Here is a 225783-nt window from a genome sequence, read left to right as displayed (position 1 = left end):
GGGGGGGGGGGTGAATACATCTCCGGCGCTGCGATAGCCCGGCCACGGAAGAGGTCGTCCGAGGAGCTGCTCGAGACTCTCGATCTCGTCGCGAAAGAGGTCCCGCAGTCTGGCCTGGACTGCTTCATCGGGCGACGGCTTGTTGTCGTGGGAGAGCATGAGACGGTAGACCCACCTGCGCAGGTCCCTGCGGCGCTGTGGCGGCAACAGGAGCTTCAGCCTGATCAGCCCGGACGCGCGAATGGCGCTCCAGGTCCTCTGCACCCAGGTGATCTTCTTGTAGCGATTGACCGCCGCGAAGTTGACGTCGACATCCGGATCGACGCCGAGGAACCGGCAGATCTCACGAAACGTATCGGTCGTGTCGCGCCTCATCTCCTCCTGGAACAGGACGAGCACCCTGTCCCGGTCGAAGATCCGGAAATAGCGCTTCAGCTGTTCGGAGAACATGCAGACATCGACGTACTGTTCGTTCTCCGGACGGGGTGAGCCATCCTCAGCCTGCCGATCCGCTGCGATCAGTTCTTCGAGTGACCCATAGGCATGACGATAGCCCATGTACCGCCGCTGGTTCTGCATTGACGTCAGCAGGTCGACGGGGTCCCGAAGGAGCGCGATGACCCGGGCCTCGGGATTGGCGTCATGGATCTCCCGGGCAGCAGACTTCGACTTCAGGTTCAGGGCCGTTGTCTCGCCGAGGATCTGGCCGGCGCGTGCGCCCGCGAAATACGCGAGATAGGCCTCTTTGCTCTGCTTTTCTGTGGGTTTGGCAAGCATATCACTGCCGAAATAACCCAACTCTGTGAAGTCCTTGACAGAGACATCAAGGGAGCTGTTGTCGAGCATCGCGACCGCCTTGACATCCAGGCTGTCATCCTTCCGTCCCATGTAAATCTGCGGATGCTGCATGAGATAGAAGGTGAGGGCCGTTGTCCCGCACTTGGGAGCGCCGACAATATAAAAGTCGGGGAAGCGGGCTTCAGCCATGGTTCCTTGTTCTCGAACGGGTTTTATATTTGTGTTTCGAGAGCGGATGCACCGCAATCGAGTCGGGCTTCCGGGAAGGTGGAGGGTTGTGCTGTCAATGTTGACTTTCGCACGGCCAGGATACGGGGGGTCAAGTGTGGCGAACGATCGAAGATCAATGTCCCACCGCGCAGGTCACCGCCACATCCTCCATGGAGGCCGTGCGGAAGCCGTGATACGCAGCAGTTTCGATCGTGAAGATGACCTCTAAAAGAATGACATTGCAACAGTCAATAAAGGTCCTGGGCTTTCGGGCTTGCGACAGCCGGTTGAGCCGGAGCATGGCGGACATGGGCCGGACGAATCGCAGGGAAAGCCGGGATCTCGGTCCGCAGAGGCAGAGTGTGAGTCAAAGTGTTACAGGATGCCGGATCGTTGTGGCTGCCGCCGCTTGTCCGGGATGACGGCAGTTGGGGGGATGATCCCATGAACGAGATTCTCTGGACTCCCGATCCCGCACGCGTGGCCGCGTCGGCCATGACACGTTTTCGCCATCTCGCGGCGAGCAAGAGCGGGCGCGACCTGCCGGACTACGACGCTCTGTGGCACTGGTCGGTCGAGGACCGCGAGGGCTTCTGGTCCCTGCTCTGGGAGTTCTGCGAGGTCGTCGGCTCCGGGCAGGGCGCGGCGATTTTGGAGAACGGCGATGCCATGCCCGGCGCCCGCTGGTTCCCGGAGGCGCGCCTGAACCATGCCGAGAACCTGCTGCGCCGCCGCGACGGTTGTGAGGCTGTCGTCTGCTGGCGCGAGAACGGCACGCGCAGCGTCATAACCTTCGCCGAACTCTACGACACGGTCGCCGCCCTGCGCGCATGGCTCGCTGCGAATGGCGTGGGCGAGGGCGACAGGGTCGCGGGTTTCCTGCCCAACCTGCCCGAGACCATCGCCGCCATGCTGGCGACCGCGAGTCTGGGTGCTGTCTGGTCGTCCTGCTCGCCTGACTTCGGGACGCAAGGCGTGCTCGACCGCTTCGGCCAGATTGAACCCAGGGCGCTGGTCTGCGCCGATGGCTACGTTTACGGCGGCAAGACCTTCGACAGTCGTCCGCGCGTCGCCGGGATCCTGGCCGCGATGCCCGGCATCGAGGCGATCGTCGTCGTGCCCCATGTCGAGGTCGACCCCGATCTCTCAACGCTGCCCAACGCCGTCTCCTGGGACCAGGCGACCGCCCGGGTGCCGGCCGGCGACATCCCCTTCAACCGGGTGCCGTTCGATCACCCGCTCTTCATCATGTATTCGTCGGGCACGACCGGTGCGCCGAAGTGCATCGTGCACGGTCACGGCGGCACCCTGCTGCAGCACCTGAAGGAGCATCGCCTGCACTGCGACCTGCAGCCCGGCGACCGCATGCTCTATGTCTCGACCTGCGGCTGGATGATGTGGAACTGGCAGGTCTCGGGCCTCGCCATCGGTGCCACGCTGCTGCTCTACGAAGGCAACCCGGTGCATCCCTCGCCACAGGTCCTGTGGGACTTCTGCGAGCAGGAGCGCATATCGGTCTTCGGCACCTCGGCGAAATACATTTCGGCGATCGGGAAGGCGGGTGTGAGGCCGCGCGAAAGCCACGATCTCTCGCGTCTCAGGCTCGTCATGTCGACCGGCTCGCCGCTGGTGCCCGAGGGTTTCGACTATGTCTATCGCGACGTGAAAGAGGACGTGCAGCTCTCGTCGATCTCCGGCGGCACCGACATCATCTCGTGCTTCGCGCTCGGCAATCCGGTGCTGCCGGTGCGCAGGGGCGAGATCCAGTCGCGCGGTCTCGGCATGGCCGTCGACGTCTTCGGGGACGACGGCACGGCGCTGCCCACGGGCGAAAAGGGCGAACTGGTCTGCACCCGGCCGTTCCCGTCGATGCCCGTCGGGTTCTGGAACGACCCCGATGGCGCGCGGTATCACGCGGCCTATTTCGACGTGTTCGACAACGTCTGGCGTCATGGCGACTGGTCGGTCGTGACCGAGAGCGGCGGCATGGTCATCTGCGGCCGCTCGGACGCGGTGCTGAACCCCGGTGGCGTGCGCATCGGCACAGCGGAAATCTACCGCCAGGTCGAGCAGTTCGACGAGGTGCTCGAAAGCCTCTGCATCGGCCAGGACTGGGACGACGACGTGCGTGTCGTGCTCTTTGTCGTGATGCGTCCGGGCCATGACCTGACCGACGACCTGATCGACGCGATCCGTCAGAAAATCCGCACCAATGCCTCGCCGCGCCACATGCCCGCCAGGGTCATCGCCGTGACCGACATTCCGCGTACCCGCTCGAACAAGATCAGCGAGCTCGCCGTGCGCGACATCGTCCACGGCCGCCCGGTGAAGAACACCGGGGCGATGGCCAATCCCGAGGCGCTGAAGCTGTTTGAGGGGATCGAGGCGTTGAAGGGTTAGAGCATGTCCCGATCAGCCCGGATCGATCTGCGAGCCGCTCCTGAGTGCTATCCGCTCCGGGCGCTCAGCGTCCCGGCGGCTCTCAGTTCGCCGGTCCGTGTCCCCGCCCAGTTGTGCTGCTGCGGCTGTCGCCAGGCGGCGAGAGACTGCCACGTCGCGTCGTCGATCGCGCCAATGTGGCGCAGGACATGGATCACGGCCACCTCGGCGGCGCGGCCCGCGCCGTCGGCGATCTTGAGTGCGATGCCCCAGCCCTTCCCGGGCCACGCTGCCGCGTAGACGCCTTCGGCACCGCCCTTCACGACAAACCGGCCCTTGCCGGCCCGGTTGAGGACCGAACACGTCCGTCCGGCACCGGCGATCATCAGCGGGTGCGCGGCCATGGCGGCGACGATGGCGCGGCAGGCCTGTGCGCGGCCATGGCTGAGACCGGAGGGATCGGCAAGCCGTGCCATGCCGGTCGCGAGACCGACCAGCGGCATGGCGATGGAGGGGACACCACAGCCGTCGGTGCCGAGATCGGCGGTGGCGTGATCGGTGTCGCACATCTCGGCCATGGTGCGGCACACGGCCGCCTGGGCCGGGTGGTCGGCATCGGGATAGCCAGCAGGGTCGACGCCCATGTGCCTGCAGATGGTGAGAAAGCCGGTGTGCTTGCCCGAACAGTTGTTGTGCTCGCGCCCGGCCTCGCAGCCTGCACGCAACAGGTCGCGCAGAACGTCCCTGGTGCGCGGATCCTGCGGGCCGCATTCGAGGTTCGACGGTTCGAGCCCGATGCGGCTGAGCCAGGTGCGCACCGGATCGGTGTGGATGGGGTCGCCCGCATGGCTCGCACAGGCAAGCGCGAGCTCTTGCGGGCTGACGTCGAAGGCCTGCATCGCGCCACTTTCGGCCATGACCAGCGCCGACTGGATCGGCTTGATCGCCGAACGCGGGAACATGACGAGGCCGGGGTCGCCCAGGCTCCACATCACGGTGCCCCTGGCATCGCAGACCACCGCCACACCGGCATGGCGGCTCTCGGTGGTGTTGCCGCGAATGACCTCGATCAGGACAGGCAGCGCGTCGTCGTGCATGGCTGGGGCTCCCTGGAGCATATCCCCCGTTCAGATCGTTCAGATTGATTCGATCTGAACGGGTGAAGATGCCCCGGGTCTTCAGATGCAGAGCGGATCGCATGCGATCCGCTCTGGTGAGGGCATCCGGGTAGGGCAGGGCCACCCGGCGGTCAAGCCGCTCTTGTCCCGGTCGGCCGGTGTCGGCATCCTGAGGGATGCGGGGTTACTTCGGCATTCGGTGTTGAGGGCATCGGGCAGCACGTCCACGGCGGGCGCTTTGTCAGGATAAGGACGGTGACCGGCGTCACAGAGGAGAGGCGTCACAGGGGAGATCGGTCCATCCGTGCGTGTCAGGCGCAACAGGTTTCGCCCGCTCCCTGATTTCGCATTGCCCTGTTTTCGCCGCCTTCATTGGGTTAATGTCCGCATGGCGCACAGCGATCAGATCTCACACGACGACAGTCTCGACGACGATACCGGGGCTCAGGACATGACCACTCTTTCACGTTCGATGTTTTTCTTCATTCCCTGTCTGGTCCTGATCGTGACGGGCTGGCCCGCGAATGCGCAGGAGCCACGGACGCTTGGCACCTATCGCGACTGGTCGGCCTTCGCCTATCAGGACGGCAGCATGCGCGTCTGTTACATCGCCACCGAGCCGACCGACTCGCAGGGCAACTACACGCAGCGCGGCGATGTCTGGGTGCAGGTCACGCACCGGACGCCGGGTGGCAACCGCGACGTGATCTCGATCATCGCAGGCTACAACTACGAGGAGGAGTCGCCGGTCACCGTGACCGTCGGCGACAGGAGCTTCGAGCTGTTCAGCCGGGGCGACACAGCCTGGACCTACACCGAAGGCGACGATCGCAATCTCATTGCGGCGATGAAGGCCGGCGTCGACATGACCGTGAAGGGCCGCTCCTGGCGCGGCACCGACACGACCGACACGGTCTCCCTGCTCGGCTTCACCGCGGCCTACGAGACGATCAGCCGGGCCTGCGTGAACTGATCCCCAAGCCCGCACCATCTCGCGCCATCTCAAGGCTCGCACGCGCTCGCACCAGACCGCACCTCGACAACGTCGGGTCGGGAACGCGCCCGTACCGTCTGGTTTTCCGGTGCGCCGGCACCATATCGGCGCCATGACGGATACGGCGGCAACCATCGACACCACGACCATCGACACTCGCAAGAACCTGATCGGCCTTTCGCGCGACGCGCTCGCGGCGGAGGTTGACGCTCTGGGCGAAAAGCCGTTCCGCGTGAAGCAGCTCTGGCACTGGATCTACCATCGCGGCGTCACCGACTTCGCCGCGATGACGACGCTGGCCAGGCCGCTGCGTGAGCGTCTGGCGGCGACCTGTGTCCTCAAGCGGCCCGAGGTGGTGCGCCACCAGGTCAGCGAGGATCGGACCCGGAAGTGGCTCCTGAAGGCCGGGGGCGGGCACCTGATCGAGAGCGTTCACATTCCGGAAGAGGACCGCGGGGCGCTTTGCATCTCGTCCCAGGTCGGCTGCACGCTGACCTGCACCTTCTGCCATACCGGCACCCAGCGCCTGGTGCGCAACCTGGAGCCTGGCGAGATCGTCGGCCAGTTCATGCTGGCGCGCGACCACCTTGGGGAATGGCCTACGCCGACCGACGGCGGTCGCCTGCTTTCGAACATCGTCATGATGGGCATGGGCGAGCCGCTCTATAACTTCGAGAACGTCAGGACCGCGCTCAGGATCGTCATGGACGAGGAGGGCATCGCACTCTCGCGCCGCCGCATCACGCTCTCGACCTCGGGTGTCGTGCCGATGATGAAACGCTGCGGCGCGGAGCTGAATGTCGACCTCGCGGTCTCGCTCCACGCCGTCACCGATGAGATCCGCAACACGCTGGTGCCGCTCAACAGGAAATACCCGATCGCCGAGCTGCTCGACGCCTGCCGCGCCTATCCCGGCGCGTCGAACGCCCGCCGCATCACCTTCGAATACGTCATGCTCAAGGGCGTGAACGACAGCGATGCCGATGCCCGAGCCCTGGTGCAGTTGCTCAAGGGCATCCCGGCGAAGGTGAACCTGATCCCGTTCAATGCCTGGCCGGGCGCGCCGTTCGAATGTTCATCGAACAACCGCATTTCCGCGTTCGCGAGGATCGTGAACACCGGCGGCCTCTCCGCCCCTGTGCGCCGCCCGCGCGGCCGCGACATCCTGGCCGCCTGCGGTCAGCTCAAGTCCGACACCGTCAGGAAGCGCAGGAGCGAACTGTTGCGCGAGCAGGCCGAAGCGGCCGCCTGACCGTTCAGTCCCGCAGGCGTTTCGGAAAATCCCGGGCGGCGCAATTGAGGTGCCGCTTCCCGGAAACATCCGACAAGATTGATGCGGTCAAACATCGCCTGCCGCGCTGCCCGGACGACGGATCGTGGTGACGGTGATATCCGGGACATGTTGGCACCGATTGTCGGGCGCGAGGAACCGGAGGCACTTGGGCAGTGTGACGGGGGCAACGTGACGGGGGCAGCGTGACGAAGAACACCCGGACCGGCAGCGCGTCAACGCAAGACTCCGCAAACCTTGCCGGTTGTCAGCCGCCCGTCGCCATCGTACCGTACAATCGCGAAACGGGTGCAATCACCACAATGGAAGGGTAAGCAAATGCGACACGGTCAGTTGCTCCGGTCAACGGGTCTGGCGGCCTTCATGACCTTGATGACGCTCGGTGCGGCTTCAGCGGAAACGGTAAAAATCGGTGTCCTGGCACCGCTCACCGGAGCAACAGCCTCGGATGGGGAAGAATTCATCCGAGGTGTGGAATGGGCCGTGGAAGAAGCGAACGCCAGGGGCGGCGTTGCGGGCTACATGTTCGAAATCGAAGTGGCCGACGTGAAAGATCACTCGGCCGCCAATGTGTCCAGCGCGGTTGAACGGCTGTTGGGCACGGATGGCGTCGAGGTGATCCTGACCGGCTATGCGTCGCTGTCCATGTTCGAAGTCGATCTGATGGCTGAAGAGAACATGCCCTATATCGCAGCAGGCCCCAGCCCGGGGTTTGCAGCCATCGTGAGCCAGGACCCGGACGCGTATAACTGCTGCTGGTCCTACACGGCGTCGTTCAAAGGCTATGAGACCGATGTTTTGCCGATGGTGCAGGAGCTGGCGGATGCCGGCAACGTCAGCATCGACAACAAGACCGTGGCAATCATCAGTTCGGACAATCCCTATTCCAGGACGATTTCAGAAGGGATGAAGGTCAGTTTTTCCGAAGGCGGCTGGGACGTGGTCGTTGATGAGTTGGTTCCGTTTGGCGAAGTGAGCGATTGGAAGGTCATCCTGGCCAAAGTGAACCAGGCGAACCCCGATCTTGTGATCAACACGGATTATATCCCCGGCAATTCAGCGCTGTTCCTGAAACAGTTCCTGGAAAATCCGACCGACAGCCTGGTGTTCTTGCAATATGCACCATCTGTGCCCGAATTCGTCGAACTGACCGGCGCACAATCGAACGGTGTTCTTTACAATCTGATCAACGGTCCCCTGGATACCCCCAAATGGCCGCGTGGGCAGGAACTGATGCAGCAGTACCGTGACAGGTTTGGTCTCGAATCCGGGGCCTATGGCGTCGGCTTGTATGAGATGGCCAACATGTACTTTGCCGCCCTGGAAAAGGTGGGCGATCCAACAGATCACGATGCCATCGGCAGCGCCATCGGCGAAACCAGGGTGGCAACAGTTGCGGGCAATGTGGAGTTTGACCCGGAAACCCACGTGGCGCTGCAAAGCAACGATCATGTGCCGGTGTCGTTCTGGCAGCTTTGGGATGGCGAGCGCACCATGATCGGCCCGGCTGTCTATGCCAATGGCACGTTCCGGCTTCCGCCCTGGATGTCCGGTAACTGAGACAGCCTTGCACCCGTCGCCGTCGATACGGTGGCGGGTGCACAAGGGCTCTGCTAGGGGCATGATGACTTGTGGGGCATGACTTGGGGGGCATGACCGATCCTGTTCTCTCCGTGCGTGGCATGTCCAAGCGCTTTGGCGGCCTGCAAGCCGTTCAGGACGTCACGTTTGATGTGTCGCCCGGGCAGATCTTCGGGATCGCAGGCCCCAATGGCAGCGGCAAAAGCACGCTGTTCAACATCATCACGCGCATCCCCTTCGGTGCCACAGCTGGCTCGGTGCTGCTGGCAGGTCGGAACATGCAGAAGCTGAGCGCCCATGCCATCGCACTGGCCGGGATCGGGCGCACCTTTCAGCGCGAAAACATCTTTGCCGCACTCAGCGCCATAGACAATGTGCTGGTCGCAGTTGAAAGTTCAGCGCGCGCGCTGAACTTTACCCGGAAGGTCACACGCGCCGGGAAAATGCTCGACCTGGTTGGGTTCCCACCCACCATGCACAACATGAAGGCGGGCAATTTGCCAGTCTACTACCGCAAGCTGCTGATGATCGCGTCTTCCTTGGCCCTTGAGCCGCGTGTTCTCTTGATGGACGAACCTGCCTCAAGCCTGACCGGCCCCGAAATCGACAACATGAAGGACGTGATCCTCGCGATCCGGGGCGAAGGGATCGCAATTGTACTGATCGAACACGTTCTGTCGCTTCTGATGGAGGTGTCAGACACATTGCTGGTGCTCGATCAGGGCAAGGTCATCGACCAGGGCTTGCCAGGCGACGTCATCAGGAACCCGAATGTGGTCGAAGCCTATCTGGGAGGGGCCCACGTCTGAACCAGTGCTCCAGATCGAAACCCTCTCGGGCGGATATGATCCGGTACAGATCTTTCAGGACATTGATCTCGTTTTGCACGAGGGCGAAAGCATCGGGATTTTTGGCCCCAATGGCCATGGCAAGACGACGTTTCTGAAAACGCTGAGCGGCCTGATCGATCCATGGTCAGGTTCGATCCGTTTCCACGGTACACGCATGAACCGCGTTGGCGAGAGAGGCAGCCGCAAATGGCGCAACTTCAATTACGACGCGGTCACGCGCAGGCGTATGGACCCCAGGAAAGTTGCGCGCGCCGGCCTGATCCATGTTCAACAAGGCAATCTTCTGTTTCCCGAACTCACTGTCGATGAAACCCTGTCGATTTCGTCTGAGGCTGCCGGGGCCCGGCGCGGTTGGACACGAGCGCAGGTCGGCGACCTGTTTCCTCGCATTGCCGAACGTGGCGGGCACAAGATCCGGTTTCTTTCGGGGGGCGAGCGTCAGATGGTCTCCGTCGCGGCGGGCCTCCTGTCAGCGCCACGCCTGCTGATCCTCGATGAACCCACGCTGGGACTGTCTCCAAAAATCCGTCAGGAACTCTGCGATGCCATTCTGACCGTCCGCAAAACCGGGATGCCGATCATTCTGATCGATCAGGATGTCGGCTTTCTCGAACAGATCATCGACACGCTGTATCTGTTTGACCACGGACGCATTTCCGGGCGGATGACACGCGACGAGATGCCCGACCCTGACGGTCTGATGGCGCTCCTGTTTGGAGAACAGCCGTGATGGACGCGCCAACCCTGTTTTCGATCATGCAGGGCGGCATCGTTCTGGGCGCGCTTTATGCGTTGATGGCGACGGGGTTATCGCTGGTTTGGACGACTCTGGGCATCTTCAACTTCGCGCATGGAACGTTCATTGCGCTTGGGGCATACATCGCCTGGCAGTTTTCAGGTGCGGAGGCCTGGGGGCTGCCACTGTTTCCGGCCATCGTGTTGACCTCTACCGTGATGTTTGCGGTGGGGGTCTTGATGCACTTCCTGCTGGTCAAACCCTTCGAGCGACGCGCGGATGTGGTTCTGATCTCGGTCATCACCACGCTGGCGGCCTCCGCCATTCTGGAAAACGGCTTGCTCCTGATCTGGGGGCCAAGGTCAAAACAAATCCCGCCCCTGGGCGAGGGCGAGATCGCCCTGGGTCAAATCAGCCTTGCCACCAGCGAGGGCATTCTTCTGGTGCTGGTTCTGGCGATCCTGTTGGGCATCGGGCTCTTCCTGCGCTATGCGCGCCCGGGGCGGATCATGCGCGCCGTGGCGCAAAACCGCGAAGCAGCCGAACTCCTAGGGCTGAACGTGCCGCTCTATTTCGCCATTGCATTTGGTCTGTCGGCGGTGACTGCGGGCCTGGCGGGTGTGTTTGTCGGTACAATCCGCTTCATGAACCCCGCGATGGGGTCCGAGCCGCTGATGAAAGCCCTGATCGTCGTCATCTTCGGTGGGGTCGCGCGGTTTTCCAGTCCGATCTATGCCGCCTTCATCATTGGCCTTCTGGAAGCGTTCTCGATCTATGTCGTGGGTCTTTACTGGGCACCTGCAGTCCTGTTTTTCACAATGATCGTTGTGCTGCTTCTCAAACCCGAAGGGCTCTTTGGCAATCACCAGAGGACCCTCTGACATGCGGTACGACCCCCCGCTTCACAAGACGCAGGGCCTTGTTCCCCTCCTGATCGCGATGGCCGCTCTGATCGCATACCCCTTCGTGTTCGAGGCGACCTATTTCCGCCACGTGATCATTCTGGCCTTTGTCTTCGCCATCGTTGCGACAAGCTGGGATCTCAGCCTCGGCTACGGCGGGCTTTTCAACTTTGCCCATGTGGGGCTGTTCGCCGTGGGTATCTACACCTACGCCATTCTGGCCAAGACGCTGGGAGTTTCCCCCTGGCTGTCGATCCTTGCCGGCGGCGGCACTGCGGCGCTGGTGGCACTGCTGATCGCGCTGCCGGTCCTCCGGCTCGACGGGATATACGTCATCCTTGTGACCATAGCGCTGAGCCAGTTGATCTATCTGATCGTGATTTCGTGGTCTGATATCACAGGCGGTACCTCGGGCATGGTGACACTGCCAACCCTGAAAATCGGTGACTACCCTCTGTCAAGGGATGGACGGATTGGATACTATTTTGTCGGTCTCGGACTTCTGGTCGCCAATCTGACGTTCCTTTACAGGCTCACCCGCTCGCGGCTTGGCCGGGCAATCGTGGCGCTGCGGGACAACAAGTACTATGCGATTGCGCGGGGTGTATCGGAAGCGCGAACGCGTGCACTCACGCTCATGGCGAGCGCAGTTTTCACCGGAATCGCCGGGGCCTTTTATGCCGCCTATCTGCGGGTGGCATCGCCCGATGCATTCGGCATCGGGTTTCTGACCGTGCTGCTGTCAATCCTGCTGGTTGGCGGAACCGGTACCATCTGGGGACCGGTTATCGCTGCCTTTGCCATCTCGGTTCTCTCGGAGTGGCTTTCGGGTTTTGGCGCGTGGCAAAACATCGTCATTGCCGTGGCCATTATTCTGGTGGTGGTCTTCTATCCCGGCGGGCTCTGGGCCGCAGTGCAGGAAGTGCGCGAAGCTGTTGACGTGCTGCGCACCTCTCTTGCCGCCCGCTGGCGGCGGCGCAACGCTCAGGCGCGCGAGGATCGCATGGGTGCGAAAGAACGCCATATCGACACACGGCACGGCTTGATTGCCATCGCGGATACGGGAGCGGCGGAAAAACCCGCCCTTCTGTTCCTGCACGGGAATTCCGCCTGCAAGGAAGCCTTTTTCAAACAATTCCAAGCGTTTCGCAACATGTACCGGGTGATCTCCTTCGACTATCCGGGGCATGGCGTGTCGTCGAATGGTGATCCCGAGACGACCTACAACATCGCCGCCTATGCAGAGATTGCCGAGGCTGTCCTGGCAGACTGTGATGTCGACAATGTGCGCGTCTTCGGTTGGTCTCTTGGCGGGTATGTCGGGCTGGAACTGGCCGCGCGCGGCAATGTTGACGTTCGCGCCCTGGCCATCGCAGGCACACCGCCGCTCAACCAGGTGCCGGTTGATTTCGGGCGCGGCTACAACCCGGACTCTCATCTGGTGCTTGCTGGCAAACGGTATTTCTCGCGGCAGGAGGCGAGGGATTTCGGCAACAGCGCAACCGCGCCGGTTTCGGAGGACGCCGTCTTCCTGCACCGCAACCTGCGCCGCACGGATGGGCGGGCGCGACTCTACATGATCGGCAAGCTCGGGATCATCGACTGGCCAAGACAAATGCGTCTGCTCAGCGAAGGGAAACTTCCCTTCGCGCTTCTCAGTGGCAGCGATGATCCTTTCCTCAATCACGACTACATTGCACGATTGCGTTATGGCAATCTGTGGCGCGGCGCACCGCAGGATATTCCGGGCGGCAAACATGCACCGTTCTTCAACAAGCCCGACGAATTCAATCGGCACCTGCTCGCCTTTCTGAAAGACACGGATACCGACCGCTCCGGCGAATTGACGCGGGCGAACTGACGCCGGCCAACTGACGTGATTGCGGTTGCTGCCGCTCTCCGCCAACGCGACAGGCCGGTCGCATGTCCCAGTGATCAAAATCCCGGTGAGGAGCGGATGGCATTTCCCATTCGGGACCGGTATAGCTGGCGGCGGGTTCCGGGGTTCCGGATTGGTGAGTCAACGCCGGATCACAAGACGATCTGGCGGTTTCGGGAGAGGCTGACCCCGGGCGGGTGCCGTCAAGGCGCTGTTTGCCGCTTTTGACAGGTACGTTTCGAGCTGGGCTATTACGGCCTCTCAATCCCGACATCAAGGTGATCGCGCCATGGCGCGAGTGAGATATTGTCTCGCGCGCCAAGCTCATCGCCTACGCCGAAAGCTACCAGATTCCGAAGTCACCTTTTGCTTGACCCCGCTGCTAGATGCCGAACTTGACTACGCATCAGGAATATCTTATTAACGCAAAATGGGATGGATCAGTAGCCCTCACATCATCTATGAGCGAAGGAGTTAGGCAGAAGATGTTGGAAAAGAGTCGAGCGCCTAGAAACAGAACCATCACGTTAAATAAGGATGATCGCAAGCATTTAAGGAAACGCCTCAAATCCAGTGCGAAGGCTCAGGAAAATTATGTTGATGTCACCATTCTCGGGGATTGTCTTGAGGTTGCGCCTTATATTGCCAAGAACTCTGTAGATATGCTGTTTCTCGATCCGCCATACAATCTCAACAAACGGTTTGGTGATCGCTCTTTCACTAAAGGACCTGTTAAGCAATACACGGAGTGGTTAGGCGGCATTCTTGACGCACTGCTACCAGCTGTGAAACCAAATGGTACTGTCTACATTTGCAGCGACTGGTATACATCTACCTCCGTCTTTGTGGCTGCCTCTGAACGCCTTAATGTGATCAACCGGATTACTTGGGAACGCGAAAAAGGGCGCGGGGCAAAAAATAACTGGAAAAATTCTTGTGAGGATATTTGGTTCTGCGTCACCGGTAAAGATTATACGTTCAATATTGATCAAGTAAAAGTGCGTCGCAAGGTCATTGCGCCGTACCGAAATGGAAATGGTACACCCAAAGATTGGCAGGAAAATGATGATGGTAACTACCGAGACACTCACCCTTCTAATCTTTGGGCGGATATAACCATACCATTTTGGTCTATGCCTGAAAACACCGACCATCCCACTCAGAAAAGTGAAAAGTTGATAGCAAAGCTGATGCTTGCAAGCACCAATCCAGAAGACTTGGTACTAGACCCTTTTCTTGGGAGTGGCACTACGTCTGTAGTAGCCAAGAAACTTGGTAGACATTTCATTGGGGTCGAATTAGAAGAAGAATATGCTCTTCTAGCTGAAAAACGACTGGAGATAGCCACCGCAGATACTGGCATTCAAGGTTATTCAGACGGAATATTCTGGGAGAGAAATTCCTTGGCCGCTATGAATGGGCGCTCTAAGAAAATCAACAAATCAAATGACGATCTATGCTTGCTGATCTAGAGCTCAATCAGGCTTTTCAGAAAACCTCTGGCACTATCAATATCAATTGAAGGTTGATAGTCAGCAAATAGTGCTTGACCAAAATCACCATAAAGCTGGGTGACACCTCGTGAACCTCGACCAGCCCAATGGTGCTGGACAACTGTTAAATTTCTTAGAGCATCATCAAGTACAGTCAGCAAGCGCCCAAAGACCTTATGATGCATTACATCTAACCCAACAATGAAGAAAGCAAAAACAGAATCAGGCTTTGAAAGAAGGCGCAGAAACTTATCTACGTTATAAGCTTTAGGTGCTGAAGATCGGTCTAGAAGTTTGGTCTTCACATCTATCATCAGTTTTCTGTCACCTAACCACATAACCAAATCGCTAAGTTCGTGGGTATTTCCTTCGCCTGTGATGATTTTCTCTATTGTGTTACCCCGGATGTTCACGTTGTCGCTTCGGGCTGCGGCGATGATATCTTCCTGGGCGTTTCTAATTCGAGCGTTCAGGTCACGCTCTATCGCCGTATATTCTTTTGACACAATAAAATTTGCAAAGCGTACCGGAGCATCAAGTATCAGATCAATCTCGGCGTTTGTTGGTTGGAAGCGGATGTTTCGTGGGACAATTCCATTGGTGGACTCTACTAGGCGTCCAAGATTCTCTTCCCACGTAAAGGCACTATGTAAGGCGAACAGATCATCAAAATGTTCTGGTGTGTTGGGTATTCCCGCAATTGTCGTCATTATATCGGTGCCGTTGAAGCTACCCTTGATGTTGTCTATGCGAAGTTGCTGCGAGCTATGGCTGATCTTTTTTAAGAAGGTCGCGTTAGCTAACAGAAAGTCCACCGAGATGGGGCGGACAACGACCACGACGAACGGGTACATGTCGTGCTGAGCGAGTGCTGAAAGGGACAGGACCGTATTCGAAAATGATCCTGTTTTCGCTTCCGAGAAGCGCAGAGCAAAGCCATCCGCAACAAAAACGCTGCGCACTCTTTCCGGTGATGCCCACTCAATCCAAGCCTGCTTTACAAAACATTTGGCGGTTGACGGATTTGCAGCCTTAAACTTTTCGATAAACTCAAGTGATTTGACTAAAGCAACTGTGTCATATTTATGCATTATACTCGATGTCCCGACCAATCACAACTATTTTAATGCCGCAACTCGTCCTTCGATGAATCTCAACTGATACCGTGCAGGACTCTCTCGGTGCCCTCAATGAAGTCGTAGGAGCCTATTCCAGTTCAACCATATTCGTCATTATCGTGCATATAAGACTGACATATTGCAAGAGAAAAATATGCAAAAATGTCTTACATAGGTCTCTCGACCGAGGCAGCCGCAGGCGCGCTCATGCTCGCCGCCAATTCCCATCGGGCGAAAACTGCTCTAGACAGCGGCCTCAACGGTTGTCGACGGAGAGACGGATGAGCGACGTCAAGAAGGTGGTCCTGGCCTATTCCGGCGGGCTCGACACATCGGTCATCCTGCGCTGGCTGCAGGATACCTGCCGCTGCGAGGTGGTGACCTTTACCGCCGATCTCGGCCAGGGCGAGGAGCTGGAGCCCGCCCGCAAGAAGGCCGAGATGATGGGCGTGAAGGAGATTTACATCGAGGACCTCCGCGAGGAGTTCGTGCGCGACTACGTCTTTCCGATGTTTCGCGCCAACGCCCTCTACGAGGGCGTGTATCTTCTCGGGACCTCCATCGCCCGACCGCTGATCGCCAAGCGCCAGATCGAGATCGCCGCCGAGACCGGGGCCGATGCCGTGGCCCACGGCGCGACCGGCAAGGGCAACGACCAGGTGCGTTTCGAGCTGGGCTATTACGGCCTCAATCCCGACATCAAGGTGATCGCGCCATGGCGCGAGTGGGATCTTGCCTCGCGCACCAGGCTCATCGCCTACGCCGAAAGCCACCAGATTCCGATCCCGCGCGACAAGCGCGGCGAGGCACCGTTTTCGGTCGATGCGAACCTTCTGCACATCTCTGCCGAGGGCAAGGTACTGGAGGACCCTTGGGAAGAAGCACCCGAGTACGTCTACTCCCGCACGGTCAATCCGCTTGAGGCGCCCGATGAAGCGACAGAGATCGCCATCGGCTTCGAAAAGGGCGATGCCGTCTCGATCAATGGTGAGACACTGTCGCCGGCGGCGCTGCTGACCCGGCTGAACGAACTCGGCGGTGCCAACGGTATCGGCCGGCTCGACATGGTCGAGAACCGCTTCGTCGGCATGAAGAGCCGGGGTGTCTATGAAACACCCGGGGGCACGGTCCTGATCGCCGCCCATCGCGCGATGGAATCGATCACGCTCGACCGCGGTGCCGCGCATCTCAAGGACGAGATCATGCCGCGCTACGCGGAGCTGATTTACAACGGCTTCTGGTTCTCGCCCGAGCGCACGATGCTGCAGGCCCTGATCGACAGGAGCCAGGAGCATGTCTCCGGAACCGTCCGGCTGAAGCTCTACAAGGGCAATGTCATCGTCACCGGGCGCCAGTCGCCCCATTCGCTCTATAGCCTCGCACACGTCACCTTTGAGGAGGATGCGGTCTACGACCAGCGCGACGCCGAGGGTTTCATCCGTCTCAACGCCTTGCGCCTGCGCCTTGGCCAGCGCCGGGATCAGGGAGGCCCGTGAACCATGCCCGAACCGTCCGGGATGGACATCTGCATCTGCTGACCGCTTCACTGCGCCACGCCGCCGCTGCGCGACATGCCGCCTACCCCGCACGACAGGACCCTCAGCTCCATCGTCCGGGACGATGTTGCCGGAACCTTCTCCGGCGACCGCCCCCGCGCGGTGTTGATGATTTCAACACATCCCTGAAAAACCCGGATAGACCCTGATCATCCCACCACTTTGCACAAAGAGTTTCGCATCAAAACACCACCCATGACGTCGCCCGCGTGAGCGGAGTCAATAGGGAATCGGCGCGACACCGATAATCCAGGGATGGAGCAGGACAAACACCGCATAGACGGCTGCCGAGAGCGCAACACGCCAGAAGCCGATGCCGCCCCCGTCAAGCCTGGTCCGACCCTGAAGGATCGCAGCGAAGGGCACGGACGACGTCGCCTGCGCGAAACGATCCCATTGCCCGCCAGTCTTCCGGCGCTTCTTGCGCTCCTGGCTCGGCACGCCGACCAGCACCAGCACCAGCATGCTGCCGAAGAGGATCAGGCTTGCGACATCGCCGTTCGCCAGCAGATGTGCGAAAGCCCACAGCGCAATGCCCCACATCAGGGGATGGCGCGTGATGGTGAAGATCCCCTTGGCGATGTCGTCGCGTTCCAGGAGTTTCTCGGAGCCGACCGCTGACGGATTCGGCGTCACGTTGCCGCACACGACGAAGAGCACGGCCGGGACCATGATCAGCCAGGCGATGCCCTTCAGCGCGGGCCCCGCGAGCCAGATCTCGACATGGTCCGCGTTGCCGTAGGCGATCGACGCCCAGACGATGGTCACGAGCGCAATCGCGGAGAACAGCCCGAGAAACGCGGGTTCGCCGAGCCGGCCTGCCACCTTGTCCCGCAGAGATGTACCCGACAGGACGACATGCAACCCGACGAAGGCAACACAGGCAAGGATCAGATGAGTCATGGTCCGGTCATGCCTCCGGTTCGGCAACGCCGTGCTGGCGGCAGGCGGCCGTCACCGTGTTGACGAGAAGACAGGCGATGGTCATGGGGCCGACGCCCCCTGGCACCGGCGTGATCGCGCCCGCCACCTTGACCGCTTCGTCGAAGCAGACGTCGCCCACGAGCCTAGTCTTGCCGTCGGCCTTCCCGATGCGGTTGATGCCGACGTCGATCAGGGTCGCGCCGGGCTTGATCCAGTCGCCGCGCACCATCTCCGGTCGACCCACGGCGGCAACCACGATATCGGCGCGGCGCACGACACCGGGCAGATCCCTGGTGCGCGAGTGCGCCACGGTCACCGTGCAGTGGTCCTGCAGCAGGAGCTGGGCCATCGGTTTGCCGACGATGTTGGAGCGGCCGACGATCACGGCCTCCGCACCCTTCATCCCGTCCGCACCCAGAAAGTCGCGCAGCATGAGCTGGCAGCCGAGCGGCGTGCAGGGGACCATGGCGTCCTGGCCGGTCGAGAGGCGGCCGGTGTTGATGACGTGAAAGCCGTCGACATCCTTGGCGGGTTCGATGGCGTTGATGATCGCCTGCTCGTCGACCTGATCGGGCAGGGGAAGCTGGACCAGGATACCGTTGACGCGGGGATCGGCGTTGAGCTCCTGAACCCTGGCCAGAACCTCGTCGTGGGTCGAGGTATCGGGCATGCGGAATTCGAAGCTCTCCATGCCCGCATCGACCGTCGACTTACCCTTGTTGCGGACATAGACTTGGCTCGCGGGATCGTCGCCCACCAGCACGACGGCGAGGCCGGGGGTGAGGCCGTGCGCGGTTCTCAGCTTGGCGACCTTGCTCGTCACGCCTTCGCGGACCTTCGCCGCAAACGCCTTGCCGTCGATAATGGTTGCTTCACTCATGTCAGGGCTCCCAGCCGCTCTCGAATTGTCTGTGCCACCGCGGACCCGCCACCGATCTCCAGGACCTTGGGCCGGTCCCGCTGTCCGCGAGCGACCCCGATGGAGGGCGCCGGCAGACGCCAGAACCTGGCAAGCAGCTTTATGACCGCGCGGTTGGCCCTGCCGCCTTCGGACAGCCGGGTGACGCGCACCATTAAGAAGGCGTTGCCGGCGTCGTCAAGCGCGATCCCGGCAATCTCGTCATGGGTCGCGCCGTGCTGGACGCGAACGCTGAGCCGGAGACGATCTGCTGTGACGCTCACCGCGCCCGTCATCAGGATTAGGCGATCGGGATCAGAATGCTGCCGATGATGAAGCGGCGCAGGAATTCGAGAGTGACGATCGCGATGATCGGCGAGATGTCGATCCCGCCGAGATTGCCGAGGAAGCGCTGGAGAAGCCGGCGGATCGGACCCAGGACGGGTTCGGTTGCCTGCCAGAGGAAGCGCCCGATCGCGTCGACGATGGGATGACGCGTGTCGACGATCCTGAACGACACCAGCCAGCTCATGATCACCTGCGCGATCAGGATCCAGAAGTAGATCCTGAAGACGGTGTCGACGAGCCAGATGATTGCATCCATGGGCCATGCCCTTTCGATAGCGCCGGGTTAATCTAGAGCATATCCCGTTCAGATTGAATCAATCTGAACGGGATATGCTCCGAGTCTTCAGATGCAGAGCGGATTCACGCACCAGACGAAGCGGGACGGCAGCGGAATCGCGCCGGTTGAGAGGGTGCCAGAACCGTGTCCGCCCCCGGGACGACGGCGCCGAGGACGAGGCCGGCCGGCGGGCGCGCAGACACGGCGTATGTGGACGCCGGTCGCCGCGGACATCGCTTGACACCCGACGGGGCGGCTCTTACATCACCGCTTCCCGAAGCGGGATCCTGCGGGGCTGTAGCTCAGTCGGGAGAGCGTCGCGTTCGCAATGCGAAGGTCAGGGGTTCGAATCCCCTCAGCTCCACCACCCTCCGCCCCCTGTGAGGGCTTGGCGTGGCGCGCCGCCCACGGCCTCAGCGGTGTGCGGTGATCGTGCCGATCGTGACCATTCGGGTCCCGATCTCGCGCTGCATAGCGGAGGCCATGCCCCTGGTCTTCTCGAGAAACGGCAACAGGGCGATCTTCGACCCCCATACCGATCAGAAACAGCGGCAACAGGGTTGTGGGCAGCTGCGCATCAATGTTGGCAAAGCCCATGGTGCCCCCAAGGGCCCGACGTTACGGTGCACACTGACAAGCTGCGTCGTCGCATGTCCACCGACGCCCATCACGCAAGAATCACGTGGCGGTGGCCGCAGAACCGGACTCCGGGATCGCGATGCTGCCCGGCTTGCTGGCGTATGAGGGGTGCTATCCGGTCGTCCCGGTACCGACGGTCCGACCGGGAGCAGGCTTGTTGCGACGCCGCATCCTAGCGGTCGCCTCCCTTGTGCCGTCATGGAACGTGCCGAGCCAGCGATCCAGCGGGAACTCCTCACTGCCGTAGTTGCAGTCGAAGTAGCGATGGTGGAGCTGGTGGAAGAAGCCGCCGACACCCAGACGCGCCTTGTTCTTCGCCCACACCGCCTCGTAGCCGGAGTGCCCCGACGGCGCTCCCAGAAGCTGCCAGAACAGCAGGAACAGCATATGCGCGGGATGGCCGGGTACGACGAAGAAGATCAGCAAGGTGCTGAAGTAAAGGACGTGCTCCACCGGGTGCATCGAGATCCCCGACCAGGGACCGGGATTGATGTTGCGGTGGTGCAGCACGTGGATGTGCTTGTAGAGCGGTGCCCAGTGCAGCGCGCGGTGAATGACGTAGAAGTGCAGGCTCTGCCACATCGTCACCAGCGGGAACATCAGGACGAACCACACCGGGCTCGTGGCGGGTTCGATCGCCACGAAGACGCCGCGGGCGTACATGACCCGCGCCAGGATCTCGTAAGCCGTCGCGATCGGCAGGCCGAAGACCAGGGAATGGAACATGTTGTCCCAGGTCTGGTAACCGAAGGTATACTTCCTGTCCTTCTCGCGCGGCATCGGGCGCGGGTCGTACTTCAGCGTGTCGCCCTGCGCGTTGGCACCGTAGAACCACAGGTGCAGACCGCCTGCGACCGCAAGCAGGGCGATCGTGTTGCGCAGCAAGACCCAGCTGACCCAGTCGAACGAGAGGGTGGCCTGCTCCGGTGTGACCGGCTGCAACCAGAAGGCCAGGACCAGGGCAAAGACGAGATAAAACGCCCGGTCGGTGAACTTGATGAAGTTCGCAAGGAGCCACTTCAGCGCCGCGATCGGACGCAGCGGCCACGACCAGTAGGGCACGCCCTCGACCGGCAGGTCGGGATGCCAGTTCCAGGTGGCGTTGCTCGAAGGGGCGTTGGGCGAGGGTGCAGGGGTCTTTTCGGTCATGGTGCGGGAACTCCTGGCGAAGGTGCCACGATCATGCGATTCGCCCAGCATTATCGCAGGCACCGGCTGCCATGGGGAACTGCAAATCCTGCACGGAAGGATAAGTTGAACCTGGGGCGATCATTAAAGGGGGGATTATAAACTCGAGTCACATCAGTACCTTGAAAAATCCGAGCCAGGTCAGGATTCGTTGGTCACGAACAGCTGTATGAAAGTCTTGCGCGCCTGATCCCGCGACCATCCCGGCATATCAATTTCCTCTTCCAATTCCGCTTTCGTCGTCTGATATCGACTTGACTTCATACCTGCCGCCATCAGGGCTGGCAATTTCGTCTTAGGTTTTGGCTTGGTCATGGTTGGGTCGACGAAGGTCATGACGGGCGTGTTGGCCTTGGCCAACAGGTCCGGTGCCGGCTGAAGACCGGTGACCGCGCCGTTCGACGGCGCGAGAACCGAGGTGCGGATCAGGTCGAGCTTCGCCCGGTCGAGATCGACCAGTGCGGATTGCAGCAAGGGGCTGTTGTCGCCCTGCGGGTGGACGTGGAGCGGCCCGAACCGGCGGCCCAGCGCCTGGAGCGATGCGGGGTCGAGAGTCTGGTCGTGGAAGAACAGGACCAAGTGCTCCATCCATGCCGCGGGCAGCGCCTGGAAGGTGTCGTTCATCAAGCGGCTTGCCCAGGTCGACGCCGGGCACGTCGGCGCCGATGGTCGGCGTCAGGGGAACGATCTCAAGCGCCTGCGTCATCTCGGTTCCTTCCGGCAATCGCGCCTCATCAATCTTGAAGCACGTTTTTCCCGAAGGCAATTTCCGGCATGCTGCGGGGTAATCGCGGAGAGCGCCGCGACGCCGAACGGGAGACTGGCGACCGGGTTGTTGACCACCGTCATGGTGGCGCCGGCCGGCAAACGGCTCGTTCGGATGTCGAGGATGCGAGCGGCCGGAGCATCGAGCGCCTTGCCGAGACCGCTCTTGCGGCGAAGACCCCCGAAGACGTGCTCTGGTCTCCTGTTCGATCCGGCTCTCGGTATGGCCGTTGTGCTTCAGATTGTGCCGGGTGACATCCGCCACGGGCGTGGAGCACTCCCTGTGGCCGGACGCCGGTTTGCAAGGTGCCGCATGATAGCCGAGTGTTCCGATGGCTGTTATGAATTGCCAGCGGGGCGGTCTGCAGTCATGGTCCCGGCTGCAAACAGTGTGGTGGTGTTCATGAATGTTGAAACGTGGATTGCTCCGGTGGATGCCAAGTTCTCCGATCCCGACTGGACGGCCAAGGGCGAGCCGCGCGCGGTGATCGGTCTGGCAAGGCTTGAGACGCTCTGGATCAACACCGGCACACTCTGCAATCTGACGTGCGCGGGCTGCTACATCGAATCGAGTCCGCTGAACGACCGGCTGGTCTACATCACCGCCGACGAGGTCCGGGCCTATCTCGACGAGATCGCGCGCGACGGCCTGGGCACCCGGCAGATCGGGTTCACAGGCGGCGAGCCGTTCATGAACCCCGACGTCATGGTCATGGTTGAGGATGCCCTGAGGCGCGGCTATCAGGTCATGATCCTGACCAATGCCATGCGCCCGATGATGAAATGCGCCGACGGTCTGCTCGACCTGCAGGCGCGATACGGCGAGCGCATGACGCTGCGCGTTTCCGTCGATCACTACACCAGGGTCCGCCACCAGCTCGAACGCGGCAAACGATCGTGGGACCCCATGGTCCAGGGGCTGCGCTGGCTCGCTGAGCACGACTTCAAGGTTCACCTCGCGGGCCGGACCCGCTGGGAGGAGGACGAGGCCAGCCTGCGTAAGGGCTTCCGCACCTTCATCGCCGGGATGGGCCTGAAGGTGAATGCCGACGATCCCATGGAGCTCGTTCTCTTCCCGGAGATGGACGAGAAGGCTGAGGTGCCTGAGATCACCACCGCCTGCTGGGGCATTCTGGGTGTCGATCCCAAGGGCATCATGTGCGCGAGCGCGCGCATGGTCGTGAAGCGCAAGGGCGCCGAGACACCGGCCGTCGTCGCCTGCACCCTGCTGCCCTACGACCCCCGGTTCGAGATGGGCACCACCCTGGCCGAGGCCTCGGGCGCGGTGAAGCTCAACCATCCCCATTGCGCCAAGTTCTGCGTCCTGGGTGGAGGCTCCTGCAGCAGGGGGTGATGCCCCAGGACGCGATGAGCTGAAGCAGGACGCCGAAGGCGAAGAGCACGGCGGGAACCGAGATCGTGCCCATCCGTTCTGTGTGCAACAACGGCTGCCTTTTCCGGTCCGGCGGATGACGCCGTGCTGCCATGGTGCGAGCAGCGGATTGAGGCCCATCCCGATCAGGATGGCGCCGGCTGCGGGACCATCAGGAACAGGACCGGGGACATCGTGCCTGTCCCTCAGTCCGAGAGGATTTTCCCGGGGTTCATGATGCCCTGGGGGTCGAAGGCCCGTTTGAGCTGGCGCATCAGGCTCACGGCCTCGCCGTGTTCGGCCTGCAGGACGTGCATCTTGCCCAGGCCCACGCCGTGTTCGCCCGTGCAGGTGCCGCCCATGGCGAGCGCGCGATGGACCAGGCGGTCGTTGAGGCGCTTGGCCTCGGCCAGCTCGTCCGGGTTGTTGCGGTCGAGCAGGAAGACGAGATGGAAATTGCCGTCGCCGACATGGCCGGCGAGCGGGGCGGGGATGTCGGTGGTCTCGAGATCCTTCTTGGTCTCGACGATGCATTCGGCCAGACGCGAGATCGGCACGCAGACGTCGGTCGGCCAGATCGATGACCCCGGGCGCATCGCCTTTGCCGCCCAGGCGGCGGCGTGGCGCGCCTGCCACAGCCGGTTGCGGTCCTCCTGCTGCGCGGTCCAGCGGAAGTCCTTGCCGCCGAATTCCCCACAGATCTCGCCCATGCGTTCGGCCTGTTCGGCGACACCCGCTTCGGTGCCGTGGAACTCAAGGAAGAGTGTTGGTGCGACCGGGTTGTCGAGGCCGGAGTAGGCGTTGATCGCCTCGATCTGGACCTCGTCCAGCAGCTCGATGCGTGCCATGGGGATGCCCGACTGGATGGTGACGATGACAGCGTTGACCGCGGCCTCGATGTCGTCGAAGGCGACCGTCGCCGCACTGATCGCCTCGGGGATGCCGAACAGGCGCACCGTGACCTCCGTGATCACGCCGAGCGTGCCTTCCGAACCGACGAAGAGACGGGTGAGATCGTAACCCGCCGACGACTTCCGGGCCCGGCGGGCGGTCTTCACGATGCGACCGTCGGCGGTCACCACGGTCAGCGCCAGAACAGCTTCGCGCATGGTGCCGTAACGCACGGCGTTGGTGCCCGAGGCGCGGGTCGCCGCCATGCCGCCGAGCGAGGCATCAGCACCGGGATCGACCGGAAAGAAGAGACCGGTGGCGCGCAGGTACTCGTTGAGCTGCTTGCGGGTGACGCCCGCCTCGACCGTGCAGTCAAGATCCTCGGCGTTGACCTCGAGCACCCGGTTCATACGCATCATATCGATCGAGACGCCACCCTCGACCGCCACCACCTGGCCCTCAAGCGACGTGCCGGTGCCGAAGGGGATCACCGGCGTGCCGTGGCGGGCGCAGATTCCGACAACAGCGGCTACCTCTTCGGTGCTCTCGGGGAAGACGACGGCGTGCGGCGCTTCGGGATGATGCCAGCTCTCGTCGTGGGCATGTTGCTCGCGCACCGCATCGCCGGTCGAGAACCGGTCACACAGTCGCTCGGCCAGTTCGGTCAGCGCCTCGTTGTGGTCGGGCAGGGCATTGACGCGCATCGTCCCCTCCGTTCATCCGCCGATGATCATAGGTCAGATGCAGTCCGGGTGCAGCCGCTGTGGAGAGCGTGCTAGCGTCTCGCTCGAACGGGGAGGTCGCCATGAACGAAACGCCGCGCCTGATGCGCCATTTTCCGCCTGCGGAGGGCGAACTGGTCACGACCGGAAACATGCAGGAGGCGCCCTACAACCGTTGGGCATTCCGCAACCTGCGTCGTTTGATCGGCACCGGGAATGTCTGGCGCGGCGACGGTCTCGTCTCGGGATTTCCTGTCGAGCCGCTCCATCTCGACGGTATCACGTTTACCGACATGAACGAACACCCGATGACCGTCAAACAGATGCTCGACAGCAACGACACCGACGGTTTTGTCGTGCTCTGTCAGGGCGCGATCGTGGCGGAACGTTACGGCGATGGCGTCGAACCCCACGAACCGCATCTGCTGATGTCGGTCACCAAGTCGTTCTGCGCCTCCCTTGCCGGGATCCAGGTGGAGAAGGGGCTGTTTTCGCCGGACGATCTCGTCACCGACATCATTCCCGAGGTGAAGGGTTCGGCCTATGACGGCGCGCTGGTACGTCACGTGCTCGATATGACCGTGGGCATGGATTACAGCGAGGACTACGAGGACCCCGACAGCGATGTCGCCCTGCTCGATGTTGCGGCGGGCTGGCGGCCCGCACGGAAGGGCGCCCCCGACAATCTCAGGTCCTACATCGCGACGATGCGCCCCGCGGGCGAACACGGCAAGGCGTTCCACTATGTCTCGACCAACACCGACCTGCTGGGCTGGATCATCGAGCGCACAGCGGGCGTCGACTTCGCCACGCTGCTGAGCCGCGACATCTGGCAACCCATGGGCGCGGAGTTCGACGGCTACATCACGCTCGACCGCACCGGCACGCCGCTGACCGACGGCGGGCTCTGCGTGACGACCCGCGATCTCGCACGCTTCGGTCAGCTCCATCTGCAGAACGGCGTGATGAACGGCCGCCGCATCATTCCCGAAAGCTGGATTCGGGACTTCCGCGAGAACGGCGATCCCGAGGTCTGGGATCGGGGCAATTTCGCCATCGACATGCCAGGCCACAGCTATCGGTCGAAGTGGTACACCGACCTCAACGATCCGCATCGGCCCTACTACGGTATCGGCATCCATGGGCAGTCGGTGTTCGTCGACCCCGTCGCCGGCGTGGTCTGCGCCAAACACTCGACCCATCCGGCGCCGGTCGATCCCAAGCTGTTCGACGATATGTTCCGGGGCTTCAGGGCGATCGCGCACGAGCTCGGCGGTTAGGCGCATGGACGTCACGCCGACCGACTTCCAGGACTGGCCGCAGAACCGCGGGGGCTTCCATCACGTGCGTGGGATGCACCGCACCGCAAGCGTGCGGCGGGGCGCGGGACCGGTATGGGCCCTGCCCGAGCGATCCTCCGACCTGGGGTCTGTCACGTTTGCCGCGTATGACGGCACCGCCATGATGCTCGACGATCTCGTGGCGTCGCCCCATCGCGGTTGCCAGCACCATGGCGGCGGAGATGCCCGGATACCCGTACCGCGCCTAATGGTACGTCAACCGGCAGCACGATCACCAGGCTGGGTTCGATCCCGCGGGAGGACGAGCACGTCTTCGGCGGGATGTTCAATGCCTTCCACACCGTCGCCAAAGCCCTTCACGGAGGATGAGATGCCCGACCACGACCTGATGCGGACCTTCCCGGCCGCGCCCGACAAGATGGTCACGCTGGAGAACTGGCGGACCCCGCCCTTCAACCGCTGGGCCTACAGCCATGTCAGCGAGATCGTGCCCTCGGCCCAGATCTGGCGTGGCCGGGGCCCGGCTATGGATCTGCCCCGGGCACCTGAGCATCTGGCCGATGTCGCCTACACCGATCACGCCGGCACCGAGCGCAGCTTCGGCTGGTTCCTCGACAACCATCAGACCGACGGCATCTGCGTCCTCCACAACGGCGGGATCGTCATGGAGCACTATCGCAACGAGCTCCAAGAGCACCGGCCCCACATCCTGATGTCGGTCTCGAAGTCGATCACAGCACTCGTCATCGGCATCCTGGTGGACCGCGGCGTGCTTGATCCGACCCAGGGCATCGGTCATCTGATTCCCGAGATTGCGGGATCGGCCTTCGACGACTGCACGCTGCAGCATCTGCTCGACATGACCGTCGGCGTCGACTTCACCGAGGACTATTTCGCCAACACCGGTCCGATCACCGAGTACCGCGAGGCCTCGAACTGGAGGCCGCCGACGGACCCGGCCAATCCCGGCGATCTGCGTTCGTGGATGGTGACGCTGCAGAAGCAGGGCGAGCACGGCGCGGCGTTCCACTATGTCTCCCCCTGCACCGACATGCTGGGCTGGGTGATCGAACGCGCCACCGGCCGGCCCTATGCCGAGGCCGTCTCCGAGCTTCTCTGGCAGCCGCTGGGTGCGGAGTTCGACGGTCATGTCACCGTGGATCGCTTCGGTGCACCCCGTGCGGCGGGCGGCGTCTGCCTCTGCCTGCGCGATCTCGCGCGGGTCGGCCAGATGATGCTGGAGGAAGGCCAGGCCAACGGCCGCCAGGTCGTGCCGCGCGCCTGGGTCGCCGACAGCCGGTTCAACGGCGACAAGGCGGCCTGGGCGGCGGGCGAGAGGTCGGCCGCGAATCCTGCCGGAAGCTACCGCAACAAGTGGTGGATGATGGGCGACGCCCACGGCAGCTACACCGGCATCGGCGTCTTCGGCCAGTACCTCTGGATCGATCCCGTGGCGAGCCTGGTGATCGCCAAGTTCGCCTCGCAGCCCATGCCGACCGATGACAACGTCAAGAAGGACACCGCGCTCTGCTTCCTCGCGGTCGGCCGCGCGCTGGCACCATGAACGCCGTTCTGCGTGACATGACGACGGCGGATGCCAGTTGGTTCCTGCCGCTCAACAATGCCGAGGCGCCGCACGTCAACGCGCTCGACGCGGCGGACCTCGCCGCCCTGCTTGACGAGGCGGTCCTGGCCCGCGTGGCCGAGGTCGATGGTGCACCGGCCGGGGGATTGATCTGCTTCGCACCCGGCGCGTCCTACCAGAGCGCCAACTATGTCTGGTACAGCGAGCGCTATGACGCTTTCGTCTACATCGACCGCGTCGTGGTCGACGTCCGTTTCCGCGGCCAAGGCATCGCGCGGCGCTTCTACGACGAGGCCTGGGCGCTTGCGTCCGAGCGCGCGGTGATCCTGTGCTGCGAGGTCAACGAGGAACCGCCCAACCCCGGGTCGATGCGCTTTCACGAACGATTCGGTTTCGAACCCATCGGTGGACAGCAGACCGAAGGCGGCAAGAAGACGGTGGTGCTGCTGGCAAAGTCCGCGTAGCGGCGTCAGTCATGGCGCGGCGGTGCATGCGGGATGTGCTGCGCCTCCCGGTCCGCGCTCGACATCGGCGTTGCGGGATCGTCAGCCTTCATGTGCTGACAGGGTGCGAGCGGTGCGACCAGCGCCAGGTGGACGGCACAGTTCGGCCACGGCTGTGGCCCGGATGTCGATTTCGGAGAGCTCGGGATAGTCGTCGTCCCGGCCATGGACCGCCACACGACCTGACCGTTCGGTATCGTGCCGCCCGTCCGCATCGGTGGATTCGAGGTGAGCCATCAGGGTTTCCGCCCCCATGCCGTCATCCAGCCGCCACGTGCCCTCGGCCTTGAGGCGACGGTTGATGAAGGTCTGGCTGACGATCAGATCGCCCGAACGGCAGACCGCCGGGCAGACCGAACCGCCGTTGCGCGAGACCGTTGTGATGCCTTAGCCGATCTCTCCCGTGCGCGAACAGAGCCCCATGATGGTGCAGTCATGCACCGTCTCCCTTGGCCTCCGCATCAGGTCCGCATCAGGATAGCCCGACAGACAATGCTGGAAATCCGCCCGGCGAAGGGCCATCTCCAGCGCTTTGAATCATACGAAGGTTGAAAGCATGGGAATCGAAGTCGGCCTGATCGGTCTTCTCCTCTTGGCGCTCTACATCTGGGCGATCGTCAGTGTCGTGCAGAGCAACGCCTCGACGTTCGCCAAGGTGATCTGGATCCTTGTGATCCTGCTCCTGAACTTGCTCGGCTTTGTCATCTGGCTGATCTTCGGTCCGAAGACCGCGAAATAGAGCGACGAGATTGCGCCTCCCGCTGGCGCAGGCTGTCGAGCAGCAGGATCGTCAGCGTGAAGAGGACCAGCGCGCCGATCTGGTGCAGGGCGCCAAGCCAGACGGGCACGTAGGCCAGCAACGCCATGACGCCGATCAGCGCCTGGAGCACGGCCATGGCCGCAAGGGCGCGGGCTGCAAGCCGCGTTCGTGTCGTCAGCGAGGACCGGGCGAGGCCGAACCATGTGGCGAAGATCGCAACCACGGTCGCGATGGCCAACAGGCGATGGTTGAACTGCACGGCTGCGACATTCTGGAACGGATTGAGCCACCAGGGCTCGTCGGCCAGGTAGTCGGCCGGCACGACACGCCCGTCCATCAGCGGGAAGGTGTTGTAGTAGAGTCCGGCATCGAGCCCAGCGACGAAGGCACCCGAGACGATTGTTACAGAGACCAGCGCAAGCAGCCAGCCGACTCCGCGGCGAGGTCGCGCGATGCCCGGCTCCGCGGACCCGTAGTCGGGCGTATGCAGGAGTCCCGCGATGGTCCAGACGAGCATGCCGTAGATCAGGAAGGCGAGGCCCAGATGCATTGCCAGCCGGTACTGGCTGACGCTCGGCCGGTCGACCAGACCGCTCTTCACCATGAACCAGCCGACCAGGCCCTGCAGGCCGCCCAGCACAAACAGCAGCCAGAGCCGGCGCGTCATCGGTGGATCGAGCCGCTTGCGGAACAGGAACACCATGAAGGGCACGAGGAAGGCGAGCCCGATGATGCGGCCCAACACACGGTGCCAGAATTCGTACCAGAAGATCGTCTTGAAATCGGCGAGCGCCATGCCGCGGTTGATCTGCCGATACTCGGGCGAGGCGCGGTACTTCTCGAATTCCTCCTGCCACTCGGGCTCGCTGAGCGGCGGAATCCATCCTGTGACAGGGTTCCAGTCGGTCATGGAGAGACCGGATTCGGTCAGCCGCGTGACGCCACCCAGCACGACCATGCCGAAGACAAGCGCGGCAACGACCATGAGCCAGATGGCGACCGCACGGCGGTCGCCCGGTGCCATCGCTGCACCGGATCTCATACGATGCCGACCTCATGCACCGCAGCACCGGTGACGAGCCGTTCGGCCGAAAGGCGGCTGAGATCGAGCGTGGTGAAGCCGCCGTCCAGGATCAGCTCTGATGTTGCACGACCCGCCGCCGGCGCCTGCTGCAGGCCGTGGCCGGAGAAACCACAGAGGATGTGAAGGTTCGCCGGCCCTTCCGGATGGGGGCCGCAGACCATGTTCTCGTCGAGCTTGTTGATGTCGTAGAGCCCCGACCAGGCGTTGGTCTGGCGCAGAGCCTCGAAGGCCGGAACGCGCTCGGCGAGCGCCGGCCAGATCGACTCCTCGAACAAGCTGTCATCGACCTCGAAGTTGATCCCTTCGGGTTCCTCGATCGAATGGCCCGTCAGATAGCCGCGACCTTCGGGACGGAAATAGAGGCCGTCGGGCGCGATGGTCAGCGGCAGAGGCTCGATCTCCTGCTGGATCTCGAAGAAGAACACCATGCGACGCACCGGCACCACGGGAACCTCGACGCCGGCCGTTGCCAGCAACGTGTTCGACCATGCGCCGGCCGCGCAGACAACCTGTCCGGCTGCGACGGTCGAACCGTCTTCGAGAACGACTCCGGTGGCTCGGCCGTCGGCCGTCGCGATGGATGCCACCCCACCCTGGCGGTACGCGATCCCCATCTCGCGCACCTTTTTCCGGAAGCCCATGACGATGGCGTAGGGGTCGGTCCAGCCGTCTTCCGGCCCGTAGGTGCCAAAGGCGATGTCGTCGAGATTGAGCGACGGGAAGAGCACCGCGATCCCGGCGGGATCGAGCATTTCGGTGGTCGCACCGAGGCTGCGCTGGAGGTCGTTGAGCTCCTGCGCCTGGGCCCGCGCCTCTTCGGGCAACAGGAAGAGGTAGCCCTCTACGCGATAGCCGATATCGGGCTTCTCGCCGTCGACCGCCATGGTCTCGGCGAACACGGTGTAGAACTGGCGGCCATACTGCGACATCCGGATGTTCTCGGCCACACTGAACTGCTGGCGCACGCCGCCGAGCGAGCGCGGCGTGGAGGCGAATTCGTAGGTTGGGTCGCGCTCGATCACGCAGACCCTCAGCCCGGGTTCACGGTCCAGCAGATGCCAAGCGGTGGAGAGCCCCATCACCCCGCCTCCGACGATCACGATGTCGAAGCTCATTGCTGGTCGCCCTCCTGCCAGTGGCCCTGCTCCTTGAGCGCCTCGGCGACTTCGGGCGGCATGTAGGTCTCGTCGTGTTTGGCAAGCACCTTGTCGGCAATGAACGGCCCTGCGGGGGAGGGCATGGTGCCGTTGGCGACGATGCCCTGGCCCTCGCGAAAGAGATCGGGCAGCACGCCGGTGTAGCTCACCGGCACTACCGCACCGCCGTCGGTCAGTTCGAACACCGTCGTGACGCCGTCTTCGAGCCTGGTCACGCTACCATCCACAACAAGACCGCCCAGACGGATACGCACCTCGGGCCCCACCGGTTCGGCGACAAGGTCGGACGGGGAATAGAAGAACGTCACCTTGTCTTCGAGCGCGACCAGGACCAGCAGCGTGGCGAGCGCGAAGCACACGAACCCCGCGCCGAGGAAGGCCATGCGTCGTTGCTTGCGGGTCATCGACGGCGAGGCCTTTCGATCCGGGATTCCAGGCGTTCCAGCTCGGCCTTGCGCCGGCTCGCCTGGCGCAAGCTGACGACCAGAAGACCGACGAGAATAACGGCGGCGGCGGCGTAGGACGGCCAGACCGTTGCGGCGTAACCGCCCATACCCAGGAACTCAGCCATGCTTCACCCCGGGTACGGCCTCGGCGGCCTGTCGTCGCTGCAGAACCTCGATGCGCCGGGCGGCGACCTCGCTGTTGATGCGGACGAGCAGCACGGCGACGTAGAACGCCGTGAACCCGACCGCCATGACCAGCAGCGGCGGGAGCAGGGAGCTGTGGATGGCCAGACCGTCCATGCGGATCACGCTGGCAGGCTGGTGCAGTGTGTTCCACCAGTCGACCGAGAACTTGATGATCGGAATGTTGATCGCGCCGACCACGGCGAGGATCGCGGCCGCGCGCCCGCCGCGCTCGCGGTCGTCGAAGGCGCCTGAAAGCGCCATGTGACCGAGGTAGAGGAAGAACAGCACCAGGACGGAGGTCAGCCGGGCATCCCACTCCCAGTAGGTTCCCCAGATCGGCTTGCCCCAGAGACTGCCGGTGATCAGCGCCACCGCCGTGAAGCAGGCACCAATCGGCGCCGACGCGCGAGCGACGAGATCGGCAAGCTGGTGTTTCCAGATCAGGAAGGAGACCGAGAGCACGGCCATCACCGAGTAGCAGAACATCGCCATCCAGGCCGCGGGCACGTGGATGTACATGACCTTCACGGTCTCGCCCTGCTGGTAGTCGGGCGGCGTGAAGCCGAGCGCCCAGACAAGGCCGATGCCGATGAGCCCCGCCGCGAGCATGCTGGCCCACGGCAGGATGCGCCGGCTCAGCCGCTGGAAGCGGGCCGGGCTTGCGAGGCTATGCAGGAACGACGGCACGGCGGTTTGGGTCTCTCGCGGGGCGGGGGGTGACTACACGGCGCATCGCTGCACGTCCAACCACGATCACGCTAGCGCCAGCCGCAGCGCAGCGGCGCCGGCAAGGGCCGCGAGCGGCAGGCTCACGACCAGAATGGCTCCCTCGATCAGCATATGGGGCAGCACGGGCAGGCCTGCCAGCGCCGCCTCGACACCGGAGATGCCGAAGATCAGTACGGGGATGAAGAGCGGCAGGACCAACAGCCCGATCAACGCGCCGCCGCGCCGGGCGCCCAGCACCAGGGTTGCGCCGATCGCGCCGGTCAGGCTCAGCGCCGGCGTGCCGATCAGGAGCGAGAGAATCAGCGGGCCATGGGCTGCGCCGTCGAGCTGCAGCATCATGGCCATCAGCGGCGAGAGCAGCGTGACCGGCAGGCCCGTCACCAGCCAGTGCGCCAGGCACTTGGCGACGACGATGAGTTCCAGAGGCAGCGGCGAGAGCGCCAGGAGGTCGAGCGAGCCGTCTTCCAGATCGGACAGGAAAAGGCGGTCGAGCGAGATCGTCGCGGCGAGCAGTGCGGTCACCCAGACGATGCCCGCAGCGATGCGTCCGAGGAGTTCGGGGTCCGGGCCGACACCGAAGGGAAAGAGGGCAACGGTGACGACGAAAAACCCCAAGGTCAGTGCCGCCTCGCCGCCGCACCGCACAGCAAGCGCCACATCGCGCCGGACCAGGGCCCAGAAGGAGTTCATGGCGCACGGCCCAGGGTCAGGGTCCGGACGTCCTCGAATTCGATGCCCTCGTGGGTGGCCAGCACGGCGATGCCGCCGTTTTGGCGATGACGGGCAACAAGGATGTGCAGTCGTTCGACCGAGGCGGTATCGAGGGTCACAGTCGGCTCGTCCATCAGCCAGCAGCCGCCGGGACGCAGTGCGAGCCGCGCCAGACCGAGCCTGCGTTGCTGCCCGGCCGAGAGCATGACCGACGGCAGGTCGGCCAGCCAGCCGAGATCAAGCGCATCGAGCGCCTCATCGACCGCCACCGTGCCGTTCTCGAAACCCGACCAGAAGGTCAGGTTCTCGCGGACCGAGAGGTTGGGTTTGACCGGGTTGCCGTGCCCGGTGAAGACCATCGCGCGGCGCCAGGCAGTGGGATTCTCCGTGGTCTCCGCGCCGTGCCAGCGAAGCGTTCCTTCGGCCGCCGGCATCAAGCCCGCCATCAGGCGCAGCAGACTCGACTTGCCGCTGCCGTTGGGGCCGCGCAGCACCATGATCTCGCCCGGCTCAAGCGCGAACGACAGGGCCACGAACAGACGTCGGCCGCCCCGTTCGCAGGTCAGGGATTCGGCCTCAAGGACCGGGCTCGTTCCAACCGCCGCCATGCGGCGTGCACTCTACAGGGGTGGTGGGAAGTGGGTAAACTGGGCCGAGGCGCCTCTTGAAAAGAAAGTTATTTGTTTTTAAATTGATTGGAGAGTGCGCGGGAGGAAGCGATGAGCGAGGGTTGGGTCAAGACCGTCAGCGGCGAGGAGCTTCAGAAGAAGTGCCGCACTGTGTTTCGGCTGGACGGCCGTCAGATCGCGCTCTTCGACACGAAGAAAGGCATCTACGCCTGCAACAACCGGTGTCCACACGAAGGGTACCCGCTGCGCGAAGGCACGCTCGACGAGAACTGCCTGCTCACCTGCAACTGGCACAACTGGAAGTTCGACCTGGAGACCGGCGAGAATCAGCGCGACGGCGACAAGCTGCGCACCTACCCGGTCGACGTCCGGGACGGCGAGATCTGGATCAAGATCGTTGATCCGCCGGTCGATGAACAGCTCGCCAAGTCACTCGAGGACCTGGAGCAGGGTTTCGTCGATCACGAGTACGAACGGCTGGCGCGCGAGATCGCGCGCGTCATGCGCCTGGGTGTCGATCCCATGGTCGCGGTGCGGGCAGCGATCCGCTGGTCCCACGACAAGATGGAATTCGGCTGGACCCACGCCTATGCCGGCACCGCCGACTGGCTGACGCTCTACGACGGGCATCAGGACGAGCCCGAAAACCAGCTGATCTGCCTGCTTGAGACCATCGGCCACATGTCGGACGACACCCTGCGCGAGGCGAGCTATCCCTTCGCCGGGGGTTCCGAGGACTGGGATGAGGAAGCCTTCGTGGCGGCCTGCGACTCGGAAGATGAGGCCAGGGCCATTCGCCTGACCCGAGGCGCGCTCGCCAGGGGTGATGCGTTCGGAACCATGGAGCGGGGCCTCGCGCGCGCGGCGCTCGACCACTACGCCGATTTCGGGCACTCGGCGATCTATGTCACCAAGGCCGGCCAGCTTATCCGTCGCCTCGGCGAGGAGGTCGCCGAGGCGGTCCTGCTCTCGCTGGTGCGCAGCATCGTCAACGCCTTCCGCGAGGAGCTGATCCCCGAGTTCCGCGCCTATGGCGAGGCGCTCGAAGGGTTCGGCACGAAGCCCAACGGGGCAGCGCCGCCGGCCACGGATTTCCTCAAGCTCAATGCGAACAAGGCGATCGCCTTCACCGCCGAGCATGGTACCGCCCCATCGCTCGATCTCTTCCGCAGCCTGCTTGCCGCCAACGCCATCAACATGGCGACCTTCGACCTCAAGCACCTCGACAATCTCGACCAGCCCTACGGCAGCGACGTCGGCTGGCTCGATCTGACCCATGGGCTCACATTCGCGGAAAGCGTGCTGGAGCTCTGCCGCAAATATCCGGAACTCTGGCCCAAGGGTCTGTTGCAGATGGCCTGTTTCTCGGGCCGCAACATCGGTCACGACAATCCCAACGTCGATATCGAGGACTGGACCGTTGAGAACCCCGATGCCTTCTTCAAGGAGGTCGAACAGACGCTCTTCGACCATGGCCAGGACGAATACATCGTGTCGGTGCATCTGGTGAAGACGGCCATGGCGGTGCGCAATCTCGTCGCCAGCCAGGAGACCGGCAGCGCTGGCGAACTCTGTCTCGCCGCGCTCAACCGCCTGCTCGCCTCGCCGTTCCGCCGCAAGATGGTCCGCCGCACGGCCCGCCAGGCCATGCGGTTTGTTGAGGTCGATATCTAGTCCGGGCAAAAGGCCGGCAGGCCTTCGAGCCATTCGGCAACGGCTCGAATGCTCTTGAGGGCGCGCCGATCGGCATGACCGAGCAACCAGACTTCGCGTTGCGGCGGGTCGGGCCATCCGTTTGAATCGAGCGCACCGAGGCGGGCATCCGCTTCGGCAGCCGCCTTCGGCAGGAGAGTGAGACCGAGGCCTTGTGCGGCTGCTTCAAGCGCGGTGTCGGCGTCGGTCACGCGCAGGCTGCATGCGGCATCACCGTCGGCGATCCGCTTGGCCAGCCATCGCGACGGCGGCAGCGATGCCATCGCGGCGTCGTAGGTGATCCAGGGCAGCGATGCCTCGGCCGTTCGGTCATGCCGTCCATAGACGCCGTAATGTAGGGTACCGATGCGTCGCGCCGTGACGCGTGTGCCGCCGTCTCGGGGACGGGCCAGCCGGACGGCGAGGTCGCATTCACGCAGCGTGAGGCTGAGATCACTCGGCTCGGGGACCAGCTCGATGGTGAGACCGGGATAACGCGTGGTCAGATTACCGAGGGCGGGGACCAGAATGCGGTTTGCGACGACCGGCACAGCAGTCAGGCGAACGATGCCCCGGGCTGCCTCGGCCGCGGCGCCGATTGTTTCGGCAATGACATCGCCCGATCGCTCCATCGACTCGGCCTCGGCGGTGATGGCCCGTCCCGTGGGGCTGAGCCGGGGCCGGCCGTCTGCCTCGCGCAGCAGAAGCTCTGTCCCCAGGTCATGCTCCAGCGCCCGCAGACGGCGTGCCACCGTGGTCTCATCCACGGCAAGCTGCCGTGCCGCGCCCGCATAGCTGCCCATGCGTGCGAAGGCGAGTAGAACGCGCAGATCGTTCCAATCAAAGCCCTGCATTTTTGCAGGAGAGAACGACGACACTTCGTATGTCAACTGCGCTAATGCAAGTGCAGGGTTGCTCTGTCACAGCCAGAGAGGTCCCGTGACTCACATCGTCCTGTTCGAAGACAACCCGCGGGCCGATCCTGCGATCCGTCAGCGCCACATGGCGGATCATCTGGCCTTTCTTGAAGCCCATGCCGACGTCATCCGGTCGGCGGGCCCGCTTCAGGAGGTCGATGGATCGCCTGCCGGCGGACTCTGGATCGTTGAGCGTGCGACTCGTGAGGAGGTCGAGGGCCTCGTCCACGCCGATCCGTTCTGGCCGACCGGGCTGCGCAAGAGCGTTCGGATCCTTGCCTGGAGCCGCGTCTTCGAGAATGGCCGACCGGCGGTGAAGGCCGCGACGCCCAAGTTCTGATCGACTGACCATTGCGGTTTTCTCAAGGGTCACAGCAGCCTTCTCGGTCGTGGCCAGGCGGGGGATGCGCTAGGACTCCCCTGACCCTTGGAGAGGACCGCCGCATGACCCGCCATCTCGTCGTCCAGCGCGATCTCGTCTGCACCTTGCCGGGGCCCGGTTGGAACTACGGTCACACCCGGTCGCCGTTCTATCCGCACGCGGTCGCCGAGGGCGCGACCTTCGTCGTCTACAACCGGCGCATGATGCCGGTCTCCATGACCAACGCCGATCGCTTCCAGGCGTACTGGGCTCTGAGGAAGGGCGTCGTGCGGCTCGACACCGGTGAGCTGCCCACGGAGTTCCGGGGGCCCGACGCCGAACGGCTGCTCAACCGGCTCTTCACCCGCGACGTCTCCAGGATGAAGCCTGGCCGCAGCGCCTATGGCGTGGCTTGCTGGCCCGATGGCGGCATCCTGGTCGATGGCATTCTGGTCCGTCTTGAGGAGGATCGGTTCTGGTATGTCCAGGCCGACGGCGATTTCGTCGGCTGGGCTAGGGCCCATGCGCTCGGCCTGGATGTCGAGATCACCGATCCCCGGTCCTGGGTTCATCAGATTCAGGGGCCCAAGGCCTTCGACGTGCTGGCCGAGGCCTGCGACGACGGCATGCCCGAACCGTTCAGATACTTCGATGCCCGTGAGGTCACGATGGGCGGTCAGACGGTCCTGATCACCCGCACCGGCTGGACCGCCGAGCTCGGCTTCGAGGTCTACACCCGGCCCGGCATGGACGACGACGCCCTGTGGGCGCACATCAGCGCCGCCGGGGCGAAGCACGGCATGCTCGATATCGGTCTCGACGGTATGGACATCCGCCGCATCGAGGGCGCGATCTTCAACAATATCTCCGACATCGACCACACAACCTCGGCCTGGGCCGCCGGCTTCGGTCCCTTCCTGAAATTCGGGAAAGGCGACTTTTTCGGCAGCGATGCGCTGCAGGCCATGACCGATCGTCGGACCTGCATGTACGGCATCACCTGCAAGGCCGCCGAACCGCTGGCCGGCGGGCCCGTCGCGCGCGACGGCAGGAAAATCGGCCACATCACGGCCTCAGGCTGGTCGCCTTACCTGGAGCAGGGCGTCGCCTTTGTCCGGCTCAGCAGCGCGGACGACCTCGCCCCCCGAAGCTGCGAAGTCATGGGATTCGACGGTGCCATGCATCCCGCAAGGATCGTCGATCTGCCGTTCTACGACGCCGAAAAGAAGATCCCCCGCGGCCTCGAAGTTGCGAGCTGGGACTGACGACACGACCAACATGTCCCCGTGATGCCGCGGTCAAGCCGGACGATGACGGGGACATGTTGTGACGTCCAATCGGACAGCGGGATGAACACGTTTTCGTCGCCGGGGACGTTGCCGAAGCGGCCCGCTCGCCAGTCGTCCCTTGCCTGTTCGATCTTGTCCTTCGAGGTCGCAACAAAGCTCCAACGGAGGTGACGGCGGCCGTCCGACGATGCGCCGCCGACCAGCAGGCTGCCGCTGACGACATGGACCGAACGTTCACCGAGATCGGCCGGAAGCGCCAGGCTGCCGTTCGGATCGATGGTCGCCGCATCCTGTTCGGCCAGGACGGAGGTTCAATGCAACGGTCATTTGCCTTCCGGGGCCTGCCGTATATGTTCCGGCCCAACGGGGCCCGAAGAGCCCCCCAGCGACGCACACCATCCTGTGGAGAGACACCGTGAGCAGCCTCGACAGCTTCGGCGCACGCCAGACGCTTGATGTCGGCAACCAGTCCTACACCTATTACAGCCTGGAGAGGGCCGCCGAGCATCTGGGCGACATCTCGCGCCTGCCGGTTTCGCTCAAGGTGCTGCTGGAGAACCTGCTACGCCACGAGGACGGCGACACGGTCACTGCCGACGACATCCGGGCGATCGCTGGCTGGCTCGAGAACCGCTCAAGCAGCGAGGAGATCGCTTTCCGCCCGGTCCGCGTGCTGATGCAGGACTTCACCGGCGTCCCGGCTGTCGTCGATCTCGCGGCCATGCGTCATGCCATGCGCGAGCTGGGCGGTGATCCCGACAAGATCAACCCGCTGTCACGCGTCGATCTCGTGATTGACCACTCGGTCACGGTCGACCGGTTCGGCACGCCCCATGCCTTCGGCGCCAACGTCGAGCTCGAGATGGAGCGCAACAAGGAGCGCTACCAGTTCCTGCGCTGGGCCCAGACCGCGTTCGACAACCTTCGGGTCGTGCCGCCGGGCACCGGCATCTGCCATCAGGTGAATGTCGAGTATCTCGCCCGCGTTGTGTGGAACCAGAACGGCGTCGTCAGCCCCGACACGCTGGTCGGCACCGACAGCCACACCACGATGGTGAACGGTCTCTCCGTGCTCGGCTGGGGCGTCGGCGGCATCGAGGCCGAGGCGGCCATGCTGGGGCAACCGATCTCCATGCTGATCCCCGAGGTCGTCGGCTTCCGCCTGACCGGTCAGCCCAGGGAGGGCGCCACCGCGACCGACCTGGTTCTGACCGTGACCCAAATGCTGCGCGCCAGGGGTGTCGTCGGCAAATTCGTCGAGTTCTTCGGGCCGGGCCTCGAACACCTCACGCTGGCCGACCGCGCGACCGTCGCCAACATGGCACCCGAGTATGGCGCGACCTGCGGCCTCTTCCCGATCGACGAGCAGACCACCAGCTATCTCTCGTTCACGGGCCGTGAGCCCGATCTCGTGGCGCTGGTCGAGGTCTATGCCAAGGCCCAGGGCCTGTGGCGCAACGCCGATGCGCCGGAACCGCTCTACACGGACACGCTGGAACTTGATCTCGGCGAAGTCGAGCCGAGTCTTGCCGGACCCAAGCGTCCACAGGACCGCATCGTCCTGAGCCAGGCCAAGACGGCGTTCGACAAGGTGCTGGCCGAGAACGGCCGCGACGCCGGTGACCTGCAGTCGGCCGAGATGGACGGCGGTGGCACGCTGACCGATGGCGCGGTGGTGATCGCCGCGATCACCAGCTGCACCAACACCTCCAACCCGGCGGTCATGCTAGCGGCAGGTCTGGTCGCCAGGAAGGCGCTCGACCGGGGGCTCAAGGTGAAGCCCTGGGTCAAGACATCGCTGGCGCCGGGCAGCCAGGTGGTGACCGACTATCTGGAAAAGGCCGGCCTGCAGGACGCGCTCGACGCCCAGGGGTTCAACCTCGTCGGCTACGGTTGCACGACCTGCATTGGCAACTCAGGCCCGCTGCCCGAGCCGATCCACAACGCCATCGAACAGAACAAGCTGGTCGTCGGCTCCGTACTTTCGGGCAACCGCAATTTCGAGGGCCGCGTGCACGCGCTGACCCGGGCGAACTATCTCGCGTCGCCGCCGCTGGTGGTTGCCTATGCACTGGCAGGCTCGATGACCATCGACATCACGACCGAACCGCTCGGCACCGGCGACGACGGCGAGCCGGTCTATCTGAAGGACATCTGGCCCTCGAACGCCGAGGTCGAGGAAGCGATCCGTTCGTCGCTCGCGCCCGACATGTTCGAGCGCCGTTATGCCGATGTCTTCACGGGCGACGATGACTGGAAGGCCATCGAGGTGCCGCAGGAGCGCATCTATACCTGGGACGCGACCTCAACCTACATCCAGCGCCCGCCGTTCTTCGACGGCATGCCAAGGCAGGCGCCGACCGACGCGACCGATATCACCGGCGCCCGCGAACTCGCACTTCTCGGTGACAGCATCACCACCGACCATATCTCGCCCGCGGGCGGCATCGCCGCCAACACGCCGGCGGCGAAGTACCTGACCGAACGCCAGGTGCAGCGACGCGACTTCAACAGCTACGGCTCACGCCGCGGCAACCACGAGGTCATGATGCGCGGTACCTTCGCGAACATCCGTCTGCGCAACGAACTGGCACCCGGGACCGAGGGCGGCGTCACGCGCCATCAGCCCTCGGGCGACGAGATGGCAATCTATGACGCCGCCATGCGCTATCAGGACGAAGAGGTGCCGCTGGTCGTTGTCGCGGGCAAGGAGTACGGCACCGGATCGTCGCGCGACTGGGCTGCCAAGGGCACCGTGCTGCTGGGCGTGAAGGCGGTCATTGCCGAGAGCTTCGAGCGCATCCATCGCTCGAACCTGATCGGCATGGGGGTCCTGCCGCTCCAGTTCAGGGACGGCGAGAGCCGCCAGACCCTTGGGCTCGACGGCACCGAGATCTGGGACATCACCGGTCTTGCCGACGGCATCACGCCGCGCATGGATGTCACCGCAACAGTCCACCGCGCCGACGCCTCGTCGATCGACGTGACGCTGACCTGTCGCATCGATACCGGCAACGAGGTTGCCTACTACCTCAATGGCGGCATCCTGCACTACGTCCTGCGTCAGGCCGCCGGCACGGCGTAACCGATCAGGGAATCTCGCGGTCGAGCCCGCGGGGGATGCGTTTCTCGGGGTTGTGGAACGGCAGGGCCACGGCCGTGCAGAACGTCGTTCCTTCGTCTGTGGCAAGCGAGAGTGTGCGTCCGATCCAGTCGCCCCTGTCGTTGAAGCGCCCCGTGTTGTCGGTGACATTGGCTGCTCTGGAGCCTTACGTTCCAGAGGGGATGAATCACTCATCAGAGGTGGCCCACCGTTTTCCGCCATTGTTCCGGATAGATCGGCTCACGAGTGCCCTTATGTCCCGAAGAAACTCGTCGGAAGGTTCGGTCGGGACAGGCGCGGCGGCTTCGTAGATGTCACGGATTTCACGGGCTCTGACAGAAGTGGAGCCACGATCACGACGTTCGTATGCTTCGCGCCAATCGGGGAGGTGCTTCGCGATCATCCGTTCGGGGACGAGGTCGTGGAGGTCAGTAAACACGGCCTGCCGTATCGTTGCGATTGCTGTTTGCGCCGCGCTCTCGTCTTCCGGCTCCCGTGTCCACCTGACAGGGGAATCGAGGAACCGGGAAATCGACTCATTCAGCCGGGCCACAAGGTCCGCGATCGGACGGAGCTCTTTGTACTCGTCGTCCATCTCACCTGCGATGCGTCGGTTGAGAGCCTTGACTGTTGCCCAGTGCGCGCGATGCACGCCTTCGTGAATGCCCAGACCGAGACGGGCATTCCAGGGACGTTGAAAGTCGTTCGCCGCGGCCTGCACGGCAAACAGAAGTCCTGTGATGTCGTAGACGGGACAGGCATCCGGTGGTGGTGGCGGCAGAATTGCGCGTTCGAAGAATCCGAGAAGCCTCTTCATTTCCTTGGTAACACCATCAGGAAGCTTGTTCGCTCTGTGCAGTCCGCCCAGCATGAAGCACCGGTCGTCGAGATCGCGCTCCAGAGCCCTGATGACCGGCGGGCCGAGAACATTTTTCAGGCTGCTGAGGGCATTGGTGACCGAGGCGAGGACATGATTTCGCTTGTCCTCGAAACGGGGAAGATTGTCGCCCTTCACCTGGTCGAAATGCGTGAATGCGATCGCAAGTTTGTTGTTGTGACCGCTTGACGCGACTGACCGCAAAACGGCCAGTGGCGCTGCCTGCATGGGGTTCTGGGCGTTATCGACAAGAAGGATCGCGTCAACCTCGCGGTATCGACGGGTGATGCGGGTAGTTACGCTTGAAGAGGATTCCGGCGTGTGACCGAGACCCTGGCCGTCAAGAAGAACCAGTCGGGGCTGGATATCATGGAAGCTGGGAAAGAGCGGTCCTTTGGCCCGGACACCATCGACAAGAGGCGTCAAGAGACGACCGAAGTGCGATGCATGGTTGCTGGAAAACCATCGGACCTGCTGGATGAAATCGCCCCGGTCCTCGGTGGTATAGGTCCAGATTTCAGGCCACCCGGAACGTCGCCGCTGCAAGGTGCCCTCTTCGATCAGGTCGAAGCGTGATCGAACATCGTCAAGTATATCATGGACGATCTCCACAAAATCGGGTTCATCCTGAACACGTTCCTCGAAAAGATCCCCTGCAGCGTCTCGTTCAGAGCCCCTCAAGTCCTGTATGTCCTCGCCCAGCTCGCCCGAAATGGCCGTGGAGACCTTGTTTGCAAGGCTCTTTATCCGCTCAAGATAGCGCTCCAGCGTCATTTGATTTTCACGGCGCTCGTCTTCAGGGACTTCGTCATCCGAACCTTCTGCCGAGTCGGGAGCGTCGGCGGCATCGTCGTCGAACGACCAGTCGTCCCGGGAAACAGGAGGCTTCGCCTTTCGCCATGAACCGAGAACGTAGCCAAGCCGAAACGTCTGATCGTCGTGATTCAAGAGCTCGTCGATGATTTTCTCGTCGGAATCCCACTCCCAAACCGCGAGGCAGGCATCCGCCAGACAGTCTTCGATATTGGCCTGAACGTGATGTTCGGAGAAGAAGGTGACTGCTGCGGCGAAGCGCCCTTCGGAGGGTATGACCTCAATGTCGGAGATCGTTGTTTTCGCGGTCGAAGTAGAAGGGAACCGTTCTCTCTCGGGGTCTGAGCCGATGAAGTGCCTCAACAGCGAGGTCTTCCCCGCCCCCGTCGTGCCGACAAACATGACCCGGGAATAACCGTCATCGGCGGACGGAAGCGGAATATGCTTTTCACGGAGCTTCCACGTATCTGCCCGTCCGGCCTGGATGTCATCATAGAACGCATCAACAACAACCTTCGAGAATCGGTGCCCGGCGTGCTGACGCTTCGAGGCATTCCACCAGCTTTCGTCGGAAAGCATCTCATTCATTTCAGCGACAAGCCTGTCCGCCTCGTCTGCGTCGTCGGTGCCAAGGCCCCGGCGCACCTTCAGGCCCGGTTTGCCTCTTGCGTCGGTGCGCAGCGGGTGGCGAAAGCTCATGCTCCAGCCCGGCCTGTTCTGGGTTCGGGATTTTGATGCTGTATATCGACCCGTCATGTTGTCCTCCGTTGTACCAAGATAGCCTTGATACGAGAGTCCGGTGACCATGTCAAGCGTTGTACCGTGTTGTGGCAACGAAAAGAGGCGAGGCGCGAAAGCGGGGCAGCGAAGCAGTCCCATGCACATGGGACCGATATCGGATTGCTCGCTGCGCGGAAGATGGCGCTCGCGGCCCTCCCGTTCAGGTGAGAACCGCTCCCGCCGTCCGCCGCCGGTTTCAGTTGCGCAAAGAGTTTCGCATCAAAACACACCCCGTTTTCCGCATCACGCCGTCGATCCAGATCGGGGCGTCGCCCGAGAAGGCGACGGACTCGCGCGGGCGCATAACCCTCGATTGCCGAGAGGACATCGCTGGCATTGCGCAGGGCGATCATCGCATAACTGCCGTCGGGCCGGTCAGCGGGACAGGACGCCGCGCCCGGGCCTGCGACAGGAAACATCGACAACGCTGCCGCCGCGCGGCGGTACAGGACATGGCGTCGGGTCATGGCAGATCTCCGTGCAAGAGCGCCCGGAGCTGTCACGCCACCGTTGCGGTCTGTCTGACGGCGACTGGCATCACCCGACGCGCAATCAACCGGTCAGCCTGGCGACGATGGCTTTCTCCCATCCGCCGTGGGCCGTGGCTGGAAGGTTGTCGGACGATGACCACTGCGACAGGGTGTCTCCCATCGGCGTTCCCGTCGCCTTCACCTGGGTCATGGAAGGCGAGATGCCAGCCGCGGCGGCCGCGGAACGACTCGACATGATCGAACGCGGGTTCCCCGGCATCGAGACCGTCCATCTCGTCGAGCACGGCCTTCGCCGTATCGTCGGGGTGGGTGCAGGGCGCGACGTCGCGGCCGGGCAGCCACCACTTCTCGCTATCGGGATCGTAGGCGGACGAAGAGCACCTCGCCGGCATCGTTGGTCACCACCAGATTGGCGATGACCTGGGTCATGACGGGTCTCCCCATTGTTTGTCGTGATTTTCGATTTCGGTCGCGATCCAGTTGAGCTCCGCATCGAGCAGGACCCGTTCGCGACGGGCCAGAATCCGAGAGGGTGCGGCGGACGTGCGCTCGCGGATCAGATCGTGTCGTTCGGCCAGCGCCGTTTGGCGCGCGACAAGATGGGCGCGCAGTTCGTCCGGTTCGTACTCATCCATCGCTGCCAGCGCGACATGAACAGGCTTGGGCCTTGGCGTGACGAGACAAAGTGCATTGGGCAGCTCGTCGGCAAGCGCACGGAGGCCGGCGCGTGTGATGCGATAGCGGATCCGGGACGGACGATTGCCGACCTGCTCCTCGCCCATCACCTCGGCCAGGCCCTGCTTCACCAGGCTCCGGAGCATGGCGTAGATCGAGGCGTCCTCCAGCGCGAACCAGAGTGCGAAGCCGCGGTCGGTCAGGATCGTCTTCCGTGTAGCCGGTGTCGACCATCCGGTAGCTGCCGTCCTCGATCAGACAGATCGCGTCCTGGCCGATCGGCATGCCGACAGCAGTTCGGGATCGCTGTCGCAGGCTGCTGCGATGAGCATCTTGATGAGGATGAGATGGGCGATGACGACGATGTCGCCTGAGAGATCGCTTTCGCGAAGCTACGGCGTGATCCGCTCATAGACCTCGCGATAGCACCGGCCGCCTGGTAGCACGTTGCGGAAGGGATTGCTTCGTTGCCGGTCAAAGGCCGCCTTGTCCTGCAACACCTTCTCGGTCGCGGTCAGGCCTTACCAGGCACCGTTGCTGACCTCCATCAGCCGCTCGCCGTAGCGCACAGCCTTCGTGTCGCGACCGAGCGCAGCACAGACGATCGCGCAGCTCTGACGTTTGTGCTCCAGCGGGCTGCACCAGATCGGCACCGTCGAGCGTGAGGGCTGCAGGCCCGGCAGCAGCGTTTCCATAGTCTCGACCTGGGCCGCCCGATCCGGTTCCACTCGGTTTCGTCGCGGCGCAGAAGGTAGATCATGCTCATGATGTCGCCTCGTTCGTCGCCGACCATAACCCGAACGTGACTTGCTGGTGACCCGAGCCCTGACCACACTCCAACCCGTCATGCAAATGCGCAATTTCCTTATCGCCGCTACCGCTGCCCTGGCAATCGGCGCCGGTCCTGCCAGCGCCGAGTCACCGGTGGTGGTCGAGCTCTACACGTCCGAGGGGTGCAACTCGTGCCCGCCAGCCGAGGAGTATCTCTTTGATCTCCGCGAACGCGACAACGTCATCGCGCTCGCCTTTCACGTCGACTACTGGGATTACCTCGGCTGGAAGGACCGCTTCGCCAGTGAGGCCTTCACGAATCGCCAGCGCGGCTACGCTCGCGCCATGGGTGAGCCGATGATCTATACGCCGCAGCTGGTGGTCGGCGGGGCCCAGCACGTCGTGGGCTCGGATCGCCGCCGTGTTGACGCCGTGATCGATCACGCCGCGCAGCAGCCGGCCGCCATCGCCATCGGCATGGCTTGGTCGGAGAGCCGTGCGCTGACGATCTCGATCCCGGAGGCAGACTACGATGGCAACGCGACCATCTGGTTCGCGCGCTATATCCTGGATGCTGAATCCGATGTCACGTCGGGTGAAAACGCCGGCAAACATCTCGTCCACGCGAACATCGTCGACGAGCTGACAGCGATCGGCATGTGGAACGGCGCGGCGATGGACATCATGCTGCCCTGGGAGTCAATCGTGAACGCCAACGGCGACCACGGTTTCGGCGGCGCCATCATCGTGCAGCCCGAAGGTCTCGGCCCGATCCTCGGTGCCCGTGAGATCACCTACGACCAGATGGCCGATGCCTACCAGAGCATATCCCGTTCAGATTGAATCAGTCTGAATGGGTGAATTCTCTCCAGGCTTCAGGCCGCGTACAGGGTGACGATTTCGAAGCCCGGGTCACCCGATCCGTGATAGCTGACGACCATTTCGGGAATACCGATCCACGGCACCGTCTCGAGAACGTCCCTGGCATTCTCGAATGTCGCGCCACCGCCGAGCAGGCGATCGGCGATGGCATCAGTCTCTGTGGCGAACTCGGGCAGGCGCTCCCGGGCGTTGGCGAGGGTGTCGATGCCCGACCAGTAGTCCCACGGTAGAAGTTCGATGCAGGCGAGTGACGCCGCATCGCGCACCACGCTGGTGGCGGCGAACCAGTGTCCGGTCAGGCCGATCTGACAGACCCCGATGTGATCGGCGTCGACCGTGCCACGGCGGCAGGCAAGCCAGGACTCCGGCGAACAGACGAAGGCGTCGCGCACCACGTCCCACGGCTCGACCGACCGGGAACACATCTTGAGGCCCTGAGGTCCGAGCTGCATGTCGACCAGCCGCCAGGCGCCGGCGTGCCAGACCTCGGCGACCCAGTGGTCATCCCAGAAGCCGGCGGTGAAGTAACGCGAGAAGCCGCCGCGCATGCGCGCGGGGATGCCGTGGTGTCGCAACACGGCGACACCGAGCATGGCATGATCGCGGCAGATGCCGCCAAGCCTCTTCTCCAAAGCACGGCCTTGGGCCACCGGCCCGTCGTCGCGGGCCATGAGATGTTCCAGCAGGCGCGCGACCGTGCGGTGTCGCCGGTCCAGGTCCTGTTCGGCCGTGATCGGCAGCCCCAGGACGGCCGCGACACCGGGGTGTATCATCAGGGCGGAGACCTGTGCGGGCAGGGTCCGGATGTCGGGATCGAACTGGTCGAGAACAGCGCCGAAGCGGCCAGGATCACTGACGGCGGTCTGTTCGAGATAGGGGCTCAAATCGGCTTCGGTCACGGTCGGAACTCTTCGGTCCGGAAGGGCGTGACCAAGACTATGAGCTCAAATCTTGCAAATTTGTCAAGTGCTTAACCCGAGAGATTGCCGAATACCGAGAGCGGCTTGCTCTCCTCGACGGTCAAGCCTTCCAGCCGGGTCGTCTAGGTCGGACTGATGAAGAGCACACGGCGGCCGGTCGGCGGATCCATACGACGGTGACGACACACTTCTGGACGGTGATGGTGCCGACCGGTTTCTGATCAATGGTGCCGACGCTGGCCATGATGTTGATCGAAGACTTCCATTCGGAGAAGGACCGCCTTCATCTCGTCAACGTCGAGTGGGGATTCTCTCGACGATCCTGCCCTGACTGTGGTGGATGACCATACACTGCTCATCCAGATCGATACTGACAGCTTTCTCACCCTGGTGACGACATCATCCGACAAAGCGATTGCGTTTCTTGAGACCAATTACTTGCTGGGTGCTGGCTTGCTGGGTGCTGGAACGTTTGCCGACGAAACCATGGCCCGGACCAGCTCGAACGATGTGATCGACGGCGGGGACGGGCAACGACACCATGTTCGGATGCGAAGGCACTGGCGTCTTCTAACTACACGGCTGGTTCTGACGGGCAGGCAGGTGGGCACGATGAGACCATTGGGCTTTGGTCGTCTCAAGATGTCGTGGGGCTCCATGATGTCGGGGTCGATCATTTCGCCGATCTCGACATCATGGGGCTTGGAGACGGCCTGCGATTGATCATGTTCGGGGAGCGGGCCTCACTTACGATCTCCTTCGGGAGCTGGGGCACGCACGAACTGAGCGAGTCCAACTTCCTCTTTGCTTGAGGCCTAACCTCCCACGGCGCGCGCCATCGCGTCGCTCATGCGCCTGGCAAACTGGGTGGGGTCCCTGGGCAGCTCGCCTTCCAGAATCAGGGCCTGATCGAGCAGCAGGTGGGCCATGGCGTCGATGTCGCCTGGGGTGCCGCCACTCTTCGCGCGATCGCCGAGCGAGCGGATCAGCGGGTGTTTGGCGTTGATCTCGAGGATACGTTCGCTCTCCATGCCGAGCTGGCCGGTGGCGCGCAGCATCTTCTGCAGGCGCATGTTCATGTCGCCCTCGTCGACCACGATGCAGCAGGCCGAGTCCGTGAGGCGCCTGGATTCGCGCACGTCTTTCACCTGGCCTTCGAGCGCGAGCTTGATCATGGCAATCAGTGGGGCGGTGTCGCCGCAGGTTTCCTCGTCCTTGGTCTCGTCGTCCTTGTCATCCGCGCCGCTGATGGTCGAGAGATCGATGTCGCTGCGGCTGACGCTGGTGAAGGATTTTTCCTCGTAAGCGTTGGCCGACATGGTCCAGAATTCGTCAACCGGATCGTCAAGCAGCAGGACCTCGACGCCCTTGGCGCGGAAGGCCTCCAACATCGGGCTCTTCTTCATCGTCTCTGCGTTGTCGCCGGTCAGCATGAAGATCTGGTCCTGGCCCTCCTTCATGCGGCCGATGTAGTCGTCGAGGCCAACCCAGCCATCTGCTTCGGTGGAACGGAAGCGGGCGAGTTTCAGGAGGGCGTCGCGGCGTTCGGCATCCTCGTAGATGCCTTCTTTCAGGACCTGGCCGAAGGTCTCCCAGAACTGGGCGTAGGCTTCGGCGTCCTTCTCAGCCTTCTTCTTCAGTTCGTTGAGCACGCGCTTGACCAGCGCCTTGGAGATTTTCGCGACAATCGGGTTGTTCTGCAGCACTTCGCGGCTGACGTTGAGCGGCAGGTCCTCGGAATCAACCACACCCTTCAGGAAGCGCAGCCAGGCCGGGACCATGCCCTCGCACTCCTCGGTGATGAAGACCTTCCGCACGTAGAGTTTCACACCGTGGCGGCGGGACGGATCGAACAGATCCATCGGCGCCATGGTCGGTACGAACAGCAAGCTCGTGTAAGCGATGACACCCTCGGTGCGGTTGTGGAGGGTGAGCCAGGGCTCGTCGAAGGCATGGCCCACGTGGCGATAGAATTCGGTGTACTGGTCAGCCGTGATCTCGGACTTCGACCGGGTCCAGAGTGCGGCGGCCTCGTTGATCTGGCGCTGCTCGCCGTCGGCGCTGAGCCAGACCGGCAGGCCGACGTGATCGGAGTAGGTCTTGATGATGGTCTCGACGCGCAGGGTCTCAGAGAACTCCTTGGCGTCCTTCTTGAGCTTCAGTTCAATCGTCGTGCCGCGCGGGGTCTCCGCATCGGCCTCGTCAATCGAGAACCCGGTGCAGCCGTCCGAGGTCCAGCGCCAGGCCTCGTCGGACCCGGCGCGGCGGCTCGTCACCGTCACCGCGTCGGCGGCCATGAAGGCGGCGTAGAAGCCAACGCCGAACTGGCCGATCAGGCTGACGTCCGACTTCTCCCTCTTGGCCTTGTCCTTCTCGGCCTCGGCGAGCTGTTCGGCGAACCTCGCGGTGCCGGACCCTGCGATCGTGCCGAGGTTCTCGACCAACTCGTCGCGGGTCATGCCGATGCCATTATCGGAGACCGTCAGCGTCTTCTTCCTGGCGTCCGGCGCGATCGTGATCCGGAGTTCGGGATCGTCCTTGAGCAGTGTACCGTCAAGTTGGGCCTCATAGCGCAGCCTGTCGCAAGCGTCCGATGCATTCGAGATCAGTTCGCGCAGGAAAACCTCGCGCTTGGAGTAGAGCGAGTTGACGACGATATCGAGGATCCGGTTGACCTCGGCCTGGAAGTCGTGGCGTTCCCCGGTGGATGTCTCCGCCATTGCATAAATCCTGTTGTTCGGGATGTTCTGGGTGCTGATTTAGTCTTGGAATCGCGTGCGTCAAGCCGCCTCGCCCCCTGTGCCAGGCTTGACGGCCGTCACCTGCCGGTTGTGTTGGCAAGCGCCAGACTCTCTTCATGCTTGGGTCTTTGTGCCAAGGTGCCGTGACGGTCGTGAAGTCGGCGGCCTTATCTTCTGGCTGCTGATGCGTGTCGCCGATTTCGCCAACGCCAGGGACGAACGCGAGTTGCGGCGTGCGCGGCGCATGGCGTACCCTACAGGCGAGGAACGTCACTCGAAGCGGAGTGCACGGCAGAACGCCGCGCGCATCGTTGCGCGCTATGCCGATCCGGTTCCCGAGGAGCCGGTCGAACGGGCCGAACCGAAACCGGCGTCGGCCATCGCCACCGCCCGAATCGGATCGACCGGACCCCGTCACGGGCGTCAGCGACATCTAATAGGGGACGCAACGCCTTCTCGACCCTGAGATCAAAGCAATGACCGATGACCTCTGGGGTTCCGGCATGCCTTCTCGCGACTATTATGCCGTCGACGCATGGACCGATGTGCTCAAGGGCCTGAGGCCCATGACGATATCGACATGTCGGCTTTCGCGTTTCCGCTCACGCTCAAACGGCGGCGTTCATCTCTCTGCGAATCTGCCGGACCCAATGTGCGTTTGGGTATCGTCTGTGGCGCTCCTGGGCTTGCGTTGCTGGGATTGAATTCAGATTGGTTCATCCAGATGTCTGGTGCGGTCCTGTTGCTTGCCGGAGTGTTCGCGCTGGTCGTCGCCTTGCGTGCGAAAACCGGACTTGATCGGATTTGGTCGGATTCGGTCGGACCCGACCAGTGTCTTCTCCACTCTCCGCTCCAGACGGTGAGCGCCGATCATGCTGGCGATCATGCCGGCGCAGAAGAAGTAGATGCCGGTGCCGGCGGTGACCTCTGCGAGGATGCTGAGTGACAGCATCGCCACGACAAGCGCCACCATGAAGACGTCCATCATCGACCACTTGCCGAGCTTGACCGACCAGTTGAGCGCCCGGCGGGTGGCACCGTGATTGGGATCACGCGAACCCCAGATCCAGATCGCCAGCCCGAGCTTGCCGATGGGAAAGACCATGGAGAACAGCAGAACGACGATGCCGAGCAGCAGGTCCTTGCCGGTGATCAGCGTCCAGAGGCCCTCGGCGATCGACTTGCTGCTTTCGAACACCCAGAACTGTTCGACCGTGAAGGCGGGCAGGGCGAGGCCGAGCACCAGACAGGCCGACGCGCCGAGCAACAGCAGCCCGGTCAGCGTATCGCGATGCGGTGCTCCGTCCATCGTGTCAGGGTGGCGAACAACGCGGGGGATGGCAACCCGATGAACCCGCGCGGCAAGACTGCAGTCAGCTCTGCTTGGGTGAAGGCATCACGCTGACTCATCTGGCAGGATGTCTCATAGTGCTTTTGCCAGGTTCGATGACATCATCAGGGCTCCGTTGATGTGGGGGGCGACATAAGTAAGCCGCCCCCCATTTGCAGTTAATTGCAACACCTGAGTGTTACTTGTCGCTGGTGGTCATATCTACTTGTTCTGCGTAGAACTGACCTGATTCCCTCTCCACCTCTGGCCCCACGCGGTGAGTGCGACCGTCTGGGGTTCTAAGTGACCCACGGGCCGTGAGGGTTCCCTCAACGTCCCCCCTGACCAGTATCTTGCCCTCGTTGTCGTAGACCTTACCGGTCATGTCAGAATCAACACGGACAGTCACAGGCATGTCAAACACCTGACCCGACGAGTTATGTCGTAACTGGACAGTCTGCCTTAAGTCCCCATCCAAGGTGCTTTCAAAGTCCGTGCGTGTGATGGTGCCCTCACCTGAAAGGGTGCCACTATAGTGCCGACCCATGGAAGCGCTAAACCCATGGGCATTTACTGACTCCACGCGACCATGAACCGAAAAGTCAGTGGCCTCAGTGGTGACGGTGCCCGCATCAAAATCGGCGTCTACAGTAAGAGTACCCAAGACGTAACTAGTGTTATCACCTACTGCGACCTCCCCGATAAGAGTGCCCTTTCCAGCGGGACAGAGCCTCGGGGGCAGAAAGATCGCTAACACTAGGGAACGATGGGGGCGGATACTGGAAGGATCCTCCACCTCCACCGCCCCCACCACATCCAGTGAGCATAAGGGCACAAACAGATACTGAAGCGAGAAGTTTAGTCATCATCGTGGGAGCTCCTTTTGTTTTGATGATGGTTGAGAAATAGAGAGTACACGATAGACGTTAGATGAATGCCATGAGATGTAAAGAGGTGATACGTGATTTTTTCGTATGAAAAGATCGTTGCAGTTAATTGCAAACCATAAAAGAAAACCCGCCTGTTGCGCTTCCGGTGGATAGGCGGGGCGGGTTCCTGTATCGGTCGACCGATGGGTTCACTTCGAGCCTCTGACCTTCGAGCGCCCGCCGACCGACGACATCGTCCTTGCCATGACGGCGAGGATCCTTGCCGGCGTCATGCTGACGATTGCCGTCGAGGTACCGCGTACGCTGCGCGGTCTGCGCCGGCGCGACGCCTCGCGTGACAGCCCTCCCGAGGAGCCGGGCCGACCATTGACGCCGCGGCAACAACGGCGGCGGAACGCCCACGTCGCCCGCACCGTCGAGACCGTTTCCCCGGCCCGACGGGGTCGCCCTTACGCTCGACGATGGCGACATCCTGCGACCGGACGAGGGACGAACGGTTGCGCGACCCTATTGTTCGCGCGTCTGGGTGTTTGTCTCCTGCGACCAGGAGAGGCGATCAGCGATGCCGCACCGATCACGATGGCGATGTCACGGTCGATCAGACGACGCAGGTGGAGCGGCAGGTCTTCGTCGGTCAGGGCATCAAGATCAATGGGTGTGCCCGACATGCAGCAGCGGCTGTCCGGCACGGGATGACCGTTGTCGCGGCGCAACCAGCGCCACGGCAGCTTCGCGAAAGGCAGGGGTGCTTCCGGCACCGGCCGTTCGTCGTCGGGTGGATCGGATCGTTCTGCCATGATGCTGCGGACCACATGATTGACGCTGACGACCGTGACGGGCCGATTTTGCCACGGTACCGGCCGGAACGGTCAACGACCATGGAGACGCTTGGCAGATGCCATCTCATCCAATGTCCTGCGTGCCCGTCATCACAACCTCCTGGTTGGTGACTTGCAAATGTCACACATCGTGGCGATGCTGGAAGTCATGACGTTGCGGCCTCAGTCTTCGCGCCTGACCGCGGTTCTTGGTCCCACCAACACGGGCAAGACCCATCTCGCCGTCGAACGGATGCTGGGTCACCAGACCGGGATGATCGGCCTGCCGCTGCGTCTCCTGGCGCGCGAAATCCACGACCGGATCGTCGCCCGGCGCGGTAGCCGCCAGGTGGCGTTGATCACCGGCGAGGAGCGCATCGTACCCAGGGGGGCGCGCTACTTCATCTGCACGACCGAATCCATGCCGCTCGACCTGCCGGTCGAGTTCCTGGCGATCGACGAGATCCAGCTCTGCGCCGACCCCGGGCGCGGTCACACCTTCACCGACCGCCTGTTGCGGGCGCGCGGCCTGTCAGAAACCATGGTGATGGGTGCGGCCACCATGCGGCCGGTCATCAGGGAACTGGTGCCCGACGCCGAGTTCATCGTGCGCCCTCGTTTCTCGAAGCTGAGCTACGCCGGATTCCGCAAGATCACCCGCCTGCCACCCAGGAGTGCCGTTGTCGCGTTCTCGGTGGCCGAGGTCTATGAGCTGGCCGAGACCCTGCGCCGCCAGCGCGGCGGCTGCGCGGTGGTCCTCGGTGCGCTGAGCCCCCGTGTACGCAACGCCCAGGTCGCCATGTACCAGGAGGGCGAGGTCGACCACATGGTGGCGACGGACGCTATCGGCATGGGTCTCAACATGGATGTGCGCCACGTCGCCTTCGCGGCGACGCGCAAGTTCGACGGTGCCCGCCCGCGCGACCTGAAGGCCGCGGAACTCGCCCAGATCGCCGGCCGCGCCGGCCGCCACATGAACGACGGCACCTTCGGCACGACCTGGACGGTCGAAAGGCTCGACGACGCGGTCACCCGGGCCATCGAGAGCCACACCTTCAATGACGTGAAGGCGGTGATGTGGCGCAACGCCAAGCTTGATTTCCGCAGCCCCGGCTTCCTGCTGAAGAGCCTGGAGAAACGCTCCGATCACCCGATGCTGATGCGGGATCGCATGGCCGCCGACCACATGGCGCTGGCCGACCTGGCACGCGATCCCGAGATTGCCGCACTGGCCTCAAACCCCGAGGCCGTGCGACTGCTCTGGGAGATCTGCCAGGTGCCGGACTTCCGCAAGGTCATGCACGACCATCACGTCCGGCTGCTGGCGCATATCTGCCGGCACCTGATGGGCGCCACCCGGCGCCTGCCGCAGGACTGGGTGATGCGCAGCATCGAACGGCTCGACCGCAGCGACGGCGACATCGACATGCTGATGACGCGTATCGCCCATATCCGCACATGGACCTACATCTCCCATCGGTCCGACTGGGTCGAGGATCACGACGGCCTCCAGGAGGCTGCGCGCGCCATCGAAGACCGGCTGTCGGACACCTTGCACGAACGGCTCACCCAGCGTTTCGTCGATCGCCGCGCCGCCACCGTGGTACGCGGCCTGAAGGGTCGGGGTGCCTTCGATGCCCATGTTGCCGACGACGGCCAGGTCATGGTCGAGGGCGAGGCCGTGGGCCAGGTCATGGGTTTCCGCTTCCGTCCCGCCAACAGCTCGCGCCAGACGCTCGATCGGGCGCTGACCTCGGCGGCGCGGCAGGCGGTGGCGCCTGAGGTGGCGCGGCGGGTCCGCGTCTTGTGCAAGGACAACTGCGACGCCCTGCACATCGATGCGGCGCTGACGGTCCTGTGGCGTGGCGAACCCATCGCGCGGCTGCGCTGCGGTCGCGATGCCCTGGCGCCGAATGTCGAGGTTCTGGCGTCCGACGCACTCGATGCCGACATGACGCAGCGCATTCGCAAGCGGCTCGAGGCATGGCTGTCGTCGTGGATCCGCGATGGGGTCGGCGCACTCGTGAAGCTCCGTGATGCACCACTCCACGGTGCTGCGCGCGGCATCGCCTATCAGCTGATCGAAGGTCTCGGCGTTGCCATGGGCAAGGGCTGCCTCAAGCTCACCCGCGAGCTCGATGAGGAGGGCCGCAAGAGCCTTGCAAGGCTGGGTGTCCGCTTGGGGTTCTATGGTGCCTATCTGAAGCCGCTCATGTCGTCGCGCGATCTCGAACTCAGGGCGATCCTGTGGTCGCTCGCCAACCGCGCCGAGACCCTACCGGTCGTGCCCGCCAGGGGCGAAGTCGCGATCGATGCGGGAGACGGGCTCGCAAACGGCTTCTATCAGGCCATCGGCTACCGGCGCCTGGGCCCACGTGCCCTGCGCGTCGACATGGCCGAACGGCTCGCAGCCGACATTCGCAAGCTGACGCGCAAGGGATCGTCCGAAGCGCCGGCCGAACTGATCTCGCTCTCGGGATCGAGCCGCACCCAGTTTGTCGCCATCGTCACCGCGCTCGGTTTTCGCGCCGTGCTCGAGGGCGACAAGGTCACACTCGTCCCACCCCGCCACAAGGGCCGCAAGAAGCCGGTTGCGAAGAAGATCGACCCCGCGTCACCCTTCGCCAGGCTCGCTGAATTGGAGATTGCCCGTTGAGCACCACCGCGATCCGTATCGACACGTGGCTCTGGTATGCTCGTTTCTGCAAGAGCCGGACCCTCGCCCAGCACCTCGTCTCGGACGGCCATGTCCGGGTCAACCGCGAGAAGGTCACCAAGTCCCACGGTTCGATCCGGCCGGGCGACGTCCTGACCTTCCCGCAGGGCCGCGACATCAGGGTGGTGAAGGTGGTCGGGATCGGCGAGCGGCGCGGACCGGCGAGCGAGGCGGCCGCCCTCTACGAGGATCTGGCACCGAAGGAGGTCCAGCAGACCCAATCCAAGGCGGCACGTCGCGAGAGCGGCGCGGGCCGACCGACCAAGGCCGAGCGTCGTGCGCTCGACCGTTTTGTCCATCACGGCGAAGCTCTTTGACCACCTGAACGGTCCTCTGCCATAAGGGCCCCCATGATCGGACGTGTCAAAGCCTTGCTGGGGTTGGAAGCCGGCACCCCGGAACCCGAATCCACAGCCGAAGACGAGTTGCGCGAAGCGGCCGCCTGCATCCTGGTCGAAGCCTCGCTGATCGACGGTCATGTCGATGAGCGTGAGATTGCGCATCTGACCGATGTTCTGGCCAATCACTTCGCGCTTGAGCGGGCCGCTGCCGAGCGCCTCGTGGCGCGCGCCAACGAGATCGCCCGGGACTCGGTCGACTGGAACCGTTTTACCCGCGTGATCAAAGCCGAGTTCGATGCCGAGGAGCGTGTCGCCATGATGGAGATGCTCTGGCTGGTCGTGCTGGCCGACGGCGAGCTGCATGCCTACGAGGATTCTCTGGTGCGCCGGATCGCCGGCCTGCTTCACGTTGAGGACGGCGACCGCGCCCTGGCCAGGAGGCGTGCCGAAGCGAAGCTCGCCAGGGCTTGATAGCCACACATGCCGAATCGGCCGCTTCGACGCTTGACCCGGTTGCGGAATGGCATAGATAGCGTTGCAGCGCCGTGCGCCGCCGATGGCGAATCCCCAAGGAGGCGAGGAGACATTCATGACCTATGTGGTCGTCGAGGCCTGCATCAAGTGCAAGCTGACCGATTGCGTCGAGGTTTGCCCCGTGGACTGCTTCTACGAGGGCGAAAACATGCTCGTGATCCATCCGGACGAATGCATCGATTGCGGCGTGTGCGAACCGGAATGCCCGATCGACGCGATCAAGCCCGACACCGACGATGGCCTGGAAGAGTGGCTCGAGATCAACCGGCAGTACGCGGAAGTCTGGCCCAACATCACACGACAGAAGGGTCCGCTGCCGGATTCCGACAACTGGCGTCATGTAAAGGACAAGAAGGAACACTTCAGCCCCGACCCGGGCGAAGGCTGATTGTTGACCCGACTCGGCTTCGATTGGTTGGGTTTCAAAGCCCTGATAACGCCGGAAGGGCGCGGATTCCGGTTGGAACTTCCAGTTTTCCCACGTTCGTGATATAATCGGACATCTCCTCGACAAAAGGGGAGATTGTGGATGTCGAGAGGGTCGGCTTGGGTTGATCCTTTCCCTGTGTGGACCCCGGAGGGGCGCACAGAATCACAACAGATACGGATACCGGCCGGCGGTCGCGGGGGGCCGCTGCACCGTGGCCCTGCGTCACGCGGGAATCCGGCCGAGCGCAACAAGAACAGGCAGGTACAACAACTCATGGCGACCAAGAACATCAAGCTCAAGGCCGGCGATTACGTTGTTTATCCGACCCACGGGGTTGGGCTGGTCAAGGCTGTCGAAGCACAGACGATCGGCGAAGCCAAGCTGAAGATGGTTGTGGTGCATTTCGAGCAGGACAAGATGGTTCTGCGCGTGCCGACCCACAAAGTGACATCGTCGGGCATGCGCAAGCTGTCGTCGAAGGACATCATGAAGAGCGCACTGACCACGCTGAAGGGCCGTGCGCGCGTGAAGCGGACCATGTGGAGCCGCCGCGCGCAGGAGTACGAAGCGAAGATCAACTCCGGCGATCCCGTCTCGATCGCCGAGGTGGTGCGCGACCTTCACGCCCGCGTCGGTCAGGCTGACCAATCCTACAGCGAACGCCAGCTCTACGAAGCGGCGCTCGACCGGCTGTCGCGCGAACTCGCGGCGGTCGAAGGCACGGAGCCTTCGCAGGCCACCACGAAGATCGAAAAGACGCTGCAGGCCGCATGACCCGGCCCGTGCCCGCTTTCGGTTGTAACGAAAGCGAATTACCCTGATCGCCCTGCCGCGGATGCGGGGCGGGGCGGTCTGTTTTTGGAACCCGGCCCATGCTCGACCCAGACAAATTCGGCACCCTCACGGGCTGGCAACGCGTATGGGCAATCGGTGCCATTCACGGTGAACATGCACAGCTCGTCGACCTGCACCGCCAGCTGGCCGAACGGTTCCAGGTGCGCGATCGCCTGGTCTACCTCGGCAATTTCCTGGGCTTCGGTGACGATGTAAGCGGTACGGTCGACGAACTGATCGCATTCCGCCGGGAGCTTCTGGCGCAGCCCGGCATGATGCCGCAGGACGTCGTCTTCCTGCGCGGCGCACAGGAGGAGATGTGGCAGAAGCTGCTGCAGCTTCAGCTGGCCATGGACCCTCCGGCGGTTATGGGCTGGATGCTCGAACGCGGCGTGGCGGCCACGATCAAGGCCTATGGCGGCAATGCCGGCGACGGTCTGGTGGCGGCCCGCGGCGGCACGGTGACCCTGACGCGCTGGACGGGCGGGTTGCGCGATTCGATGTACGGCCACCCCGGTCACCGCGCACTCATGACCCATCTGAAGCGCGCCTGCGTGACCGATGACGGCACGATCCTCTTCGTCCATTCCGGCCTCGACCCGGACCGTCCGATCAAGACCCAAAGGGACGCTTTCTGGTGGCAGCCCTCCGGCTTTGCCGGACTGACCGCACCCTATGGTTCGTTCCGCATGGTCGTCCGCGGCCACGATCCGCAGGAGGGCGGAGTCGCGATTGAGGGCTTCCGCGCCACTGTCGATGGCGGGTGCGGACGGGGCGGCCCGCTTGTTGCCTGCTGCTTCGACCAAAACGGGAACGCCGTCGACCGCATCGAGGCTTGATCCCTGCCATTTGCTCGCCATGATGCCCCGACACGACGTTTGCGCTTGGGAGTGCACATGAGCCAGGGCTTGCAGATCAACGCCGACCGCCTTTGGGAATCGATCATGGAAATGGCCAGGATCGATGCCACCGAAAAGGGCGGCAACTGTCGTCTCGCCCTGACCGACGGCGACAAGGCGGGGCGTGATCTCTTTGTCGGCTGGTGCGAAGCCGCCGGCATGACCTGTTCGGTGGACAAGATGGGCAACATCTTCGCCCGCAGGCCCGGCCGTGATCCCGATGCCAGTCCGGTCTCGACCGGCAGCCATCTCGACACCCAGCCTACCGGTGGCAAGTTCGACGGCGTCTACGGTGTGCTTGCCGGGCTCGAGATTGTCCGCTCGCTGAACGATGCCGGGGTCGAAACCGGGGCGCCGCTTGAGGTGATCTGCTGGACCAACGAGGAAGGTGCACGCTTCGCTCCGGCCATGATCGGATCGGGGGTCTTCGGTGGCGCCTTCAGCCTCGACTATGCTCACAACCAGGCCGACCCCGATGGCAAGACCATGGGCGAGGAGCTCGCCCGTATCGGCTACCTCGGCGACGAGGAACCCGGAGGCCATACGCTGGGTCACCATTTCGAAGCCCATATCGAACAGGGGCCGATCCTGGAGGCCGAAAGGAAGCCGGTTGGCGTCGTCACCGGGGTGCAGGGCATCCGCTGGTACAACGTGAACATCCGCGGCATGGAGGCCCACGCTGGGCCGACGCCCATGGAAATGCGCAAGGACGCCATGGTGGCCGCGGCCAAGCTGATCCAGCATCTCGACGACAATGCGCTCGGCGAGGGCCCGCACGGTCGCACCACCGTGAAGGTCGATCACTGCCTGCCTTCGGGATCGCGCAACACCATCGCCGGGGACGTCATGCTGTCGGTCGACATCCGCCATCCCGACCAGGAGGCCTTCGATCGCCTGGATGCGGGCCTGCGCTGGGCCGCCACCAAGATCGGCGTCAGGAAGAAGGTCGAGATCGAGATCGAGGAAATCTGGGTCTCGCCGCCTGTGGCCTTCGACACCGGCTGTATCGACGCGGTCCGCAGAGGCGCCGAGCTTCTTGGTTACGATCACATGGACATGGTGTCGGGCGCGGGCCACGACGCGGTCTATGTCAGCCGTGTCGCACCGACGGCGATGATCTTCGTGCCCTGCGAAGGTGGCATCAGTCACAACGAGATCGAGAATGCGGCCAGGGAAGACCTTGAGGCCGGCTGCAACGTTCTGCTCCACGCCATGCTCGACAGGGCGCAGGCCCTGAGCTGACCGCGATGCAGCCGTTCGAGGACATCCGGGTTCTCGACCTGACCCCCATGTCCTGATCGGGCCTGATGGTGGCCAACGGCACTCCTGACCATCACCACCATCACCCGGTCCGCGGCGGCTCGCCGACCATCGACGACGGCACCGGTCTTACGGACGACGAGATCGACCGGCTGATCGCCGCCGGTATCGTCGTTACTCCCTGATCACCTTGACCAGCATGCCGGGCTGGAGATCGGCTTCGGACGTGATCGCGTTCAGCACCATGAATCGTTCGCGCTGCAGATTGTCGAACTGCATGAGGGCCGCGAAGGTGGCGATCGTGTCGCCGGCACGCACCTCATCAATTCGAATCCGCAGCGGGCGCAGGGCGGCCGCTTCCGACGATGACAGCTTGCGGAAACTGTAGGTGGTGCGGCGGAACGCCTCATTGAGCATTGCCGCCGATGCTGACGGCGTCACGAAGATAAACCGGTAGATCGTGCTGCTGTCGTAGCGGATCGCGAGGAAGCGGACGTCGACTGAACCCTGCTGGCGGGGCACGGTGGTCCAGCCGGTTCCGGCGGCCATGCCGTTGATGTCGATGGCTTCGAGATCGTTGAGCGACACCGAACGGCCGAAGGCCCGGTTCGCCCAGGACTGCGCGTAGGCCGCCATGGAGCCACTCTGGTTCGCGGTGCCGTCGAAGATCAGGGAGGCACCGTCCGCATTGAAGGCGATGACCTCCGAGGGGGAATTGAGCATCCGGAAGCCTTCGGGCACGTCGAACGAGAAGCGCAGCTCGGGGTGAGAGAAGTTGCGGCCGCGTCGGAAGCCCTGGGCGGGGCTGTCGCCCCAGATCATCCCGTCGATCTGCTGCAGATACTCCTTGCGCCCCTCGAAGGGATTGGGGAGGTCGGCACGCGCAAGTTCGGCCGCCGCCACGACGCGATCCTCTGTTCGCGGATGCGTGGCGAACCAGCTGTCGGCGGGATCGGGCTGGTTCTCCTGAAAGGCGATCTTGCGCGAGAGCGCCGAGTCACGTCCCAGTTGCTCCAGAAAGGTCGCCATGGCCAGCGGGTCATAGCCGGCACGGGTCAGGTAGCGGACGCCGAGTTCATCGGATTCGAGCTCCTGGCTGCGACCGTATCCGGCCAGCCAGGCCGCCGCTCCCACACTGGCCGCTTCCATCAGGTTGCGGTCCCGGGTCGCAATGCCGAAACCGAGGATGCTGAGGCCGGCGAGGGTCTGTCGGGTTATGCGCCGGGCGCCATGGCGGGCGGTGATATGGCCGATCTCATGGCCGATCACGCCGGCGAGTTCGGCTTCGCTGTTGGCGAGCGCCATCAGGCCGCGCGTGACATAGACGTAGCCGCCGGGAATGGCGAAGGCGTTGACCATGTCACTGTCGAGTAGCGTGAACCGGAACGCCTGCCCCGACATCTCCGAGACGCTGTGAAGCCGCGAGGCGATCGTCGCGACATAAGCGTTGAGCTCCGGGACCTCCTCGTAGACGCCGAACTGTGCGACCACCTGCGGGTGGGCCTCGTCGCCGATCTGCTGTTCCCGGGCGGGCGAGACAAGCGAAAGATCCGACTGGCCCGTGGCCGGGTTCCTGGCGCAGGCACCGACGGCGACCGCAGCGATGCCGGCCACGGCAACGAAGAGAAGGGAACGCAGGCGCGACAGCATCACTCAAGCACCTCGATTGTCTCTGGATGGTCGATCTCGATCATCGGACCATTGTACCAGCTGGTCCAGCCGCGAACACGGATGCGTGCCCCCTCCAGCGACAGGACATCAAGCGGCGCATCAAGAAAACTGCCGCGATTGTGCGGCGAAACCGTGACAGTCATATCGGTCCGCCAATCGTCGCCGAAGTTGATGTAGATGCGCCGGTCGACCTCCGCGACATCGGCGACCACGCCCTCGACGAGTTCGAAGCGGTCGACAGGAATCGCATTGGGCAGCCCGGCGTCCCGCACGGCGAAGTAGGGATCGGACCACAGCCCACGAGCGGCACCGCGAGCGCTCGCTTCGTGCTCCAACATGTCGGCGACATGGACGCGGTTGTCGGCGAACGAGTAGACCCGCGCGAGGCCGGCTTCCAAGAGTGCAGCCTGCACCCAGACGCCTTGCGGATCAAGGACGTGAGCGAGAAGGCGACCGTGCCGGTCCATCGACGTCTGGTCGGGCACCAAGATGACGTCCCGGCCGAGGACCAGCGTTTCGAGTGCGTCCTTTGCATCCTGCGCCAGGGGTTCGTCGGTCATCCAGTCGCGTCCCAGGGCGAGCTTCGGCACCATGATCCCGACCAGACGGACTTCCGCGCCGTCGGACAGAACCAGGGTGTCACCGTCGACAATCTCCACAACGTGGCCGCCAGGAGCGGAGTCGATTGCCGAGGGGAAGGTCTGGGCCTGCACAGACGACACCAAGCCAAGCCCGAGGATCAGAAGAAAGAGCCTGCACACCATGACACAACCTGGCCCGTTCCCGTCTTGGAGGGTGTTTCGGTCGACGCTGGAATCGTGTGGGGATTGATGCGGGGTTGCGGGGATTGTGTTGTTTGATGGCCGCCGCGATCACGGCACCTGCTTCGATGATGATGGCAAGGACCCCGGAGGTGTGATCGTGTTCCATCCGGCCATGACTCCCGCTTAACGCCAGCGCCCGACTCTGGCAAGCTGCCGCGACGCGGGAGGAGATCCGGATATGGCCAGGCAAGGCATCGACAACCCCGATATCGTGACCGGGTTCGACAACAAGGCGCATTGGGACATGCCGGACTACCGGCGGAGCGGCTTCCACATCCTTCATGCCACCGCGTGTTACAGCTTGTCGTTTCGCGCGCCCCGCGTGCTGCCGTTGCGCAAGGAAATCGACTGGACCATTCCTTGAGCATCCCGGGGTCGAGCGGATTCACACACTCAGCTGGATCCGCTCCAGGCGCGCTCAATGCGCCGGATCAGTTCAAGCCGACATACGAGCTCTGGACTGTTCGGCGTGAGGGCTGGCTTCCGGCGTTTCCAGTGGAGCGGTGGTATGATCGCGATCGGGAGTCGTCGGAGCGCAACGAGGACTGAGTCCCGGAGATCAAGGAGAGCCTCCATGCGTCAGGCCGATATCGAACAGCTCCCGTTGCACGTTCTCTCGGCGGAGCAACGCGCCTTCTACTTTGCGAACGGTTATCTGCTGCTCGAGGGCTATATTGACGCCGAGCGGGTTGAGGCCCTGCGTGGTGTCCTTGACGCGCTTTATCGTCGTGCCGAAACGCCGGCCGACTGTCCGCCCGACTTCGAGTTCGAGACCTCGGACGACGGTCGCCATCTGCGCCAGATCCTCTGTGCGGCCGACCATCACGACATGATCTGGTCCTACGCCTCCGACTCGCCCCTGGTCGATGCGGTGGCCGACCTGGTTGGTCCGGACGTGCTGTTCCGGGAATCGAACGTCGCCTTCAAGCGGCCCGGGGGGCGCGGTTTCGACTGGCATCAGGACAGCGCCTTCGCACCGGCAACCAACCTGACGCCGCTGATGACCCTGACCTATCTGGACGACGTGACGATGGAGATGGGCCCGACCCGCGTGATCCCGGGCAGCTACCGCGGACCCTTGCTCGATCACTATGGGCCGGACGGTGCCTGGCTTGGTCTGATCGGTGACCAGGACAGACATCTCATCCCCGAGGAGACGGCGGTGGCGATCACCGCGCCGGCCGGTTCCGTGCTGATCAGCAACTGCAACACGGTCCACAGTGCGCTGCCCAATACCAGCGACCGAGGCCGGCCCGTCGTGATTGCCGGCTACCAGTCAGCCGACACCGCCTGCTTCGCCGAGATTCCCTATCGTTCGCGTCACCGCTGGACTATCGTACGTGGCCGGTCCGCACCGACGATTCACGCTGAGGACCGCGTCTGGAAGATGCCGCCCGACTGGGATCGCCACGCCGGCATCCGTATCGACAATCTCAGTCAGCAGCCGTCCGGGCAGGCCGACTGATCGTCTCATAGGCCCGTGTCGTCGGGGATGGTCAACGGGCTCATCGCGCCCGAGAGCGTGAACGGCGTCAGCGAGAGCGCCTGGCCGTGACGTGCGGCCTCCATCAGGCCCTCCAGCATCGGCCCGTCGATCTTGCGCAGCGCGTTGACGTTGATGGTCGTGAAGAAGCCGGGCTCCGCCCGGATCTCCTCGCGGGTCTTGCCGCGGGCGATGCAGAGCATGTCGATGGCATCGCTCACCCGCTGCCTGCCGAGCCCTGCCGCATGCCAGCCCTTGTCGGACTCCGTCAGGATGACCTGGATGCAATCGAGGTGACGGGTCTCAGCGTCGAGATCGCTCGGCGCGATCGGTACGCCACCGCACAGATGCAGGATACTGACGTTTCCGTCGTTACCCTTTCGCGTGACCGAGGACGAGGTCGCGCAGGGTGACCATGCCGAGCGGGTTGCGCTCCCGGTCGACGACGATGGCTCGGGTGATGTGGAACCGCGTCAGGAGCCGGGCCGCGTAACGCGTCTGCATGTCCGCCGGCAGGGTCATCGCCGGTTTGGTCATGATCTCGTAAACACTGACCCGCTCAGGCGCCCGATTCCGGGCGGTGACGTCTGTCGCGATGTCAGCCACCGCGAGGATGCCGAGTTCGTCATCTTTGCTGCGCCTGTTGACAGCAAGCGAGCTGATGCTGTGCTGCTTCATCATGCGGATGGCATCGGCCACGGTCGCCAGGCCGTCGATCGCATGGAAGCCGGTCGACATCACGTCGCTGACACGAATGATGGTCTTGTCGTTCATAGCTCGGACTCCAGCTCTTCCATGATCGCGGGAAGCTGGGTGCTCAACCCCACGGCATCGTCGATCGGCACCTGAAACGCGACGCCCGCCCCGGGATTCTCGTCGAATTTGCCAGCATCCCGGATGCGTTCAAGGATGTCGCGGGCGCGCGGTTCGACAACAAGAAACAGCACGACATTCCTCTGGGCGGCGAGGTCAAGGCCGAAGAAGGTCTTCTCGGGCTTGAGACCTTCACCCCGGACGCTCGTGATGGTCGTTGCGCCGGTCGCGCCGCCGGCACGGGCCGCATCAATCACGGTGTCGGTGATCTCGTCGTTCACGAGAACGACGATCAGTTTCAGTCTCATGGCCCGGTCTCCTCGGATCGACTGTCTGATGGTGTCCGTTTGCGGCTGATCCAGGAGGCGGCCATGGCGTAGCCCAGGACGGACATGATGGGAAAGACACTGGCGAAGGCGATCAGGCCGAAGCCGTCGATCAGCGGGTTGCGGCCGGGCACCGATGCAGCGAGCCCCAGGCCGAGCGCGGCGACGATGGGCACGGTCACGGTTGAGGTCGTCACACCGCCGGAGTCATAGGCCAGCGGAATGATCATCCGGCTCGAACGAAAGGTCTGCACGATCACCACAAGATAAGCGGCGATGATGTACCAGGGCAGCGGCGTGCCGGTGACGATGCGCAAGCAGCCGAGCGCCACGCCCGCCGCCACACCCAGCGCCACCGCGATGCGCAGCCCCCAGGCGCCGACCGCGCCGCCGGAGACATCCTCGGCCTTCAGCGCCACGGCGATCAGCGAGGGCTCGGTCACGGTGGTGGCAAAGCCGATGGCACCGGCGAAGGCATAGACCAGCAGGTAGTCCGACCAGTCGACACTGTCGGCGTGCCCCTCCGTACCGATCACCTCGGGTGAGGTGAGCTGCTGCGCCATGGTCTCGCCGATCGGGAAGAGCGCCTCCTCGAGCCCGATCAGGAACAGCGTCAACCCCACCAGAACATAGAGAAAGCCGAAGGCGATCTTGCGCAGGTTCGGCACCTTGCGCCGCAGCACGGCGAGCTGGAACAGGACCAGGATCGCCAGAATCGGCGCGACATCGAGAACGGTCGAGGCGGCGGTCTCGGCGAAGAAGATAAGGAACGCGAGCATCAGACCGCCATGCCGTAGATCAGGACGAAGATCATCGGTGTCAGGCTGGCGAAGGCGATCAGTCCGAAACCGTCGATCATGGGGTTACGCCCCTTGATCGAGGTGGCCAGCCCGACGCCGAGTGCGCTCACCAGCGGCACCGTGATCGTGCTGGTGGTCACCCCGCCGGAGTCATAGGCGACGCCGATGATCTCATCGGGTGCGAACACCGTCATGACGGTGACCAGCACATAACCCGATATGATCAGGCGATGGATCGGCCAGCCCTTCAGGATGCGCAACACGCCGAGCACGATGGCGGCACCGACCGACACCGCGACCACCATGCGGAGGTTGAAGGTGTAGGTCTCCTGCGCATCGTCGGTCAGCGGTATGGCACCGGCCGCCGCCGCGACTTCGGCTGCTTCGGCAGCCACCGCGATCAGGGCAGGCTCGGCGACGGTCGTGCCGAAACCCAGACAGAAGGCGAAACCCAGCAAGGCGATCAGGCTGCCCTTGCGGGCGAAGGCCCGGGCCATGCTTTCTCCCAGAGGGAAGAGACCGGTTTCGAGGCCCTGGATGAAGAGCGTCAGACCCGCCACCACGCACAGCAGGCCGACCAGCACCTTGCCCATGTCGGGAAAGGGCTTCTGCAGGACGACGATCTGGAAAAAGGCGATGACAAGGATGATCGGCGCCAGATCGCGCAACGCGCTGGTCATCTGCCGCAGCATCGCAATCAGCGGTTTTGGCAATGCAAGACTCCCCCGAATCGCCCCACCCTGGGGTGCGAGGGCGGGGCCACAATGCGCTGGATCAAACGGTCCGGGTCTGGAGCGTCTTCCTCTTGATCTGAATGGAACAAGGGCATTCCCATTCGTTCCACGCCATGATTCTGTACCCGCAGGAGCGTCGGGTGGCAAATATGGGGCGTTGGTACGGATTGGACCTTCGACGCCGGCTCGTTGATGCGATGGAGGGCGGCCTGCGGGTTCGAAGCCGGACAGGCCCGCGGCTCTTGTTCCCGGTCTGGTCGAGCGCCTCGGTGAAGAGGCTTGCGGCCCGTCCCATCGGGATACCCGCCCGCCCCATCGGAACACCCGAAGGTCTCGTTGGCAGCAGGTCTCCGGGCGAGGCGTCATGCCGATCGGCGAGGCGCAGGTCCAAGGGGCCGGGGGGCGGGGGGCGGGCTGCTTGACCTGCCGCCCTGGAGTCCGGACGTCAACCCTGTCGGGATGGCATTCGGGATGGCGTTCTCTGGGCTCAAGGTCCTGCTCCGAAAGGCCGCTGCCAGAACCGTCGATGACCTCCGGGAGGCCATCGCAACGATCATCGATACCTTCACGCCACCGCCCTGCGCGAACCTCCTCGCCGACGCAGGATATCATCCCGATGAAATCGATTCCGCATATCGCTCATTTGTTGCGCGTTTACCCCCGCAGCCGCGCATTCTCCGGATCGAACGGCGCTTCCGATGCGATCGCTGCCGATCGCATCTCGCCAAGGATCTCCACCGTCAGCCCCGATGCATCGTCGGCGAGATCGGGGTCGAGGTAGACCATGGCGATGGAGCGATTGACGTGGTGGCCATAGCCGCCGGATGAGACCACGCCGACGAGCTTGCCGTCCTGGAGGACCGGCTCGTTGCCCCAGCAGTCGGCGCCGTCGGCGTCGATCACCATCGTCGCCATCCTGTAGCGCGGGCCTTCGTTGCCGGCGCGGATCAGGGCTTCACGGCCGATGAAGTCGCCCTTGTCCATGGCGACGAAGCGGTCCATGCCGGCTTCCTGCGGCGTGGTGTCGGCGGTGAACTCGGTGCCCCAGCGGCCGTAGCCCTTTTCGAGGCGCAGGCTGTCGAGCGCACGGGCACCGCAGAGCGTGAGGCCGAGGTCTTCGCCCCCCGCGCACAGCGCATGATAGAGCGTGCGCTGGTATTCGCTCGGCATGTGGAGCTCGTAGCCGAGGTCGCCGGTGAAGGCGATGCGCATCACACGGCAGGGCACGCTGGCGAGCTCCATGTCGCGGGTGGTGAGGAACTTGAAGGTCTCGTTCGACACGTCCTCGTCGGTCAGGCGTGAGAGCAGGGTTCGTGCATTGGGTCCGGAGATGGCGAGACCGGCACGGGAGAGCGTGACGCTGCGCAGATCCACGCTGCCGTCATCGGGCATGTGATCGGCGAAGTGGCGCAGGTGGAAGCTTTCGGCGGCACCGGCACCGACGAGGTAGTAGCGGCCCTCACCCAGACGGGTGACGGTGAAGTCGCCGATGATGCCGCCGTTCCGGTTGAGCATGGGTGCCAGCACCGTGCGACCGTCCTTCTTCGGCAGCTTGCAGGCCAGCACGTGGTCGAGGAAGGCCTCGGCACCCGGGCCCTCGATCTCGTACTTGGCGAAGCCGGAGATCTCCATCATGCCGACGCCGGTGCGCAGCGCGCGGCACTCCCGGCCCACGGCGTCGAACCAGTTGGGGCGGCGGAAGGTGAGGATGTCGCGCGGCTCCTCGCCGTTGGAAGCGAACCAAAGCGGGCGCTCGAAACCGAAACCTGCACCGAAGACAGCACCCTCGGCCTTCAGGAGATCGTAGATCGGCGGGGTCTTGAGCGGGCGGCCGGCCTCGCGTTCCTCGCCGGGATAAGCGATGGCGAAGCGCTTGCCGTAGTTTTCGGCTGTGCGGGCCAGCGTGTACCCCCTGGTCGCCCAGTCGCCGAAGCGGGTGACATCGAGCGGCATCATGTCGACGGGCGGCTCGCCCTCGAGAATCCATGCGGCGAGCGCCCAGCCGACGCCGGCCGACTGGCTGAAGCCGGGGATCATGCCGCAGGCGACGAAGTGGTTCGTCATATGGGGCATCGGTCCCACGAGTGCGGCCGCATCGGGCGACCAGATCATCGGGCCGTTGACCACGCGCTTGATGCCGGCGTTGCCGAAGCACGGCACGATAGCGATCGCGGCCTCCATGTTCCTTTCCATGCGGCCGATGTCGTCGGGGAAAAGTTGCATGCCGAAGTCGAGCGGTGTGCCGTCGACCGCCCAGTGCACGCCGTGACGCTCGTAGCAGCCGAGCAGCAGGCCATCGCGCTCCTGGCGCATGTAGAACTCACCGTCCTGGTCGCGGGTCAGCGGCATCTCTTTCTCGAGGCCCTGAATCTCCGGCACGGACTCGGTGACGATGTACTGGTGCTCCATCGGGACCAGCGGCAGGGAGTAACCTGCCAGCGCGCCGACCTCGCGGGCCCAGAGGCCCGCGGCGTTGACGACGAATTCGGCGACCATGTTGCCCTTGGGCGTGGTGACGTCCCAGCCGCCATCGGCACGCTGGGCGAGGCCGGTGACCGGGCACTCGCGCTCAATGACCGCTCCGCCCATGCGCGCGCCCCTGGCGAAGGCCTGGGTGACGCCTGACGGATCGACATGGCCGTCGCTGTCGCCCCACATGCCGCCGATCACGCGCTCCATGTTGACCAGCGGATTGAGCTTCGCGATCTCGTCGGGTCCGATGATTTCGAACTCCTGATTGAGGTAGCGGGCGCGCGCACGCTGGATCTTGAGTTCGTCGAAGCGCTCTTCGCTGGTGGCGAGATAGAGGCCGCCGCAGCGGTGCAGGCCGACGGACTGGCCGGTCTCTTCCTCCAGCCGATCGTAGATCCTGATCGTGTAGTCTTGCAGCCGCGCCAGGCTTGCGTTGCCGTGCATGGCATGGATGTTCGCTGCGGCATGCCAGGTGGAGCCGGCCGTCAGCTCAGCACGCTCGAGCAGGACGACGTCGTCGCAGCCGGCTTTCGTGAGGTGATAGGCGATGGAACAGCCGAGAACGCCGCCGCCGATCACGACGACACGAGCATGGGACTTCATGGAGGCCTCAATCCGAAGGTGGAGCCGAACGATGCGTCCGTGATTGGCACGGGGCAAGCCGCAATCGCCGCGCTCTGGCCCGCAGGCGACATGATGCTGTCGCGGCCGGCTTCGGGTGGTGGGAATTCGCTCGGGCGGTATCAATGAACGTCGCGGTTGTGTCGACGCAGGGCCTGCTCCCGATCTCGAGAGGGCCGCTCTGGCGGTCGGCGTGCGCTATCCGATTGATCCGAAGCATCTGATCCGAAGCATCGCGGGGTTGACCGCGATGTGCTCGCTTCTCATCCAGAGTTTGCAGGCAAGAGCACGAGGAGTTCGATGCAGAGGTCCTTGCTGTCGCCCGGCGCACAACGGAACCGGTCGCGCCAGTCTTTCGCGACCGCGTCCGGCACCGCGGTTTCCCCGCCAGGCAGGTCCTGTGTCATGGTGCCGCGCTCTCGATGCCCCTTGATAAGGTCACATGGCTCTCCGTCCCGACTGTCACGCAGAAGACACAGCGGGCGCAACGCGAATGCCCGCCTCGCGCCGCCCGCCGCTTTGGGCGCTGATCCTGGTGACGGCGCTCAGCCCCTTCGCGCTTCAGGTTCTTGTGCCGGCGATGCCGGGACTGGTGAACGATTTCAGTGCCGGATTCGGCATCGTGCAGCTGTCGCTCACGACCTATCTGCTGGGCATGACGGTCGGCCAGATTCTCTATGGGCCGCTGTCGGACCGGTTCGGGCGCAGACCCATGCTTCTGGCAGGGCTGGCGATTTTTCTGCTTGGATCGGTGTTCTGCCTGCTGGCCTGGGACATCCGGGCGCTGATTGCCGGGCGCACGCTGCAGGCCTTCGGCGGCTGTGCCGGGATCGTGCTGTCGCGCGCCATCGTGCGTGACCTTTACGACCGCGAGAAAGCGGCCCAGATGATCGCCTACATCACGGCAGGCATGATCGTCGCACCCATGATCGGTCCGCTGATCGGCGGCTACCTCTACGAGTGGTACGGCTGGCAGTCGGTCTTCTGGTTCGTGCTGGCCTTTGGTGTGCTGGTCACGACGACCTCTATCGCGTTTCTCCACGAGACCCAGACCGATCAACGGGCGGGCGCGTCCGGTGAGGACATGTGGCGCGGCTTCGTCTTCCTGCTACGCATGCGGCGCTTTCGGGGCTACGCGCTCCAGGTCGCGTTCACCACGGCCTCGTTTTACAGCTTCCTCGGCGGCGCTTCGGTCGTGGCTGTCGATATCTACGGCCGTACGCCATCGGACTACGGCTGGTGGTTCATCGTCATTTCGGCCTGCTACATGACGGGCAACTTCACGTCCGGCCGGATCGGCCAGCGCGTGGGATTGGACCGGATGATCACCATTGGCACCGTCCTGTCGATGACATTCTCCGTCATTCTCGTCGCCTGGACGCTGGTCGGCGGGCTGACGCTGACCGGCTTCTTCCTGCTCTCGGGCGTCATGTCGATCGGCAACGGTTTCAGCATGCCCAACGGGTTCGCCGGGGCGGTCAGCGTGGATCCGTCGCGCGTCGGGACCGCATCGGGGCTCTCGGGCGCGCTTCAGATGGCGATCGGGGCGGCCCTGATGACCGTGGTGGGTCACATGTTGAGCGCTTCGCCGCTTCCCGTCGTTCTGATGATGATGACCGGTGCCGTCCTGGCGTGGCTTTCCCATTTGCACGGCCTGCGCCGCTGAGTAGGGTGCCCGCCTTCGGATCGAAACGGAGTTGCATACGATGAAGGCCCTGTTGTGTCGGGACTGGGGTGGTCCCGAGACCCTGACTGTCGAAGAGGTGGCCGATCCCGTGGCGGGACCAGGCGAGGTGGTGATCGATGTCGAGGGCTGCGCCAGCAACTTCGCCGATACCCTCATCATCCAGGGCAAATATCAGGTGAAACCGGACCTGCCGTTCACGCCCGGCATGGAAGTCGCCGGCACGATTGCGGCCGTGGGTGAAGGCGTCGAGGAGTTCGCAGCCGGCGACGCCGTGATCGGCATGATGAGCACAGGGGGCTACGCGGAGAAGGTGGCGTGCAAGGCGGAGAACGTCGTGCCGCGGTCCGCCCCGGTGCCCGGAGCCATCGCATGTTCCTTGCCGGTGGCCTATGGCACCGCGCATATCTCGCTCGACGATCGTGCGCGCATGAAACCCGGCGAGAGCCTGCTGGTCCATGGTGCCTCGGGCGGTGTCGGGCTCGCGGCGGTCGAGGTCGGCAAGGCCATGGGTGCGACGGTCATCGCCACGGCCAGCAGCGAGGAGAAGCTCGCAATCGCCCGCCAACACGGCGCCGATCATCTGATCGACTACACCAGGGGTGAGTTCCGCCACGAGGTAAAGGCGCTGACCGGCGGCGGTGCCGACGTGATTTTCGATCCCGTGGGCGGCGACATCTTCGACCAGTCGATGCGCTGCATCGCCTGGGGTGGACGCCTGCTTGTGGTGGGGTTCGCCGCGGGGCGCATCCCCGAAGCCAGGGCCAACATCGTGCTGGTCAAGAACATCGCCCTGATGGGCGTGCACTGGGGCTCCTACCGCAGCCATCCGGGGGGGCGCGAGGTGCTGCGCGATTCCTTCGGGAAGATTTTCGGCTGGATCAAGGAAGGCAAGCTCAAGCCGCTGGTCTCGAAGACCTATGCCCTCAACGACGCCCCGCAGGCCATCATGGATCTTGCGGAGCGGCGTGCGACCGGCAAGATCGTCGTGACTCCCTGATCAGCCGGCAGCCTGATCGAGCGGGCGGTGTTCGCCGTCGCCCGGGTTGTGCGGCCCTGCGAGCGGGTTTGCGCCTGCAGCGAAAGGCATGAACGGGCCCGAAAAGAGGAGCATCGAAGAACCGGCTGGGCATGGAACAAACAGTCCGGTGAACACCACCAGACAACCGTAAATCCGTGCCTTGATTCGCAGGACAGGCCAGCGTTGGTCGCCAGTGTTCCGATCGACTGTTCCGATCCGCTCTTGTCATCAGAATGGCTTCACCACCACCATCAGAACGATGATCACCATCAGCACGGCGGGCACCTCGTTCCACCACTTGTAGAAGCGCGCGCTGTGGGTGTCACGGTCCTCGGCGAAGGCGCGGCACCAGCGGGAGAACGCGCCGTGAAGCGCGGCCATGGCGATGAGCGCGGTGAGCTTCACGTACCACCAGCCTTCCGACCAGAGATCAGCGCCGAAATTGAGCATCAGCGCGATGCCGAGGCCGAACATCACGATCATCGCCGGGTTGATGATGCCGCGCAGCAGGCGGCGTTCCATCACCTTGAAGGTCTCCGACTGTTTCGAGCCTGGCGCGGCGCCAACGTGATAGGCATAGAGCCGGGGCAGGTAGAGCATACCCGCCATCCAGGCGACCACCGCCATGATGTGGAACGCTTTCACCCAGATATAGGCCGCACCCAGAAACCCTTCCATCTCACGCCTCCCGGCAGGCGCATTTGCTCCAGTCTGCCGGACAGAGGCGGCGTCCGCCATCGGGTGCGATCGCGGGGCGGCCGTTCTCCAGGGCCTGCCGCACCGAGGCGGCGAGACCGTCGATGAAGGCCTGCTCGGTCCCAAGGGCCGGAACACGGCGATAGGGCTTGCAACCCACTTCGGCGGCAAGCTCGGCATATTCGATATCGAGCTCGACGAGGGTTTCGGAATGTTCGCTGACAAAGGCGATCGGCACGATAACGGCACCCTTGCCGTCGGCGCCGGCGCGTTTGATCTCGTCCTCGGTCGAAGGCCCGATCCAGGTCAGCGGACCAACGCGGGACTGGTAGCAAACCTGCCAGTCGAGCTCCTCACGGCCGAGCCGGGCGAGGACGGCCTCAGCCGTCTGCTCGATCTGCCACTGATAGGGATCGCCCGCCCTGACGATCTTCTCGGGCAGGCCGTGGGCCGAGAACAGGACTCGCACCGGCGCGTCGCCAGCATCGTCGAGCGCCGCCCCGAGCAGGTTGGCGTGGGCCTGGATGACACCCTCGGACACGGGGTAACAGCAGACCGAGACCGTGGGTACGGTGAGCCCGATCGTCCTGGCAGCCTTGCGCCATGCCGTCAGCGACGAGCCGGTCGTCGTGGTCGAGTACTGCGGATAGAGCGGCAACAGCACGATAAGGTCGGGTTTGAAGGCAGCAACCTCGTGCGCGGTGTCGTCGCTCATGGGGTGCCAGTAACGCATGGCGATGAAGACGCGGGTGCCGTCGCCAAGGGCCGTTTCGAGCGCCCTGGCCTGCGCCTGGGTTCCGGGCAGCAGCGGCGAGCGCCCGCCGATATGGGCGTAGATCTCGCGCGCCTCCTTCTGGCGTTTGTTCGAGATCACCGACGCCAGCAGCGGTCGCAGGGGCCAAGGCAGGCCGATAATGGCGGGATCGTTGAAGAGGTTGTTGAGGAAAGGCTGGATCGTCTCCGGCGATTCCGGACCGCCGAGATTGAACAGCACCACCGCCGTGCGGGTCATGACACACCCCTGACGGCCGCCACGAGTTGGGCAACATGGTCGGGCGGGGTTTCCTTGATCACACCATGGCCCAGGTTGAAGACATGCGGTCCACCGGCGAGGACCCCGACGATCTCGGTCGCAGTGCGGTCGAGTGTTTCCCCACCCTCCAGCAGAATCCGGGGATCGAGATTGCCCTGCACCGGACCATGGCACTGCAACGCGGCCATCGACTCCAGCGATGTCATTTGATCGACCTGAAGCGCATTCACGCCTGTCGCTTCCAGGAACGCCGCGTAGCGGCAGCGCGCCCCGCGCGGGAACCCGATGACAGGTACGCCGGGCCGGGCACGATGGATGTCGGCAACGATCCATGCGATCGGACGGGTCGAGAAGCGGGCGAAGGCCTCGTCGCTCTCCAGAAGGCCGGCCCAGCTGTCGAAGATCTGCACCGCCTCGGCCCCGGCGTCGATCTCGGCAACCAGCAGCATCGCGACCGCCTCGGCCAGGACTTCAAGCAGGGAATCGAGCAGGGCCGGATCGTCGGTCATCATCGCCCTGGTCCTGGGGAACGCACCGCCCCCCTCGCCGTCGACCATATAGGCGGCGAGCGTGAACGGCGCCCCGGCAAAGCCGATCAGCGCGGTGTCGGAATCGAGCTCGACGGCAACACGGCCCAGCGTCTGCATCAGCGGCATGTTGCCCTCGACCGCGCGGGCCGGTTCCAGCGCATTGATCTCATGCCGTGTGCTGAGCGGTTCAAGCCTGGGCCCTTCACCCTCGACGAACCGGACCGTGCGCCCCATGGCACGGGGCAGGATCAGGATGTCGGAAAACACGATCGCCGCATCGAGCCCGAAACGCCGGATCGGCTGCAACGTGATCTCCGCCGCCATCTCGGGCGTGTTGCAGCAGGTCATGAAATCGGGCGCAGATGCACGCAGGGCACGATACTCCGGCAGGTAACGTCCTGCCTGGCGCATCAGCCACATCGGCACGGGATCGACACGTTCGCCTCCGAGCACGCGGATCAGGGGTTTCGATGCCATCGTTCGGGCGGAAAGATCGGTTGGCACGGTCAGGGTCGTACACCCAACCCCTAACCAGGAAAAGGTTAAGAAAAAGGATGTGGTGGTAGTGAATCCCTGTCGATGGTGTGGAGCCAACGATTTGCGCCGAGTCGTCAACAGGGATGGCAGACTTGGGGATGAACCCGGAATGTCGGTTTCGCGAGGATCGGGCGACTCGCCATATCCCGGCGAGTCACGTCGTGGGTCTTTGTGTGGATGACCTTGGGAGTTTCGGGCATGAATCGCGGATGCCGTCACATCTCCACAACGGGTTCGTCATGGAACTCCCCATGGGGACATGTTGCCGGCGTGTTGTGGGATAGCGGGAACGGACTTGCGGCGGCAGGTGTTTAAGGCGAGTTATCTGCCCATGGGCCGCGAATCTCCCACAGGCTTGTGACCAGCTTTCATTTCCATCTGGTGTCGGACGCCACCGGCGAAACGATCCTGTCGGTGGCCCATGCCGCCGTGGCGCAGTTCGAGGATGTCGAGTCGATCGAACACGTCTGGGCGCTGGTCCGTTCGGAGCGCCAGATGAATCGTGTTCTGGCCGCAATCGAAGCCAATCCCGGGGTGGTGATCTACACCATGGTCGATCCGGCCAGGCGCGATCAGCTCCTGCTCGGCTGCCAGCGCATCGGTGTGCCCTGCGTGCCGGTGCTCGATCCCGTGCTCGGCGTGCTGTCGGGTTATCTCGGCCAGCCGGTGAAAGGGCAGCCCGGCGGCCAGCACGCGCTGGATGCCGAGTATTTCGCCCGGGTCGACGCGATCCAGTTCGTCCTGCGCCATGACGACGGTCAATCACCCCACGACATTGAGGACGCTGACGTGATCGTGGTTGGCGTCTCGCGCACGTCGAAGACGCCGACCTGCTTCTATCTTGCCAACCGCGGGCTCAAGGCTGCGAACGTGCCGATCGTGCCCGGTGTCGATCCGCCCGAGGAGCTGCTCGAGGCCAGCAAGCCGTTGATCGTGGCGCTTTACCAGAGTGCCGACCGGCTGGTGCAGATCCGCAGGAACCGCATGACCATGCTGCAGCAGGACGGCGAGAGCGACTACATCGAACCCCAGGCCGTGCGCCGCGAGCTGGCCCATGCCCGCCGGCTCTACGAAAGGCACGGCTGGCCCGTGATCGACGTGACCCGCCGTTCGATCGAGGAATCTGCGGCCGCCATCCTGCAGCTCTACCAGGAACGCTTCGGGGCCCTGCCATGACAGGCCCCCGTCTCATCCTTGCCTCGCGCAGCGGCGGTCGGCGACAGATGCTGGAGAACGCCGGTGTGGTCTTCGAGGTCGATGCGGCCAACATCGACGAGGATGCAGTCAGGGACTCGCTGAAGGCCGAAGGTGCGCCGGTCGAACAGGTCGCCGAAACCCTGGCCGAACTGAAGGCGCGGCGGGTGAGTGCACGCCAGCCCGGCGCTCTCGTGCTGGGCGCCGACCAGATGCTCGAGTGTGAAGGCCGCTGGTACGACAAACCCGAGAGCGTTGCGGTCGCTCGCGATCATCTGCTGTCCCTCGCCGGGCGGACCCATCGTCTGATCTCCTCGGTCGTTCTGCTGCGTGACGAGGCACGGCTATGGCATGAAACGGCGGTTGCCGCGATGACGATGCGGCCGTTTACCGACGGCTTTCTCGATTCCTACCTCGAGGCGGTCGGCGACAGGGTGTGCACCAGTGTCGGTTGTTATCAGGTCGAGGGTCCGGGCCTTCAGCTCTTCCACCGGATCGACGGCGACCACTTCACCATCGTCGGGTTGCCGCTGCTGCCGGTGCTCGACCAACTGCGCGTTCAGGGAGTGCTGCCGTCATGACAATCTCGGGCAAGGCGCTGGTTGCGGGTGTGATGGGCTGGCCGGTGAGCCATTCCCGCTCGCCCCGGTTGCACGGTTTCTGGCTCGAGGCCTACGGCATCGACGGCGCCTATGTCCCGCTGTCCGTTGCACCCGAAGATTTCGAGCAGGCCCTGCGCGCCCTGCCGTCGCTCGGCCTGCGGGGCTGCAACGTGACGCTGCCGCACAAGGAACAGACGCTGGCGCTGGCCGATGAGGCCGACGAGGGCGCCCGCCGGATCGGTGCCGGCAACACCGTCGTCGTCACCGACGAGGGTGCCATCAGGGTGACCAACACCGATGCCTTCGGCTTTCTCGAGAATCTGGAACAACGGGCGCCCGCCTGGCCAGTGGACCGGCCCGCCGTCGTACTCGGTGCCGGCGGTGCGAGCCGCGCGGTCATCGTCGGTCTGCTCGAAGCGGGCGTGCGTGAGCTCCGTCTCGCCAATCGCACCGCCGAACGGGCCGAGGGCCTGGCCGACGAATTCGGCGAGGCCGTTGTCGCCGTGGCCTGGGACGAGCGCGACCAGGCGCTCGACGGTGCGGGGCTCGTCGTCAACACGACCCGGCTCGGCATGACGGGCCAACCGCCGCTCGGGATCGCGCTCGATCCGCTCGGCGACGATGCGGTCGTCTGCGATCTCGTCTACGCCCCGCTCAAGACCGATCTTCTGCATCGATCCGCGGCGCGCCACCTGCGCACGGTCGATGGTTTGGGCATGTTGCTGCATCAGGCCCGTCCCGGCTTTGCCGCCTGGTTCGGCCGCGAACCCGAGGTCACAGGTGCCCTCTACGCCTATGTCGCCGAGGGATTGTAACCGCTGGCTGATGCCAGCGCGGCACTGCTCCCGGATGCCGTTGAGGTCGTCCGGTCGGTCAGTCGGATGTCCCGGTCATGGCGTGCGTCTGTGCGATGACGTAAAGAGCGGGCATGTTCGTGCTCGGTCTCACCGGATCCATCGGCATGGGTAAGTCGACCGTGGCGGCGATGTTTGCCCGCCGCGGCGCGCAGGTGCACGACGCCGATACGGCCGTCCACAGACTCTACGGACCCGGTGGCGCGGCGGTGCCCGTTGTGGCCGCGATGTTTCCCGATGCTATCGTGGGCAGCGGGCGCAATGCGCGGATCGACAGGGTGAAGCTCGGCGCTGCGGCGCTCGGCGACAAGGCGGCCCTGGCGGCTCTGGAAGCCGCGGTGCATCCGTTGGTCGGTGCCGCGCGTGACCGGTTTCTGCGCTGGGCATGCCGACGCGGCACGCGCCTTGTCATCGTGGATGTCCCCCTGCTGTTCGAGACCGGGGGTGAGCGCAACGTCGATGCCACCTGCGTGGTCAGCGCGCCCGCCTTCATCCAGACCCACAGGGTTCTGCGCCGACCCGGGATGACCGCCGACAAACTGGCCTCGATTCGCCGCCGGCAGATGCCCGATGCGGAGAAACGACGCAAAGCCGACTACATCGTGCCGACGGGTCTTTCCAGGGGGCTGACATGGCGTTCCGTCGGTATCATCGCGCGCGACCTGGGGACAAGACACGGCCAAATCTGGCCGCCGCGCTGATCGGCGTTCCGTCCGCGTCTCGCCTGACGGTGTCCGATCGTGTAGTCTGTCGGCTTCTGCCCGCCGGATGCCATGCGCGAAGTCGTTCTCGATACCGAGACCACCGGTCTCGACTTGGGGGCCGGTCACCGGTTGGTTGAAATCGGCTGTGTCGAGCTGGTCAACCTTATCCCGACCGGTAAAACGTGGCAGACCTATCTCAATCCGCAACGCGGGAACGAACGCGAGGCCTACAATGTGCATGGCCTCTCCGATGGGTACCTGGCGAGGCAGCCGCTGTTTCGCGACAAGGCTCAGGATCTGCTCGATTTCCTCGCTGACAGCCGGCTCGTCATCCACAACGCCGAGTTCGATCTGACCTTCCTCAACAATGAACTCCGCATGGAGGGCATGGAGCCGATCAGCGGCGAGCGCGTGACCTGTTCGCTGGAGCTGGCGCGCAAGATCTATCCCGGACAGGCCAACAGCCTGGACGCCCTGATGAAGCGCCTTGGGGTCGATGACTCGGCACGGACCCGCCATGGCGCGTTGCTCGATGCCGAGCTTCTGGCCCAAGTCTATCTCGAACTGAAGGGTGGTCGGCAGGCGGACTTTGCCTTTGCCAACCAGGCGCGCGCGCCCGGATACGGGTCAAGGGATGCATCGCGCCCCCGTGTTCGACGCGAACCGCGTTCTCATGAGGCGACACCAGAGGAAAAAGCTCGTCACAAGGCCTACCTCCACAAGAATGTCCCCAATTCGATCTGGTTCCGGGACAAGTTCGCCCACCTTATGCGCTGATCCAGGCTCGGAACGGCGTCGTTGCCCTGCTCGTTGACGCGGACGGCTTTCACGGTGTCGCTCATGGCAGCAGCACGGTCGAGCCCGTGGTCTTGCGACCCTCGAGGTCGCGATGGGCCCGTTCGGTCTCGACCAGCGGGTAGGTCTGGTTGACGTTGATGCCGACCTTGCCCGATCCGACCATGTCGAACAGCCGCGCGCCCGAAAGCTCCAGCTCGTCGCGGGTCGCGATGTAGTTGGCGAGGCTGGGCCGCGTGTAGAACAGCGAACCCCCCTGGGCCAGACGCGCGGGGTTGAGGCTGGTGACCGGCCCCGAGGACTGGCCGAACGAAACCATCATGCCGCGCGGGCTGAGCGATGCGAGTGAGGCCTCGAACGTATCGGCACCGATCGAGTCGTAAACCGCGGGCACGCCCTTGCCGTCCGTGATCTCCTTGACGCGTTCGGCAATATCCTCGCGCGCGCTGACGATCGGATGGTCGCAGCCATGTCTGGCGGCGAGCGCGGCCTTCTCGTCGGTCGAGACCGTGCCGATCACGGTGACGCCAAGCGCCTTGGCCCACTGGCAGGCGATCAGCCCGACGCCCCCGGCCGCCGCATGGAACAGGATGGTCTGGCCCGCTTCGACCGGAAAGGTGCGGTGCAGAAGGTACTCCACCGTCATGCCCTTCAGCATCATCGCTGCCGCCGTCTGGTCGTCGACCGTATCCGGTATCTTGACGACCCTGGCCGCCTGGATCGTGCGCTCGGTGCTGTAGGCGCCGGCGGTCATCGGATAGGCCACCCGGTCACCGTCGGCCAGCCCGTCGACGCCGTCCCCGACCGCCTCGACGACACCGGCCGCCTCCATGCCGAGCGTCGCCGGCAGGGACATCGGATAGAGCCCGGAGCGCTGATAGGTGTCGATGAAGTTGAGCCCGACCGCGGTGTGCCGGATGCGGATCTCGCCTGTCCCCGGCGCGCCGACCTCGGCCTCCTCGATCCTGAGCACCTCCGGCCCGCCGGTCTCATGAATGCGTACTGCTGTCCCCATCTCTGGCCTCCCCTGTCTGTTGCTGCCATTCTGCTGTGACTGGATGCGACGGACTGCTGGTATGGTCGCTCGTAAAAATAACGTGAAAATAAAAGGATGTGAGATAAGGATATATGAACAACACGATAACCTATGCACGGTATCACCGTGGATCCCGGACAAACCGGGGGGAGCGAAGTATGTCGACGAACGCAATGATGTTCCTTCAGTCCGCGGGGGAGCGAAGGCTTCCCGAAGAAGGTCGGCGACATGACCGTATCACCGTGGACCCCGAAAAAATGGGCGGCACGCCCTGCATTCGCGGGATGCGCATGCCCGTTGCCACCGTCGTAGGTATGGTGGCGGAGGGAATGACAACCGGGGATATCCTCGGTGATCACCCCGATCTGGAGGCAGAGGACATCCGACAGGCTCTTCGGTTCGCGGCTCATGCGGTCGATTATCGTGAGATTCCGATGGTGTCCCATTGAGGTTTCTCGTCGATCAGGCGCTGTCCCACAGGCTCGCCGATCGGCTGAAGAGCAGCTGAAGAGCAATGGCCACGATGCCGTCCATGTCAGGGATTTGGGTCTTTCCGAGGCGTCCGATCCGCAGATCGTTGATCGGGCGATCTAGGACGATCGGATCATCGTTTCTTGCGACATGGACTTCGGGACACTTCTGATGACGTCGCGTTAAGTCCGGAAAGCCCTCGTTCATCCTGTTTCGCGGCGAGAAGTCGAGGCGTCCGGAGCATCAGGCCGAGGCAATCGTGCGTCACCTTGGCGAGATTGAACCGGACCTGGATTGCGGGTCGATCGTCGTCTTCGACGGTTGTCGTGTGCGTATTCGGTCACTGGCCGGACGTTGAGGAGAGGAGCACCGCGAGCCCTGAGGAGTCCGTCACCGGCAGCGAGCAGACCGGGCCTTCGCAGACATAGGCGGTCGCTCGGCCGTCAACCTGGTCCTTGCCGGTCGCCGGATGGCCGTCGGGCAGGGCTTCGTCGGGTGCGATGACGGTGACGACCGTGTCCATGCGGCCGGCGCGCCAGACCTCGGCGAGGAGCGCGTCGGTGGTGGCGTCGCCGCGTTCGCCGACGATGACAATCTGCAAGGCCCGGTTGAGAAGATCGAGATTGAGGAGGATGACGGCGTGAGCCATGGGGTTCTGCGCCGCGTCCTGGCTGAAGGTCGCCGCGATGGCCTCGGCACGGTCGCGGCAGGCGGTCTCGCCGGTCAGGTGCCAGAGCCGCGCCAGGACACCGATCATCGTTCCATTGCCTGACGGTGTGGCATTGTCGAGCGCGCTCTTGGTGCGCACGATCAGGGCCTCGGCATGGTCGGCGGTGAAGAAGTAGCCACCGCCCTCGTCGTCCCAGTAGTGGGCATCGGCGACTGCAACCCAGGCGCGAGCGCGTTCGATCAGGCTGCGCTCGCCCGTGACCTCGTAGAGCGCCAGGGCGGCGTCGGCCATGTGGCTGTAGTCGTCGAGCAGGGCGACATCCAGAACCTTGCCGTCGCGCGCGCTGTGCCTGAGACGGTCGCCGTCTGACATGGTCGTCGCGATGTGATCGAAGGCGCGACGGGCCCTGGCGACCCACTCCGGCCGTTCGAAGGCCGCGCCGGCACGGGTCAGTGCACGGATCATCAGGCCGTTCCAGTCGGCGAGCACCTTGTCGTCGAGGCCGGGGCGCGGGCGGGACGCGCGAATATGGAGCAGCCTGGCGCGCAGCACGGCCAGCCGGGCCTCGGTCTCCGGCTCCGGCTCGCCGGTGGCGAGGCGGTTGAGGATGGTCTTCTCTTCCCAGTTGCCGTCGGGCGTGACCCCATAATGGTGTTTGAAGAGGGTCGCACCGTCGCCCAGGGCCGCGTCGATCTGCTCCTCGGTCCAGACGTAGAAGGCGCCTTCCTCGCTGTGGCCGGTCCCGTCGTCGGAATCGGCATCGAGGCTGGAGCAGAAGGCACCGTCGGCCGTCGTCATCTCGCGTTCGAGCCATCCGACGGTCTCGGCAACACGGCGGCGGTAGAGGTCGTGGCCGGTGCCGAGCCAGAGCCTCGTGTAATGCTCGATGAGCTGGCTGTTGTCATAGAGCATCTTCTCGAAATGCGGCACGAGCCAGATCTGATCGACCGAGTAACGCGCCCAGCCGCCGCCGAGATGGTCATAGATGCCGCCTTCGGCCATGGCGTCGGCCGAGACCAGGACGGCACGACCGAAGCTGTCGCCCGCACCCTTGCGGTGGGCGCGCCACAAGAGGTCGAGGTCGGGCACATGCGGGAACTTCGGCGCCTGGCCGATGCCGCCGTAGCGCATGTCGACGGCCTGCATCAGCTGTTCGGCCACCCGGTCGGCGATGTCCCCGGCCAGCGCGGTACCGGGCTGCTTGACCGAGAGCCCGGTCAGGGCCTTCTGCAGGGCCAGGCGGTTCCGGTCGATCCTGTCCTTGCCGTTGTGGAAGGTGTCTTCGACTGCCACCAGCACGTCGGCGAAGCCGGGCCGGCCGTACTTCGCTGTGCCGGGGAAGTAGGTGCCGCCCCAGAAGGGTTCGCCATCGGGCGTCAGGAACATGGTGAGCGGCCAGCCACCCTGCAGGCCGAGGAGCTGCAGGGCCGTCTGGTAGATCGTGTCGATGTCGGGCCGTTCCTCGCGGTCGACCTTGATGTTGACGAAGAGCGCGTTCATCACGCTGGCGATCGCGTCACGTTCGAAGCTCTCGTGTGCCATCACGTGACACCAGTGGCAGGCGGCGTAACCCACCGAGAGCAGGATCGGCTTGTCCTCGGCCCTGGCATGGGCCAGGACGTCGGCGCGCCAGGGCTGCCAGTGGACCGGATTGTCCCGGTGCTGCACCAGATAGGGGCTGGTTTCCCGGTCGAGATTGTTGCGCTGAAAATCCATCGCGGAGACCGCCGAACGTGGTAGACTGAAGGGAAGGCATCGGTAACGTGGCGGCGTTGAGAACCAATCTCAACCCCAGGATCGGTGGGGGGTATACCATGAAGGTCAGGATCGAGATCGACTGCACACCCGAGGAGGCCCGCGCCTTTCTCGGCATGCCGGATGTCCGTCCTTTCCAGGAGGAGATCATGGCCGGTCTCAAGGCCCGCATGACCGAGGCGGCAGCCGGGTTCGATCCCGAGGCGGCGCTCAAGGCGTGGATGGGCACCTCGACGGACGGCATGGACCAGATGATGCGATTCTGGCGCCAGATGACCGAAGCCGGGGGCAAAGACCGGTCCTGACCACGATGTTTCACGTGAAACATCCGTCGTCGTATCCATCGTTGTGACCATCTTCGCCCTCTCGACGGCACCGGGACGGGCCGCCGTTGCGGTGATCCGTGTCTCCGGTCCTGCTGCCGGTGAGGCAATCGGCGTGTTGACGGGAACGGGCTTGCCCGCACCGCGCCGCGCCGTTCTTCGATCCCTTGTGGACCCGCAGGATGGTGCCGTGCTGGACTCTGGCCTCGTGCTGTGGTGTCCCGCGCCGGCCAGCCAGTCCGGTGAGGACATGGCGGAATTTCACGTGCACGGCGGCCGCGCTGTGATCGCGGGCGTCATGGCTGTCCTGGCGCGCCTGCCGGGCATGCGGCCCGCCGAACCCGGTGAATTCACGCGCCGGGCCGTGCTCAACGGCAGGATCGATCTGACCGCCGCCGAGGCGGTCGCGGATCTGGTGGAGGCCGACACCGCACGGCAGCGCGATCAGGCGCTCGGCCAGTTGGCGGGCGGTTTGGAGCAGGTCTACGATGGCTGGTGCGATCGTCTGGTCGCCCTGATGGCGCGCCTGGAAGCCGTGATCGATTTTGCCGACGACGACCTGCCCGACGACGTTCTCGCGGGGTTCGCCGGTGATGTGGCTGACCTGCGGGCCGCGATGGCGGGTCATCTGGGCGATGAATCCCGGGCGGAGCGGCTGCGCGAGGGATTGCGGGTCGTGATCCTGGGTGCGCCCAATGTGGGAAAATCCAGTCTTCTGAACCAACTGGCCCGGCGGGATGCCGCGATCGTGTCGGACGAGGCCGGCACCACGCGGGATGTCGTCGAGGTCATGATGGATGTGGCCGGATTCCCCGTGGTTCTGGCCGATACCGCAGGCTTGCGCGAGGACGCGGGAGCGATCGAGGCCGAGGGTATGCGACGGGCACGGAGCCGTGCGGAGGCGGCCGATCTGGCGCTTCTGGTGGCCGATGCCGCCGATTGGGACGCGACCTGGCCGGCTGTGGAACCCCATGCTGGCGACGGCGCGCTGATCGTGGCGAACAAGAGCGATCTCGGGATCACCCCGGACTCCGGGGCGATCCCGATCAGTGCGCGGACCGGGCAGGGGATCGATACCCTGCTCGATGCCATGGCCGCGCGGTTCGAGGCGGCCTGGACCGGCCACAGCGCCGGTCCGACACGCCGGCGGCACAGGGCGCATGTCGAACAGGCTCTGGCAGCGCTCGATCGGGTCGATCCCGGTGCGGAGGCGGCCCTCGCCGCCGAGGAGCTGCGTCTGGCGGCCACGGCGTTGGGACGGATTACCGGGCGCGTCGATGTGGAGGACCTGCTCGATGTCATCTTTTCCGGGTTCTGTATCGGCAAGTAGGCCACGGCATGGCCACAGCATGGTGTTTCACGTGAAACATCCCCGGATCGTGCTTTGATCCCGAGGCCTGGACGCCTTACATATCGCGCCATGACGGCAGCCATGGAATACGATGCCATGGAATATGATGTGATCGTGGTCGGCGGCGGCCACGCCGGAACGGAGGCGGCTGCGGCTGCGGCCCGTTGCGGTGCCGTGACCCTGCTTGTCACCCAGAAGGCCGCGACGATCGGGGCCATGTCGTGCAATCCTGCCATCGGCGGGCTCGGCAAGGGCCATCTGGTGCGCGAGATCGATGCCCTGGATGGTGTCATGGCGCGCGCCATCGACCGGGCCGGCATCCAGTTCCGCATGCTCAATGCCAGCAGGGGCCCTGCGGTGCGCGGTCCCCGGGCCCAGGCCGATCGGCTGCTCTACGCTGCAGCGGTCCGGGACCTGCTTGCCGAACAGACCGGCCTGACGATCCTCGAGGGTGAGGCCGACGATGTCGTGCTCGACGGGACCGACGCCGTCGCGGGCCTTCGTCTGACCGACGGGCGGCGGATTCCGTGCCGTGCGGCGGTTGTGACGACCGGGACGTTCCTGCGCGGCATGGTCCACATGGGCCAGAGGACCTGGCCCGCCGGGCGCATCGGCGATGCACCGGCGGTGGGCCTCGCGTTGACGCTCGAACGGCTCGGGTTTGCCCTCGGCCGTCTCAAGACGGGAACCCCGCCGCGCCTTGATGGCCGGACCATCGACCGCGAGACCTGCACCGTGCAGCCCGGCGACGATCCGCCGGTCCCGTTTTCCTGGATGACCGAGCGCATCGCGGTGCCGCAGATCCCCTGCCACATTACCCGGACGACCGAGGCGAGCCACGCCATCATTCGCGCCAATCTCGCCCGCGCGCCGATCTTCTCCGGCCAGCTCGACGGCCCGGGCCCGCGCTACTGCCCGTCGATCGAGGACAAGGTCGTCCGCTTTGCCGAAAAGCCCGATCATCAGATCTTCCTTGAGCCCGAGGGTCTGGAGACCGACACGGTCTATCCCAACGGCCTCTCGACATCCTTGCCGTGCGACGTGCAGGCCGCCGTTGTGGCCTCGATCCCCGGCCTCGAGAACGCCGTGATCGAGCAGCACGGTTATGCCATCGCCTATGACTTTGTCGATCCGCGCGAACTCGGGCATACGCTGGAAACGCGCCGGGTGCCGGGGTTGTTCCTGGCCGGCCAGATCAACGGCACCACGGGTTACGAGGAGGCCGGAGGGCAGGGGCTTGTGGCGGGGATCAACGCGGCGCGCCGGGCCGGGGGCGGAGATTCCGTGACCTTCGACCGGGCCGAAGCCTATCTCGGCGTCATGATCGACGATCTCGTGACCCGCGGCACCGCGGAGCCCTATCGCATGTTCACGAGCCGCGCCGAATACCGTCTCATGTTGCGTGCCGACAACGCCGACCTGCGCCTGACCCCGCGCGGGCTCGCCATCGGATGTGTCGGCGCCGGTCGCCGGGCGATGTTTGTGGCCCGGGAGGCCGAGGTCGCCCGGGCCCTGGCGCGGGCCGCCGCGCTGTCGGCCACGCCGCAGAATGCGGCTGCCGCAGGCCTCAGGGTCAACAGCGACGGCCGCCGCCGCAGCCTGATCGATCTCTTCGCCTGTCCCGGTGCGACACGTGAGACCCTGGCGACGCTCTGGCCCGAGATTGCGACCTGGCCCGGCCACGCCCTCGAGCAGGTCGAGATTGCAGGGCGTTATGCCGGTTATGTCGGGCGCATGGAGGCCGACATTGCGACCTTCCGCCGTGACGAGGCGCTGGTGCTGCCGTCCGATCTCGATCTCGATGCGGTGGGCGGTCTCTCGAACGAGATGCGCGAGAAGCTCGCCGCGTCGCGGCCCGCCACCCTGGGCCAGGCGGCGCGCATTCCCGGCGTCACGCCGGCGGCACTCCAGGCGCTGATTGCCCACGTCCGGCGGCGGGCCGCATGAACGCGGACGCGGTCTGCGCCCGGATCGGTGTTTCACGTGAAACACGGGAACGTCTTGAGGCCTATGTCGCGACGCTGCTCGACTGGCAGACACGCATCAACCTTGTCGGGCGCAACACGATCGGGGACATCTGGCATCGCCACATCCTCGACTGTGCCCAGATTGCCCGCTTCGTGCCGCCGTCCTGCCGGCGGCTGGTCGACATCGGCTCCGGTGCGGGTCTGCCGGGTGTCATCCTGGCCATTCTGGGCGTCCGGGGTGTCGAGCTGATCGAGAGCGATCGGAAGAAGGCGGCGTTTCTCCATGCCGCGGCCGGTGCGGCGGGGGTGACACCGGTCATACACACCGCCCGGGCGCAGGCTCTGCCGGCCGAAGCGGCCGATGTGGTGACCGCCCGTGCCGTGGCTCCGCTTGAGCGCCTGGTTCCGATGGTCGCCCGCTTCATGGCCGAAGGGAGCCTTGCGATCCTGCCCAAGGGCGCTGCGCTGGACGACGAGCTCAAGGCCGCCGCACAGCTGTGGCACATGTGGTACAGCCGTCAGCCCAGTGTCACACAGCCAGGGAGTTCTCTTCTCTTGATCGACCGATTGTATTATGATGGGCACAGGTAACACAATATGTGGGAATGACATGGGGACGACAGAGCGACTCGCCCGGGAATACGGGTATGACAGCACATGTCGGATCGTCGCGGTGGCGAATCAGAAAGGCGGCGTCGGCAAGACCACGACGGCGATCAATCTTGCCACGGCGCTGACCGCGGTCGGTCGTCGCGTGCTGATCGTCGATGCCGATTCGCAGGGCAACGCGAGCACCGGACTCGGTATCGCACCGTCTGACAGGCATCGGACAACCTACGATCTTCTGACCGACGGACCGGTCACGCCGATGACGACGGCGGTCCCGAACCTGGAGATCGTTCCGGCCACGGTCGACCTCTCCGGTGCCGAGATCGAGCTGGTCAATGCGCCCGACCGGCAAGACCGGATGAAGAATGCGCTGGCCGACATGGCCCGGGGCTACGATCTCGTCCTGATCGATTGTCCGCCTGCGCTCGGCCTGCTGACGCTCAACGCGCTCGTCGCGGCCGATGAGGTTCTCGTGCCGCTGCAGTGCGAGTTCTTCGCCCTGGAGGGCCTCTCGCTGCTGCTCAACACGGTCGAGCGGGTGCGGGCGGCCTACAACCCCGCCCTCCGGGTCTCGGGCATCGTGCTCACGATGTTCGACAAGCGGAATCGACTGAGCCGTGAGGTCGTCGCAGATGTGCGCAACGTCATGGGCGAGACGGTCTATGACACGGTCATCCCGCGCAATGTTCGTGTCAGTGAAGCGCCGTCCTACGGCAAGCCTGCGATGTTGCATGCTTTTCATAGCGCGGGCGCTCAGGCTTATGTGCATCTTGCGGGTGAACTGCTACGCCGTGAGCGTGCGCAGGCAACCCTCGGGCGAGGCGCGGCGCGATGAGCGGGACACGGGGACTGGGCCGTGGCCTCTCCGCGCTGATCGGCGAACCGACGCCGACCGCACGAACGGACGCCGTCGCCACCGACGGCCTGCGCACGCTGCCGATCGGTCACCTGCGGCCGGGACGCTTTCAGCCGCGGACCCGCTTCGACGAGCGCGAGCTCGACAATCTCGCCGCCAGCCTGACCGCAAGCGGCATGATGCAGCCCATCGTGGCGCGACCGGTTCCGGGCGAGCACAACGCCTATGAGATCGTGGCGGGCGAGCGCCGCTGGCGGGCGGCCCAGAAGGCGCGGCTCCATGACGTCCCGGTCATCGTGCGCAAGCTCAGCGACCGCGAGGTGCTGGAACTCGGCCTGATCGAGAACCTGCAGCGCCAGGACCTGGGTCCGCTTGAGGAGGCCGCCGGCTACGAACGCCTGCGCAAGGAGTTCGCGCTGACCCAGATGGACATCGCCACCATGGTCGGCAGGAGCCGGGCCCATGTCGCCAACATGGTGCGCCTGCTCGGCCTGCCCCCGGCGGTGCGCAGGTTGCTCGACCTCGGCAGGATTTCCGCCGGTCACGGTCGTGCGCTGCTGGCATCCCCGGACCCCGAGGCCCTTGCGGGCGAGATCGTCACCGGGGGCCTCTCCGTGCGTGAGACCGAATCGCGGGCCGGCGCTTGCGCACCAACGAAATCGCGCAGCGGGCGGACCCGGCAGCTGTCCGGGCCGCAAAGCGCCGACATCAGGGATCTGGAGCACCGTCTTGCCGAGGCCACCGGCCTCAGGGTCGAGGTCCTCCCGAAGGGCGAGAAGGGCAAGCTGGTTCTGAACTATGCCAACCTCAAGCAGCTTGATGAGGTCATCGCGCGGCTTGAGGCCCCGCCGCGACCGAGGCCGGTGCGGACCTGAAAACCTCAGAGCGGATCGTATTCGGTTGGAGCCGCTTGCGGCTCCAACCGAATGCGTGAATCCGCTCTGCATCTTGAAGATCCGAAGCGGATCGTATTCGGTTGAAAGTGCTTGCGGCTCCAACCGGATTGATTCAATCCGAACGGGATCGGCTCTGGCGGCCCGCGCCCGCGCGCGCCGCGCGGGCAAGATCGTGGAGGGCGCGGCGACAGATGGTCTCCGCCGGTATGCCTGTCGACTTGCAGCGGATTTCCGCTTCCGTGAGATGACCGAGCGCCCGCCAGGCGCGGTCCGATGACCAGCACCGACCGGCAGTCTTGAGCGCATCCCTAGCCCGGAAGTGGAAGACCCTGGCGGCCTTCGCCGCGTCCTCGTCGCCGGCACCGCGATCCCGGAGCGCAAGGTAGAGCTGGACCTGGGTCATGAAACGGCGCACCGCACCGAGAATCGTGACCGGGTTCTCCCGGTCGGCAAGCGCGCGTTCGAGGCTGCGCTCGAGATCGTCCATGCGGCCCGACCCCACGGCATGTGCGATGCGATCATGGGACAGGAAGGAGCTGTCCGCGACGACCGCCTCGACATCCGCGAGGCTGGCCCTGCCGCCCTCGCCGACATAAAGCGCCAGCTTGGCGGCCTCGTTCCGCGTCTGCCGCCGATCTCCGCCGAGATAGCAAACCATCAACGCCAGCGCCTCGCGCTCGGCTTCGACCCCGTGCGCGGCCAACTCCTGCGCGACCACGCTCCCGATATCGCGACCCTCGTCCCGATAGCAGGCGACGGCCGCACCCTCCGGCGACCTCTCAAGCAGGCCGCGCAGCCTCGAACGATTCTGAAGCTCGCCGGCCTCGAGCACGACCAGCGTGTCGCCGGTCGGCCGGGCCAGCAGGGCGGCGATCGTATCGGCCAGCCTGTCGCCCGCACCCTTCACCCGCACGGCGCGCCGCCCTCCGGTCAGCGCAATCGCCCCGGCCTCGTCGATCAGAAGCGCCGGATCGGCTGCCGCCGCATCCCCGGCCAGTTCGGCCACCGCGAACGGATCGGCGGGGTCCTCGACTGCGGCGGCGACAAGCGCGTCCGCGCGTTCCCGCACCATGCCGGTGTCGGCACCGTGGACCAGCACCACGCGAACCTTCGGGCCGGGGTCCCGGCAGAAGGCGTCGGCCTGGCGGTTGGCGATCTTCATGCGATCGCGGACCTCAGGCGTCCCTGTTCCGGACGAAATGGAGCGCGAGCAGGTTGGCGATCGTGTTCGAGAGATCGCGCGCGACCTCCCTGGCCGTGTTCTCCTCGGCAACGAGGGTCGCATACTCGGACTCGACCACGTCATAGCTGCCCGAGGCATGTGCCGTGCCGTCGTGGAGCACCTCCTCGGTCTGCGAATCCCTGAGCACGAAGGTCGCCCGCAGGGACAGGTTGTAACGCGTGACCGTGTCGTTGGTCTGGACCTGCAGCGCCGCCGTCGACCGCTCGATGTCGATTGCCAGCGTGTAACGCTCCGCCTGCCGGCCCACGCCGGCCGTGAGGCGATCGATCAGCTCGTTGCGCAGAATCTGGCCGATCCGCCGCTCCCTGCCCTCGCCGATCCCGGCGACGCGGATGGCGGCGAGATTCCGCGCCACCGCGTTTTCGGCGTGGGGCCGCGCATGGATCGGCTCGAAGCCGCAGCCCGGCAGCACCGCCATGCCGCCACCGGCAAGCAGGAGGAGGGCGCTTCGCCGGTCCCTGCGCATCGTCTCAGCCGACCACGATGTTGATGATCTTGTTCGGCACGACGATCACCTTGCGCACCGTCCTGTCACCGATTGCGCGCTGCACATTGTCATCGCCGAGGGCCGCCGCCTCGACACTGTCGTTGGCGGCGTCGCGCGGCATGTCGCGCCGCGCCCGCAGCCTGCCGTTGACCTGCACGGCGATGGTCACGGTCTCTTCGGCCACGAGTGACGGATCGGCCTCGGGCCAGGCTGTGTCGGCCAGCAGGGTCCCGTGACCCAGGGCCTGCCACATGTCCTCGCCGAGATGCGGCATCATCGGACCGACGAGGCAGATCAGCGTTTCCAGCGCCTCGCGCTGGGCCCACCGATCCGCCTCGCCCGCGGGCGAGAACGCGCCGACGGCGTTGGCAAGTTCGTGGATCCGGGCCACCGACCGGTTGAAGTGGAAGGCCTCGATATCGCCGGTGACGCCATCGATCGCGCGATGCACCGCCTGCCGCAGCGCCTTCGCGCGCCCGGAAAACGCCGCCGGCGCGGCTGTGCCCGGCCCGGGCAGCCCATCGGTCGCATCCCGCACCAGGCGCGCGATGCGCTGGACAAAACGATGCGCCCCGGCAATGCCTGCGTCGGTCCATTCGAGATCGCGCTCGGGCGGCGAATCCGAGAGCATGAACCAGCGTGCCGTGTCCGCGCCGAAGTCCTCGATGATGCGCTCGGGATCGACGACGTTCTTCCTGGATTTCGACATCTTCTCCGGGCGGCCGACCGTCACCCCGGCCCCGCCGTCGATCAGCGTCACCGAGCCGTCCTCGCCGCGCACCACCTCGTCGGGCCGGTAGTAGTCCCGAACCTCGCCGTTGCGGATGCCGTAGGTCTCGTGGATCACCATGCCCTGGGTGAAGAGACCGTCGAAGGGCTCGTCCATGTCGAGATAGCCGCATTGTCGCAGGGCGCGGGTGAAAAAACGCGCGTAGAGCAGATGCAGAACCGCATGTTCGATGCCGCCGATGTACTGATCGACCGGCATCCAGTAGGCCACCGCCTCCCGGTCCATCGGCGCGTCGTCACGCGGCGAGCAGAAGCGCAGGAAGTACCAGCTGGAATCGACAAAGGTGTCGAGCGTATCGGTGTCGCGCTGCGCGGCGGTGCCGCAGACCGGACACGCGACGTGCTTCCAGGTCGGGTGGCGATCGAGGGGATTGCCGGGCCTGTCGAAGCTGACATCGTCGGGCAGCCGAACCGGCAGGTCGCATTCGGGCACCGGTACGATGCCGCAGTCCGGACAGTGCACGACCGGGATCGGGCAACCCCAGTAGCGCTGACGCGAGACGCCCCAGTCGCGCAGACGAAAATTGACCGTGCGGTCGCCATGGCCCTCCGCCTCAAGGCGTGACGCCACCTCCTCCCTGGCGGCGTCGACCGTCATGCCGTCGAGAAAGTCGGAATTCGCCAGCAGACCGTCGCCCTTGTAGGCCTCGGTGCCGACATGGAAGGCCCCGGGGTCTTCGCCCCGTGGCACGACGACGGGTATGACCCTGAGCCCGTATCGCCTGGCGAAGTCGAGATCGCGCTGGTCGTGCGCCGGGCAGCCGAAGATCGCGCCGGAGCCGTATTCCATGAGCACGAAGTTGGCGACAAAGACGGGCAGTTCACGGCCGTCGAACGGATGGATCGCCTTGAGCCCGGTGTCGTAGCCCTTCTTTTCGGCGCGTTCGATGACCTCCTCGCTGGTGCCCATGCGGCTGCACGCGGCGACGAACGCGGCGAGACCCGGATCGTTCGCCGCCAGCGCGGCGCTGAGCGGGTGCTCCGGCGAGAGCGCCATGAAGCTCGCGCCGAAGATGGTGTCGTGCCGGGTCGTGAAGACCTCAAGCCGTTCGTCGCGGTCCCTGAGCGCAAAGCGCATGCGCAGGCCCTCGGATCGCCCGATCCAGTTGGTCTGCATCAGGCGCACCTTGTCGGGCCAGCGGTTCAGCCCGGCGAGCGCATCGGCAAGCTCGTCGGCGAACGCGGTGATCCTGAAAACCCATTGCTTCAGCTGACGTTTTTCAACCGGTGCGCCCGAGCGCCAACCCTTGCCGTCGATCACCTGCTCGTTCGCCAGGACGGTCCGGTCGACCGGATCCCAGTTGACCCAGGCCTCGCGCCGGTCGACCAGGCCGGCCTGCATGAAGTCGAGAAAGAGCCTCTGCTGATGGCGATAATACCCGGGATGGCACGAGGCGATCTCGCGCGACCAGTCGAGCGACAGGCCCATGGACTGAAGCTGGCGGCGCATCGTGGCGATGTTCCCGCGGGTCCAGTCGCCCGGATGCACGCCCTCGGCCATGGCGGCGTTCTCGGCCGGCAGGCCGAAGGCGTCCCAGCCCATGGGATGCAGCACGTTGAAGCCGCGGGCGCGCTTGTAGCGTGCCACGAGGTCGCCCATGGCGTAGTTGCGCACATGGCCCATGTGAATACGCCCGCTGGGATAGGGAAACATCTCCAGCACATAGGCCTTGGGTTTGCTGCGGTCATCCGACGCGCGGAAGGTGCCGCGCTCCTCCCAGATCCTGCGCCAGCGCGCCTCGGCCTCACGGAAATTGTAGCGTTCGCGTGCCATCTCCTGCATCGATGCATCTTGCGTCAAGGTTGGCCGGAAAACGGACGGCCACAAAGATTCGCGCTGCGCGGCGGGGCTCTACTGACCCAGATACGCGATGCGCATCTGCCGGGCCCGTGTGAGTATAGCATCCTCAAGCGCTCTTGCGGTCTCCTCGACCACGGCCGTTTCGTACCACACGCCGTCGGCACTGCGAAGCTGCCGGTTGACCTGGACCCTCACGCCATCGGCCCTCAGGCGCGTATCGAGAATGTAGACCGTGACCTTGAACCGCTCGCCCGCTGTCTCCGGCGGCGTGTACCAGTCGTAAATCACGATCCCGCCCAGCGGGTCGGCAGAAAGGGGCGGCAGGAAGGCCAGGGTATCGAGCGAGGCGCGCCACAGAAACGCGTTGACGCCCAGGCCGCCGCCGCCATCCTCCGCCCGGCCTCTGTCGAACAGGTTGCTGATGCCGCCCGGGCCGAAGACCGTCTGCCGGTTCGGGTCGTCGATATCGGGCTCGGACCGGCCCTCGGGCGTGCGGATGGTGTCCTCGACACCGTCATAGCTGATGTTGTCGCAGGCGGCGAGCGCCACCGCCACGGTCAGAACGGTCAGGATGCGACGACCGCCCGCCGTGCGCAGCGGGGAAACGCCAGTGTCGATCGGGGAGTCGGTCGGGGAGTCGGTCAGGGAACGGTCGATCAAGGGACGGGCAACCTCATGCTGATGCCGGCGTGCTGTGCCGACCTCCGCACAGCTTGGCGCAGGCCGGGTTCGCAGGCAAGAACATCTGCAAGAACATCCTGCGTCGACATGCTTGCGTCAAGACCCGCGTCAAGACCGGCGTCACGCCTGTCCTGTGTCGTTTCCGTAACAGCCGGTGCCGGGCACATGAGGCATTTATGCAACAGTTCCCCCGAAACGCGACAACCGGCACAACCCGGGCCTTGCCCATGGCAGGGTCCCTTTGTTACACACCCTGTCCAAGGCAGCAAATGTTGTCCCGCGCCGAAGCCTCATGGGAAAGCCCCGCTTCATGGAAAAACCCCATGATCTGCTTCGGTCCGGATCCGAAACAGTCTCCAGAGTCACCCTTATAGGAGGTTTACCTAATGAAAAAGACACTTCTCGGCACCACGGCCCTTGTCTCCGCCGGCCTGGTCGCGCAGAACGCGCAGGCGGCCGATCCCATCGAACTCAGCATCGGCGGTTTCCAGACTTGGGGTTTCTACACGACCGATGTCGACGATTCCGCTAAGACCGACCCCGGCTTCGGCACGGACAACCACGATCTGTTCTACAGCGGTGAGCTCCTGTTCAGTGGCAAGACCGTCCTCGACAATGGCCTCGAGGTCGGCCTCCGCTTCGAGCTCGAGGGCGAAACCTCCGGCGACCAGCTCGACGAGACCTACGTCTATGTCGAGGGTGCCTTCGGCACGCTGCGGATCGGCAACGACGATGACGTTGCCGCCCAGCTGGGCACGGCCGCACCCTATCTGAGCTATATCTTCGGTGCCAACTCGCCGACGGTGTTCGCCAACGGTATCAGCAACTTCATGAGCCGTAGCGTCGAAGGTGCGGTAGCAGCCAATCCGGGGTTCACAGCCCCGGCTGGTGGCCTCACTATCGACAAGGTTACGACCAATGCTGCTAATGGGGCGATGAGGGAACTGACTGTCACCGTTCCCGAAGATACCGTCGTCGTTCCCGCCACTCCCGCAAAAGCTGGCGCGACTCCTGGCGGTGCACTGAAAAGTCGTTTCGCCGCCGGTGCGACATCGACCCTCTCGACCTTTGCGGCCTACGGCGGTGACCGGGGCAGGATCATGTACTTCACGCCGGTCTTCAACGGCTTCCAGTTCGGTGTCTCGTATTCGCCCAATGCCGGTGAGACCGGGAACGGCGGTACCTACGAACTGCCCGAGGACACCGATACCGCCTCCGTGTCGGTCGCTGGCAATTACAACGGCCAGCTCGGCGATGTCGGCGTGACGTTTTCGGCTGGCTACGTGAATATCGATGCCGACAACGGTAACGACACGGTCATGTGGAACACGGGCCTGTCGCTGTCGATGGACAACTGGAGCATCGGCGGGTCCTACCAGGACGTGTCGGACCAGGGTAACGTTGAGGGGACCGACAGCCAGACCTTCGATGTCGGTGTCAGCTACACCTCCGACGGACCCTGGGCGGTCGGCATCTACTGGCTGAACGCGGAAGTCGATTACGCTAAGGGCAACCTGCATGCCGACCGCGGCGTGACCGACGAGTTCGACATCTATCGCCTGCAGGGTCGATACACTCTCGGCCCGGGCATCAACCTGCATGGCGCGGTTGGCCTGGACACCATCGACGACGGCGTGATCAACACCGACTACGACTCGACATTCGTCGGTGGCGCTCTCGCGGTCAGCTTCTGACCCGACGGTGCATGGTCACGGAAGAGGGGCGACCTTCGGGCCGCCCCTTTTTCCGTGGCGTCCCGACGCCGCCGGGGATGCTCCGGGTTCCCTGACCGACGGTTCCTGAACGCCATGGGCAGGATCGTCTGGCTGGCCAGCTACCCCAAGTCCGGCAACACCTGGATGCGGGCTTTCCTGCATCACCTCTTCCGCAATCCCTCGCGCCCCCTGCCGCTCAACGCGCTCGGCGGCGGAGGGCTGACGACATCGGAATCGAAGCCCGACCTCTACGCGGCCCTCGACTCCAGACCGCTTGCCGATATCCCCCGGGAGGAGCGCGACCGCCTGCGCCTGCGCGTGCACGCGGCGATTGCCGGTTCGGTTCCGGGCAACATCTTCTGCAAGACCCATGCCTCGGTGCTCATGCTGCGCAACTGCGAAACGATCGACATGAGCGTGTCGGCGGGCGCAATCTGCATGGTTCGCAACCCGCTCGACGTGGCAATCTCCTTCGCCGACTTTCAGGGCATCGGAATCGATGCGGCGATCTCGGCCATGGGCACCCGGAACTTCGAGCTGCGCGACGCCGCCGGCATCGACCACCCGCTCGGCAGCTGGTCGCAGAATGTCGAAAGCTGGACCGGGCGGCCCAACCCCGCGCTCCATGCCGTCCGCTACGAGGACATGCTGGCCGATGCCCGCAAGGCCTTCGGCGCGGTAGCCCGCTTCCTCGGCCTCGCCGCCACCCCGTCGCGCATCGGCAAGGCGGTCACGTTCTCGTCGTTCCGGGAACTGCGCCGGCAGGAAGACAGGACGGGCTTCAACGAACGCTCGCCCGCGCAGGAGCGCTTCTTCCGCAGCGGCACCGCCGGCGGCTGGCGCGCCACCCTGACCGACGACCAGGTTGCGCGGATCGTCGGCGACCATCGCGAACAGATGACCCGCTTCGGCTACGTGCCGGACGGCTGCTAGGCCCATCGTGGGCAGGATCGTCTGGCTCGCGAGTTACCCCAAATCGGGCAACACCTGGATGCGTGCCTTCCTGTTCAATGTCATCGGGGGCACGGACAAACCCGCCGACATCAACCGGATGACAGGCACCTTCAGCCGGAGCGATTCCGCAATCGGCTGGTTCCGCATCCTCCGCAGGACACCGCCGCAATCCTGGACGGCCCGCGAGATCGCGGCGATGCGGCCCAGGGTGCAGGAAATGATCGCCAACGGCCAGTCGGCAACGATCTTCTGCAAGACCCACAGCGCCCTGATCCGCCACCACGGCGCACCGACCGTCAACAGGGCGGTCAGCGCGGGCGCGATCTACATCCTGCGCAACCCGCTCGATGTGGTCCTGTCGTTTGCCGACTTCATGGACGTCACGGTGGATGCGGCCATCGGCTTCATGGCAACGCCGGGCTTCATGACCGGGATGGGCGAGGGCCATGTCCCGGTGCCGCTCGACACATGGTCGCGCAATGTCGAAAGCTGGACCGCCGGTCACGGTCAGGGTCACGGTCAGAGTCACGCTCGCGGCCTCCACACCGTGCGCTACGAGGACATGCTGGCCGATCCGCGCAGGACCTTCCGCGCCGTGACGCGCTTTCTCGATCTCGATGTCACCGCCGAACGCCTCGATACCGCCATCGGCAACGCATCCTTCAGGCAGCTCAGGAAGCAGGAACGGCAACACGGCTTCAACGAACGCTCGCAGCATCAGGATGCCTTCTTCCGCAAGGGCACCGCCGGCCACTGGCGCGACCACCTGACCGAAGCCCAGATTGCCCGCATCTGCAACGACCACCGTGCCCAGATGAAACGTTTCGATTACCTTCCCGACGGCTTCCAGGACATACCCCGTTCGGATTGATGCCGCGCCCGCCCCACACCCCCGACGACCCGGCGGCGAAGACCCGATCCGCAACAACGCGCCCCCATCTCCCTCCCCTGTCACTTGCAGCCACAGAATCATCCGGTGCACCCCATGGGAATCCCCGTGTTCGCTTGACATTGATTTTCCGATTGACATCAGGAGGAAGACCCTCATAAACTGCGAACCGGTTGATGACTGGAGGGGTATCCAGATGTTGATCGCACGCTTCGCAGCATATGCCGCAGCCTGGACCGTTGCCGCCGTCACGCTTTCGGCGTGCGATACTGCCAACCAGAACTCGATCTTCAGAACCACGTCATCGAGCGACGAGCAGGTTATCCTGCTCGACGCCAAGCAACGTGCGGTCCTCACGCAGACCGTGAAGGAGAAGGTCTCCGACAACACGTACAGGCGAGACATTGTTCGCGCCTGCGCCGAACCGAGTCCGGATGTCTTTTCCGTTCTGAGTACTGCGTTTTCCGCCAGCGCCGAGCTCGGCGACGACCGTTCAGCCGAGCTCGCCAACGCGATCAACGAAGCCGGCTCCAACATCGGCCTGCGCACCCAGACAATCCAGGTCCTTCGCGACATGATGTAACGACTCTGCGAGCGGTACTTCAGCGGCGCGATCGATGATAAACAGTTTCGTCAGCAGGCAGCCCGCGACCAGCGCCTGATCGCCTCAGTCCTCGCCATTGAACAGCTGACCGGTGCCGTCATCCCCGCACCCGTGACCATCTATAGCTCGGCCCAGGTCGACGCTGGCGAGAACCTCCAGGCGGCACAGAAGCGGCTCGATGAAGCAAGGGAGACCAACAGAAGCCTTCAAGACAAAGCTGACGAGGCCGCCAAGGCCGCCAAAACAGCAGCTGATGACATGAAAGAGGCCGCCGAAGCGGCCGCCAAAGCGGCGAGAGCGGAAGCCGACGAGGCCGCCGCCAATGTTGCAGCACTGGAAAAGAACCGTGACGCGGCCCGAAGCGCCGCCGCAACCGGCAAAGCAGGCGGTCTGCAAGGCGAAGTCACCTACAAGACAACCATCGACAAGGACACGGCACAGACGATCAGCAACGCCGTCGTCAGGATTGTAACGCTTGTCTTTGAGGATGACGAAGTAGAACGACGGTGCATTGATGTTATTCCAGATGAGCCTGAGACAAGTAAGGCTAAGGCAGGTGAGCCTGAGACAATTTCAAAGTTCTGTGAAGGCTATCTGATTCGCAAACTCGTACAAGATCAGATATTGCAGGAACGTATACTTGACTCAAGTATCGATCCAGGTGTGGCAAAAATTCGTGCAAGCCGGGGCCAATATGGCAATGCCATGCTCATTCTCCTTGAGAGTGAGCCACAACTCTCAGTGGAGCTTTATGATTGGATAATATCGAACGGATACAAGGACTTTGAAGTCGCGGATTTTCTTGACAGTCCTGATATCAGCGATGGAGAAAAGAAAGCTGCATTTGATTATCTGGTCAATCTGATGACACCTAGGGAGATGAACAATGAACAACAAACAGAGTAAACCACTGCAGGATCACGCCGCTGTTTGCGCGCATCTGCTTACTCTGAATAGTCTCTTCGTTGATCATAGGGTGCAAAAAATCACAATCAGCCGTCAAACGGGCGGGTGGGTCGTAAAAGCACATTACGAGACCCCGCCCCAGAGCGGGACCGATTGAATCGGAATCGTGTCCCGGCGATGGCCTCCCGGAGCAGCGCCTTGAGCCTGGAGAACGTCATCCCGATGGGTTGACGTCCGGGCTTTGGGGCGGCAGGCAAATCTGTATCGAAAGACCCGGAGCCCGCCCCGTGCGCCGACCGGACGTCCCCGATCGCATCGACGACCCGGCGGCGAAGGTCCAGTCCGTAGCAACGCCCCATGCTTGCTTCCCGTGTCACTTTGGGAGTACAGAATCATGGGGTGGAACCCATGGGGATCCCCGTGTTCGCTTGGGATCGGGAGGAAGACCCTCTGGGGCGCGCCATGGGCCGGATTGTCTGGATTGCGAGCTACCCGAAGTCGGGCAACACGTGGACCCGTGCCTTTCTGCACAACCTCTTTCGCGATCCCGCATCGTCCTGGGACATCAACAGGATGCTGCTGCTGTCGTCGAACGAGGCGGCAATCGCCCACTATACCGCGCTCGATCCACGGCCCTGGACGGAATGGAGCCATGACGATGTTGCGGCCATGCGCCCCCGGGTGCATCGCAACATCGCGGCCTCGAAGCCGCACACGGTGTTCTGCAAGACCCATGTCCATGTCGGCCATGTCCGCGGCTTTCCGACGATCAACGTCGAGGTCACGGCGGGTGCCGTCTATCTCCTGCGCAATCCGCTCGATGTGGTGGAGTCCTACGCCCTTCATCAGGGTCTCACACTCGACCGGACGGTCGAGATGATGACGATGGAGAACTTCGAGACACCGAACTCCGAAAGCCATGTCAACGAGCCGATGGGAAGCTGGTCCCAGCATGTCGAGAGCTGGACGGGCCGACCCAGCCCGGGGCTTCACATCATGCGCTACGAGGACATGCTGGCCCGGCCATTGAAGGCGTTCGGCGATCTCGTGACATTCCTGCAGCTGAAAACGCCCCGGGACCGCATCGCGCGTGCGGTGAAGAACTCCGGGTTCAGGGTGCTGCAACACCAGGAGCAGAAATACGGCTTCTATGAGAAGACGCCTGCCCAGGATCGCTTCTTCCGCTCGGGCAAGGCCGGCGGCTGGAAGGACGTGCTGAGCGACGACCAGGTCGCGGCCATCTGCGATGCCAACCGCGAGCAGATGGCGCGCTTCGGCTACCTGCCGGAGCGGTACGCGTGAGACGCGGCCCCGGCGACACGGCGTCCCGGCGGGCCTGACCATGGGCAGGATTCTCTGGCTCGCAAGCTATCCGAAATCGGGCAACACCTGGGTTCGCGTCTTCCTCGCCAACCTCCTGATCGGCGACGGCAACGCACCGGTCGCGCTCGACCGCCTCGGCGAGGCCACCCTCTCGGAATCCGGCACGACCGGCTTCGCCCGGTTCGACGACCGGCCCTGGACGGAATGGAGCCATGACGACATCGCGGCCATGCGCCCCAGGGTTCAGGAGCGGATCGCCTCGACCGGCGACGGCGCGGTGCCGGTCAAGACGCACTCGGCCTTCGTCATGGCCAAAGGCGCACCGGTGATCAACATGGCGGTGACATCAGGGGTGGTCTATATCGTCCGCAATCCGCTCGATGTCGCCATCAGCTACGCCGACCACCAGGGTCTCGGCGTCGATGCCATCATCGGGATCATGGCGACCGACATGTTCCGCACGCCGACCAACGAACACAACGTCTTCGAGGTCATGGGAAGCTGGACCCAGCACGTCCGAAGCTGGACCGGCAGTTCGAGCCCGATGCTCCACATCATGCGCTATGAGGACATGCTGGCCGATCCGGAACCTGTCTTCACGCGCCTCGTGTCCTTCATGCGTATCGGGGCCGATGACGCCGCCGTGCGCCGGGCGGTCGATCTCAGCAGCTTCGACCGGGTGCGCGCCCAGGAGACATCGGAGGGGTTCCGCGAACGCACACCCGCCCAGGCGCACTTCTTCCGCTCGGGCAAGGCCGGCCAGTGGCGCGACCGGCTGACACGCGACCAGGTGGCGCGGATCGTCGGCGACCATCGCGAGCAGATGGCGCGCTTCGGCTACTGTCCCGGGGATGAGGCGACATGAGCGACGTCGATGTCGCCGCCAATCTTGCCGCCGTGAAGACCGGGATCGCGGACGCTGCCGGGAATGCCGCACGCGCTGCCGGCGATATAACGCTGGTCGCGGTCTCCAAGACCCACGATGCGGCGCGCATCCGGCCCGCGCTCGAGGCGGGTCATCGCACCTATGGCGAGAACCGGGTTCAGGAAGCCCGGGGCAAATGGCCCGCCCTCAAGGCCGCCTGTCCGGATCTCGAACTCCACCTGATCGGCCCGCTGCAAACCAACAAGGCCGAGGATGCGGTGGCGCTGTTCGACGCCATCGAAAGCGTCGACCGGCCCCGGCTGGTCCGGGCGCTGGCCAGGGCGATGGAGAAGACCGGTCGCCGTCCGGCCTGCTTCATTCAGGTCAACACGGGCGAAGAGGCGCAGAAGGCCGGTTGCCTGCCTGCCGGGGCCGATGCGCTCGTCGCGGAGGCGCGCGGGGCCGGGCTCGACGTGAGGGGCCTCATGTGCATCCCGCCGTTCGACGACGAACCGTCGCTCCATTTCGCCCTGCTCGCCGACATCGCCCGGCGCAACGGTCTCGCCGGCCTGTCGATGGGCATGTCCGGCGACTACGAAACGGCGGTCATCTTCGGTGCCACCCATGTGCGCGTCGGCACGGCGATCTTCGGCGCGAGGCCGCAGCCGCCCGCTTGACCGGCCCGGTGCCGCGCGCCATAACCCGCACCATTCCCGGACACAGTGAGGTCCCGATGAATCGGGTGTTTTCCGGCATCCAGCCGACCGGCAGCCTGCATCTCGGCAACTATCTCGGCGCGCTCCGGCGCTTCGTGGCGATGCAGGACGAGTTCGACTGCATCTATTGCATTGTCGATCTGCACGCGATCACCATGCCCTGCGATCCCGGAGCGTTGCGCCATGCCACGCGGGAGGCGGCGGCGGGCTTTCTGGCCGCCGGTCTCGATCCTGAGCGCTGCATCATGTTCAACCAGAGCCAATGCCCGATGCACACGCGGCTCGGCTGGATGCTGTCCTGCCTGACGCCGCTGGGCTGGCTCAACCGGATGACCCAGTTCAAGGAGAAGGCCGGAAAGAAGCGCGATCATGCGAGCCTCGGCCTCTACGGCTATCCCGTGCTTCAGGCCGCCGACATTCTTGGGTTTCGCGCCACCCATGTGCCGGTGGGCGAGGACCAGAAGCAGCACCTGGAGCTGAGCCGCGACATCGCCGGAGCGTTCAACCGCCGCTTCGGCGTCGATTTCTTCCCGCTGCCCGAACCGGTGATCGCGGGCGAGGCAACGCGGGTGATGAGCCTGCGCGACGGCACCAGGAAGATGTCGAAATCGGACGAGAGCGACTATTCGCGTATCAACCTGACCGACGACCGCGACACCATCGCACGCAAGTTCCGCAAGGCCCGCACCGACAGCGAACCCGGCGTGACCGACGATCCGGAGAACCGTCCCGAGGCCTCGAACCTGATCGCGATCTACGCCGCCCTGGCCGACAGCAGCCGCCAGGCGGTGGTCGACGAATTTGCCTCGGCCCGGTTCAGCGACTTCAAGGAACGGCTCACCGAGCTTGCCGTCGAGAAACTCGGCCCGGTCGGCGAGGAGATGAAACGGCTGGCCGCCGATCCCGGCCATGTCGACGCTGTGCTGCGTGACGGCGCGGCGCGGGCACGCAGCATCGCCGAACCGATCCAGGCCGAGGTCGAGGAGATCATGGGGTTTCTCAAGCCCTGACCGGCGAGACCGCCGACATGGCCCGGGGCCGACGGCGAAACCTGAGAAAGACCGATGCCCGACCCGCGCGCCGCGCCTTGGCTTCGTACCGGGTTTCGGGCCAGTCGTCGGGGCGGATGCGCCAGTCGTCGGGCCCGCGCGCCTGCCAGACGAGATCGTCGAGCGGCCAGACCGCTGCCATCATCCACCGGGCATGGTCCATGATGTCGGTGGCCAGCCGAAGCTCGCCGCCATCGGCCAGCAGCGCGGCAAACCGGCGCGCCGTCTCGCGATTGACGATCCTGCGCTTGTGGTGCCGTGTCTTGGGCCAGGGATCGGGGAAAAGCACGACGATCCGTTCAAGGCTTGCCTCGGGCAGGGCGTCGAGCAGGGGCCGGACGTCGCTGTCGAGGATGCGCACATTGTCGAGGCCCCCGTCATCGACATGGGCCAGCAGGCTCGCGACACCGTTGAGGAACGGCTCCGCGCCGATCATGGTGACATCGGGATTGGCCCCGGCCTGCCAGGCCAGATGTTCGCCGCCACCGAAGCCGACCTCGAGCCACAGCCGGTCGTGACCCGGCAGAGGGCCGCGCAGATCGACCGCACCCTCGCCGCCGAGCGCCGGGCGCAGGCGCGGCAGCAGCGTATCGACCAGCGCCTGACGGCGTGCCGAGAGGGCATGGCCCTTGCGCCGGCCCTTGTGCCGGCGGTCCGGACCCGCGGCGGAACGGGGCTCGGTCATGGCGGTGACTGTGCAGAACGCCGCCGCCCTGCGGTCAGGCGCGGCGGCGTTCCGGCTCAGCCGACGGCGCTCTTCAGCGCATCGGCGAGATCCACCTTCTCCCACGAGAACCCGCCATCCGCCTCGACGTCGCGTCCGAAGTGGCCATAGGCGGCGGTGCGCTCGTAGATCGCCCGGTCGAGGCCGAGATGATCGCGAATGCCGCGCGGGCCGAGATCCATCACGTCCCGCAGCGCCGCCTCAAGCCTCACTTCGTCGCACTGTCCGGTGCCATGGGTATCGACATGGACCGACAGCGGATCGGTCACGCCGATGGCATAGGATACCTGGATCGTGCAGCGCTCGGCGAGCTCGGCGGCGACCACGTTCTTGGCGAGGTAACGGCAGGCGTAGGCCGCCGAACGATCGACCTTCGACGGGTCCTTGCCCGAGAAGGCACCGCCGCCATGCGGTGCCGCGCCGCCATAGGTGTCGACGACAATCTTGCGCCCGGTCAGGCCGGCGTCACCGTCGGGACCGCCGATCACGAAACTGCCGGTGGGGTTCACGTAGAACGCGTCTTCCCCGCACATCCAGCCTGCGGGCAGCACCGCCTCGACATGGGGCCGGACGATCTCCCTGACCTGGTCCTGATCGAGGCTGGCGTCGTGCTGTGTCGAGACAACCACCGAGGTGGCACGCACGGGCTTGCCGTTTTCATAGGCGAGCGTCACCTGGCTCTTGGAATCGGGGCCCAGAAGCGGCTCGGTGCCGTCGTGGCGGACCTCGGCCAGGCGCTTGAGAATGCGATGCGAAAGGTGGATCGGCGCGGGCATGAGCGCATCGGTCTCGCGGCAGGCATGGCCGAACATGATGCCTTGGTCGCCGGCACCCTCGGCCTTGTTGCCGGCGGCGTCGACGCCCCGGGCAATGTCGCGCGACTGCTCGTGAAGTCTGACGTGAACCTCGGCGTTCTTCCAGTGGAACCCGTCCTGTTCGTAGCCGATCGCCCTGACCGCGCCGCGCGCCAGCGCCTCGACCTGTTCGACGATGCCATGCGGTCCCCGGACCTCGCCGACGATGACGATCAGGTTCGTGGTGGTCAGTGTCTCGCAGGCGACCCGCGCATCGGGATCGGCCCCGAGATAGGCATCGACCACGGCGTCCGAAATGCGGTCGCAGACCTTGTCGGGATGGCCTTCGGAGACCGATTCGCTGGTGAACAGATAGTTGCTTCGGGCCACGCTCGCCCCTCCCCCTCGGATTTCGGATCGTCGACATGTCGAAAGGGCACCGCTCTGCCAACCGCCCCCTTCGCGAAAGACGGCCCTGCAAGGTGGCTGCCGCGCCGGACACTCGCCGAAGCATGTCTATCGGTCAAGTCATGTCTGTCGGTCAGGTCATGTCTGTCGGTCAGGTCATGTCTGTCGGTCAGGCGATCTGACGCTGCGTTTCGGGCGCGCTGCAGGCCGGTCAGTCGGTCTGCAATCTGTCCTTCGGGCTGTCTTTCGGTCCGTCTTTCGGTCCGGCGGCCTTGACCAGTTCGTACACCCTGCGCCGCAGCCTGTCGTCGGGAATGCGATAGTACGCGCGGACCAGTTCCAGCGTCTCGCGCCTGGTCAGTGCATCCGGTCCGGACGGATCCTCGGGCCGGCTGTCCGGCGGCGCTGCACCGCCCGCCCGCGCGGTCTCCTCGGCCATGGCGTCGAAGAAGAAATCGACCGGAACGTCGAGAATCTGCGACAGCTTGAACAGGCGGCTCGAACCGATGCGGTTTGCCCCGCGTTCATACTTCTGGACCTGCTGGAACGTCAGTCCCAGAGCCTCTGCCAGCGTCTCCTGACTCATGCCGAGCAGCGTGCGGCGCAGCCGTACGCGGCCACCGACATGAATGTCGATCGGATTGGGGTTGCTTGCCATGACATACCGTTCTTTCGTGCCGTTCTTTCGTGTTGCCCCCGCACCTCTGCGCCCGATGGAGGCTGTTGTCGGGGCAAACCTAACCCGATCGACCCGGCGATGCCAGCGCCGCCCGCCCGCCCGCTCGCCCACCCGCAGCCTTGCGCCCCCGCAAGGTCCAGACCAGCCCGGCCGCGCCGAGAAAGACAAGTCCCGCGAGCGACCCGTCGCCGATTCGGGCATGGAGCGTGGGTTCGGGAAGCGGGCCGGGAAGGACGAGGTCGAGCACGCCGCGGTGGCCCAGCGGCAAGCTCGCGACGACACGGCCCCGGGCGTCGATCGCCCCGCTGATGCCGGTGTTGGCCGCGCGTACAAGCGGGAGGCCCTGCTCGACCGCCCGCATACGCGCGGCGACGAAGTGCTGGTAGGGCCCGGTCGAATGGCCGTACCAGGCATCGTTGGTGACATTCAGGAGCCATGCCGGTCGGCCCCGGTCGCCGACGATCCCGGCCGGAAAGATCACCTCGTAACAGATCAGGGGTGCGAAAGACGGCGCAGAATCGAGGTGCATGACGCTCGGGCCGGGGCCCGGGACAAAATCGACACCGCCGGGCGCGATCCTCTCGACCGGCAGGATACCGCGGCCCGGAACATACTCGCCGAAGGGCACGAGATGGTGCTTGTCATAGCTGTCGACGAGCCCCCCGGCATCGAACGCCAGAAGGCTGTTGTAGGGTCTTAGGATACCCTCGGCGTCGCGCTCGATGCGTACGGCACCGATCAGGAGATGGCCCCGGTCCGGCGCGACGGCGGCCAGCCGGGCGGTCGTTTCGGGCGCGCGCAGGAGGCTGTGCGGCACCGCAGCCTCGGGCCAGACGATGACGGCCGGCGTTTCGCCCGCAGGTTGCGAGAGACTCAGGGCGAGATGCGTCGCAAGATGCGATTGGTAGAGGGTGCTGCGCCATTTGTCGGCCTGCGCGATGGCCGGCTGGACGATGCGGATGACCGGTCCCGTGGCCGCCTCGGGTCCGGCGCTCGAAAGGCGCCATGTTCCAGCCGCCCAAGTGGCCGCCAGGAGCCCGACCGAGACGCCCAGGCCAGCCATGACACGCTTAGGTGTCAGGGCACCCTCGCGGGCGGCAAAGGCGGGCGCCAGCGCCGCGGCCAGGACAATGGCGCTCAGCAACCAGGGCCCGCCCCAGGCCGCCGGCTGGATCATGGCGTCGGAGACGGCCAGCGCGGTCCCCATCAGGTTCCAGGGGAATCCGGTGAGGATCCAGCTTCGTACCCATTCGAGAACGAGCCAGGCGATGCCGAGCGCGACGATCCGCGGGGCACCCGCTGGGACGAGGCGGGCGGCCAGGGCGGCGACGGCAGGGAACACGCCGAACCCCGCCCCGATGGCCAGCAGCGCGACGGGATAGAGCCAGCCGAAGCGATCGGCATCGACCAGCAGGGCGTTGGCGATCCAGGAGAACCCCGCCAGCGCCCAGCCGATACCGAAGAACCAGCCGTCGAACAACGCCCGCCGGCTTGCGCCCGCACCGTCGAGGATCCAGACCAGCCCCGTGAAGCCGACCAGTGCCGCCGGCAGGATGTGGAACGGTGGCAGGGCGGCGGCGGTCAGGGCACCGAGCAGGCCGAGCACCAGGGCGCGCCGCCAGGATCGCAGCGCTGCAAGGCGGGCCGGCAGGGTCTCCAGCCGCCCGGCGCTCGCCGGATCAGGCGCGGCCTGCACCACGCCGGACCCGCAGCCGTTTGATCCGCCGCGGATCGGCATCGACGACCTCGAACCCCAGGCCGCTCCTGTGCGTGATCAGCTCGCCGCGCGAGGGAATGCGCCCGAGCATGGCGTAGACCAGACCGCCGACGGTCTCGATGTCCTCTTCCTTCTCGTCGTTCAGAAGATCGCAGCCGGTCATCCGTTCGAGTTCGTCGACCGGTGCCCGGGCATGGGCCTCGATGATGCCGCCCGGCCGTTCGCTCAGCAGGTCGCCGTCGTCGGTATCGTGCTCGTCCCGTATCTCGCCGACGATCGGCTCGACCAGGTCCTCGATGGTGGCGAGCCCGTCGATCCCGCCGAACTCGTCGACCACCAGCGCCATATGGGTGCGCGAGGTCCGCATCCTGATCAGCAGGTCGACCACCGGCATCGACGGCGGCACGAAGAGCACGTGTCGTGTGATGGCGCTGAGCGGCGCTCCCGGCGGCTCCGCACCCCAGTGGTCGAGCAGGTCGCGGACGTGGATCATGCCAATCGGATCGTCGAGCGTCTCACGGTAGACCGGCAGCCTGGAATGACCCTCCCGCCGCACCAGTTCGACGACATCGTCGAGCGCCGCCTGCTCATCGACGGCGATGACATCGGCGCGCGGAACCATGACGTCGTCAACCCGGAGTTCGCCGAACGCCAGCAGGTTGGCCAGCATCGCGCGTTCTGTGGCCGAGAGTGTCGAGCCGTCCTCCTCGTCCTCGTCGAGCATCTCCTCGACCGTCTCGCGCAGGCTTTCGCCGTTGCGTCCGCCGATCAGCTTGCGCAGCCAGCCGCCGAAGCCGGTGCTCGCAGGGGTCGGGGAACCGGGTGATCGATCGGCCATGGCGGGTCAGCGATAGGGGTCGGGCACGCCGATACCGGCCAGGACATCGCATTCCAGCGCTTCCATGACTTCGGCGTCGCCGTCGTCGTCATGGTCGTAACCCAGCAGGTGCAGCGTGCCGTGAACGACCAGGTGGGAGAGATGGTGATCGGCGGGCCGTCCGGCCTCGCAGGCCTCGCGCATCAGGGTTTCGCGCGCGACGATGATGTCGCCGAGACCCACCGTTGCGTCCGGCGGGTCGCCGGGATCGCGCTGCGGTGCCTCGCCCGCGCGCCGGGCAACCGACGGGAAGGACAGCACATTCGTCGCCCTGTCGATGCCGCGCCAGGCGCGATTGAGGTCGCGCACCCTGCCGTCGTCGGCCAGCACGAGGGTGACCTCCGCCGGGCACCCGGGACAGGCCGCATCGAGGGCGGCGGTCAGCGCAGCGCGCGCCGTGCTTGTCGCACCGGGCAGCGCCGTGAGCCAGGCGGGGTCGTCGATGGCGAGATCGATCGCAACGGACGCGCCCCCGCCGGTTGTACTGCAGGATTGGTCGTCGTCCATCAGATGTTATCCATCGCGGATGCTGTCCATCACGGATTACTGTCCATCACCCCGGCCCCACCCCGCGCCGCGCGGATTTACCGCTTTCGCGCGCGTCATAGGCTCTCACGATACGCGCGACGAGTTCGTGGCGGACCACATCGACATCGCTGAAACGGATGGTGCCGATCCCCTCGATCCCGTCAAGCACCCCGATCGCATCGGCGAGACCGGATCGCACGCCGCCGGGAAGGTCGACCTGGCTCAGATCGCCCGTCACCACCATGCGCGCATTCTCGCCCGGGCGGGTGAGGAACATCTTCATCTGGACCGGCGTGGTGTTCTGCGCCTCGTCCAGGATGACGAAGGCGTTCGACAGCGTCCGGCCCCGCATGAAGGCCAGCGGTGCCACCTCGATGGTGTCGCTCGCCAGCCCCCGGCTGACCTTCTCGGGCGGCATCGTGTCGTAAAGCGCGTCGTAGAGCGGGCGCAGATAGGGATCGACCTTCTCGCGCAGGTCGCCGGGCAGAAAGCCGAGACGTTCGCCGGCCTCGACCGCGGGCCGTGACAGGATGATGCGGTCGACCTTGCCGGCCTCCATCATCGAGACCGCCATGGCGACGGCGAGGTAGGTCTTGCCCGTGCCGGCCGGGCCGAGCGCGAAGACCATCTCGCGCTCCTGCAGGGTCTTGAGATAGCGCGCCTGGTTGCGCGAGCGCGGCGCGATCCGCTTCCTGGGCGTCCTGATCCCGATCGTCGCGGCGTCCCCTTCGGTCTCCCCGACCGGGCCGGCGGCGAAGCGCAGCGCGGCGTCCACATCGGCCGGTGCGACCGTGAGCCCGCTCTTGAGGTGCCCGTAGAGCTGGTTCAGCACACCGACCGCCGTGTCCGCCGACCATGCGGGTCCACGGATCGCGACCTGGTTGCCGCGCGAGGTGATCGCGACATCGAGTTGCTGTTCGATGCGCGCCAGATGACGATCGTGAGCGCCGTAAAGCGCGGTCAGAAGCCCGTTGTCGTCGAACGTGAGATAGCGCATGACCTCGGCCTCGACCGGGCGGGGCGTGGGCGGGCGGGGCCGTGGGGAGGCCGTGTCCGCCATCAGGCCACCTCGTCCATGGCATCCTCCATGGCCTCGGAACCGCCTGATGTCAGGACACCTGTCAGGCTGTTGGCGCGCGCTTCGGTCAGTCTGACCCCGACGATCGATCCGAGCCGTGCGGCATCGGCCTCGACATGCACGGCCTGGAGCCACGGGCTGCGACCGACGAGCTGTCCGGCGTGTCGGCCGGGCCGTTCCAGAAGCACCGTGCAGCGGCGTCCCACGCTGGCGTGGTTGAACGCCGCCTGCTGGGCGTCGAGCAACTGCTGCAGGGCGCTGAGCCGATCGGACTTGACGTCTTCGGGAACCTGCATGGCCGCACCGGCGGCCGGCGTCCCGGGCCGGCCACTGTACTTGAACGAGAACGCCTGGGCGTAGGTGACCTCGCGCACAAGCGCGAGCGTGGCGGCGAAGTCGGCATCGGTTTCGCCGGGGAAACCGACGATGAAATCGCCCGACATGGCAATATCGGGCCGTGCGCTGCGGATGCGTTCGATCAGACGCAGATACGCATCGGCGGTGTGCCGCCGGTTCATGGCCTTGAGGACCCTGTCGCTGCCGGCCTGGACCGGGAGATGCAGATAAGGCATCAGGGCCTCGATCTCGCCATGGGCGGCGATCAGATCGTCGGACATGTCGCGCGGATGGGACGTGGTGTAGCGGATGCGCTTGAGACCGGCTATGTCGGCGAGCGCGCGGATCAGCCGTGCCAGGCTCCAGGTTCCGCCGTCGGCCCCTTCGCCGTGATAGGCGTTGACGTTCTGGCCCAGCAGCGTGACCTCGCGCACGCCCTGTGCCGCCAGGTGCCGCGCCTCGGCGAGCACGGCCCCGGCAGGCCGTGAGAATTCGGCACCCCGGGTGTAGGGCACGACGCAGAAGGTGCAGAACTTGTCGCAGCCTTCCTGAACCGACAGGAACGCCGTCGGGCCGTCGGCCGATTGTTCGGCGGGCAGGTGATCGAACTTCGACTCGGCCGGAAAGTCGGTATCAAGCACGGCCCCCGCCGCGCGGTGCGCGCGGGCGACCAGTTCGGGCAGGCGATGATAGGTCTGCGGCCCGACGATCAGATCGACCGCGGGTGCCCGGCGCGCCATTTCCTCGCCCTCGGCCTGGGCGACGCATCCGGCGACACAGATCAGCATGTCGCCGCCGTCGTTGCGCCGTCGCTGCTTCAGCGGACGCAGGCGTCCCAGCTCCGAATAGACCTTCTCGGCGGCCTTCTCGCGGATATGGCAGGTGTTGAGGATGACGAGATCGGCACCTTCGGGCGCTTGTGTCTCCTCATACCCGAGCGGCGACAACAGATCGGCCATACGACCGGAGTCGTAGACGTTCATCTGGCAGCCGTAGGTCTTGATGAAGAGTTTTCTCGGCAATCGCGGATCGCGCTTGGGACGCCGGGCAGCGTCGCCTGTGGGTGCGTCTGTGTCGCTCGTGTCGCCCGTGTTCTCGTGTACGCCCGTGTCCTCTACGTCTGCGTCCTCTACGTCTGCGTCCTCTACGTCTGCGTCCTCTACGTCTGCGTCCTCACGTGCGCCTGTCTCGCATCGCGGGCACGCGGCATGTGTGCCCTCTGGCGGATCATGCCCTGGCAGACGGCGCGGAGTCAATTGGCCCCGGCGCGCTTCAGCCGGCCCGATCCCCTGCGCCGGCGCGGCGGCAACCGACCGGTCAGCGCCATCGCCACACCCTCACGGACGATGCCGTGGCAGCGTTCGGCCAGGGCGCGCCGGTCGCCGCCGGTCTCGTCGATCGTGAGCGCGGGATGGAACTGCACGATCGCCGTGGCGACGCCGCCCCGCAACATCTGCCAGGCGTGGGGCACGAGCTCCATGTCGCCATACCAGGCGTAGAGCGGCCTGAGCTCCCGGCCCATCGGCAGGTTGGAGAAGCCGGCATAGGCGATCGAGACCGGCTGAACCGTGACGGCCTCGCCCCGCACGCGCTTCTGTGCGGTGGCGAAGAGCGCACGCTTGAAGGGCAGCACACGGTTGCCGTCGCCCGTGGTGCCCTCGGGAAAGAGAATGAGCCGCTCACCGGCGTCGAGCCGCTGTTCGATCGCCGTCTTGTGCCTGCCGGCCTGGCTGCGACGCCGGTCGACGAACACGGTGCGCTGGAGCCTGGCGAGCAGGCCGAAGAAGGGCCACGCGCCGATCTCGGCCTTGGCGACGAAACTGCCGCGAATCAGGGAACCGAGAATCTCGATGTCGAGATACGAGCTGTGGTTGGCGACGTAGATGCAGGGCCGTTTGCGGCTCGGTCGACCGCGGATGTCGAGCTTGATGCCGACGATCCCGAGCACGATGCGATGGTAGAACTGCGGAAAGGCGTGGCTTGCCCTGGCGCCGAACACGACGAGCACGAGCTGGATCGGCAGGCAGGCGGCGGTGAAGCCGAGATAGGCGATTGCCCGCACCATGGCGACCGCGGTCATCATCCGCCGCCGTGCCCGTCCATCGCCATGTCTCCGTCCTCGCCCCCGCCTCCGCCCTCAAGGTCGCGGTAGCGCTTGCTGTACCTGTCGTTGACCGTCGAGACATCGAGCACGACACAGACATCGGTCGTGTTGAACTGGCGATCGATCACCGCACCGTCGCCGAAGCGGCAGCCGGCGCGGACATATCCCTTGATCAGGGGCGGCAGGCTCGCCCACCCCCTGGCTTCGTCGACCGCTTCGGCCGGCAGTCGTTCCATGCCGACATAGAGATCGTCCAGCGCGCGCGGGCGCAGCGCGTCCGGCGCCGCACGGTAATACGAGAGATAGGAGAGCGGCAGGGCAAGATCGTCCGGGTCGGTGCCGTGCAGACTGGCGCAGCCGAACATGATCCGGATGTCGTACCGGTCGGCATAGGTACCCAGCCCGCGCAGCAGGGCGGTGATGGCCCCGCCGGCGCGATAGTTCGGATCGACGCAGCTGCGGCCCAGCTCGACCAGTTCGCCTTCCACGGACAGGAGCTTCGCGATGTCGTACTCGCCGGTCGTGTAGAACCTGCCGTGCTGTTCCGCCACCGATCGGCGCAGCAGCCGATAGGTCCCGACGATCGATGCCTCGCCCTCGCGTTTGGGGTCGCGCACGATCAGGTGATCGCAGATCGTGTCGAAATCGTCGAAGTCGCGACCCTCGGCGGCCATGGTGCCGATCGGCGTGGCGTTCATTTCCTCATAGAAGACACGGTAACGCAGGCGTTGCAGCGCCCGGACTTCCTCTTCGGTGCGTGCAAGCCTGAGCTCCAGCCCCCCGGACATGATACCGGCTTCAAGCGGAGCCACATCGGATTCATGCCCGGATTGGTGGCTGGATTCGCGATTGCTCATGGAACGAACGGAACGGCCTCAGGTCTCGCGGCGGTCCGCGCGCGGCTTCACCGCCTTGCCGTAGAGTTCGAGCCTGTGATCGACCAGCCTGAAGCCGAGCCTTGTGGCGATCTTCTCCTGCAGGGCCTCAAGCTCCTCGTCGAGAAACTCGATGACCTCGCCCGTATCGACATCGATCAGGTGATCGTGGTGTTCGTCGTCGTCGGTCGCCTCGTAACGCGCCCGGCCGCCGCCGAAGGCGTGGCTCTGGATGATCCCGGAATCCTCGAACAGGCGCAGGGTGCGATAGACCGTCGCGAGGCTGATCCGTTCGTCGATATCCGCCGCACGGCGGTGCACGTCCAGGACATCGGGGTGATCCTGGGCATCGGACAGCACGCGCGCGATGACGCGGCGCTGCCCGGTCATCTTCAGGCCCCTGTCGATACAGGCTTGCTCGATCGGTGATGTCATATGTGTGCTGGACGGTCGGCATGGGCACCGACCGGCGCATCCTCCCCGGCTCGCGGGCTCCTGTGTCTGACCCCTTCGGCCCGACTCCTTCAGCCTGACTCCTTCAGCCCGACTCCTTCAGTCTAACCCCTTCGGTCCGCTGCCGCCACGCCGTCCGGGCGGGCTTTGCGCGGCTTCGGTCTCGATCCCATATATGGGTTTGGCTGGCGCGAGGCAAAGCAGGAAACGACACCCGCCCATGACTGTTCTCACTGTTCTCACCGTTCCCAACGATCCGCCGCCCGACGTCACACTCGACATCACGTCCGATGTCTGCCCGCTCACCTTCGTCAGGACGAAGCTCATGATCGAGCGGATGGAATCCGGCCAGGTGGCCGAGGTCCGGCTGAACGACGGCGAGCCGCTCGGCAACGTGCCGCGTTCGGTCGAGGAGCACGGCCACGCGATCCTGTCGCTGGAACCGGAGGCCGAGGGCTCCCCGGTCTGGCGTCTGGTCCTGAGGAAGAGCTAGAGCGCATCGCACTCAAGGCGGATCCTATCGCAGATCGGTCCGATCCGATCGGGATATGCCCTGACCGGGATCGACAGCCATGGTGAGCGCATCCGTGCGGCCGTTGTCGTAGTAACCCTTGCGCCATCCCACCTGACGGAATCCGTGACGGGCATAGAGCGCCCGGGCCGCCCGATTGTCGCGCGCAACCTCCAGATACAGCCGCGACGCACCGCCGACAGCCGCCCGGTCGAGGACGGCGGCAACCAGTCGTGTCGCGACGCCGTGGCGACGGGCGCGCGGCAGGACGCCGATGGTCAACAGCTCCGCTTCGCCGGCAACGGTGCGGTGGATGGCAAACCCCAGGTCGTCGTCGTCATGCGCGATCAGGGCACCCGCACCCGTGCCGTTCAGGACCCTGACGATCGACGCCGCGCTCCAGGCCTCGTCGAAGCAGCCGCCATGAAGCGCCGAAAGCCTTGCGGCATCCCTGGCCGTGGCGTGGCGCAGCGTGACCGGGCTAGACTGCATCGGCCTGACCGGAGACGCCGCCATGGCCGCCCTTGTCGAGATCGCCCCGCCCGGCCACGATGTGGTGGTCGACCTGGTTTATGGCCATGACGACAATGTCACGGGCCGACGCATCTATGCCGCACCGCGCTGCTTCCTTCACCCCGATGCCGCGCTGTGCCTGGAGCGTGCAATCGGCCATGCCGCCGAACAGGGCCTTCGGCTCAGGATCACCGACGCCTTTCGCCCGTCCGAAGCGCAGTGGGCCCTGTGGAACCACACGCCCGACACGGACTATGTTGCCGATCCGCGGCGCGGTTCGCCCCACAGCCGCGGGGTTGCGGTCGATGTCACGCTGATGGACCAGGCCGGTGCGGAATGCGACATGGGCGGGCCGGTCGACGACCTGACCGGGAACGGCCATCACGACGCACCGGGGCTCGACCCCGCCGCGCGGGCAAACCGGCTGCTGTTGCTCGGCATCATGACAGCCGCCGGCTTCGACTGGTATGTCCGCGAATGGTGGCATTACCAGCTCTTCCAGCCGCGCCGTTATCCTCTTCTCACCGACCGCGCCGCAGGCACGGGCATGATGGGATGAGCCGCGCGGGCGAGCGTGTCGAAAGCCGTGCGGCGGGGTTCCGCCGGCGCGATAGCGTGCGCGTGTCGTTCGTGCGCGCGTCGTTGGGGATGAGGTCGGGAGCGTTGTCGTCGCGCCGGTTCATGGCGTGTCTCCGAAGCCTGGTCGCCGTGGGTCTCCTGGCCGCGGCTGCCCTGACGGCGCTGCCTGCTGCCGCCGCCGCCGCCGATCCCGCCTCTGCGGTGATCCTGATGTATCACCGGTTCGGCCAGGACCGCCTGCCGTCGACCAGCATCCGCATCGACCAGTTCGAACACCACATCGAACGCCTGACGAGCGGGAGCCACACGGTCCTGCCGCTTGAGGAGGTCGCGCTGGCGCTGGTCGAGGGCCGCCCCCTGCCGGATCGAACGGTCGCGATCACGATCGACGACACCGACCGGTCGATCGTCACCGAGGCTCTGCCGCGCCTGAAGGCTGCCGGCCTGCCCTTTACCGTCTTCGTCAGCACCGATGCGGTCGGCCAGGTCGGCGGGGCGCTGACCTGGGACGACATCCGTTTGCTCGAGGCCGGGGGCGCGGCGATTGGCGCACACGGTGCGGCGCACGACCATATGGCGTTCATGACGAGGGCGGCGATGGAGGAGGATCTGGTCCGCATGGCCGCGACCTTCCTGCAGGAGCTCGGCGAGGTGCCCCGTCTCTTCGCGTACCCCTATGGCGAATACGGCGTCGAACTCGTCAGCATGGTGCGGGACGCGGGCTACATCGCCGCCTTCGGGCAGCACTCCGGTGTCGCGACAGCCGGCGCGAACCGCTTCACCCTGCCGCGATTCGCCATGAACGAACGTTACGGCGCGGCCGATCGCTTCGCGACCGTCATCGACACCCTGCCATTGCCCGCCACCGGGATCGTGCCGCAGGACATGCCCATCGCGACCGGCCAGCCGAATCCCCCGGCTGTCGGGTTCACGGCCCTGGAGTCGGCGGGGCCGCTCCATCGCCTGGCATGTTTTGCCTCGAACGGCGCTGAGGTGACGCTTGGGATGATCGGCGCGCGCCGGGTCGAGCTGAGGCTCGATCGGCCATTCCCGCCCGGTCGGAGCCGCATCAATTGCACGATCCCGGCCGGGGACAGCCGGTTCCGCTGGCTCGGGATCCCGTTTGTCGTGCCGGGCGGCGCTGGCTAGCGCGCCCCAACCCACCGGATCCCGCCGAGTCAGGCCTGATCCGATCAAATCGCGAGGTCGGCCAGACGCGCGCTGTCGAAATCGGTCAGGTCGTTCTGACGGATCACCGAGCGGATCAGATCGACATACCCGGGCGCCTCGGCGTATTCGTCGAGACCGCCGGCCAGGGTCCAGCCGTCGAGTGTCTCGCCCCGGGCATGGAGACCGACACGCATCGCGCGCAGATGCTCGTAGGCGGGATGGCGGTTCAGGTTCACCAGATAGGCGAAGACCGAGTCCTTCAGGCCGTCGAACGACTTGACCACATGGGTCTCACCGGGCGGACGTGCCCCGGGAACGATGCCGTCGTCGGCATTCCAGGAGCGCTGGCCGAACACCGCGTTGCCTTCATGGACAAAACGCGACGTGCCCCAGCCGGACTCCAGCGCCGACTGGGCGAGCGCCAGGGATGCGGGGATCGCGTCGACCCGGCGCGCCAGCTCGTGGAGGTCGCCGTCGTCGACGTAGTAGAGCGCGGCGAGCTCGTCGATCCAGGCCTGCTCTTCGGCGCTGGGCACCCGGCCCATGTCGACCCTGTCCTTGAGATGGAGCAGCCGCGCGCGGTCGGCGAGAATGCGCTCGTTGGCGTCGAGCACCAGCGGCAGCATCACCTTGATGAAGATGCGTTTCCTGTCGGCGGCCTGGCCGATCTCGGCCATATCCCGGGGCATGGCGGCGACGTAGACGCGCGGCACGAGCGAATCGCCCTCGCGCACGGCATCCACCGTCAGCCCGGCTTGGGTCAGGGCGGCATCAACCGCAAGGGCCCCGGTCTCGCTCACCGCGCCCGGCACCGGTGTGGTGCTCCGCGTCTCCACGGGCAGCCGGATTTCGCTCGGAACCGGGCGGATCGTCGCGCCATGGGCGGCCCCGTCGGCGGCAGCCCTGTCATGAGCGGCCCCGCCGACCGAGGTGGTGCGCGCTTCGAACGGCACAAGCAAGGCGGCCAGCACGGCCACACCGGAGAGTGCAATCCTGTGCATGATGAGGCAGCCCCCGGGCAGCCCGTATCGTCCGCGCCACGCCCGTCCTCCAACGGCGCGGCGTGGCCCGCGGTCACATGACCGGGCGGACCTCGACGACTTCGGGAATATAGTGTTTCAGAAGGTTCTCGATGCCCATTTTCAGGGTCATTGCGGAGCTGGGGCAGCCTTGGCAGGCACCCTGCATGGTGAGGGAAACGATGCCCTTGTCGTAGGATCGGAACACGATGTCGCCGCCGTCCTGTGCGACCGCCGGGCGGACCCGGGTGTCGAGCAGTTCCTTGATCTGGCCGACGATCTCGGCGTCGTTCTCGGAGAAGCTCTCCTCGGCCGCGGCGTCGTCGCTGTCGATCACCGGGCGTCCGGCGATGAAGTGCTCCATGATGACGCCCAGAATGGCAGGCTTCATGACCTGCCAGTCGGCCGCCTCGGTCCTGGTGACAGAGATGAAATCGCTGCCTAGGAAAACGCCGTCGACACCTTCGACGTCGAACAGGCGATGGGCCAGCGGCGAACGCCCGGCATCGGCCCGATCGGTAAAATCGGCTGTGCCCTGCGCCATCACGGCCCGGCCCGGAAGGTACTTCAGGGTCAGCGGATTGGGCGTGTCTTCGGTCTGGATAAACACCGTCGTCTCCCGTTTCCCGGCGCTCCTGTCGGAACGATGTCCCCGAAACAGGGGCAACCCGGTCCCGACCCGGTCCACGTCAACATAGTGATCGCCGTCACCCGGTCAAGCCGGACGACGCATGGCTGACATGCACACCCCCGCGTCCCCGCCGCGCCAGCGGCGAAAGCCAAGCGTGCGGAGCACGCGCCCGGCGACTGAGGGAACAGGAAAAAAGCGAAGCCGCAGGCTTCGCCGGGACGCACCGGCGCTAGGTGATGTTGATGATCGTCTCGTCGGTCAGCGTCCCCGGGACCACGACCAGGGGGATCGTCAGGCGGCCCGCCAGATGGCCGGCGAGGAAGGAGACCAGCCTGCCGCGGCCTTCTTCCGGATTGGAGCCGACGCACAGCAGGTCGATCGTGGGGTCGTCGTCGATGGCGCCCAGAACCTCGTCGCCGATACGGCCCTCGCGCACCATGAGTTCCGGCATCACCCCGGCCCAGCCGTTGACGTCGGCGGCGATGGCGTTGAGCAGGTCCTCGGCTTCGCCGCGGCGTTCCTCGCGCATCATCTCCTCGACGCCCGACCACTGGCGGAAGTCGACCGGCTGGACGACATGCAGCAGGGCGACGCGGCCGTTGGTGGTCCTGGCGCGGCGGCAGGCGTAATGCGTCGCCACCCTGCTCGGCGGGGAGCCGTCGACGCAGACGAGAAACTTGACCTCACCGGCGACATGGTCGGCGCGCGGGTCCGTGCTGGTGCCTGTATCGGTCATGTCACGTATCGGTCATGTCACTCCGTTCGGGTTGTTCGCTGCCGGGCGATCTCCGCCGCCCGATCCAGTGGCACCCGACCAATGGCACTTGATCGGGGGCACCCCATCAGGGGCGCCGGAACAGGGCATTGCCCGCCAAGCCTGCCAGAACAGCGGCGATGACGGCAAGAATGCCGTAGAGCGCCGCTTGCCGGTGGGCGAAGTCGAAGATGTCGGCACCGAAGCCTGCCTTGTCAACCGTGAGCGGCGACGACTGCGCGGCGACAATCTCGCCGTCCCGGATCAGGAAGGTGTCGGCGATATAGGTGCCGACCGGCACGCTGGCGGGGAACGGGATGACGGCCCGGAACAGGCGCCCGCCCACGACATTGATCGTGTCGGGTTCGGTCGGGTAGAGCCCCTCGGACTGCTGCAGTGCGATCAGCGCCATCCGGAACTCCTCGGCTTCCTCGGGCGTCAGCGCCTCGTCGGGTGTGAGCCGGAGGCCATCGAGGCCGATCTCCATCAGCCGGCGCATCTCCGGCGCGCCGATCTCGTCGAGCGGTCTTGTCGAGGCGATGCCGTAGAAGGTCGGAACCGAATGGAAACGGGCGGATTCGGTGTTGATCCAGATGCCCATCACCCGGTCCTTCTTGCGCACCACCAGCGCCTCGCGCGGGCCACGCACGATGACCACCACATCGCCCCCGCCCCCGCTCTCGCCCCCGCTCTCGATAGCGCCGAAGACGAGCAGCTCCGTGCCGGTGAAATCCGAGGTGATCTGGATCAGATGGCGCGACAGATCGGCGATCAGCTCCTGGGCCCGGGCGGGTGCGCCGGGCACGGCGAGAAGCGCCGCAAGGGCGGTGATGAGCACAAGCCGCCTCAATGCAGCCCCACCACGGCAAGGCTGTAGAGGCTCGATGGCTCCGAAACCAGCCGGTAGACCAGGGTGCCGCAGACCCCGAGCACGACCAGCGCCAGCAATCCGCGCAGCTCCTCGCCGCGCAGCTCCGCGCCGACCCGTGTGCCGAACTGCGCACCGATCACGGCCCCCAGCGTGAGCAGACCGGCGAGCACGACATCGACGGTCTGGGTGCTGGTGGCGTGCAGGAAGGTCGCGACGGCCGTGACGAAGGTGATCTGGAAGAGCGAGGTGCCGATCACGATCGAAACCGGCATGCCGAGCAGGTAGATCATGGCGGGAACCAGCAGGAAGCCCCCGCCGACACCCATGATCGCGGCCAGCACGCCGACCAGGAAGCCCAGCAGGATCGGCATGATCGCGCTGATGTAGAGCCGTGACGCGCGGAAGCGCATCTTGAACGGCAGGCCGTGGCCCCAGCGGTGGATGTGCGCCTTCCTGCGGGGTGCGGCACCGTCCTTGCGGCGCAGGATCGCGCGCACCGACTCGACCATCATCAGCAAACCGATGGCACCCAGCATCACGACATAGGAGACCGAAATCACAAGGTCGATCTGGCCCAGCTGCCGGAGCAGTCCGAACAGCCAGACACCGAAGGCCGAGCCGGCCATGCCGCCGACCAGCAGCACGCTGCCCATCTTGAAATCGACCTGGCGTCGTCGCCAGTGCGCCATGAAGCCCGAGACCGAGGCCGCGACCACCTGGTTGACCTCCGAGCCCACCGCCACGGGCGGCGGCACGCCGATGAAGATCAGCAGCGGCGTCATCAGGAAACCGCCGCCGACACCGAACAGGCCCGACAGGAAGCCCACCGCTCCGCCCATGCCGAGCAGCAGGAGGATATCGACGGACATCTCTGCAATCGGCAGGTAGATCTGGAACATGGCTGATCCCGCGGAACGGAAGGAACCCGACCCTTGTGCGCCTCGAAAGGCCGCCGAACAAGCGGAAACCCCGCGAAATCCCTGACATCACGCAAGTATGTCACGCAAGCACGCCACACAAGTCTTGCCGAACCGGCTTCCTCTGCGGGCCTTGCCGGAGTGTCTTCAATCTGATCGTGTTGATCGTTGATCCTGTCCCGCTGCGGCAGCCTTTCGGAGCAGGGCCTTGAGCCCGGAGAATGTCATCCCGAACGCCATCCCGGCCCTGCCGTTCGGGCACCGGCGAGCCCCTCTCGCACCACCGCCGCAGACGCCGACAGGCCACCCTCGATCGCATCGACGACCCGGCGGCGAGGGTCCGGAAGGCAAAGCGACACATCGGCGTTTGTCAGCCTCCGGGCCGGCATGGTATTCCTGAACCATGGACCCCCTCGGCACCCTTCACCGCGATACCGCCCGCGACGTGCGGCTTCATGTGCGGCTGCATGTGATGGTGCTGCCGCCTCCTTCATCCCGGAGGTCGTATCATGATAGATGACACTCTGACCGCCCTCATCACCGGCGGTGCCACGGGCCTGCTCGGCACGTTTGTCAGCGCCGCCACGGACTACTTTCAGGCACGTCAGCGTCACAGGCAGGAGATCAGGGTGCGCAGGCACGATCTGGAGCTCCATCGAGCCAGGGCCGCCCTGGCCGAGCGCGGGGCTACGATCGAGGCCCAGCTGGCCAGGATGCAAGACAATCTCAAGGACGAGAACGACAGGATGCGAGACGAGCTCAGAGCCGAGATCGTCAGGATCCAGGACGAGCTCAAGGCCGAGAACGCCAGGATGCAAGACGAGCTCGCCGCCCTGAAGGCGTCCCATGAAGAGCCCGGGCTGCGCTGGTCGCGGCCCGGCGACGGCCCGGCCATGGTCCCGTCTATGGTCTTTGTCAATGTCATCCGCGGCCTGCTGCGCCCGCTGCTGACCGTAGCCTTCCTCGGGCTGACCGCCATAGTCTATTTTACGCTGGACGGCGGTTATGTGACCAATATCACGCCGCCCGGCGGTGGTACGACCGAGATCAACATTCACTCCCGCGTCATCGACACCATTCTGTATCTCACCACGACCACCGTGCTGTGGTGGTTCGGCGCACGCCAGATCGGCAAGCGCACCGACCGCGAGGCGGACCGATGATCGACGCCGACACATCCCGGAACAACCCGCCAAGTCCCGGATCATCCCCCGGATCATCCCATTTCCGTAAATCGAACGCCCGGGTCCGTCGGACACCCCCGCACGGTGCCGCGCTGGCACCCGCCGGTCCGGTCACGCATCCGATGCCTGGAGTTCCGGCGGGCTGGCGGCGAGCACCTCGCGTTTGCCGACGTGGTTGGCGGCGCTGACGACGCCGTTGCGTTCCATCTGCTCGATGATGGTGGCCGCCCGGTTGTAGCCGATCTTGAGGTGGCGCTGGATGAAGCTGGTCGAGGCCTTCTGTTCCCTGGTGACAAGGAAGACGGCCTGATCGTAGAGCTGCCGGTCCTTGCCATCGGCGCCGCTCTCGCAGCCGCCGGGATCGCCGCCACCGGCGTCGAAGGCCTCCTCGGTGACCGATTCGATGTACTCGGGCCCGCCCTGGCGGCGCAGGAACTCGGCGACCTGCTGGACCTCCTCGTCGGAGACGAAGGGGCCGTGGATGCGGGTCAGGCGGCCGCCGCCGCGCATGAAGAGCATGTCGCCCTTGCCCAGGAGCTGTTCGGCGCCCTGCTCGCCGATGATCGTGCGGCTGTCGATCTTCGAGGTGACATGGAAGCTGATGCGGCTCGGGAAGTTGGCCTTGATCGTGCCGGTGATGACGTCGACCGAAGGACGCTGCGTTGCCATGATGAGATGGATGCCCGCGGCGCGCGCCATCTGGGCCAGACGCTGGATCGCACCCTCGATATCGCGGCCGGCGACCAGCATGAGGTCGGCCATCTCGTCGACCACCACGACGATATAGGGCAGCGGCTTTTCGGCGATGACCTCGTCCTCGAAGACAGGTTCGCCGGATTCGGCGTTGAAGCCGGTCTGCACGGTGCGGGTCAGCGCGGACCCCTTGGCCTGGGCCTCGGCGACACGCTTGTTGAAACCGTCGATGTTGCGCACGCCGATCTTCTGCATGGCGCGATAGCGCTGCTCCATCTCGCGCACGGTCCATTTGAGCGCCATCACCGCCTTGCCGGGCTCGGTGACGACCGGCGTCAGGAGATGCGGGATGTCGTCGTAGACGCTGAGCTCCAGCATTTTCGGATCGATCATGATCAGGCGGCACTGATCGGGTGTCATGCGGTAGAGCAGCGAGAGGATCATGGCGTTGACCGCGACCGACTTGCCCGAGCCCGTCGTGCCCGCGACCAGGAGATGCGGCATGTTGGCAAGGTCCTCGACCACGGGCACGCCGGAGATCTGCTTGCCCAGCGCAATCGGCAGCCTCATGCCTTGCCTGGTGAAGTCCCTGGTCTCCATCAGTTCGCGCAGGGCAACCATCTCCCGGTCGGCGTTTGGCAGTTCGATGCCGAGCACGGTTCGCCCGGGCACCACGGCGACGCGGGCCGAAATCGCCGACATGTTGCGGGCGATGTCGTCGGCCAGGCCGATCACGCGGTTCGCGCGGATGCCGGCCTCAGGCTCGAGTTCGTAGAGCGTGACGACCGGCCCGGGGCGCACGTCGACGATTTCGCCGCGGATTCCGAAGTCACCCAGCACGCCCTCGAGCATGCGGGCGTTCTGCTCCAGGCCCTCCTCATCGATCTTCTTGCGGGTCGAGGGATCGACATCGACCAGCAGCGCGTTCGGCGGCAGCGTGAACGCGGCATCGGGATCGAAGGCGAAGGTCTGCTGCACGGGCTTCTTGCGCTTCGTCTTCCCGGGCGTATCGGCGCGCTGCTGCACGCGGCTCCGGGCGCCCTGCTTCGGTGCGGCCTTCGGGGCCGCGGGTTCCGGCACGATGTCCTCGCCGTCCTCGTCGGGCAAGGGTGCGCGGCGCAGGCGCTCGCGCAGGAAGGCAATGCCCGAGGCCGTGCCGGCATGGAGATGCGGCAGGCCTTCACGAAGGCTGGCGATCAGCCAGACACCGCACGCCTTCAGGCCCCGGCCCATGGTGGCGACGTCGGTCCAGGGCAGGGCGGTCGCAAAGGCCGCAAAGACGACACCGGGAATGCCGAGCGCAAGGACGACCCAGCCGACGGCGATACCCTGCACGAAGGCAAGGTCGGCAATCTGGCCGGCGATCAGCACGCCTGTCAGACCGCCGGGACCGGCGGGCAGGCTCGTCGCACCGGGCCAGCCGGCAAACTCAAGCGCGGGCGCCAGGAAAAGCACGGCAAGCGGAATGGAGACAGCCCGCCACATCGGATGGGGCAACGCGTGACGCACCGTGAGCCGCCGCGCCCATGCGCAGAACACGAGAACGGGCAGGAAGCCGGGCACCCCGACCCAGGTGAAGACGAGATCGGAGGCGAAGGCACCGAACCGGCCTGCGGTGTTGAGCGCCTCGGCCGTGGTGGCGTGACCGAACGAGGGATCGGCACCATCCCAGGTTGCCAGGGCGATCAGCAGCCAGCCCGCACCGAGCGCGAGAGCGATCCCGAGTATCTCGGCGCCGCGCCGGAGCAGCCAGGCCGCGGCCCCGGGCGGCAGAAGCCGGAAGGACAGGAGCCGGAAGGAAGGGGCGGGTGCGTTGCGTGTGGCCATGATGGATTACCTCTGGCCGAGGGTCTCGGCGATACGTGTCAGCCCGGTCCCCGTGGTTTCGGGATCGCTCACCAGCGCGACCCGGATGTAGGCGGCCGCCGCGTTGGAGCCGTCGGGCAGGTCTTCCGCCAGATAGCGTCCGGGCAGGACCTTGACGGCGGCCTCGCCCCACAGGCGCCTGGCCGCTTCGACGCCGTCGCCGACATCGAGCCAGAGAAAGAAGCCGCCCGGCGGACGGAAGAACCCGAAGCGGTTGCCCAGAATGCGCTCGGCCATGTCGATCTTTTCACGGTAGAGGCGACGGTTCTCCGACACATGCGCCTCGTCGGACCAGAGCACGGCGGCGGCGGCATACTGCGCCATGGCACTTGAGGCCGCGGCGTACTTTCTGAGGCGCAGGAACGCCGCCAGAAATTCGGGATCGCCCGCGACGAAGCCGTGGCGCAGACCCGGCACGCTGGAGCGCTTCGAGAGCGAGTGGAAACAGACGACATTCGAGAGGTCGTTGTCCTCGGCGCAGATCTGCATCACGCCCGGCGGCGGCGCACGATCGTAGATCTCGGCGTAACACTCGTCGGAGACCAGCAGGAAATCGTGCCTGCGCGCAAGATCGACAGCGCGCCGGTAGTAGGCGAGATCGGCCACCGTGCCCTGCGGGTTGGCGGGCGAGCAGAGATAGAAGATTGCCGCGCGGTCGAGCAGCGCGGGTTCGGTCCGGTCGAGATCGGGCAGGAAGTTGGTCTCGGCCGTGCACGACAGGAAGACGGGCTCCGCGCCGGCCGCCACTGCCCCGCCCTTGTAGGGCTGGTAGAACGGGTTGGGCATCAGGGCCGCCGGTACCTTGCCACCGCTGGCGCGCGGCACGGCGGCCAGCGCGATCATGAAGAGACCCTCGCGGGTGCCCTGGACCGGCAGCATCGAACGATCCGGGTCGATCAGGTTGTCGGGCAGGCCGTAGCGACGGTTGAGCCATGCCGTCATGGTCCGGCGCACCGCAGGTGTGCCCTCGACCGGAGGATAGATGCCATAGCCGTCGAAACTGCCCTGCAGCGGGGCCCGCGCAATCCCGGGCACGCCGTGCCTCGGCTCGCCGATCCACATCGGGATCGCCTCGGTTTCGCCTTCTGGCAGCGGAATACCCTCCAGAAGGGCATTGAGGCGCCAGAACGGATAGTCCTGAAGATCGTCGAGCTTGTCGCTGATCACGGTTCACCTGTCGATGCAACGGCAGGCAACAAGCTTAACCTGAACCCATGAGAAAGGCAAAATCTCGTTTTGAGTCGCACAATTCCATGTCGTTGTTGCGAAAGGGCCTCAAGCAGACATCGTGCAAGGACCCACCCGCGGTCCAGCCTTGCCGGCCAGCTCTGCGGGGCGCCAGTGCGACGTCAATACGCGTCAGTGCGCTTCAGTACGGGTTGATACAGTCAAGCCCGATCCCGATCCCGCCGAGGCCGGGCCGGTCGCTCATGCCTGGGCCGCCGCGCCGCGCACCCGTTCGCGATGCCAGACATAGAGGCCGGCGCCCACGATGATGCCGATGCCGGCGAAGGACAGCGCATCGGGAAGGTCATCGAAGACCACCAGCCCGACCAGCGTCGCGGTCACGATCTGGGTATGGCCAAAGGGCGCCAGCACCGAGGCCGGCGCCAACCCCAGCGCCTTGATGCGTGCGCTGTTCGCCACGCCGGAGAAGACCGCGATGCCGACCAGCCCGAGCCATTCCGATCCCGAAGGCGCCTCCCAGTAGTTCGGGCTCGCCAGGGCCAGCACGGTTACCGTGGCCAGTGCTGCCCAGACCATGGAGTTGGGTGCGGGATCGTCGGCCGACACCTTGCGCGTCAGCACCGTGTAAAAGGCAAACAGCACGACGGTGCCGAAGGGCCACAGCGCCCCGGGATCGGTCCCGGGCATGCCGGGCCTGGCGATCAGGAAGGCGCCCAGCAGACCGGTGACACAGGCGGTCCAGCGACGCCAGCCGACCTGCTCGCCCAGCAACAGGGCGGCCAGCGCCGTGATGACCAGCGGCAGCAGCAGCATGATCCCGGTGATGTCGGCCAGCGGCAGGTGGGGCAGGCCGTGATAGAAACAGACCACGGCACCGAACTGGCAGAACGTGCGCGCGATCTGGATGAACGGATGGTTGGTGCGCAGCAGGCGGATGATGTTGAGCGTGCGGCCGAAGACGAATCCGGCCACCAGGAGCCCCAGCATCTGGGCCAGCACGATCTGCCAGACCGTCATCGTGTCGATCACGATCTTGCCGACCGTGGTGGCGCCGATCACGCCGGTGAGCGCGACCATGTAGAGCGCGATGCCGGGCAGCACGGCCTGGCTCGTGTCCGCGGTCGTGCGCACGCTCATGTCTGTTTCGCAGCCCTGGTCTCGCGCCTGAGAACGTAGAGTCCGGCAGCGACAATGATGGCAGCACCCACCCAGGTCCAGACGTCGGGGAACTCCTGCCAGATGAACCAGCCGAAGAGCGTTGCGCCGACGATCTCGAGATAGGTGAAGGGTGCGAGCAGCGATGCCGGCGCCATGCCGTAGCCATGGATCGTGACGCCGTTGCTGGCGGCCGAGAGAAAGGCGATGCCCACAAGGCCGACCCACTGCCAGATCGTCGGGACCTCCCAGGTCAGCGGCACGACGACCGCCATCGCGAGCAGCGGCACCACCGAGGCCCAGAGCATCATGTTGCCGGTGCTGTTGCGCGGCGAAATCTTTCGCGTGATGACGATGTAGATCGACCAGAAGGTCACCGCCAGCACGGGCCAGATCGCCGCCCAGCCCATCACGTCGGTGCCCGGCCGCACGATGATCAGCCCGCCGACGAGCCCGACCCAGCAGGCGGCCCAGCGGCGCGGTCCGACGTGCTCGCCCAGGAAGATGTGCGCCATGGCGGTCACGATCAGCGGACCGACAAAGAGGATCGCCACGACCTCGGCGAACTGCAGCACCTGCAGCCCGGCGTAGAACGCCAGTCCGCTGCCGAGCTGGCAGACCGAGCGTGCGATCTGCCACCGGGGATCGGGCGTCCGGATCAGCACGGCGGGGTTCGGTTCCTTCGCCACGATCCCGCCCAGCACGATGAGGCCGAGCGCCTGCGCCATGATCACCGTGTAGGTCGGCAGGTCCTTGATGGTCCATTTGGCGATCGCATCGGAGGTGCTGATCAGCGCCAGACCGAGGATGACCAGCAGGATGCCGAGGACATGCGGATGCATGCCGCCCGACCGCTTCGGTTCGCCCGGCTCCGCATACTCCCGCGCCGCTTCGATGCGGGGATCGGCCGGCGTGCCGGTGTTGGGTGACGTCATGACGCCTGCATCAGTCGAAACGCGCCAACATGCCATGGTACGCCCGACGCACCAGAACGATCTCGCGCAGGGCCAGAAGGGCCCAGACCGGAATGACCGCAGCCAAGCCGATCATCATCGGCATGGGCATCGACTGGCCGAACAGCAGACCGCCGCCCGGGAGCAACGGCAAGGGCAGGAACGCGAACGGCACCAGCCACGAGACCGGCGCATGGGCACAGGCCTTGATCGAGCCGACCACTGCCAGGATATCGCGCAGTCGCAGCCTCGCATTGTTGTCGGGTTCGTTGGGATCGCTCATCCCCCGAAGGCCGCCTCGACCGCGACACCGAGGCGCAGCAGTGCCTCTTCCTGGTGCGGCCGCTGCATGAGCATCAGGCCCGCGGGTATGCCGAGGTCGTCGGTGCCGCAGGGCAGGGTCAGCGCGCAGAGCCTGGTCAGGTTGCCGGGCGTCGTGTTGCGGAGGTTCATGACGTTGGCGCGGGTGTAGGCCTTTTCGTCGTCGAGCAGATCGGCGATGGCCGACTGCATGACCGGCACGGTGGGTGCGATCATGGCGTCGCAGCCGGCCAGCTTGCGGTGGAGTGACGCGGAGAGATCATCGAGCCGGCGCAGCAGGCGCAGGATATCGTGCCCCGCCTGCTTCGTGCCCGAGCGGAAGCGCGGCAGCATGAACTTGTGGATTGCGTCGGGATCGGATTCGACCGTCCCGGACCAGCACGACCAGGCGTCGGTGGTGACGAGGCCGCCCATCGAGATCATCGCCTCCATCGCCTCGTCGAGTTCGGGCACGATGCGCCATTCGACGGTCGCGCCGGCGGCTTCCAGTTTGGCGGCGGCCTGGCGGCAGGCCGTGTCGATGGAGGGATCGACGTCGGACCAGAGCGAGTCCTCGACGGCGACGAAGAGACGGCCCCTGAGGTCGGTGCCCGAAAGGTCCGGCATCGGGCGGCCCGAGAGTACCGACCAGATCGCGGCGGCGTCGGCCGTGTCGGCGGTCAGCGGGCCGATGGTATCGAGCAGGGGCGAGAGCGGCAGCACGCCGTCGAGCGGCAGGGCACCGATCGTGGTCTTGAGCCCGACGACGCCGTTGACCGCGGCGGGGATGCGCACGGACCCGCCGGTGTCGCTGCCGATGGCGATCGGACCCAGCCCGCGTGCCACTGCCACGCCCGCACCCGACGACGAGCCGCCCGGGGTGCGCGGTGTCACGCTATCGCAGGCGTTGGCCGGCGTGCCGTGGGTCGTGTTGATGCCGAGGCCCGAGAAGGCGAACTCGGTCATGTTGGTCTTGCCAAGGAAGACGGTGCCCGCATGGGTCGCGCGGTTGAGCAGCAGCGCGTCGGTCTCGGGGATGCGACCCTTGAGCGCTGTTGTCGCCATGGTGGTTTCGACGCCGGCGACATCGGCGAGGTCTTTCCAGGAGACGGGCACGCCATCCAACGGACCGCGTCGCAGGCCGGCCTTCTGCCGGGCGCGCGCGGCCTCGGCCTCGGCCCGTGTGCGGTCTTCGGCCAGGCGGATGAAGACGAGCTTGCCCGGATCTTCCGCGACGATACGGGCGAGGAAGTCCTCGGCCAGTTCGACGGGATCGATCGTGCCTGCGCCGATGCCCGTGCCGAGCTCCAGACCCGTCATGTCGTGCCATGCCGTCACGGTCGTCTCCCCGCCGGTTGCAAGTCTGCTCTGCATCTGAAGACTCGGGGCATCTTCACCCGTTCGGATTGATTCCATCTGAACGGGATATGCTCTAGCACCGCACATGTGAGGGGGCCAGTGATGACAGGCCCCCGGACACGGGTGTTGAATGGGGCCATGAGCAAGAGCTTCGATATCGCCGTCGTGGGCGGCGGCATGAACGGGATGACGGCGGCGCTGGCATGTGCCCGCGCCGGGTTCAGCGTAGCCGTGATCGAGCGCGGCAGCCCCGGGGCGGCGCTGTCGGACGCCTTCGACGGCCGCGTTTCGTCGATCGCCTACGGCGCCAGGCTGGTGCTCGACGGTCTCGGTGCCTGGGAGGACATGGAACCCCACGCACAACCGATCCTGGAAATACGCGTGTCGGACCGCGACGCACCGCTTTTCCTGCACTACGATCACGCCGAGGTCGGCGACCACCCGCTCGGCTGGATCCTCGAGAACCGCTTCATCCGCCGCGCGCTCGATGCGGCCGTCGAAAGCAGCGGTGGCGTGACGATGATCGCGCCCGCCGAAGTCGCCGCGCTGGAGCGCGACAGCGCCGGCGCGACTCTGGTTCTGGATGACGGTGGCCGCGTTCGGTGTCGTCTCGTGGTCGCCTGTGACGGAAAAGCCTCGCCGATGCGGACTATGGCGGGCATTGGCGCGGTCAACGAGAGTTATGGCCAGATCGGTATCGTGTGCACGATCCGTCACGACAGACCGCACCGGGGCATTGCCCATGAGCGATTTCTGCCGGGCGGCCCGTTCGCCATTCTACCCCTGCCGGGCAACACCGCCTCGCTGGTCTGGACCGAACAGGACGACATCGGGCAGCGCGTCCTCGAACTCGACGACGCGCGCTTCCTGGAGGAGATCGCCTGGCGTTTCGGCGACTTCCTCGGCGGGCTCGAGGTGATCGGACCGGTCTGGAGCTATCCGCTGAACCTGGTCGTGGCCTCGAGCCTGCACGACGATCGGCTGTTGCTGGTGGGCGATGCGGCGCACGGCATCCACCCGATCGCCGGCCAGGGCTACAATCTCGGCATCCGCGACATCGCCGTTTTGGCTGAGGTTCTGGCCGACGGGCGCAAGCTGGGCCTGGAGCCCGGCGATGCGAGCCTGCTCGAAACCTATGCGCGCGGACGGCGTACGGACACGATGACGATGGTCGCGGTCACCGACAGCCTGAACCGCCTGTTCTCGAACGCCATCCCGCCGGTCGCGCTGGCCCGCGATCTCGGTCTCGCGGTGGTCAACCGCGTGCCGCCGCTCAAGCGCCTCTTCATGCGCCACGCCATGGGCACCGTCGGCAAGCTGCCCCGCCTGATGCGGGGCCAGGGCCTCTGGAGCATATCCCGTGAAGCTGGGCAGTCTGTTTCTTCTGCCCCTGCCGATCGACAGCGACGACACTGACAACAGCCTCGTCGAACCCGGCGCGTTTCCCGAGGGTGGGATCGGGATCGGCTACTGCTTCAAGCGCAGGACCCGGGGCAAGGGTCATGCCACCGAAACCTGCCGCAGGCTGGTGGATATGGCGTTCGAGCAGACACCGCTGCGAAGCGTTGTCGCGACCTTCTTCGAGGGGGAACGTACCGACCAGGCATGTGCTGAGGAAAGCCGGGTTCTCCGACCGCGGCACGATGTGGTGCTACGGCCAAGACACGCCGTGCTACCGCGTCACCCGCGAGGAGTGGCGCGCGCAGTCGGTCGGGGATTAACCCCGCCCCGGTTCCGGGACCTTGAGCAGAACGAAGAGTCCCAGTGTCATCAGCACGACGATGACGGCCATGCCCAGGCGCTGGCTGTCGGTGGCGTAGGCGACGATGCCGACGAGCAGCGGTCCGGCGAAGCTGGTGAGCTTTCCCGAGAGCGCGAAGAACCCGAACATCTCGCCAGTCATCTCCGGCGGCGCCAGGCGCGCCATGAGCGAGCGGCTGGCCGACTGCACGGGCCCGATGAAGATGCCGAGCACAAGCCCGAGAATCCAGAACCAGAGCGCCGATTCGACCAGCAGGATGGCGAGGCTCACCGCCATGAGGCAGGAGAGCGTGACGATGAGCGTCTTCCTGGCGCCTGCGATGTCGTCCATCCAGGCGAAAGCGGCCGCACCCAGGCCGGCGGTGATGTTGAGCGCGATGGCAAAGGTCAGCACGCCCTCCTCGTCCATCGCGAAGGCGGTGGCGGCATAGACGCCACCCAGGGCAAAGAGCGTGTTGAGGCCGTCGATGTAGAGCAGGCGGGCGATCAGAAACCGCACGATGACCCGGTGCTTGCGCAGCTCGCGTGCGGTCGCGGCCAGCCGGCTCATGCCGCACCGCACGGAGTCGCCAAGCGGGGCGCGTGCGGCGGGCCGATCGGGTGTCCAGACGAAGAGCGGCCAGCCGAAAACAACAAGCCACAGCGCGACCAGCAGGGCCACGGCGCGGAGGGGTTCGCTGGCCTCCTTGTCGAGGCCGAAGGGTGCGGGATCGGCCATGATGAAGACGACCAGCGCGAGCGTCAGACAGGCGATGCCGCCGGCGTAACCCAGGCCCCAGGACCAGCCCGAAATCCGTCCGATGTTCCTCTTGTCAGCCAGATCGGGCAGCATGGCGTTGTAGAAGACGGTTGCGGTTTCGAAGCCGATGTTGACCAGCGCCACAAGGATCAGCGTTGGCAAAATCCAGCTCTCAGCGGGTGCGCAGAACCAGAGCAGGGCCGTCGCGATCACGGTCAGCACGGTGAAGACAAGGATCCAGGGCTTGCGGCGTCCGGCCGCGTCCGCGACGGCACCCGTGACCGGCGCAAGCACGGCGATGATGAGCGCCGAGACCGCGATGCCCCAGCTCCACAGCGCCAGGCCTTCGGCTTCGTCGCCCACGATGCCGCGCGCGAAATAGGGCGCGAAGACGAAGGTTATCACCACCGTGGGCGTGGGCGAGTTGGCCCAGTCGAACAGGCACCAGGCGAGGAGCCCCTTGCGGGTCCCGGGCCGGTCGAGCGGTGTCGCGGTCATCGGTATTCCTGTCCGAAGGGTGCGCCACCATAACCGACATTGCGCCGACCGGAAGCGCGGCGACATTTCGCCGATGTACCAGTAGGCGTCTGACGATGGGTTCGTGAACGCCTGGCATATCGTGAACCTGGGCAGCCGCGCAGTGGGCGTTGCCGGGCTGGATCAGGTAGTTTTGTCCCGCGCCCCTTGATCGGGCGTCGGCGAGAACCTTGCGCACGGCGTCGAGCTGCTGGAAGCGGGGGAAGATCAGCGCCTCATTTCCGTCTTTTCCGTCCGGGCGTTCGAGGCGAACGAAGCGCCCGATCAGGTCGAGCAGCACATCGCGCGAGAAGACCGCCTTCCCGTCGGGCGGATCGCTGTAGAGCCAGGCAACCCGGTTCTCGCCGGGGATATCGGGGTTTCCGGCCCCGCCATCGCGCCCGCGGTTGAAGGGCAGGAAGCGCGTTCGATATATCCCTGATCGGCGGTCAGGCGGGCGACGATATGTTCCTCGAAGACCGCCTCGCGATGAATGTCGGCGGTGGTGTGGGGTTTCTCCGTCATGCGCTCGTCTCCTCCTGAGGGGCGTTCATGGTGTCCGTCGGGGGGTCCGTCGGGGGGTGGTCGGGGGTGCCGGGGGTGTCGGATTTGGCAGAGGTCGGCACGTCGATCTGCCCCGTGACTGCGGCGGTGATCAGGGCGGCGCGACGTTCCCTGAGAAGGTCGATGGAAGCGTCGATCTTCGCCATCAGAAGGTCCAGCCTTGCGGTCTCCCGGTCCAGAAACCCGGCAATCCGACGCTGGGTCGCGAGGTCGGGGACAATGATAGGGATCGATGCCCAATCGTTGGACTTGATCTGGAACGAGTTCGGGCGGATGCCGTATAGGTAACGCAGATAGATTTTCAGGTAATAGTTGGAGCGCATCAGGTAATGCACGAAACGACGGTCCAATCGATCTGAAATATCATAGACGTCATATGCTGGACTTACATGCCCAGTGTGGTCGGATACGCCCAAACCGAGGTGATTCAACCACATTGAGTTAACGGCGAGTTGTCCCGGTCTCACGACGCGATAGTTCTTCAAATCTTCGTCGGTTCGCTTTTGCTCTTCGTTCTCGTATTCGCGCGGCACGACGCCACGATACTCCGAAACGGACAACATCTCACCAATCGGCGACTTCCCGTTTCGCTCTTTGCTTTCAGTGAACAGAAATCGCAGGCGTTCGACGCCCCAGTTTTCGGGGATGTTCAGGAACCCGTTCTTTTCGATCAGGCGTTGCCTGACTTCTCTCCGTTTCTGTGTGAGCTCGCTCACCCGCCCCCCTCCCGCAGCAGAGGGGCGGGCGGCGGTTTTGGCGACGACGGGTTGACCCGATGCCGGATCGAGACCGCCTGTGACCGCGGCGGCGATCAGCGCGGATCGTTTCTCCCCCAGAAGCTCCAGCATCCCACGCTTTTTCCCGATCAGAAGGTCCAGTCTTGCAGTCTCCCGGTCCAGAAACACGGCAATCCGGCGCTGGGTCGCGAGGGCGGGGAGCGGGACTTCAATTTTTGATAGCGTTGAAGGATTGATCGCTGGGTAACTGACTCCCGTGGACTGCGAAACGACTTGTTCCACGAATGGGTTTGATTGAACGACGCGATACAGAAAGCGAGCGTCAGTGCTCTTGTTGGCGCGAAGAACGGCGAACCCTGTAGAGGCAACTTGAGGAGTGTCTGCCGGTTCGATTGCGGCAATCGCTTTCAGATAGGTGCGAACAGTCGATACGAGGATGTCGCCTTCACGAACCAGTTTGCGGGCACGACTGGGGGACGCGGCGAAGCGCATTCGCTCTTTGTGCGTTACGCCTTCCAACAGCGCAACACTGCCAATGTCGATGTAGTCGAACTCCCAGTCTGGATCAGTTGTTTCTGGGAGCACTACTGGATTCATAAGGCAACAGTGCTTGAGAGGGCGTAGCGACGACCGAACGCTTTCGTCCCAGTAGATCACCCAACCCCCTCCCGCAGCAGACCCGCGATGTCGGCTTCCAGTGCCTTCAACGCGGCGTCGATCTCCTCAAGCGGGCGGGGCGGGGTGTATCTGTAGAAGTAGCGGTTAAAGTTGATCTCATAGCCGACACGCCCGACGCCGCCGTCCTGCGGGTCGGTGTGGGTCTCATCGACCCAGGCATCGGGGACGAAGGGCAGAACTTCGCGTTTCATGTCGTCGCGTCAGGCCTCGTCGTCGACCGGCGATTCGACACCGAACCAGCCCATGATATCGGCACCCAGAAGCAGGAGCGCCGTGGCAAGGGCCATCGCGACAACACCCCACAGCAGCATTCGCTCGGTCTTCACAAGTCCGGCCTCGTCCCGGGAAAGATCGGAGATCGCGCGGGTGGCGCGCTTCGCAAGTGCAAGCATGAACGTCTCCGTCTGGTCAGCAACACGGGCGGCACCGCACCGCGGATGCGCACGATACCGCCTGTTCGGGCAAAAGAAAGCTGCGTCTCGTCGAGATTGATGCGGCGCAAGCGCGCGCTCTCGCCGCCGGCCGCGAACTGCTCGCCGTGGTCGATCGGTCCGGCTTTGCGATCCGTGTTGGCGTTGCGATGGGGACAGACATTCTGGAACGCCCGGACCTCGCCCTTGCCGTCGCGGGTGAAAATCAGGGGAAAACCAGCAACCTCGGTCTCCATGACCGATCCGTTCTCCGGAATCTGGCCCTCGACACCGGCCAGCATCCAGCCACGGCGGAACAGGCTCTCCTGCTCGAGGCGATATATGGTCGGGATCGATGAACCACGCGTTGGGAAGACCACGGTCGTCAGGTCCCGGCCGTTGCCGCATCCGTTCGGCGTCTCGTCGGGCAATCACGCTCATGGCGGTTCCTCCACTGCTGCCGTGAGAGTGGCAACGCACTGATCAATATGCAATCATATTGAACATGAAGAAATCCTTGGTTGACCCTCAAGAAATCGCCACGGTGTGGGACGGCGAGTCCGGCACCGCTCTCGTTGCAGTCGCGGCCGGCCGGCTCGACAGCCATGAGGACGGTGAAGACCTCAAGGCCGCGGTAGGCCAGGAGGTCAAGTTCTGGCGCAACCAGCGCGGTCTCACGGGTTCGCGCCTGGCCAGGATGTCGGGTGTTTCGGCGGGCATGCTGACCAAGATCGAGAAGGGCGATGTGGCACCCTCGCTCCAGACCTTGGTGAAGATCTCTGAGGCGCTCGACGTGCCGGCCTCGATGTTTCTCCACCGCTTGCAGAAGCGGCCCTATGTCTCCTTTGTCCCCGCCGGCAAGGGCCTGAAGACCGACCGGCGCGGCACCCGCGGTAACCAGATCTTCGAACTGGTCGGCCACAACCTGGGCCATACCATTGGCATCGAACCCTTCATCATCACCGTCGACGAGAAGTCCGAGCCCTATCCGATGCTGCAGGAGGAGGGCTACAAGTTCATGCATATGATGGAGGGCGAGGTGATCTTTCGTCACGGCAAGCGCAAGTTTCCGCTGAAGCCGGGCGACTCACTGACCTATGACGCCATGGCGCCCCACGGTGCGGAGCGTTTCATCACCGTTCCGGCGCGCTGGCTGTCGATCGGAGTTTACCCGCGCTTCGAGCAGGGTTCGCGATCGGGCGGATCGGCCGAACCGTGACGTAGCGCGCCCCCGCGCTGTATGGGAGTTGGTCATCCGCCACCTAACCGCGCCATCGTGCTCGCCTCCGGCCTGCTGCCGGGTCTTGACCCCCTTTCCTGCTTGCCACCGCTACCCCGGTTGGGATGGAACGATCCGTGCCCTGCCCCGCGCGGTTCTGGTCTCGTAACCGCTCTCGCGCACCTGCGACGGTCTTTAGGCTGCGGCAGTACTGCGAGGGCGTGTCGCCCGCCACGATGGCGGCGCAGCGCGCGATGAGATCGGCCTCGTAGGCCCCCGGCCTGCTGCGGCCCGGATCACCCGGTCAACGTGTCATCCCGGACGGAGGCCAAAGGACCGACGATCCGAAATCCCGGTCCGCAACGCCTGCGCGTGAGGAGGTCCTGGCTCTCCCCCGACTCAGGGCCGGGGGCCGGCCAGTATGACACGAGAGCGAGCTAGATCGCGACGCCAGCCTCCAGACCTTCGAGCACGGCTTCCTCGGCGGTGCGCGGAGCCAGGCAATCGCCAATGACGTGGACCTCACCGGTCCAGTCCTCCAGTGCCTGTTCGAGACCTGTCACGGGTGCGTGGCCCTGGGACACCACGAGGGTGTCGACCTCCTCGCAGATCACCGCCTCGCCGCTTGCCATATGCTGAAAGTAGGCGCTGTCGGAATCGGCACCATGGAGCCTGGCGAGCGGGATCATCTCGACGCCGAGCGAGTGCATGGTGCCGAGCCAGATGTCGCGCGTGTAGCGCGGAATCGATTCGCCGGCGATGTGGCCGGTCGAAACCAGCCGGACATGGCAGCCGTCGCGGGCGAGCTTCTCGGCCAGCCCCAGGCCGATCCAGTCGCAGCGCCAGTCGGCGATGACGACCCGCCGGCCGGTGTTGGCGCCCTGCAGCACCTGCCAGGTGTCGACGACATGGGCGTCCCCGAATTCCTCCATGTCGGGCCGGTTGGCCGTGGCGCCGGTCGCGACAACCACGGCGTCGGGCTGTTCGCGTTCGATCAGCGCGTGATCGACGGCCTGACCCTTCACGACCTCGACACCGGCCAGTTCCATCTCACGGGTGAAGTTGGTGACGATACCGCCAAACTCGGCGCGGTTGGGCAGGAGCTGGGCCAGCATGGCCTGACCGCCGAGCCTGCTTTCCTTCTCGTAGAGCGTGACCCTGTGGCCGCGCCGTGCCGCCGTCATGGCGGCCTTCATGCCACCGGGCCCACCGCCCGCAACGATGACACGCTTCTGCGTCCCGGCCGGCACGAGTGTACCGTAGGTCAGCTCGCGACCGGTCTCCGGTCTCTGGATGCAGGAGACGCCAAGGCCGCGGTGCATGCGGTCGATGCAGGCCTGGTTGCAGGCGATGCAGATGCGCACGTCCTCGACCCGGCCTTGCGTCACCTTGTTGGGCATCTCGGGGTCGCAGATCATCGCGCGGGTCATGCCGCAGAGGTCAGCCTGGCCGGTCGCGATGACCTCTTCGGCCGCCGGCGCGTGGTTGATCCGGCCCACGGCGATGACGGGCTGGCTGACGTGCTGCTTCATCGCCGCGGCAAACGGCGCGGTGAGCGCCATCCCGGTGCCCATCGGCGGAACCATGAGGGTGGCCGCGCCGATCTGGCGCGACGAGCCCGAGGTGACGTTGAAGTAATCGAGACCACCCGCTGATCCCGCGGTCTTGCAGACCGCGATCACCTCGGGCGCCTCCAGCCCGTCGCCCACGAACTCGTCGCCGGAGATGCGGATTCCCATGGTCATGTCGGGCCCGATCGCCGCGCGCACCGCCTCGCAGGTCTCGAGCAGGAACCGCATGCGGTTCTCGAAGCTGCCGCCGTAGTCGTCGCTGCGGCGGTTGATGCGCGGGCTGAGGAACTGGGCGACAAGATAACCGTGGCTGGCGGCAATCTCGACACCGTCCAGACCGGCGGTCTTGAAACGCACGGCGGCATCGGCATACGCCTTGATGATTTCCCGCACCATGCGTGTCGGCATCTCGCGCGCGGCCGTGTGGAAGCGCTCCGACGGGCTGAACGACGGGCCGTAGGCCACCGCGCGGCGTCCCTCGCTGCCGTAGGCCTGTTCAAGGCCGAGGTGGAAGAGCTGGCCGAAGACGGCGCAGCCGTGATCGTGAAGCGTGTCGGCCAGCCGGCGGAACGAGGGGATGGTGGTGTCGTTGGCGATCGACAGGTTCGACGCCTCCTGTAGCGAGTCTTCGACCACCATGGCGGCCTCGGTGATGATCAGGCCCGCGCCGCCCGCGCCACGTGCCGCGTGGTAGGCGTGAAGCTTCGGCGCGATCTCGTGGTTCTCGGCATGACGGGTGGCGTGTGCCGACGAGACGATACGATTCCTGAGCGTGACGTTGTTGATGGTGATGGGCGAAAGCAGGTGGGGAAACTGCTGGTGTCCGGTGTCCATGCGGGTCCTCGTCGTGGCAATCGACAGATTGAACCTCACAATATCCTTGACCTTGATGCAAGCATATTAACTATGATGCAATATCGCTGCGATGGAGTCGGACCGCCCCAATGGCCCGCGATCCCCGTCATGATGTCCTGTTCGAGCCGGTCTCCATCGGGCCCGTCACCGCGCCCAACCGGTTCTATCAGACGCCCCAGTGCAGCGGCATGGGCCGCAACTATCCCTCACCGTGGGCGGTCATGCGCGGCATCAAGGCCGAGGGCGGCTGGGGGGTTGTGTTCGCCGAGCAGTGCGACATGCACCATTCTACCGACAACGTGCGCAACGTGCGGATCTGGGACAAACAGGACACGGTCATCGTCGGCCGCATGGTCGAGGAGGTGCACGCGCACGGCAGCCTCGCGGGCCTGATGCTGGCGCATAACGGGTTTGTCACACCCAACCTGATCAGCCGCGAGACCCCGCTCGCGCCGTCGCTGATTCCCTCCTTCGGCGTGATCCCCGCCCATGCCCGGGCGCTCGACAAACAGGACATCGGGACCTTGCGTGCTGCCCATCGCACGGCCGCGTTGCGGGCCCGCGACATGGGCTTCGACATCGTGAACGTCTATGCCGGGCACACTCTGGCGCTGCCGATGCATTTCATCGCGCGGCGTTACAACCAGCGCACCGACGAATACGGCGGTTCGCTCGAGAACCGTGTGCGCCTGCTGCGCGAGCTGCTCGAGGACACCAAGGACGCGATCGGCGACAGCTGTGCCGTGGGCATCCGCTTCTCCGTCGACGAGATGATGGGCGAAGCCGGCATCACCTGTGAGGTCGAGGGCCGCGAGGTCGTCGAGATGCTGGCCGAGCTGCCCGACATCTGGGATGTGAATGTGGCGTCCTGGGCCTGGGACTCGATCACATCGCGCTTCGGCGAAGAGGGATCACAAGAAGACAAGATCGCCTTCGTCAAGCAGGTCACCACCAGGCCCGTGGTCGGCGTCGGCCGTTTCACCAGCCCCGACGCCATGGTCTCGCAGATCCGGCGCGGCATCCTCGACATCATCGGCGCGGCGCGCCCGACCATCGCCGATCCGTTCCTGCCGAAGAAGATCGAGGAGGGCAGGCCCGAAGACATCCGCGAGTGCATCGGCTGCAACATCTGCACGACCAACAACTACATGGTGGCGCCGATCCGCTGCACGCAGAACCCCACCATGGGCGAGGAGTGGCGGCGCGGCTGGCATCCCGAACGCATCGCGCCTGCCGACACCGACGACCGGATCCTGATCGTCGGCGCCGGGCCGGCCGGACTCGAAGCGGCACGGGCGCTGGGCGAGCGCGGTTATCCGGTCATGCTGGCCGAGGCGCGCGATGAGCTCGGCGGGCGCGTCAGCCGCGAAAGCCGTCTTCCGGGCCTGGCCGCCTGGGCGCGGGTGCGCGACTGGCGCCTCGGCCAGATCGACAAACTCACCAACGTCGGGGTCTTCCGGGGCAGCGCGATGGACGCCGATGCGGTGCTGGAGACCGAGGCGACGCTGGTCGGCCTCGCGACCGGGGCGACCTGGCGGCGCGACGGCATCGGCCGTTATCACCGCAGCCCGATCCCCGGTGCCGATGCACCCCATGTCCTGACGCCCGACGAAATCATGGACGGCGCCAAGGCCTCCGGACCCGTCGTCATCTGGGACGATGACCACTATTACATGGCGAGCGTCATGGCCGAGGCTCTGGCCAACGCCGGTCACACGGTCACGATCGTGACGTCGCAGGCATCCATTGCGCCCTACACCCAGTTCACCCTGGAGCTTGACCACATCCATCGCCGCATGGCGTCGCTCGGTGTCGTCATCATGGGGTTCCACGCCCTTGCCGGGATCGGTGACGAGGAAGTCGAGCTCAAGAGCGTGCACGGCGGGCCGGACCGTTTCATCCCGGCCGGGACGGTGCTGATGGTCGCCGGGATGACACCGAACGATGCGCTCGCCCGCGCGCTTGATGCACGCAACGGCGGGCCGCGCGTCGTCTGCTTCGGCGACTGTCACGCACCGTCGATCATTGCGACTGCGGTCTATGCCGGGCATCGTTTCGCCCGCAATCTCAACCTGGACCTCTCGGAAACACCGGACTTCCTGCGCGAGGATGTCGCCATGGCGTCCGCGCCACCGATGCAGCGTCACATGGCGGCGGACTGACGGCATGAGCGATCTCGATCTTCCGCTTGCGGGCCACCGTGTCATCGAACTGGGATCGTCGGTCGCGGCACCCTATTGCTCCTGGATCCTGGGCATGCTCGGTGCCGAGGTGATCAAGGTCGAGAACGCGCAGGGCGGCGACGATGCGCGGCGCTGGGGTCGCATGTTTCCCGACGGGCGTTCGTCGCACTTCACCGCGCTCAATGCGAACAAGCAGTCGGTCACGGTCGACCTCAGGAACGCCGCTGATCTCGCATGGCTGCGACGCGTCGCCGCCGAGGCCGATGCGATCGTGCAGAACATGCGGCCGGGCAAGGTGGCGCAGTACGGCCTTGATGCGGTCACGCTGACTGCGGCCAGCAGACGGCTGGTCTATTGCAATCTCGGCGCCTTCGGCTCGGTCGGGCCGCACAAGGACAAGCCGGGCTACGACCCGCTGATGCAGGCGTCGGGCGGCATCATGGCGCTGACCGGCGAACCCGAACGGCCGCCGGTGCGTGTCGGGGTCTCGATCGTCGACATGGGCACCGGCCTGTGGTGTGCGATCGGCATTCTGGCGGCGCTCTACCAGCGCAAGGAGACGGGGCGCGGATGTATCGTCGACGGCTCGCTCTACGAGACCGCGGTGGCCTGGACCGCGAACCAGACGATGATGGTGCAGGTCGACGGCCGCAATCCGTCCAAGGAAGGCTCGGGCGCCCGCGGCATGGCGCCCTACCAGGCCTATCGCTGCGCCGACGGCTGGCTCGTGGTGAGCGCACCCAACGATCGCCTGTTCGTGCAACTCGCCGGTGCCCTCGGTCACCCCGAGTGGCCCGACGACGAGCGCTTCGCGAGCAACCAGAAGCGCTACGGCAACCTCGTGGCGCTCAACGCGGTGCTGGAACCCATTCTGGCGGCCGAACCGCGCGGTCACTGGATCGATGTGCTGGACGCGGCCGGTGTGCCGTGTGCGCCGGTGCGCGAGGTCGACGAGATGCTGGTCGATCCCCAGACCGAGGCGCTCGGCATCCTCCAGGAGCTGGTCGGCGGCGACATCCGCATGATGGGCCTGCCGTTGAGCTTCGACGGCGTGCGCCCGCCGCAACGCTCGGCACCACCGCAGCTCGGCGAACACAACGACCTCAAGGAGACGCTGTGAGAGACGACTTCGAAACCCTGATGGTCGAACGGATCGACGATCACGTCCTTCTGGTCACGCTTAACCGGCCCGAGGTGCGCAACGCGACCAACACGAAGATGGGCAAAGAGCGGCTGGAACTCTTCAGCGGGCTCTACGTCGATCAGGAGGATGTGCGCTGTGTCGTGCTCACGGCGGCGGGCGACAAGGCGTTCAGCGCGGGCGGCGATCTCAAGGAGCGCAAGGGCATGACCGATGCGCAGTGGCGCCGCCAGCACGCGATCTTCGAGCAGGGCGCGATGGCGCTGAAGCAGTGTCCGGTCCCGGTCATCGGTGCGATCAACGGCGTGGCCTACGGTGGCGGCTGCGAGACCGCGCTCTCGTGCGACTTCGTCTATGCCGTGCGCGGCGTGCGCTTCGCCCTCACCGAGGTGCGTATCGGCATCCTGCCCGGCACCATGGGAACGCAGCAGCTGCCCCGCGCCGTCGGCGAGCGCCGGGCCAAGGAGATCCTGATGACGGGCCGCCCCTTCACCGCCGAGGAGGCGTTCGACTGGGGCCTGGTCAACAAGCTCTGCGAGCCCGAGACGCTGGTGCCCGATGCGCTCGAGACCGCACGCGAGATCGCCGGCAATGCACCGCTCGCCGTGCAGCGCATCAAGCGGTCGGCATCGGTCGCCAGCGATCTCGACATCGCCACGGGCTACCAGTTCGAGCTCGAGGCCTACAACCGGCTGGTCGTCACAGAGGACCGGCAGGAGGGCGTGAACGCCTTCAACGAGAACCGCAAACCCCGGTTCAAGGGATGCTGAGATGAGCCAGATCGACGTCTATGTGCAGGAGGTGGGTCCGCGCGACGGATTGCAGAACCTGCAGCAGGTGATGCCGACCGATCACAAGATCGCCTGGATCGGCGCGCTGGCGCAGGCCGGCGTGCCGCAAATCCAGGTGGGCAGCTTCGTGCCGCCCAAGCTGATGCCGCAGCTTGCCGACACCGCCGAGGTCGTTCGCCGCACGCGCGAACGCTGGCCCCATGTGCAGCAGTCCGTGCTGGTGCCGAACCTGAAGGGTGCGCAACTCGCCCTGCCGCACAAGCCCGACCAGATCGCCTTCGTGATGTCGGCGTCGGCCGCCCACAACGAACGCAACGTCAGACGCTCGGTCGAGGAGTCGCTCGCCGACTTCAAGCGCATCGTCGCGCTGCGCGACGAGCTGGTACCCGACAAGTCGGTCACGGTCTCTGGCGGTATCGCGACGGCCTTCGGCTGCACGATCCAGGGGACGGTGCCCGAGGACGAGGTCTTCCGGCTGGCCGAAGCCTTGGCCGAGGCAGGCGCGGACCGGCTCGGCATCGCCGACACGGTGGGTTACGCCAACCCCGATCAGGTCAGCCGCATCTACACCAGGGTGCGGGAGATCGTCGGCGAGCGTGTGATCCTAGGCGCGCACTTCCACGACACGCGCGGTCTCGGGCTCGCCAACGTGCATGCCGCGCTGGGTGCCGGCGTCAGGAACTTCGATGGTGGCATGGGCGGTCTCGGCGGTTGTCCGCACGCTCCCGGAGCAACCGGCAACATCGTCACCGAAGACCTCGTCTTCCTCCTGGAGGCCATGGGCTTCAGGACAGGCATCGATCTCGAGAAGCTGGTCGGCGCGCGCGACATCATGGCGGGCCACCTGCCCGGCGAGCCGACCTTCGGCATGTATGTGAAGGCCGGTCCGCCCAAGGGGTTCGTGCCTGCGAGCGCGGTGCACTGACCATGGGCATCACCTTCGAGACGGGCGAGGACTGGGCCGACCTGCGCGAGCAGGTCACGCGGCTCTGCGCGAACTTCCCCGGCGCGTATTGGCGCGGACTGGAAGATAAGCCTGTCGAGAGCAGTTATCCCACCGCGTTCATCGAGGCGATGACCGGAGCCGGCTACCTCGCCGCGCTGATCCCCGAGGAGCACGGTGGTGCGGGCCTGCCCCTGCGCGCCGGTGCGGTGATCCTGGAGACCGTCAACCGCTGCGGCGGAAGCGCAGCCGCGGGCCATGCCCAGATGTACACGATGGGTACGGTCCTCCGGCACGGCAGCCCGGAGCAGAAAGAGAAGTATCTTCCGAAGATTGCGGCCGGCGAGCTGAGGCTGCAGGCCTTCGGTGTCACCGAGCCAACGTCCGGGTCCGACACGACCCAGATCCGCACGCGAGCCGAGCGCACGAATGAAGGCTACGTCATCAACGGTCAGAAGGTCTGGACCAGCCGGGCGCTCCATTCCGATCTGATGCTGATGATCGCCCGCACGACGCCACTGGCCGAGGTCGAGAAGCGCCATCATGGCATCTCGACCTTCCTGATTGACCTCAACGAAGCGCAGAAGAACGGCTGCACGATCCGGTCGATCGATGCGATGATCAACCACAACACCTGCGAGGTGTTCTTCGAGAACGTCCTGGTGCCGCACGACGCGCTGATCGGCGAGGAGGGCAAGGGCTTCCGCTACATTCTCGACGGCATGAACGCCGAGCGTTGCCTGACCGCGGCCGAAGCCATCGGCAACGGCCGCTACTTCATGGACAAGGCCACCGCCTACTGCAACGAGCGGGTCGTCTTCGGTCGCCCGATCGGCCAGAACCAGGGCATCCAGTTTCCGCTGGCCCAGGCGCATGCGCATCTCGAGGCGGCCGACCTGATGGTGCGCAACGCGACCGCGCTGTTCGAGGCAGGCAAGCCCTGCGGCGCCGAAGCCAACATGGCGCGCCTGCTCTCGGCCGACGCCGCGTGGGAGGCGGCCGAAGCCTGCTTCACGGCACATGGCGGTTTCGCCTTCGCACGCGAGTACGACATCGAACGCAAATGGCGCGAGGCCCGGCTGGCCCGCATCGCGCCGATTTCGCCCAACCTCATCCTCAGCTTTATCGCCCAGCATGTCCTCGGCCTGCCCAAGTCCTACTGAGGGCGTCACACGCCAACTCGCCCACTGGGTCGCCACGGTCGAGCCCGGCGCGATCTCCGAACGCGCGCGTCGCTGTGCGGGTCATGCATTGCTGGACTGGACCGGGGTCACACTCGCGGCGCGCGCCGAACCGTTGGTCGAGGCGCTTGTGGCCGATGCTGTCGCCAACGGCGAGACCGGCGCGGCGCGCCTGATCGGCCGGGCGGAGACGCTGTCGCCGGCCTTCGCCGCGCTGGTGAACGGTGCGGCGTCCCATGCGCTCGATTTCGACGATGTCAACCAGCGCCTCCACGGCCATCCGACGGTGGTCGTCGTGCCGGCGCTGCTGGCCGCCGCGCCCGCATGCGATGCATCCGGTTCGGACGTGATCGACGCGCTGGTGATCGGTACCGAGGTCAGCTGCGCGGTGGGCGCAATTATGGGTGACGATCACTACAATCGCGGATTCCACGCCACCGCCACGGTCGGCTGTATCGGCGCTGTCGCGGCCGTCGGCAGGCTGATGGGCTTCGATGCTGCCCGCACCACGACGGCGCTCTCGATCGCGGCCTCGCAGGCGTCCGGCCTGAAGGCGAACTTCGGCACGATGACCAAGCCGCTGCATGCGGGCTGCGCTGCCATGAGCGGCCTGCTCGCCGCACGCTGGGCCGCCTCCGGCCTCACGGCGTCGGACAATGCGCTGGAATCGCGCCAGGGCATGGGTGTCGCCATGAGCACCGAGTTCGTGCCCGATTTCACACCGCCCGGCAGGCGCTTCGGCATCGAGGACAACTGCTACAAGTACTACCCGGCCTGCTACCTGACCCACTCGGCGATTGCCGCCACACTGGCCCTGCGCGACGAGCACGGGCTGACGCCGAACGACGTGGACGGGGTTGACATCTGCCTTCTGCCGACTCACGACCGCGTCTGCAATATCGCCGATCCGCAGGACGGCCTGGGCATCAAGTTCTCGGTGCCCCACCTGATCGCGATGGCACTGAGCGGCGATGATGTCGGCGATCCCGGTCTCTACACGGCGGCGACCGCGACACGACCTGATCTCGTCGCGCTCCGGAAGCGCATTCATTTCCAGGGCGCCGAGCTGTCGAGCCGCTGGGCCGGACGGATCACGCTGACGTGCGGCGACGGACAAAGGCTGGAACGTGACGAGGATGTCGGCATTCCCGCCGAGGATCTCGGCCGGCAGGAAGCCCTGCTGATGCGCAAGTTCGGATCGCTCGTCACGCCGGCACTCGGGTCGGATCGTGCCGACGAACTGGCCGCAGGTGCACTCACCATGGCGGCGGCGGACGGACCTGCCACTCTCTTCGACCACGCGCTGCCCTGAGGCTCGCCATGACCGATCTCCAGGACCACCTCATGCTGATCGGCGGCGAACGCCGCGCCGCCGCCTCGGGCCAGTGGTTCGAGAGCGAGTTTCCCTACACGCGCGAACCCTGGGCGCGGGTACCGCGTGGAGATTCCGATGATGCCGCAGCGGCCGTCGGCGCGGCGGTGGCTGCGTTCGAGAACCCGGCATGGCGCGACATGCAGCCTGCCGCCCGCGCTGCGCTGATGTTCCGACTGGCGGACCTGATCGCCGAGCGTGCCGACGATCTGGCCGAGCTCGAAAGCCGGGACAACGGCAAACGCATTTCGGAGACAACGGGCCAGATTCGCCGTATCCCCGATTGGTATCGCTACTTCGCCGGCCTGGCCGACAAGGTCGAGGGCGGTGTGGTGCCCAACGGCAACGGCGATGTGCTGAACCTCACGGTCAAGGAGCCAATGGGCGTGGTCGTGGCGATCACGCCGTGGAACTCCCCGCTCATGCTGGCGGCCTGGAAGATGGCGCCGGCGCTGGCCGCGGGCTGCACCGTGGTGCTCAAACCGTCGGAGTTCACCTCGGTCACCTCGCTGGTGTTCGCCGACCTCTTCGCCGAAGCGGGTTTCCCGCCGGGTGTGGTCAACGTGGTGACGGGATTCGGCAAAGAGATCGGCGCGGCTCTCGTTTCGGATCCGCGTATCGCCAAGGTCACCTTCACGGGCGGGCCCGAGGGCGGGCGCGTGGTCGGCAAGCTGGCGGCCGAACACTTCCACAACGTGTCGCTGGAGCTCGGTGGCAAGTCGCCCAACATCGTCTTCGCCGATGCCGAGATCGACAACGCGGTAAACGGCATCACTGGCGGCATTTTCGCCGCCACCGGTCAGACCTGCATCGCCGGGTCGCGCCTGCTGGTCCAGCGCCAGATCCACGACGAGGTGGTCGACAAGCTGGTGACCGCCTGCAGCGATCTCAGGTTCGGCGACCCGCTCGACCCCGCGACCCAGATGGGTCCGGTGGCGACCCAGCCGCAGTTCGACAAGATCATGGGCCATATCAACGAAGCCAAGGCATCCGGTGCGCGCTGTGTGCTGGGCGGCCATCCGGTCGAAGGCCCTGCGGGCGGCCGCAGCCTCTTCATCGCGCCAACGATCTTCACCGACGTGACGAACTCCATGGCGCTGGCCCGCCAGGAGATCTTCGGGCCGGTGCTGGCGGTGATCCCCTTCGATGGCGATCAGGACGCTGTCGCCATCGCCAATGATACCGATTATGGCCTCGCCGCCGGGCTCTGGACCATGAACCTGCGCCGGGCGGTCCGCGTCAGCCGCCACCTGCGCGCGGGCACCGTTTGGGTGAACACCTACCGCCAGGTGAGCCACGCCTCGCCCTTCGGCGGCTACAAACAATCAGGCGTCGGCCGCGAGAGCGGTATTCACGCGATCGACGAGTTTCAGGAAACCAAATGCATCTGGTTCAACACGGCCGAGGCCATGCCCAACACCCTCAACCTCAGATAACCCGAGGAGACCGATCATGCCTCTCGTCACTGTCGAAATGATGCCCGGCCGCACCCGGGAGCAGAAGGATGCCTTCGCCAAGCGTGTGGTCGTGGCGATGGACGAGGAGCTCGGCGCGCCGGCTTCGTCCGTCTGGCTCGTCTTCAAGGAGGTCGATCCCGCCGACTGGTACATGGGCGAGAAGAGCACGGCCCAGGTGCGCCGGGAACGAGAAGCCGCCGCGACGGTGGATTGAACGATGACAGTTCCTGAACCGGCGGTCACCGCCCGAGAGCGGCTTGAGCGCATCGTCGAGGACAGGCTCTGCATCGGCTATGGCCTTTGCGAGAGCCTTGCAGGCCCCGACAGCGTCAGGATCGTCACGGTCGAGAACGGTTACCGGCGCCCGGTGGTGGTGGGGCCGCTCGGCCAGGAAACCGTCGATCTGATCTACGATACCTGTCCCGGTCTGCGGCTCGAGAGCCTGCCTGAGTGTTTCCTTGAGGCGGAGACCGAGGCGGACCCCTTCTATGGCCTTTGCCTGCGCATGTTCAGCGGATACGCGACCGATGATGCGATCCGCATTTCGGCCGAAGGGCGGTTGGCGCGGCACACGCGCAGGTTTCGGCTCGATGACCATGCCGCCGGGCTCCACGCGGAAGAGTACGAGCGCCAGAAACAGGGCACACGGAAGCGGCTCAGGAACGGCCGCAACACCGAAACCAAACAGAGGGCACGATCATGACCACGTTCAGTCCCGAGACACTCGGCATCGACGTCGCCGAGATCGACGCTCGGCTCGCTGACAACTGGAGCCTGCCGACGCGGTTCTACAGCGACCCCGCGATCTTCGATTTCGAGATGGAGGCGATCTTTGCCAAGGGTTGGCTCTACTTCGGCTCGGTCCATCAGGTTGCAAATCCGGGCGACGTCGCGGTCAAGAATATGGGCCGTTGGCCGATCGTGGTCACCCGCGACCGGGCGGGTGAACTCCACGCCTTCTACAACATCTGCCGCCATCGCGGCTACACCGTGGCCGAGCGCGACCAGTCGAAATGCCTGCGTCTGGTCTGTCGCTATCACGCTTGGTCCTACAACCTCGACGGTACGCTGGCCCATGCGCCCGATGCCGACGGCGAGGCCGGCTTCGACAAGGATGCGTTGGGCCTGCGGCGCGTCGTGATCGCCCAATGGGGACCGGCCATCTTCGTCAATCCCGGTGGCAAGGCACCGCCGTTAAGCGAGTTTTGGGGCGAAGCCTACACCAAGAGCACGAAAGGAGGGCTGGCGCCCGATCCGGACGAGTACGAGCTGGTGCGCGAGGTGGTCTACGACGTCGAGACCAACTGGAAGCTTTGGTACGACAACGGTGCGGAGTGTTACCACTGTCGTTGGATTCACGGTCAGAGCTTCGCCGACGCCTACCTTTCGGAGGCCGGCACCTACGAGACCGAACTCGGTCCGAACTATACCTTCAACATGTACCACGGCCGAGCGCGCGACGGTTCGAACAGCGCGACGACGGACAACCCGGTGCTGCAGGCCTTTCCGGGTTTCGTCGGGTTCGGCGACGGCGACATCGTTCACCATGCCGGCATGGTGCCAATGGCACCCGACCGCACCCGCCACACGACGCATTACTATGCGCGCCGCGGCACCGACCCAGGCTTCGTCAAGGACTGGTGCGATCTCTGGGACCTGACCTACCGTGAGGACAACGTCGTGACCGCGGACCAGCAGATCAACTTGGCCTCGGGACTGCAGCCCTGGAACCGCTACGTCAACAACCGCGAGTTCGGTGCCCAGCATATCAGCCGTGAGATCTGGCGCTACTACAAGGCGGCGCTGGCGGCGTGACAGTGTCTGCGGCATCGGTGGTCGCCTGAGGGTCGGGGCCTGATCGCAGCCCTTTGATGTGTATGATCGCGCGTCGGCGAACGGGGAGTCACACCATGCGCACGACGGTCGGCGCTGCGGGCGCGCAGCTGCTCAAGGAAGCAAGGGGTCACCTGCGTCGTCGGCATGGAGGACCCCATGGAGATCGTCCACAACCTGGACGGCAACACGGTCCGCATCGTCACGGCACATGACGAGAAACACGGCGCCATCATGGCGCACGGCTACGCGAAGGCGACAGGACGGCCCTGCATTCTGCCTGGCGACCTGTGACCGGGCGCGACGAACATGATCACAGGGTTGCTCCGAGCCCAGACGTCGTCGATCCCCGTGATCGCCTTCCTTTTAGGACATCATCCCGGCCAACCGGGAACGGCATGCCGCCAGTGAGATTGATCGTGCCGCGGTGCTCGCACCCTTCGCGAAATGGGTCGGGCGTCTGGAATTGCCCGAGCGCGGCCTTGAGATCGTGCGCCACGCCTTCCGTATCGCGACCTCGGGCCGTCCGGGAACGGGCGCCGTCCTCTGCACGCCCGATCTCCTGAAGATCGAAATCGACTGGACCGATGGCGATATCGCCGGCCGTCATACCCATGTGCCGTCAATGCGCAGCCGCGCGTCCCGTGCCGCGACCGCCCAGATCGTCGGGCTCCTGCTGGGGGCGCAGCGGCCGGTCGTCCTGGGTAATGGCGGCGCCTTGCTTTCGGGTGTTGCGGATGGGCTCGACGCGCCGGTTGCCACCACCATGAACGGCAAGGGCCTGATCGCTGCTGATCTTAGGCTCGCGCAACGGCAAGATCTGCTCCTTCGACTGGACCCTGACGCGGCCGGACTGCCGCATCGTCCAGATCGACACCGATCCCATGGAGATCGGTCGGAACTTTCCCAATGCTGTGGCGCTTGTGGGCGATGCGAAGGAGGTACTCGCCGATCTGCTCGACGGCTTGCGTGCACGCTGGCGCGTCTGAAGCCAGGACGTCTTCCCCTCCGATCAGGCGCCCATCCGACCGGAACGGCTCATGCACGAGGTGTCGGCACGGGTCGATGCAAGCACGATCGTCGTGACCGATGTGAGCTACGCAACCGGCCGGGCCATCACAAGAACGGTCTCTGCTATCCGCGTGGCATCGGCATCAAGCTCAAGCGTGCAAATGACAACCTTGCCGGCCATTCAGGCAATTCCTTCAGTTTTTCCGGCGCAGGATCTTAGCTCAGGTTCCGCCGCCACAGCCTTCTTGGCAAATCCTCATAGCGCCCTCTTCTGTTTGGTTGCGCACGGTCGATATAGAGTAGACTCAGCCCCGCCCGGCAACGTGTGGGGCGGACAACGTGGAGGCGCTTACGGCTCTTCCGGTGCTATAGGTGTGTTCTGCCTTTCCAGCACACCGATAAGCGCATTAAGCCGCGCGTTCTGCTCCGCGTCGATTTCGCGTTGCTCCACAACCCTTTGCTCTATGATGCGCATCAGGGACGCACCACTGCCAAACTGATCGCTGCCGTAAGAAAACAAAGCCGACACACCGCCCAATGCTGTCGCAACAGCGACGGCCAGCATCCCCGCGATCTGCTGCCATGTCACTCCAGGCTGGATAGCGTCGATCTTGGCTTCCAGTCGTGAGACGTTGGCTTCCAGTCGCGAAACGTTGGTTTCGATCTTGGCTTCCAGTCGCAAGACGTTGGTTTCGATTTTCGATTCGAGTTCAGAAAAGCGCGCGCTGTTTTCGGCGTGGGTTGTGCGTGCACTGGCATCTACGTAGCGTTGTATTTCAGGGCCCATGTCTCGCCTCTTACCATCATGGTTTACGTGGGTCGTCCAGTCGCTGAGTTGAACAACTGCGTTATCGACAGTGGGGGCCTCAAGATCGCTCGATTTCCGGTTGAACTTGTTCATTTTGAGCCTTTGAGGATTTCAGCCGACCATCTTCCAGCATTTCACGGACTTGCGTGCGAAAATACGCCACCATATCCGGGAACGCGCCGACAGGTATCGCAAGCCGCAAGACAACTTTTGTTTCGGCTTTCATATCCTCTTTGGAACGAACCCTGAACATGGTTTGAGCCAGACTGAACGTGATCAGGCCACCAGTCTCAATCGCCCCCATCACAGTATCAGCGACAACAACAGGAGCTGTCAGATCGTCATCAACAGACAGCTCTTGCATCTTTTGCGTGTCCAGTTTTTCGGAAGGCATCGAATACCAAACTCCCTACCGCGTTCAAGTGTCATCTCCAGCCCATCCTAAACGAATCACCCCTGTCTGCAAATGCGACGCTTGGGACAGCCGGTCTGTCTGGGCCGACGCTTCATGTGCAAATCGGTTTCGATGAGGCGCACGTTCCGGAAACCCTCTCCTGAGGTTGTGGCGGCGCAGGGCTAGAGGCCCGGCGCGACTTCGCGGACGGCACGATCCGGCTCCTGATGCCCGTGCGCGATCGCTTTGCCCGGCCCGACGGCACGTTCACCGAGTACTGGAGCGCAAAGCGGCGCGCCATGCTGACCTCCTGCAGCGAACGGCATTTCTATATGGGGCTGATCGCCCGTCAGGACGATTCCGAGGGTATCGCGGCGCTGATCGGCGTCAAGACCCGCGGCCTTAAGTCGAAAGCATCGGTGAACAGGAGCGCTGGAGCTGGGACCAGTACCATTGGCAGTGACGGGACCTTTTCGGTCGAACATCGCTACGGGCCGTCGCAGGTGATCTCGACGAGCCTGGGTCCTTTACCTCGGCCTGTTTGTCGGGAGTAAGCAAACCGATTCGACCGATGTGCGGTTTATGGTAGAAGACCCCAAGTTTGTCACCAATAGGGGACATGCCATGCGGGACAGCACAGACGTCGTGACCCGTGGGGATTTGGCTGATTTGCGTACGGATCTCCGTGTGGGGTTTGCCCGTATAGACGAGAGGTTCTCCCGTATAGACGAGAAGCTCGCCGAAACGAACATTCGGTTCGCACGGATCGAAACGAACTTGAAGTGGATCATGGTCGTCGGAGGCGCGCTCAGCACTGCGTGGATGGCGGTGCTGGCGAGGAACCTGTTGAGCGGGATGTAATCGCGGCATTCCCGAACGAAGTATTTTTGCCGAATGGCGCGGAATCGGGTTCTTCTGCAGCGCATGCGGGACAACCCTGCGAACGACTGGACGGTAGCGGATATCGAAACACCTTGTCGCTAGGTGGGGTGTGGCTTGCGTCAACAGCATACTACGTGCCGCAGAGACCCAAAAACATTTTCAGGTCTGGTTTGATCAGATTATGAACGGTGAATTCAGCGCAGCTTGAAGCCCCAGCTTCTTCCGGGGCGCGGCCAGCACCAGGTCCTTCGCCAGCCCGGCAATCCTGCACACCGACAGGGTGGCCATGTCTTCTGGACTGAGCGCTTTCGTCAGCCGGTCCCAGATGCTGCGTTGCTCCAACGCGGCAAGGAACGTGTGACCGTCCGTCGTCATGTCCGTGATTGGAACAAGAGGGCTTCCGGATCGTTTCCCTTGCAAACAGCACCTTCGACCAGACCGTCACTCACCAAGCGCTGGACGCGGCGCATGACCAGAACCGCTGGGCAATCGGGGATCTGCACCAGGGCCGGGTTCAGGTGATCCTTGTCCCGGATCGCCGCCAGAATGACCCCGGCGTTCGCCGACGTGACGGTGGGCGAACGCATCGGTGATCAGCGTGATCAGGTCGTCGGAAGTAAGGACGCTGGGGCCGGCCATGGAGGGGCCATGCGCCCGCACGGCCTCTGCGTGATGCATGTCGAGAACCGCACGCTCGTCGCGGAACGCATAAACGCATAGAGCAGCGTTGCGACATCGACCGGATCCGCCGGCAGATGATCGAACGTGACGCCGGGTTGCCAGGCGTCGCGCGCCGGTGTGCCGGGAGCTTCGACATCGGTGTCGAGCAGGGTCTGCTCGGTCGCGGTGTCGAGCAGGCCGAACAGGCGGCTCATGACGTCGGTCTGCAGCGCCGGATTGTTTGGCGCACCGAAGGGCCGGCCCAGAAGGTAGGGCACCCGGGAGCGCCCGCGGCGACGGCTCCAGTTCGGAGTGCAGCCGCACCAGCGAAACGTTCGCCGTCGCCAGCCCCTCGCGCTCCATATAGTTCGCAAGACCGCTCACGGCGCACGTGCAAGCCGGTCAGAGGGGGCAGAAGAGCACCGTACTGACGCCACCGTTCTGCAGTCGGCCGGCGACCTCGACCGCGTAGCGCTCGTATCCCTCGATACCCATCAAGGCGCTGCCGCCGTTGAAGTTGTAGTGCGTCAAGGCGACCAACCCGATCGTAACGGCAGCGGCCGCCTCATCAAGCCAGTCGAACGGCAGCGCGACGTTGATGTCCTGCAGGAAGCTGGTGCGTTCGAGAATGATCGAGACATGGTTAGTCTGGACGTCGTGGGCATCTGCCGGAATATCCCGAAAGTTGTAGCCCGGGAAGCGATGGGGTTGGTCGACCTTTCGGTAGAACGAGCCCGTGGAGACCAGCGCCACGCGCCGCTCGCGGGCCGTCGATGTTTCGGTCCAAGACGTGAAGTCGAGCGCCTTGAGGTCGTAGTTCTCCCTCAGCGTCTTTGCCACGGTGCGGAGGCCGAGGCTGGAGTCCCACTGCATGTCGGTATGGAGCTCGCTGAGGTTGGGGCTATGGTTCCGCCCAAGCCCGAACCGCTCTAACGTTCGCTAATCGCGAACGAGGAAGCAAGATCATGGCGACATTCGAGGAAGCGTCCTGCACAGGCGAGGTGCGGCGAATCCTGATCGTGCCCCAGAGCCGTACCGACGAGACTGGCATCGGGAGTGCCGCGGCGACCGGGCCGATTGACGTGACGTTCGAAGGCTTCCCGGGCGAGTACCACACCGGCCTGACGCGCAAGTCCTGCGTGCGTGTGGCGGAGATCTACGAGGAAGGCACCGAGATCCGCAATGTCCGCCAGCTCTCGATCATCTCCGAAGAGGAGATGGCGCTGGTGGCCGAGGGCATGGGGCTCGATGTGATCGAGCCCGAATGGCTCGGCGCCAACCTGCTGGTCTCCGGAATCCCACACTTCACACTTCTGCCGCCGTCGACCCGGCTTCTGTTCAGTGGCGGCCTGAGCCTGGTGGTCGACATGGAGAACCAACCCTGTGGCTTTCCCGCCAAGGAGATCAAGAAGGTGCACGGCAGCAAGGCGAACCTCTTCGTCAAGAACGCCAAGCATCGGCGCGGCGTGACCGCCTGGGTCGAAAAGGACGGTCCGGTCGCGGAAGGCGATAGCATTCGTGTCTTCGTGCCGCGCCAGCCGCCCTGGCCCGGATCTTGAGCGCACGCGCCGAGTGGAGGCGACGCCATGAATGAGACCCAGACTTCGTTGCGCAGTCAGGTCGCGGGATTCCACGGCGACCCCCGCCGGTCGGAAACCATACCCGTCGCGGTCTATATCGCCGAAGCGATCTTCGAGCTCGAGAGGATCTTCGCGAAGGCTTGCCACTTCGTGGGCCACGAGAACGACGTCAAGGAACCCGGTGACTTCGTCACCAGGGAGATCGGCCACGACGGCGAACAGCTCATCCATCACTTCTGACGCCTGTAGCTCCGCGCCATCAGCGACGACAACAAGGCGCGGATGTTCGGGACGAAGGTGAACGCCGCAGCGACGTTCATCGTGCGTGAGGTCCAGGTTTTGGGAGAAAACTGGAGCGGGCGATGAGATTCGAACTCACGACCCCAACCTTGGCAAGGTTGTGCTCTACCCCTGAGCTACGCCCGCTCACGCGCCACCGGGCCAAATGCCTTGGCGGCGAAGGATCGTCTTTTACAGCAGGTCGCGCGGTCGGTGCAAGCGGTTGCGTGGTCCATTGTGACGGCCCGATGATGGTCCGTCCTGGGAGTGTCGAGTGATGACAGGAGATGGCGGTTCGAGCGCGGGCAAGGCGCGGTTTCATCTTCATGCCGGGGCTGAAGCCTGAGATGTTCCCGAAGGCCGTGGCCTCGGGCGCCGACATTGTCTGCATCGACCTCGAGGATGCGATCCACTCCAAGGACAAGGACAAAGCGCGTGAGAAGACCATGGCACTGATGGCGGAAAAGCCCGCCGCCGGCGCGGCCGAAACGGTGGTGCAGGTGAACACGATCCGCTCGCATCCCGGCCTGCTTGATCTCGCAGCCGTGATCGCGGCGGGCGAGGCCGGCCCGCCCTCGCTCATGTTGCCCAAGGTGGCCTCGGCCGACGAGGTCGCGCTGATCTCGGGCCTGCTCGACGATGCGGGTCTCGCCACCACGCTTCATGTCATCATCGAACCGTCCGAGGGACTGGAGGCCGCACCAGCGATCGCGAAGGCCAGCAATCGCGTGCAGGCGCTGTTCTTTGGTGCGGTCGACCTTTCGTCGGATATCGGCGCTCAGAACGCTTGGGAGCTGCTGCTTTACGCCCGCAGCCGGGTGGCGGACGCCGCGGCCGGGCTTGACGCCATCGACGTTCCCTGGCTTGACCTTGAGGACCTCGACGGCATGCGTGCGGAGGCCGAGGCCAGTCGCTCCCTCAGCTTCGTCGGCAAGGGATCGATCCACCCCCAAGCAGATCCCGGTGATCCATGAAGTCTTCAGCCCGTCCGACGATGAGGTCGCGCATGCCCGGCCTATCGTCGCGGCCTTTGAGGAGGCTGGCACGGGGTTCGTCGTGATCGACGGCAAGCTGATCGAAAAGCCCGTGTTACGCGCCATGGAACGGATTCTGGAGCGCGCCGCCCGCGTCGGATAAACTCGAGCCATGGCCGCACCAGTGGACAGTACGCCCGATGTTGCACCCGCGCATTCCGATGCCCAGCGCACCGCGGAACTGGTGCTGGTCAGCGCGCTTGCCGCGCTTGCCCTGCTGCTGGCCGGCAGTGCTCTCGGCCTGCTGCTCGCACCGAAGGACGATTCGACGCTTGGCATGATGCGGGCTCTGGTGTTTCGCTGTCACTGAACGTGTTGCTACCTGATGGTTGTTGTCCTCCGGCTTGACCGGATGACCCATGCTCCGAACGTACAGATCGCGCTGGCCTCACGCTCCGAGCATGGATTGTCGGGTCAGGCCCGACAATGACAAGATGACTGCGGCGGGCTTGTTCAGCGGATCACGTGGCACAACATCTACGTTACCCCACTCCAGGTGGGGTGGGTATGGTGATTAGGAGTTGATGTGGCCAAAGCAGCGATGAAGACGAAACCCGACCACGCGGAGCTGGGTTGCCTGCATCTTGATGACGACGTGCGCCAGGATGCGCGCCGCCGTCTGCTCTCGGTGCGCGGGCATGTCGAGGGCATCCTGCGCATGCTCGAGGACGACAGCGTCTACTGCGTCGATGTGCTCAAGCAGATCAAGGCGGTCGACGGCGCCCTCGACAAGGTCGGCGATCTCGTGCTGAAGGCGCACTTGAGGGATCACGTCGTGACAGCGGCCAGACGAGGCGATGAGGACGCCATCGTCGCCGAGCTCATGGAAGTGCTGAAGTACAGATGAGCGCCACGCTCAACATCACCATCGATGGCATGACCTGTGCGGGCTGCGTCGCCAAGGTCGAACGCACGTTGCTGGCCGTCCCCGGCGTCGGACTCGCTGAGGTCAACCTCGCGACCCACCGCGCGCGCGTGACGGCCGATGGCGCATTGGTGCCGCGCGACGGCGTCTTCGATGCGGTGCGCGGGCTGGGTTACGAAGTCGAGGAGGTCCGGGCAGAAGCGCCCGACGACGGCGAGGCGACCCGCCAGGCCGGGCCCTCCCGCCTGAAGCGCCGGGTCGCGCTGGCGGCCTTCTTCACCATCCCGCTGGTCGTCATCGCCATGGGCCGCCACCTGGGCGCAGGTGAAGCGCTGACCGAGCGGGTGATGGGTCATCGCGGCTGGATGTTCGTCGAATTCCTGCTGGCACTTCCCGTGCAGGTCTTCGCGGTGGGCAGCCTGTACCGGCTCGCCTTCAACGAACTCCGGAACCTCAGCCCCGGCATGAACAGCCTCGTCGCCATCGGCACATCGGCGGCCTTCGGCTATTCGCTGATCGCGCTGATCGCGCCGCACCTCTTCCCGGAAGGCACGGCGAACTCCTACTTCGAGGCCGCCGCGGTCATCATCACGCTGATCCTGGTCGGCCGCCTGATGGAGGATGCCGCCAGGGGGCGCACCTCGGCGGCGATTCGCAAGCTGATCGAGCTGGCTCCGCCGACCGCTCATGTCCTGCGTGACGGGCAGGAAGTGGAGCTTGCGGTCGAGGAGATCGTCGTCGGCGATCATGTGGTCGTTCGCCCCGGTGAATGTCTCCCGGTCGACGGTATGGTGACCGAGGGATCGGGCCATATCGATGAAGCGATGGTCACCGGTGAGCCGGTGCCGGTCGCCAAGGCACCCGGCGACGAGGTCACCGGCGGCACGGTGAACGGCAGCGCGGCCTTGACGGTCGAGGCCACGCGGGTCGGCAGCGACACCGTGCTCGCCCAGATCGTGCGCATGGTCGAGGAGGCGCAGGGCTTCAAACCACCGATCCAGAACCTGGCCGATCGCATCGCCGGGGTGTTCGTTCCCGTCGTCATGGCGATCGCGGCCGTCACCTTCCTGGTCTGGCTTGTTCTGGGACCGTCACCGGCTGTCTCCTATGCCGTCGTCACGGCGGTCTCGGTCCTGCTCGTCGCCTGCCCGTGCGCCATGGGTCTTGCCACACCGACCGCTGTCATGGTCGCGACCGGACGAGGAGCCTCCTCGGGTCTTCTCGTGCGCCAGGGGGCGGCGCTGGAGCGGCTGGCAAGGGCCGATGTCGCCATCTTCGACAAGACCGGCACGCTGACCAAAGGCCATCCGGCCTTGGTCGCGACGGTCGTGACTGACGGCTGGACGGAGGATGGCGCGCTCGCCATAGCCGCTGCACTCGAACGGCTCAGCGATCATCCCATCGGGCGTGCGATTGTCGACGCGGCGGCCGAGCGAGGTCTCGATACCGGCGCGGTGACCGATGCGGCGGTGGAAGCCGGTCTGGGTGCCACGGGAAGAGTCGGCGGACGTCAAGCGGCGATCGGCTCGGCACGCTTCATGGCGGCGCGTGGTGTCGCGACCGATCTGCTCGATGCTGCGGCGGCCGAGCAGGCCAGGCGCGGCGCGACCGCTGTGTTCCTGGAGATCGATGGGGAACTCGCGGTGTTGTTCGCCGTCGCCGACCCGGTCAAGCCGACCAGCCGCGAGGCCCTGGCGTGTCTGCGTTTGCAGGGCATCGAGACCGTCATGCTGACGGGCGACAACCGCATCACCGCCCAGACCGTGGCCGACGACCTCGGGATCGCACGGGTTGTTGCCGAGGTGCTGCCGGGCGGCAAGGCAAACGCGATTGCCGCGCTGCAGGGCGATGGTCGCACGGTCGTCTTCGTGGGCGACGGCATCAACGATGCACCGGCGCTTGCCCGTGCCGACGTCGGCATCGCCATCGGGACCGGCACCGATGTCGCCATCGAGGCGGGCGACGTGGTGCTGATGGTGGGCGATCCCGTGGGCGTGCCGCGTGCCGTGGCGCTTGCCCGCAAGACGTTGCGCACAATCAAGCAGAACTTCCTGTGGGCCTATCTCTACAACGTGTTGCTCATCCCGGTGGCGGCCGGCGTGTTGTGGCCCGTCGCTGGCATCCTGCTGCCCCCGATCCTGGCGGCGCTGGCCATGAGCCTCTCCAGTGTCTTCGTGATCTCGAATTCGCTGCGCCTCAACCGCTTCCGCGCTGGCTGACCCCAAGCCCCTTGCGTCGAGAACACCCCGGGGGAGAGTCGGTTGTCAGCAGGGGAGGCGACTATGCCGGTCCGGCACGTCCAGCCAGGTGATCTGCTCGACGATATGAAGGCCGAACTGCGCGAGCCCGGCGGCAAGGATATCCTGCTGTCATGGATCGTCGCGGCGACCGACTTTACCGAAATCGGCGTCATACCGCTCGGCGCGGCGCCGATCTGTCTGGGGGTCCGTGCTGCACGGCGCACGCGTCAACATCACGGCGACACCACGCACAGGGATCGTCTCGGGCTATGCCGTGGGATGGTTTCGATAGGAGGGAACCATTATCTCTCCTGTCCCCCGAGCGGGCGATCAAGCTGTCGAAGGAGGCGCAGCAGCTCTTGAGGTATTGGGCTCATACGCCCAAGCCTGGCCATGGCGGTGACCGCGATACTGACCGGCTGCTCGGTCCGCCGAAACCCAACATCGACGGCGATGGCCAAGACGAGCAGTCGCTCCAGACGGTGAGAGGCCGGACTTGCCGACGCGCTGCGATCAGCGCCGGGGCTTCTGCCGCCGGCTCGCCCACTCGCGCCATATCGAAAGTGTGCCGCTGGAGGCCGCAAGCTTGGCGTTTGTCTACCGCATATCATGATACGCCGTTTCGACATCGACGGTTCGATCACGGTTCGGACACAACACGTTCAGGGGGAAGACAGGCGGCGCAGAGCGCAGTAGAACCCTGCGCCATGGCTGCGACAGAACACGACCTGATGGCCCGGCTCGCCGAGCTCGGCATCGACCACACCACCTATCGTCATTCAGCCGTTTTCACGGTCGGAGAATCGCGTGCACATTGCGGGCATATACCTGGGTGCCACTGCAAGAACCTCTTTCTCAAGGACAAGAAGGGTGTCCTGTGGCTGGTCGTGGCGCGCGACGACGCGCCGATTTCGATGAAACAGCTCGACAGGCAGATCGGCTCGGCGCGGCTGAGCTTCGGCAAGGCCGAACTTCTGGGCGAGGTCCTGGGCGTGATCCCGGGTGCGGTGACGCCCTTTGCGCTGATCAACGACACTGAGCAGCAGGTCAACGTTATCCTGGACCAGACAATGATGGGCGCGGAGATCGTGAACTACCATCCGCTGACGAACGAGGCGACGACCTCGCTTGCGCCCGACGCGCTGCTGGCGTTCATCCGATCTTGCGGGCACGAGCCGCAGATCATGAACGTGGATGCATCGGACGACGGCTGACCGCGTCTCTTGCGATTCCCGCCCCAATCCGCCATCTATTCCGCAGAGTTTATCCCGACACACGCGTGATCCCGCGGACGGGGCCCGGGCCCGGACAGAAAGGCAACCAATCATGGCGATGATCATCGGAGAAGGCGGCGAGGTCGCTGCCGAAACGGGCGGCTCGGTCGCCAAGGACGTCACCACCGAAGGCTTCCAGCAGGACGTTCTGCAGGAATCGATTACCCAGCCGGTCATCGTCGATCTCTGGGCACCCTGGTGCGGGCCGTGCAAGCAGATCGCACCGATTCTGGAGAAGATCGTCAAGGCGTCCCAGGGCAAGGTCAAGCTGGTGAAGATCAACATCGACGATGAGCCGCAGATCGCCCAGGCGCTGCGTGTGCAGTCGATTCCGGCCGTGTTCGCCTTCGACCAGGGCCAGCCGGTCGACGGCTTCGTCGGCGTGCAGCCCGAAAGCCAGATCAAGGCGTTCGTCGAGCGGGTCGCGGGCGAGATCGGTCCGAGCCAGGTCGACCAGGCCCTCGAGCAGGCGCACGCCGCGCTCGAGGCCGAGGAATACGACCAGGCCGAGGCTATCTTCCAGCAGGTCATGACGCATGAAGGTGACAACACCGACGCTATTGCCGGGCTCTGTCGCGCCCTGATCGGCCTGGGCCGGACCGAGGATGTCACCCAGCTGCTCGACACCCTGGAAGAGGACATCGTCAACGACGACAAGATCCAGGGCGTGAAGGCCCAGCTGGAGCTCATGGCGGGTGCCGGCGGTGACGTCGCGGGTCTCGAAGCGCGGGTCGCGGCGAACGGCACCGATCTCGAAGCCCGGCTCGAACTGGCCCAGGCCTATGCTGCGATCGATCGGCGCGAGCAGGCCGTCGACCAGCTGATCGCGATCATCGAGATCAAGCGCGACTGGAACGAGGAAATCGCACGCAGCGAACTGCTGAAGTTCTTCGAAGCTTGGGGACCGACCGACGAGGCCACCGTGGACGGGCGGCGCAAGCTCAGTGCCGCCTGGTTCAGCTAGTTGGCCTTTTTTGCCCTAAAGCGCCGGGTGCTCGCATCCGCTCGTTTGGCTTTCGCCGTATACACAGCGGGCGCACCTCCGTGCACCGTCGCCCCTGCGGGCCGCCCGCAGCAACTGGCGTAAGGACAGATCCCTCCATGACGGGCATTCCCTACTACAGGGCAGTTGATGAACTACCGCAGACGCTGCCGATCTTCCCGCTTCCCGGCTCCCTGCTGCTGCCGCGCGGCACCCTCCCGCTCAACATCTTCGAGCCGCGTTACGTCGCGATGATCGAGGACGCGCTCAAGGGCGAGCGCCTGATCGGCATGATCCAGCCCGATGAAGAGTCGGCTGATGTTGGCACCGCGCACTGCTTCTCGATCGGCTGCGCAGGCCGCATCACGCAGATGACCGAGACCGACGACGGCCGGTATCTCGTCATGCTCACTGGTGTCGCGCGCTTCCGGCTCGAGCGGGAACTGCCGACGATCGGCGGCGGCTACCGGATCGTCCAGGCTGACTTCTCCGATTTCGGCGACGACCTGAGGGCCCACGGCGGCACCGGCGTTATCGAGCGTGATACGCTGATCACACAACTCAAGGCTTTCTTCAGCCGCAAGCAGATCGACGCCAACTGGGATGCCATCGAAAAGGCCGACGACGAAAGCCTCGTCACCGCACTTTCCATGGTATGCCCCTTCCAGCCCTCGGAAAAACAGGCGCTGCTCGAAGCGATCGATTTTGTCGCCCGCGCCCGGACGTTGCTTGCGCTCCTTCAAATGAGTGGCGAAGGCGACGAGAACGAAGCGACGCGGCAGTAGTGACAAAAGCTGTTACCCCGGCACAGGCCCGAAGGGCTGCCGCGCCGGGGCCTCGATTCCATTTGGGTCTTCATAGCATATGAGAACCCCTTGATTCGTCTTTATCATTACACATCTCGCCAGGTAACTCCAGTCTTCCTTGGGAAAAATCTGAAGATTATTTATCTGTATTAAAAGAAAGAGCAATAATTCCGCATACACCACTAGGCAATCGCACACGATCACCCAATCTGGCTTCAGTTCCATCGGGATATCTCATTCAAGCACTCTCAATCCTCAGATCATGGTAACAACAACGGGAGATTGCTGTTTAGATCGACCCGGTTTGGTGCGAGAGGCGGCGCAACTGAATCATGAGTGTTCTTGTTCCAGAAGCATCGGCATGTGTCAGGTTTTGGTTGACCGCGAACAGATTTGGATGTGGCCTCCCTAACTGTCGCCCCGTGTGGCAACCTGTCGCCCGAAGAGAAGAGATCACACCATGACCGAAGCCGGAGTTGATCCGAAGCTGCTGGAGATTCTTGTGTGTCCCCTGACCAAGGGGCCGCTGACGTATGATCGCGACAAGCAGGAGTTGATCAGCGAGCAGGCGGGTCTTGCCTATCCGATCCGCGACGGCATACCGATCATGCTGGTCGACGAGGCGCGCAAGATCGACGGGGACGAGGCGTGAAGTCCGATGCCCAAGCCACACGCCACTGGCCGACCGAAATCCGCCTGAAGTCTGCCGAGAAGGTTCTCGAGGTCGATTTTGACGACGGCTCGAAGGTCGTGTTGCCGGCCGAACTGCTGCGTGTCGAAAGCCCGTCGGCCGAGGTCCAGGGCCATGGCGCGGGCCAGAAGAAGACGATTGCCGGCCGTCGCCATGTCGGCATCATGAATGTCGAGCCCATCGGCAACTACGCCATCAAGATCGGCTTCGACGACATGCACGACACCGGAATTTTCTCGTGGAATTACCTCTACGATCTGGGCCGTGATCAGGTGACGATTTGGCAGGCCTATCTCGATCGCCTGGAGGCCGAGGGGCTCAGCCGCGACCCCTGACTGCCGCTCTAGCCGCGCCGGAACATCCGGCCGAAAAAGCCCCGCCGTCGACCGCCGTCGTCATCGTCATCCATCATGCCCGGAGGCGAGGACGCTGACTCACGAATCTCGCGGTTGACCTCCTCGGCGCGTGGGTTTTGGTGGCGCGGCTGGTAGGTCGGCGACGACGGGTTGTAGGCACCGAGGCCCGGACCGAACTGAGGCTCCGGGCGTTCCGGCGTGACGGGATCGGACAGTGTCAAGGGTTCGTCCTCGTCGTCGTCGGGGCCGCCTGTCAGGGGCTCGGCCTCGGGCGTTTCGCCGACCGAAAGCGACTTGTCGTCACGCTCGTCCGGTGCCGGTGGTTCTTCCGTTGCGACAGGGTCGCCGTAGGCGAGCGGCGCATCGTCGTCCGTGACCGCGTCGACGATCAGCGGTTCTTCGACATCGTCGGCGTCGTCCGTTTCGGGTGTGGCAGGCGCGGGAGCCTGGGGCGTCTCGCCCTTCGTTGCCAGCATGGTCAGCGCTTCGGCGATCGCGCCCATCTGCTGGTCGCGGCGTTGCTCGGCTTCGGCGATCGCGCTGATCTGTTCGGCCATGCGGGCCTGTTGCTCGGCCAGCGCGCCATCGTCGCCGTCGACCGTGCGCGTGCCCTGTTTTTCCACGGTCTGCATGACGCCGTACATCGCCGCTGCGATCTGCTCCATGCGTCCGGTCAGGACCGCCTCGGTGCGTCCGATCCGGTTCGCCAGCTCGCCCGGGAGGCCGCCGCTCTTCTCCAGATGGTTGACCAACGCCCCCAAGGCACCGGCGAGCTCGCCCGTGCGATCCTGTTTTGCGGGCAGGCCCGACGATCCGGCTTCGGCGGCCAGCTCATCAAGATCGCGCCGGGCCGCCTCGATGACGGTTTCGGAAAGCCATTCGCCGATCGTCATGCGCCGTTCGTGCGCGGCGCGCACGGCAAGGTCACGGGCCTCGCGGTCCACGCCCCTGACCGACCACGGTTGCCGATCGTTCACCCCTTCGCCTTCACCGGACGCCATGCCATCAGCCCAATCGTGCGGAAAAACTCCGGGACATGCTAACAGATTTATGCCCGTATCGTGGACAGAAACACCATCAGTAGCCCAGCGCCATACCGTCCTTGCGCGGTTCGGTGCCGCCGGCCAGCGTGCCCTGCTCCCAATCGATCCAGATTGCCTGGCCACCGCCGTGGGACTCCGGCGTGATGCCGACCTTGTGGCCACGCCGGGCGAGGTCGTGCATGACATGGCCCGGGATCGACGGCTCCACGAGCGCGACGCCGTTGTCGTACATGTAGCGCGGCAGATCGAGCGCCTCCTGCGGCGCCATGCCCCAGAGCAGCATGTTCTGCAGCACGGTGGTGTGCCCCCAAGGCTGATAGTCGCCGCCCATCACGCCGAACGGCATGATGGCGCGGTCGCCCTTTGTCAGCATGGCCGGGATGATGGTGTGCATCGGTCGCTTGCCCGGCGCGATGCAGTTCCGATGGCCGGACTCGATGACGAAACCGCAGCCGCGGTTCTGCAGGACCACGCCGGACCGCGGTGCAACGCGCGATGAACCAAAGCTGAAGTACGTCGAGTTGATGAAGCTCGCGGCATTGCGGTCCTTGTCGACGACGCAGAGGTAGATCGTGCTGGGCGAGTTCGGCAGGCGCGGGCCTGGCACATCCTTCATCGCCTTGTAGGGATTGATCTCGGCGCGCTGCATATCGGCGTAGTGGTCAGACAGCAGGGTCTCCACGGGGACGTCCGCCATCGCAGGATCGGCGACGTATTCGGCGCGGTCGCGGAAGGCCAGCCGGCCGGCTTCGAGCGTCAGGTGCACGCGGTCGGCCGAGAGTGGTTCCATCGATCCGATGTCGTAGCCCTTCAGGATGTTCATCATCATCAACGCGACGATGCCCTGCCCGTTGGGCGGGCATTCATACACCCGGTAGCCGTTCATCTCGGTCGAGATCGGCTCGACGTATTCGCCCTCGGCGGTAGCAAAGTCGTTGGCAGTGTGGAGACCGCCGAGCTCGTTGAGATAGGCCACGATGTCGTCGGCGACCCAGCTCGTGTAGAAGCCGTTGCGCCCCTTGGCGGCCACCTCGCGCATGGTCCTGGCGAGCAGCGGCTGGGTGTGTTTGGAACCAAGCGCCGGCGCTTCGCCGTCGACCAGGAGGATGTCCCTGGCGTTCTGGTCCTTGCCCAGTCGCTCCTCGGAATCGACCCAGGCCTGATGCACCACCGGGTGGATCGTATAGCCCTCTTCCGCATAGGTGATGGCGGGCTGGAGAACTTCGTCGATCCCCTTGGTGCCGTGATCGGCGATCAGCCGGCACCAGGCGTCGATCGTGCCCGGCACCGTGACTGCGTGCGGACTGTCGCTCTCGAGCTGCTCGATCCCGTTGTCGAGGAACCACCGGGCCTCGGCCTTCGCCGGCGCCCGGCCCGAACCGTTGTAGGCCACGATGTCGGACGAGCCCTTGGGCGCATAGAGACAGAAGACGTCGCCGCCGACGCCGGTCGACATCGGCTCGACCACTGCCAGTGTTGCCGCCGCGGCCACCACCGCATCCATCGCATTACCCCCCGAACGCAGCATGTCGAGTGCCGCAAGCGAGGCATAGGGATGCGAGGTGCAGGCCATGCCGTGTTCGGCATAGACCGTGGATCGGGGCGGGGCGTAGCTGTCGCGCATCGCTTTTGCTCGTGCCATGGGGAAGGACCTACAAGGGGGAGAGGCCGGAGCATAGACCAGCTTGGGTTGCGTGCGCACCATCGTCGCTGTCGCGATGCCGTGAGCGTCTTGACGCTGCCGATTACCGGGCGCCAGGCTGGCCGCCTCTGGAGAGGAGAGGGTCATGACCGAGGGGCTTGCCAGGGTGAAAGCGGCGCTTGAGGGCACCCTGCAATCGAGCCACGACCGGGCCTGGACCATGCACGCGGATTTCTACACCGCTCCCGATCTTCTGGCGCTCGAGGTCGAGCATCTCTTCAAGAAGGAATGGCACTGCGTCGGCCGGGTCGAGAAGCTCGCCGGGCCCGGCCAGTTCATGCCCTACCGGCTGGCGAAAGAGCCGATGGTGATCACCCACGGCTGCGACGGCGTCATCCGCACCTGACAAAGGACCAGTCCAACACCTGCATCATGGCGATGATGCAGCCGGGCAGCGGTATCGGCCTTGCTGCCGACTACAGCCCTCTGCCTGCAGCCCGAAGGCACCGACCAGGTGCGTTACGAGGCGGGGCTCCTGTTCTGGGGCGATCAGTGGCCACAGAGCGCGGTCGACCGCGCCGTCGATCTGTTCCACGAGACCATCGGCGGGGGACCGCTTCATGCTGGAGCCGATGATGCAGGGTTACCGCAGCGCCCATCGTTTGCGTCTGGCCGATGGCGTGATCCACCGTGCGGCGGGGCCGGAACTGATGACGGCCTGCCGTCAGACCGACGGCTGCCTTCACCGGCCGGGCGGTGATCACGCCCGGCTTCAGCCTGAAGGTGCGTCACGTGATCCATACGGTGGGCCCGGTCTGGCGCGACGGCGCAAACGACGAGGACCGGCTTCTGGCCGATTTCTACCGCAACAGCCTGGCGCTTGCCGAAGACCACGATCTCGCGTCGTTCGCCTTCCCTTCGATCTCGACCGGAAGTCTACGGGTTTCCCATCGCGTGTGCCTTTCGCATCGCCCTTCAAGAGGTCATCGGCTATTTTACCCGGTCGGAGACGCCGATCATTGTCACCTTGTGCTGTTTCGGTGCGGCTGATACCGAGCACTACCGGGACGCTTTGGCCGAGGAGGGCCTTTATCCTTTGAGCGACAAGACGTTCGAAATCGTGCGCAAGGAGGAGCTCTACAGCGGCTACTTCCGCGCCGACCGCTGGCATGTGCGCTACGAACGGCACGACGGCACCTGGTCGGACGAGCACGGGATTGAGGTCTTCGATCGCGGTCCCGCGACCTGTGTGCTGCCCTATGACGCTGCCCGCGACACAGTCGTCCTCGTCGAGCAGTTCCGCGTCGCCGCTATCCAGACCACGGCCCCGCCCTGGCTGATCGAGGCGATTGCCGGCGCGATGAAGCCGGGCGAAGAGCCCGACGAGGTCGCCCGCCGCGAGGCGATGGAAGAGGCTGGCCTCGAACTCGGCCATCTCCGCAAGATCATGGCCTTCCTGCCGAGCTGCGGGGCCGTCACCGAGGAACTCCACGTCTTCATCGGCGAGGCCGACAGCAGCACCGCCGATGGTTACCACGGCCTCGCCGACGAACACGAGGACATCAAGGTTCACACCATGCCCTTCGACGAGGCCCTCGCCATGGTCGAAGACGGCCGCATCGTCGCCGCCAACACGGTGGTTCCGGTCCTCTGGCTCGCCTTGCACAAGGACGAAATCCGGGCAGCATGGGGGTAGTCACCCCGTCGTCTCCACCTTCACCCTCATGCCCCCATCACGTGGGGCGATGCCTTCTTCGTGCCTTGCGCCGAGGGAGCCGCCGGGGAAGACGCCGGAGGTGAGATTGGCGTGGACGGCTTCGCTGATTGCCGTGTCTTCGGCGACAAGGTCGTGCACGCCCTTCGAGGTGGCAGCCTTTTGGTCATCCGTGAGGCCGGCTTCGGGATCGACGAAGAAGTCGAAGTGAACCCTCGTCTTCTCCGGGCCCAGCGAGCAGATGCGGCTGACGTCGTAGCCGCTGTGGAAGAGCACAATGTGAAGGCCGGCCAGGTCCAGTTCCACAGACCCTCGTAGAGGCCGCCGGCCTTGGTCGTGAAGGTGCAGGGCACCAGTTCGGCGTTCAAGGCTGGATGGACCGAGGACACGTGATCACTCTCGACGTAGTTCTCCAGGTAGATCTTTTAGTTGGCGTCGAAGTCGAGAAACCAGGAATCGTGACGCGTGCAGTGTTCGAGCGGGTGGTCGCCGACCAGCATGGCGTCGTGCTGGTGAAGGGGCTGGCCTATTGCGACTGTGTCACCAAAGCCATGCGCGAGGGCCTCGATCTCGCGCAGTGTCAGGCCCTGATCGCTGCGGCGGCTGCGCTTGCCGCGGGTGGTGAACCGCCCGAGGCGGCACCCGCGGCGAGTCATGCCACCTACATTGAGTAACGGTCAGACCTCGGGATTGGTGAGCTGGCGCAGGCGGCGGGCGGCGAGTGTCGCGAACCGCAGGGTCTGGCTCTTGCGCCGCGCGGCGTTCATCGGTGCCTCCGGCGACGGCCTCAGGATGGTGGCGTCAAAGCGGTCGGCCACGATTAGGCCGTGGTGGTCGGGCAGAACCTCCTGCGGGAAGTCCTCGGGCACGGCAAAGAGATAGAAGTCACAGAAGTCGAGGTACTCCGGCCACTTGGTATCGGCGCGGAAGTCGGCGAGCGAGGTCTTGATCTCGACGATGGTGAACCGCCCCTTGGCATCGAGCGCGATGACATCGGCGCGCCTTCCGCTGCGGACCGTGAACTCGGTGAGGCTCGCCTGGCTGATGGCCTCGAACATCCGGCCGATGCCGCGGGCGAGTCCGATGGCGGCGCGTTCCTCACCTGAGTCGGTCATGGTCTCAGGCGTCCTTGCCCGCGACCCCGGCCTCCGCGAAGGTCGCCATGCCGTTGTGGGTGGCGACCGCCGCCTTGACCAGAAGCGCGGCCGTGGCCGCACCGGAGGCTTCGCCCAAGCGCATGCCGAGATCGAGCAGCGGTTCGTCGCCGTCGGCCATGCCGAGGTGGCCGAGCAAACGACCCGCTGCCGGTTCGGCGCTGCGATGTCCGGCGAGGCAATGGTCGAGCGCGCCGGCGTCGAGCCGCTTCAGCACGGCCGCCGCCGCGCCGTTGACGAAGCCGTCGAGGATCACTGGCACGTGTTTCATACGACAGGCCAGAAGCGCCCCCGCCATGGCTGCGATCTCGCGCCCGCCCAGGCACGCCAGTGCCGCGAGCGGATCGGCGAGGCGCTCGGCATGAAGGGCCAGCGCGCGGTCGATGACATCGGCCTTGCGCGCCACGCCCTCGGGATCGAGCCCGGTTCCTGGACCCGCCCAGTCCCGGCCGCGGCCCCCGAAGAGTGCCGCGCCCAAGGCCGCGGCCACCGTCGTGTTGCCGATTCCCATCTCGCCGATACAGGCGAGGTCGATCTCGCCGACGGCGTCGTAGCCGGTGCTGAAGGCGGCGCAGGTCTCGGCTTCGGTCATGGCCGGTCCGGCGCAGAAATCTCCGGTCGGCCGGTCGAGCTCGAGCGGGATCACTGTGAGGTCGGTGCCCGCGAGCCTGGCGAGCTGGTTGATCGCCGCCCCGCCGGTCTCGAAGTTTGCCACCATCTGATGGGTCACCGCGGCCGGAAAGGCCGAGATGCCCTGAGCCGTCACACCGTGGTTGCCGGCGAAGACCATGAACGATACCCGATCGACCGAAGGCGGGTGCCGTCCCTGCCAGCCGGCCAGGAACAGCGCGATTTGCTCAAGGCGACCGAGCGAACGGGGCGGCTTGGTCAGTTCCGCATCGCGCGCCTGGGCCGCTGCAATCGCCTCGGCGTCGGCGCCCGGCATGGCGCGCACGCGGTCTCGGATGTCGTCGAAGCTGGTGATCGTCATGAATGGAGCATCCGCAAGGAGGAGCCGGAAGGCTAATGCGGATTGCCCGTCATTGCATCGACCGGGTGCGTCACGGTGATGTTCATTCAAGACACTTCGTCGGTGCAGACTGTGATCTCTTGACCGTCCCGGACTGCGGACCGATAAGTGCGCCATGGTGCCCGACGATATCAGCCACGACTGGTCCGACAGGGTTTGCGCGGCGGTCGGGTTTCTGACCCGCTTGCCGGTGCGGATGCCCGAGGACATGCCTCTGGCGCGGGCGGTCATGGTGTTTCCGCTGGTCGGGGCCGGCGTCGGATTTGCCGGCGGATTTGGATTTCTCGTCGCGGTGTGGATCGGCCTGGGGCCTTGGCTGGCCGCTGTGGCCGCCGTGCTGGTCATGATTGCGCTGACCGGGGCGCTCCACGAAGACGGTCTCGCCGATGTCGCCGACGGTTTCGGCGTGCACGGACCGCGCGAGCGCAAGCTTGAGGTGCTGCGCGACAGCCGGATCGGCGCGTTCGGTGTGATCGCCCTCGTTCTGTTCTTGGCTGCACGCATCGGCGCGCTGACGACTCTTGCGGATCCGGCGACTGTGGTCATGGCGCTGGTCGCCGCGGGTGCACTCTCGCGCGGCTGCGTCGTTGTTGCCATGCGCATGATGGTGCCTGCGCGCGCCGACGGGCTCGGCGCCCGCGCGGGCATGCCCGATTTCCAGGAAACCATGGCTGCGCTGCTGGTGGCCGCCGCCATCACTGTGGTGATGTTGCTGCCGTTCGGCTGGATCTCTGCGCTCATCCTGGGCTGTGGCGCGGCCTTCATCATGGCCGGGCTTTGCCAGCGCACCTTCGAGGGCAAGACCGGTGATGTGCTGGGCGCGGTCCAGCAGACTGCCGAGGTCGGCGTTCTGGCCGCCGCCGTCGCCGCGTCGTGATCAGCGTGACGCAAGCGACACATTCTGTGGGAGACACTATTGGGGCCGACGGGACACGACCGCGTCCCCGCCGCGATCGGATCAGATTATGACCCAGACGAGATGGTGGTGGGTGCGTCATGCGCCGGTGACCGAGACCAATGGTCGTGTCTATGGTTCGACCGACCCGAACTGCGACACCGACAATCCGCCAGCCTACCAAGCGCTAAATGCGATCCTGCCGACTGAAGCCCATTGGGTGACAAGCCATCTCAAGCGTACCAAGCAGACCGCCGCCGCGATCGCGGCGGCCGGCGGGCGTGTGATCGCGCCGACCGAGGAGCCGGGCCTGGGTGAGCAGGACTTCGGCGACTGGCATGGGCTGACCTATGACGAGGTCTATGCGCTGCCGACCGCCCGGCGCTTCTGGATCGCGCCCGCGACCTATCCTGCGCCCAATGGCGAGAGCTTCGCCGATCTCTGCGTGCGGGTGACCCGCGTGATCCACCGGCTGACCGAGGAATGGGCCGGACGTGACATCATCGCCGTGGCCCATGGCGGAACCATCCGCGCGGCCCTGGCCCTGGCGCTCAATCTCGACCCAGAGACCGGCCTCCGATTCGCGACCGACAACATCTCGGTCACCCGTATCGACCACTTCACGGGCGACGACGGCCATGCCGAAAACTGGCGCGTCGTCTACATGAACCGACAGCCCCACCTTGACTAAAGGTTGTGTCTCCTGCGATCTTCTCGCTAATGCCACTCATATGCTGGGATGTTCTCGAAATGAGCACCACTCACCTGATCCCAGAAGATATCGCCGATTTATACCTAATCAAAGAATGGCGAAACGCGACCGGTGTCCTCGCAGCCGCTTGTCCGGAAGAGTGGGAACAGATTCTCACGGTTCTAAGAGAGTTCAAGTTGCTCAAGTCTGAAATCATCGCACCAGATGGATGAAAATCTCCAATTGCAAAGCGGATTGATAGCACATTCTACGATCTAGCTAGAATGGGAAGAGAAGCAGTTCGGTACGACTATCAAGATATATTTAACTCACTCGGCAAGGGTAGCTCGTACGGGGCATCTACTACGCACCATACGAAATTATGGCCAAGACTCGATGGAGGGGGAGGTGGTGGATGCCCGGTTTTCACCTTCGCTATTACAGACGCTCTCTATGTAGAAGATATCTAAACTGGGTCCTCGACTTCCAGAATTCTTGTCGAGTTGTAACTGTAAGTTGGCCAAGAGGGCTGATAGTTTGAATCAGCCTGGTTGCCCCAAGTGGACCAACCATCTCTCTCTCCCCTTCCAAACAGCTCTAAAAAGGGGCCCCAACTGCATTCCTCGATAATCGCGTACTGCTCGTCAGGCTTGCGTGAGTGCTCGCGTTTTCGCGCTTGGACCATGTTCACTTGGCGACGACCGGGAGGAAGTGTGCGCGCATTCTTTCCTCTTACCCCGAAAAGCAGCATCTCTGTGACGTTTCTAAAGTAAAAGCCAACGCCACGTCCATCTGAACCGCCATCTTTCCTGATTTTATGCCAAATCAGATTCGACTTGTAATTGAATCCCCACGCATCCAACACTATCAAACCTTCAGGAAGTAAGGCGTTCGGGACCCAAAGATAGAGATGTGCAGTCGGTTGTGATATTTTACTGATAGGCAGTGTCGCAATCTCCTCTGTTGATAAGGTTTCATAGCGCGACAGGCGTCGATGCTCTGGTGCCATCTTTCCGGTTCGATTCACGAACCGCCAAGGAGGATCGGCCAAGATTGTCGAGAATTTCTGTTCTCCAACAAATCGGAGGAGATCTTCGCTAGCAGCATGAACTGAGTTTTCGGAGTGCATTTCTAATCCGCTCTAATCCGCCAATCCTTGCACCAAACAGAAGGATCGCAGGGCATACGCGTAGAAGCAATTCGTTTTTTGTTCTCATCTGCGGAAACCACCACGTCGCCTAATCTCCTTGGTACTCGGTCGGCAACTCTGATAAACGAAGTCCCTTGGAACGTGACGAGGGAAGCCGGTGCGGAGTTCGCTCCCAAGCCGGCGCTGCCCCCGCAACTGTAACGGTGAGACGCGAGGCACGATCCCACTGGACGGCGCATGAAGACGCCGCCCGGGAAGGGGCCTCGGTGGTCTGCAATCCGGAGCCAGGAGACCTCCCCGTTCCGCCCTTGGACCCAGCGTGCCTCGGAGGGAGGTCGGATGTCCGTTGCCGTTGTCCCCGATGCGCCCGCGAGGCGCGCCGATCCCGCCCAGGGTGGGAACCCGCATGTGTGCCTGGTGCTCGGCGGTGCCCGCTCCGGCAAGAGTGCCTTGGCCGAGTCGGCGATCGACGAAACGGGACTGCGGAAGATCTATCTCGCGACATCGGAATCCGGCGACGGCGAGATGAGCGAGCGAATCCGCCTTCACCGCGAGCGGCGCGGTCCCGATTGGACGACGATTGAGGAACCGCTTGCGCTGGCCAAGACCCTGCGCGCCGAGGTGCGCGCCGATCGTGCCGTGCTCGTCGACTGCCTCACCCTCTGGCTCGCCAACCTGATGGCCGCCGAGCGCGATGTCGCGGCCGAAGGCGACGCGCTCGCCGACACTCTTCTCGCACTCGACGGTCCCATCGTGCTGGTCTCCAACGAGGTTGGCCAGGGAGTCGTGCCCGAAAACGCGCTGGCCCGTCGCTTTCGCGACGCCGCGGGGCTGCTTCATCAAAAGATCGCCGTGGTGGCCGGCCGCGTCGTCTTCGTCACCGCCAGCTTGCCGCAAACCCTGAAGGACACCCGATGACCCTTGCTTCGAAGATTCCCGCCACCGTCATCACCGGCTTTCTCGGTGCGGGCAAGACCACGCTGATCCGGCACCTGATTCAGAATGCGGGCGGCCGCCGCTTCGCCTTCGTGATCAACGAGTTCGGCGCTCTCGGCGTTGACCGCGAGCTGATCCGTGGCTGCGGCTACGAAGGCTGCAAGGACGAGGACATCGTGGAGCTCGCCAACGGCTGCGTCTGCTGTACCGTAGCAGACGACTTCCTACCGACGATTCAGGCCCTGATCGACCGAGACGATCCGCCCGAGCACATCATCATCGAGACCTCGGGGCTCGCGCTGCCCAAGCCGCTGATCAAGGCCTTCACCTGGCCGGAGGTGAAGACACGCGTCACCATGGACGGCGTCGTTGCCGTGATCGACGGCCGTGCCGTGGCCGACGGGCGCTTTGCCGACGATCCCGACGCGGTCGCCGCCCAGCGCGAGAAGGACCCGAACATCAATCATGAGAACCCGCTGCAGGAGGTCTTCGAGGAGCAGCTTCTGTCGGCCGACGTGATCGTGCTCAACAAGGCCGACCTGATGGACGAAAGCACGGCGGCCCAGGCGCGCGAGATCGTCGATGCCAACCGGCGTGCCGCGACCAAGGTCGTCACGGCATCGGGCAGCAGCATCGATCCTCTGGCCCTGCTGGGTATCGGCGCCGCGGCCAAGGATGATCTCGACAGCTGCCCCTCGCACCACGACGGTGTCGACGGCGATCATGACCACGACGACTTCGACACCTTCACCATCGGCTTCGAGGCCATCGCGGCGCCCGAGGCGCTGGAGGCGAAACTGAAGGAGACAGTCGCGCGTCACGAAATCCTGCGCGTGAAGGGCTTTCTCGAGGTGCCCGACAAACCGATGCGCCACGTCGTCCAGGGTGTCGGCGGCCGCTTCGAGCGCTACTTTGACCGTCCCTGGAACGAGGGCGAGACCCGCCGCAGCGAACTCGTCGTGATCGGCCTCAAGGGTCTCGACGCGGCTGCCATTGCAGAAGAGCTGAGTGGCCGGGTGATCTGATGCACCTTCTGGCGGCGCAGCCCGGAGAGGTTTCCGACGGCACCGAAGCGATCGACCTGGGCCAGGACCCGGGCGAGATCGTCGTGCTGTCGGCAGCCGACACGGAGCTTGCACTGCTGTCCGACGCGGCCGGCCGGCGCGGCGAGGATGCGCCGAGCCTGCGCCTCGCGAACACGATGCAGCTCGGCCACAACCTCTCGGTCGACACCTATGTCGACGCGGTCGTGAAAGAGGCGACGGTTGTGGTTGCAAGGCTGCTGGGCGGTGCTGCCTATTGGCGCTACGGCACCGACGAGATCGCCGCTATTGCCCGCGAGAACCGGATCGCGCTCGCGTTGCTCCCCGGCGACGACAAGGAAGACCAGGAGCTCAGGCGGCTTTCGACCGTGGACGATGTGGACTACGACCGTCTCTGGGCCTATCTGGTGCACGGTGGCGCGGCGAACGCCGATGCCTTCCTCAGCCATGTCGCCGGGCTAGCGGGACGCGATGTCATCGCGGAGGCGCCGGAGTTGCTGCCGCGGGCAGGCTGCTACCGGCCCGGCATCGGTGACGTGCCTCTTGAACGTATCGCCGAGGACTGGCTGCCGAATCGCCCCGTGGCGGCGATCGTGTTCTATCGCGCGCTGGTTCAGGCCGGGGACACGGCACCGGTCGACGCGCTGGTATCGGCGCTCGCCGATCAGGGCCTCAACGCCCTGCCGCTCTACAGTCAGAGCCTGAAGGACCCGGCTGCCGCCGCCTTTGTCGAAGAGGCGCTTTCCGCCCACCCGCCGTCGGTCATCGTGAACTGCACCGGCTTCGCGCTGGCAAGCCCCGATGCGGAGCGCGGGCCGACACCTTTTGACGCTGCCGACTGCCCGATCCTGCAGGCCGTTCTGTCGGGCGGAACGCGGGAAAGCTGGGACGAGGGCACGCGCGGCCTCGCGCCGCGCGACATCGCCATGAACGTGGCGCTGCCCGAGGTCGATGGGCGTATCATGACCCGCGCGATCTCGTTCAAGTCGGCACGGCGCTGGGACGCGGTGACCCAGACCAACGTGGTGCGCCACGAGGCGGTGCCCGACCGTGTGGCCTGGACGGCGACGTTGGCTGCCGCCTGGGCGCGGTTGCGCCGGACGCCGGAGAACGAGCGGCAGGTGGTGATCGTGCTGGCGAACTATCCCAACAAGGACGCCCGCATCGGCAACGGCGTCGGGCTCGACACGCCGGCATCTGCCGCCCGTGTGCTCGGGGCGTTGGGTAAGGCTGGCTACATCGTCGACGGGGCGCCCAGTGACGGCACGGCGCTGATCGAGACGCTGCTGGCAGGACCGACCAACGATCTCGTTACCCGCGCCTGGAAACGGTCGGGTGTGACGCTCCCGCTTGATGACTATCGCGCCCAGTTCGACGCGCTGCCCGAGGCGGTGCGTGCCGCGATGACCGATCGGTGGGGCGCGCCGGAGAACGATCCGCATGTCGCCGAGGGTGCGTTCCAGCTCAGCATCCACCGCTGGGGTAACGTCGTCGTCGGGATGCAGCCGGCGCGCGGCTACAACATTGATCCCAAAGCGACCTATCACGATCCCGATCTCGTGCCGCCGCATGGCTATCTCGCCTTCTACATGTGGCTCACGGCTTCATTCGGCGCCCACGCCGTCATCCATCTCGGCAAGCACGGCAATCTCGAATGGTTGCCGGGCAAGGCGCTGGCCCTTTCGGATGGCTGTTTCCCCGAAACGGTGCTTGCGCCGGTGCCGCATCTCTATCCTTTTATCGTCAACGATCCCGGCGAAGGCACCCAGGCCAAGCGGCGCACGGCCGCCGTCATTGTTGACCACCTCACACCGCCCCTGGCGCGGGCGGAGACCTACGGCCACCTGCGCGACCTGGAAGCTCTGATCGACGAGTACTTCGAGGCTGGCCAGACCGACCCGCGCCGCCTGCCGATCTTGGTGCGCGACATCCTGGAGCTCTGCGCCTCCACCGGCCTCGATCAGGACTGCGGCATCGGCGCCGGCGACGATGAGGCCGAGAAGCTGACCAAGCTCGACGGCTACCTCTGCGAACTCAAGGAGATGCAGATTCGCGACGGCCTCCATGTCTTCGGTACCGCACCCGACGGGGGCTTGCAGACATCGTTGCTGGTGGCGCTGACCCGGGTGCCGCGTGGCAACGGCAGCGGCGGCCATGCCTCGCTAACCCGAGCGCTGGCCGGTGATCTCGGGCTCGGCTTCGATCCGCTCGCCCCCGACATGGCGTCGACTTGGACCGGGTCGCGGCCCGATGCTCTTGTAACCCTGACCGATGACCCCTGGCGCACCATGGGCGATACGGTGGAACGACTGGAGCTGCTCGCGAGTGCGCTGATCGACGGCACGACAATCTGCGCGCCTGCATGGACAGCGACCGCCGCGGTGTTGGCTGAGATCGAGGGTCATCTTCGCCCGGTGGTAGAGGCCTGTGGGACACGTGAGCTCGACGGCCTGCTCGCCGGGCTCGGCGGACGGTTCGTGGTGCCGGGTCCATCCGGTGCGCCCTCGCGCGGCCGTCCCGACGTTCTGCCGACCGGGCGCAACTTCTATTCGGTCGACACCCGAGCGGTGCCGACGCCGGCGGCCTGGCGATTGGGCTGGGCCTCCGCCACACGCCTGATCGAGCGCCACGCCCAGGAACACGGCGACTGGCCGCGCGCCGTGGCGCTCTCGGCCTGGGGCACGGCCAACATGCGCACCGGCGGTGACGACATCGCGCAGGCGCTGGCGCTGATGGGCGTGCAGCCGACATGGGAGCCGCGCAGCGGCCGTGTCACCGGCTTCGAGATCATGCCGTCGGGTGTGCTCGGACGTCCCCGTGTCGATGTCACGCTGCGGGTGTCGGGATTCTTCCGCGATGCCTTCCCGTCGCTGATCGATCTCGTCGACAGTGCCGCTCGTGCCGTGGCTATGCTCGACGAGGATGGTGCAACAAACCCGTTGGCAGCATGCGCCCAGCTCGAAGCGGGCGACGACCAGACGGCGCGACGCCTGGCCGCAACACGCGTGTTTGGCTCCAAGCCGGGCGCCTATGGCGCAGGCCTGCAGGCCCTGATCGACGAGGGCGGCTGGAATCACGCCGACGATCTGGCGCGCGCCTATGTCGCCTGGTCCGGCTACGCCTATGGTGCCGGCAAGGAGGGCGCCGCCGCACACGCACTGTTCGAGGAGCGCCTCGGCAAGGTAGAGGCGATCGTCCACAATCAGGACAACCGTGAGCACGATCTTCTGGATTCCGACGACTACTACCAGTTCGAGGGTGGGCTGGCGGCCGCGGTGCGCAAGGCCTCGGGCCTGCAGCCGGCGATCTATCACAATGATCATTCGTGCCCCGAGAACCCGCGTATCCGGACACTGACCGAAGAGATTGCGCGTGTCGTGCGCGCGCGTGTCGTCAATCCCAAGTGGATCGCCGGCGTTATGCGCCACGGCTACAAGGGCGCCTTCGAGATGGCGGCCACGGTCGACTACCTGTTCGGCTTTGCGTCCTCGGCGCGTTGTGTGCCGGACCATCATTTCGATGCGGTGTTCGACGCCTATCTGGACGACGACGAGGTCCGAGACTTCCTCGAAGAGGTCAATCCCGATGCTCTGCGCGACATCGCTGCCCGTCTGAGCGAAGCGCAGACGCGCGGTCTGTGGACGCCGCGTCGCAACAGCACGGCAGCAATTCTTGAAGGCCTGATTGCAGGCCGCAGCGAGAAGGAGAAAGTGGCATGAGCGAAGGCGAGATCACCGAAGACATCAATGAACGCCACCGCGAGAAGATGAAGAAGCGCAAGGCCGCACGCGACAAGCTGATGGCAGGCAAGATCGAGGAACGCGGTCTCATCATCGTTCACACCGGCAAGGGCAAGGGCAAGTCGTCGGCCGCCTGGGGCATGGCGCTGCGCTGCCTGGGACACGGCTACAAGATCGGCATCGTCCAGTTCATCAAGGGCCGTGGCGAGACGGGTGAGCACATGCTCTTCAGCCAGTATCCGGACCAGGTCACCTTCCGCATCATGGGCGAGGGCTTCACCTGGGAGACGCAGGATCGCAAACGCGACATCGCCGCCGCCAATGCCGCCTGGGAACAGTCCAAGGAACTGATGGCCGACCCGGAGATCCGCATGGTGATCCTGGACGAGCTCAACATCGCGTTGCGCTACGACTACATCGACCTCGACGATGTGCTCGACACGCTGGCCCAGAAACGGCCCGATTTGCATGTCGTCGCGACCGGACGGAACGCCAAGGAGCAGCTCATCGAGCTCGCTGACCTGGTGACCGAGATGACACTCATCAAGCATCCCTTCCGGGACGGCGTGAAGAGTCAGCCCGGGGTGGAGTTCTGAGACGGAGAAACAGCCATGACCAACCGTTTCGTTGCGTCGGTTTTGGCCTTGTCCGTTCTGCTTCTGGCGCCAATGCAGGCGCACGCCGACAAGGAGCAGATGGTGGTGGACGATGCCGCCTATACCGCGTTCGAGCTGGTTTCGGATCCCGACGTCGAGAATCTGCGCAGCCTGCTCGATCGGACACACGGCGTTGTGGTGATCCCGCAGCTCGTCAAGGCGGGCTTCATCATTGGTGGCGAGGTCTGCCGCGCCGTAATCCTGGCGTGCGACGTCAACACCGGCGAACGGAGCTACCCGGCCTTCCCGGATGTCGGTTCGGCCAGCGTCGGCCTGCAGGCTGGCCCTGCGGGTGCCGATGTCGAGACGGCGACCACGTCGACGGATCTCGATGACGACATCCACGCGTACGGAACGGGCGACGGGCTCTTCATCGGCATTTCAATCGAAGGAACCCTTCTGATCCCCGACGAGGATGCCAACATGGCCTACTACGGCGAGCCCGTGACGACGCGCGAGATCATCCAGGGTGGCGAGGTCTGGAGCGCGGATGCGGACATCCTGCGCAACACCCTGAAGGGATCGGACTGACATGGCGACCCCTGCCGTCATGGTGCAGGGCACCGGCTCGGACGTCGGCAAGTCGCTGCTTGTCGCGGGCTTGGCGCGTGCCTTAACCCGGCGGGGTCTCGCCGTGCGGCCGTTCAAGCCGCAGAACATGTCGAACAATGCCGGTGTGACCGCCGATGGCGGCGAGATCGGCCGCGCCCAGATGTTGCAGGCGCGCGCCTGCGGCGCGGCACCCAGCGTTCACATGAACCCGGTGCTGCTGAAGCCGCAGTCAGAGAAGGGCGCGCAGGTGGTCGTGCAGGGCAAGGTGTTCGGATCCTCACAGGCGCGCGCCTACCACGAGCTCAAGCCGCAACTCATCGCGAAGGTGCTGGAAAGTTTCGGGCGCGTCAGCGCCGAGGCCGACCTGGTCCTTGTCGAGGGCGCGGGATCCCCTGCCGAGATCAATCTTCGTGCCGGCGACATCGCCAACATGGGCTTTGCCGAGGCGGCCGAGGTGCCGGTGGTGCTGGCGGGCGATATCGACCGGGGCGGCGTGATCGCCGCGGTCGTCGGCACCATGGCCCTGCTGGATTCCGACGAGCGGGCACGGGTTAAGGGATATTGCATCAACAAGTTCCGGGGCGACGTTTCGCTGTTTGACGGTGCCATCGACATCATCCGCGACCGCACCGGGCTCGACTGCCTCGGCGTCGTCCCGCACATGCCGGCGGCGCGGTGCCTCCCGGCCGAAGATGCAGTGGCGCTCGACAGCAAGGCGGTGTTCGGCGGTGTCGCCGATGGCGCCATCAAGGTCGCGGTGCCGCGTTTCGATCGGATTTCCAACTTCGACGATCTTGATCCGCTGGCTGCCGAACCCGACGTTGCGGTGACACTGGTGAACCCCGGCGACGCCCTGCCGGGCGACGCCGATCTCATCGTCCTGCCGGGATCGAAGAGCACCAAGGGTGACCTTGCCGCGATGAAGGCAAACGGCTGGGACATCGACCTTGCCGCCCATGTCCGGCGCGGCGGTTGGGTTGTCGGCCTGTGTGGCGGCTACCAGATGCTCGGTCGTACCGTGAGCGACCCCGACGGCATCGAAGGGCCGGCAGGTAACGAGCCGGGCCTCGGCCTGCTCGATATCGACACCGTGCTCGCCGGCGACAAGACCCTGGTTGCCATGCAGGGCCACGAGCTCGCGACCGGCGAAGAGATCAGCGGCTACGAGATGCACATCGGCGTCACCGAAGGGCCGGCCCGTGCGCGTCCGATGGTCGAGCTGGCGAGTGGGCCTGACGGCGCGGTCTCGACCGACGGTCGCGTCATGGGTTGTTATCTCCACGGCCTCTTTGCCGCCGATGGTTTTCGCCACGCTTTCCTCGCCCGCCTCAAGGCGCGCGCCGAAAGCGGTATCGCATTCGAAGCTCAGGTCGAGCATGCCCTCGACGAGGTTGCCGACACCATTGAGGCCACCATGAATCTCGACCACTGGCTGGAGATCGCCCGTGGTCGCTGAGGTTCGTCTAGAGGGTCCAGGCCAGCAGGCAGATGCTGGCGATGCCCCAGAGTACGCAGGCGTTGACGTAGAGACGCAGCGTGGCGTCGATGTCCTGCGGCGTGCACTGGGCGCGACCGTTGCCCATCCACGCGTCGCGCACGACCTCGCCGTGGTAGCGGCGCGGTCCGGCGATGGCGATGCCGAGCGCTCCAGCGAAGGCGGCTTCCGGCCAGCCGGCGTTGGGCGACTTGTGATGGCGGGCATCACGCAGCATGGCGCGCAGGGCATCACGGGGATCGGCACCCTGCATGATGGCAGCCGCGACCACGACAATGAGGCCCGACAGGCGTGCGGGGACGAGGTTCAGAAGATCGTCGAAGCGTGCCGAGGCCCAGCCGAAAGCGCGGTAGTGATCGGTCTTGTGGCCGATCATGCTGTCGAGCGTGTTTACCGCCTTGTAGATCGTAAGCCCGGGCAGGCCGAGCAGCAGGTACCAGAAGACGGGCGCGATGACGCCGTCGGAGAAGTTCTCGGCGCAGCTCTCGATCGCCGCGCGGCAGACACCCGGCCCGTCGAGCGCGTCGGGGTCGCGGCCGACGATCTGGGAGACAGCTCGCCGACCGCCCTCGAGACCGTCGCGACGCAATGCTCGGGCGACCTGTCCGACATGGTCGTGGAGGTCGCGCTGGGCAATCAGCGAGAACGCGATCAGGGCCTCCGGAAGCCAGCCCCAGGTCGTCGCCTCGGTCAGCATCGCGATGGCGTAGCCCAGCCCTCCGCTGGCTACGATGGCGCCGACAAGCACCAGAACGCCGCGCATGCGGCGGCTCGTCTCGTCGCGCCGGTTGAGCTTGCGGTCGGCCCAGCCGATCGCGGCACCGAGCAGCACCACGGGATGCGGAACGCGCGACCAGAGCCAGCGCGGATCGCCGATGAATCCGTCAAGAAGGAGCGCCGCGGCCAGCCCGACCGGCGTCGCGAGATCGAACAACATGGCGCTTACGTGACGTGGGACGCGGCAGGCGTCAATTGGACAACACCACAACAAGAAGGTTTGAGGACATGAGCAAGAGAGCGGTCATGCTGTGCGGCCACGGCAGCCGGGACGAAGGCGCGGTCACCGAGTTCGGGGCGATCGCCGAGAAGCTGAAGGAGCGGTTCGACTGGCCGCTTGAACACGGCTTCCTGGAGTTCGCCACACCGATCATCCGCACCGGTCTCGACAAGCTGCGTGAGGGCGGGGCCGAGGAGATCCTCGCTGTGCCCGGCATGCTGTTTGCCGCGGGTCACGTGAAGAACGATGTGCCCAGCGTGCTCAACGCCTATGCGGCGCAGAACGACGTGACGATCCGTTTTGGCCGTGATCTCGGGATCGACACGCGTATGGTTCGCGCCGCCGGCGATCGGGTCATGGAAGCCATGGCGGCGGCCGATGCGGAGCACGGCGTCGTCGCGTCGCACGACACGTTGCTCATGACAGTCGGCCGCGGTGCCTCGGACCCCGACGCCAACTCCAATGTCTCGAAGGTCTCGCGCATGCTGTGGGAAGGCCTCGGGTTCGGTTGGGGCGAAACGGCATATTCGGGGGTCACGTTCCCCCTCGTCCAGCCAGCGCTCGAGCATGTCGTGAAGCTTGGCTTCAAGCGCATCCTGGTGTTCCCCTACTTTCTCTTCACAGGAATCCTCGTGCAGCGCATCTACGACGCGACCGATACGGTCGCCGCCCAGTACCCCGACATCCAGTTCGTGAAGGCGGGTCATCTCAACGACCACCCGCAGGTCGTCGACACCTTCGTCGCGCGAGTGCACGAGATTCTCGAAGGCACGGGCAACATGAACTGCCAGACCTGCAAGTATCGCGAGCAGGTCCTCGGTTTCGAGGACGAGGTCGGCCTGCAGCAGGAGAGCCATCACCATCACGTCGAGGGCATCGGCACCGGCAAGGCGCACGACCATGGTCACGGCCATCACCACCCCTATCCCCATGCCGATCATCCGCTGGGGCCAAAGACGCTGAAGGCGTGATGGCGGTCACCCCCCTTTTGTCATCGCCCGGTCTAGCCAGGGCATGACAGGTTGTTTGCTGGTCTGACGATCCATGCCGCTGTTCGATGCCTATCTGATGGTCGACTGGAGCGCGGAAGCACGTCCGAAGACGGGAAAGGACTCGATCTGGTTCGCACTCGCCGAGCGGACCGGGGCGGGACTGCGGCTGCATGCGCTGGAGAATCCGGAAACCCGCTGGCAGGCGCGCGACCGCCTGGGCGATCTGCTTGTCGGGCTGCTGGACCGCGGGCGGCGTGTGCTGGTCGGCTTCGACTTTCCGTTCGGGTATGTGCGCGGTACGGCCGAAGCCCTGGGCCTCGAAGGTGTGCCGTGGCACGCCATGTGGCTGACGCTGACGCGCCACGTCCACGACAGCCCCGACAACCGCAACAACCGCTTCGATGCTGCCGACCGGCTCAACCGCATCATCGGCCACGGTGCCGGACCGTTCTGGGGCCATCCGCCCGGCCGCGACTACCGTGATCTCGAACCGACCAAGCCGACCTACGACTTCGGCCTTGATGAGAAGCGGCTGTGCGAACACCGCATCACGGGCCCGCAGCCGGTCTGGAAGCTCTCGGGCGTCGGATCGGTCGGCGGCCAGGTATTGACGGGTCTGCCGGTGGTTCATGCCCTGCGTTCGGACATTCGGCTGAAGGACCATGCCCGGGTCTGGCCCTTCGAAACCGGACTCAGTCCGCTCAAGACTGCCGACACCCGTCGCCATCCCGTCGTTCTGGCGGAGATCTACCCGTCGCTGGTGGCGCCGCAGTCGGTTGCCGGTCAGGTGAAGGATGCGCTGCAGGTCCAGGCGATCGCCGCCTACATGGCCGATCTCGACGACAATGACGGTCTGGCACCGTTGTTCGCCGGCTCAGCAGCGCTGGGCTCGGCCGAGCGCGCTGCGGTCGAAGAGGAGGAGGCTTGGATCCTCGGGGTCGGTGAGGAACGTATCCGTTCCGGGGCCATTGCGGTCGATGTCGATGCAGCCTTCTCCGGAGTGGGCTACGCCTATCTCAATGACGGTGCGGCGATCTATGTGGAGTCGCGCCGCATCATTGAAGGCGAGGCCGATCTTTCCGGTCTGCCGCGTTCGCTCCACCCGCTCGCGGTGCGCCTCATCCATACCTGCGGCATGACCGACATCGTTTCCGATCTTGATGCCAGCGACGGTGCGCTCGCGCGCGGCCGCAGGGCCCTGGAGTCCGGTGCACCGATCCTGTGCGACGTCGAGATGGTCGCCAAGGGCGTGATTGCCAGACGGCTTCCCGCCGGCAACCGCATCCTCTGCAAGGTCGCCGGCAAGGCAACGGCGCGCCGCGCCGACAAACTCCACACGACGCGCTCGTGGGCGGCCATGGACCTGATGGCGAGCGAGATCGACGGGGCGGTGGTCGTTGTGGGCAACGCACCCACGGCACTTTTTCGTATCCTCGAACTGGCGGGCGAGGGCGGTCCGCGCCCTGCTCTGGTCATCGGCATGCCGGTCGGCTTTGTCGGTGCGGCCGAATCGAAACAGGCGCTCGCCGAAAGCGGCCTCGACTACATCACCGTTCATGGTCGGCGGGGCGGTAGTGCGCTTGCCGCCGCCGGCGTGAACGCGCTCATGGGAGGGATCGCATGAACCCCTGGTTGTCGATCGTGGGTCTCGGTGAGGACGGACTCGATGGTCTCGCGCCAGCGGCGCGTTTGCTGGTCGACGATGCCGAGATCATCGTCGGCGGCGACCGTCATTTCGAACTCTTGGGCGAGACCAAGGCCGAGACACACGCCTGGGAGAGTCCGCTGAAAAAAACGGTCGAGCGGCTCGAAGGTTTCGAAGGCAGGAAGGTCTGTGTGCTGGCGACCGGCGACCCCATGGCCTATGGCATCGGCGTAACCCTCATGCGGCGCTTCGGACGCAAGGCCGTGGTCATTCTGCCGGGTATCTCGGCCTTCACCCTGGCCTGTGCCCGTCTCGGCTGGCCGCTGGCGGAGACCGTGCAGCTCACGCTTCACGGCAGGCCGTTGGAGTTGATCAATGCCTATCTGGTCCCGGGCCAGAGACTGCTGATCCTGTCGGAGGATCGCATGACGCCGGCTGTCGTGGCCCAGCGGTTGAACGACGCGGGCTTCGGACCCAGCGAGATCCATGTGCTCTGTCACATGGGCGGGCCGAAGGAGCGCATTGTCTCGACAACCGCCGCCAAAGGCGTGACCGACGACGTCGATGATCTCAACACGCTGGCGATCGATCTTGCCGCCGATCCCGACGCGGTGGTGCTGCCGCGCACACCGGGCCTGCCCGATGACGCCTTCCGCCACGATGGCCAGCTGACCAAGCAGGATATCCGCGCCATGGCCGTCTCCGCCCTGCAGTCGTTGCCCGGCCGCTGTCTCTGGGATGTCGGCGCCGGATGTGGCTCCGTGGCGATCGAATGGATGCGTGCGGCCGATCGCACGACCGCCATTGCCATCGAACGCAATGAAGAGCGTCGCGCGATGATCGCGGAGAACGCCTCGGCGCTTGGAACGCCCGGCCTCCGGATCGTTGCCGGCGAAGCGCCCGATGCATTCGAGGGCCTTGCCGCGCCGGACGCCGTGTTCGTCGGCGGCGGCGTCGGTATGCCCGGCCTGATCCAGGCCTGTTGGGATGCGCTGAAGCCCGGCGGTCGCCTTGTCGCCAACAGCGTGACGTTGAACGGCGAGCGGACGCTGACGGGTCTCTACGCCCGTCATGGCGGTGAGCTCGTGCGTGTGTCGGTGGCGTGTGCCGGACCGGTCGGGCGACTGGTGGGCTGGCGGCCGCTGATGCCCGTGACCCAGTGGCGGGTGACCAAGCCATGACCGCACCTTCGCCAGAAAGCAACGGACAGGTTGACCCAATGGCTTGCAGGGCCTCCGGTGGGCAGGCCGCGGGTACACTCTTCGGACTCGGGGTGGGGCCGGGCGATCCGGAACTCATCACGCTGAAGGCGCATCGGCTGCTCATGTCGGTGCCGGTCGTGGCCTATCCCGCGCCCGAGCATGGCGAGAGCCTGGCACGCGGCATCGTGGGGGGATTCCTGTCCGGAGATCAGACCGAGATCGCGATTCGCATGCCGCTCGACCTCAATCGCTTCCCCGTCGAGGCGGTTTATGACCGTGCCGCCGAAGGCATCGCCGAACATCTCGATGCCGGCCGCGACGTCGCCGCGATCTGCGAGGGCGATCCGTTTTTCTACGGCAGCTTCATGTATCTCTTCGGGCGCTTGGCCGAACGGTATCGGATTGAGGTCGTGCCCGGTGTCTCGTCGCTGGTGGCCTGCCCGGCGGCAGCCGGCGCACCGCTCGCCGCACGTGACGACACGCTGTTGATCTGTCCTGGCATCCTGGACGAGGAGACCATGCGGCGACGCCTGGAGAACGTCGAGGCCGCGGCGATCATCAAGGTCGGCCGCCACCTTGAGAAGATCCGACGCGTCCTGACCGACCTCGGTCTGACCGGCGATGCCCATTACGTCGAACACGCAACCATGGCCAATCAGGTGGTCCTGCCGTTTGCCGAGATCGACGCGGCCAAGGCGCCCTATTTCTCCATGGTGCTGATCCACCGCCGCGGCGAGGCCTGGCGATGACCCTGCCCACTGGCGGCGCCATCATCTGTCTGGGACCGTCGGGCCTCGCATCCGCCCGGCGTCTTGCCGAAGTGCTGCCCGATGCGTCCGTGCACGGTCTGGCGCGGCGGGTGGCCGACGCCGATGTCCCTTTCGATGATACGATGGAGCACGTCGCGGCACTGTTCGCGGCGGGCGTGCCCGTGGTCGGCGTCTGTGCGGCGGGCATTCTGATCCGTGCCGTCGCACCTCTGCTTGATGACAAGTGGAACGAAGCAGCCGTGGTCGCCGTCGCCGAGGATGGTTCGTCGGTCGTGCCTCTGCTCGGCGGTCATCATGGTGCGAATGCGTTGGCTGCGCGTTGCGCCGGGATCCTGGGTGGTCATGCGGCTCTGACCACGGCCAGCGATGTGCGCTTCGGCGTGGCACTCGACGATCCGCCACCGGGCTGGCGTCTGGTCGGTGCCGAGGCGGCCAAGGACGTGATGGCCGCGATACTGGCGGGCGAAGCCGTGCGCCTGCAATGTGACGCCGGCGATGCCGCCTGGCTGACCGGGAGCGGCCTGCCGCTCGATGACGCGGGAGCACGCGCCGTGGTCGTGACGGACCGCACGGACGCGACCGGCGATGTCGTCCTGCACCCGCCGGTCCTTGCACTGGGCGTCGGTTGTGAGCGTGGCTGTGATCCCGAGGAGCTGCGACAGCTCGTCCGGGAGACCCTGGAGCAAGCGGGCCTGTCCGAGGGCGCCATCGCGTGTGTCGCGAGCCTCGATCTCAAGGCCGACGAGGTTGCGATGCTGGCTTTGGCCGACGATCTCGGCGTGCCCTTCGTCGTCTTCGATGGCGCGCGGCTGGAGCAGGAAACGCCACGGCTGAAGACGCCATCGGATGTGGTCTTCGCCGAGGTCGGTTGCCACGGTGTCTCAGAGGGTGCGGCCCTGGCCGCGGCCGGGGCTGAGGCGACGTTGATCGTTCCCAAGGCAAAGTCAAGCCGGGCGACCTGTGCCGTCGCGCGCGCGCCGTCCGACATCGATGCCCGGGCCGTCGGTCATGTGCCTGGCCGCCTGACGCTCGTCGGCCTGGGCCCGGGTGCCGCCGAGATGCGCACGCCGGCCGCGAGCCGCGCGATTGCCCAGGCCACCGATGTCGTCGGCTACGGCTACTACCTCGACCTTGCAGGCCCCCTGATGCGCGGCAAGACGCGGCATGACTTCCCCTTGGGCGAAGAGACCGAACGGTGCCGCGCGGCGCTGGATTTGGCTGGTGCCGGCCACACCGTCGCGCTGCTCTGTTCCGGCGACCCGGGTGTCTACGCCATGGCGAGCTTGGTCTACGAGTTGCTCGATCTCGAGAACGTGGCGTCCTGGCGTGGTGTTGGGATCGACGTGGTGCCCGGCGTTTCGGCGTTGCAGATTGCCGCAGCGCGTGTCGGTGCGCCGATCGGCCATGACTTCTGTGCGATCTCGCTGTCAGATCTCCTGACCCCGCGCGCCGTCGTTTTGCAGCGTGTGCGTGCCGCCGCGCTCGGCGATTTCGCCATCGCCTTCTACAATCCCGTCTCCCACTGCCGCCGCGACCTCCTGGCCGAAGCGCGCACGGTCCTGCTCGACCACCGGCCGGGAGACACACCGGTCGTGATCGGCCGCCTGCTTGGCCGCGAGGGTGAATCGTTGCGCCACGTTACCCTCGACACGCTCGCGGTCGACGATGTCGACATGATGAGCGTCGTGCTCGTCGGCGCATCCGCCACCCGTCGCATCCGCCACCGCGGTGCCGATGCGATCTACACCCCCCGCGGCTACGCGAAAAAACGAGAGAATTGAGATGACCGTTCATTTCATTGGTGCCGGGCCCGGCGCGCCGGACCTGATCACGGTGCGCGGGCTGAACCTGATCAAGGCATGCCCGGTGGTGCTCTATGCCGGCTCGCTGGTGCCCGGGGGCGTGATCGCCCAGGCCGATCCCGAGGCCGAGGTGACCGACACTGCACCGCTCCATCTCGACGAGATCATCGGCATGATCGAAGACGCGCACGGCCGCGGCCTCGCCGTCGCGCGCGTGCACTCCGGCGATCCGTCCCTCTACGGCGCCATCGCCGAACAGATGCGGCGGCTCGACGACATCGGCATCCCTTATGACGTGACGCCGGGCGTGCCGGCCTTCGCGGCGGTGGCCGCGGCGCTCAAGACCGAGCTCACACTGCCCGACATCAGCCAGACCGTGATCCTCACGCGCACCGCCGTGCGTGCGACCGCGATGCCCGAGGGTGAGGATCTCGCGACCCTGGCGGCATCGGGTGCGACGCTGGCGATCCATCTTTCGGTCAACAACCTCGCGCGCGTCGTGCGCGAACTCATGCCGTTCTACGGCGAGGACTGCCCGGTCGTGGTCGCCTACCGGGTGAGTTGGCCGGATGAAGCCTTCCTGACCGGCACGCTCGCCGACATCCGGCCAAAGGTGAAGGAGGCCGGCTTCACCCGCACCGCGCTCATTCTGGTCGGCCCCGTGCTCGACAACGCCGACTTCCGCGACAGCCGCCTCTACGACGAAGCCCACCACCACGTGTTGCGTCCACGGGCGTGAATCGTTCGAGCCGAAACAATGCGCCATCCGTTGTTCGTTTTCCGGTGTGAGGCAAGGAATGGTTTTCGCAAAAGGCAGGCCCTTCATCCTTCAGACCTGATCCGCACCATGCCGTCGTGAACGCGGCACGTGAGCACCTTGATGGGTCTTGTCGCGGGTCGGCCCCTGGCTTCTCCGGTGTGGATGTCGAAGAAGCCTTGGTGCAGGGGGCCTTCGATCAGGGGGCCGTCGAGATAGCCGTCGCAGAGATCGGCGCCGCCATGACTGCGGCGGGCGTCGGTGGCGTTGTAGACGGCAAGCCGGCGGCCCGCATGTTTGACCGGCGTGATGTCGTCCGGTTCGAGGTGGCCCCAGACGCTGTCGGCTAGGGGGATCAGCTCGGGATCGCGGCCCACGACCTGGGTATGGTGGTCGCAGTGTTCGCAGCGGAAGTAGATCGCCGGATCGCAGATCACCAGGCCGCACCAGTGCGCCACCCATTCGTTGACCCTGCGGGTGCGGAAGCAGGTGAAGTGGATACACTCATGCTGCAGCGAGAAGTGACGAACCATGACCATGCCGTGCACGAACATCGCCGTTACCATCCACCAGATGCCCATCGCCAGCCGGATCAGTGTGCCCGTGCAGCCGAGCAGGCCGAGCCAGAGCGGCAGGCGCATCAGCGCTGGTACATTCGAGCGCTTCATCAGGGCTTTCAGCGCGCGCCGGGTGATGGGCGCGGCCTTGGCCATGGCCTCGGTCGGGAGTGAGAACGGAATCGGACATGATCCGAAGACCAGGCTCGTTCCGTCGGTCGGGAAATGCCCCTGATGTGCTTGTTGCCGGGGACCGCGCTGGTAGGTTTCGGGCAACATCAGGGAGATGCACGATGAGCGGCTTGGAACTCTACTCGGTCGAGGTGCCCGAAGCCTGGACCGATCATTACGGCCACATGAACGAGGGTTACTACGTGGTCGCTGCCAGCGATGCATCCTGGGAGTTTCAGGCCCATCTCGGGGTCGGCACCGCCTACTTCGACGAAACCGGGTTCGCCATGATGACGGTGGAGTCCCATGTGCGGTATCTCGATGAGGTGCAGAAGGGTGAGACCCTGCGTTTCGAGAGCATGTGTCTGGGCCACGACGCCAGGCGCGCCATCTTCGGCCATGTCATGAGGGTCGATGACCGCATCTGCGCCACCTTCGAGGCCATGACCCTGCACTACCATCAGGAACAGGGCGTGGGCCCGATGTCGGACGAGGTGCTGGCGAAGCTCGCCACGGTCACGCCCATTCCGCTTCCCGACTGGGCCGGTCGCAGCGTGGCGTTCCGGAAGAAGAGCTGAGCCGTGGCACGGACCAGCGACTTTGCGAATCAGGATCGCCGAGTTCGGCAGGACTGGCAATGGCGGGGTCAACCGCCAGGCACTCACCGAGGATAACGGCAAGGCGCGCGCCACGCTGGCCGGTTGGGCTGCCGAACGCGGCTTTCGCCTGATCGCCGACGAGGCCGGCAATCTCTTCGTGCGCAAAGACGGCCCCGACGCCGAGGCCGTGCTGTCGGTCGGGCTCACATCTCGACACGCAGCCCGCCGGTGGGCTCGGGCACCGCCGCCCGGTCGAGGCGGTGGTCTGGGCCAACGAGGAAGGCTGCCGCTATGCACCCGGCTGTACCGGAAGCCTTGTGTTCTCCACCAGACACACAATCGAGGAGCTGTGGGACGCTACCGCTCCGGACGGTGCGGTGCTGAAGGACGAACTCGAACGCACGCTTGTTGCCGTGACACCGGATGCCGAACATCGGTGCGGCGGGATCGCGATGGCGGGATACATCGAGGCTCATATCGAACAGGGCCCCCGGCTCGAAAGCGAGGGTCTCATGGTGGGTGCGGTCACCGGCATCCAGGGCGGTTCGAGCTTCGAGGTCAGGGTGACTGGCATCGACGGTCACGCCGGCACGGTGCCGCTTGGCCAGCGGCGCGATGCCTTCCGCTCGGCACACGCCATCATCGACGCGCTACATCGGGATCTCGCCGATCCCACGGACACGGTGCGCTTCACCGTGGGGTCGCTTCCAAGCCTATCCGGGGTCGCCCGACACGATCCCCGGCAAGGTGGTTTTCACGATCGGCTTCCGCCATCCGGAACGCGAGTTTTCCGCCCGGCCCACGCAAGCCCCTGCGAGGTTTCGGTCTCGCGCCGTCATGCGGGCGATCCCGCCGATTTTGACCCCGGCGTTATCGCCTCGGTCGAGCGGATCGCGGGCGAACCCGGCATTCCCGCGATGGCCATGCCGTCGGGTGCCGATCGTGACGCCAGGTCCATGGTGCCGTGCTGCCCCACGGGCATGATCGTCGTGCCCAGCACCGGCGGCATCGGCCACAACGAGGACGAACGCGCCACGCCCGCCGGTCTCGCGGCCGGTTGCCGCGTCTTGGCCAACGCCCTCTACGAGACGGCGAAGGGATAGCGCGGGCCTGGATCAGATCGCGTCCACGATGTTCTAACTGCCGGAGGCCGGATTGCCGGGGGCCGGTTGTGGCGTGCCGCTGTCGCCATTCTGAGTCGTGTCGGTTCCGGTCTGCGAGCGGCCGAGGATATAGCCGGCGATCGCGGCCAGAATAGCCGCGAGTTCCTTGTCCCCGAGTATCTCCGACACGCCGAACATGCCGACGATAATCAGGATGAGAAACAGGGCAACAAACTGCAGTCCCGAACCGGTTCCGAAGATGGCATTCGCCATGTCCTTCTTGAATAAGGCGACCAACAAAAGGCCAAAGATCAGAAGGGCCACCAGCAAACCGAAGCCACCAGCAACCCATAAGCGGAAGTTCTCTTTGGCGATAATTTCGCCATTCCGAATTTCGATCTGCTTCAAGATAAGCTTGAATGCATCGCCAAGTTCTGCAATCTTGGCCCGTTCAGACCGAAGAGCGTTAAGCGCTGTCTCCGTGACATCACGCCCCCCCAATATCTGCAATCTGTGCTTCATTCTGCATAATTTTGTCTTCAATATCTTTGATTTCATCCATATACCAGTCGATTTCGTCTTCCAAAAAACTGATTTCGTCTTCAATATCTTCGATTTCATCCATATACCAGTCGATTTCGTCTTCCAAAAAACTGATTTTTTCCCGATCACTTTGAAGATATAAAAATCGATCTTCTGCATCGTCAGCCGCCCTCTTAAGTTTCGACTGGAAACCGCTGGCGTCATCGCGGATCTTGACGAGAACAGGAGTATTCTTGGCATCATTGATCTGTTTGCGCAGATTCTCTAGCTGCTCCTCAAGCTCCGCCACTGATGATACTGCAGCACCATTCTGCGCGACCGCCGGCGAGACGCCAATAAGCAGACCGATGAGTAGAAAAACCGCGGGCCGGATGAAAGACCGATGAGCCATGGCTTGCACTCCTCGCAGACGAAACTGAAGTGTGCCACAGAAAGTGCGGGTGATCAAGCTCACGCTGGCCCGGGCCGTATCAGGGCATCGCCGAGCCGCCATTGACGTCCCAGGGCCTGGCCGGTTGTGAAGGCGCCGGCATCACCGGCATCACCCGACCGATGCCGCTTGCCGCACCGGTCACGAGTGCGGTCTTGTCCCGGAGAGAAGCGCCCATGGTGCCGCCGCCTGTTGCGGGGAACTCTGCACCATGGCCGACAACCGCCTGCCTACTCCGCCGCCTGTCGCGCCACGCCGCTTTGCCAGACCGTGGTCTCCTGGCCGGGCTCGGGGCGGTGCGGAACCATCAGGGCGAGCGCCAGCGACATGCAGGCCATGGCGGCACCGACGAGGAAGACGGCCATGCGGCCATCCTCGTCGGCGACCCAGATCAGACCCAGCATCCAGGGCATGGTGACCGCGGCGATGTGGTTGATCGTGAACGAGACGCCGGCGGTCGAGGCAATGTCCGACGGGTCGGCGATCTTGCGGAAGTAGCTCTTGATCGCGATGGCGAGTGCGAAGAACAGGTGGTCGATGATGTAGAGCGCGGCGGCCATCCAGGCGACCTCGACGAAGGCGTAGGCGACAAAGACGCCGATCAGGCCGATGTACTCCAGGATCAGCGCGGGCCGTTCGCCCCAGCGCATGATGAGCCGGCCGACGCGTGGGGCGAGCCACACGGCGATGATGTGGTTTGCGGCGAACAGCGCGACCACGGCCTCGGGCCGGTAGCCGAACTCGGCGACCATCAGGAAGGCGGCGAAGCCGACGAAGATCTGGCGCCGGCCGCCCGACATGAACTCGAGCGCGTAGTAGAGCCAGTAGCGCTTGCGCACGATGATCCTGGCGGTCTGGTAGCTGTCCTCGTTGAACTTCGGGAAGAAGAGCCAGCAGAAGACGCCGAGGCCCATCGTCGCTGTTCCGGCGATCAGGTAGACCACCCAATAGGGCGACTCGAGAAACTCGAAGGCAACATAAACCAGGGCATAGGCGATCAGCGAGCCGATCGAGCCGACTGCGGCGATACGGCCCAGCACCAGTGGCAACTGCTGCTTGTCGGTCCACTGCATGGCAAGCGACTGCTCCATTGTCGCGAGGTAGTGGAAGCCGGTCGACATCAGAAGCGTCGTGAAATAGAGGCCCCAGACCGAGGGCAGGAGCCCGGTGAGCGCCACGCCCAGACCCATGATGGTGAGCGCCAGGATGGCGAAGGTCTGCTGGCGCCAGATCAGCAGCATGTAGACGACGGTGAAGGCGAGGAAACCGGGGATCTCGCGCACGGATTCCAGGATGCCGCGCTCAAGACCGGTGAAGTTCACCTCGTCGACCGCGAAGTTGTTGATCAGCGCCATCCAGGGCTCGAAGGCCAGTGGAATCGATGCGGCAAAGACCAGCAGCAGAATCTGCGGGCTGCGCCAGCCGTCCTTCAGGACGCCATGCCAGTCGGCGAAGAGCGATGATGTGCGAGCCATGTCGGAGACCTTCTCGTTTGGTCGCAGCGTCGGGAAACGCCAGTGATGAATGGATAGCCCGTTCACCTCTGCCCGTCTTGCGTTAGACTGACAACCAATGACGCAAAAAGGACAACGCCCCGGCCAGCCCACCCTGCTGTATCCCGACGGCTTCGACCCCGGTGAGGTGCTTGATCCCGCCCTGCCGGTCCTCGGCTTCGCCCGCGACGAGGTGGCCTACGATACGGGCTGGCACAACCATCTGCGTGGCCAGCTCCTGTTTGCCATCCGGGGGGTCATGACCGTGCGCACGCGCAGCGGTACCTGGATCGTGCCGCCACAGCAGGCGGTCTGGGTCCCGGCGGGCACCGAACATGCCGTGCTGGCACTGCGCGAGGTGGCCATGCGTTCGCTCTATCTCGACCCCAGCGTGACCGAGGGGTTGCCGCAGACCTGCAGTGTGTTTTCGGTCTCGCCCTTCCTTCGCGAGCTGATCCTGAAGGTCGTCGCGCTCGGCCGGGCTTATCCGTCCGATGGTCCCGAGGCCCGCCTGGTCGCGGTCGTGCCCGACGAGTTTCGCCGCCTGAAACCCGAGCCGCTCCATCTGCCGCTGCCCGATGATGCAAGGCTGGCGTCGGTCACCCAGGCCCTGATCGACAATCCCGGCGACCGACGCGACCTTGGCGATTGGGCGCAGGAAGCCGGGGCCAGCGAACGCACGCTCGCGCGCCTCTTCCAGAAGGAGACCGGCATGACTTTCGGCGCCTGGCGCCAGCGCCGCCGCCTCCAGGCCGCTATCGAACGTCTTGCCGCGGGCGATCCCGTCACCACCGTTGCGCTCGACCTGGGCTACGACAGCCCCAGCGCCTTCATCACCATGTTCCGCCGGTCGCTCGGCGAAACGCCGGGGCGTTATCTGGCGCGGGAGGGGTGAGGCTATGACCCTCCGCTGGCTCGGATGGCTGGTCCGGTATCTTCTACGTCTTCGTCGCCGGCATCATCGCGCTGTGCAACCGTGCCGGCCCTGTTCCGATACCATCATCGTTGGGCACAGTCCTGACCTGGATATGGACGACCCCGGGAGCTCGAAGCCATTTTGCTGGCGGCTCCTTTCGCTCTGGTCGGTGTGCGGGATCGCCCAGCATCTTGCCTTTGTCCCTCCGGACGCGCTTTTCTTCCATACGCCGGTTGTGCCGCCGAGCTTTCTCGCGATCGCCCATGCGCTTGCCTTGGCGGTCGGCTGACTTGCGATCGACCGGATCATCGCCGCATGACTGGAGCCGCAGAAGCGTGCCTCGGTTCTGGATGCGACAAGGGAACGCGCCCCGATACAGCACGAAAGAGGGACCTGACGATGGAACTCAGCCGTTGGATCTGGATCCCGCTGGTGCTGGTCGCGCTGATCCGGGGGATGATCTTCGTCTTCGGGCTGTTCGGCTTTGTCGAGGCCTTTGCGAACGCACCGGAGGACTTGTGGCAGCAGCACAAGGCTGGCAACTGCTGGTGGGCGGGCTTCTGTGCCTGCCGATGTTCCACGGCATCGTCTGGCTTGCCGGACAGGTCGACGAGATCGTCGTGAAGCGCGTCGGTCCCGCCGTCTTGACTGGTGGCTTCCAGTGCGGCGCCGTGCGTCAGGAAATCTACCGCAAGCCCGTGAACCCGCATGTCTGTCACTGCCGCATGTGCCAGAAGGCGATGGGCGGGCCGATCGCTGCCTATGCCGCGGTCAAGGCTTGCGGTTTTGCCTGGACTCACGGCGAACCCAAGCTGTTCAAGAGTTCCAGCATCATGACGCCTGGCTTCTGCAGTGATTGCGGCACGCCGCTCTGGTTTCGGTTCGACGGCGACAGCTGGATCGGCTTCACCTTGTGGGTCCCTCGACGAGCCCGATCGCGTGTCGCCCGCGCGCGCCTTCGGCGCTGAAAGCAAACGCACCCGGTTCGACGGCCTCCACAGCCTGCCGCATCTGACCACCGATACCGTGCTCTCGGCCGAGCAGCAGGCGAAGATCGAGAGCTTCCGGAACCCCGATGAGGAAGAGGCCACCTCACCCGGCTCCGACCAGGCGGGTTTTCCGCCAAGTCTCCGCTGCCCTCTCCCCCGAGGGGCGAGGGGTCGCAGAACGAGATACCGGCGAATCCCCTCTCCCGCTTGCAAGAGGGTGAGGGTCACACCGCCGCGTAACCGCCGTCGACGAAAAGGCAGTGGCCGGTAACGTAGCTTGCGGCGTCGCTGGCCAGAAAGACCACGGGTCCGCCCATCTCCTCGGCCCGCCCGCGGCGGCCGAAGGGAATGAAGCGATTGATGAAGGCCGCGACCTCCGGCGTGTCGTGGACGTCGCCGGTGCCGGCCATCTCGTTGTCGGTGTAGCCCGGATTGATCGCATTGACGCGGATGCCGTGCGGTGCCCATTCCTGCGCGAGCTGGCGCACGAGCTGGTCGATCCCGCCCTTCGAGGCGCCATAGTAGGAGTAACCCCAGCAGGCGACCCGGCTGGCCGAGGATGACGTGATCACAATCGCGCCGCCCCGTCCTTGCTCATCCTGGCCCTGGTCGATCATCTGCTTGCCGGCGAGCTGGGCGCAGAGAAAGGCGCTGTTGACGTTGACCCCGATCACGCTGTCGAGGTCCTCGTCGGTGACGTCAAGCAGGTCCCTGGCGGGGCCGAGACCGTGGTTCACCACCATGATGTCGAGCGCACCGAATTGTGAGACGGCTGCAGCGATCAGGTCCTCGACGTCGCTGCGCTTCGTTGCATCGCAGGCGACAGCATGGGCCGTGCCGCCGTCCTCGACTATCGCCGCGGCGACACCGTCGATATCGGCCTTTGTACGCGCGGCCAACACCACGTTTGCTCCCGCCCGCGCCAGCGCCTTCGCCATTTCGGCACCCAGCCCCTTGCCAGCTCCGGTAACGACGGCCGTGCGTCCTGTGAGATCGAAGAGGTTGTTAGACATGTTCATGGTTTCCTTTGGAGATTGCGGCACCAGCCAGGAGCGAGCCAGAGGCATAAGTCGCCCTCTTCAGATCGCCACGTAGCCGCCGTCGACCGGCAGGATGTGACCGGTCACGAAGCTCGCGGCATCAGACGCAAGAAAGATCACCGGACCCGCCATCTCCTCGGGCCGGCCGCGCCGGGCCATGGGTGTTGTCCGGCGGATCTCTTCGGCCATCTCCGCTGTCTCGTGGCGGCCCGTGGCGCCGCGCATGTGGTGTTCCATGTAGCCCGGGTTCACGGCGTTCACGCGGATGCCCTGGGGCGCGAGCTCCTGGGCAAAGTGGCGGCACATCTGGTCAACGCCGCCCTTGGCCGCGCCATAGGTCGAGAGCTGGTCGAAGGCGACCAGGCTGCCGGTCGACGACGTGAAGACGATTGCGCCGCCCGTGCCCTGTGCGACCATGCGTCGGGCGGCCTCCTGGGCGCAGACGAAGGCGGACTTCAGGTTGATGTCGATCATCTCGGCGAACTCGTCGTCGGTCACCTCGACCGCTGGCTTCGCGCGTCCGATGCCGTGGTTCACCACGGCGATGTCGAGCCGGCCGAAGTGCGCGATGGTCTCGTCGAACAGCCGGCAGTTCTCGGCGCGGCTGCATGCGTCGAACGGAATGGCATGGGCGTCATGGTCCGCCTCGCGGATCTCGGCCGCTGTCGCCTCGGCGTCGGAAGCCGTGCGGCCTGCGGTCACCACCTTCGCGCCGGCCGCCGCCAGACCCGTGGCCATGGCACGGCCCAGGCCGCGCCCTGAGCCCGTGACCACCGCCACCTTGCCCGTGAGATCGAAGAGTTGCGTGCTCATGCTGCTGTCTCCCGTTGCAGGGGATCACAGCACGAAGGTTGATCGGAGAGAAGCGTCGATCAGCGGCTGCTGCCGTACTCCGGCGGACCGCCGTACATGCCGGGCTCATACCACCATTCGCACTGGGCGACGTTCAGGATCAGCGCGATATGGGCCAAGCCATAGGTGCCCAGCTGCATGGCCGTCGCTAGGTGCTGGCGCCAGCTGGTCGAGCCGGCGAAACAGGAGCCGAACAGCGTGCCGTAGGAATCGCCGGCGCCAGACATCGGGTCGACCGTGACCTGGGGCTTGCTCTTGACGTTGTAAGCCTCCGGTGTGGTGGAACGTTCGGCCGCGCGCAGGCGCGCCACTTCCGCCTTGCGGCGTTCATCGTCGGTCGTGTTCGAATCAGCCATCGTCTCGGGCTCTCGATCTTGAAGGTCCCGGTCCTGCGTCCCCACATTCTGGATTGAATATGTCGGAATTGCCAATGAACCACGCCAAGACCTTCATGCTGATGGCCGCCTTGACCGCGATCCTGCTGGTCGGCGGCTTCCTGATGGGCGGCGAAGGCGGGATTCTCGTTGCGCTCGTCGCCGCTGCGGGCATGAACTTCTTCGCCTACTGGAACTCCGACAAGATGGTGCTTCGGATGCACGGCGCGCGCGAGGTCGATCGCAAGACCGCGCCGGAGCTGCACGGCATTGTCGAGCAGCTGGCGCGCAATGCCGGGATGCCGATGCCACGGGTCTACATTATCGACACGCTGCAGCCGAATGCCTTTGCCACCGGCCGCAACCCCGACAACGCCGCGGTCGCGGCGACCAAGGGCCTCCTGCGCATGCTGAGCTCCGAGGAGGTCGCAGGCGTGATGGCGCATGAGCTGGCGCATGTGAAGAACCGCGACACGCTGATCATGACGATCACGGCCACCATGGCGGGCGCACTCTCGATGCTGGCGAGCTTCGCCATGTTCTTCGGCGGCAGCCGGAACTCGCCGCTCGGCATCATCGGCGTGCTTGCCATGGCGATCCTGGCGCCCATGGCCGCCGCCATGGTGCAGATGGCGATCAGCCGCTCTCGCGAGTACGAGGCCGACGCCATCGGCGCGGAAATCTGCGGCCGCCCGCTGTGGCTCGCCTCCGCACTCGAGAAGATTGATCGCGGCGCCCGCGGTATTGATAACGAACGCGCCGAAGCCAACCCGGCCACCGCGCACATGTTCATCATCAACCCGCTCCACGCTCACAAGATCGACGGGCTCTTCAGCACCCACCCGAAGACCGCGGAACGCATCCGACGCCTGTGTGCGATGGCGGGGCAGTCGGGCCCCTGGACTTGATGCGATTGTCTGCGTGACGGGTCGCCCAACCTTTGGGCACTATGCCGATCGCTGACCTGCTGGAGCCCACGCCATGTCCGTCTCACGCCGCCGCCTGATCGCCGGACCGTTCGAGGCTTTCGATGCAGTCCTCAACGGTCGGGTGGAGCTGTTTCACGGCTCGCCCTGTTTCTGGGTGGATCGGCATGCCGCGTTCAACTTCTTCTTCAGCGCCATTCCGTTCGGCCTGACCACGACCGAGTCGGCCGCCTGGCTCAGTCATGGCGGAGGCATGGCGCTCTGGCGGGAGCTCTACGATGGCTTTGGCCTGGTCCCGTTCTTCAGTGGCACCTCCGGCCAGCAGGCGGCCGACTGGGTCGGACCCTGGAACGACATCGCCATGGGCCTCTACCAGTGGGCGCCGATCTACTACATGCCGGGCTGGCACGAACCCTCGGCCATGATCGAGGTTGCCATCGGGTGCGCCGCCTGGGATGCGATCGACGACGATTTCAAGGCGATGGTCGAGACCGCGGCTGCCGCGGCGACCGAGCAGGCGCTGAGCGACTTCGCCTATCACAACGCCGAGGCCTATCCGCAGCTTGCCGAGCTTGGCGTCGATGTCCGTGCCTTCCCCGATGCGGTCGTTGACCGGTTGTGCAGCGAGACCGCCGAGGTCGTCGCCGAACTTGGCACCGAGGACGACATCGGCCAGCGTATCGATGCCAGTTACAGGGACTTCCTGGCCAAGGCCCGCGCCTATGCGCCGCATGCCCTGCAGGGCTTCCTCAACCTGCGCGACGGCTGACGCTTGGCTCGCAACGATCCCCGTATGGTTGCGCTGGACGCGCTGGTCGCGTGTCTGGAGGACGGCAAGCCGCTCGATGACGTGCTCGATCGCGACCGTCGCCACAGGATGCTGGAGCCGCGCGACCGGGCGCTGGTGGCGACGATCACGGCGGAGACCTGCCGTCGCCTGGGCCAGATTGATGCGCTGGTCCGTGCCTGTCTGAAACGGCCGCTGCCGAAGAAGGAGCGGGTCACGCGTGCGATCCTGCGGCTCGCCACCGCCCAGTTGCTGTTTCTCGGTTTCGCACCCCACGCGGCCGTCTCCACGGCTGTCGACCTGGCACGCAAGCGCGCCAACGCCCATGCCGGTCTGGTCAACGCCATCCTGCGTCGGCTCGGGCGCGAGGGTGCGGCGATGATCGCCAAGCAGGATGCCGCGCTTCTCAACACGCCCAAGTGGCTGTGGTCGTCTTGGGACACGGACTACGGACCGGAGAACGCCCGTGCAATTGCCGAATCCCACGGCCGCCGCGCTGCGCTCGACCTCTCGGTCGCCAGCGATGCCGTCGGCTGGGCCGCCCGGCTCGATGCCCGCCTGCTGCCGACCGGTGGTCTGCGCCGTACCATGTCCGGGCCCGTCGATGATCTGCCCGGCTACGCCTCGGGCGGCTGGTGGGTGCAGGACGCCGCGGCGTCGCTGCCCGCGCGGCTCCTGGGCGATGTCGCGAGTCAGCATGTCATCGATTTCTGTGCTGCACCCGGCGGCAAGACCGCCCAGCTCGCCGCGGCCGGCGCCCGCGTGACGGCGGTCGATCTCTCTGAACGCCGTCTCGGGCGCCTCGACGAGAACATGAGCCGGCTTGGCCTCACGGTCGAAACGGTCGTCGCCGATGCCGTATCCTGGCGGCCCGATGCGCCCGTCGATGCCGTGCTTCTCGATGCGCCGTGCAGTGGTACCGGGACGATCCGGCACCACCCCGATATCGCCTGGACCAAAGGGCCGGACGATCCCCCGCGCCTCAGCCAGCTTCAGGCGCGTATGATCGACAACGCGCTCGCCGGTCTGAAGCCGGGCGGCACGCTGGTCTACGCTGTCTGTTCACTGCAGCCCGAGGAGGGCGAGGCCCAGCTCGCCCGCTGCCTGGAACGGCACGCCGATGTCATCCAGCTTCCTGTCAGTCCCGACGAGGTCGGCGGGCTCACCGCCGCGGTCGACGCCACCGGCTGCCTGCGCACGCTGCCCTGTCACATGGCGTCCGACGGCGGCATGGACGGTTTCTTCACCATGCGGGTGAAGCGCAGCACCTGACCTGCGGCAACAACCAACTGTTGGCACGCAGAGCCACAGAGTGTTCGTTCCAAGCGTTCCACATGCGGCCGGTCTCAGCCGTTGTCGCAGGACTCGGAACCTGTTACCTCATCGTCGTGCAACAGCCGATCCGCATCGCTCCCTCCATTCTCTCGGCCGATTTTGCCCGGCTGGGCGAGGAGATCCGCGCGATCGACGCCGCCGGTTGCGACTACATCCATGTCGACGTGATGGACGGCCACTTCGTGCCGAACCTGACGCTCGGTCCGCCGATGATCGGCAAGCTCAAGCCGCACAGTGCCAAGCCGTTCGACGTGCACTTGATGATCGCGCCGGTCGATCCGCTGCTCGACGCCTTCATCAAGGCGGGCAGCGACATCGTCACCGTGCATATCGAGGCTTCGCCGCACACACACCGTACGTTGCAGGCCATCAAGGCGACTGGCGTGAAGGCTGGCGTTTCGCTCAATCCCCAGACTCCGGCTTCGGCCGTGGCCTGTGTCATGGACCTCGTCGACCTGATCCTGGTGATGAGCGTCAATCCGGGCTTCGGCGGCCAGCGTTTTATCGAGAGCAGCCTCACCAAGATCGCCGAGCTCCGCGCGATGATCGACGCAAGCGGCCGTACCATCGATCTGGAGGTCGACGGCGGTGTCACGACCGAGACCGCACCCCGGGTGATCAAGGCGGGCGCCGATGTGCTGGTTGCTGGCACCGCCGTCTTCAAGGACGGGCCGGCGGGTTACGCCCCCAATATCGCCGCCTTGCGCGAGTGATGGTGGGCTGACCGAGGCGGCCATGAGCGGTCTCTTCTCTCGGCCGGTGCGCAGCGTGAAGGCGCTCTACTACGGCAGCCCGCTCTACCGGCTGACCCTGCTGGGCCGCGCGCCCGATCAGGTTCTGCAGGCACCGACCGATCCCTGGCCGGGTGAGGCGGCGCGCGGTCGGGCGATGACCGACGGCATTTGGCGATTGGCCGGCCAGACCCTGCAGTTCGATCCCAGGGACGATGCACCCGAATGGTATCCCGATGCCGCCTGGACGGGCTGGCTCGAGGAGATTCACGGCTTCACCTGGCTGCGTGACCTGCGCGAAGCTGGCGGCGATTCGCGGCAAACCGCGCGCCATGCCGTGGCGGGCTGGATGGCCGATTGCGGCAGCTGGGACCGGTTTGCCTGGCGAGCCGACATCCTCGGTCGCAGGTTGGTCGCCTGGACGACGCATAGCGGGTTTCTTCTGAACGGTGCCGATGCGCTGTTCCGTCGCCGGTTTTTGCAGAGCCTGGCCGAACAGACCCGCCATCTCGCCCGGGTCGTGAATGCGGGACCGGAGGGTCTCGGTCGGATCGGCGCGGTGAAGGCGTTGCTTTATGCCGGCCTCACGCTGCCGGGCGCGGAGAAACGCTTTGCCCAGGCCATGCGGCTCCTGGAGCATGAGCTCAATCGTCAGATGCTGCCCGACGGCGGCCAGCGCGAGCGCAATCCCAGTGTCCAGTTTCTTCTCATGCGCGACCTGGTGGACGTCCGCCTTGCACTGATCCAGGCCAAGAAGCCGGTGCCCGACTGGCTGCAGCAGACCATCGACCGGGCGGCCCCCATGCTGCGCTTCTACCGCCACGGCGACGGGGCGCTGGCGCTCTTCAACGGCGGCACGGAGGAGAGCGCGGAGCTGATCGACAACGTGCTCGCCATGGGCCAGGCCACGGGCAAGCCGGTCAGCCGGGCGCAGCACACGGGCTATGAGCGGCTCAGCGCACGCAAGACGCTGATCCTGGCCGATGCCGGTGGGCCTCCTGCTTCCGACTATGCCGCGCATGCCCATGCCGCACCGCTCGCCTTCGAGATGAGCATCGGACCGGAACGGCTGATTGTGAACATGGGTGCCTGGCAGGGCGCCGATGCCTCGTGGCGCACCGCTGTGCGGGAGACCGCCGCGCACTCGACCATGGCGGCCGACGACGAGAACGCGGTCGAGATCAGGAGGGACGGCAGCCTGGGCCGCGCGCCCCGCAACGTGACCGTCGAGCGCGACGAGGAAGACGGCGCCGTGCTGCTCACCCTGAGCCACGACGGCTACCGGCCGCTCGGCAGACTGGTGCACCGCCGCTCGCTCTACCTCTCGGCGACCGGCGAGGATGTGCGTGGCGAAGATGTCCTCGAGGGCCCGGGTGGCACAAAGTTCGCCCTGCGCTTCCACCTCCACCCCGATGTCCAGGCCGCCGTGGTGCGGGACGGCCAGGGCGCGCTCCTGCGCCTGCCCTCGGGCGAGGGCTGGCGCATGCGCATGTCGGGCGGTGTGCTGGAGCTGACCGACAGCGTCTATCTCGGTACCGGCCAGATGAAACGCAGCCAGCAGGTTGTCATCTCCGGCGGGCTGAACGGCGAAAGCACCGTCGTGAAGTGGGCGTTGACCCGTGTGCCACCCCCGGTCAAGAAGACACGGCGGCGTGTCAAGGCCGAAGACGCTGTTCCGGTGCTGGATTAGGGTGCGCAACTCGTTGCCTCTTCTCTAAATCTGTGCAGGGGAGTAAAGTGAAAAAGTCAAACTGATTGATGTGCGACCTGCTTCATGAAGATCTTGCAGAACAAGATATCAAACGCGTCTGGCAGGTAATGAGTGAGACACCGCAACATACCTATCAGGTGCTGACAAAACGGCCGGAGCGGATGCAGCAAATCACACCGCGTCTCGGTCGCCTGCCGAATGTCTGGCTTGGGACCAGTGTCGAAACCAGTGAGTTTCTTGGGCGCATCGAGCACTTGCGTCAGGTCGATTGCGTCGTGCGCTTTGTGTCGTTCGAACCACTGATCGGAGCGGTTGGTTCGCCGAATCTGAAGGATATTCATTGGGCGATTGTCGGGGGTGAAAGTGGCCCTGGTGCGCGACCAATGGAGCCCGAGTGGGTCGATGAGATCCTCACGTCTTGTCGGTATCACCGGACAGCCTTCTTCTTCAAGCAATGGGGCGGGAAGCAAAAGAAGCGAATGGGTCGTGAGTTGGGAGGTCGGACTTACGACGAGTTTCCGCAGGATCAGGTTTCATCAGCCAAGTAGACAACCATGGACATCTATCACATCTGGGCATCGCTCAAGGTGGGCGTGAAGGACACCGACTTTTCCGATGCGGCCCATGCCTATCTGGAGCATCTGAAGGCGGAGGGCGGGCTTGTCGGCTACCGGGTCACGCGGCGCAAGCTGGGCCTGGGCCATCCGAACCTGCCGGAGTGGCACATCACGCTGGAGTTCGATTCCATGGCGCAGATGGACGACGCCTTCGGCCGTGTCGCTCGCCGGGTCGATCCCGTCGAGGGCCTGCACCACGCGGTGAACTCCAAGGTCGAGGACGTCTTCTTCGCGCTTTACCGCGACTTTCCCGATTCCGTCCGTGAACACGGGGAAGAACGCTTCTGAACTTCGCACCTGGCTTGTCGGCTTGCGGGCTGCAGGCATGGACTTCGGCGTGTCAGAGGCTAAAGTCCGGGCCATAACGTTCACCTTCAGCATGTGGGAGCATTCATGGCACGGCAAGCAGTCAAGAAGGCGACGAAGACGGTTTCGCAGATCGCCAAAGACAAGGGCATCAAGTATTTCCTCATCAGCTTTTCGGACCTCGCGGGTGTCGCGCGGTCGAAGCTGGTTCCGGCCGTCGCGATCGATGGCATGGTCAAGGACGGCGCCGGGTTTGCCGGGTTCGCCACCAATCTCGACATGACCCCGGCGCACCCCGACATGTTCGCGGTGCCCGATCCCAGCGCGCTCGTGCAGCTGCCCTGGAGGCCGGAAGTCGGCTGGATGCCCGGCAATCTCATGATGGACGGCAAGGAGGTCGAGCACGGCCCGCGCAATGTGCTGCGCCGCATGATTGCGCTTGCCGCCAAGAAGGGCTACCGGCTCAAGACCGGCGTCGAGTGCGAGTATCACCTGATCAGCGAGGACGGCTTGGACATCTCCGATCGGCGCGACACCATGGCCAAGCCCTGCTACGACCAGCAGGCCCTGATGCGGCGCTACGAGGTGGTCTCCGAGATCTGCGACGCCATGCTGTCGCTTGGTTGGGGCCCCTACCAGAACGACCATGAGGACGCCAACGGCCAGTTCGAGATGAACTGGGATTTCGACGATGTCCTGATCACGGCCGACCGTCACACCTTCTTCAAGTTCATGGTGAAGTCGATCGCCGAGAAACACGGGCTGCGGGCGACGTTCATGCCCAAGCCGTTCAGCCACATCACCGGCAACGGCTGCCATACGCATGCCAGCATCTGGGACAAGAGCGGCAAGAAGAATCTGTTCCATGATCCCAAGGGCGAGCTCGGCATCTCGAAGCTGGGCTACAACTTCCTGGGCGGCGTGCTTCAGAACGCCGAGGCGCTGACCTCGATCTTCAATCCCACGGTCAACAGCTACAAGCGCATCAACGGCTCGGTCACGGCGTCGGGTGCGACCTGGTCACCCAACACCGTGAGCTACACCGGCAACAACCGCACCCACATGGTGCGCATCCCCGACGAGGGCCGCTTCGAGTTCCGCCTGATGGACGGTGCCACGAATCCCTATCTGGCCCAGGCCGCGCTTCTGGCCGCGGGTCTCGACGGCATCGCCAACAAGACCGATCCCGGCAAGCGGCTCGACATCAACATGTACGAGGCGCGCCGCAGTGCTGACCTCAGGAAGCTCGACGTCAAGCGCCTGCCGCTGAACCTGATGGATGCCGTGCGTATCACCGAGAAGAATGCGATGCTGCGGGCCTATCTGGGCGACGAGACGATGAACGCCTTCCTGCGCATGCAGGCGCGCGAGTGGAACGACTACGCCCGCTACCTGACTCAGTGGGAGCGCGACAACACGCTGGACTGTTAGTTTCGGCCCTCAGTCGCCGGGTGCTCACTCCGTTCGCTTGGCCTTCGCGCCTGACTGGCGCGGGGCCGCAGTCGCGCCCCCACCCACCAACGATGCAACGGACGCATGGTTGGTGGGTCCGTAACAATCGACGCCAGAGCCAGGCATGATCATCGTCTTCGGTTCGCTCAACATGGATCTGATCGTTCCCGTGCCGGAGCTGCCGGGGCCGGGCGAGACGGTGCTCTCCCCGAGCCATGCCACGGCACCGGGCGGCAAAGGTGCGAACCAGGCGGTCGCCGCGGCGCGTGCCGGGGGCGAAGTCGTGATCGTCGGTTGCGTCGGCCGCGACAGCTATGGTGACGATCTTCTGGAGATCGTCTCCGCGCACGACGTCGACACCAGCCTGATCGAACATGTCGAGGCGCCCACGGGCATTGCCGTCATTGCCGTGGCGGACGACGGCGAGAACCAGATCCTTGTTGCCAGCGGTGCCAACATGAGCCCCGACCACGAGACCGTGACCGACGAGCTTCTGGGCGAATGCACCACCGTGCTGCTCCAGATGGAGGTACCGCTGCGTGCGACCTTCACGCTGGCCCAGCGCGCCAAGGCGGCCGGCAAGCGGGTTGTGCTGAACTGCGCGCCGGCGGGCCCGATCATGCCCGAGACACTTGATCTCCTGATCCTCAACGAGTGTGAGACCCGCCAGGTGGTCGATGAACTCGGCATGACCGAACGGTCGCCGGTTGATGTCGCGACCCGCTTCGCCGCCGAGCATGGGCTGACGACCATCGTGACACTGGGTGCCGATGGTGCCGTGGCGATCGGTCCGCATGCACGCTGGCGTGTGGGCAGTCTCGCCATCACGCCGATCGACACGGTCGGCGCGGGCGATGCCTTCACCGGCGCGCTGACGGCCGCGCTTGACAACGGCATGGAGCTGCAGGATGCCCTGCGTTGCGGGTCCGTGGCCGGGGCACTGACCTGTCTTCAACACGGTGCCATGCCGGCCCTGCCCGATGCGGAGGCGATCGACGCCCGGCTTGGCGACCTGCCACCGGCGGAGCCCTTCTAGAGCATCTTCACCCGTCCAGATTGATTCAATCTGGACGGGTGAAGATGCTCTGAGTGTGTGAATCCGCTCTAGCCGGCCGCCTCAAGAGCCTCGACGAAGGTCGAGGGCCAGACATGGTTGGCGTCGATGAAGCGGGCGTGGCGGGCGTGGCCGGCATCGTCGGTGGTGCACGCCTTGAGGTCGACCAGACCGCAGCTGGCCTTCGCGGCTGCCGCGGCTAGGGTATCATGGAAGCAGGTATGAATGCCGAGATGCAGGCGTTGCGCGGTGTCAGGCAGGCAGCTGACGTTGATGTTGGTCATCGGCGGGGTTACGAAGCGCAGGGACCAGCCGCGTTCCGAGGCGCGGGCGCTCATGGCGGTGACGTAGTTGCCGACAATCGTGTCGACCCGCTCCTTCCAGTCAAAGTCCGGATCCTTGCGCACCGCCGGCATGATGCCTTCGCGCAGGCGACAGTCGCGTTCGCCGAAGACCGCCAGCACGTCCGCACCCTGCGGCACACGTCCGGCCATGGCATCAAACGTCGCGCGCCGCGCATCGGACTCGTCATCCGTGAAGTCGGCGGCGGCTCCGTCGAGCACGGGATATGCAGACAGGCGTGTCACGCCACCGCCGAGCCGCACCGTCAGGTTCGCGATCGGCAGCACACCGCCATCGCCGATGACGTGGAGATGCGCGGCCGCGGTCCCGCCGTAGCTGTCGGGATGCCCGTGGCGCCACTTCACCAAGGTGTCGAGCAGGCGGCAACGGGCGATGAAGGCGGCCCTGTTGGGGCTGTTGACGATCGACTGGTTGGCCAGAGGTATCGCCTCAATCAGCTGTTCCGCGCAGACTTCCGGCTGGTCGCAGCACCACGCGGCGATCGCTTTCATGACCGTTTCGCCGTGCCGCTGGGCGACCGACAGTGCGGGCGCGAGCGACATCAGGTGGTCGTACGCGCCCAGCGCAAAGAGCGCGCGGGCCTGATGGTGGTGTGGATCGACACCAGGTTTCTGTCCGACGCGAACGCGGTTCAGCACATCGGCGGCCTCGTGCAACCGCCCGGCCCGATAGGCCATCGTACCCAGAACCTGCAGAGCACCGGTCAGGTTGGGGTTGAAGTAGAGCGCCTGGCGTATGCATTCCTCTGCCTCGGCGTGCCGACCCAGGCGTTCCAGGACGATGCCCTCCTGCAAGTAGCCGTGGGGATCACGCGGATTGAGCTGCCGTGCCCGGGTCTGTACCTCAAGCGCGGCCTCGAGCTCGCCGCTGCCGAGCAGAACCTCGGCACGGGCGCGGATGATCTCGGGCTTGTCGGGGTGGTCGGCCTCGAAGCGGTCGAGGATCGACAGGGCGGTTGCGGTGTCGCCGTCCTGATAGATCAAGGTCGCCAGCACGCAATGGGAGCGGATGTGCGACGGGTCCATGCGGCACGCATCGCGCAGCATCTTCTCGGCCTCGTCACGGTTGCCGAGGCGCAGGTTCTCGATCGCCGTATGGGTCAGGGATTCGACAATGGCCATGGTCGTGGGAACGTCTCGCTTTCACAGGGAAGAGCTGCGCCGGGCGTTCGACCGGACAAGGCTCGAACTCGGGCGCGTCGGAAGATCGGTCCTACCTAACCAAAAGCACCGGCGATTGCATCCCTTGAGGAAATGCGCGGCGAGAGCTCGCCTCAGGCCAGGTCGGCGGCCAGTCCCTTCCGGGTCTCGCCGGTGATGACGGCGCTGTGGCCGTAGTTCTCGTGCTCGATATCGAGCGTAGCGCGGACCCCGGGATCGCGGAAGGCTGCGGCCGCCGCGTCATCGAAGCGGAAGACGAGGAAATGGACGCTCGACGTCTTGCCGTCGGCGGTGTTGCGCTCGGTGTCTTGCAGCGCTTCGGCCCGCACGGCATGGTCGCCGGCGCGCAGCACGATCTTCTCGTCGATCCAACCCAGCTTGCGCAGGGTGGCGTTGCGTCTGGCCTCGTCGTCGATCTCGATCATCATTGTGCAGCGCAGGTCGTGTCCTTCAGGGATCAGCGGGTTGTAGGCCTCGAGCTCATCGGCGATCTGCTCCTCACCACCCTTCTCAATGTAGAGCATCTCGTGAATCTGGTGCCACATGGTGTCGCGGTTCTCGAAGTAGAACGACACGAAGGGGCCGAGATCGAGGCGGCGGTGCTGCTTGATGGCGCGCGCGGCCTGGCGATGGTCGCTGCGCGCGGCGGTGTAGGTCGCGAGATCAATGATGTCGTCGCGGGTGAGTTTGGTCATGGCGGTCATTCTCCGTGTCCTTTCCGTGCGGGTTGTCCCGCCCCCTTGTTCGTTCGTCAGAGGCCCTGCAGGCCGTAAGCCTTGGCGACGAGCTGAATCGGATGTGCGGCCTCGGGTGGCGGCGTCTCGCGTCCCGATATCTCCTCGACGCCCTGGCGGATGTGAATGCCGGCCAGCGGGCACTCCGACACGATGTAACCCTTGCCGTCGGGGTCGGCCTTGGCGGCATTCCGGAAGACCGGCTTGCCCACCTTCATGCCGAGCTCGAAGGTCGGCTTCTTGATTCCCCAAGTGCCGCCGTGGCCCGAGCAGCGCTCGATCACGGTGACCTTGGCTTCGGGGATCAGGCGCAACATTTCGGCGGCCTTGGCACCCATGTTCTGGGCCCGCGCGTGGCAGGCGATGTGGAGCGTGATCGGCATGTTGATGCCGGTCATGCCATCGACCAGACCCTCGGCCTTGGAGATCTCCATGACGTACTCGCTAACGTCGCGGGTCGCTTCGGCCAGACGCTGGATGTCGGGATCGTTCGGTACGATGAGCGGCCATTCGAATTTCATCATCAGCGCGCAGCTCGGCACCAGCGCGACCACGTCATAGCCTTGGTCGACATAAGGCAGCAGCGCCCTGGCAACCGTCTTCGCACGGTTCATCACGTCGGCGAGATCGCCCTGTTCGAGCCTTGGCATGCCGCAGCAGGCGGGATGCACGACTTCCGTCTCGACGCCGTTGTGCGCCAGCACGCGACGTCCGGCCTCGCCGATTGCGGCATCGTTCCAGTTCGAGAAGCAGGTGGCGTAGATGACCGCCTTGCGGCCGAAGGCCGGTGCATCCTTGTTGGGCTGGAGCGGATCGGCCCTGGCCTGGGCTACAAGGCTCTTCGGATTGAAGCCGGGCAGTTCGGCACGGGTGTCGATGCCCGCGACCTTCTCCATGATCGGACGGGTCAGGCCGTTGTCTTTCTTGCAGGACCAGTTGGCGAGCGATGAGAAGGTGGTGCCGAGCTTTCCATTGGAATCGGTGTCGGCGAGCTTCTTGTCGATGAAGCCAACCTCGCCGCGCTGGAACTCGGCAGCGCGGGCGCGAAGCATCAGATGCGGGAAGTCGAGGTCGAACTCGTGGGGCGGGACATAGGGGCATTTCGTCATGAAGCACATGTCGCACAGCGTGCAGGCGTCGATGACGGGCTTGAAGTCCTTGCTGTTGACCGTGTCGAGCTCGCCCGACTCACTCTCGTCGATCAGATCGAAGAGCTGCGGGAAGGAGTCGCACAGGTTGAAGCAGCGCCGGCAGCCGTGACATATATCGAACACCCGGCGCAGCTCGATATCGATCTTGTCGGGATCGATGAAATCGGGGCTTTGCCAATCGAGAACGTGACGCGTGGGTGCGTCGAGGCTGCCTTCACGAGCGGTCATGGTGCCTTCCCCCGGGAGGCAAACGATCAGGGTGCGCGGAATCGTCGATCCCGCGTTCTGACGTCTCTCTGCAAAACGGACGGACAAATCGGGAGCCCCGCGCGGGGCGGGGCTCCTTGGCCTCCGGATCAGGCGTCGAGGGTGTCGAGCGCCTTCTGGAAACGGCCGGCGTGGCTCTTCTCGGCCTTGGCGAGAGTTTCGAACCAATCGGCGATCTCGTCGAAGCCTTCGTCGCGGGCGGTGCGCGCCATGCCCGGGTACATGTCGGTGTACTCGTGGGTCTCACCGGTGATGGCGGCCTTCAGGTTGTTCTCGGTCGAACCGATTGGCTCGCCGGTCGCAGGGTCACCGGTCTCCTCAAGGAACTCGAGGTGGCCGTGGGCGTGACCGGTCTCGCCTTCGGCGGTCGAACGGAACACGGCGGCGACGTCGTTGTAGCCTTCAACGTCGGCCTTCTGTGCGAAATACAGGTAGCGGCGGTTCGCCTGGCTCTCGCCGGCGAAAGCGGCCTTGAGGTTGTCTTCGGTCTTGGTGCCACCAAGCGGCATGGGTCTCTCCTTATTTCAGTGCGTCCCCTCCGGGACAGGACTCTCAATACGTCACGAGCGTGCGGAACGATCCCCGTCCCACACAAATTCATCTGGAATTATTCTAACTACGTTCAAGATGCAGGCGCGAAAAAACTGGGAAGCGCCATCTTACCGTGCGCAGGGTGTCACCCTGATGACCACGTCGACGCCGTCAACTTCGGTTCCGGATGGAGGCGCCGGGAGCGAGCCGACGGCAACGCTGTCGGCTGGAATGTCGGTCAACTCGTGGCTCGCCGTGTTGAAGAAATGATGGTGTGCGCCGGTGTTTGTGTCGAAGTAGGCGCGACTGGAATCGACCACGACCTCGCGCAGAAGCCCGGCTTCCGTGAACTGGTGCAGCGTGTTGTAGACGGTCCCCAGAGACACGCGGATGCCGTCCTGCATGGCCTCGCGATGCAGGGTTTCGGCCGTGAGGTGCCGGTTGCCGTCCTGGAACAGCAACAGGGCAAGCTGTTCGCGCTGACGCGTCGGGCGCAGACCAGCGTCACGCATGCGGTCGCGCAGATCGGCGATGAGCGATTCGGGGTGCTTCATCATGGTCGTCATATGGGGGTGTAAACTGGAATAACTATAAACTTTGCGATGGCCGGTCGCAATTGTGATGACGATCAGCTGGATGGCCGGGCATGAACGGGACCGTGCGTGCAAACCCGTCCACCAGCGAGACATGGTGGCGCGGGCCGATCAACGCCTCCAGAGACGCAATGTCGGCGGCTTCCGCGGCACAACAGGCGTCGGCGACCACGAACCCGATGGCACCAACTCCCCGCCTGGGCCCTTACACAACGGCGGGTTGCAGGCCGATACTGGGCATTCCGCGGTCGACAAGGCGGATGGTGGCTTTGCACCCAACGGTCATGTCCTGCTGCTGGTCGATCTCGCCGGTGAACACGCCGAGGCCGCCTAGGAGGTGCCCGAGGAAATCCTGGCCGATGTGCTGGAGGTTGAAGAAGCCTCTGACGCGGTGCTCGCCATGAATGTCGACGAGCGCAACCGCATGTGGGCCGTGCGCGAGGAGCGCGGCGGGAGATCGACAAGGTCCTGCCGCACGGTTGAAGACGGTCGAGCCCGATCTACTGCTGTTCACCATGGGCCATCTGGGCGACGGCAATCTCAACCTCACCATCACCAAGACCGACACGGTCGCCCCGGCGCTGCATGATCCTGTCAATGCGACGATCTTCGACGGCCTCGTCGGGTCCGGCGGCTCGTTCAGCGCCGAACACGGCATCGGACTGGAGAAGCGCGCCTTCCTGAAGGAACGGGGCGATGGCGAGAAACTGGCCGCGATGACGGCGATCAAGGCCGCTCTTGAGCCCCGGAGGATCATGAACCTCGGCAAGGTGCCCTGGCGACTACTGGCCCGTTTGCAGCCGGTCCATGAGCTGGGCCACGGTCGGCACGAAGCCGTCGGCGTACCAGGGGTCGGACGCAAAACGGAACGCATTGTGTCCGGCGAACATCAGCTGGGTCTCGATATCGTCGGAGTGGCTGATGGTCTGCAGCGTCTTCTGGATGCAGTAGCTGCGCGGATCGGGCTTGCGGCCCGTGGTGCCGCTCTCGTCGGCCTTCCAGTTCGAAAAGCGGCACTGGCTGAGACAGCCCATGCATTCGATCTGGTCGGTGCGGATCTGACGCGACTTCTCCGGGGTCATCAAGACCACTGTCGAATCTGGCGTCTTGAGCTGCTCGGTGAAACCCTGGGCAACCCAGGTTTCGACATGCTCGAGGTCGTGCTCGGTCAGGTAGATCGCACGGCCGCGCGGGCCAAACTTGTACTCGACGACATGATCGCCAACCGGCTCGGTCGAATAGGCGACCTGGCGGTCGTTGCGGTCCTTGAGTTCGAGAAGGAAGCTGTTCTCTACCGCCGAGGAGTAGAAGCCCGTCGGGCTGAAGCGGTTGAGGTAGATCTCACCCTCTCGCAACGTCGGCAGGCGGCGCTTCCAGGTGTTGGAGATCGGGCTCTCCTCGGTCAGCAGCGGCCGGGTGCCGAACTGGAAGGCGATGGTGCCGACCTCGGGATTGTCGAGCCAGTCCTCCCACTCGTCGACGCGCCAGACGCCGCCGGCCATGAAGATAGGGGTCTCGTCGAGACCGCACTCGATCATGGTCTTGCGCAGGTCGACGACACGCGGATAGGGGTCTTCCGGAACTTGGGGGTCCTCGACGTTCGACAGTCCGTTGTGGCCGCCCGCGCGCCACGGGTCCTCGTAGACCACGCCGCCCAGAAGATCGGGGAAACGTTTGTAGGCGCGCTTCCAGAGGATCTGGAAGGCACGGGCCGAACTCACGATGGGATAGTAGTAGACCCCGTACTCAGCGCAGATCTGCGCCATCTTGTAAGGCATGCCCGCACCGCAGGTGACGCCGTTCACGAGCCCCTTCGCGCCCTCGAGCACGCCGTGAAGGATGCGCTCGCAGCCGCCCATTTCCCACAGCACGTTCATGTGGATCGCGCCTTCGCCGCCCGACAGATCGTGGGCGACCTTGGCCTGGTGGATGCCGCCCTTGATGCCGAAGGCGATCAGCTCCTCGTGGCGCTCCTTGCGGCTCTTGCCGTGATAAAGCTGCTCGATCAGCTCGCCGTCGTCGTCGCGGAAGTCTGCGTTGACGCCCGAAAACGTTCCGACGCCACCGCAGGCAGACCAGGCACCGGAGCTTTCGCCGTTCGATACCGAGATACCCTTGCCACCCTCGACGAGCGGCAGAACATCGCGTCCGGAGATTCGTATGGAATTCAGCGGCTTCATACGTCGATCCGATTCATTTGGCCCAACATAACGACAACGGCCGGGCGGCGGAAGTTCACCGCCCGGCCGGAGTTCACCGGGTCAGAGGGCCTCAGCTCCGGTCGTCATCGTCGCACCGCCGTCCTTCTTGCCTTCGCCGTCGTCACACTGGCCGGGTTCTGCGGGCTTCGCGTTCGGCGCGGCGCTGGGCGTCCTTTTGGGCCATCTCCTCGGAGATGTCCTCGCCGGTCTCCTGGTTCACGACGCGCATGGAGAGCTTGATCTTGCCGCGGTCGTCGATGCCCAGCACCTTGACCTTCACGGTGTCGCCCTCGCTCACCACGTCGCTGACCGTGGCGACACGGCCCTCGGCGAGTTCGGAGATGTGGACCAGGCCGTCGCGCTTGCCGATGAAGTTCACGAAGGCGCCGAACTCCATAACCTTCACGACCGTGCCGTCGTAGATCACGCCGATCTCGGGCTCGGCCACGATGTCCTTGATCAGCTTCAGCGCGATCTCGGTCGCGGCATTGTCCGACGACGCGATCTTGATCGTGCCGTCGTCCTCAATGTCGATCTTGGTGCCCGACTTCTCGGTGATCTCGCGGATCATCTTGCCGCCAGGGCCGATGATGTCGCGGATCTTGTCGGTCGGGATCGAGATCGTGGTGATGCGCGGCGCGAAGTCCGACAGCGTTTCACGGCCGGCCGAAATGGCCTTGGCCATCTCGCCCAGGATGTGCAGGCGTCCGTCCTTGGCCTGCTCCAGCGCGACCTTCATGATCTCCTCGGTGATACCGGCGATCTTGATGTCCATCTGGAGGCTGGTGACACCCTCCTCGGTACCCGCGACCTTGAAGTCCATGTCGCCGAGGTGGTCCTCGTCGCCCAGGATGTCACTCAGAACCGCGAAGCGCTCGTCTTCCTTGATAAGACCCATGGCGATACCGGCGCAGGGCCGTTTGAGCGGAACACCGGCGTCCATCAGTGAGAGTGAGGTGCCACAAACGGTGGCCATGGAGCTCGAGCCGTTCGACTCGGTGATCTCGGAGACCACGCGGATCGTGTAGGGGAAGTCTTCCTTGGCCGGCAGGAGCGGATGGATCGCCCGCCAAGCCAGCTTTCCGTGGCCGATCTCGCGACGGCCCGGCGAACGCAGAAAGCTCGCCTCACCGACCGAGTAGGGCGGGAAGTTGTAGTGCAGCATGAAATGCTCGCGGTATTCGCCCTCGAGCGCGTCCATGATCTGCTCATCCTGGCCGGTGCCCAGCGTGGCGGTCACGAGCGCCTGGGTCTCGCCACGGGTGAAGAGCGCCGAGCCGTGACTGCGACTCAGAACGCCGACCTCCGAGACGATCGGGCGGATCGTGCTGAGATCGCGGCCGTCGACACGGGTGCCGGTCGAAAGCGTCGCCTCGCGCAGGGTGTACTTCTCCAGGCCCTTCAGGATGCCGGCGAGCACGTTGCCGTCGACCTCCTTGTCCTCAGCGAAGTGATCCCTGGCGATCTGCTTGGCTGCCGCGACCTTGTCCTGGCGGGCCAGCTTGTCGGGCTCCCTGAAGGCCTCGGCGAGCGCGTCGCCGCAGAGCTCCTTGACCTTGGCTTCGAGCGCGCTGTGATCCTCGGGCTCCGGCAGGTCCCAGGGCTCCTTGGCGCAGGCCTCGGCCAGTTCGATGATCGCTTGGATTACCGGCTGGAACTCGCGATGGGCGAACATGACTGCGCCCAGCATCTTCTCCTCGGAGAGCTCCCTGGCCTCCGATTCGACCATCATCACCGCGTCCAAACGGCCGGCGACGACGAGATCGAGGTCGGTCTCGGCCATATGGGCCAGCGTCGGGTTGAGCATATACTCGCCGTCGACCACGCCGACACGGGCACCGCCGATCGGGCCCATGAAGGGAATGCCCGACATGGTGAGTGCGGCCGAGGCACCGACCAGAGCGACGATGTCGGGGTCGTTCTCGAGGTCGTGGCTCAGCACGGTGCAGATGACCTGGGTCTCGTTGCGGAACCCGGGCGCGAAGAGCGGCCGGATCGACCGGTCAATGATGCGCGAAGCCAGGGTTTCCTTTTCCGCCGGGCGGCCTTCACGCTTGAAGAAGCCGCCGGGGATCTTGCCTGCCGCGAACGCCTTTTCCTGGTAGTTCACGGTGAGCGGGAAAAAGTCGATACCCTCGCGGGACTGCTTCTGGGCCACCGCCGTGCACAGCACGGTCGTGTCGCCATAGGTCGCCATGACGGCGCCGTCGGCCTGCCGGGCGATCTTTCCCGTCTCGAGCGTCAGCTTGCGTCCGCCCCAGACGATCTCTTGCTTGTGGATGGTAAACATTGATTTCTCTTCCTCTTCCCACGGATCAAACGACGCAGCGCTCAGGCTCAAATCCTCTTCTGCTGCGATCCCCCGTATGGGACCGCACAGCCTGTGACGCCGCTCTCCCCCATGGAGAACGGGTTCATGAAGGCCCGTTGGCCTTCCAGCGACAGCGCCATGGGTGCTCGGTTCAGCCCATTGCCGGTTTCCGGATACAGAAGCGGGGACACGTTGCCTGCGTTCCCGTACCGTTTCGGATCAGCGCCGGATACCGAGGCTCCTGATAAGCGTCTGGTAACGCTCCTCGCTTGTGCCCCGCAGATAGTCGAGCATCGAGCGGCGGCGGCTCACGAGCATGAGCAGGCCGCGGCGGGAATGCTTGTCCTTGCGGTGGGTCTTGAAGTGTTCGGTCAGGTTGACAATTCGTTCCGTCAGGATCGCAACCTGGACCTCGGGTGAACCGGTGTCGCCCTCTTCGCGGCCGTACTCCTTGATGAGTTCAGCCTTGCGTTCAGCCGTGATCGACATCGTGGCTCTCTTCCTCTTTAAGGTTCAACACACGCAGCGGCCTCAGGAAACAGGCCTCGACTTTGCCGATGGCGACAAGGTTCCGGCCGGATCGGACCTGACAGGGACCGTTGCTTGCTCCGGGCACTTCGACCGTCTGCCCCTGCCGCAGCAGGCGAGCCTCGGTCTCCGTCAAGGCAAGCGCCGGGATGTCGTCCAGCGCTGTCTCCACGGGCAAAAGCACCCCGGAAAGCGGCGCACTTGTATCACATTCGGCGAGCTTATCTATCGAAATCGCCATGGCCTCCCGGAAGGGGCCGACCTGCGTCCGGCGCAGGGTCGCGACATGACCGACCGTGCCGAGCGTCCGGGCCAGGTCACGGGCGAGCGCCCGGATATAGGTCCCCTTGCCGCAGACGACCTCGAACTCGGCGTGGTCGGCGTCAGGCATGGCCACAAGGTCGATCCGGTCGATCCTGATGTCGCGCGACTTGAGTTCGGGCGCTTCACCCTTGCGCGCGAGATCATAGGCCCGCTTGCCGTCGACCTTGAGCGCTGAGAACGCAGGCGGCATCTGGGAGATCATACCGGTGAAGGTCGGCAGCGCTGCGCGGATAGCCGCCTCGCCGGGCCTGTGGGCGCGTGTCTCCGTCACGTTGCCCTCGACGTCGTCGGTCGCGGTCGCCTCGCCCCAGCGGATGGTGACGCCATAGACCTTTGTCGCGTCCTGGCAGTAGGGGATCGTCTTGGTCGCTTCACCGAGCGCGATGGGCAGAATGCCGGTCGCCACGGGATCGAGCGTGCCGCCATGGCCGAGCTTGGCCGCCTTCGTCGCTCGCCGCACCTTGCCGATCATCTGGGTCGAGGTCATGCCCTGGGGCTTGTCGACGATAATCCAGCCGTCGACCTTCCGGCCGTTCCGCCTACGCGCCATCGGCCTCGTTCAGGAGGTCGCTGACACGCTGGGCGTGGTCGAAACCGTGGTCGGCCTTGAAGTTCAGCTCCGGCGCGACGCGCATGCGAACACGTCGGGCCACCTCGCCGCGCAGGTAGGGCGCCGCGCGCTCGAGCCCTGTGATCACCGTGTCGAGGTTCTCGCCGCCCAGCGGCATGACGAAACACGTGGCATGGCGCAGGTCGGGACTCATGCGCACCTCCGAAACGGTGATGACCTGGCCCATGAGCGCCGAATCGTGCACCTCGCTGCGGGTGAACATGTACGACAGGACGTGCCGGATTTCCTCGCCGACCCGGAGCTGGCGCTGGCCCGGTGCTGCCGGCTTCTTCCGCCTAGCCATCGAGCGTGCGCGCGACCTCCGCCAGCTCGTAGGCCTCGATTTCGTCGCCGACCTCGATGTCGTGGTGGCCGTCGAGCTGGATGCCGCATTCCGAACCCTGCTTGATCTCACGCACCTCTTCCTTGTGATGGCGGAGCGACTTGATCGGGCCTTCGAACAGGATGTGGCCGTCGCGCAGCAGCCGGACATTGGCGTTGCGCTTGACGACGCCGTCCATGACGCGGCAACCGGCGATACGGCCGATCCTGGAGATCTCGAAGGTGTCGAGCACCTGAGCCGCGCCCAGGACCTTCTCTTGAATCTCCGGCATCAGCAGGCCCGAGAGCATGGTCTTCGCGTCGTCGAGAAGCTCGTAGATGATCCGGTAGTAGCGGATCTCCACGCCCTCCTTTTCGGCGAGCTGGCGGGCCTGGCTGTTCGAGCGAATGTTGAAGCCGAAGATGATCGCGTTCGAAGCCTTGGCCAGCGTCACGTCACTCTCGCTGATGCCGCCGACCGCCGAAACCAGGATGCGCGGCTTCACCTCTTCGGTGCCGAGCTGTTCCAGGCTGTGGGCGATGGCTTCGGCCGAGCCGTGCACATCCGCCTTGATGACTAGCGGAAGCTCCCGGGTCTCGCCCGCAGCGATGTTGGCGAAGAGCTGCTCGACCGAACTGCGGCCGACCGAGGTGATCTTCTGCTGGCGCTCCTGCTCCTCACGGTAAGCCGCGATCTCGCGTGCCCGCCTCTCGTTCTCGACGACGAAGAACTCGTCACCGGCTATCGGCGTGCCCGAGAGACCCAGAACCTCGACGGGCGTGGACGGTTCGGCTTGCTTCACGTTTTTGCCGCGGTCATCGACCAGCGCACGGATGCGGCCCCACTCCTTGCCGACGACGATCGTGTCGCCGACCTTGAGCGTGCCGCGCTGGACCAGCACGGTCGAAACCGCGCCGCGGCCCTTCTCCAGCCGTGCCTCGACCACGATGCCCTCGGCATGACGATCGGCGTTGGCCTTGAGTTCGAGCAGTTCGGCCTGCAGCAGGATTACCTCTCCCAATTTGTCGAGGCCGGTGCCCTTGGTAGCCGAGATCTCGACATCAAGGATGTCGCCGCCCATGTCCTCGACCACCAGCTCGTGCTGCAGCAGGTCCTGGCGAACCTTGTCGGGGTTGGCACCGGGCAGGTCGGACTTGTTGATCGCCACGATGATCGGCACCTCGGCGGTGCGGGCATGATCAATCGCCTCGCGGGTCTGCGGCATGACCGAGTCGTCGGCCGCAACGACCAGGATGACGATGTCGGTCACCTTGGCCCCACGTGCACGCATGGCCGTGAAGGCGGCGTGGCCCGGCGTATCCAGGAAGGTGATGCGGTCGCCGCCGGCGAGCTGTACCTGGTAGGCGCCGATGTGCTGCGTGATGCCGCCGGCCTCGCCCGCGACCACGTCGGTCTTGCGCAGAGCGTCCAGCAGCGACGTCTTGCCGTGGTCGACGTGGCCCATGATGGTGACCACGGGAGCGCGCGGTGCCTTGAGTTCAGCGGGATCGTCGTCCTGCTTCAGGCCGACCTCGACATCGGCCTCGGAGACGCGCCGGACCTTGTGGCCAAACTCCTCGACCAGAAGCTCGGCGGTGTCGGCGTCGATCGTCTGGTTGACGGTCACCATCTGGCCCATCTGCATCAGCTTCTTGACCACCTCACTGCCACGCACGGCCATGCGGTTGGCCAGCTCGCTGACAAGAATGGCCTCAGGTACGGTGACCTCGCGGACAAACTTCTTCGACGGGCCGGATGCCTTCTGACCGGCTTGCTGCTGCTTGAGCTTCTCACGGGCGCGCTTGGCGGCCGCGAGGCTACGGGCACGCTCTTCCTCGCCGTCGCCCGATAGTGCCTGGGCGACCGTCAGCTTGCCGCTGCGGCGGCGATCACCGGGCCGGGTCTTCGGTGCCAGGGGCGAACGCTTGTCGCGCTTGTTGCGGCGCTTGTCCTGTTCCACTTCTGCCGGCGCTGCGGCGGCCGGTGCAGGCACTGCAGCCGCGGGTTCGGCGGCCGCCGGCTCGGACTCGACGATAGTCTCGGCCTGTTCCTCGGCCTGGCGGCGTTCCTCTTCTTCCTTCGCGCGCTGTTCGGCCTCGGCACGCTCGGTGGCGAGCCTCACCTCCTCCTCTGCACGCAGCTTGGCGTCGATCTCGGCCTGCTTGTGGGCCTCTTCCTCGGCCTTGCGTGCCTGCTCGAGCGCACGCATGCGGCCTTCGCGTTCCTGGTCGGTCAGGTTCTTGAGAACCAGCGGGGCGCGAACCTCTTCGCTTGTCTCGACCGGCGCGACGGCCGTCAGCGCGGCAGGCGCTTCGGCTTCCACCACCGTGGGCCCCTCCTTGACGACGGGTTCGGGTGCCGCTGGCCCGGCCTCGCTGCGGCCGGGACGAATGACACGACGCTTCTTGACTTCGACAGCCACCTGGCGTGAACGGCCATGGCTGAAGCTCTGGCGCACCTGGCCGCCATCCTCGGTCGTCTTGAGCTCGAGTCGTCTGCCGGGACGGCCGCCCAGGCTCAGCGTTTTCGGCTTCTTGTCTGTGTCGTCGGCACTTGCCATGACTACCGTCCTTCCTTCCCGCCGTCGGCGTCCGTCCGGAATCCGGCCAGACGGGAACACTCTCGCACAATCTTCTCGGTCAGGCCGCACTTGGCCAGCGCGACATGGACCGCCATGTCACGACCGAAGGGCGCACCCAACTCCGCGCCCTCCAGAACGCGGACCGCGCGTTCCGTCCCGGCGCCTGCCAGCTTGCGCAGGCCGTCCATAGAACCATCGCGGGCATGCAGCAACACCGTGCCGGTGCGCGCGCCCATGGACCTGCATTTTTCGAACCCCGTCACCGCCTCGCCGGCGCGCCGGGCAAAACCCAGAAGCTCGATGATACGCTGGACCAGAAGGCTCTCGACACTCGCCGGCAGATCGGAATCGGCCAGCGCACGTCCCTTGAATCCGCGCGAGAACAGTCCCTTGGCCACGGCCTGTTCGATCGCCTCGCGGCGCGCCGAGACCCAGGCCCCGCGACCGGGCAGCCGTTCGGCAAGGTCAGGCACAACCTTGCCGTCGGGCGCCAGCACGAAACGCACCAGCAGTTTCTTGTCGGCGCTTTCGCCGGTCGCAAGACAGCGGCGCACGGTGTCGTCCGCGAGTTCGCTCATGCGGGGTGCTGCGCTCAGGATGCAATCTCCTCGGTCGCCGCGTCGTCCTCGCCCTCGACGGCCTCGGCCTCTTCTTCGATCGGCTCCTCGCCGTCGAACCAGTGGGCGCGCGCGGCCATGATGATTGCGTTGGCCTCATCGAGCGTCAGATAGCTGCCGGGCAGGTAGTCCTCGATCAGCTCGTCGCCGGCCAGGTCCCCGAGATCATCGAGCGTCTTGATGTCCTTCTCGCCGAGCTGGACCAGCATGATCGGCGTCAGGCCCTCGATCTCCGCGACCGCGTCGTCGACGCCCAGCTCGCGGCGGCGTGCGTCCATCTGGCGATCGCGCTCCTCGACGAACTGGAGGGCGCGGTTCTGGAGCTCCTGGGCGATGGCGTCGTCCAGGCCCTCGATCCAGGCAAGCTCCTCGACCGGGACATAGGCCACTTCGTCGGCCTCGCTGAAACCTTCGGTCACGAGAAGGCGGGCCAGCACGTCGTCTACATCGAGTGCATCCATGAAGTGCTCGCTGCGGATGCGCATCTCCTCGATGCGGCGCTCGCTTTCGTTGGTCTCGGTCATGATGTCGATGTCCCAGCCGACGAGCTGAGAGGCCAGGCGCACGTTCTGGCCGCGGCGGCCAATGGCGAGCGACAGCTGGTCGTCGGGCACGACCACCTCCATGCGGCGGTCCTCCTCGTCCATCACGACCTTGGCAACCTCGGCGGGCTGCAGGGCGTTCACCACGAAGGTCGCGGTATCGGGTGACCACGGGATGATGTCGATCTTCTCGCCGCCAAGCTCCTGCACAACGGCCTGCACGCGGCTGCCGCGCATACCGACGCAGGCGCCGACGGGGTCGATCGAGCCGTCGTTCGACATCACGGCGATCTTGGCGCGGCTGCCGGGATCCCGTGCCACGGCCTTGATCTCGATGATGCCGTCGTAGATCTCCGGCACCTCCTGGGCGAAGAGCTTCGCCATGAATTGCGGCTGAGTGCGGCTGATGAAGATCTGCGGGCCGCGCGGCTCCTGGCGCACGTCATGGATGTAGGCGCGTATGCGATCGCCGCGGCGCAGGATCTCGCGCGGCAGGCATTCGTCGCGCCGCAACATGGCCTCGGCCTTGCCCAGATCGATGATCCAGTGGCCGTGTTCGGGTCGCTTGACCAGGCCGTTGATGATCTCGCCGATGCGGTCCTTGTATTCGTTGTACTGCCGCTCACGCTCGGCCTCGCGCACCTTCTGCACGATGACCTGCTTGGCGGTCTGGGCGGCGATGCGGCCGAACTCGATCGGCGGCAGGTCCTCGGCGATGAAGTCGCCGATCTCGGCGATCGGGTTCTGCAGGTGTGCTTCTTCGAGCGTCATCTGGGCGCCGGGAATCTCGATGTCCTCGGGCTCGCAGACCTCGATGAAGCGCTGCAGCGAGACCGCACCGGACGTCCGGTCGATCGACGCGCGAATGTCGAGCTCCTGGCCGTACTTGCGTTTGCCGGCGTGCTGAATCGCCTGCTCCATCGCTTCGACGACGGTTTCGCGCTCAATCCCCTTCTCGCGCGCGACCGCCTCGGCAATCTGGACCAGTTCCTGATAGATAACCCGAGATGCAACAGCTTCGGTTGCCGTCATAATCCTTCACTCCGTTTCCGTGGCGCTGGCCTCGTCGCGAGGCGACGTCATGGTCTTCATCAGCTCGTCGGTCAGGACAAGCTGGCCTTCCACAATCACCTCAAAAGGCAAATCGGCAACCCGATCACCCTCCAGTTGCAACCGGACATGGCCGCCGGCCATCCCCTCGACCCGGCCGCGGAACTTGCGTTGCCCGTTCTGCGGCGGATCGACCACGAGCTTCGCCTCGAAACCGGCGAGCCGCGTGTAATCCTCCGGCCTGACCAGCGGCCGGTCGATCCCGGTGGAGCTGACCTCGAGGTCATAGGCTCCCGGAATCGGGTCCTCGGCGTCGAGCAGCGGACCGATGGCCCGGCTCAACAATGTGCAGTCGTCGACGATCACCGGTGACCCGTCGGCCCTTTCGGCCATGATCTGCAAGGTCCGCCGGGGATGCGTGAACATCTTCACGCGTACCACTCGGAAGCCCATCGCTTCGACGGTTCTGTTGATCAGTCCTTCGATCTCGCCCGCCAGGCTCATCCATCCTGCCCCGCGCATGAAGCCGGAACCGGACCTTCGGACGACCGCTGGCGCGCCGGGCGACGACTCCACGCAACACCAATGAAAACAAAAAAGGATGGACCGTGGCCCACCCGTATTCTGCCCTGAAGGCCACGCTTCAAGGCGGGCAGGATATTAGTCATCGCCAGGGTAAGAGCAAGCGTTTTCACGCGTTGTCGTTCGAGCTCTTCGGGAACGGCTTCACGGACAGTTCGATGCCCGCAGACATGGTCGAGCGATCCTGTGTATCGAGCAGAACGCTGTCTCCGGGTCTGCGTTCGGTCTCGCCCTCGCCCTCACGTTGCTGCTGCCTGGCGATCGGCGTCGTCTGCGCTGCTTGACAGTCAGCGTCCCCGGCACGAAACGTGGGATATGAACGGTGAGATCGTCTGGCTCAACCCGGCCAGGGGTTACGGCTTCGTCCGCCCGTCCGATGGCGGGCCCGACATCGCGTTCGATCTTGCCAGCGCGGACGAAGCGGTGCGTGCGACGCTGGTGCCTGGCGATTCCGTCAATTTCACGGTGCGCCACGATGCACTCGGCCCGCTGGCGCACCGGTTGGCCGCCGGCCATATCGACGACGAGGCGATGTAACCAGTGCCTGAAACACACGACGACAGCCGCCACCTGCTCGATCAGGATCCGCACAGCCTCGACGACGGGGGACGCGACCTGGAGGCGGCGATCGGCAGCCAGGTTCGCGCTCAGCGCAAGAAACTCGGCATGACCGTGGGCGAGCTTGCCTCGCTTGCCGGCCTTTCGAACGGCATGCTCTCGAAGATCGAGAACGGCCTGACTTCGCCCTCGCTGACCACGCTCAAGGGTCTGGCGCGTGCGCTCAACGTGCCCTTCACGGCACTCTTCCAGCACTTCGAGGAGCAGCGCGACGCAAGCCACGTCAAGGCGGGCGAGGGGCTCAAGATCGAACGCCGTGGCACCCGGGCGGGCCACCAGTATGCGCTGCTGGGCCACAGCGTTGGCAAGAAGGTCGCGGTTGAGCCCTACATGATCACCCTGACCCACGAGTCCGAGGTCTTCCCCGTCTTCCGCCATGAGGGTCAGGAGTTCCTCTATGTCGTGGAAGGCACCATGGACTACCACCACGGCGGCCGTCGCTACCGCATGGAACCCGGTGACTCCCTGTTCTTCGACGCCGAGGCGCCGCACGGGCCCGAAACCCTGATCGAGCTTCCGGTCCGCTTCCTCAGCGTCATCGTGTATCCCAGAGCGTCTTCCTCTTGATCTGAATCGAACAAGGATCGAACAAGGAGATTCCCCTTCGTTCCACCCCATGATTCTGTACCCGCAGGGGATTCGGGAGGCAGATATTATGGGGCGTTGCTGTTGCTACGGACTGGACCTTCGCCGCCGGGTCGTCGATGCGATTGAGGGCGGCCTGTCGGTGCCTGCGGCGGTGGTGCGAGACGGGCTCGCCGGTGCCTGAACGGCAGGGCCGGGATGGCGTTCTGCAGTCTCAAGGCCCTGCTCCGGATGAGCGCCGCAAAAAAATTCCGAGAGCTGCAAAAAACAGCTTGACATCCATCGCCCTGATCGGCTTGGATGCACGATGTCCAAGGGGACCCCGACAATGACAAGGGGACCCCGACAATGAACAAACTGTCAAACGTTGTTGCAAGTGTGCTCCTGGTTGCAGGTGTTTCCGCCTGGGCTCAGGAGAAGAGTACGACGCCCACCGC

228 protein-coding genes, 2 tRNA genes, 5 pseudogenes and 1 riboswitch are annotated in these 225783 nt (G+C 65.0%); of the genes and pseudogenes, 123 read left to right on the top strand and 112 right to left on the bottom strand.

Annotated elements, in window-relative coordinates; all coding sequences use genetic code 11:
- On the bottom strand, window positions 1-987 hold a 987-nt coding region (locus GDA49_10065; protein ID MBC6440731.1), incomplete at its 3' end, for a sulfotransferase.
- A gap of 465 nt (window positions 988-1452) precedes the next feature.
- On the opposite strand from GDA49_10065, the gene GDA49_10060 reads away from it, so the two are divergent.
- A complete protein-coding gene (locus tag GDA49_10060) occupies window positions 1453-3408 on the top strand; it encodes an acetoacetate--CoA ligase (protein MBC6440730.1) in 1956 nt (651 codons plus the stop codon).
- Between the two features lie 47 nt (window positions 3409-3455).
- Here the strand turns inward: GDA49_10060 and GDA49_10055 are convergent, their stop codons facing one another.
- Entirely contained in the window at window positions 3456-4484 is a 1029-nt protein-coding gene (locus GDA49_10055) for an asparaginase (protein MBC6440729.1), read from the bottom strand.
- Window positions 4485-4893: 409 nt separating this feature from the next.
- Here GDA49_10055 and GDA49_10050 point away from each other — a divergent pair, with 409 nt between their 5' ends.
- From GDA49_10050 to GDA49_10010, 9 genes are all read left to right on the top strand, one after another.
- Window positions 4894-5478, top strand: coding sequence for a hypothetical protein (locus GDA49_10050; protein ID MBC6440728.1), 585 nt, complete (start codon window positions 4894-4896; stop codon window positions 5476-5478).
- A gap of 133 nt (window positions 5479-5611) precedes the next feature.
- Window positions 5612-6751, top strand: coding sequence for a 23S rRNA (adenine(2503)-C(2))-methyltransferase RlmN (gene rlmN, locus GDA49_10045; protein ID MBC6440727.1), 1140 nt, complete (start codon window positions 5612-5614; stop codon window positions 6749-6751).
- 357 nt (window positions 6752-7108) lie between these two features.
- The gene (locus GDA49_10040; GenBank protein MBC6440726.1) at window positions 7109-8350 is read left to right on the top strand and encodes an ABC transporter substrate-binding protein; all 1242 of its coding nucleotides are present in this window, start codon (window positions 7109-7111) and stop codon (window positions 8348-8350) included.
- A 92-nt stretch (window positions 8351-8442) separates the two neighbouring features.
- Window positions 8443-9180, top strand: a complete 738-nt coding sequence (locus GDA49_10035) for an ABC transporter ATP-binding protein (protein MBC6440725.1) — start codon at window positions 8443-8445, stop codon at window positions 9178-9180.
- A gap of 4 nt (window positions 9181-9184) precedes the next feature.
- Window positions 9185-9952, top strand: a complete 768-nt coding sequence (locus tag GDA49_10030) for an ATP-binding cassette domain-containing protein (protein ID MBC6440724.1) — start codon at window positions 9185-9187, stop codon at window positions 9950-9952.
- 26 nt (window positions 9953-9978) lie between these two features.
- Window positions 9979-10839: a branched-chain amino acid ABC transporter permease gene (locus GDA49_10025; GenBank protein MBC6440723.1), complete on the top strand. Its 861-nt coding sequence runs from the start codon at window positions 9979-9981 to the stop codon at window positions 10837-10839.
- A 1-nt stretch (window position 10840) separates the two neighbouring features.
- A complete protein-coding gene (locus tag GDA49_10020) occupies window positions 10841-12721 on the top strand; it encodes an alpha/beta fold hydrolase (protein MBC6440722.1) in 1881 nt (626 codons plus the stop codon).
- 96 nt (window positions 12722-12817) lie between these two features.
- A complete protein-coding gene (locus GDA49_10015) occupies window positions 12818-12967 on the top strand; it encodes a transposase (GenBank protein MBC6440721.1) in 150 nt (49 codons plus the stop codon).
- 257 nt (window positions 12968-13224) lie between these two features.
- Entirely contained in the window at window positions 13225-14211 is a 987-nt protein-coding gene (locus GDA49_10010) for a site-specific DNA-methyltransferase (protein MBC6440720.1), read from the top strand.
- Here the strand turns inward: GDA49_10010 and GDA49_10005 are convergent.
- Window positions 14208-15323: a hypothetical protein gene (locus tag GDA49_10005; GenBank protein ID MBC6440719.1), complete on the bottom strand. Its 1116-nt coding sequence runs from the start codon at window positions 15321-15323 to the stop codon at window positions 14208-14210. The genes GDA49_10010 and GDA49_10005 overlap by 4 nt on opposite strands.
- 308 nt (window positions 15324-15631) lie before the next feature.
- On the opposite strand from GDA49_10005, the gene GDA49_10000 reads away from it, so the two are divergent.
- Window positions 15632-16846: an argininosuccinate synthase gene (locus tag GDA49_10000; GenBank protein MBC6440718.1), complete on the top strand. Its 1215-nt coding sequence runs from the start codon at window positions 15632-15634 to the stop codon at window positions 16844-16846.
- A 279-nt stretch (window positions 16847-17125) separates the two neighbouring features.
- Here GDA49_10000 and GDA49_09995 read toward each other — a convergent pair whose 3' ends face one another.
- From GDA49_09995 to GDA49_09980, 4 genes are read right to left on the bottom strand one after another with little or no spacing between them, the layout of a single operon-like run.
- Window positions 17126-17809 (bottom strand): NnrU family protein, encoded by a 684-nt coding sequence (locus GDA49_09995; protein MBC6440717.1) that lies wholly within the window; start codon window positions 17807-17809, stop codon window positions 17126-17128.
- A gap of 7 nt (window positions 17810-17816) precedes the next feature.
- On the bottom strand, window positions 17817-18710 hold the full coding sequence (gene folD, locus GDA49_09990) for a bifunctional methylenetetrahydrofolate dehydrogenase/methenyltetrahydrofolate cyclohydrolase FolD (GenBank protein MBC6440716.1): 894 nt from the start codon (window positions 18708-18710) through the stop codon (window positions 17817-17819).
- Window positions 18707-19012: a DUF167 domain-containing protein gene (locus GDA49_09985; protein ID MBC6440715.1), complete on the bottom strand. Its 306-nt coding sequence runs from the start codon at window positions 19010-19012 to the stop codon at window positions 18707-18709. The genes folD and GDA49_09985 overlap by 4 nt, the downstream gene beginning before the upstream one ends.
- 17 nt (window positions 19013-19029) lie before the next feature.
- Window positions 19030-19332: a YggT family protein gene (locus tag GDA49_09980; GenBank protein ID MBC6440714.1), complete on the bottom strand. Its 303-nt coding sequence runs from the start codon at window positions 19330-19332 to the stop codon at window positions 19030-19032.
- Between the two features lie 312 nt (window positions 19333-19644).
- Here GDA49_09980 and GDA49_09975 point away from each other — a divergent pair.
- Window positions 19645-19720, top strand: a tRNA-Ala gene (locus tag GDA49_09975).
- Between the two features lie 383 nt (window positions 19721-20103).
- Here the strand turns inward: GDA49_09975 and GDA49_09970 are convergent.
- Window positions 20104-21141 (bottom strand): sterol desaturase family protein, encoded by a 1038-nt coding sequence (locus GDA49_09970; protein ID MBC6440713.1) that lies wholly within the window; start codon window positions 21139-21141, stop codon window positions 20104-20106.
- A 180-nt stretch (window positions 21142-21321) separates the two neighbouring features.
- Entirely contained in the window at window positions 21322-21804 is a 483-nt protein-coding gene (locus tag GDA49_09965) for a TauD/TfdA family dioxygenase (protein ID MBC6440712.1), read from the bottom strand.
- 544 nt (window positions 21805-22348) lie between these two features.
- Here GDA49_09965 and GDA49_09960 point away from each other — a divergent pair.
- Window positions 22349-23299, top strand: a complete 951-nt coding sequence (locus GDA49_09960; protein MBC6440711.1) for a radical SAM protein — start codon at window positions 22349-22351, stop codon at window positions 23297-23299.
- 224 nt (window positions 23300-23523) lie between these two features.
- Here GDA49_09960 and GDA49_09955 read toward each other — a convergent pair whose 3' ends face one another.
- Window positions 23524-24912 carry an FAD-binding protein gene (locus tag GDA49_09955; GenBank protein MBC6440710.1) on the bottom strand — a complete coding sequence of 463 codons (1389 nt, stop codon included), beginning with the start codon at window positions 24910-24912 and terminating at the stop codon, window positions 23524-23526.
- A 101-nt stretch (window positions 24913-25013) separates the two neighbouring features.
- Here GDA49_09955 and GDA49_09950 point away from each other — a divergent pair, with 101 nt between their 5' ends.
- The 3 genes from GDA49_09950 to GDA49_09940 all read left to right on the top strand — a co-directional run bounded on the left by GDA49_09950 (window position 25014) and on the right by GDA49_09940 (window position 28280).
- Complete coding sequence (locus tag GDA49_09950) at window positions 25014-26210, top strand: serine hydrolase (protein ID MBC6440709.1); 1197 nt, start codon at window positions 25014-25016, stop codon at window positions 26208-26210.
- A 391-nt stretch (window positions 26211-26601) separates the two neighbouring features.
- Window positions 26602-27795, top strand: coding sequence for a serine hydrolase (locus GDA49_09945; protein MBC6440708.1), 1194 nt, complete (start codon window positions 26602-26604; stop codon window positions 27793-27795).
- Window positions 27792-28280, top strand: a complete 489-nt coding sequence (locus GDA49_09940; GenBank protein ID MBC6440707.1) for a GNAT family N-acetyltransferase — start codon at window positions 27792-27794, stop codon at window positions 28278-28280. The genes GDA49_09945 and GDA49_09940 overlap by 4 nt, the downstream gene beginning before the upstream one ends.
- Before the next feature lie 81 nt (window positions 28281-28361).
- Here the strand turns inward: GDA49_09940 and GDA49_09935 are convergent, their stop codons facing one another.
- The gene (locus GDA49_09935) at window positions 28362-28574 is read right to left on the bottom strand and encodes a hypothetical protein (GenBank protein ID MBC6440706.1); all 213 of its coding nucleotides are present in this window, start codon (window positions 28572-28574) and stop codon (window positions 28362-28364) included.
- 301 nt (window positions 28575-28875) lie between these two features.
- Between GDA49_09935 and GDA49_09930 the strand changes: the two genes are divergently transcribed.
- Entirely contained in the window at window positions 28876-29058 is a 183-nt protein-coding gene (locus GDA49_09930) for a PLDc N-terminal domain-containing protein (GenBank protein MBC6440705.1), read from the top strand.
- On the opposite strand, the gene GDA49_09925 is transcribed toward GDA49_09930, so the two are convergent.
- From GDA49_09925 to ccmA, 7 genes are all read right to left on the bottom strand, one after another.
- On the bottom strand, window positions 29021-30121 hold the full coding sequence (locus tag GDA49_09925) for a COX15/CtaA family protein (GenBank protein MBC6440704.1): 1101 nt from the start codon (window positions 30119-30121) through the stop codon (window positions 29021-29023). The genes GDA49_09930 and GDA49_09925 overlap by 38 nt on opposite strands.
- Entirely contained in the window at window positions 30118-31278 is a 1161-nt protein-coding gene (locus GDA49_09920; protein MBC6440703.1) for an FAD-binding oxidoreductase, read from the bottom strand. The genes GDA49_09925 and GDA49_09920 overlap by 4 nt, the downstream gene beginning before the upstream one ends.
- A complete protein-coding gene (gene ccmE, locus GDA49_09915) occupies window positions 31275-31724 on the bottom strand; it encodes a cytochrome c maturation protein CcmE (GenBank protein MBC6440702.1) in 450 nt (149 codons plus the stop codon). The genes GDA49_09920 and ccmE overlap by 4 nt, the downstream gene beginning before the upstream one ends.
- The gene (gene ccmD / locus GDA49_09910; protein ID MBC6440701.1) at window positions 31721-31891 is read right to left on the bottom strand and encodes a heme exporter protein CcmD; all 171 of its coding nucleotides are present in this window, start codon (window positions 31889-31891) and stop codon (window positions 31721-31723) included. The genes ccmE and ccmD overlap by 4 nt, the downstream gene beginning before the upstream one ends.
- Complete coding sequence (locus GDA49_09905; GenBank protein MBC6440700.1) at window positions 31884-32627, bottom strand: heme ABC transporter permease; 744 nt, start codon at window positions 32625-32627, stop codon at window positions 31884-31886. Before GDA49_09905 ends, ccmD begins: the two co-directional genes overlap by 8 nt.
- Window positions 32628-32705: 78 nt before the next feature.
- Window positions 32706-33371, bottom strand: a complete 666-nt coding sequence (gene ccmB / locus GDA49_09900) for a heme exporter protein CcmB (protein MBC6440699.1) — start codon at window positions 33369-33371, stop codon at window positions 32706-32708.
- Entirely contained in the window at window positions 33368-34000 is a 633-nt protein-coding gene (gene ccmA / locus GDA49_09895; protein MBC6440698.1) for a heme ABC exporter ATP-binding protein CcmA, read from the bottom strand. The genes ccmB and ccmA overlap by 4 nt, the downstream gene beginning before the upstream one ends.
- 111 nt (window positions 34001-34111) lie before the next feature.
- On the opposite strand from ccmA, the gene GDA49_09890 reads away from it, so the two are divergent.
- Entirely contained in the window at window positions 34112-35695 is a 1584-nt protein-coding gene (locus GDA49_09890) for a Rieske 2Fe-2S domain-containing protein (protein ID MBC6440697.1), read from the top strand.
- Here the strand turns inward: GDA49_09890 and GDA49_09885 are convergent.
- On the bottom strand, window positions 35692-36516 hold the full coding sequence (locus GDA49_09885; GenBank protein ID MBC6440696.1) for a LysR family transcriptional regulator: 825 nt from the start codon (window positions 36514-36516) through the stop codon (window positions 35692-35694). The two genes, GDA49_09890 and GDA49_09885, sit on opposite strands and share 4 nt — an antisense overlap.
- On the opposite strand from GDA49_09885, the gene GDA49_09880 reads away from it, so the two are divergent.
- Together GDA49_09880 and GDA49_09875 are read left to right on the top strand one after the other, a co-directional pair.
- Window positions 36515-36970 carry a hypothetical protein gene (locus GDA49_09880; GenBank protein ID MBC6440695.1) on the top strand — a complete coding sequence of 152 codons (456 nt, stop codon included), beginning with the start codon at window positions 36515-36517 and terminating at the stop codon, window positions 36968-36970. The genes GDA49_09885 and GDA49_09880 overlap by 2 nt on opposite strands.
- A gap of 104 nt (window positions 36971-37074) precedes the next feature.
- Complete coding sequence (locus GDA49_09875; GenBank protein MBC6440694.1) at window positions 37075-38256, top strand: aminomethyl transferase family protein; 1182 nt, start codon at window positions 37075-37077, stop codon at window positions 38254-38256.
- On the opposite strand, the gene GDA49_09870 is transcribed toward GDA49_09875, so the two are convergent.
- Window positions 38202-38582, bottom strand: a complete 381-nt coding sequence (locus GDA49_09870; GenBank protein MBC6440693.1) for a hypothetical protein — start codon at window positions 38580-38582, stop codon at window positions 38202-38204. The genes GDA49_09875 and GDA49_09870 overlap by 55 nt on opposite strands.
- A gap of 113 nt (window positions 38583-38695) precedes the next feature.
- Between GDA49_09870 and acnA the strand changes: the two genes are divergently transcribed.
- Window positions 38696-41365: an aconitate hydratase AcnA gene (gene acnA, locus GDA49_09865; protein ID MBC6440692.1), complete on the top strand. Its 2670-nt coding sequence runs from the start codon at window positions 38696-38698 to the stop codon at window positions 41363-41365.
- A 205-nt stretch (window positions 41366-41570) separates the two neighbouring features.
- Here acnA and GDA49_09860 read toward each other — a convergent pair whose 3' ends face one another.
- The 5 genes from GDA49_09860 to GDA49_09840 all read right to left on the bottom strand — a co-directional run bounded on the left by GDA49_09860 (window position 41571) and on the right by GDA49_09840 (window position 45747).
- On the bottom strand, window positions 41571-43772 hold the full coding sequence (locus GDA49_09860; protein MBC6440691.1) for a hypothetical protein: 2202 nt from the start codon (window positions 43770-43772) through the stop codon (window positions 41571-41573).
- A gap of 53 nt (window positions 43773-43825) precedes the next feature.
- A complete protein-coding gene (locus tag GDA49_09855) occupies window positions 43826-44320 on the bottom strand; it encodes a hypothetical protein (protein ID MBC6440690.1) in 495 nt (164 codons plus the stop codon).
- A gap of 32 nt (window positions 44321-44352) precedes the next feature.
- Window positions 44353-44736 carry a hypothetical protein gene (locus tag GDA49_09850; GenBank protein ID MBC6440689.1) on the bottom strand — a complete coding sequence of 128 codons (384 nt, stop codon included), beginning with the start codon at window positions 44734-44736 and terminating at the stop codon, window positions 44353-44355.
- 33 nt (window positions 44737-44769) lie between these two features.
- A complete protein-coding gene (locus tag GDA49_09845; GenBank protein MBC6440688.1) occupies window positions 44770-45165 on the bottom strand; it encodes a hypothetical protein in 396 nt (131 codons plus the stop codon).
- 375 nt (window positions 45166-45540) lie between these two features.
- Window positions 45541-45747 carry a hypothetical protein gene (locus GDA49_09840; GenBank protein ID MBC6440687.1) on the bottom strand — a complete coding sequence of 69 codons (207 nt, stop codon included), beginning with the start codon at window positions 45745-45747 and terminating at the stop codon, window positions 45541-45543.
- A gap of 124 nt (window positions 45748-45871) precedes the next feature.
- Here GDA49_09840 and GDA49_09835 point away from each other — a divergent pair, with 124 nt between their 5' ends.
- Complete coding sequence (locus GDA49_09835) at window positions 45872-46633, top strand: DUF1223 domain-containing protein (protein ID MBC6440686.1); 762 nt, start codon at window positions 45872-45874, stop codon at window positions 46631-46633.
- Between the two features lie 32 nt (window positions 46634-46665).
- Here the strand turns inward: GDA49_09835 and GDA49_09830 are convergent, their stop codons facing one another.
- Window positions 46666-47571: a transglutaminase domain-containing protein gene (locus GDA49_09830; protein MBC6440685.1), complete on the bottom strand. Its 906-nt coding sequence runs from the start codon at window positions 47569-47571 to the stop codon at window positions 46666-46668.
- A 354-nt stretch (window positions 47572-47925) separates the two neighbouring features.
- Here GDA49_09830 and GDA49_09825 point away from each other — a divergent pair, with 354 nt between their 5' ends.
- Complete coding sequence (locus tag GDA49_09825; GenBank protein ID MBC6440684.1) at window positions 47926-48315, top strand: hypothetical protein; 390 nt, start codon at window positions 47926-47928, stop codon at window positions 48313-48315.
- A gap of 92 nt (window positions 48316-48407) precedes the next feature.
- Here GDA49_09825 and htpG read toward each other — a convergent pair whose 3' ends face one another.
- The 3 genes from htpG to GDA49_09810 form a co-directional block, all read right to left on the bottom strand.
- Complete coding sequence (gene htpG, locus GDA49_09820; GenBank protein ID MBC6440683.1) at window positions 48408-50312, bottom strand: molecular chaperone HtpG; 1905 nt, start codon at window positions 50310-50312, stop codon at window positions 48408-48410.
- A gap of 727 nt (window positions 50313-51039) precedes the next feature.
- The gene (locus GDA49_09815; protein MBC6440682.1) at window positions 51040-51642 is read right to left on the bottom strand and encodes a paraquat-inducible protein A; all 603 of its coding nucleotides are present in this window, start codon (window positions 51640-51642) and stop codon (window positions 51040-51042) included.
- A 1360-nt stretch (window positions 51643-53002) separates the two neighbouring features.
- Window positions 53003-53350, bottom strand: a complete 348-nt coding sequence (locus tag GDA49_09810; GenBank protein MBC6440681.1) for a hypothetical protein — start codon at window positions 53348-53350, stop codon at window positions 53003-53005.
- Window positions 53351-53567: 217 nt separating this feature from the next.
- Here GDA49_09810 and GDA49_09805 point away from each other — a divergent pair, with 217 nt between their 5' ends.
- The 8 genes from GDA49_09805 to GDA49_09770 all read left to right on the top strand — a co-directional run bounded on the left by GDA49_09805 (window position 53568) and on the right by GDA49_09770 (window position 60570).
- Window positions 53568-56027: a disulfide oxidoreductase gene (locus GDA49_09805; protein ID MBC6440680.1), complete on the top strand. Its 2460-nt coding sequence runs from the start codon at window positions 53568-53570 to the stop codon at window positions 56025-56027.
- 11 nt (window positions 56028-56038) lie between these two features.
- Window positions 56039-56404, top strand: a complete 366-nt coding sequence (locus GDA49_09800) for an RNA-binding S4 domain-containing protein (GenBank protein ID MBC6440679.1) — start codon at window positions 56039-56041, stop codon at window positions 56402-56404.
- Window positions 56405-56437: 33 nt separating this feature from the next.
- Window positions 56438-56899, top strand: coding sequence for a TerB family tellurite resistance protein (locus GDA49_09795; protein ID MBC6440678.1), 462 nt, complete (start codon window positions 56438-56440; stop codon window positions 56897-56899).
- A 118-nt stretch (window positions 56900-57017) separates the two neighbouring features.
- Entirely contained in the window at window positions 57018-57350 is a 333-nt protein-coding gene (locus GDA49_09790) for a ferredoxin family protein (GenBank protein MBC6440677.1), read from the top strand.
- Between the two features lie 315 nt (window positions 57351-57665).
- The gene (locus GDA49_09785; protein MBC6440676.1) at window positions 57666-58166 is read left to right on the top strand and encodes a CarD family transcriptional regulator; all 501 of its coding nucleotides are present in this window, start codon (window positions 57666-57668) and stop codon (window positions 58164-58166) included.
- 98 nt (window positions 58167-58264) lie between these two features.
- Window positions 58265-59065 (top strand): hypothetical protein, encoded by an 801-nt coding sequence (locus GDA49_09780; protein MBC6440675.1) that lies wholly within the window; start codon window positions 58265-58267, stop codon window positions 59063-59065.
- 57 nt (window positions 59066-59122) lie between these two features.
- Window positions 59123-60367, top strand: a complete 1245-nt coding sequence (locus GDA49_09775) for a Zn-dependent hydrolase (protein ID MBC6440674.1) — start codon at window positions 59123-59125, stop codon at window positions 60365-60367.
- Window positions 60368-60432: 65 nt separating this feature from the next.
- Window positions 60433-60570: a hypothetical protein gene (locus GDA49_09770; protein MBC6440673.1), complete on the top strand. Its 138-nt coding sequence runs from the start codon at window positions 60433-60435 to the stop codon at window positions 60568-60570.
- Here the strand turns inward: GDA49_09770 and GDA49_09765 are convergent.
- Together GDA49_09765 and GDA49_09760 are read right to left on the bottom strand one after the other, a co-directional pair.
- The gene (locus GDA49_09765; protein MBC6440672.1) at window positions 60560-62035 is read right to left on the bottom strand and encodes a M48 family metalloprotease; all 1476 of its coding nucleotides are present in this window, start codon (window positions 62033-62035) and stop codon (window positions 60560-60562) included. The genes GDA49_09770 and GDA49_09765 overlap by 11 nt on opposite strands.
- A complete protein-coding gene (locus GDA49_09760; GenBank protein ID MBC6440671.1) occupies window positions 62035-62820 on the bottom strand; it encodes a thermonuclease family protein in 786 nt (261 codons plus the stop codon). The genes GDA49_09765 and GDA49_09760 overlap by 1 nt, the downstream gene beginning before the upstream one ends.
- Window positions 62821-63058: 238 nt before the next feature.
- Here GDA49_09760 and GDA49_09755 point away from each other — a divergent pair, with 238 nt between their 5' ends.
- Both GDA49_09755 and GDA49_09750 read left to right on the top strand, forming a co-directional pair.
- Window positions 63059-63244 carry a hypothetical protein gene (locus GDA49_09755; GenBank protein ID MBC6440670.1) on the top strand — a complete coding sequence of 62 codons (186 nt, stop codon included), beginning with the start codon at window positions 63059-63061 and terminating at the stop codon, window positions 63242-63244.
- 210 nt (window positions 63245-63454) lie between these two features.
- Complete coding sequence (locus GDA49_09750; GenBank protein ID MBC6440669.1) at window positions 63455-64345, top strand: phytanoyl-CoA dioxygenase family protein; 891 nt, start codon at window positions 63455-63457, stop codon at window positions 64343-64345.
- Between the two features lie 5 nt (window positions 64346-64350).
- Here the strand turns inward: GDA49_09750 and GDA49_09745 are convergent, their stop codons facing one another.
- The 6 genes from GDA49_09745 to GDA49_09720 form a co-directional block, all read right to left on the bottom strand.
- Window positions 64351-64719, bottom strand: a complete 369-nt coding sequence (locus GDA49_09745; GenBank protein ID MBC6440668.1) for a trimethylamine methyltransferase family protein — start codon at window positions 64717-64719, stop codon at window positions 64351-64353.
- Between the two features lie 16 nt (window positions 64720-64735).
- Window positions 64736-65137, bottom strand: a complete 402-nt coding sequence (locus GDA49_09740) for a CBS domain-containing protein (protein MBC6440667.1) — start codon at window positions 65135-65137, stop codon at window positions 64736-64738.
- Window positions 65134-65484: a P-II family nitrogen regulator gene (locus GDA49_09735; GenBank protein MBC6440666.1), complete on the bottom strand. Its 351-nt coding sequence runs from the start codon at window positions 65482-65484 to the stop codon at window positions 65134-65136. The genes GDA49_09740 and GDA49_09735 overlap by 4 nt, the downstream gene beginning before the upstream one ends.
- Window positions 65481-66281, bottom strand: a complete 801-nt coding sequence (locus GDA49_09730) for a DUF1538 domain-containing protein (protein ID MBC6440665.1) — start codon at window positions 66279-66281, stop codon at window positions 65481-65483. Before GDA49_09730 ends, GDA49_09735 begins: the two co-directional genes overlap by 4 nt.
- On the bottom strand, window positions 66281-66982 hold the full coding sequence (locus tag GDA49_09725) for a DUF1538 domain-containing protein (GenBank protein ID MBC6440664.1): 702 nt from the start codon (window positions 66980-66982) through the stop codon (window positions 66281-66283). Before GDA49_09725 ends, GDA49_09730 begins: the two co-directional genes overlap by 1 nt.
- A gap of 708 nt (window positions 66983-67690) precedes the next feature.
- The gene (locus GDA49_09720; protein ID MBC6440663.1) at window positions 67691-70111 is read right to left on the bottom strand and encodes a GcvT family protein; all 2421 of its coding nucleotides are present in this window, start codon (window positions 70109-70111) and stop codon (window positions 67691-67693) included.
- A 460-nt stretch (window positions 70112-70571) separates the two neighbouring features.
- Here GDA49_09720 and GDA49_09715 point away from each other — a divergent pair, with 460 nt between their 5' ends.
- A complete protein-coding gene (locus GDA49_09715) occupies window positions 70572-71795 on the top strand; it encodes a multidrug effflux MFS transporter (protein MBC6440662.1) in 1224 nt (407 codons plus the stop codon).
- A gap of 40 nt (window positions 71796-71835) precedes the next feature.
- A complete protein-coding gene (locus GDA49_09710; protein ID MBC6440661.1) occupies window positions 71836-72813 on the top strand; it encodes an NADPH:quinone oxidoreductase family protein in 978 nt (325 codons plus the stop codon).
- A gap of 249 nt (window positions 72814-73062) precedes the next feature.
- Here GDA49_09710 and hemJ read toward each other — a convergent pair whose 3' ends face one another.
- From hemJ to GDA49_09695, 3 genes are read right to left on the bottom strand one after another with little or no spacing between them, the layout of a single operon-like run.
- The gene (gene hemJ, locus GDA49_09705) at window positions 73063-73512 is read right to left on the bottom strand and encodes a protoporphyrinogen oxidase HemJ (GenBank protein MBC6440660.1); all 450 of its coding nucleotides are present in this window, start codon (window positions 73510-73512) and stop codon (window positions 73063-73065) included.
- 1 nt (window position 73513) lies between these two features.
- Window positions 73514-74542, bottom strand: coding sequence for a ferrochelatase (hemH, locus tag GDA49_09700; protein MBC6440659.1), 1029 nt, complete (start codon window positions 74540-74542; stop codon window positions 73514-73516).
- Window positions 74539-75570 carry a uroporphyrinogen decarboxylase gene (locus GDA49_09695; protein MBC6440658.1) on the bottom strand — a complete coding sequence of 344 codons (1032 nt, stop codon included), beginning with the start codon at window positions 75568-75570 and terminating at the stop codon, window positions 74539-74541. The genes hemH and GDA49_09695 overlap by 4 nt, the downstream gene beginning before the upstream one ends.
- Window positions 75571-75987: 417 nt before the next feature.
- Here GDA49_09695 and GDA49_09690 point away from each other — a divergent pair, with 417 nt between their 5' ends.
- The 5 genes from GDA49_09690 (at window position 75988) to dnaQ (ending at window position 79761) form a co-directional block, all read left to right on the top strand.
- Window positions 75988-76806, top strand: coding sequence for a kinase/pyrophosphorylase (locus GDA49_09690; GenBank protein MBC6440657.1), 819 nt, complete (start codon window positions 75988-75990; stop codon window positions 76804-76806).
- The gene (locus tag GDA49_09685; protein MBC6440656.1) at window positions 76803-77405 is read left to right on the top strand and encodes a Maf family protein; all 603 of its coding nucleotides are present in this window, start codon (window positions 76803-76805) and stop codon (window positions 77403-77405) included. Before GDA49_09690 ends, GDA49_09685 begins: the two co-directional genes overlap by 4 nt.
- Complete coding sequence (locus tag GDA49_09680) at window positions 77402-78241, top strand: shikimate dehydrogenase (protein MBC6440655.1); 840 nt, start codon at window positions 77402-77404, stop codon at window positions 78239-78241. The genes GDA49_09685 and GDA49_09680 overlap by 4 nt, the downstream gene beginning before the upstream one ends.
- A gap of 113 nt (window positions 78242-78354) precedes the next feature.
- Window positions 78355-78981, top strand: a complete 627-nt coding sequence (gene coaE / locus GDA49_09675; GenBank protein MBC6440654.1) for a dephospho-CoA kinase — start codon at window positions 78355-78357, stop codon at window positions 78979-78981.
- Window positions 78982-79053: 72 nt separating this feature from the next.
- Window positions 79054-79761, top strand: coding sequence for a DNA polymerase III subunit epsilon (dnaQ, locus tag GDA49_09670; GenBank protein MBC6440653.1), 708 nt, complete (start codon window positions 79054-79056; stop codon window positions 79759-79761).
- A gap of 61 nt (window positions 79762-79822) precedes the next feature.
- On the opposite strand, the gene GDA49_09665 is transcribed toward dnaQ, so the two are convergent.
- On the bottom strand, window positions 79823-80794 hold the full coding sequence (locus GDA49_09665; protein ID MBC6440652.1) for a quinone oxidoreductase: 972 nt from the start codon (window positions 80792-80794) through the stop codon (window positions 79823-79825).
- 197 nt (window positions 80795-80991) lie between these two features.
- On the opposite strand from GDA49_09665, the gene GDA49_09660 reads away from it, so the two are divergent.
- Together GDA49_09660 and GDA49_09655 are read left to right on the top strand one after the other, a co-directional pair.
- Window positions 80992-81264 (top strand): DUF433 domain-containing protein, encoded by a 273-nt coding sequence (locus tag GDA49_09660; protein ID MBC6440651.1) that lies wholly within the window; start codon window positions 80992-80994, stop codon window positions 81262-81264.
- On the top strand, window positions 81224-81409 hold the full coding sequence (locus GDA49_09655; protein ID MBC6440650.1) for a DUF5615 family PIN-like protein: 186 nt from the start codon (window positions 81224-81226) through the stop codon (window positions 81407-81409). Before GDA49_09660 ends, GDA49_09655 begins: the two co-directional genes overlap by 41 nt.
- A gap of 217 nt (window positions 81410-81626) precedes the next feature.
- Here the strand turns inward: GDA49_09655 and GDA49_09650 are convergent, their stop codons facing one another.
- Window positions 81627-83672, bottom strand: coding sequence for a thioredoxin domain-containing protein (locus GDA49_09650; protein ID MBC6440649.1), 2046 nt, complete (start codon window positions 83670-83672; stop codon window positions 81627-81629).
- 98 nt (window positions 83673-83770) lie between these two features.
- Here GDA49_09650 and GDA49_09645 point away from each other — a divergent pair, with 98 nt between their 5' ends.
- The 6 genes from GDA49_09645 (at window position 83771) to GDA49_09620 (ending at window position 89692) form a co-directional block, all read left to right on the top strand.
- Entirely contained in the window at window positions 83771-84016 is a 246-nt protein-coding gene (locus GDA49_09645) for a hypothetical protein (protein ID MBC6440648.1), read from the top strand.
- A 37-nt stretch (window positions 84017-84053) separates the two neighbouring features.
- Complete coding sequence (gene mnmE / locus GDA49_09640; GenBank protein ID MBC6440647.1) at window positions 84054-85364, top strand: tRNA uridine-5-carboxymethylaminomethyl(34) synthesis GTPase MnmE; 1311 nt, start codon at window positions 84054-84056, stop codon at window positions 85362-85364.
- Window positions 85365-85466: 102 nt separating this feature from the next.
- Window positions 85467-87332, top strand: a complete 1866-nt coding sequence (gene mnmG / locus GDA49_09635; GenBank protein MBC6440646.1) for a tRNA uridine-5-carboxymethylaminomethyl(34) synthesis enzyme MnmG — start codon at window positions 85467-85469, stop codon at window positions 87330-87332.
- Window positions 87329-87943 (top strand): 16S rRNA (guanine(527)-N(7))-methyltransferase RsmG, encoded by a 615-nt coding sequence (rsmG, locus tag GDA49_09630; GenBank protein ID MBC6440645.1) that lies wholly within the window; start codon window positions 87329-87331, stop codon window positions 87941-87943. Before mnmG ends, rsmG begins: the two co-directional genes overlap by 4 nt.
- Before the next feature lie 19 nt (window positions 87944-87962).
- A complete protein-coding gene (locus GDA49_09625) occupies window positions 87963-88796 on the top strand; it encodes a ParA family protein (GenBank protein MBC6440644.1) in 834 nt (277 codons plus the stop codon).
- Window positions 88793-89692 (top strand): ParB/RepB/Spo0J family partition protein, encoded by a 900-nt coding sequence (locus GDA49_09620; GenBank protein ID MBC6440643.1) that lies wholly within the window; start codon window positions 88793-88795, stop codon window positions 89690-89692. The genes GDA49_09625 and GDA49_09620 overlap by 4 nt, the downstream gene beginning before the upstream one ends.
- A gap of 133 nt (window positions 89693-89825) precedes the next feature.
- On the opposite strand, the gene GDA49_09615 is transcribed toward GDA49_09620, so the two are convergent.
- The 4 genes from GDA49_09615 to GDA49_09600 form a co-directional block, all read right to left on the bottom strand.
- A complete protein-coding gene (locus tag GDA49_09615) occupies window positions 89826-90875 on the bottom strand; it encodes a DNA polymerase III subunit delta (GenBank protein ID MBC6440642.1) in 1050 nt (349 codons plus the stop codon).
- Between the two features lie 13 nt (window positions 90876-90888).
- The gene (locus tag GDA49_09610) at window positions 90889-91422 is read right to left on the bottom strand and encodes a hypothetical protein (protein MBC6440641.1); all 534 of its coding nucleotides are present in this window, start codon (window positions 91420-91422) and stop codon (window positions 90889-90891) included.
- Window positions 91423-91426: 4 nt separating this feature from the next.
- On the bottom strand, window positions 91427-94006 hold the full coding sequence (locus GDA49_09605; protein ID MBC6440640.1) for a leucine--tRNA ligase: 2580 nt from the start codon (window positions 94004-94006) through the stop codon (window positions 91427-91429).
- Between the two features lie 78 nt (window positions 94007-94084).
- Entirely contained in the window at window positions 94085-94630 is a 546-nt protein-coding gene (locus GDA49_09600) for a DUF3576 domain-containing protein (protein MBC6440639.1), read from the bottom strand.
- Window positions 94631-95100: 470 nt separating this feature from the next.
- On the opposite strand from GDA49_09600, the gene GDA49_09595 reads away from it, so the two are divergent.
- The 9 genes from GDA49_09595 to trpS all read left to right on the top strand — a co-directional run bounded on the left by GDA49_09595 (window position 95101) and on the right by trpS (window position 103696).
- Entirely contained in the window at window positions 95101-96408 is a 1308-nt protein-coding gene (locus tag GDA49_09595) for a porin (GenBank protein MBC6440638.1), read from the top strand.
- 114 nt (window positions 96409-96522) lie between these two features.
- Window positions 96523-97362 carry a sulfotransferase domain-containing protein gene (locus GDA49_09590; protein ID MBC6440637.1) on the top strand — a complete coding sequence of 280 codons (840 nt, stop codon included), beginning with the start codon at window positions 96523-96525 and terminating at the stop codon, window positions 97360-97362.
- 7 nt (window positions 97363-97369) lie between these two features.
- Window positions 97370-98254, top strand: a complete 885-nt coding sequence (locus tag GDA49_09585; GenBank protein ID MBC6440636.1) for a sulfotransferase domain-containing protein — start codon at window positions 97370-97372, stop codon at window positions 98252-98254.
- A gap of 214 nt (window positions 98255-98468) precedes the next feature.
- Window positions 98469-98855 carry a hypothetical protein gene (locus tag GDA49_09580; protein ID MBC6440635.1) on the top strand — a complete coding sequence of 129 codons (387 nt, stop codon included), beginning with the start codon at window positions 98469-98471 and terminating at the stop codon, window positions 98853-98855.
- A 132-nt stretch (window positions 98856-98987) separates the two neighbouring features.
- Window positions 98988-99782 (top strand): hypothetical protein, encoded by a 795-nt coding sequence (locus GDA49_09575; GenBank protein ID MBC6440634.1) that lies wholly within the window; start codon window positions 98988-98990, stop codon window positions 99780-99782.
- Between the two features lie 408 nt (window positions 99783-100190).
- A complete protein-coding gene (locus GDA49_09570) occupies window positions 100191-101084 on the top strand; it encodes a sulfotransferase domain-containing protein (protein MBC6440633.1) in 894 nt (297 codons plus the stop codon).
- A 40-nt stretch (window positions 101085-101124) separates the two neighbouring features.
- Window positions 101125-101970 carry a sulfotransferase domain-containing protein gene (locus GDA49_09565; protein ID MBC6440632.1) on the top strand — a complete coding sequence of 282 codons (846 nt, stop codon included), beginning with the start codon at window positions 101125-101127 and terminating at the stop codon, window positions 101968-101970.
- The gene (locus tag GDA49_09560; GenBank protein ID MBC6440631.1) at window positions 101967-102647 is read left to right on the top strand and encodes a YggS family pyridoxal phosphate-dependent enzyme; all 681 of its coding nucleotides are present in this window, start codon (window positions 101967-101969) and stop codon (window positions 102645-102647) included. Before GDA49_09565 ends, GDA49_09560 begins: the two co-directional genes overlap by 4 nt.
- Before the next feature lie 56 nt (window positions 102648-102703).
- Entirely contained in the window at window positions 102704-103696 is a 993-nt protein-coding gene (gene trpS / locus GDA49_09555; GenBank protein MBC6440630.1) for a tryptophan--tRNA ligase, read from the top strand.
- Here trpS and trmB read toward each other — a convergent pair.
- The 11 genes from trmB to GDA49_09500 form a co-directional block, all read right to left on the bottom strand.
- Window positions 103686-104420 carry a tRNA (guanosine(46)-N7)-methyltransferase TrmB gene (gene trmB / locus GDA49_09550; protein MBC6440629.1) on the bottom strand — a complete coding sequence of 245 codons (735 nt, stop codon included), beginning with the start codon at window positions 104418-104420 and terminating at the stop codon, window positions 103686-103688. The genes trpS and trmB overlap by 11 nt on opposite strands.
- Window positions 104421-104476: 56 nt before the next feature.
- Window positions 104477-105643 carry a methionine adenosyltransferase gene (locus GDA49_09545; GenBank protein ID MBC6440628.1) on the bottom strand — a complete coding sequence of 389 codons (1167 nt, stop codon included), beginning with the start codon at window positions 105641-105643 and terminating at the stop codon, window positions 104477-104479.
- Window positions 105644-105872: 229 nt separating this feature from the next.
- The gene (locus tag GDA49_09540; protein MBC6440627.1) at window positions 105873-106319 is read right to left on the bottom strand and encodes a helix-turn-helix transcriptional regulator; all 447 of its coding nucleotides are present in this window, start codon (window positions 106317-106319) and stop codon (window positions 105873-105875) included.
- Window positions 106320-106398: 79 nt separating this feature from the next.
- Complete coding sequence (gene lnt, locus GDA49_09535) at window positions 106399-108078, bottom strand: apolipoprotein N-acyltransferase (GenBank protein ID MBC6440626.1); 1680 nt, start codon at window positions 108076-108078, stop codon at window positions 106399-106401.
- Window positions 108020-108895, bottom strand: coding sequence for an HlyC/CorC family transporter (locus GDA49_09530; protein MBC6440625.1), 876 nt, complete (start codon window positions 108893-108895; stop codon window positions 108020-108022). The genes lnt and GDA49_09530 overlap by 59 nt, the downstream gene beginning before the upstream one ends.
- Before the next feature lie 6 nt (window positions 108896-108901).
- Entirely contained in the window at window positions 108902-109441 is a 540-nt protein-coding gene (gene ybeY, locus GDA49_09525) for an rRNA maturation RNase YbeY (protein ID MBC6440624.1), read from the bottom strand.
- Window positions 109442-109487: 46 nt separating this feature from the next.
- Window positions 109488-110459 (bottom strand): PhoH family protein, encoded by a 972-nt coding sequence (locus GDA49_09520; protein ID MBC6440623.1) that lies wholly within the window; start codon window positions 110457-110459, stop codon window positions 109488-109490.
- Window positions 110460-110521: 62 nt separating this feature from the next.
- Window positions 110522-111898, bottom strand: a complete 1377-nt coding sequence (gene miaB / locus GDA49_09515; protein MBC6440622.1) for a tRNA (N6-isopentenyl adenosine(37)-C2)-methylthiotransferase MiaB — start codon at window positions 111896-111898, stop codon at window positions 110522-110524.
- A gap of 230 nt (window positions 111899-112128) precedes the next feature.
- Complete coding sequence (locus tag GDA49_09510) at window positions 112129-112959, bottom strand: 1-acyl-sn-glycerol-3-phosphate acyltransferase (GenBank protein MBC6440621.1); 831 nt, start codon at window positions 112957-112959, stop codon at window positions 112129-112131.
- Window positions 112956-113837, bottom strand: coding sequence for a GNAT family N-acetyltransferase (locus tag GDA49_09505; GenBank protein MBC6440620.1), 882 nt, complete (start codon window positions 113835-113837; stop codon window positions 112956-112958). Before GDA49_09505 ends, GDA49_09510 begins: the two co-directional genes overlap by 4 nt.
- An 18-nt stretch (window positions 113838-113855) precedes the next feature.
- Window positions 113856-114290 (bottom strand): transcriptional repressor, encoded by a 435-nt coding sequence (locus GDA49_09500; GenBank protein ID MBC6440619.1) that lies wholly within the window; start codon window positions 114288-114290, stop codon window positions 113856-113858.
- A 238-nt stretch (window positions 114291-114528) separates the two neighbouring features.
- Here GDA49_09500 and GDA49_09495 point away from each other — a divergent pair, with 238 nt between their 5' ends.
- Window positions 114529-114801: a sulfurtransferase TusA family protein gene (locus GDA49_09495; protein ID MBC6440618.1), complete on the top strand. Its 273-nt coding sequence runs from the start codon at window positions 114529-114531 to the stop codon at window positions 114799-114801.
- Window positions 114802-114825: 24 nt separating this feature from the next.
- Here GDA49_09495 and GDA49_09490 read toward each other — a convergent pair whose 3' ends face one another.
- Window positions 114826-115311: a GNAT family N-acetyltransferase gene (locus GDA49_09490; GenBank protein ID MBC6440617.1), complete on the bottom strand. Its 486-nt coding sequence runs from the start codon at window positions 115309-115311 to the stop codon at window positions 114826-114828.
- A 22-nt stretch (window positions 115312-115333) separates the two neighbouring features.
- On the opposite strand from GDA49_09490, the gene ddpX reads away from it, so the two are divergent.
- Entirely contained in the window at window positions 115334-115891 is a 558-nt protein-coding gene (ddpX, locus tag GDA49_09485) for a D-alanyl-D-alanine dipeptidase (protein MBC6440616.1), read from the top strand.
- A 122-nt stretch (window positions 115892-116013) separates the two neighbouring features.
- Window positions 116014-117060 (top strand): polysaccharide deacetylase family protein, encoded by a 1047-nt coding sequence (locus GDA49_09480; GenBank protein MBC6440615.1) that lies wholly within the window; start codon window positions 116014-116016, stop codon window positions 117058-117060.
- Between the two features lie 44 nt (window positions 117061-117104).
- Here GDA49_09480 and GDA49_09475 read toward each other — a convergent pair whose 3' ends face one another.
- From GDA49_09475 to GDA49_09455, 5 genes are all read right to left on the bottom strand, one after another.
- Window positions 117105-118082, bottom strand: a complete 978-nt coding sequence (locus GDA49_09475; GenBank protein MBC6440614.1) for a glucosaminidase domain-containing protein — start codon at window positions 118080-118082, stop codon at window positions 117105-117107.
- Between the two features lie 73 nt (window positions 118083-118155).
- Window positions 118156-118710, bottom strand: a complete 555-nt coding sequence (locus tag GDA49_09470; protein MBC6440613.1) for a NifU family protein — start codon at window positions 118708-118710, stop codon at window positions 118156-118158.
- Between the two features lie 250 nt (window positions 118711-118960).
- Entirely contained in the window at window positions 118961-119467 is a 507-nt protein-coding gene (locus tag GDA49_09465; GenBank protein ID MBC6440612.1) for a universal stress protein, read from the bottom strand.
- 106 nt (window positions 119468-119573) lie between these two features.
- Window positions 119574-120323: a TIGR02186 family protein gene (locus GDA49_09460; protein ID MBC6440611.1), complete on the bottom strand. Its 750-nt coding sequence runs from the start codon at window positions 120321-120323 to the stop codon at window positions 119574-119576.
- Window positions 120324-120331: 8 nt separating this feature from the next.
- Window positions 120332-121255: a sulfite exporter TauE/SafE family protein gene (locus GDA49_09455; protein MBC6440610.1), complete on the bottom strand. Its 924-nt coding sequence runs from the start codon at window positions 121253-121255 to the stop codon at window positions 120332-120334.
- 527 nt (window positions 121256-121782) lie between these two features.
- Here GDA49_09455 and GDA49_09450 point away from each other — a divergent pair.
- Window positions 121783-122436, top strand: coding sequence for a hypothetical protein (locus GDA49_09450; GenBank protein MBC6440609.1), 654 nt, complete (start codon window positions 121783-121785; stop codon window positions 122434-122436).
- A gap of 132 nt (window positions 122437-122568) precedes the next feature.
- Here GDA49_09450 and GDA49_09445 read toward each other — a convergent pair whose 3' ends face one another.
- The 6 genes from GDA49_09445 to GDA49_09420 all read right to left on the bottom strand — a co-directional run bounded on the left by GDA49_09445 (window position 122569) and on the right by GDA49_09420 (window position 129950).
- Complete coding sequence (locus GDA49_09445) at window positions 122569-124977, bottom strand: DNA translocase FtsK 4TM domain-containing protein (GenBank protein ID MBC6440608.1); 2409 nt, start codon at window positions 124975-124977, stop codon at window positions 122569-122571.
- Between the two features lie 6 nt (window positions 124978-124983).
- Window positions 124984-126183 carry an aminotransferase class I/II-fold pyridoxal phosphate-dependent enzyme gene (locus tag GDA49_09440; protein MBC6440607.1) on the bottom strand — a complete coding sequence of 400 codons (1200 nt, stop codon included), beginning with the start codon at window positions 126181-126183 and terminating at the stop codon, window positions 124984-124986.
- Window positions 126184-126444: 261 nt separating this feature from the next.
- Entirely contained in the window at window positions 126445-127341 is an 897-nt protein-coding gene (locus tag GDA49_09435) for a DMT family transporter (protein ID MBC6440606.1), read from the bottom strand.
- Window positions 127338-128294 carry a DMT family transporter gene (locus GDA49_09430; protein ID MBC6440605.1) on the bottom strand — a complete coding sequence of 319 codons (957 nt, stop codon included), beginning with the start codon at window positions 128292-128294 and terminating at the stop codon, window positions 127338-127340. Before GDA49_09430 ends, GDA49_09435 begins: the two co-directional genes overlap by 4 nt.
- 10 nt (window positions 128295-128304) lie before the next feature.
- Window positions 128305-128595, bottom strand: coding sequence for a hypothetical protein (locus tag GDA49_09425; protein MBC6440604.1), 291 nt, complete (start codon window positions 128593-128595; stop codon window positions 128305-128307).
- A complete protein-coding gene (locus GDA49_09420) occupies window positions 128592-129950 on the bottom strand; it encodes an amidase (protein ID MBC6440603.1) in 1359 nt (452 codons plus the stop codon). The genes GDA49_09425 and GDA49_09420 overlap by 4 nt, the downstream gene beginning before the upstream one ends.
- 159 nt (window positions 129951-130109) lie before the next feature.
- Here GDA49_09420 and GDA49_09415 point away from each other — a divergent pair, with 159 nt between their 5' ends.
- Entirely contained in the window at window positions 130110-131387 is a 1278-nt protein-coding gene (locus tag GDA49_09415; protein MBC6440602.1) for a UbiH/UbiF/VisC/COQ6 family ubiquinone biosynthesis hydroxylase, read from the top strand.
- A 301-nt stretch (window positions 131388-131688) separates the two neighbouring features.
- Here GDA49_09415 and GDA49_09410 read toward each other — a convergent pair whose 3' ends face one another.
- The 5 genes and pseudogenes from GDA49_09410 to GDA49_09390 all read right to left on the bottom strand — a co-directional run bounded on the left by GDA49_09410 (window position 131689) and on the right by GDA49_09390 (window position 135807).
- The gene (locus tag GDA49_09410) at window positions 131689-132969 is read right to left on the bottom strand and encodes an MFS transporter (protein MBC6440601.1); all 1281 of its coding nucleotides are present in this window, start codon (window positions 132967-132969) and stop codon (window positions 131689-131691) included.
- 303 nt (window positions 132970-133272) lie between these two features.
- Window positions 133273-133512 carry a hypothetical protein gene (locus tag GDA49_09405; GenBank protein MBC6440600.1) on the bottom strand — a complete coding sequence of 80 codons (240 nt, stop codon included), beginning with the start codon at window positions 133510-133512 and terminating at the stop codon, window positions 133273-133275.
- On the bottom strand, window positions 133509-134945 hold the full coding sequence (locus GDA49_09400; protein MBC6440599.1) for a restriction endonuclease subunit S: 1437 nt from the start codon (window positions 134943-134945) through the stop codon (window positions 133509-133511). The genes GDA49_09405 and GDA49_09400 overlap by 4 nt, the downstream gene beginning before the upstream one ends.
- Window positions 134942-135151: pseudogene (locus tag GDA49_09395) on the bottom strand (SAM-dependent DNA methyltransferase). The gene GDA49_09400 and the pseudogene GDA49_09395 overlap by 4 nt, the downstream one beginning before the upstream one ends.
- Before the next feature lie 137 nt (window positions 135152-135288).
- Window positions 135289-135807 carry a Rieske 2Fe-2S domain-containing protein gene (locus GDA49_09390; protein MBC6440598.1) on the bottom strand — a complete coding sequence of 173 codons (519 nt, stop codon included), beginning with the start codon at window positions 135805-135807 and terminating at the stop codon, window positions 135289-135291.
- An 86-nt stretch (window positions 135808-135893) separates the two neighbouring features.
- Between GDA49_09390 and GDA49_09385 the strand changes: the two genes are divergently transcribed.
- Complete coding sequence (locus tag GDA49_09385) at window positions 135894-136595, top strand: helix-turn-helix transcriptional regulator (GenBank protein MBC6440597.1); 702 nt, start codon at window positions 135894-135896, stop codon at window positions 136593-136595.
- Window positions 136596-137032: 437 nt separating this feature from the next.
- Here the strand turns inward: GDA49_09385 and GDA49_09380 are convergent, their stop codons facing one another.
- Complete coding sequence (locus GDA49_09380) at window positions 137033-139000, bottom strand: FAD-dependent oxidoreductase (protein MBC6440596.1); 1968 nt, start codon at window positions 138998-139000, stop codon at window positions 137033-137035.
- 110 nt (window positions 139001-139110) lie between these two features.
- Between GDA49_09380 and GDA49_09375 the strand changes: the two genes are divergently transcribed.
- From GDA49_09375 to GDA49_09325, 11 genes are all read left to right on the top strand, one after another.
- Window positions 139111-141183: an NAD(P)-binding protein gene (locus GDA49_09375; protein MBC6440595.1), complete on the top strand. Its 2073-nt coding sequence runs from the start codon at window positions 139111-139113 to the stop codon at window positions 141181-141183.
- A 4-nt stretch (window positions 141184-141187) separates the two neighbouring features.
- Window positions 141188-142324, top strand: a complete 1137-nt coding sequence (locus GDA49_09370) for a CoA transferase (GenBank protein MBC6440594.1) — start codon at window positions 141188-141190, stop codon at window positions 142322-142324.
- 20 nt (window positions 142325-142344) lie between these two features.
- On the top strand, window positions 142345-143115 hold the full coding sequence (locus tag GDA49_09365; GenBank protein ID MBC6440593.1) for an enoyl-CoA hydratase/isomerase family protein: 771 nt from the start codon (window positions 142345-142347) through the stop codon (window positions 143113-143115).
- A gap of 1 nt (window position 143116) precedes the next feature.
- A complete protein-coding gene (locus GDA49_09360) occupies window positions 143117-144061 on the top strand; it encodes a hydroxymethylglutaryl-CoA lyase (protein ID MBC6440592.1) in 945 nt (314 codons plus the stop codon).
- A 2-nt stretch (window positions 144062-144063) separates the two neighbouring features.
- Window positions 144064-145242: an acyl-CoA/acyl-ACP dehydrogenase gene (locus tag GDA49_09355; protein ID MBC6440591.1), complete on the top strand. Its 1179-nt coding sequence runs from the start codon at window positions 144064-144066 to the stop codon at window positions 145240-145242.
- Entirely contained in the window at window positions 145214-146572 is a 1359-nt protein-coding gene (locus GDA49_09350; protein MBC6440590.1) for an MmgE/PrpD family protein, read from the top strand. The genes GDA49_09355 and GDA49_09350 overlap by 29 nt, the downstream gene beginning before the upstream one ends.
- Window positions 146573-146580: 8 nt before the next feature.
- On the top strand, window positions 146581-148068 hold the full coding sequence (locus GDA49_09345; protein MBC6440589.1) for an aldehyde dehydrogenase: 1488 nt from the start codon (window positions 146581-146583) through the stop codon (window positions 148066-148068).
- A gap of 16 nt (window positions 148069-148084) precedes the next feature.
- Window positions 148085-148303 (top strand): tautomerase family protein, encoded by a 219-nt coding sequence (locus tag GDA49_09340; protein MBC6440588.1) that lies wholly within the window; start codon window positions 148085-148087, stop codon window positions 148301-148303.
- A gap of 3 nt (window positions 148304-148306) precedes the next feature.
- Window positions 148307-148792: a hypothetical protein gene (locus GDA49_09335; GenBank protein MBC6440587.1), complete on the top strand. Its 486-nt coding sequence runs from the start codon at window positions 148307-148309 to the stop codon at window positions 148790-148792.
- Window positions 148789-149904 carry an aromatic ring-hydroxylating dioxygenase subunit alpha gene (locus tag GDA49_09330; GenBank protein MBC6440586.1) on the top strand — a complete coding sequence of 372 codons (1116 nt, stop codon included), beginning with the start codon at window positions 148789-148791 and terminating at the stop codon, window positions 149902-149904. The genes GDA49_09335 and GDA49_09330 overlap by 4 nt, the downstream gene beginning before the upstream one ends.
- Before the next feature lie 177 nt (window positions 149905-150081).
- Window positions 150082-150216, top strand: a complete 135-nt coding sequence (locus GDA49_09325) for a hypothetical protein (GenBank protein MBC6440585.1) — start codon at window positions 150082-150084, stop codon at window positions 150214-150216.
- Between the two features lie 19 nt (window positions 150217-150235).
- Here the strand turns inward: GDA49_09325 and GDA49_09320 are convergent, their stop codons facing one another.
- Both GDA49_09320 and GDA49_09315 read right to left on the bottom strand, forming a co-directional pair.
- Complete coding sequence (locus GDA49_09320) at window positions 150236-150538, bottom strand: hypothetical protein (protein ID MBC6440584.1); 303 nt, start codon at window positions 150536-150538, stop codon at window positions 150236-150238.
- Window positions 150539-150544: 6 nt separating this feature from the next.
- Window positions 150545-150808, bottom strand: coding sequence for a hypothetical protein (locus GDA49_09315; protein ID MBC6440583.1), 264 nt, complete (start codon window positions 150806-150808; stop codon window positions 150545-150547).
- On the opposite strand from GDA49_09315, the gene GDA49_09310 reads away from it, so the two are divergent.
- Window positions 150711-150911, top strand: coding sequence for a hypothetical protein (locus GDA49_09310; GenBank protein ID MBC6440582.1), 201 nt, complete (start codon window positions 150711-150713; stop codon window positions 150909-150911). The genes GDA49_09315 and GDA49_09310 overlap by 98 nt on opposite strands.
- Window positions 150912-151282: 371 nt before the next feature.
- On the opposite strand, the gene GDA49_09305 is transcribed toward GDA49_09310, so the two are convergent.
- Window positions 151283-151834, bottom strand: coding sequence for a hypothetical protein (locus tag GDA49_09305; GenBank protein ID MBC6440581.1), 552 nt, complete (start codon window positions 151832-151834; stop codon window positions 151283-151285).
- The gene (locus GDA49_09300; protein MBC6440580.1) at window positions 151800-152135 is read right to left on the bottom strand and encodes a hypothetical protein; all 336 of its coding nucleotides are present in this window, start codon (window positions 152133-152135) and stop codon (window positions 151800-151802) included. The genes GDA49_09305 and GDA49_09300 overlap by 35 nt, the downstream gene beginning before the upstream one ends.
- A gap of 227 nt (window positions 152136-152362) precedes the next feature.
- Here GDA49_09300 and GDA49_09295 point away from each other — a divergent pair, with 227 nt between their 5' ends.
- Window positions 152363-152689 (top strand): hypothetical protein, encoded by a 327-nt coding sequence (locus tag GDA49_09295; GenBank protein ID MBC6440579.1) that lies wholly within the window; start codon window positions 152363-152365, stop codon window positions 152687-152689.
- 70 nt (window positions 152690-152759) lie between these two features.
- On the top strand, window positions 152760-152996 hold the full coding sequence (locus tag GDA49_09290; protein MBC6440578.1) for a hypothetical protein: 237 nt from the start codon (window positions 152760-152762) through the stop codon (window positions 152994-152996).
- 195 nt (window positions 152997-153191) lie between these two features.
- Here the strand turns inward: GDA49_09290 and GDA49_09285 are convergent, their stop codons facing one another.
- The 4 genes from GDA49_09285 to GDA49_09270 all read right to left on the bottom strand — a co-directional run bounded on the left by GDA49_09285 (window position 153192) and on the right by GDA49_09270 (window position 154550).
- On the bottom strand, window positions 153192-153392 hold the full coding sequence (locus tag GDA49_09285) for a hypothetical protein (protein MBC6440577.1): 201 nt from the start codon (window positions 153390-153392) through the stop codon (window positions 153192-153194).
- Window positions 153389-153604, bottom strand: a complete 216-nt coding sequence (locus tag GDA49_09280; protein ID MBC6440576.1) for a hypothetical protein — start codon at window positions 153602-153604, stop codon at window positions 153389-153391. Before GDA49_09280 ends, GDA49_09285 begins: the two co-directional genes overlap by 4 nt.
- 15 nt (window positions 153605-153619) lie before the next feature.
- A complete protein-coding gene (locus GDA49_09275) occupies window positions 153620-153955 on the bottom strand; it encodes a hypothetical protein (protein ID MBC6440575.1) in 336 nt (111 codons plus the stop codon).
- A gap of 124 nt (window positions 153956-154079) precedes the next feature.
- Window positions 154080-154550: a hypothetical protein gene (locus GDA49_09270; protein MBC6440574.1), complete on the bottom strand. Its 471-nt coding sequence runs from the start codon at window positions 154548-154550 to the stop codon at window positions 154080-154082.
- A 92-nt stretch (window positions 154551-154642) separates the two neighbouring features.
- Here GDA49_09270 and GDA49_09265 point away from each other — a divergent pair, with 92 nt between their 5' ends.
- Together GDA49_09265 and GDA49_09260 are read left to right on the top strand one after the other, a co-directional pair.
- Window positions 154643-155236: an MOSC domain-containing protein gene (locus tag GDA49_09265; protein ID MBC6440573.1), complete on the top strand. Its 594-nt coding sequence runs from the start codon at window positions 154643-154645 to the stop codon at window positions 155234-155236.
- A 27-nt stretch (window positions 155237-155263) separates the two neighbouring features.
- Entirely contained in the window at window positions 155264-155497 is a 234-nt protein-coding gene (locus tag GDA49_09260; GenBank protein ID MBC6440572.1) for a hypothetical protein, read from the top strand.
- Window positions 155498-155608: 111 nt separating this feature from the next.
- On the opposite strand, the gene GDA49_09255 is transcribed toward GDA49_09260, so the two are convergent.
- A tRNA-Gly gene (locus GDA49_09255) sits at window positions 155609-155683 on the bottom strand.
- A gap of 140 nt (window positions 155684-155823) precedes the next feature.
- On the opposite strand from GDA49_09255, the pseudogene GDA49_09250 reads away from it, so the two are divergent.
- The 9 genes and pseudogenes from GDA49_09250 to GDA49_09210 all read left to right on the top strand — a co-directional run bounded on the left by GDA49_09250 (window position 155824) and on the right by GDA49_09210 (window position 163763).
- A pseudogene (locus GDA49_09250) lies at window positions 155824-156673 on the top strand (CoA ester lyase).
- 9 nt (window positions 156674-156682) lie between these two features.
- On the top strand, window positions 156683-156880 hold the full coding sequence (locus GDA49_09245) for a hypothetical protein (GenBank protein ID MBC6440571.1): 198 nt from the start codon (window positions 156683-156685) through the stop codon (window positions 156878-156880).
- A 231-nt stretch (window positions 156881-157111) separates the two neighbouring features.
- Window positions 157112-157417, top strand: coding sequence for a metal-sensitive transcriptional regulator (locus tag GDA49_09240; protein ID MBC6440570.1), 306 nt, complete (start codon window positions 157112-157114; stop codon window positions 157415-157417).
- Window positions 157414-159654: a copper-translocating P-type ATPase gene (locus GDA49_09235; protein MBC6440569.1), complete on the top strand. Its 2241-nt coding sequence runs from the start codon at window positions 157414-157416 to the stop codon at window positions 159652-159654. Before GDA49_09240 ends, GDA49_09235 begins: the two co-directional genes overlap by 4 nt.
- Before the next feature lie 728 nt (window positions 159655-160382).
- A complete protein-coding gene (locus tag GDA49_09230; protein ID MBC6440568.1) occupies window positions 160383-160889 on the top strand; it encodes a prolyl-tRNA synthetase associated domain-containing protein in 507 nt (168 codons plus the stop codon).
- A 118-nt stretch (window positions 160890-161007) separates the two neighbouring features.
- Window positions 161008-161913, top strand: a complete 906-nt coding sequence (gene trxA / locus GDA49_09225) for a thioredoxin (protein MBC6440567.1) — start codon at window positions 161008-161010, stop codon at window positions 161911-161913.
- 137 nt (window positions 161914-162050) lie between these two features.
- Window positions 162051-162716 (top strand): LON peptidase substrate-binding domain-containing protein, encoded by a 666-nt coding sequence (locus GDA49_09220; GenBank protein MBC6440566.1) that lies wholly within the window; start codon window positions 162051-162053, stop codon window positions 162714-162716.
- A gap of 481 nt (window positions 162717-163197) precedes the next feature.
- Window positions 163198-163389, top strand: coding sequence for a Trm112 family protein (locus tag GDA49_09215; protein MBC6440565.1), 192 nt, complete (start codon window positions 163198-163200; stop codon window positions 163387-163389).
- Window positions 163386-163763, top strand: a complete 378-nt coding sequence (locus GDA49_09210; GenBank protein ID MBC6440564.1) for a DUF971 domain-containing protein — start codon at window positions 163386-163388, stop codon at window positions 163761-163763. The genes GDA49_09215 and GDA49_09210 overlap by 4 nt, the downstream gene beginning before the upstream one ends.
- An 8-nt stretch (window positions 163764-163771) precedes the next feature.
- Here the strand turns inward: GDA49_09210 and GDA49_09205 are convergent, their stop codons facing one another.
- Complete coding sequence (locus GDA49_09205; protein ID MBC6440563.1) at window positions 163772-164761, bottom strand: hypothetical protein; 990 nt, start codon at window positions 164759-164761, stop codon at window positions 163772-163774.
- A 100-nt stretch (window positions 164762-164861) separates the two neighbouring features.
- Window positions 164862-166451, bottom strand: a complete 1590-nt coding sequence (ggt, locus tag GDA49_09200) for a gamma-glutamyltransferase (protein ID MBC6440562.1) — start codon at window positions 166449-166451, stop codon at window positions 164862-164864.
- A 163-nt stretch (window positions 166452-166614) separates the two neighbouring features.
- On the opposite strand from ggt, the gene GDA49_09195 reads away from it, so the two are divergent.
- The 3 genes and pseudogenes from GDA49_09195 to GDA49_09185 all read left to right on the top strand — a co-directional run bounded on the left by GDA49_09195 (window position 166615) and on the right by GDA49_09185 (window position 168165).
- Window positions 166615-166875 carry a hypothetical protein gene (locus GDA49_09195; GenBank protein ID MBC6440561.1) on the top strand — a complete coding sequence of 87 codons (261 nt, stop codon included), beginning with the start codon at window positions 166615-166617 and terminating at the stop codon, window positions 166873-166875.
- A gap of 214 nt (window positions 166876-167089) precedes the next feature.
- Window positions 167090-167454, top strand: a pseudogene (locus GDA49_09190) (macro domain-containing protein).
- 111 nt (window positions 167455-167565) lie between these two features.
- Window positions 167566-168165 (top strand): NUDIX domain-containing protein, encoded by a 600-nt coding sequence (locus tag GDA49_09185; GenBank protein ID MBC6440560.1) that lies wholly within the window; start codon window positions 167566-167568, stop codon window positions 168163-168165.
- Here the strand turns inward: GDA49_09185 and GDA49_09180 are convergent, their stop codons facing one another.
- Entirely contained in the window at window positions 168166-168489 is a 324-nt protein-coding gene (locus GDA49_09180; GenBank protein MBC6440559.1) for a hypothetical protein, read from the bottom strand.
- A gap of 152 nt (window positions 168490-168641) precedes the next feature.
- Between GDA49_09180 and GDA49_09175 the strand changes: the two genes are divergently transcribed.
- Window positions 168642-168857, top strand: coding sequence for a hypothetical protein (locus GDA49_09175; GenBank protein ID MBC6440558.1), 216 nt, complete (start codon window positions 168642-168644; stop codon window positions 168855-168857).
- 3 nt (window positions 168858-168860) lie between these two features.
- Here GDA49_09175 and GDA49_09170 read toward each other — a convergent pair whose 3' ends face one another.
- Both GDA49_09170 and cobT read right to left on the bottom strand, forming a co-directional pair.
- A complete protein-coding gene (locus GDA49_09170) occupies window positions 168861-169298 on the bottom strand; it encodes an MmcB family DNA repair protein (GenBank protein ID MBC6440557.1) in 438 nt (145 codons plus the stop codon).
- 4 nt (window positions 169299-169302) lie between these two features.
- On the bottom strand, window positions 169303-170328 hold the full coding sequence (gene cobT, locus GDA49_09165) for a nicotinate-nucleotide--dimethylbenzimidazole phosphoribosyltransferase (GenBank protein MBC6440556.1): 1026 nt from the start codon (window positions 170326-170328) through the stop codon (window positions 169303-169305).
- 154 nt (window positions 170329-170482) lie between these two features.
- Here cobT and cobS point away from each other — a divergent pair, with 154 nt between their 5' ends.
- The 3 genes and pseudogenes from cobS to GDA49_09150 all read left to right on the top strand — a co-directional run bounded on the left by cobS (window position 170483) and on the right by GDA49_09150 (window position 172423).
- Window positions 170483-171244, top strand: a complete 762-nt coding sequence (gene cobS, locus GDA49_09160; GenBank protein MBC6440555.1) for an adenosylcobinamide-GDP ribazoletransferase — start codon at window positions 170483-170485, stop codon at window positions 171242-171244.
- Window positions 171245-171332: 88 nt separating this feature from the next.
- Complete coding sequence (locus tag GDA49_09155; GenBank protein ID MBC6440554.1) at window positions 171333-171953, top strand: histidine phosphatase family protein; 621 nt, start codon at window positions 171333-171335, stop codon at window positions 171951-171953.
- A 59-nt stretch (window positions 171954-172012) separates the two neighbouring features.
- Window positions 172013-172423 (top strand): annotated as a pseudogene (locus GDA49_09150) (hypothetical protein).
- Here the strand turns inward: GDA49_09150 and GDA49_09145 are convergent.
- Window positions 172420-173082, bottom strand: a complete 663-nt coding sequence (locus GDA49_09145) for an S-adenosylmethionine-binding protein (GenBank protein MBC6440553.1) — start codon at window positions 173080-173082, stop codon at window positions 172420-172422. The pseudogene GDA49_09150 and the gene GDA49_09145 overlap by 4 nt on opposite strands.
- A gap of 108 nt (window positions 173083-173190) precedes the next feature.
- Window positions 173191-173419: riboswitch (cobalamin riboswitch) on the top strand.
- A 23-nt stretch (window positions 173420-173442) separates the two neighbouring features.
- Between GDA49_09145 and cobU the strand changes: the two genes are divergently transcribed.
- The 6 genes from cobU to GDA49_09115 are packed head-to-tail and all read left to right on the top strand — an operon-like array spanning window position 173443 to window position 181486.
- The gene (gene cobU, locus GDA49_09140; protein MBC6440552.1) at window positions 173443-174021 is read left to right on the top strand and encodes a bifunctional adenosylcobinamide kinase/adenosylcobinamide-phosphate guanylyltransferase; all 579 of its coding nucleotides are present in this window, start codon (window positions 173443-173445) and stop codon (window positions 174019-174021) included.
- On the top strand, window positions 174018-175064 hold the full coding sequence (gene cobW, locus GDA49_09135) for a cobalamin biosynthesis protein CobW (protein ID MBC6440551.1): 1047 nt from the start codon (window positions 174018-174020) through the stop codon (window positions 175062-175064). Before cobU ends, cobW begins: the two co-directional genes overlap by 4 nt.
- Entirely contained in the window at window positions 175064-178801 is a 3738-nt protein-coding gene (cobN, locus tag GDA49_09130; GenBank protein MBC6440550.1) for a cobaltochelatase subunit CobN, read from the top strand. The genes cobW and cobN overlap by 1 nt, the downstream gene beginning before the upstream one ends.
- Complete coding sequence (cobO, locus tag GDA49_09125) at window positions 178798-179418, top strand: cob(I)yrinic acid a,c-diamide adenosyltransferase (protein MBC6440549.1); 621 nt, start codon at window positions 178798-178800, stop codon at window positions 179416-179418. Before cobN ends, cobO begins: the two co-directional genes overlap by 4 nt.
- A 15-nt stretch (window positions 179419-179433) precedes the next feature.
- Window positions 179434-180009, top strand: coding sequence for a lipid-binding SYLF domain-containing protein (locus tag GDA49_09120; GenBank protein ID MBC6440548.1), 576 nt, complete (start codon window positions 179434-179436; stop codon window positions 180007-180009).
- 1 nt (window position 180010) lies between these two features.
- A complete protein-coding gene (locus GDA49_09115; GenBank protein ID MBC6440547.1) occupies window positions 180011-181486 on the top strand; it encodes a cobyric acid synthase in 1476 nt (491 codons plus the stop codon).
- Window positions 181487-181493: 7 nt separating this feature from the next.
- Here GDA49_09115 and GDA49_09110 read toward each other — a convergent pair whose 3' ends face one another.
- Window positions 181494-182462 (bottom strand): cobalamin biosynthesis protein, encoded by a 969-nt coding sequence (locus GDA49_09110; GenBank protein ID MBC6440546.1) that lies wholly within the window; start codon window positions 182460-182462, stop codon window positions 181494-181496.
- Between the two features lie 68 nt (window positions 182463-182530).
- Between GDA49_09110 and GDA49_09105 the strand changes: the two genes are divergently transcribed.
- From GDA49_09105 to cobM, 6 genes are all read left to right on the top strand, one after another.
- Window positions 182531-183493 (top strand): sirohydrochlorin chelatase, encoded by a 963-nt coding sequence (locus GDA49_09105; GenBank protein MBC6440545.1) that lies wholly within the window; start codon window positions 182531-182533, stop codon window positions 183491-183493.
- An 847-nt stretch (window positions 183494-184340) separates the two neighbouring features.
- On the top strand, window positions 184341-185138 hold the full coding sequence (locus GDA49_09100; GenBank protein MBC6440544.1) for a precorrin-8X methylmutase: 798 nt from the start codon (window positions 184341-184343) through the stop codon (window positions 185136-185138).
- Entirely contained in the window at window positions 185135-186340 is a 1206-nt protein-coding gene (cbiE, locus tag GDA49_09095) for a precorrin-6y C5,15-methyltransferase (decarboxylating) subunit CbiE (protein ID MBC6440543.1), read from the top strand. Before GDA49_09100 ends, cbiE begins: the two co-directional genes overlap by 4 nt.
- A gap of 38 nt (window positions 186341-186378) precedes the next feature.
- Window positions 186379-187110, top strand: a complete 732-nt coding sequence (locus GDA49_09090) for a precorrin-2 C(20)-methyltransferase (protein ID MBC6440542.1) — start codon at window positions 186379-186381, stop codon at window positions 187108-187110.
- A complete protein-coding gene (cobJ, locus tag GDA49_09085) occupies window positions 187107-188912 on the top strand; it encodes a precorrin-3B C(17)-methyltransferase (GenBank protein ID MBC6440541.1) in 1806 nt (601 codons plus the stop codon). The genes GDA49_09090 and cobJ overlap by 4 nt, the downstream gene beginning before the upstream one ends.
- A gap of 1 nt (window position 188913) precedes the next feature.
- Complete coding sequence (gene cobM / locus GDA49_09080) at window positions 188914-189672, top strand: precorrin-4 C(11)-methyltransferase (GenBank protein ID MBC6440540.1); 759 nt, start codon at window positions 188914-188916, stop codon at window positions 189670-189672.
- 83 nt (window positions 189673-189755) lie between these two features.
- On the opposite strand, the gene GDA49_09075 is transcribed toward cobM, so the two are convergent.
- Complete coding sequence (locus GDA49_09075; GenBank protein ID MBC6440539.1) at window positions 189756-190403, bottom strand: fatty acid desaturase; 648 nt, start codon at window positions 190401-190403, stop codon at window positions 189756-189758.
- A gap of 137 nt (window positions 190404-190540) precedes the next feature.
- Here GDA49_09075 and GDA49_09070 point away from each other — a divergent pair, with 137 nt between their 5' ends.
- Window positions 190541-190996: a thioesterase family protein gene (locus GDA49_09070; protein MBC6440538.1), complete on the top strand. Its 456-nt coding sequence runs from the start codon at window positions 190541-190543 to the stop codon at window positions 190994-190996.
- 281 nt (window positions 190997-191277) lie between these two features.
- Window positions 191278-192120 carry a M20/M25/M40 family metallo-hydrolase gene (locus GDA49_09065; protein MBC6440537.1) on the top strand — a complete coding sequence of 281 codons (843 nt, stop codon included), beginning with the start codon at window positions 191278-191280 and terminating at the stop codon, window positions 192118-192120.
- A gap of 33 nt (window positions 192121-192153) precedes the next feature.
- On the opposite strand, the gene GDA49_09060 is transcribed toward GDA49_09065, so the two are convergent.
- The 3 genes from GDA49_09060 to GDA49_09050 all read right to left on the bottom strand — a co-directional run bounded on the left by GDA49_09060 (window position 192154) and on the right by GDA49_09050 (window position 194568).
- Window positions 192154-192528 carry a hypothetical protein gene (locus tag GDA49_09060; protein MBC6440536.1) on the bottom strand — a complete coding sequence of 125 codons (375 nt, stop codon included), beginning with the start codon at window positions 192526-192528 and terminating at the stop codon, window positions 192154-192156.
- 79 nt (window positions 192529-192607) lie between these two features.
- A complete protein-coding gene (locus tag GDA49_09055; protein MBC6440535.1) occupies window positions 192608-193054 on the bottom strand; it encodes a hypothetical protein in 447 nt (148 codons plus the stop codon).
- A 269-nt stretch (window positions 193055-193323) separates the two neighbouring features.
- Entirely contained in the window at window positions 193324-194568 is a 1245-nt protein-coding gene (locus GDA49_09050; GenBank protein ID MBC6440534.1) for an MFS transporter, read from the bottom strand.
- A 97-nt stretch (window positions 194569-194665) separates the two neighbouring features.
- Between GDA49_09050 and GDA49_09045 the strand changes: the two genes are divergently transcribed.
- Window positions 194666-195481 carry a helix-turn-helix transcriptional regulator gene (locus GDA49_09045; protein ID MBC6440533.1) on the top strand — a complete coding sequence of 272 codons (816 nt, stop codon included), beginning with the start codon at window positions 194666-194668 and terminating at the stop codon, window positions 195479-195481.
- 539 nt (window positions 195482-196020) lie between these two features.
- Window positions 196021-196470, top strand: a complete 450-nt coding sequence (locus GDA49_09040; GenBank protein MBC6440532.1) for a GFA family protein — start codon at window positions 196021-196023, stop codon at window positions 196468-196470.
- Between the two features lie 245 nt (window positions 196471-196715).
- On the opposite strand, the gene GDA49_09035 is transcribed toward GDA49_09040, so the two are convergent.
- From GDA49_09035 to GDA49_09025, 3 genes are all read right to left on the bottom strand, one after another.
- Complete coding sequence (locus GDA49_09035; protein MBC6440531.1) at window positions 196716-197504, bottom strand: SDR family oxidoreductase; 789 nt, start codon at window positions 197502-197504, stop codon at window positions 196716-196718.
- Between the two features lie 66 nt (window positions 197505-197570).
- On the bottom strand, window positions 197571-198344 hold the full coding sequence (locus GDA49_09030; protein ID MBC6440530.1) for an SDR family oxidoreductase: 774 nt from the start codon (window positions 198342-198344) through the stop codon (window positions 197571-197573).
- 59 nt (window positions 198345-198403) lie between these two features.
- Window positions 198404-198739, bottom strand: a complete 336-nt coding sequence (locus GDA49_09025) for a hypothetical protein (GenBank protein MBC6440529.1) — start codon at window positions 198737-198739, stop codon at window positions 198404-198406.
- A gap of 74 nt (window positions 198740-198813) precedes the next feature.
- Between GDA49_09025 and htpX the strand changes: the two genes are divergently transcribed.
- From htpX to GDA49_08980, 9 genes are all read left to right on the top strand, one after another.
- Window positions 198814-199665, top strand: coding sequence for a zinc metalloprotease HtpX (gene htpX, locus GDA49_09020; GenBank protein MBC6440528.1), 852 nt, complete (start codon window positions 198814-198816; stop codon window positions 199663-199665).
- A 73-nt stretch (window positions 199666-199738) separates the two neighbouring features.
- A complete protein-coding gene (locus GDA49_09015; protein ID MBC6440527.1) occupies window positions 199739-200452 on the top strand; it encodes a hypothetical protein in 714 nt (237 codons plus the stop codon).
- Window positions 200453-200476: 24 nt separating this feature from the next.
- A complete protein-coding gene (locus GDA49_09010; protein MBC6440526.1) occupies window positions 200477-201742 on the top strand; it encodes a methyltransferase domain-containing protein in 1266 nt (421 codons plus the stop codon).
- Between the two features lie 62 nt (window positions 201743-201804).
- The gene (locus GDA49_09005; GenBank protein MBC6440525.1) at window positions 201805-202518 is read left to right on the top strand and encodes a ribulose-phosphate 3-epimerase; all 714 of its coding nucleotides are present in this window, start codon (window positions 201805-201807) and stop codon (window positions 202516-202518) included.
- A 22-nt stretch (window positions 202519-202540) separates the two neighbouring features.
- Window positions 202541-204226, top strand: coding sequence for a heparinase II/III family protein (locus GDA49_09000; GenBank protein ID MBC6440524.1), 1686 nt, complete (start codon window positions 202541-202543; stop codon window positions 204224-204226).
- 68 nt (window positions 204227-204294) lie between these two features.
- Complete coding sequence (locus GDA49_08995) at window positions 204295-204795, top strand: DUF5131 family protein (GenBank protein ID MBC6440523.1); 501 nt, start codon at window positions 204295-204297, stop codon at window positions 204793-204795.
- A gap of 6 nt (window positions 204796-204801) precedes the next feature.
- Window positions 204802-205152 (top strand): hypothetical protein, encoded by a 351-nt coding sequence (locus GDA49_08990; protein MBC6440522.1) that lies wholly within the window; start codon window positions 204802-204804, stop codon window positions 205150-205152.
- A 105-nt stretch (window positions 205153-205257) separates the two neighbouring features.
- Window positions 205258-206601: a type III glutamate--ammonia ligase gene (glnT, locus tag GDA49_08985; GenBank protein MBC6440521.1), complete on the top strand. Its 1344-nt coding sequence runs from the start codon at window positions 205258-205260 to the stop codon at window positions 206599-206601.
- A gap of 145 nt (window positions 206602-206746) precedes the next feature.
- Window positions 206747-207658 carry a ribokinase gene (locus tag GDA49_08980; protein MBC6440520.1) on the top strand — a complete coding sequence of 304 codons (912 nt, stop codon included), beginning with the start codon at window positions 206747-206749 and terminating at the stop codon, window positions 207656-207658.
- Window positions 207659-207726: 68 nt separating this feature from the next.
- Here the strand turns inward: GDA49_08980 and GDA49_08975 are convergent, their stop codons facing one another.
- From GDA49_08975 to GDA49_08955, 5 genes are all read right to left on the bottom strand, one after another.
- Window positions 207727-209160 (bottom strand): tetratricopeptide repeat protein, encoded by a 1434-nt coding sequence (locus GDA49_08975; protein MBC6440519.1) that lies wholly within the window; start codon window positions 209158-209160, stop codon window positions 207727-207729.
- 152 nt (window positions 209161-209312) lie between these two features.
- A complete protein-coding gene (locus GDA49_08970; GenBank protein ID MBC6440518.1) occupies window positions 209313-209903 on the bottom strand; it encodes a DUF3501 family protein in 591 nt (196 codons plus the stop codon).
- Between the two features lie 47 nt (window positions 209904-209950).
- Window positions 209951-211312, bottom strand: a complete 1362-nt coding sequence (locus tag GDA49_08965) for a glycerol-3-phosphate dehydrogenase (GenBank protein MBC6440517.1) — start codon at window positions 211310-211312, stop codon at window positions 209951-209953.
- Window positions 211313-211440: 128 nt separating this feature from the next.
- Window positions 211441-211860, bottom strand: a complete 420-nt coding sequence (locus tag GDA49_08960; GenBank protein MBC6440516.1) for a rubrerythrin — start codon at window positions 211858-211860, stop codon at window positions 211441-211443.
- Between the two features lie 150 nt (window positions 211861-212010).
- Window positions 212011-212448 (bottom strand): transcriptional repressor, encoded by a 438-nt coding sequence (locus tag GDA49_08955; GenBank protein MBC6440515.1) that lies wholly within the window; start codon window positions 212446-212448, stop codon window positions 212011-212013.
- A gap of 431 nt (window positions 212449-212879) precedes the next feature.
- Between GDA49_08955 and GDA49_08950 the strand changes: the two are divergent.
- Window positions 212880-213248, top strand: a pseudogene (locus GDA49_08950) (hypothetical protein).
- Between the two features lie 9 nt (window positions 213249-213257).
- Here the strand turns inward: GDA49_08950 and GDA49_08945 are convergent.
- The 9 genes from GDA49_08945 to GDA49_08905 all read right to left on the bottom strand — a co-directional run bounded on the left by GDA49_08945 (window position 213258) and on the right by GDA49_08905 (window position 224065).
- A complete protein-coding gene (locus tag GDA49_08945; GenBank protein MBC6440514.1) occupies window positions 213258-214655 on the bottom strand; it encodes a nitronate monooxygenase in 1398 nt (465 codons plus the stop codon).
- A 142-nt stretch (window positions 214656-214797) separates the two neighbouring features.
- Window positions 214798-216966 (bottom strand): polyribonucleotide nucleotidyltransferase, encoded by a 2169-nt coding sequence (gene pnp, locus GDA49_08940; protein MBC6440513.1) that lies wholly within the window; start codon window positions 216964-216966, stop codon window positions 214798-214800.
- A 240-nt stretch (window positions 216967-217206) separates the two neighbouring features.
- The gene (gene rpsO, locus GDA49_08935) at window positions 217207-217476 is read right to left on the bottom strand and encodes a 30S ribosomal protein S15 (GenBank protein MBC6440512.1); all 270 of its coding nucleotides are present in this window, start codon (window positions 217474-217476) and stop codon (window positions 217207-217209) included.
- Complete coding sequence (truB, locus tag GDA49_08930; protein MBC6440511.1) at window positions 217460-218389, bottom strand: tRNA pseudouridine(55) synthase TruB; 930 nt, start codon at window positions 218387-218389, stop codon at window positions 217460-217462. The genes rpsO and truB overlap by 17 nt, the downstream gene beginning before the upstream one ends.
- Window positions 218379-218753 (bottom strand): 30S ribosome-binding factor RbfA, encoded by a 375-nt coding sequence (gene rbfA, locus GDA49_08925; protein ID MBC6440510.1) that lies wholly within the window; start codon window positions 218751-218753, stop codon window positions 218379-218381. The genes truB and rbfA overlap by 11 nt, the downstream gene beginning before the upstream one ends.
- Window positions 218746-221331 (bottom strand): translation initiation factor IF-2, encoded by a 2586-nt coding sequence (gene infB, locus GDA49_08920; protein MBC6440509.1) that lies wholly within the window; start codon window positions 221329-221331, stop codon window positions 218746-218748. Before infB ends, rbfA begins: the two co-directional genes overlap by 8 nt.
- Window positions 221332-221333: 2 nt before the next feature.
- Window positions 221334-221930, bottom strand: a complete 597-nt coding sequence (locus tag GDA49_08915; GenBank protein MBC6440508.1) for an RNA-binding protein — start codon at window positions 221928-221930, stop codon at window positions 221334-221336.
- 14 nt (window positions 221931-221944) lie between these two features.
- Window positions 221945-223543 carry a transcription termination/antitermination protein NusA gene (gene nusA / locus GDA49_08910; GenBank protein ID MBC6440507.1) on the bottom strand — a complete coding sequence of 533 codons (1599 nt, stop codon included), beginning with the start codon at window positions 223541-223543 and terminating at the stop codon, window positions 221945-221947.
- Between the two features lie 6 nt (window positions 223544-223549).
- Window positions 223550-224065 (bottom strand): ribosome maturation factor RimP, encoded by a 516-nt coding sequence (locus tag GDA49_08905; protein MBC6440506.1) that lies wholly within the window; start codon window positions 224063-224065, stop codon window positions 223550-223552.
- Between the two features lie 393 nt (window positions 224066-224458).
- Between GDA49_08905 and GDA49_08900 the strand changes: the two genes are divergently transcribed.
- Both GDA49_08900 and GDA49_08895 read left to right on the top strand, forming a co-directional pair.
- Window positions 224459-224680: a cold shock domain-containing protein gene (locus tag GDA49_08900; GenBank protein MBC6440505.1), complete on the top strand. Its 222-nt coding sequence runs from the start codon at window positions 224459-224461 to the stop codon at window positions 224678-224680.
- Between the two features lie 3 nt (window positions 224681-224683).
- Window positions 224684-225328: a helix-turn-helix transcriptional regulator gene (locus GDA49_08895; protein MBC6440504.1), complete on the top strand. Its 645-nt coding sequence runs from the start codon at window positions 224684-224686 to the stop codon at window positions 225326-225328.
- Window positions 225329-225783: the final 455 nt, after the last annotated feature.

The organism is Rhodospirillales bacterium, from assembly GCA_014323865.1.
Lineage (GTDB): Bacteria > Pseudomonadota > Alphaproteobacteria > SP197 > SP197 > SP197.
Note: the sequence above shows the minus strand (reverse complement) of the source record. Positions and strands in the feature narration are given on the sequence as shown.

Bases quoted from the DNA above. Each gene is read 5' to 3' on its own strand.
- GDA49_09620 (MBC6440643.1), top strand. From the start codon at position 88,793: ATGAGCGGGACACGGGGACTGGGCCGTGGCCTCTCCGCGCTGATCGGC.
- cobJ (MBC6440541.1), top strand. From the start codon at position 187,107: ATGACCCTGCCCACTGGCGGCGCCATCATCTGTCTGGGACCGTCGGGC.
- GDA49_09120 (MBC6440548.1), top strand. From the start codon at position 179,434: ATGACCAACCGTTTCGTTGCGTCGGTTTTGGCCTTGTCCGTTCTGCTT.
- GDA49_09450 (MBC6440609.1), top strand. From the start codon at position 121,783: ATGATAGATGACACTCTGACCGCCCTCATCACCGGCGGTGCCACGGGC.
- GDA49_09730 (MBC6440665.1), bottom strand. From the start codon at position 66,281: ATGCTCGCGTTCCTTATCTTCTTCGCCGAGACCGCCGCCTCGACCGTT.
- GDA49_09270 (MBC6440574.1), bottom strand. From the start codon at position 154,550: ATGCAGTGGGACTCCAGCCTCGGCCTCCGCACCGTGGCAAAGACGCTG.
- ybeY (MBC6440624.1), bottom strand. From the start codon at position 109,441: ATGGACGACGACCAATCCTGCAGTACAACCGGCGGGGGCGCGTCCGTT.
- GDA49_09790 (MBC6440677.1), top strand. From the start codon at position 57,018: ATGACCTATGTGGTCGTCGAGGCCTGCATCAAGTGCAAGCTGACCGAT.
- GDA49_09265 (MBC6440573.1), top strand. From the start codon at position 154,643: ATGGCGACATTCGAGGAAGCGTCCTGCACAGGCGAGGTGCGGCGAATC.
- infB (MBC6440509.1), bottom strand. From the start codon at position 221,331: ATGGCAAGTGCCGACGACACAGACAAGAAGCCGAAAACGCTGAGCCTG.
- GDA49_09115 (MBC6440547.1), top strand. From the start codon at position 180,011: ATGGCGACCCCTGCCGTCATGGTGCAGGGCACCGGCTCGGACGTCGGC.
- GDA49_09655 (MBC6440650.1), top strand. From the start codon at position 81,224: ATGCGGTCGATTATCGTGAGATTCCGATGGTGTCCCATTGAGGTTTCT.
- GDA49_08975 (MBC6440519.1), bottom strand. From the start codon at position 209,160: ATGGCCATTGTCGAATCCCTGACCCATACGGCGATCGAGAACCTGCGC.
- GDA49_09890 (MBC6440697.1), top strand. From the start codon at position 34,112: ATGAGCGAGGGTTGGGTCAAGACCGTCAGCGGCGAGGAGCTTCAGAAG.
- rbfA (MBC6440510.1), bottom strand. From the start codon at position 218,753: ATGGCTAGGCGGAAGAAGCCGGCAGCACCGGGCCAGCGCCAGCTCCGG.
- GDA49_09300 (MBC6440580.1), bottom strand. From the start codon at position 152,135: ATGCCTTCCGAAAAACTGGACACGCAAAAGATGCAAGAGCTGTCTGTT.
- ccmD (MBC6440701.1), bottom strand. From the start codon at position 31,891: ATGGCTGAGTTCCTGGGTATGGGCGGTTACGCCGCAACGGTCTGGCCG.
- cobN (MBC6440550.1), top strand. From the start codon at position 175,064: ATGCACCTTCTGGCGGCGCAGCCCGGAGAGGTTTCCGACGGCACCGAA.
- GDA49_08965 (MBC6440517.1), bottom strand. From the start codon at position 211,312: ATGACCGCTCGTGAAGGCAGCCTCGACGCACCCACGCGTCACGTTCTC.
- GDA49_09785 (MBC6440676.1), top strand. From the start codon at position 57,666: ATGGCGACCAAGAACATCAAGCTCAAGGCCGGCGATTACGTTGTTTAT.
- GDA49_09380 (MBC6440596.1), bottom strand. From the start codon at position 139,000: ATGGACACCGGACACCAGCAGTTTCCCCACCTGCTTTCGCCCATCACC.
- ccmE (MBC6440702.1), bottom strand. From the start codon at position 31,724: ATGACCCGCAAGCAACGACGCATGGCCTTCCTCGGCGCGGGGTTCGTG.
- GDA49_09860 (MBC6440691.1), bottom strand. From the start codon at position 43,772: ATGAGCTTTCGCCACCCGCTGCGCACCGACGCAAGAGGCAAACCGGGC.
- GDA49_09045 (MBC6440533.1), top strand. From the start codon at position 194,666: ATGACGCAAAAAGGACAACGCCCCGGCCAGCCCACCCTGCTGTATCCC.
- GDA49_09365 (MBC6440593.1), top strand. From the start codon at position 142,345: ATGGTCGAACGGATCGACGATCACGTCCTTCTGGTCACGCTTAACCGG.
- GDA49_09075 (MBC6440539.1), bottom strand. From the start codon at position 190,403: ATGGCCAAGGCCGCGCCCATCACCCGGCGCGCGCTGAAAGCCCTGATG.
- GDA49_09665 (MBC6440652.1), bottom strand. From the start codon at position 80,794: ATGGGGACAGCAGTACGCATTCATGAGACCGGCGGGCCGGAGGTGCTC.
- GDA49_09090 (MBC6440542.1), top strand. From the start codon at position 186,379: ATGGCTTGCAGGGCCTCCGGTGGGCAGGCCGCGGGTACACTCTTCGGA.
- GDA49_09240 (MBC6440570.1), top strand. From the start codon at position 157,112: ATGAAGACGAAACCCGACCACGCGGAGCTGGGTTGCCTGCATCTTGAT.
- GDA49_09035 (MBC6440531.1), bottom strand. From the start codon at position 197,504: ATGTCTAACAACCTCTTCGATCTCACAGGACGCACGGCCGTCGTTACC.
- cobT (MBC6440556.1), bottom strand. From the start codon at position 170,328: ATGACGATCACCAGCTTCGACGACATCCGAGACCGCGTGCGCGCCATG.
- GDA49_09110 (MBC6440546.1), bottom strand. From the start codon at position 182,462: ATGTTGTTCGATCTCGCGACGCCGGTCGGGCTGGCCGCGGCGCTCCTT.
- GDA49_09970 (MBC6440713.1), bottom strand. From the start codon at position 21,141: ATGACCGAAAAGACCCCTGCACCCTCGCCCAACGCCCCTTCGAGCAAC.
- GDA49_08915 (MBC6440508.1), bottom strand. From the start codon at position 221,930: ATGAGCGAACTCGCGGACGACACCGTGCGCCGCTGTCTTGCGACCGGC.
- ccmA (MBC6440698.1), bottom strand. From the start codon at position 34,000: ATGGCGGCGGTTGGAACGAGCCCGGTCCTTGAGGCCGAATCCCTGACC.
- GDA49_09505 (MBC6440620.1), bottom strand. From the start codon at position 113,837: ATGAGCAATCGCGAATCCAGCCACCAATCCGGGCATGAATCCGATGTG.
- GDA49_10055 (MBC6440729.1), bottom strand. From the start codon at position 4,484: ATGCACGACGACGCGCTGCCTGTCCTGATCGAGGTCATTCGCGGCAAC.
- GDA49_09625 (MBC6440644.1), top strand. From the start codon at position 87,963: ATGGGGACGACAGAGCGACTCGCCCGGGAATACGGGTATGACAGCACA.
- GDA49_09335 (MBC6440587.1), top strand. From the start codon at position 148,307: ATGACAGTTCCTGAACCGGCGGTCACCGCCCGAGAGCGGCTTGAGCGC.
- GDA49_09000 (MBC6440524.1), top strand. From the start codon at position 202,541: ATGAGCGGTCTCTTCTCTCGGCCGGTGCGCAGCGTGAAGGCGCTCTAC.
- GDA49_09560 (MBC6440631.1), top strand. From the start codon at position 101,967: ATGAGCGACGTCGATGTCGCCGCCAATCTTGCCGCCGTGAAGACCGGG.
- GDA49_09435 (MBC6440606.1), bottom strand. From the start codon at position 127,341: ATGAGCGTGCGCACGACCGCGGACACGAGCCAGGCCGTGCTGCCCGGC.
- pnp (MBC6440513.1), bottom strand. From the start codon at position 216,966: ATGTTTACCATCCACAAGCAAGAGATCGTCTGGGGCGGACGCAAGCTG.
- GDA49_09230 (MBC6440568.1), top strand. From the start codon at position 160,383: ATGGCTGCGACAGAACACGACCTGATGGCCCGGCTCGCCGAGCTCGGC.
- GDA49_09740 (MBC6440667.1), bottom strand. From the start codon at position 65,137: ATGAACGACAAGACCATCATTCGTGTCAGCGACGTGATGTCGACCGGC.
- GDA49_09650 (MBC6440649.1), bottom strand. From the start codon at position 83,672: ATGGATTTTCAGCGCAACAATCTCGACCGGGAAACCAGCCCCTATCTG.
- GDA49_09010 (MBC6440526.1), top strand. From the start codon at position 200,477: ATGGTTGCGCTGGACGCGCTGGTCGCGTGTCTGGAGGACGGCAAGCCG.
- GDA49_09445 (MBC6440608.1), bottom strand. From the start codon at position 124,977: ATGGCCACACGCAACGCACCCGCCCCTTCCTTCCGGCTCCTGTCCTTC.
- ddpX (MBC6440616.1), top strand. From the start codon at position 115,334: ATGGCCGCCCTTGTCGAGATCGCCCCGCCCGGCCACGATGTGGTGGTC.
- GDA49_09605 (MBC6440640.1), bottom strand. From the start codon at position 94,006: ATGGCACGCGAACGCTACAATTTCCGTGAGGCCGAGGCGCGCTGGCGC.
- GDA49_09955 (MBC6440710.1), bottom strand. From the start codon at position 24,912: ATGCGCGTCAATGCCCTGCCCGACCACAACGAGGCGCTGACCGAACTG.
- GDA49_10060 (MBC6440730.1), top strand. From the start codon at position 1,453: ATGAACGAGATTCTCTGGACTCCCGATCCCGCACGCGTGGCCGCGTCG.
- GDA49_09540 (MBC6440627.1), bottom strand. From the start codon at position 106,319: ATGGCAAGCAACCCCAATCCGATCGACATTCATGTCGGTGGCCGCGTA.
- GDA49_09580 (MBC6440635.1), top strand. From the start codon at position 98,469: ATGTTGATCGCACGCTTCGCAGCATATGCCGCAGCCTGGACCGTTGCC.
- GDA49_09350 (MBC6440590.1), top strand. From the start codon at position 145,214: ATGTCCTCGGCCTGCCCAAGTCCTACTGAGGGCGTCACACGCCAACTC.
- hemH (MBC6440659.1), bottom strand. From the start codon at position 74,542: ATGACCCGCACGGCGGTGGTGCTGTTCAATCTCGGCGGTCCGGAATCG.
- GDA49_10020 (MBC6440722.1), top strand. From the start codon at position 10,841: ATGCGGTACGACCCCCCGCTTCACAAGACGCAGGGCCTTGTTCCCCTC.
- GDA49_09775 (MBC6440674.1), top strand. From the start codon at position 59,123: ATGAGCCAGGGCTTGCAGATCAACGCCGACCGCCTTTGGGAATCGATC.
- GDA49_09855 (MBC6440690.1), bottom strand. From the start codon at position 44,320: ATGACCCGACGCCATGTCCTGTACCGCCGCGCGGCGGCAGCGTTGTCG.
- GDA49_08980 (MBC6440520.1), top strand. From the start codon at position 206,747: ATGATCATCGTCTTCGGTTCGCTCAACATGGATCTGATCGTTCCCGTG.
- GDA49_09715 (MBC6440662.1), top strand. From the start codon at position 70,572: ATGGCTCTCCGTCCCGACTGTCACGCAGAAGACACAGCGGGCGCAACG.
- GDA49_09965 (MBC6440712.1), bottom strand. From the start codon at position 21,804: ATGAACGACACCTTCCAGGCGCTGCCCGCGGCATGGATGGAGCACTTG.
- GDA49_09570 (MBC6440633.1), top strand. From the start codon at position 100,191: ATGGGGATCCCCGTGTTCGCTTGGGATCGGGAGGAAGACCCTCTGGGG.
- htpX (MBC6440528.1), top strand. From the start codon at position 198,814: ATGAACCACGCCAAGACCTTCATGCTGATGGCCGCCTTGACCGCGATC.
- GDA49_09025 (MBC6440529.1), bottom strand. From the start codon at position 198,739: ATGGCTGATTCGAACACGACCGACGATGAACGCCGCAAGGCGGAAGTG.
- GDA49_09845 (MBC6440688.1), bottom strand. From the start codon at position 45,165: ATGCTCCGGAGCCTGGTGAAGCAGGGCCTGGCCGAGGTGATGGGCGAG.
- GDA49_09215 (MBC6440565.1), top strand. From the start codon at position 163,198: ATGACCGAAGCCGGAGTTGATCCGAAGCTGCTGGAGATTCTTGTGTGT.
- ggt (MBC6440562.1), bottom strand. From the start codon at position 166,451: ATGCGCGACAGCTACGCCCCGCCCCGATCCACGGTCTATGCCGAACAC.
- GDA49_10035 (MBC6440725.1), top strand. From the start codon at position 8,443: ATGACCGATCCTGTTCTCTCCGTGCGTGGCATGTCCAAGCGCTTTGGC.
- GDA49_09660 (MBC6440651.1), top strand. From the start codon at position 80,992: ATGTTCCTTCAGTCCGCGGGGGAGCGAAGGCTTCCCGAAGAAGGTCGG.
- GDA49_09105 (MBC6440545.1), top strand. From the start codon at position 182,531: ATGAGCAAGAGAGCGGTCATGCTGTGCGGCCACGGCAGCCGGGACGAA.
- GDA49_09980 (MBC6440714.1), bottom strand. From the start codon at position 19,332: ATGGATGCAATCATCTGGCTCGTCGACACCGTCTTCAGGATCTACTTC.
- ccmB (MBC6440699.1), bottom strand. From the start codon at position 33,371: ATGAACTCCTTCTGGGCCCTGGTCCGGCGCGATGTGGCGCTTGCTGTG.
- GDA49_09720 (MBC6440663.1), bottom strand. From the start codon at position 70,111: ATGAAGTCCCATGCTCGTGTCGTCGTGATCGGCGGCGGCGTTCTCGGC.
- GDA49_09405 (MBC6440600.1), bottom strand. From the start codon at position 133,512: ATGACGGAGAAACCCCACACCACCGCCGACATTCATCGCGAGGCGGTC.
- cobU (MBC6440552.1), top strand. From the start codon at position 173,443: ATGTCCGTTGCCGTTGTCCCCGATGCGCCCGCGAGGCGCGCCGATCCC.
- GDA49_09925 (MBC6440704.1), bottom strand. From the start codon at position 30,121: ATGAGATCCGGTGCAGCGATGGCACCGGGCGACCGCCGTGCGGTCGCC.
- GDA49_09520 (MBC6440623.1), bottom strand. From the start codon at position 110,459: ATGCGCTATCTCACGTTCGACGACAACGGGCTTCTGACCGCGCTTTAC.
- GDA49_09465 (MBC6440612.1), bottom strand. From the start codon at position 119,467: ATGACCGATACAGGCACCAGCACGGACCCGCGCGCCGACCATGTCGCC.
- GDA49_09055 (MBC6440535.1), bottom strand. From the start codon at position 193,054: ATGGCTCATCGGTCTTTCATCCGGCCCGCGGTTTTTCTACTCATCGGT.
- GDA49_09355 (MBC6440591.1), top strand. From the start codon at position 144,064: ATGGGCATCACCTTCGAGACGGGCGAGGACTGGGCCGACCTGCGCGAG.
- GDA49_09685 (MBC6440656.1), top strand. From the start codon at position 76,803: ATGACAGGCCCCCGTCTCATCCTTGCCTCGCGCAGCGGCGGTCGGCGA.
- GDA49_09510 (MBC6440621.1), bottom strand. From the start codon at position 112,959: ATGATGACCGCGGTCGCCATGGTGCGGGCAATCGCCTATCTCGGCTTC.
- GDA49_09280 (MBC6440576.1), bottom strand. From the start codon at position 153,604: ATGCGTTCGCCCACCGTCACGTCGGCGAACGCCGGGGTCATTCTGGCG.
- GDA49_08960 (MBC6440516.1), bottom strand. From the start codon at position 211,860: ATGCCGCTTGGTGGCACCAAGACCGAAGACAACCTCAAGGCCGCTTTC.
- GDA49_09290 (MBC6440578.1), top strand. From the start codon at position 152,760: ATGCGGGACAGCACAGACGTCGTGACCCGTGGGGATTTGGCTGATTTG.
- GDA49_09920 (MBC6440703.1), bottom strand. From the start codon at position 31,278: ATGAGCTTCGACATCGTGATCGTCGGAGGCGGGGTGATGGGGCTCTCC.
- GDA49_09285 (MBC6440577.1), bottom strand. From the start codon at position 153,392: ATGACGACGGACGGTCACACGTTCCTTGCCGCGTTGGAGCAACGCAGC.
- GDA49_09145 (MBC6440553.1), bottom strand. From the start codon at position 173,082: ATGCACTCCGAAAACTCAGTTCATGCTGCTAGCGAAGATCTCCTCCGA.
- htpG (MBC6440683.1), bottom strand. From the start codon at position 50,312: ATGGCGGAGACATCCACCGGGGAACGCCACGACTTCCAGGCCGAGGTC.
- GDA49_09415 (MBC6440602.1), top strand. From the start codon at position 130,110: ATGAGCAAGAGCTTCGATATCGCCGTCGTGGGCGGCGGCATGAACGGG.
- lnt (MBC6440626.1), bottom strand. From the start codon at position 108,078: ATGCCGATCCGCGGCGGATCAAACGGCTGCGGGTCCGGCGTGGTGCAG.
- GDA49_09370 (MBC6440594.1), top strand. From the start codon at position 141,188: ATGAGCGATCTCGATCTTCCGCTTGCGGGCCACCGTGTCATCGAACTG.
- GDA49_09495 (MBC6440618.1), top strand. From the start codon at position 114,529: ATGACTGTTCTCACTGTTCTCACCGTTCCCAACGATCCGCCGCCCGAC.
- GDA49_10025 (MBC6440723.1), top strand. From the start codon at position 9,979: ATGCAGGGCGGCATCGTTCTGGGCGCGCTTTATGCGTTGATGGCGACG.
- GDA49_08955 (MBC6440515.1), bottom strand. From the start codon at position 212,448: ATGACGACCATGATGAAGCACCCCGAATCGCTCATCGCCGATCTGCGC.
- GDA49_09885 (MBC6440696.1), bottom strand. From the start codon at position 36,516: ATGGGCAGCTATGCGGGCGCGGCACGGCAGCTTGCCGTGGATGAGACC.
- GDA49_09850 (MBC6440689.1), bottom strand. From the start codon at position 44,736: ATGCCGGCGAGGTGCTCTTCGTCCGCCTACGATCCCGATAGCGAGAAG.
- GDA49_09050 (MBC6440534.1), bottom strand. From the start codon at position 194,568: ATGGCTCGCACATCATCGCTCTTCGCCGACTGGCATGGCGTCCTGAAG.
- GDA49_10040 (MBC6440726.1), top strand. From the start codon at position 7,109: ATGCGACACGGTCAGTTGCTCCGGTCAACGGGTCTGGCGGCCTTCATG.
- GDA49_09295 (MBC6440579.1), top strand. From the start codon at position 152,363: ATGCCCGTGCGCGATCGCTTTGCCCGGCCCGACGGCACGTTCACCGAG.
- GDA49_09425 (MBC6440604.1), bottom strand. From the start codon at position 128,595: ATGAGCGATCCCAACGAACCCGACAACAATGCGAGGCTGCGACTGCGC.
- GDA49_10050 (MBC6440728.1), top strand. From the start codon at position 4,894: ATGGCGCACAGCGATCAGATCTCACACGACGACAGTCTCGACGACGAT.
- GDA49_09430 (MBC6440605.1), bottom strand. From the start codon at position 128,294: ATGACGTCACCCAACACCGGCACGCCGGCCGATCCCCGCATCGAAGCG.
- GDA49_09755 (MBC6440670.1), top strand. From the start codon at position 63,059: ATGGCCAGGCAAGGCATCGACAACCCCGATATCGTGACCGGGTTCGAC.
- GDA49_09595 (MBC6440638.1), top strand. From the start codon at position 95,101: ATGAAAAAGACACTTCTCGGCACCACGGCCCTTGTCTCCGCCGGCCTG.
- GDA49_09710 (MBC6440661.1), top strand. From the start codon at position 71,836: ATGAAGGCCCTGTTGTGTCGGGACTGGGGTGGTCCCGAGACCCTGACT.
- dnaQ (MBC6440653.1), top strand. From the start codon at position 79,054: ATGCGCGAAGTCGTTCTCGATACCGAGACCACCGGTCTCGACTTGGGG.
- GDA49_09235 (MBC6440569.1), top strand. From the start codon at position 157,414: ATGAGCGCCACGCTCAACATCACCATCGATGGCATGACCTGTGCGGGC.
- GDA49_09410 (MBC6440601.1), bottom strand. From the start codon at position 132,969: ATGACCGCGACACCGCTCGACCGGCCCGGGACCCGCAAGGGGCTCCTC.
- GDA49_09810 (MBC6440681.1), bottom strand. From the start codon at position 53,350: ATGGCAGAACGATCCGATCCACCCGACGACGAACGGCCGGTGCCGGAA.
- GDA49_09615 (MBC6440642.1), bottom strand. From the start codon at position 90,875: ATGAAGATCGCCAACCGCCAGGCCGACGCCTTCTGCCGGGACCCCGGC.
- GDA49_09100 (MBC6440544.1), top strand. From the start codon at position 184,341: ATGGCCGATCTCGACGACAATGACGGTCTGGCACCGTTGTTCGCCGGC.
- GDA49_09260 (MBC6440572.1), top strand. From the start codon at position 155,264: ATGAATGAGACCCAGACTTCGTTGCGCAGTCAGGTCGCGGGATTCCAC.
- cobS (MBC6440555.1), top strand. From the start codon at position 170,483: ATGGTGCCCGACGATATCAGCCACGACTGGTCCGACAGGGTTTGCGCG.
- GDA49_08900 (MBC6440505.1), top strand. From the start codon at position 224,459: ATGAACGGTGAGATCGTCTGGCTCAACCCGGCCAGGGGTTACGGCTTC.
- GDA49_09475 (MBC6440614.1), bottom strand. From the start codon at position 118,082: ATGCACAGGATTGCACTCTCCGGTGTGGCCGTGCTGGCCGCCTTGCTT.
- GDA49_09995 (MBC6440717.1), bottom strand. From the start codon at position 17,809: ATGACTCATCTGATCCTTGCCTGTGTTGCCTTCGTCGGGTTGCATGTC.
- GDA49_09070 (MBC6440538.1), top strand. From the start codon at position 190,541: ATGAGCGGCTTGGAACTCTACTCGGTCGAGGTGCCCGAAGCCTGGACC.
- GDA49_09940 (MBC6440707.1), top strand. From the start codon at position 27,792: ATGAACGCCGTTCTGCGTGACATGACGACGGCGGATGCCAGTTGGTTC.
- cbiE (MBC6440543.1), top strand. From the start codon at position 185,135: ATGAACCCCTGGTTGTCGATCGTGGGTCTCGGTGAGGACGGACTCGAT.
- GDA49_08995 (MBC6440523.1), top strand. From the start codon at position 204,295: ATGTGCGACCTGCTTCATGAAGATCTTGCAGAACAAGATATCAAACGC.
- GDA49_09610 (MBC6440641.1), bottom strand. From the start codon at position 91,422: ATGCGCAGGGACCGGCGAAGCGCCCTCCTCCTGCTTGCCGGTGGCGGC.
- GDA49_09455 (MBC6440610.1), bottom strand. From the start codon at position 121,255: ATGTTCCAGATCTACCTGCCGATTGCAGAGATGTCCGTCGATATCCTC.
- GDA49_08905 (MBC6440506.1), bottom strand. From the start codon at position 224,065: ATGAGCCTGGCGGGCGAGATCGAAGGACTGATCAACAGAACCGTCGAA.
- GDA49_09565 (MBC6440632.1), top strand. From the start codon at position 101,125: ATGGGCAGGATTCTCTGGCTCGCAAGCTATCCGAAATCGGGCAACACC.
- rlmN (MBC6440727.1), top strand. From the start codon at position 5,612: ATGACGGATACGGCGGCAACCATCGACACCACGACCATCGACACTCGC.
- cobW (MBC6440551.1), top strand. From the start codon at position 174,018: ATGACCCTTGCTTCGAAGATTCCCGCCACCGTCATCACCGGCTTTCTC.
- GDA49_09315 (MBC6440583.1), bottom strand. From the start codon at position 150,808: ATGGGATCGGTGTCGATCTGGACGATGCGGCAGTCCGGCCGCGTCAGG.
- GDA49_09780 (MBC6440675.1), top strand. From the start codon at position 58,265: ATGCTCGACCCAGACAAATTCGGCACCCTCACGGGCTGGCAACGCGTA.
- GDA49_09375 (MBC6440595.1), top strand. From the start codon at position 139,111: ATGGCCCGCGATCCCCGTCATGATGTCCTGTTCGAGCCGGTCTCCATC.
- GDA49_09170 (MBC6440557.1), bottom strand. From the start codon at position 169,298: ATGACCGACTCAGGTGAGGAACGCGCCGCCATCGGACTCGCCCGCGGC.
- mnmG (MBC6440646.1), top strand. From the start codon at position 85,467: ATGGAATACGATGCCATGGAATATGATGTGATCGTGGTCGGCGGCGGC.
- GDA49_09155 (MBC6440554.1), top strand. From the start codon at position 171,333: ATGACCCAGACGAGATGGTGGTGGGTGCGTCATGCGCCGGTGACCGAG.
- GDA49_09765 (MBC6440672.1), bottom strand. From the start codon at position 62,035: ATGCTGTCGCGCCTGCGTTCCCTTCTCTTCGTTGCCGTGGCCGGCATC.
- GDA49_09935 (MBC6440706.1), bottom strand. From the start codon at position 28,574: ATGGGGGCGGAAACCCTGATGGCTCACCTCGAATCCACCGATGCGGAC.
- GDA49_09360 (MBC6440592.1), top strand. From the start codon at position 143,117: ATGAGCCAGATCGACGTCTATGTGCAGGAGGTGGGTCCGCGCGACGGA.
- trxA (MBC6440567.1), top strand. From the start codon at position 161,008: ATGATCATCGGAGAAGGCGGCGAGGTCGCTGCCGAAACGGGCGGCTCG.
- nusA (MBC6440507.1), bottom strand. From the start codon at position 223,543: ATGACGGCAACCGAAGCTGTTGCATCTCGGGTTATCTATCAGGAACTG.
- GDA49_09590 (MBC6440637.1), top strand. From the start codon at position 96,523: ATGGGCAGGATCGTCTGGCTGGCCAGCTACCCCAAGTCCGGCAACACC.
- GDA49_09030 (MBC6440530.1), bottom strand. From the start codon at position 198,344: ATGAGCACGCAACTCTTCGATCTCACGGGCAAGGTGGCGGTGGTCACG.
- GDA49_09320 (MBC6440584.1), bottom strand. From the start codon at position 150,538: ATGGGTATGACGGCCGGCGATATCGCCATCGGTCCAGTCGATTTCGAT.
- GDA49_09220 (MBC6440566.1), top strand. From the start codon at position 162,051: ATGACGGGCATTCCCTACTACAGGGCAGTTGATGAACTACCGCAGACG.
- glnT (MBC6440521.1), top strand. From the start codon at position 205,258: ATGGCACGGCAAGCAGTCAAGAAGGCGACGAAGACGGTTTCGCAGATC.
- GDA49_09750 (MBC6440669.1), top strand. From the start codon at position 63,455: ATGCGTCAGGCCGATATCGAACAGCTCCCGTTGCACGTTCTCTCGGCG.
- GDA49_09005 (MBC6440525.1), top strand. From the start codon at position 201,805: ATGCGGCCGGTCTCAGCCGTTGTCGCAGGACTCGGAACCTGTTACCTC.
- GDA49_09480 (MBC6440615.1), top strand. From the start codon at position 116,014: ATGGCGTGTCTCCGAAGCCTGGTCGCCGTGGGTCTCCTGGCCGCGGCT.
- GDA49_09305 (MBC6440581.1), bottom strand. From the start codon at position 151,834: ATGAACAAGTTCAACCGGAAATCGAGCGATCTTGAGGCCCCCACTGTC.
- GDA49_09345 (MBC6440589.1), top strand. From the start codon at position 146,581: ATGACCGATCTCCAGGACCACCTCATGCTGATCGGCGGCGAACGCCGC.
- GDA49_10010 (MBC6440720.1), top strand. From the start codon at position 13,225: ATGTTGGAAAAGAGTCGAGCGCCTAGAAACAGAACCATCACGTTAAAT.
- truB (MBC6440511.1), bottom strand. From the start codon at position 218,389: ATGGCGCGTAGGCGGAACGGCCGGAAGGTCGACGGCTGGATTATCGTC.
- GDA49_08990 (MBC6440522.1), top strand. From the start codon at position 204,802: ATGGACATCTATCACATCTGGGCATCGCTCAAGGTGGGCGTGAAGGAC.
- GDA49_09835 (MBC6440686.1), top strand. From the start codon at position 45,872: ATGCGCAATTTCCTTATCGCCGCTACCGCTGCCCTGGCAATCGGCGCC.
- GDA49_09330 (MBC6440586.1), top strand. From the start codon at position 148,789: ATGACCACGTTCAGTCCCGAGACACTCGGCATCGACGTCGCCGAGATC.
- coaE (MBC6440654.1), top strand. From the start codon at position 78,355: ATGTTCGTGCTCGGTCTCACCGGATCCATCGGCATGGGTAAGTCGACC.
- GDA49_09530 (MBC6440625.1), bottom strand. From the start codon at position 108,895: ATGGCCGATCGATCACCCGGTTCCCCGACCCCTGCGAGCACCGGCTTC.
- GDA49_08945 (MBC6440514.1), bottom strand. From the start codon at position 214,655: ATGAAGCCGCTGAATTCCATACGAATCTCCGGACGCGATGTTCTGCCG.
- rpsO (MBC6440512.1), bottom strand. From the start codon at position 217,476: ATGTCGATCACGGCTGAACGCAAGGCTGAACTCATCAAGGAGTACGGC.
- GDA49_09195 (MBC6440561.1), top strand. From the start codon at position 166,615: ATGACCGAGGGGCTTGCCAGGGTGAAAGCGGCGCTTGAGGGCACCCTG.
- GDA49_09930 (MBC6440705.1), top strand. From the start codon at position 28,876: ATGGGAATCGAAGTCGGCCTGATCGGTCTTCTCCTCTTGGCGCTCTAC.
- GDA49_10005 (MBC6440719.1), bottom strand. From the start codon at position 15,323: ATGCATAAATATGACACAGTTGCTTTAGTCAAATCACTTGAGTTTATC.
- GDA49_09735 (MBC6440666.1), bottom strand. From the start codon at position 65,484: ATGAGACTGAAACTGATCGTCGTTCTCGTGAACGACGAGATCACCGAC.
- GDA49_09795 (MBC6440678.1), top strand. From the start codon at position 56,438: ATGATCGGACGTGTCAAAGCCTTGCTGGGGTTGGAAGCCGGCACCCCG.
- GDA49_09490 (MBC6440617.1), bottom strand. From the start codon at position 115,311: ATGCAGTCTAGCCCGGTCACGCTGCGCCACGCCACGGCCAGGGATGCC.
- trpS (MBC6440630.1), top strand. From the start codon at position 102,704: ATGAATCGGGTGTTTTCCGGCATCCAGCCGACCGGCAGCCTGCATCTC.
- GDA49_09945 (MBC6440708.1), top strand. From the start codon at position 26,602: ATGCCCGACCACGACCTGATGCGGACCTTCCCGGCCGCGCCCGACAAG.
- trmB (MBC6440629.1), bottom strand. From the start codon at position 104,420: ATGACCGAGCCCCGTTCCGCCGCGGGTCCGGACCGCCGGCACAAGGGC.
- GDA49_09770 (MBC6440673.1), top strand. From the start codon at position 60,433: ATGGTGGCCAACGGCACTCCTGACCATCACCACCATCACCCGGTCCGC.
- rsmG (MBC6440645.1), top strand. From the start codon at position 87,329: ATGAACGCGGACGCGGTCTGCGCCCGGATCGGTGTTTCACGTGAAACA.
- cobM (MBC6440540.1), top strand. From the start codon at position 188,914: ATGACCGTTCATTTCATTGGTGCCGGGCCCGGCGCGCCGGACCTGATC.
- GDA49_09340 (MBC6440588.1), top strand. From the start codon at position 148,085: ATGCCTCTCGTCACTGTCGAAATGATGCCCGGCCGCACCCGGGAGCAG.
- GDA49_09325 (MBC6440585.1), top strand. From the start codon at position 150,082: ATGGAGATCGTCCACAACCTGGACGGCAACACGGTCCGCATCGTCACG.
- GDA49_10015 (MBC6440721.1), top strand. From the start codon at position 12,818: ATGGCATTTCCCATTCGGGACCGGTATAGCTGGCGGCGGGTTCCGGGG.
- GDA49_09680 (MBC6440655.1), top strand. From the start codon at position 77,402: ATGACAATCTCGGGCAAGGCGCTGGTTGCGGGTGTGATGGGCTGGCCG.
- GDA49_09645 (MBC6440648.1), top strand. From the start codon at position 83,771: ATGAAGGTCAGGATCGAGATCGACTGCACACCCGAGGAGGCCCGCGCC.
- GDA49_10000 (MBC6440718.1), top strand. From the start codon at position 15,632: ATGAGCGACGTCAAGAAGGTGGTCCTGGCCTATTCCGGCGGGCTCGAC.
- GDA49_09760 (MBC6440671.1), bottom strand. From the start codon at position 62,820: ATGGTGTGCAGGCTCTTTCTTCTGATCCTCGGGCTTGGCTTGGTGTCG.
- GDA49_09950 (MBC6440709.1), top strand. From the start codon at position 25,014: ATGAACGAAACGCCGCGCCTGATGCGCCATTTTCCGCCTGCGGAGGGC.
- GDA49_09960 (MBC6440711.1), top strand. From the start codon at position 22,349: ATGAATGTTGAAACGTGGATTGCTCCGGTGGATGCCAAGTTCTCCGAT.
- GDA49_09015 (MBC6440527.1), top strand. From the start codon at position 199,739: ATGTCCGTCTCACGCCGCCGCCTGATCGCCGGACCGTTCGAGGCTTTC.
- GDA49_09815 (MBC6440682.1), bottom strand. From the start codon at position 51,642: ATGGACGGAGCACCGCATCGCGATACGCTGACCGGGCTGCTGTTGCTC.
- GDA49_09875 (MBC6440694.1), top strand. From the start codon at position 37,075: ATGACCCGCCATCTCGTCGTCCAGCGCGATCTCGTCTGCACCTTGCCG.
- GDA49_09695 (MBC6440658.1), bottom strand. From the start codon at position 75,570: ATGGCATCGAAACCCCTGATCCGCGTGCTCGGAGGCGAACGTGTCGAT.
- cobO (MBC6440549.1), top strand. From the start codon at position 178,798: ATGAGCGAAGGCGAGATCACCGAAGACATCAATGAACGCCACCGCGAG.
- hemJ (MBC6440660.1), bottom strand. From the start codon at position 73,512: ATGGAAGGGTTTCTGGGTGCGGCCTATATCTGGGTGAAAGCGTTCCAC.
- GDA49_08970 (MBC6440518.1), bottom strand. From the start codon at position 209,903: ATGACCGCCATGACCAAACTCACCCGCGACGACATCATTGATCTCGCG.
- GDA49_09880 (MBC6440695.1), top strand. From the start codon at position 36,515: ATGCGTGCGAAGGCGAGTAGAACGCGCAGATCGTTCCAATCAAAGCCC.
- GDA49_09245 (MBC6440571.1), top strand. From the start codon at position 156,683: ATGGCCGCACCAGTGGACAGTACGCCCGATGTTGCACCCGCGCATTCC.
- GDA49_09500 (MBC6440619.1), bottom strand. From the start codon at position 114,290: ATGACATCACCGATCGAGCAAGCCTGTATCGACAGGGGCCTGAAGATG.
- folD (MBC6440716.1), bottom strand. From the start codon at position 18,710: ATGAGTGAAGCAACCATTATCGACGGCAAGGCGTTTGCGGCGAAGGTC.
- GDA49_09725 (MBC6440664.1), bottom strand. From the start codon at position 66,982: ATGACCAGCGCGTTGCGCGATCTGGCGCCGATCATCCTTGTCATCGCC.